The organism is Terrabacter sp. 05T424 (assembly GCF_056396225.1).
Map to the genome: position 1 here is coordinate 224231 of NZ_JBFTLB010000002.1, position 228121 is coordinate 452351.

The 228121-nt window shown below is 71.2% G+C and carries 204 protein-coding genes, 3 tRNA genes, 2 pseudogenes and 1 riboswitch (1 of these 210 only partly in view); of the genes and pseudogenes, 110 read left to right on the forward strand and 99 right to left on the reverse strand.

Translation table 11 applies throughout. The features are described from left to right. Positions 1–254 precede the first annotated feature (254 nt). Together AC1DE0_RS06100 and AC1DE0_RS06105 are read right to left on the reverse strand one after the other, a co-directional pair. A complete protein-coding gene (locus tag AC1DE0_RS06100; protein ID WP_478098259.1) occupies positions 255–2579 on the reverse strand; it encodes a glycoside hydrolase family 31 protein in 2325 nt (774 codons plus the stop codon). 81 nt (positions 2580–2660) lie between these two features. Then, positions 2661–4049: an FAD-dependent oxidoreductase gene (locus tag AC1DE0_RS06105; protein ID WP_478098262.1), complete on the reverse strand. Its 1389-nt coding sequence runs from the start codon at positions 4047–4049 to the stop codon at positions 2661–2663. A gap of 63 nt (positions 4050–4112) precedes the next feature. Here AC1DE0_RS06105 and AC1DE0_RS06110 point away from each other — a divergent pair, with 63 nt between their 5' ends. Next, positions 4113–4517 carry a cupin domain-containing protein gene (locus tag AC1DE0_RS06110; RefSeq protein WP_478098264.1) on the forward strand — a complete coding sequence of 135 codons (405 nt, stop codon included), beginning with the start codon at positions 4113–4115 and terminating at the stop codon, positions 4515–4517. 16 nt (positions 4518–4533) lie between these two features. Further along, complete coding sequence (locus tag AC1DE0_RS06115) at positions 4534–4920, forward strand: SRPBCC family protein (protein ID WP_478098266.1); 387 nt, start codon at positions 4534–4536, stop codon at positions 4918–4920. Between the two features lie 161 nt (positions 4921–5081). Here AC1DE0_RS06115 and AC1DE0_RS06120 read toward each other — a convergent pair whose 3' ends face one another. Both AC1DE0_RS06120 and AC1DE0_RS06125 read right to left on the reverse strand, forming a co-directional pair. Continuing rightward, a complete protein-coding gene (locus AC1DE0_RS06120) occupies positions 5082–6161 on the reverse strand; it encodes a hypothetical protein (RefSeq protein ID WP_478098268.1) in 1080 nt (359 codons plus the stop codon). A 9-nt stretch (positions 6162–6170) separates the two neighbouring features. After that, entirely contained in the window at positions 6171–6602 is a 432-nt protein-coding gene (locus AC1DE0_RS06125) for a hypothetical protein (RefSeq protein WP_478098270.1), read from the reverse strand. A 247-nt stretch (positions 6603–6849) separates the two neighbouring features. Between AC1DE0_RS06125 and AC1DE0_RS06130 the strand changes: the two genes are divergently transcribed. Then, positions 6850–7494, forward strand: a complete 645-nt coding sequence (locus tag AC1DE0_RS06130) for a hypothetical protein (protein WP_478098272.1) — start codon at positions 6850–6852, stop codon at positions 7492–7494. Positions 7495–7604: 110 nt separating this feature from the next. After that, positions 7605–9131, forward strand: a complete 1527-nt coding sequence (locus AC1DE0_RS06135; protein ID WP_478098274.1) for a S8 family peptidase — start codon at positions 7605–7607, stop codon at positions 9129–9131. Positions 9132–9240: 109 nt separating this feature from the next. Here AC1DE0_RS06135 and AC1DE0_RS06140 read toward each other — a convergent pair whose 3' ends face one another. After that, a complete protein-coding gene (locus AC1DE0_RS06140) occupies positions 9241–10617 on the reverse strand; it encodes an MFS transporter (protein WP_478098276.1) in 1377 nt (458 codons plus the stop codon). A 62-nt stretch (positions 10618–10679) separates the two neighbouring features. On the opposite strand from AC1DE0_RS06140, the gene AC1DE0_RS06145 reads away from it, so the two are divergent. The 4 genes from AC1DE0_RS06145 (at position 10680) to AC1DE0_RS06160 (ending at position 14169) form a co-directional block, all read left to right on the forward strand. Then, complete coding sequence (locus tag AC1DE0_RS06145) at positions 10680–11675, forward strand: pirin family protein (protein WP_478098278.1); 996 nt, start codon at positions 10680–10682, stop codon at positions 11673–11675. A 206-nt stretch (positions 11676–11881) separates the two neighbouring features. Then, positions 11882–12898 carry a zinc-dependent alcohol dehydrogenase family protein gene (locus tag AC1DE0_RS06150; RefSeq protein WP_478098280.1) on the forward strand — a complete coding sequence of 339 codons (1017 nt, stop codon included), beginning with the start codon at positions 11882–11884 and terminating at the stop codon, positions 12896–12898. Between the two features lie 73 nt (positions 12899–12971). Then, on the forward strand, positions 12972–13658 hold the full coding sequence (locus tag AC1DE0_RS06155; protein WP_478098282.1) for an alpha/beta fold hydrolase: 687 nt from the start codon (positions 12972–12974) through the stop codon (positions 13656–13658). Between the two features lie 136 nt (positions 13659–13794). Next, positions 13795–14169 (forward strand): iron chaperone, encoded by a 375-nt coding sequence (locus AC1DE0_RS06160; RefSeq protein ID WP_478098284.1) that lies wholly within the window; start codon positions 13795–13797, stop codon positions 14167–14169. Between the two features lie 85 nt (positions 14170–14254). On the opposite strand, the gene AC1DE0_RS06165 is transcribed toward AC1DE0_RS06160, so the two are convergent. Continuing rightward, complete coding sequence (locus AC1DE0_RS06165; protein ID WP_478098286.1) at positions 14255–17389, reverse strand: alpha-mannosidase; 3135 nt, start codon at positions 17387–17389, stop codon at positions 14255–14257. 72 nt (positions 17390–17461) lie between these two features. Continuing rightward, positions 17462–17872, reverse strand: a complete 411-nt coding sequence (locus AC1DE0_RS06170; protein ID WP_478098288.1) for a VOC family protein — start codon at positions 17870–17872, stop codon at positions 17462–17464. Between the two features lie 200 nt (positions 17873–18072). Between AC1DE0_RS06170 and AC1DE0_RS06175 the strand changes: the two genes are divergently transcribed. The 4 genes from AC1DE0_RS06175 (at position 18073) to AC1DE0_RS06190 (ending at position 22377) form a co-directional block, all read left to right on the forward strand. Beyond that, positions 18073–18864, forward strand: a complete 792-nt coding sequence (locus tag AC1DE0_RS06175; RefSeq protein WP_478098290.1) for a hypothetical protein — start codon at positions 18073–18075, stop codon at positions 18862–18864. Positions 18865–18878: 14 nt separating this feature from the next. Continuing rightward, positions 18879–19700 carry a sortase domain-containing protein gene (locus tag AC1DE0_RS06180; RefSeq protein WP_478098292.1) on the forward strand — a complete coding sequence of 274 codons (822 nt, stop codon included), beginning with the start codon at positions 18879–18881 and terminating at the stop codon, positions 19698–19700. Between the two features lie 294 nt (positions 19701–19994). Beyond that, a riboswitch (cyclic di-AMP (ydaO/yuaA leader) is annotated at positions 19995–20184 on the forward strand. 3 nt (positions 20185–20187) lie between these two features. Next, positions 20188–21075: a CHAP domain-containing protein gene (locus tag AC1DE0_RS06185; protein ID WP_478098294.1), complete on the forward strand. Its 888-nt coding sequence runs from the start codon at positions 20188–20190 to the stop codon at positions 21073–21075. Between the two features lie 231 nt (positions 21076–21306). Continuing rightward, positions 21307–22377, forward strand: a complete 1071-nt coding sequence (locus AC1DE0_RS06190) for an alkene reductase (protein ID WP_478098296.1) — start codon at positions 21307–21309, stop codon at positions 22375–22377. A 188-nt stretch (positions 22378–22565) separates the two neighbouring features. On the opposite strand, the gene AC1DE0_RS06195 is transcribed toward AC1DE0_RS06190, so the two are convergent. Both AC1DE0_RS06195 and AC1DE0_RS06200 read right to left on the reverse strand, forming a co-directional pair. Beyond that, the gene (locus AC1DE0_RS06195; RefSeq protein WP_478098298.1) at positions 22566–23102 is read right to left on the reverse strand and encodes an N-acetyltransferase family protein; all 537 of its coding nucleotides are present in this window, start codon (positions 23100–23102) and stop codon (positions 22566–22568) included. Positions 23103–23261: 159 nt separating this feature from the next. After that, positions 23262–24137 carry a CHAD domain-containing protein gene (locus tag AC1DE0_RS06200; protein ID WP_478098300.1) on the reverse strand — a complete coding sequence of 292 codons (876 nt, stop codon included), beginning with the start codon at positions 24135–24137 and terminating at the stop codon, positions 23262–23264. A 282-nt stretch (positions 24138–24419) separates the two neighbouring features. On the opposite strand from AC1DE0_RS06200, the gene AC1DE0_RS06205 reads away from it, so the two are divergent. From AC1DE0_RS06205 to AC1DE0_RS06225, 5 genes are all read left to right on the forward strand, one after another. After that, positions 24420–25199 carry a S1C family serine protease gene (locus AC1DE0_RS06205; protein WP_478098302.1) on the forward strand — a complete coding sequence of 260 codons (780 nt, stop codon included), beginning with the start codon at positions 24420–24422 and terminating at the stop codon, positions 25197–25199. A 120-nt stretch (positions 25200–25319) separates the two neighbouring features. Further along, a complete protein-coding gene (locus AC1DE0_RS06210; RefSeq protein ID WP_478098304.1) occupies positions 25320–26450 on the forward strand; it encodes an AAA family ATPase in 1131 nt (376 codons plus the stop codon). Next, the gene (locus tag AC1DE0_RS06215) at positions 26429–27439 is read left to right on the forward strand and encodes a DUF58 domain-containing protein (protein WP_478098307.1); all 1011 of its coding nucleotides are present in this window, start codon (positions 26429–26431) and stop codon (positions 27437–27439) included. The genes AC1DE0_RS06210 and AC1DE0_RS06215 overlap by 22 nt, the downstream gene beginning before the upstream one ends. 25 nt (positions 27440–27464) lie before the next feature. Next, positions 27465–28448: a VWA domain-containing protein gene (locus tag AC1DE0_RS06220; protein ID WP_478098309.1), complete on the forward strand. Its 984-nt coding sequence runs from the start codon at positions 27465–27467 to the stop codon at positions 28446–28448. After that, entirely contained in the window at positions 28449–29591 is a 1143-nt protein-coding gene (locus AC1DE0_RS06225; protein ID WP_478098310.1) for a VWA domain-containing protein, read from the forward strand. 36 nt (positions 29592–29627) lie between these two features. On the opposite strand, the gene AC1DE0_RS06230 is transcribed toward AC1DE0_RS06225, so the two are convergent. Both AC1DE0_RS06230 and AC1DE0_RS06235 read right to left on the reverse strand, forming a co-directional pair. After that, a complete protein-coding gene (locus tag AC1DE0_RS06230; RefSeq protein ID WP_478098312.1) occupies positions 29628–30215 on the reverse strand; it encodes a DapH/DapD/GlmU-related protein in 588 nt (195 codons plus the stop codon). 51 nt (positions 30216–30266) lie between these two features. Continuing rightward, positions 30267–31286: a zinc-dependent alcohol dehydrogenase family protein gene (locus AC1DE0_RS06235; protein ID WP_478098314.1), complete on the reverse strand. Its 1020-nt coding sequence runs from the start codon at positions 31284–31286 to the stop codon at positions 30267–30269. Between the two features lie 173 nt (positions 31287–31459). Here AC1DE0_RS06235 and AC1DE0_RS06240 point away from each other — a divergent pair, with 173 nt between their 5' ends. The 6 genes from AC1DE0_RS06240 to AC1DE0_RS06265 all read left to right on the forward strand — a co-directional run bounded on the left by AC1DE0_RS06240 (position 31460) and on the right by AC1DE0_RS06265 (position 35315). Continuing rightward, a complete protein-coding gene (locus AC1DE0_RS06240) occupies positions 31460–32374 on the forward strand; it encodes a helix-turn-helix transcriptional regulator (RefSeq protein ID WP_478098316.1) in 915 nt (304 codons plus the stop codon). Between the two features lie 10 nt (positions 32375–32384). Then, positions 32385–32798: a (R)-mandelonitrile lyase gene (locus AC1DE0_RS06245; protein ID WP_478098318.1), complete on the forward strand. Its 414-nt coding sequence runs from the start codon at positions 32385–32387 to the stop codon at positions 32796–32798. A gap of 61 nt (positions 32799–32859) precedes the next feature. After that, a complete protein-coding gene (locus AC1DE0_RS06250; protein ID WP_478098320.1) occupies positions 32860–33018 on the forward strand; it encodes a DUF1660 family phage protein in 159 nt (52 codons plus the stop codon). Between the two features lie 103 nt (positions 33019–33121). Further along, positions 33122–33601 carry a nuclear transport factor 2 family protein gene (locus AC1DE0_RS06255; protein WP_478098321.1) on the forward strand — a complete coding sequence of 160 codons (480 nt, stop codon included), beginning with the start codon at positions 33122–33124 and terminating at the stop codon, positions 33599–33601. Positions 33602–33612: 11 nt separating this feature from the next. Then, positions 33613–34704 (forward strand): DNA glycosylase AlkZ-like family protein, encoded by a 1092-nt coding sequence (locus AC1DE0_RS06260; protein ID WP_478098322.1) that lies wholly within the window; start codon positions 33613–33615, stop codon positions 34702–34704. A 35-nt stretch (positions 34705–34739) separates the two neighbouring features. Next, positions 34740–35315 (forward strand): dihydrofolate reductase family protein, encoded by a 576-nt coding sequence (locus AC1DE0_RS06265; RefSeq protein ID WP_478098323.1) that lies wholly within the window; start codon positions 34740–34742, stop codon positions 35313–35315. Here AC1DE0_RS06265 and AC1DE0_RS06270 read toward each other — a convergent pair. Continuing rightward, a complete protein-coding gene (locus AC1DE0_RS06270) occupies positions 35294–35629 on the reverse strand; it encodes a hypothetical protein (protein WP_478098325.1) in 336 nt (111 codons plus the stop codon). The two genes, AC1DE0_RS06265 and AC1DE0_RS06270, sit on opposite strands and share 22 nt — an antisense overlap. Positions 35630–35819: 190 nt before the next feature. On the opposite strand from AC1DE0_RS06270, the gene AC1DE0_RS06275 reads away from it, so the two are divergent. The 4 genes from AC1DE0_RS06275 to AC1DE0_RS06290 all read left to right on the forward strand — a co-directional run bounded on the left by AC1DE0_RS06275 (position 35820) and on the right by AC1DE0_RS06290 (position 39365). Next, positions 35820–36896 (forward strand): semialdehyde dehydrogenase, encoded by a 1077-nt coding sequence (locus AC1DE0_RS06275; protein ID WP_478098326.1) that lies wholly within the window; start codon positions 35820–35822, stop codon positions 36894–36896. Then, positions 36893–38179 carry an NAD(P)/FAD-dependent oxidoreductase gene (locus AC1DE0_RS06280; RefSeq protein WP_478098328.1) on the forward strand — a complete coding sequence of 429 codons (1287 nt, stop codon included), beginning with the start codon at positions 36893–36895 and terminating at the stop codon, positions 38177–38179. The genes AC1DE0_RS06275 and AC1DE0_RS06280 overlap by 4 nt, the downstream gene beginning before the upstream one ends. Positions 38180–38365: 186 nt before the next feature. Further along, a complete protein-coding gene (locus AC1DE0_RS06285) occupies positions 38366–38599 on the forward strand; it encodes a DUF4287 domain-containing protein (protein ID WP_478098330.1) in 234 nt (77 codons plus the stop codon). A 118-nt stretch (positions 38600–38717) separates the two neighbouring features. Next, positions 38718–39365 (forward strand): class I SAM-dependent DNA methyltransferase, encoded by a 648-nt coding sequence (locus AC1DE0_RS06290; RefSeq protein ID WP_478098331.1) that lies wholly within the window; start codon positions 38718–38720, stop codon positions 39363–39365. Between the two features lie 15 nt (positions 39366–39380). On the opposite strand, the gene AC1DE0_RS06295 is transcribed toward AC1DE0_RS06290, so the two are convergent. Beyond that, entirely contained in the window at positions 39381–39737 is a 357-nt protein-coding gene (locus tag AC1DE0_RS06295; RefSeq protein WP_478098333.1) for an iron chaperone, read from the reverse strand. 141 nt (positions 39738–39878) lie between these two features. Here AC1DE0_RS06295 and AC1DE0_RS06300 point away from each other — a divergent pair, with 141 nt between their 5' ends. Further along, complete coding sequence (locus AC1DE0_RS06300; protein ID WP_478098334.1) at positions 39879–40514, forward strand: thermonuclease family protein; 636 nt, start codon at positions 39879–39881, stop codon at positions 40512–40514. A gap of 18 nt (positions 40515–40532) precedes the next feature. On the opposite strand, the gene AC1DE0_RS06305 is transcribed toward AC1DE0_RS06300, so the two are convergent. The 4 genes from AC1DE0_RS06305 to AC1DE0_RS06320 form a co-directional block, all read right to left on the reverse strand. Further along, positions 40533–41297, reverse strand: coding sequence for a GNAT family N-acetyltransferase (locus AC1DE0_RS06305; protein WP_478098335.1), 765 nt, complete (start codon positions 41295–41297; stop codon positions 40533–40535). Positions 41298–41368: 71 nt separating this feature from the next. Next, a complete protein-coding gene (locus AC1DE0_RS06310) occupies positions 41369–43399 on the reverse strand; it encodes a vWA domain-containing protein (RefSeq protein ID WP_478098337.1) in 2031 nt (676 codons plus the stop codon). Positions 43400–43433: 34 nt separating this feature from the next. Then, positions 43434–43853 (reverse strand): SRPBCC family protein, encoded by a 420-nt coding sequence (locus AC1DE0_RS06315; protein WP_478098338.1) that lies wholly within the window; start codon positions 43851–43853, stop codon positions 43434–43436. Positions 43854–43925: 72 nt separating this feature from the next. Next, on the reverse strand, positions 43926–45323 hold the full coding sequence (locus AC1DE0_RS06320; protein ID WP_478098340.1) for a sigma 54-interacting transcriptional regulator: 1398 nt from the start codon (positions 45321–45323) through the stop codon (positions 43926–43928). A gap of 149 nt (positions 45324–45472) precedes the next feature. On the opposite strand from AC1DE0_RS06320, the gene AC1DE0_RS06325 reads away from it, so the two are divergent. Beyond that, positions 45473–46357, forward strand: coding sequence for a DUF429 domain-containing protein (locus tag AC1DE0_RS06325; RefSeq protein WP_478098342.1), 885 nt, complete (start codon positions 45473–45475; stop codon positions 46355–46357). Positions 46358–46369: 12 nt separating this feature from the next. On the opposite strand, the gene AC1DE0_RS06330 is transcribed toward AC1DE0_RS06325, so the two are convergent. The 3 genes from AC1DE0_RS06330 to AC1DE0_RS06340 all read right to left on the reverse strand — a co-directional run bounded on the left by AC1DE0_RS06330 (position 46370) and on the right by AC1DE0_RS06340 (position 48799). Continuing rightward, a complete protein-coding gene (locus tag AC1DE0_RS06330; protein WP_478098344.1) occupies positions 46370–47470 on the reverse strand; it encodes an SGNH/GDSL hydrolase family protein in 1101 nt (366 codons plus the stop codon). An 85-nt stretch (positions 47471–47555) separates the two neighbouring features. Beyond that, on the reverse strand, positions 47556–47978 hold the full coding sequence (locus tag AC1DE0_RS06335) for a hypothetical protein (RefSeq protein WP_478098346.1): 423 nt from the start codon (positions 47976–47978) through the stop codon (positions 47556–47558). Beyond that, a complete protein-coding gene (locus tag AC1DE0_RS06340; RefSeq protein ID WP_478098348.1) occupies positions 47954–48799 on the reverse strand; it encodes an RNA polymerase sigma factor in 846 nt (281 codons plus the stop codon). Before AC1DE0_RS06340 ends, AC1DE0_RS06335 begins: the two co-directional genes overlap by 25 nt. Before the next feature lie 56 nt (positions 48800–48855). On the opposite strand from AC1DE0_RS06340, the gene AC1DE0_RS06345 reads away from it, so the two are divergent. Further along, positions 48856–49992, forward strand: coding sequence for a glycoside hydrolase family 76 protein (locus tag AC1DE0_RS06345; RefSeq protein WP_478098352.1), 1137 nt, complete (start codon positions 48856–48858; stop codon positions 49990–49992). A 77-nt stretch (positions 49993–50069) separates the two neighbouring features. Continuing rightward, entirely contained in the window at positions 50070–51212 is a 1143-nt protein-coding gene (locus AC1DE0_RS06350) for an alpha/beta hydrolase family protein (RefSeq protein ID WP_478098354.1), read from the forward strand. Positions 51213–51239: 27 nt separating this feature from the next. On the opposite strand, the gene AC1DE0_RS06355 is transcribed toward AC1DE0_RS06350, so the two are convergent. The 3 genes from AC1DE0_RS06355 to AC1DE0_RS06365 form a co-directional block, all read right to left on the reverse strand. After that, on the reverse strand, positions 51240–52154 hold the full coding sequence (locus AC1DE0_RS06355; RefSeq protein ID WP_478098356.1) for an amidohydrolase family protein: 915 nt from the start codon (positions 52152–52154) through the stop codon (positions 51240–51242). Positions 52155–52162: 8 nt separating this feature from the next. Next, on the reverse strand, positions 52163–53497 hold the full coding sequence (locus tag AC1DE0_RS06360; protein ID WP_478098358.1) for a C1 family peptidase: 1335 nt from the start codon (positions 53495–53497) through the stop codon (positions 52163–52165). Positions 53498–53609: 112 nt separating this feature from the next. After that, on the reverse strand, positions 53610–54506 hold the full coding sequence (locus tag AC1DE0_RS06365) for an NAD(P)/FAD-dependent oxidoreductase (protein WP_478098360.1): 897 nt from the start codon (positions 54504–54506) through the stop codon (positions 53610–53612). Between the two features lie 58 nt (positions 54507–54564). Between AC1DE0_RS06365 and AC1DE0_RS06370 the strand changes: the two genes are divergently transcribed. Together AC1DE0_RS06370 and AC1DE0_RS06375 are read left to right on the forward strand one after the other, a co-directional pair. Then, positions 54565–55002 (forward strand): MerR family transcriptional regulator, encoded by a 438-nt coding sequence (locus AC1DE0_RS06370; RefSeq protein WP_478098362.1) that lies wholly within the window; start codon positions 54565–54567, stop codon positions 55000–55002. Positions 55003–55072: 70 nt separating this feature from the next. Continuing rightward, positions 55073–56014, forward strand: a pseudogene (locus tag AC1DE0_RS06375) (Rossmann-fold NAD(P)-binding domain-containing protein); the annotation flags it as partial. Between the two features lie 133 nt (positions 56015–56147). Here AC1DE0_RS06375 and AC1DE0_RS06380 read toward each other — a convergent pair. Further along, positions 56148–56726, reverse strand: a complete 579-nt coding sequence (locus AC1DE0_RS06380; protein WP_478098364.1) for a CGNR zinc finger domain-containing protein — start codon at positions 56724–56726, stop codon at positions 56148–56150. A 55-nt stretch (positions 56727–56781) separates the two neighbouring features. Here AC1DE0_RS06380 and AC1DE0_RS06385 point away from each other — a divergent pair, with 55 nt between their 5' ends. After that, on the forward strand, positions 56782–58266 hold the full coding sequence (locus AC1DE0_RS06385) for an MFS transporter (RefSeq protein WP_478098366.1): 1485 nt from the start codon (positions 56782–56784) through the stop codon (positions 58264–58266). On the opposite strand, the gene AC1DE0_RS06390 is transcribed toward AC1DE0_RS06385, so the two are convergent. Further along, the gene (locus AC1DE0_RS06390) at positions 58188–58610 is read right to left on the reverse strand and encodes an ATP-dependent zinc protease family protein (RefSeq protein ID WP_478098368.1); all 423 of its coding nucleotides are present in this window, start codon (positions 58608–58610) and stop codon (positions 58188–58190) included. The two genes, AC1DE0_RS06385 and AC1DE0_RS06390, sit on opposite strands and share 79 nt — an antisense overlap. A 79-nt stretch (positions 58611–58689) precedes the next feature. Here AC1DE0_RS06390 and AC1DE0_RS06395 point away from each other — a divergent pair, with 79 nt between their 5' ends. Continuing rightward, complete coding sequence (locus AC1DE0_RS06395) at positions 58690–59883, forward strand: RimK family alpha-L-glutamate ligase (protein ID WP_478098370.1); 1194 nt, start codon at positions 58690–58692, stop codon at positions 59881–59883. A 4-nt stretch (positions 59884–59887) separates the two neighbouring features. On the opposite strand, the gene tatA is transcribed toward AC1DE0_RS06395, so the two are convergent. After that, positions 59888–60118, reverse strand: coding sequence for a Sec-independent protein translocase subunit TatA (tatA, locus tag AC1DE0_RS06400; protein WP_478098372.1), 231 nt, complete (start codon positions 60116–60118; stop codon positions 59888–59890). A 194-nt stretch (positions 60119–60312) separates the two neighbouring features. Between tatA and AC1DE0_RS06405 the strand changes: the two genes are divergently transcribed. Continuing rightward, complete coding sequence (locus tag AC1DE0_RS06405; protein ID WP_478098374.1) at positions 60313–61092, forward strand: HNH endonuclease family protein; 780 nt, start codon at positions 60313–60315, stop codon at positions 61090–61092. 21 nt (positions 61093–61113) lie between these two features. Here the strand turns inward: AC1DE0_RS06405 and AC1DE0_RS06410 are convergent, their stop codons facing one another. Then, positions 61114–61755: a TetR/AcrR family transcriptional regulator gene (locus tag AC1DE0_RS06410; RefSeq protein WP_478098376.1), complete on the reverse strand. Its 642-nt coding sequence runs from the start codon at positions 61753–61755 to the stop codon at positions 61114–61116. Positions 61756–61836: 81 nt separating this feature from the next. On the opposite strand from AC1DE0_RS06410, the gene AC1DE0_RS06415 reads away from it, so the two are divergent. The 5 genes from AC1DE0_RS06415 (at position 61837) to AC1DE0_RS06435 (ending at position 66302) form a co-directional block, all read left to right on the forward strand. Then, positions 61837–62886 carry an NAD(P)-dependent alcohol dehydrogenase gene (locus tag AC1DE0_RS06415; RefSeq protein WP_478098379.1) on the forward strand — a complete coding sequence of 350 codons (1050 nt, stop codon included), beginning with the start codon at positions 61837–61839 and terminating at the stop codon, positions 62884–62886. A 79-nt stretch (positions 62887–62965) separates the two neighbouring features. After that, positions 62966–63733, forward strand: a complete 768-nt coding sequence (locus tag AC1DE0_RS06420; protein ID WP_478098381.1) for an ABC transporter ATP-binding protein — start codon at positions 62966–62968, stop codon at positions 63731–63733. A gap of 9 nt (positions 63734–63742) precedes the next feature. Continuing rightward, positions 63743–64504 carry an ABC transporter permease gene (locus AC1DE0_RS06425; protein WP_478098383.1) on the forward strand — a complete coding sequence of 254 codons (762 nt, stop codon included), beginning with the start codon at positions 63743–63745 and terminating at the stop codon, positions 64502–64504. Positions 64505–64562: 58 nt separating this feature from the next. Beyond that, the gene (locus AC1DE0_RS06430) at positions 64563–65333 is read left to right on the forward strand and encodes a MerR family transcriptional regulator (RefSeq protein WP_478098385.1); all 771 of its coding nucleotides are present in this window, start codon (positions 64563–64565) and stop codon (positions 65331–65333) included. A 60-nt stretch (positions 65334–65393) separates the two neighbouring features. Next, a complete protein-coding gene (locus AC1DE0_RS06435; protein WP_478098387.1) occupies positions 65394–66302 on the forward strand; it encodes a hypothetical protein in 909 nt (302 codons plus the stop codon). Between the two features lie 6 nt (positions 66303–66308). Here AC1DE0_RS06435 and AC1DE0_RS06440 read toward each other — a convergent pair whose 3' ends face one another. Next, positions 66309–67157, reverse strand: coding sequence for a DinB family protein (locus AC1DE0_RS06440; protein ID WP_478098389.1), 849 nt, complete (start codon positions 67155–67157; stop codon positions 66309–66311). 59 nt (positions 67158–67216) lie between these two features. Then, positions 67217–67873: a DUF4396 domain-containing protein gene (locus AC1DE0_RS06445; RefSeq protein ID WP_478098391.1), complete on the reverse strand. Its 657-nt coding sequence runs from the start codon at positions 67871–67873 to the stop codon at positions 67217–67219. Positions 67874–68043: 170 nt separating this feature from the next. Between AC1DE0_RS06445 and AC1DE0_RS06450 the strand changes: the two genes are divergently transcribed. The 3 genes from AC1DE0_RS06450 to AC1DE0_RS06460 all read left to right on the forward strand — a co-directional run bounded on the left by AC1DE0_RS06450 (position 68044) and on the right by AC1DE0_RS06460 (position 69422). Beyond that, positions 68044–68484: a hypothetical protein gene (locus tag AC1DE0_RS06450; protein ID WP_478098393.1), complete on the forward strand. Its 441-nt coding sequence runs from the start codon at positions 68044–68046 to the stop codon at positions 68482–68484. Positions 68485–68562: 78 nt separating this feature from the next. After that, on the forward strand, positions 68563–68799 hold the full coding sequence (locus tag AC1DE0_RS06455) for a DUF1059 domain-containing protein (RefSeq protein WP_478098395.1): 237 nt from the start codon (positions 68563–68565) through the stop codon (positions 68797–68799). 95 nt (positions 68800–68894) lie between these two features. Continuing rightward, on the forward strand, positions 68895–69422 hold the full coding sequence (locus AC1DE0_RS06460) for a hypothetical protein (protein ID WP_478098398.1): 528 nt from the start codon (positions 68895–68897) through the stop codon (positions 69420–69422). A 28-nt stretch (positions 69423–69450) separates the two neighbouring features. Here the strand turns inward: AC1DE0_RS06460 and AC1DE0_RS06465 are convergent, their stop codons facing one another. The 8 genes from AC1DE0_RS06465 to AC1DE0_RS06500 all read right to left on the reverse strand — a co-directional run bounded on the left by AC1DE0_RS06465 (position 69451) and on the right by AC1DE0_RS06500 (position 80360). Continuing rightward, on the reverse strand, positions 69451–72117 hold the full coding sequence (locus AC1DE0_RS06465; RefSeq protein ID WP_478098400.1) for a replicative DNA helicase: 2667 nt from the start codon (positions 72115–72117) through the stop codon (positions 69451–69453). 442 nt (positions 72118–72559) lie between these two features. Beyond that, positions 72560–73372 (reverse strand): glucosamine-6-phosphate deaminase, encoded by an 813-nt coding sequence (locus tag AC1DE0_RS06470; RefSeq protein ID WP_478098402.1) that lies wholly within the window; start codon positions 73370–73372, stop codon positions 72560–72562. Further along, the gene (locus AC1DE0_RS06475) at positions 73372–74367 is read right to left on the reverse strand and encodes an ROK family protein (RefSeq protein WP_478098403.1); all 996 of its coding nucleotides are present in this window, start codon (positions 74365–74367) and stop codon (positions 73372–73374) included. The genes AC1DE0_RS06470 and AC1DE0_RS06475 overlap by 1 nt, the downstream gene beginning before the upstream one ends. Continuing rightward, complete coding sequence (nagZ, locus tag AC1DE0_RS06480) at positions 74364–75788, reverse strand: beta-N-acetylhexosaminidase (protein ID WP_478098404.1); 1425 nt, start codon at positions 75786–75788, stop codon at positions 74364–74366. Before nagZ ends, AC1DE0_RS06475 begins: the two co-directional genes overlap by 4 nt. A 1-nt stretch (position 75789) precedes the next feature. Beyond that, positions 75790–76650, reverse strand: a complete 861-nt coding sequence (locus AC1DE0_RS06485) for a carbohydrate ABC transporter permease (RefSeq protein WP_478098406.1) — start codon at positions 76648–76650, stop codon at positions 75790–75792. Continuing rightward, positions 76650–77597 carry a carbohydrate ABC transporter permease gene (locus AC1DE0_RS06490; protein ID WP_478098408.1) on the reverse strand — a complete coding sequence of 316 codons (948 nt, stop codon included), beginning with the start codon at positions 77595–77597 and terminating at the stop codon, positions 76650–76652. Before AC1DE0_RS06490 ends, AC1DE0_RS06485 begins: the two co-directional genes overlap by 1 nt. Before the next feature lie 106 nt (positions 77598–77703). Further along, the gene (locus tag AC1DE0_RS06495) at positions 77704–79080 is read right to left on the reverse strand and encodes an extracellular solute-binding protein (RefSeq protein ID WP_478098410.1); all 1377 of its coding nucleotides are present in this window, start codon (positions 79078–79080) and stop codon (positions 77704–77706) included. A gap of 152 nt (positions 79081–79232) precedes the next feature. Next, complete coding sequence (locus AC1DE0_RS06500) at positions 79233–80360, reverse strand: ROK family transcriptional regulator (RefSeq protein WP_478098411.1); 1128 nt, start codon at positions 80358–80360, stop codon at positions 79233–79235. Between the two features lie 100 nt (positions 80361–80460). On the opposite strand from AC1DE0_RS06500, the gene AC1DE0_RS06505 reads away from it, so the two are divergent. The 5 genes from AC1DE0_RS06505 to AC1DE0_RS06525 all read left to right on the forward strand — a co-directional run bounded on the left by AC1DE0_RS06505 (position 80461) and on the right by AC1DE0_RS06525 (position 83905). Continuing rightward, positions 80461–80736: a DUF2277 domain-containing protein gene (locus AC1DE0_RS06505; RefSeq protein ID WP_478098413.1), complete on the forward strand. Its 276-nt coding sequence runs from the start codon at positions 80461–80463 to the stop codon at positions 80734–80736. Between the two features lie 42 nt (positions 80737–80778). After that, positions 80779–81117, forward strand: a complete 339-nt coding sequence (locus AC1DE0_RS06510; RefSeq protein WP_478099555.1) for a metallophosphoesterase — start codon at positions 80779–80781, stop codon at positions 81115–81117. Between the two features lie 18 nt (positions 81118–81135). Next, complete coding sequence (locus AC1DE0_RS06515; protein ID WP_478098415.1) at positions 81136–81756, forward strand: class I SAM-dependent methyltransferase; 621 nt, start codon at positions 81136–81138, stop codon at positions 81754–81756. A 95-nt stretch (positions 81757–81851) separates the two neighbouring features. Further along, on the forward strand, positions 81852–82562 hold the full coding sequence (locus AC1DE0_RS06520; RefSeq protein WP_478098417.1) for a DNA alkylation repair protein: 711 nt from the start codon (positions 81852–81854) through the stop codon (positions 82560–82562). Further along, positions 82559–83905: an MATE family efflux transporter gene (locus tag AC1DE0_RS06525; RefSeq protein WP_478098419.1), complete on the forward strand. Its 1347-nt coding sequence runs from the start codon at positions 82559–82561 to the stop codon at positions 83903–83905. Before AC1DE0_RS06520 ends, AC1DE0_RS06525 begins: the two co-directional genes overlap by 4 nt. Positions 83906–83983: 78 nt before the next feature. On the opposite strand, the gene AC1DE0_RS06530 is transcribed toward AC1DE0_RS06525, so the two are convergent. After that, positions 83984–84631, reverse strand: a complete 648-nt coding sequence (locus AC1DE0_RS06530; protein ID WP_478098421.1) for an MSMEG_6728 family protein — start codon at positions 84629–84631, stop codon at positions 83984–83986. Positions 84632–85023: 392 nt separating this feature from the next. After that, positions 85024–85998, reverse strand: coding sequence for a 5-dehydro-2-deoxygluconokinase (gene iolC, locus AC1DE0_RS06535; protein ID WP_478098423.1), 975 nt, complete (start codon positions 85996–85998; stop codon positions 85024–85026). A 202-nt stretch (positions 85999–86200) separates the two neighbouring features. On the opposite strand from iolC, the gene AC1DE0_RS06540 reads away from it, so the two are divergent. From AC1DE0_RS06540 to AC1DE0_RS06565, 6 genes are all read left to right on the forward strand, one after another. Next, positions 86201–87532 (forward strand): ABC transporter substrate-binding protein, encoded by a 1332-nt coding sequence (locus AC1DE0_RS06540; RefSeq protein WP_478098425.1) that lies wholly within the window; start codon positions 86201–86203, stop codon positions 87530–87532. Between the two features lie 81 nt (positions 87533–87613). Continuing rightward, a complete protein-coding gene (locus tag AC1DE0_RS06545; RefSeq protein WP_478098427.1) occupies positions 87614–88612 on the forward strand; it encodes a carbohydrate ABC transporter permease in 999 nt (332 codons plus the stop codon). Beyond that, positions 88609–89481 carry a carbohydrate ABC transporter permease gene (locus AC1DE0_RS06550; RefSeq protein WP_478098429.1) on the forward strand — a complete coding sequence of 291 codons (873 nt, stop codon included), beginning with the start codon at positions 88609–88611 and terminating at the stop codon, positions 89479–89481. Before AC1DE0_RS06545 ends, AC1DE0_RS06550 begins: the two co-directional genes overlap by 4 nt. Continuing rightward, on the forward strand, positions 89478–90998 hold the full coding sequence (locus tag AC1DE0_RS06555; protein ID WP_478098431.1) for a GH1 family beta-glucosidase: 1521 nt from the start codon (positions 89478–89480) through the stop codon (positions 90996–90998). The genes AC1DE0_RS06550 and AC1DE0_RS06555 overlap by 4 nt, the downstream gene beginning before the upstream one ends. Next, on the forward strand, positions 90995–92026 hold the full coding sequence (locus tag AC1DE0_RS06560; protein WP_478098434.1) for a LacI family DNA-binding transcriptional regulator: 1032 nt from the start codon (positions 90995–90997) through the stop codon (positions 92024–92026). Before AC1DE0_RS06555 ends, AC1DE0_RS06560 begins: the two co-directional genes overlap by 4 nt. Positions 92027–92435: 409 nt before the next feature. Further along, a complete protein-coding gene (locus AC1DE0_RS06565) occupies positions 92436–92870 on the forward strand; it encodes a DUF6299 family protein (protein WP_478098435.1) in 435 nt (144 codons plus the stop codon). A gap of 138 nt (positions 92871–93008) precedes the next feature. Here AC1DE0_RS06565 and rplI read toward each other — a convergent pair whose 3' ends face one another. The 6 genes from rplI to AC1DE0_RS06595 all read right to left on the reverse strand — a co-directional run bounded on the left by rplI (position 93009) and on the right by AC1DE0_RS06595 (position 98797). After that, positions 93009–93455, reverse strand: coding sequence for a 50S ribosomal protein L9 (gene rplI / locus AC1DE0_RS06570; RefSeq protein ID WP_442291024.1), 447 nt, complete (start codon positions 93453–93455; stop codon positions 93009–93011). A gap of 30 nt (positions 93456–93485) precedes the next feature. Next, the gene (gene rpsR, locus AC1DE0_RS06575) at positions 93486–93722 is read right to left on the reverse strand and encodes a 30S ribosomal protein S18 (protein WP_013494395.1); all 237 of its coding nucleotides are present in this window, start codon (positions 93720–93722) and stop codon (positions 93486–93488) included. Positions 93723–93835: 113 nt separating this feature from the next. Continuing rightward, positions 93836–94453: a single-stranded DNA-binding protein gene (locus tag AC1DE0_RS06580; RefSeq protein ID WP_478098437.1), complete on the reverse strand. Its 618-nt coding sequence runs from the start codon at positions 94451–94453 to the stop codon at positions 93836–93838. 60 nt (positions 94454–94513) lie between these two features. Beyond that, entirely contained in the window at positions 94514–94801 is a 288-nt protein-coding gene (rpsF, locus tag AC1DE0_RS06585; protein WP_478098439.1) for a 30S ribosomal protein S6, read from the reverse strand. Positions 94802–95059: 258 nt separating this feature from the next. Beyond that, positions 95060–96460, reverse strand: coding sequence for a glycosyltransferase 87 family protein (locus AC1DE0_RS06590; RefSeq protein WP_478098441.1), 1401 nt, complete (start codon positions 96458–96460; stop codon positions 95060–95062). Positions 96461–96508: 48 nt separating this feature from the next. Continuing rightward, positions 96509–98797: a transglycosylase domain-containing protein gene (locus tag AC1DE0_RS06595; protein WP_478098443.1), complete on the reverse strand. Its 2289-nt coding sequence runs from the start codon at positions 98795–98797 to the stop codon at positions 96509–96511. 296 nt (positions 98798–99093) lie between these two features. Between AC1DE0_RS06595 and AC1DE0_RS06600 the strand changes: the two genes are divergently transcribed. The 4 genes from AC1DE0_RS06600 to AC1DE0_RS06615 all read left to right on the forward strand — a co-directional run bounded on the left by AC1DE0_RS06600 (position 99094) and on the right by AC1DE0_RS06615 (position 102640). Further along, positions 99094–99615 carry a SigE family RNA polymerase sigma factor gene (locus AC1DE0_RS06600; RefSeq protein ID WP_478098445.1) on the forward strand — a complete coding sequence of 174 codons (522 nt, stop codon included), beginning with the start codon at positions 99094–99096 and terminating at the stop codon, positions 99613–99615. Next, positions 99612–100697: a hypothetical protein gene (locus tag AC1DE0_RS06605; RefSeq protein ID WP_478098447.1), complete on the forward strand. Its 1086-nt coding sequence runs from the start codon at positions 99612–99614 to the stop codon at positions 100695–100697. Before AC1DE0_RS06600 ends, AC1DE0_RS06605 begins: the two co-directional genes overlap by 4 nt. Positions 100698–100885: 188 nt before the next feature. Beyond that, on the forward strand, positions 100886–101545 hold the full coding sequence (locus AC1DE0_RS06610; RefSeq protein WP_478098449.1) for a PadR family transcriptional regulator: 660 nt from the start codon (positions 100886–100888) through the stop codon (positions 101543–101545). A gap of 3 nt (positions 101546–101548) precedes the next feature. Further along, positions 101549–102640, forward strand: a complete 1092-nt coding sequence (locus AC1DE0_RS06615; protein WP_478098451.1) for an inositol-3-phosphate synthase — start codon at positions 101549–101551, stop codon at positions 102638–102640. Positions 102641–102777: 137 nt separating this feature from the next. Here AC1DE0_RS06615 and AC1DE0_RS06620 read toward each other — a convergent pair whose 3' ends face one another. The 3 genes from AC1DE0_RS06620 to AC1DE0_RS06630 all read right to left on the reverse strand — a co-directional run bounded on the left by AC1DE0_RS06620 (position 102778) and on the right by AC1DE0_RS06630 (position 104750). Then, a complete protein-coding gene (locus AC1DE0_RS06620) occupies positions 102778–103047 on the reverse strand; it encodes a DUF805 domain-containing protein (RefSeq protein ID WP_478098453.1) in 270 nt (89 codons plus the stop codon). A gap of 24 nt (positions 103048–103071) precedes the next feature. After that, a complete protein-coding gene (locus tag AC1DE0_RS06625) occupies positions 103072–103959 on the reverse strand; it encodes a DUF4190 domain-containing protein (protein ID WP_478098455.1) in 888 nt (295 codons plus the stop codon). A gap of 107 nt (positions 103960–104066) precedes the next feature. Beyond that, positions 104067–104750: a DedA family protein gene (locus AC1DE0_RS06630; protein WP_478098457.1), complete on the reverse strand. Its 684-nt coding sequence runs from the start codon at positions 104748–104750 to the stop codon at positions 104067–104069. Positions 104751–104923: 173 nt separating this feature from the next. Here AC1DE0_RS06630 and AC1DE0_RS06635 point away from each other — a divergent pair, with 173 nt between their 5' ends. Beyond that, positions 104924–105562, forward strand: a complete 639-nt coding sequence (locus AC1DE0_RS06635) for a peroxiredoxin (protein WP_478098458.1) — start codon at positions 104924–104926, stop codon at positions 105560–105562. A 20-nt stretch (positions 105563–105582) separates the two neighbouring features. On the opposite strand, the gene AC1DE0_RS06640 is transcribed toward AC1DE0_RS06635, so the two are convergent. Further along, positions 105583–106890 carry a S8 family peptidase gene (locus AC1DE0_RS06640; protein WP_478098459.1) on the reverse strand — a complete coding sequence of 436 codons (1308 nt, stop codon included), beginning with the start codon at positions 106888–106890 and terminating at the stop codon, positions 105583–105585. Positions 106891–106928: 38 nt separating this feature from the next. On the opposite strand from AC1DE0_RS06640, the gene AC1DE0_RS06645 reads away from it, so the two are divergent. Next, positions 106929–109640: a CHAT domain-containing protein gene (locus AC1DE0_RS06645; protein WP_478098461.1), complete on the forward strand. Its 2712-nt coding sequence runs from the start codon at positions 106929–106931 to the stop codon at positions 109638–109640. Positions 109641–109668: 28 nt separating this feature from the next. Here the strand turns inward: AC1DE0_RS06645 and AC1DE0_RS06650 are convergent, their stop codons facing one another. The 15 genes from AC1DE0_RS06650 to AC1DE0_RS06720 form a co-directional block, all read right to left on the reverse strand. Next, a complete protein-coding gene (locus AC1DE0_RS06650; protein WP_478098463.1) occupies positions 109669–110166 on the reverse strand; it encodes a carboxypeptidase regulatory-like domain-containing protein in 498 nt (165 codons plus the stop codon). Then, on the reverse strand, positions 110163–110750 hold the full coding sequence (locus AC1DE0_RS06655) for an RNA polymerase sigma factor (RefSeq protein WP_478098465.1): 588 nt from the start codon (positions 110748–110750) through the stop codon (positions 110163–110165). Before AC1DE0_RS06655 ends, AC1DE0_RS06650 begins: the two co-directional genes overlap by 4 nt. 242 nt (positions 110751–110992) lie before the next feature. Continuing rightward, entirely contained in the window at positions 110993–111268 is a 276-nt protein-coding gene (locus tag AC1DE0_RS06660; protein ID WP_442291007.1) for a WXG100 family type VII secretion target, read from the reverse strand. 50 nt (positions 111269–111318) lie between these two features. After that, entirely contained in the window at positions 111319–111594 is a 276-nt protein-coding gene (locus AC1DE0_RS06665) for a WXG100 family type VII secretion target (protein ID WP_082080755.1), read from the reverse strand. A 273-nt stretch (positions 111595–111867) separates the two neighbouring features. After that, the gene (locus tag AC1DE0_RS06670; protein WP_478098467.1) at positions 111868–116268 is read right to left on the reverse strand and encodes an FtsK/SpoIIIE domain-containing protein; all 4401 of its coding nucleotides are present in this window, start codon (positions 116266–116268) and stop codon (positions 111868–111870) included. Further along, entirely contained in the window at positions 116265–118988 is a 2724-nt protein-coding gene (locus tag AC1DE0_RS06675) for a transglutaminaseTgpA domain-containing protein (protein WP_478098469.1), read from the reverse strand. The genes AC1DE0_RS06670 and AC1DE0_RS06675 overlap by 4 nt, the downstream gene beginning before the upstream one ends. After that, a complete protein-coding gene (locus tag AC1DE0_RS06680) occupies positions 118985–120412 on the reverse strand; it encodes a DUF58 domain-containing protein (RefSeq protein ID WP_478098471.1) in 1428 nt (475 codons plus the stop codon). Before AC1DE0_RS06680 ends, AC1DE0_RS06675 begins: the two co-directional genes overlap by 4 nt. Positions 120413–120458: 46 nt before the next feature. Beyond that, positions 120459–121463 carry an AAA family ATPase gene (locus tag AC1DE0_RS06685; protein WP_478098473.1) on the reverse strand — a complete coding sequence of 335 codons (1005 nt, stop codon included), beginning with the start codon at positions 121461–121463 and terminating at the stop codon, positions 120459–120461. A 97-nt stretch (positions 121464–121560) separates the two neighbouring features. Next, on the reverse strand, positions 121561–127878 hold the full coding sequence (locus tag AC1DE0_RS06690) for an Ig-like domain-containing protein (RefSeq protein WP_478098475.1): 6318 nt from the start codon (positions 127876–127878) through the stop codon (positions 121561–121563). Beyond that, positions 127875–128708 (reverse strand): hypothetical protein, encoded by an 834-nt coding sequence (locus tag AC1DE0_RS06695; protein WP_478098478.1) that lies wholly within the window; start codon positions 128706–128708, stop codon positions 127875–127877. The genes AC1DE0_RS06690 and AC1DE0_RS06695 overlap by 4 nt, the downstream gene beginning before the upstream one ends. Positions 128709–128886: 178 nt before the next feature. Then, positions 128887–130593, reverse strand: a complete 1707-nt coding sequence (locus AC1DE0_RS06700) for a serine/threonine-protein kinase (protein ID WP_478098480.1) — start codon at positions 130591–130593, stop codon at positions 128887–128889. A gap of 55 nt (positions 130594–130648) precedes the next feature. After that, entirely contained in the window at positions 130649–133243 is a 2595-nt protein-coding gene (locus AC1DE0_RS06705; protein WP_478098482.1) for an FHA domain-containing protein, read from the reverse strand. A gap of 2 nt (positions 133244–133245) precedes the next feature. Beyond that, the gene (locus AC1DE0_RS06710; protein ID WP_478098484.1) at positions 133246–134058 is read right to left on the reverse strand and encodes a PP2C family protein-serine/threonine phosphatase; all 813 of its coding nucleotides are present in this window, start codon (positions 134056–134058) and stop codon (positions 133246–133248) included. After that, positions 134055–134552 carry a hypothetical protein gene (locus AC1DE0_RS06715; RefSeq protein WP_478098485.1) on the reverse strand — a complete coding sequence of 166 codons (498 nt, stop codon included), beginning with the start codon at positions 134550–134552 and terminating at the stop codon, positions 134055–134057. The genes AC1DE0_RS06710 and AC1DE0_RS06715 overlap by 4 nt, the downstream gene beginning before the upstream one ends. Positions 134553–134765: 213 nt before the next feature. Further along, positions 134766–136265, reverse strand: a complete 1500-nt coding sequence (locus AC1DE0_RS06720) for a CCA tRNA nucleotidyltransferase (RefSeq protein WP_478098486.1) — start codon at positions 136263–136265, stop codon at positions 134766–134768. Positions 136266–136370: 105 nt separating this feature from the next. Between AC1DE0_RS06720 and AC1DE0_RS06725 the strand changes: the two genes are divergently transcribed. The 8 genes from AC1DE0_RS06725 to AC1DE0_RS06760 all read left to right on the forward strand — a co-directional run bounded on the left by AC1DE0_RS06725 (position 136371) and on the right by AC1DE0_RS06760 (position 146014). After that, the gene (locus tag AC1DE0_RS06725) at positions 136371–136856 is read left to right on the forward strand and encodes an NUDIX hydrolase (RefSeq protein WP_478098488.1); all 486 of its coding nucleotides are present in this window, start codon (positions 136371–136373) and stop codon (positions 136854–136856) included. Between the two features lie 80 nt (positions 136857–136936). Beyond that, entirely contained in the window at positions 136937–139303 is a 2367-nt protein-coding gene (locus tag AC1DE0_RS06730) for a DUF6049 family protein (protein ID WP_478098490.1), read from the forward strand. A 54-nt stretch (positions 139304–139357) separates the two neighbouring features. Beyond that, positions 139358–141334 carry a protein kinase family protein gene (locus AC1DE0_RS06735; RefSeq protein ID WP_478098492.1) on the forward strand — a complete coding sequence of 659 codons (1977 nt, stop codon included), beginning with the start codon at positions 139358–139360 and terminating at the stop codon, positions 141332–141334. Between the two features lie 34 nt (positions 141335–141368). Continuing rightward, positions 141369–141908: an RNA polymerase sigma factor SigM gene (gene sigM, locus AC1DE0_RS06740; protein ID WP_478099557.1), complete on the forward strand. Its 540-nt coding sequence runs from the start codon at positions 141369–141371 to the stop codon at positions 141906–141908. Between the two features lie 209 nt (positions 141909–142117). Next, a complete protein-coding gene (locus AC1DE0_RS06745) occupies positions 142118–142939 on the forward strand; it encodes a hypothetical protein (protein WP_478098494.1) in 822 nt (273 codons plus the stop codon). A 230-nt stretch (positions 142940–143169) separates the two neighbouring features. After that, a complete protein-coding gene (gene trxB / locus AC1DE0_RS06750; protein ID WP_478098496.1) occupies positions 143170–144204 on the forward strand; it encodes a thioredoxin-disulfide reductase in 1035 nt (344 codons plus the stop codon). Positions 144205–144292: 88 nt separating this feature from the next. Then, the gene (gene trxA / locus AC1DE0_RS06755; protein WP_223128242.1) at positions 144293–144616 is read left to right on the forward strand and encodes a thioredoxin; all 324 of its coding nucleotides are present in this window, start codon (positions 144293–144295) and stop codon (positions 144614–144616) included. Between the two features lie 144 nt (positions 144617–144760). Beyond that, positions 144761–146014: an N-acetylmuramoyl-L-alanine amidase gene (locus tag AC1DE0_RS06760; protein ID WP_478098499.1), complete on the forward strand. Its 1254-nt coding sequence runs from the start codon at positions 144761–144763 to the stop codon at positions 146012–146014. A gap of 30 nt (positions 146015–146044) precedes the next feature. Here the strand turns inward: AC1DE0_RS06760 and AC1DE0_RS06765 are convergent, their stop codons facing one another. Beyond that, on the reverse strand, positions 146045–146701 hold the full coding sequence (locus AC1DE0_RS06765) for a GNAT family N-acetyltransferase (protein ID WP_478098501.1): 657 nt from the start codon (positions 146699–146701) through the stop codon (positions 146045–146047). 161 nt (positions 146702–146862) lie between these two features. Between AC1DE0_RS06765 and AC1DE0_RS06770 the strand changes: the two genes are divergently transcribed. Both AC1DE0_RS06770 and AC1DE0_RS06775 read left to right on the forward strand, forming a co-directional pair. Further along, positions 146863–148362: a peptide ligase PGM1-related protein gene (locus AC1DE0_RS06770; protein ID WP_478098503.1), complete on the forward strand. Its 1500-nt coding sequence runs from the start codon at positions 146863–146865 to the stop codon at positions 148360–148362. A 10-nt stretch (positions 148363–148372) separates the two neighbouring features. Continuing rightward, the gene (locus AC1DE0_RS06775) at positions 148373–149398 is read left to right on the forward strand and encodes a glutathione S-transferase family protein (protein ID WP_478098505.1); all 1026 of its coding nucleotides are present in this window, start codon (positions 148373–148375) and stop codon (positions 149396–149398) included. A gap of 84 nt (positions 149399–149482) precedes the next feature. Here AC1DE0_RS06775 and AC1DE0_RS06780 read toward each other — a convergent pair whose 3' ends face one another. The 11 genes from AC1DE0_RS06780 to rpmH form a co-directional block, all read right to left on the reverse strand. Then, positions 149483–150289 (reverse strand): alpha/beta fold hydrolase, encoded by an 807-nt coding sequence (locus tag AC1DE0_RS06780; protein ID WP_478098507.1) that lies wholly within the window; start codon positions 150287–150289, stop codon positions 149483–149485. A gap of 101 nt (positions 150290–150390) precedes the next feature. Beyond that, positions 150391–151284, reverse strand: a complete 894-nt coding sequence (locus AC1DE0_RS06785; protein ID WP_478098510.1) for a metallophosphoesterase — start codon at positions 151282–151284, stop codon at positions 150391–150393. Positions 151285–151354: 70 nt separating this feature from the next. Further along, positions 151355–152215 carry an Fpg/Nei family DNA glycosylase gene (locus AC1DE0_RS06790; protein ID WP_478098512.1) on the reverse strand — a complete coding sequence of 287 codons (861 nt, stop codon included), beginning with the start codon at positions 152213–152215 and terminating at the stop codon, positions 151355–151357. A gap of 63 nt (positions 152216–152278) precedes the next feature. Beyond that, positions 152279–153430 carry a ParB/RepB/Spo0J family partition protein gene (locus tag AC1DE0_RS06795; protein WP_478098514.1) on the reverse strand — a complete coding sequence of 384 codons (1152 nt, stop codon included), beginning with the start codon at positions 153428–153430 and terminating at the stop codon, positions 152279–152281. A 407-nt stretch (positions 153431–153837) separates the two neighbouring features. Next, the gene (locus tag AC1DE0_RS06800) at positions 153838–155280 is read right to left on the reverse strand and encodes a ParA family protein (RefSeq protein ID WP_478098516.1); all 1443 of its coding nucleotides are present in this window, start codon (positions 155278–155280) and stop codon (positions 153838–153840) included. Between the two features lie 562 nt (positions 155281–155842). Continuing rightward, the gene (rsmG, locus tag AC1DE0_RS06805; protein WP_478098518.1) at positions 155843–156763 is read right to left on the reverse strand and encodes a 16S rRNA (guanine(527)-N(7))-methyltransferase RsmG; all 921 of its coding nucleotides are present in this window, start codon (positions 156761–156763) and stop codon (positions 155843–155845) included. Between the two features lie 72 nt (positions 156764–156835). Continuing rightward, on the reverse strand, positions 156836–157537 hold the full coding sequence (locus AC1DE0_RS06810; protein WP_478098520.1) for a Jag family protein: 702 nt from the start codon (positions 157535–157537) through the stop codon (positions 156836–156838). A 95-nt stretch (positions 157538–157632) separates the two neighbouring features. After that, positions 157633–158619 carry a membrane protein insertase YidC gene (yidC, locus tag AC1DE0_RS06815; RefSeq protein ID WP_478098522.1) on the reverse strand — a complete coding sequence of 329 codons (987 nt, stop codon included), beginning with the start codon at positions 158617–158619 and terminating at the stop codon, positions 157633–157635. Beyond that, the gene (gene yidD, locus AC1DE0_RS06820; protein WP_478098524.1) at positions 158616–158945 is read right to left on the reverse strand and encodes a membrane protein insertion efficiency factor YidD; all 330 of its coding nucleotides are present in this window, start codon (positions 158943–158945) and stop codon (positions 158616–158618) included. The genes yidC and yidD overlap by 4 nt, the downstream gene beginning before the upstream one ends. After that, entirely contained in the window at positions 158942–159292 is a 351-nt protein-coding gene (rnpA, locus tag AC1DE0_RS06825; protein ID WP_478098526.1) for a ribonuclease P protein component, read from the reverse strand. Before rnpA ends, yidD begins: the two co-directional genes overlap by 4 nt. A gap of 18 nt (positions 159293–159310) precedes the next feature. After that, positions 159311–159448 carry a 50S ribosomal protein L34 gene (gene rpmH, locus AC1DE0_RS06830; RefSeq protein WP_010849920.1) on the reverse strand — a complete coding sequence of 46 codons (138 nt, stop codon included), beginning with the start codon at positions 159446–159448 and terminating at the stop codon, positions 159311–159313. 546 nt (positions 159449–159994) lie between these two features. Between rpmH and dnaA the strand changes: the two genes are divergently transcribed. Then, positions 159995–161644: a chromosomal replication initiator protein DnaA gene (gene dnaA, locus AC1DE0_RS06835; protein WP_478098532.1), complete on the forward strand. Its 1650-nt coding sequence runs from the start codon at positions 159995–159997 to the stop codon at positions 161642–161644. A 34-nt stretch (positions 161645–161678) separates the two neighbouring features. Here the strand turns inward: dnaA and AC1DE0_RS06840 are convergent, their stop codons facing one another. After that, on the reverse strand, positions 161679–162236 hold the full coding sequence (locus AC1DE0_RS06840; protein ID WP_478098534.1) for a Rossmann-fold NAD(P)-binding domain-containing protein: 558 nt from the start codon (positions 162234–162236) through the stop codon (positions 161679–161681). Positions 162237–162257: 21 nt separating this feature from the next. On the opposite strand from AC1DE0_RS06840, the gene AC1DE0_RS06845 reads away from it, so the two are divergent. The 6 genes from AC1DE0_RS06845 (at position 162258) to AC1DE0_RS06870 (ending at position 168951) form a co-directional block, all read left to right on the forward strand. Further along, a complete protein-coding gene (locus AC1DE0_RS06845; protein WP_478098535.1) occupies positions 162258–162416 on the forward strand; it encodes a hypothetical protein in 159 nt (52 codons plus the stop codon). 634 nt (positions 162417–163050) lie between these two features. Next, positions 163051–164178 (forward strand): DNA polymerase III subunit beta, encoded by a 1128-nt coding sequence (gene dnaN, locus AC1DE0_RS06850; protein ID WP_478098537.1) that lies wholly within the window; start codon positions 163051–163053, stop codon positions 164176–164178. 143 nt (positions 164179–164321) lie between these two features. Next, entirely contained in the window at positions 164322–165338 is a 1017-nt protein-coding gene (gene gnd, locus AC1DE0_RS06855; protein WP_478098539.1) for a phosphogluconate dehydrogenase (NAD(+)-dependent, decarboxylating), read from the forward strand. Between the two features lie 75 nt (positions 165339–165413). Beyond that, on the forward strand, positions 165414–166682 hold the full coding sequence (gene recF, locus AC1DE0_RS06860) for a DNA replication/repair protein RecF (protein WP_478098540.1): 1269 nt from the start codon (positions 165414–165416) through the stop codon (positions 166680–166682). Then, positions 166669–167268, forward strand: a complete 600-nt coding sequence (locus AC1DE0_RS06865; RefSeq protein WP_478098542.1) for a DciA family protein — start codon at positions 166669–166671, stop codon at positions 167266–167268. Before recF ends, AC1DE0_RS06865 begins: the two co-directional genes overlap by 14 nt. Positions 167269–167472: 204 nt before the next feature. After that, a complete protein-coding gene (locus AC1DE0_RS06870) occupies positions 167473–168951 on the forward strand; it encodes a protealysin inhibitor emfourin (protein ID WP_478098544.1) in 1479 nt (492 codons plus the stop codon). Between the two features lie 9 nt (positions 168952–168960). Here AC1DE0_RS06870 and AC1DE0_RS06875 read toward each other — a convergent pair whose 3' ends face one another. Continuing rightward, positions 168961–170244 carry a hypothetical protein gene (locus AC1DE0_RS06875; protein WP_478098545.1) on the reverse strand — a complete coding sequence of 428 codons (1284 nt, stop codon included), beginning with the start codon at positions 170242–170244 and terminating at the stop codon, positions 168961–168963. After that, positions 170241–170747, reverse strand: coding sequence for a SigE family RNA polymerase sigma factor (locus tag AC1DE0_RS06880; RefSeq protein WP_478098547.1), 507 nt, complete (start codon positions 170745–170747; stop codon positions 170241–170243). Before AC1DE0_RS06880 ends, AC1DE0_RS06875 begins: the two co-directional genes overlap by 4 nt. Before the next feature lie 234 nt (positions 170748–170981). Here AC1DE0_RS06880 and AC1DE0_RS06885 point away from each other — a divergent pair, with 234 nt between their 5' ends. The 7 genes from AC1DE0_RS06885 to AC1DE0_RS06915 all read left to right on the forward strand — a co-directional run bounded on the left by AC1DE0_RS06885 (position 170982) and on the right by AC1DE0_RS06915 (position 179073). After that, the gene (locus AC1DE0_RS06885; RefSeq protein ID WP_478098549.1) at positions 170982–172415 is read left to right on the forward strand and encodes a M4 family metallopeptidase; all 1434 of its coding nucleotides are present in this window, start codon (positions 170982–170984) and stop codon (positions 172413–172415) included. A 587-nt stretch (positions 172416–173002) separates the two neighbouring features. Beyond that, the gene (gene gyrB, locus AC1DE0_RS06890; RefSeq protein WP_478099558.1) at positions 173003–175039 is read left to right on the forward strand and encodes a DNA topoisomerase (ATP-hydrolyzing) subunit B; all 2037 of its coding nucleotides are present in this window, start codon (positions 173003–173005) and stop codon (positions 175037–175039) included. Between the two features lie 99 nt (positions 175040–175138). After that, a complete protein-coding gene (gene gyrA, locus AC1DE0_RS06895; protein ID WP_478098551.1) occupies positions 175139–177829 on the forward strand; it encodes a DNA gyrase subunit A in 2691 nt (896 codons plus the stop codon). Beyond that, a complete protein-coding gene (locus AC1DE0_RS06900; protein ID WP_478098553.1) occupies positions 177826–178575 on the forward strand; it encodes a DUF3566 domain-containing protein in 750 nt (249 codons plus the stop codon). The genes gyrA and AC1DE0_RS06900 overlap by 4 nt, the downstream gene beginning before the upstream one ends. A 120-nt stretch (positions 178576–178695) precedes the next feature. Beyond that, a tRNA-Ile gene (locus tag AC1DE0_RS06905) sits at positions 178696–178772 on the forward strand. 27 nt (positions 178773–178799) lie between these two features. Further along, positions 178800–178982, forward strand: coding sequence for a DLW-39 family protein (locus AC1DE0_RS06910; protein ID WP_478098555.1), 183 nt, complete (start codon positions 178800–178802; stop codon positions 178980–178982). 15 nt (positions 178983–178997) lie between these two features. Next, positions 178998–179073, forward strand: a tRNA-Ala gene (locus AC1DE0_RS06915). A gap of 91 nt (positions 179074–179164) precedes the next feature. Here AC1DE0_RS06915 and AC1DE0_RS06920 read toward each other — a convergent pair. The 3 genes and pseudogenes from AC1DE0_RS06920 to AC1DE0_RS06930 form a co-directional block, all read right to left on the reverse strand. Next, the gene (locus tag AC1DE0_RS06920) at positions 179165–179824 is read right to left on the reverse strand and encodes a DUF3427 domain-containing protein (RefSeq protein ID WP_478099559.1); all 660 of its coding nucleotides are present in this window, start codon (positions 179822–179824) and stop codon (positions 179165–179167) included. A 320-nt stretch (positions 179825–180144) separates the two neighbouring features. Beyond that, positions 180145–181800 (reverse strand): annotated as a pseudogene (locus AC1DE0_RS06925) (DEAD/DEAH box helicase); the annotation flags it as partial. A gap of 104 nt (positions 181801–181904) precedes the next feature. Continuing rightward, positions 181905–182243 (reverse strand): hypothetical protein, encoded by a 339-nt coding sequence (locus tag AC1DE0_RS06930; protein WP_478098556.1) that lies wholly within the window; start codon positions 182241–182243, stop codon positions 181905–181907. A 102-nt stretch (positions 182244–182345) separates the two neighbouring features. Here AC1DE0_RS06930 and AC1DE0_RS06935 point away from each other — a divergent pair, with 102 nt between their 5' ends. Next, positions 182346–182771 (forward strand): hypothetical protein, encoded by a 426-nt coding sequence (locus AC1DE0_RS06935; RefSeq protein WP_478098558.1) that lies wholly within the window; start codon positions 182346–182348, stop codon positions 182769–182771. A gap of 49 nt (positions 182772–182820) precedes the next feature. Here AC1DE0_RS06935 and AC1DE0_RS06940 read toward each other — a convergent pair whose 3' ends face one another. From AC1DE0_RS06940 to AC1DE0_RS06950, 3 genes are all read right to left on the reverse strand, one after another. After that, positions 182821–183354 carry a DUF6529 family protein gene (locus AC1DE0_RS06940; RefSeq protein WP_478098560.1) on the reverse strand — a complete coding sequence of 178 codons (534 nt, stop codon included), beginning with the start codon at positions 183352–183354 and terminating at the stop codon, positions 182821–182823. A gap of 527 nt (positions 183355–183881) precedes the next feature. Beyond that, complete coding sequence (locus AC1DE0_RS06945) at positions 183882–184916, reverse strand: hypothetical protein (RefSeq protein WP_478098561.1); 1035 nt, start codon at positions 184914–184916, stop codon at positions 183882–183884. Between the two features lie 157 nt (positions 184917–185073). Next, positions 185074–185718 (reverse strand): antitoxin, encoded by a 645-nt coding sequence (locus AC1DE0_RS06950; RefSeq protein ID WP_478098563.1) that lies wholly within the window; start codon positions 185716–185718, stop codon positions 185074–185076. 221 nt (positions 185719–185939) lie between these two features. Here AC1DE0_RS06950 and AC1DE0_RS06955 point away from each other — a divergent pair, with 221 nt between their 5' ends. Next, positions 185940–186458: a peptidylprolyl isomerase gene (locus AC1DE0_RS06955; RefSeq protein WP_478098565.1), complete on the forward strand. Its 519-nt coding sequence runs from the start codon at positions 185940–185942 to the stop codon at positions 186456–186458. Positions 186459–186502: 44 nt separating this feature from the next. Beyond that, positions 186503–187498 carry a rhomboid family intramembrane serine protease gene (locus AC1DE0_RS06960; RefSeq protein ID WP_478098567.1) on the forward strand — a complete coding sequence of 332 codons (996 nt, stop codon included), beginning with the start codon at positions 186503–186505 and terminating at the stop codon, positions 187496–187498. A 335-nt stretch (positions 187499–187833) separates the two neighbouring features. Here AC1DE0_RS06960 and AC1DE0_RS06965 read toward each other — a convergent pair whose 3' ends face one another. Further along, positions 187834–188085 carry a cell division protein CrgA gene (locus AC1DE0_RS06965; RefSeq protein ID WP_478098568.1) on the reverse strand — a complete coding sequence of 84 codons (252 nt, stop codon included), beginning with the start codon at positions 188083–188085 and terminating at the stop codon, positions 187834–187836. Between the two features lie 143 nt (positions 188086–188228). Between AC1DE0_RS06965 and AC1DE0_RS06970 the strand changes: the two genes are divergently transcribed. Next, positions 188229–189020, forward strand: a complete 792-nt coding sequence (locus AC1DE0_RS06970; protein ID WP_478098570.1) for a DUF881 domain-containing protein — start codon at positions 188229–188231, stop codon at positions 189018–189020. A 34-nt stretch (positions 189021–189054) separates the two neighbouring features. Then, the gene (locus AC1DE0_RS06975; protein WP_478098572.1) at positions 189055–189693 is read left to right on the forward strand and encodes an aminodeoxychorismate/anthranilate synthase component II; all 639 of its coding nucleotides are present in this window, start codon (positions 189055–189057) and stop codon (positions 189691–189693) included. 497 nt (positions 189694–190190) lie between these two features. Here AC1DE0_RS06975 and pknB read toward each other — a convergent pair whose 3' ends face one another. The 6 genes from pknB to AC1DE0_RS07005 form a co-directional block, all read right to left on the reverse strand. Next, entirely contained in the window at positions 190191–192047 is a 1857-nt protein-coding gene (pknB, locus tag AC1DE0_RS06980; RefSeq protein WP_478098574.1) for a Stk1 family PASTA domain-containing Ser/Thr kinase, read from the reverse strand. 107 nt (positions 192048–192154) lie between these two features. After that, a complete protein-coding gene (locus tag AC1DE0_RS06985) occupies positions 192155–193615 on the reverse strand; it encodes a peptidoglycan D,D-transpeptidase FtsI family protein (protein WP_478098576.1) in 1461 nt (486 codons plus the stop codon). Next, positions 193612–195009, reverse strand: coding sequence for an FtsW/RodA/SpoVE family cell cycle protein (locus AC1DE0_RS06990; protein WP_478098578.1), 1398 nt, complete (start codon positions 195007–195009; stop codon positions 193612–193614). The genes AC1DE0_RS06985 and AC1DE0_RS06990 overlap by 4 nt, the downstream gene beginning before the upstream one ends. After that, positions 195006–196442 (reverse strand): PP2C family protein-serine/threonine phosphatase, encoded by a 1437-nt coding sequence (locus AC1DE0_RS06995; RefSeq protein WP_478098580.1) that lies wholly within the window; start codon positions 196440–196442, stop codon positions 195006–195008. Before AC1DE0_RS06995 ends, AC1DE0_RS06990 begins: the two co-directional genes overlap by 4 nt. A 4-nt stretch (positions 196443–196446) precedes the next feature. Further along, a complete protein-coding gene (locus AC1DE0_RS07000; RefSeq protein ID WP_478098582.1) occupies positions 196447–197031 on the reverse strand; it encodes an FHA domain-containing protein FhaB/FipA in 585 nt (194 codons plus the stop codon). A 3-nt stretch (positions 197032–197034) separates the two neighbouring features. Continuing rightward, entirely contained in the window at positions 197035–197817 is a 783-nt protein-coding gene (locus AC1DE0_RS07005; RefSeq protein WP_478098584.1) for an FhaA domain-containing protein, read from the reverse strand. Between the two features lie 274 nt (positions 197818–198091). Between AC1DE0_RS07005 and AC1DE0_RS07010 the strand changes: the two genes are divergently transcribed. The 7 genes from AC1DE0_RS07010 (at position 198092) to AC1DE0_RS07040 (ending at position 204752) form a co-directional block, all read left to right on the forward strand. Continuing rightward, complete coding sequence (locus AC1DE0_RS07010) at positions 198092–199720, forward strand: MinD/ParA family ATP-binding protein (RefSeq protein WP_478098586.1); 1629 nt, start codon at positions 198092–198094, stop codon at positions 199718–199720. A 43-nt stretch (positions 199721–199763) separates the two neighbouring features. After that, positions 199764–200576 carry an NAD-dependent epimerase/dehydratase family protein gene (locus AC1DE0_RS07015; RefSeq protein ID WP_478098587.1) on the forward strand — a complete coding sequence of 271 codons (813 nt, stop codon included), beginning with the start codon at positions 199764–199766 and terminating at the stop codon, positions 200574–200576. Between the two features lie 97 nt (positions 200577–200673). Further along, a tRNA-Leu gene (locus tag AC1DE0_RS07020) sits at positions 200674–200756 on the forward strand. A 117-nt stretch (positions 200757–200873) separates the two neighbouring features. Continuing rightward, positions 200874–201785: a hypothetical protein gene (locus AC1DE0_RS07025; protein WP_478098589.1), complete on the forward strand. Its 912-nt coding sequence runs from the start codon at positions 200874–200876 to the stop codon at positions 201783–201785. A 423-nt stretch (positions 201786–202208) separates the two neighbouring features. Then, positions 202209–202631 (forward strand): hypothetical protein, encoded by a 423-nt coding sequence (locus AC1DE0_RS07030; RefSeq protein WP_478098591.1) that lies wholly within the window; start codon positions 202209–202211, stop codon positions 202629–202631. 368 nt (positions 202632–202999) lie between these two features. Further along, positions 203000–204064 carry a serine/threonine-protein kinase gene (locus AC1DE0_RS07035; RefSeq protein WP_478098593.1) on the forward strand — a complete coding sequence of 355 codons (1065 nt, stop codon included), beginning with the start codon at positions 203000–203002 and terminating at the stop codon, positions 204062–204064. Positions 204065–204092: 28 nt separating this feature from the next. Next, a complete protein-coding gene (locus tag AC1DE0_RS07040) occupies positions 204093–204752 on the forward strand; it encodes an LON peptidase substrate-binding domain-containing protein (RefSeq protein ID WP_478098595.1) in 660 nt (219 codons plus the stop codon). A 201-nt stretch (positions 204753–204953) separates the two neighbouring features. Here AC1DE0_RS07040 and AC1DE0_RS07045 read toward each other — a convergent pair whose 3' ends face one another. Further along, positions 204954–205661 carry a M50 family metallopeptidase gene (locus AC1DE0_RS07045; protein ID WP_478098597.1) on the reverse strand — a complete coding sequence of 236 codons (708 nt, stop codon included), beginning with the start codon at positions 205659–205661 and terminating at the stop codon, positions 204954–204956. Positions 205662–205805: 144 nt separating this feature from the next. Between AC1DE0_RS07045 and AC1DE0_RS07050 the strand changes: the two genes are divergently transcribed. After that, positions 205806–206660 carry a zinc metalloprotease gene (locus AC1DE0_RS07050; protein ID WP_478098599.1) on the forward strand — a complete coding sequence of 285 codons (855 nt, stop codon included), beginning with the start codon at positions 205806–205808 and terminating at the stop codon, positions 206658–206660. 60 nt (positions 206661–206720) lie between these two features. Here AC1DE0_RS07050 and AC1DE0_RS07055 read toward each other — a convergent pair whose 3' ends face one another. Further along, positions 206721–207656, reverse strand: coding sequence for a 2-dehydropantoate 2-reductase (locus AC1DE0_RS07055; RefSeq protein WP_478098601.1), 936 nt, complete (start codon positions 207654–207656; stop codon positions 206721–206723). Between the two features lie 133 nt (positions 207657–207789). Between AC1DE0_RS07055 and AC1DE0_RS07060 the strand changes: the two genes are divergently transcribed. Genes AC1DE0_RS07060 through AC1DE0_RS07070 form a run of 3 tightly spaced genes read left to right on the forward strand, consistent with a single transcriptional unit; the run spans position 207790 to position 211840 of the window. Then, positions 207790–210414: a molybdopterin-dependent oxidoreductase gene (locus AC1DE0_RS07060; protein WP_478098603.1), complete on the forward strand. Its 2625-nt coding sequence runs from the start codon at positions 207790–207792 to the stop codon at positions 210412–210414. Continuing rightward, entirely contained in the window at positions 210411–211349 is a 939-nt protein-coding gene (locus AC1DE0_RS07065; RefSeq protein WP_478098605.1) for an FAD binding domain-containing protein, read from the forward strand. Before AC1DE0_RS07060 ends, AC1DE0_RS07065 begins: the two co-directional genes overlap by 4 nt. Then, complete coding sequence (locus AC1DE0_RS07070) at positions 211346–211840, forward strand: metallophosphoesterase family protein (protein ID WP_478098607.1); 495 nt, start codon at positions 211346–211348, stop codon at positions 211838–211840. The genes AC1DE0_RS07065 and AC1DE0_RS07070 overlap by 4 nt, the downstream gene beginning before the upstream one ends. Positions 211841–212074: 234 nt before the next feature. On the opposite strand, the gene AC1DE0_RS07075 is transcribed toward AC1DE0_RS07070, so the two are convergent. Then, entirely contained in the window at positions 212075–212572 is a 498-nt protein-coding gene (locus AC1DE0_RS07075) for a DUF427 domain-containing protein (RefSeq protein ID WP_478098609.1), read from the reverse strand. Beyond that, positions 212569–213819, reverse strand: coding sequence for a cysteine desulfurase-like protein (locus tag AC1DE0_RS07080; RefSeq protein ID WP_478098611.1), 1251 nt, complete (start codon positions 213817–213819; stop codon positions 212569–212571). The genes AC1DE0_RS07075 and AC1DE0_RS07080 overlap by 4 nt, the downstream gene beginning before the upstream one ends. Positions 213820–213959: 140 nt before the next feature. Between AC1DE0_RS07080 and AC1DE0_RS07085 the strand changes: the two genes are divergently transcribed. Further along, positions 213960–215708, forward strand: a complete 1749-nt coding sequence (locus tag AC1DE0_RS07085) for an NAD(P)/FAD-dependent oxidoreductase (protein ID WP_478098613.1) — start codon at positions 213960–213962, stop codon at positions 215706–215708. Beyond that, a complete protein-coding gene (locus AC1DE0_RS07090) occupies positions 215701–217131 on the forward strand; it encodes an adenylate/guanylate cyclase domain-containing protein (protein ID WP_478098615.1) in 1431 nt (476 codons plus the stop codon). The genes AC1DE0_RS07085 and AC1DE0_RS07090 overlap by 8 nt, the downstream gene beginning before the upstream one ends. 39 nt (positions 217132–217170) lie before the next feature. Here the strand turns inward: AC1DE0_RS07090 and AC1DE0_RS07095 are convergent, their stop codons facing one another. Both AC1DE0_RS07095 and AC1DE0_RS07100 read right to left on the reverse strand, forming a co-directional pair. Further along, a complete protein-coding gene (locus AC1DE0_RS07095; RefSeq protein WP_478098617.1) occupies positions 217171–219594 on the reverse strand; it encodes a multicopper oxidase domain-containing protein in 2424 nt (807 codons plus the stop codon). Then, positions 219591–220133, reverse strand: a complete 543-nt coding sequence (locus AC1DE0_RS07100; RefSeq protein WP_478098619.1) for a hypothetical protein — start codon at positions 220131–220133, stop codon at positions 219591–219593. The genes AC1DE0_RS07095 and AC1DE0_RS07100 overlap by 4 nt, the downstream gene beginning before the upstream one ends. Positions 220134–220349: 216 nt before the next feature. Between AC1DE0_RS07100 and AC1DE0_RS07105 the strand changes: the two genes are divergently transcribed. After that, on the forward strand, positions 220350–222881 hold the full coding sequence (locus AC1DE0_RS07105; protein WP_478098621.1) for an MGH1-like glycoside hydrolase domain-containing protein: 2532 nt from the start codon (positions 220350–220352) through the stop codon (positions 222879–222881). A 62-nt stretch (positions 222882–222943) separates the two neighbouring features. Here AC1DE0_RS07105 and AC1DE0_RS07110 read toward each other — a convergent pair whose 3' ends face one another. Continuing rightward, complete coding sequence (locus AC1DE0_RS07110) at positions 222944–224359, reverse strand: FAD-binding oxidoreductase (protein WP_478098623.1); 1416 nt, start codon at positions 224357–224359, stop codon at positions 222944–222946. Between the two features lie 195 nt (positions 224360–224554). On the opposite strand from AC1DE0_RS07110, the gene AC1DE0_RS07115 reads away from it, so the two are divergent. The 6 genes from AC1DE0_RS07115 to AC1DE0_RS07140 all read left to right on the forward strand — a co-directional run. Beyond that, complete coding sequence (locus AC1DE0_RS07115) at positions 224555–225088, forward strand: mycothiol transferase (RefSeq protein ID WP_478098625.1); 534 nt, start codon at positions 224555–224557, stop codon at positions 225086–225088. A gap of 287 nt (positions 225089–225375) precedes the next feature. Beyond that, entirely contained in the window at positions 225376–226245 is an 870-nt protein-coding gene (locus AC1DE0_RS07120; RefSeq protein ID WP_478098627.1) for a lysostaphin resistance A-like protein, read from the forward strand. Between the two features lie 3 nt (positions 226246–226248). After that, positions 226249–226632, forward strand: coding sequence for a YciI family protein (locus AC1DE0_RS07125; protein ID WP_478098629.1), 384 nt, complete (start codon positions 226249–226251; stop codon positions 226630–226632). A gap of 7 nt (positions 226633–226639) precedes the next feature. After that, positions 226640–226789 (forward strand): hypothetical protein, encoded by a 150-nt coding sequence (locus tag AC1DE0_RS07130; protein ID WP_478098631.1) that lies wholly within the window; start codon positions 226640–226642, stop codon positions 226787–226789. After that, complete coding sequence (locus tag AC1DE0_RS07135; RefSeq protein WP_478098633.1) at positions 226773–227420, forward strand: hypothetical protein; 648 nt, start codon at positions 226773–226775, stop codon at positions 227418–227420. Before AC1DE0_RS07130 ends, AC1DE0_RS07135 begins: the two co-directional genes overlap by 17 nt. Before the next feature lie 37 nt (positions 227421–227457). Beyond that, a protein-coding gene (locus AC1DE0_RS07140; protein WP_478098635.1) for a class I SAM-dependent methyltransferase crosses the window boundary here: on the forward strand, positions 227458–228121 show its 5' portion. It continues 35 nt past the right edge of the window; only the first 664 of its 699 coding nucleotides appear in the window; it begins with the start codon at positions 227458–227460; its stop codon lies beyond the right edge, outside the window.

The window sequence follows — 228121 nt, forward strand, 5'->3', positions numbered from 1 at the left end:
CGTCGCCACGTGGGCACGGGTTCCTGACGACGCAGAAGTTCCACGCGCTGGTTGATGGACGGTACGTACGCGCCCGACGAGATCCCCTACGCGCCCGAGTGCCCGACCATGGCCACCTGCTTCGTCGCCGGCGGCACCACGGTCTCCCGCTCGAGCTGAGCCGGGCGTCACCGATCCCAAGGGCGTACCCCGTCGCGACCTTCCGGTCGAGTGCCCACTTCCCGACGGCCGCTCGGCCCCGAGGGTGTATGCCGTCAGGCGGAGTGGCGCACGACGTCGAAGCGGGTGCGCGCGTGGGCGGCATACCCGGGGCCGTCGGTGGTGTGCTCGACCCGCACGTCATCGCCCGAGCGGCTGACGACGACCGTCGTCGTGAGGCGCTCGGGTGCCTCCTCGGCGACGGTGAGGCCGTCGTCCTCCACGAGCACCGACTCCCAGCGGCCCTCGGTGGCGGGTTCGAAGACGTGCAGCTCGACCGCCTCGGGGTGGTGACCGTCGGTCGACGCGGGGGCCTCGGCCCACATCGGGATCGCGGCGCCCGCCCGTGCGAAGAGCGGGATGCGCTCGCGCGGGGTGTCGACGGTGATCCGCCGCCCGCCCTCGTGCAGCGCGCCGGTGTGCCAGTCGTACCAGCCGCCGGCAGGCAGGTAGACCTCGCGTGACGACATGCCCGCCTCGGTGACGGGGGCGACCAGCAGGTCCCGGCCGAAGAGGTACTGGTCGTCGATGTCGACGACCTCGGGGTCGTCCTGGAAGTCGAGCACGAGGGGGCGCTGCACCGGCTCGCCCGTCTCGGTGGCGCGCACGAACGCCGAGTAGATGTAGGGCATCAGGCGGTAGCGCAGGCGCACCGCCTCGCGGACGAGCCCGTGGATCTCCTCACCGAACGACCACGGGTACTGGTCGACGTTGTTGGTCTCGGAGTGGTTGCGGCAGAAGGGAGTCAGGGCACCCATCTGCATCCAGCGCAGGAAGAGCTCGGGGTTGGTGTCGCCCTGGAAGCCACCGATGTCGGCTCCGACGAAGGGCTGGCCCGACAGGCCGAAGCCGCACGCCATCGGCATGCTGACCCACAGGTGGTCCCAGCGGGCCTGGTTGTCGCCCATCCAGTTGGCTGCATACCGCTGAATCCCCGCGAAGCCGGCTCGCGACAGGATGAAGGTCCGGGCATCCGGCTGTGCGGCGCGCAGCCCCTCGATGGTTCCCATCGCCATGAGCAGCGCGTACTGGTTGTGGTAGCGCTCGTGCTTGGCCTGGCCCCTGTCGAACAGCATTGCGCCAGCAGGGATCTCACCGGTCGCCGGCTCGTTCATGTCGTTCCAGATGCCGCCGAGGCCCGACTCGACGTGCCTCGCGTTGAGGTCCCCCCACCACGAGCGCGCCTCGGGCGTCGCGAAGTCGGGGAAGACGGTGTTGCCCGGCCAGACCTGCCCGACGTACGTGTCGCCGCCCTCGGTGCGGCAGAAGACGTCCTTCTCGAGTCCGTCGTCGTAGACCTCGTAGCCGGGGTCGTGCTTGACGCCTGGGTCGACGATCGTGATGGCCCGGTAGCCCTGGTTGGCCAGCCCCTTGAGCATCCCAGCAGGGTCGGGGAAGCGCTCGGAGTCCCAGGTGAAGACGCGGTAGCCGTCCATGTAGTCGATGTCGAGCCAGATTGCGTCACAAGGGAACTCGTCGTCGCGGTAGCGCCTCGCGATGACCTCGATGTCCTGCTGCTTGTAGGCGTGCCAGCGGCAGTGGTGGTAGCCGAGGGCCCAGATCGGTGGCAGCGACGCACGCCCGGTCAGCCAGGTGTAGCGCTCAATGATCGAGGACATCGACGGGCCCGCGAAGACGTACTCGGCCCACTGGCCGCCGTGGAACGTGACGCGGTACTCGTCGTCGCGGCTGAACTCGTACTCGCCGCGGTAGGCGTTGTCGACGAAAGAGCCGCTCGCCGCGCCCGTGTCGGCCGAGCGCTGGTGGAAGAACGGGACGGTCACGTAGTACGGGTCGAACTCCGCACTGGTCATGTCGGCGCGCGGGTCATCCGCGTCGAGCCCGGCCCGAAACTCGGCCGTCGCGTGCTCGTTGAGGACGTCGGTGTTCCACATCGTGAAGTCGCGGCCGCGGCGGTTGTGCCGGCCGCCCTTCTCGCCGAGGCCGTAGATCGCGTCGTCGCGACCGATCCGGCGTCGCGTCGTCCACGCGTCGTTGAGCGTCGCGTAGGTCCAGTAGCGCCCCTCGTCGTCCGGCGCCGACTCGAGCACGACCGACCCGTCGGTGCGGTGCACGTCGACGCGGAACGGGTCGAGCCACAGCGTCACCACGAGCTCGTCCGTCACGAGCCTCCACGCACCCTCGGCCTGCTCGGCCCGCCACGTCACCGGCCCGTCGAGGTCCGGAGACAGCGGGTCGACGCACACGGCATACGTCGGCTTCGGGTCGAACGACCCGCCGCGGCTCAGCTGGAGGCGCACGACGTCGGGACGCACCGCGTCGATGCGCAGCAGCTCCCCGTGCAGCCGCGCCAGCAGCCCCCGCTCGGCCTCCTCGACGGAGTCGACACGCTCGAATCGGATGAAGTGGTCGGTCCTCATGCATCCACCCAACCAAAGACACGCCTCCCCTACGAGTCCCGTCCCAGTCGAGCGGGCACTGTGCCGAGTCTCGAACCTGGCTCAGCCTGCGGATGGCGGGCCGACGCGCGGGTGGCGCACCGGGGCGCCCGTCACGACGGGGGACCGGCGTGAGGCGAGTAGGACGCGAGCCAGGACGTCGGGGCGCACGAGGGTCGGGGGCGGGTCGGCGAGCTGGAGCACGCGGTTGAAGGTGCGAGCGACCGGGAGCGAGGCGTGGGCGGCGTGGATGACGCGGACCGTGTAGCGGTTGAGGCCGGCCGTGCCGAACGGCCGGGCGCCGACCGTCTGCGGATGGCCGAAGTCCCCGCCGACCGCGATGCGCCACGGGGCATTGACGACGCGAGCGGCTCTGCGGTGAAAGCGTTTCGGGAGTTCATCCGATGCGATGCCGGTGCGGGCCGCGATCCGCCCGAGCGCGTCGGCCTGGAGTGCCGCCGAGCTCATGCCCTGCCCGTAGATCGGGTCGAAGCTGCTCACGGCGTCACCGAGCACCACGAGACCGGGCAGGGCGGCGACCTTCTCGAAGTGCCGGCGCTGGCTCGACGGGAAGCGGTAGGTCTCGATCTCCGACACGCGCTCGCAGTGCTCGATGAGCTGGGCCACCGCAGGTGTCGACAGGGTCGCGGCGAAGGCGGCGATCTCGTCATCGGTGGCCGGGGGAACGTCTCCGTGCACCCCCGACAGGGTCACCTGCCACCGGTCGTCCTCGACCGGGACGACGGCGCCCCCTCGGAAGGAGCCCGGGTTCTCGATGCTCACGAGGAAGCCACCCTCGAAGTCGTCCGGCGTGCGCCGCAGGAAGAAGGAGGTGTAGCCGATGTCGATGCCCACTCGGGTGACGGGCGGGTCGAGGAGGCCCGTCGCCGCGAGGTCGTGGACCAGCCGGGAGCTGCGCCCGGAGCAGTCGACGACCAGGTCAGCGGCGCGGGAGACGCCGCCGTCCTCGACCCCGGTCACGCGACCGGCCTCGACGCGTACGGCCTCGACGGTGACGCCGTCCTCGAGCGTGACGTTCGGCAGCGCGAGCACCCTGCCTCGCACGACGTGCTCGAGGAGGGGCCGCGTCATGCCGATGCCGGGGCGGCCCCAGTAGCCCCGCGCCCGATAGGCGCCGCCCTGGTGGACCCACGCGCTGTGGCCGTCGACGGGCACGGCACCCTGCGCCTCGAGCTCCTCCTCGATGCCGGGGAACCAGTCACGGAGCCGGTCGAGCCCGGCCGACAGGAGCACATGGAGGTGTCGCCCCTGCGGCACGCGCCCGCGCGGGCCGACCGCCTCGGGAAGGCGTTCGCGCTCCAGCACGACCACCGACTCGGCGTGGTCGGAGAGCGCCCGCGCAGCCAGCAGGCCCGCGATGCTCGCCCCGACGACGACCACCTGCCCCTGACGCTGATGTTGACGGGCTCCCCTTCGAGCCGGACCGGCCACCCTCCAAGGCTAGCCACCCCCAGACATCGCCACCGGCGCTCGACTCGGAGTTTGATGGGACGCATGAGCGACAACCACGACCCCGCCCAGCCGTGCAGCCGCGTCGGAGGCGACGCACTCTCACCCGCCGACCCGACGCCGGGCATGACCCGACAGGTCGCACTGAACACCGAGACGATGTGGTCGGGCACGGTCGACACCGAGGCCGGCGCGGTGTCGGGCTGGCACCACCACGGCGACCACGACACGACGCTCTACGTCGTCTCGGGCACGATGCGGCTCGAGTCCGGCCCGAACGGCGAGCACGTCGTGGAGGCCGGCCCCGGCGACTTCCTGCGCGTGCCGGCCGGCGCAGTGCACCGCGAGAGCAACCCGGGCGAGGCGACCTCGCGGGCCGTGATCGTGCGCTGCGGATCTGGCACGCCGACCGTGAACGTCGACGGGCCTGCTGCCGGCGGCGGAGCCTGAGGGAGACGGGCCCGCCGTGCGCGCCACCGTCACCGAGACCGGCACCGCGACCCCGGCCGTCGCGTGGAGTCGCTACGACAACCTCGACCTGTGGGCCACGTGGTCACCGCAGGTGCAGGAGGTCATCGCGGCGACGCGTCGCCTCGCGCCCGGACTCACCGGCCTCGTGGTCGGGCCGCTCGGAGTGCGCCTGCCGTTCGAGGTGCTCTCCGTCGATGCCGAGGCGATGGAGTGGAGCTGGCACGTGCGTTTCGGCCTGGTGCACGCGACGCTCGACCACGCCGTCAGACCGGCGCCCGACGGTGGCTGCACGAGCGAGCTGGTCATCGACGCCCCCGCGTATGCCGTCCTCGCCTACCGTCCCGTCGCCGCGCTGGCCCTCCGCAGCCTGGTCAAGGCGTAAGAAACTGAGCACTCGACTGGGAGTGTCAGTCGAGTGCTCAGTTCCCGACGCACACTGGCGTCGGGAAATGAGCACTCGACGGGGGCTGCCCCGTCGGGAAGTGAGCACTCGACGGGGGGGTTCAGTCGAGTGCGCAGTTGTCGACGCGCCCCGGGGTCGCGCTACTCGGCGGGGTCGCGCAGGAGGGTGTCGAGCTGCTCGTCGGCCATGGCCTCGGCGCACGCCCGGACGATCTCGGCCACGTGCGGGTCGGGCTCGAGCGCCACGAGGTCGTGTGCCGAACCCTCGAACTGCATCTGGCAGGCCGCAGAGCCAAGGAGCAGCGGCACGGGGTCGGCGAGCGACGGCCGGAGAGTCACCGCCTCGCGGCTGAGGCTGCCGACGTAGATCGGCTCGAGCCCGTCGTCGGTCGGGCGCACGACGATGACGTGCACGTCGTCGGCGGCCACCGCGACGCTGATCGCGCGACGCACGGTCGCGAGCGCGAAGGAGGCGAGCCCGCTGAGGTAGAGGGCGTTGCGCTCGGCACGGGTACGGCGCCGCATCATCCGCCGACCGCTGGAGGAGACGCCGGGGCCGCGCTCGCCGACGATGTCGAGGCCGGGGTAGCGCCCCACGACGGTGACGTAGGCGCGGGAGGTCTCGCCGTCCCAGCCGGCGTCGACGCATGTGCAGCCGCACTCGGCGGCGGCGAAGTGCGCGTCGAGCTCGGCGATGACGGTGGCGGGGTCGTGCTCCGACAGCTCCTGCCACTGGTCCTCGACGGCGACCACCCGATGCTGCGTCACGACGGTGTGGGCGACGTCGAGAGCCTGGCCGAAGCCTTGCGCCTCGGTCTCGGCAGCCGCCTTGGCCTTGGTGCGGTCAGCCCACTTGAAGATTGAGACCTCCGGCATGGCAGCACGGAACGCCTTGCGCTGGAGGGCGGCCCGATCCTTGCTGGAGAGCGGTGCCGTGTCCGGCGGATCGGGGCGCCGACGCAGCGGGTGGTTGTCGAGGTGGAGCGAGGCCAACGCCTCCTCGACGGCGCCCAGGGCGACGACGTCCTCGGCTGCGTGGGCGTCGTGTAGGCGCTGCTCGAGCTGTGCCAGCGACAGGTGCTCGCCGGCCGACGCCACGTCTGCGGGCACCCCGGCAGGCATGGGCACGAAGGCGGCCGGGACGCCGTCGAGCGACGCTCGCAGGCCCGACGCGGAGGAACTGAGTCGCACCTCGGGCGCGACCCTGAGCAACAGGTCCACTTCGGCGTCCTACCTGCCCGCAGAGGTCAGCAGGCCGTCGATCTCCAAGGAGGTGTCGACGACCGGCTTCGCGCTCGCACTCGTGCGCGGGCTCGACGTGGGGGCGGGCTCGGTTGACACAGAAGGCGTCTCGGCGACGGCGCGCGCGCGCAGGCCGGAGAGCCAGCTGCCGCGGTCGGTGCCGTACGTCGCAGCGGTGGTGCGCGGCGGCATACCGAATCGGGGTGGCCCGGCGGCCAGGGAAGCGTCAGCGGCCGGCGAACCGGCGGCGTCCCGCAGGGCGCGGTTGGCGCGAGCCGCGGCGCGATGGTCGTCGACGGTCCAGAACTCCCAGTCCGCCGGTGGGGCGGGCCAGCTCGGGTCCGGCATCCAGTCGTCGGTCGGCGCCCACGACGCCGACGGAGCAGGCCATCCCGGAGGAGCGTTGAAGCGAACTGCCATGTCTTCCCCCTTTGAACAACAACCCTCTCGGGCGCTGACGGGTCGACAGACCTCGACCCCCACATTTGGCACGGTACGACCTGTAGCCGGGCAAAGTCATTGAAATGGACAAAAACGCCACCCCGCGCCGATCGTCCATACCCTCCCGCGGCACTCCTTCGCACCACTGCGCACTCAGGGACGGCTCGGGGGTCGCTCCGGGTCGACCCCGATGGGCGCGACCGCCCGCCTCGGCCACGCTGGAAGCATGACGACGAGCACCCTCTCGAGAACGGTGACCGCGGCCCGACCGGTCGGGCCCGTCACGACGCGCACCGCCACCCGGGCCGTCGACCGCGTTGCCGTCCTGGCGCTCATCGCACCGCTGCTCCTCTTCGCCCACGGGATCGTCACCTGGGTCGACGGCCTGGGCGGCCCCAAGGGACTCGACGGGATCGCCGCCGACGCGAGCGCCGCCGCCGGGCACAGCCCCCTCGCTGTCGCCGCCGGTGCCCTGCTCGTCCTGGCCACGGCGGCGTTCGCCTGGCTCACGACGAGCCTTGGTGCGCGCGCCGAGCACCTGCCCGTTGCCGCACCGACGGCGCTGCTCGCCGCGTTCGGCGCCGGCGCAACCGGCGCGGTCTGGGTCGGCGGGCTCAGCGGTTTCCTGCCGGCAGTGGTGCCGGCCGCGCTCGCCGTCGGCGGGCAGCTGCTCACGGCGCTCGCCCTGGCGCTCGTTCTCGCCACGACGTGGCTCGAGGGGCGTATGCCGGCCAGTTCGCTCGCGCTCGCCGGTGTCGCTGCAACGCTGCTGGCGCTCCCGTGGGGTCTCGAGCCGCTTGGCGCGCTGGTGCTGCTCATCGCGATGGCACCGCTGACCCGTCCGGCCGAGGCCTCGGCTGCGGCGGCCTGACGGGCCCGCGGATTCTCGACGGGCGGAGTCACCCGTTCGGTCGCAGGATGGGTGCCATGTGTCCGAAATGGACGCATTGCCCATTCCCTCACCCCATGGGAGCACATCACATGCGACACCCCACCTTGACCAGACGAGGCGCGGTCGCCGTCGCGTCCCTCGCCCTCGCGTCGACGGCCGCCTTCGGCAGCATGGCCTCGGCCTCGACCCAGGCCGAGCCCGTCTCGACCCCGGTCACCATCAACACCCCTGACGGACAGCTCATGAGCTATGTCGTCAACGTCGACGTGGCGAACCCCGGCCACACCGTCGTCGTCGAGAACGCCGTCCGTCGTGCCGGCGGCGTCGTCGTGCAGTCCTGGCCCCAGATCGGCGTCGTCGTCGCGCACTCGACCAACGGCTCGTTCCGTCAGGACGTCGCCAAGGCCGGCGGGAAGTTCGTCGAGTCCGTCGGCGCGACCCGCACGGTGGCGGTGACCGAGGGCACGCCTGACAATCTCGGCAGGAACTGGAACGGCGCCTCCGACTACAAGAAGGGCGCGAAGAAGGCGGCGAACGGCGACATCGAGGCCGAGATCACGCCGGCCGGCCCGACCGACCCGCGCGAGGGCGAGCAGTGGGACCTCACGATGATCAAGGCCGACCAGGCCCACGCGATCACCGACGGCTCACGCAACGTCCTCGTCGGCGTGCTCGACAGCGGCATCGACGCCGACCACCCCGACCTGGTGAAGAACCTCGACGTCGCCAACTCGGTCAACTGCACCGGCGCCGGCCGCCCGTCGACCACCGGCTGGGAGCCGACCACGAGCGACCACGGCACCCACGTGGCCGGCACGATCGCCGCGGCCCGCAACGGCGTCGGCATCGTCGGCGTCGCCCCGAACGTGCGCCTGGCCTCCGTCAAGGTCGTCAACGACGCCGGCTTCATCTACCCGGAGTACGCCGTCTGCGGGTTCGTCGAGGCCGGCCTCAAGCACATGGACGTGACGAACAACAGCTACTACGTCGACCCGTTCGAGTTCTACTGCGAGGACCAGCCCGACCAGTACGCCGCCAAGGAGGCCGTGCGCCGCGCCGTCACGTGGTCGACGAAGCAGGGCGTCGTCCACGCTGCGGCCGCTGGCAACTCGGCCCGCGACCTCGCCGACAAGTCGTCGTTCAAGGACACGACGAGCCCCGACGACCAGCCCGCCTCGGGCTTCGTGACCCGCACGCTCAACAGCGGCTGCGAGGACATCCCGACCGAGCTCGACGGCGTCGTCACGGTCAGCTCGCTGCAGAGCAACCCGCTCGGCTCGCAGACCAGCCGCCTGTCGAGCTTCAGCAACCGCGGCCTCGGCAAGATCGACGTCGCCGCGCCCGGCTCGACGATCCTGTCGACCATCGTCAACAACAACGGCTACGGCACGAAGAGCGGCACCTCGATGGCGTCGCCGCACGTCGCCGGCGTGCTCGCCCTGATGAAGTCGGTGCACCCGACGTGGACGCCGGCGCAGATGATCGAGAAGCTTCGGTCCCAGGCCGACGACAAGGCCTGCAACCCCGCGACCGGTGGCCCGGTCTGCGTCGGCCCGGCCGACGACAACAGCTACTTCGGTGAGGGCATCGTCGACGCCCTCGACGCCGTGAGCTGACGCCCGCAGCACCACCCGGTCTACCCACATCACACGCCGAACGCGGTGTTCGGTCTCGAACTCAGTGTTACAACACGGTTTTCAAGACCGAACGCCGCGTTCGGGCGTGTCAGGCCGGGGTGGTGCGGGCCGTTGGGCGGGGGCGGAGGGAGCGGACGGTGCGGACGAGGAGCACCATGGCGACGAGCTGGCTGACCGCCACCACGACGACGAGGGCCGGGAGCGACCGGTCGTAGAGCCAGCCGGCCACGAGTCCGCCGACGATCGCGAAGGCACCCTGCACCCCCGCGAAGACGCCGTATGCCGTCGCCCTCCTCGGTGCCGCCACGACCTCTGCGACGAGCGCCTTCACGGTCGAGTCCTGCACACCGGTGGCGAGCGCCCAGACCGCGACCCCGACGAGCGCGACCCAGAGCCGCCCGGTGAGGGCGAGCGGCGGCACGAGCGCGACGAGCACCGGCACGAGGTAGAGCACGGCTCCGCCACGGCGGTCGTAGACCAGGCCCACGCCGAGGGCCGCGAGCGCCTCGACGGCCATGGCTCCGGCATACACCAGGGGAACCGCGGCGACGGCGACCAGGCCCGTGATGCTGAGGTGGTAGCCGATGATCCCAAACGTGACGAGCCCACCGGTGGTGAGGCCGGCGGCGAGCGCGTAGCCGAAGAACTCGCGCGGCAGCCCAGCACCGACCGCGTCGGCGAACCAGCCGCGCAGGCCCCCACCGGCCGAGCTCGTCTGCACCGCGGTGGCTTCCGCCGCAGTCACCTCCGTCGCATGGGGTTCGCTCGTGGCGGTCTCCGACGCAGCTGGAACGTGGTCCTCGTCGTAGACGGCCGGGTCGGGCACGCGCGAGCGGATCACGACGAGCAGCAGCATCGCCGCGACGCCCGGCACGGCGAGCACCGCCATGCTCGGCCAGATCACCCCAGAGGCGCCGATGACGGCAGCGACGAGCAGCGGACCGGCGAAGGCGCCCACCTGGTCGAGGGCCTTGTGCACGCCGAAGCCGCGCCCCCGACCCACGGCCGACGCGACGTGCGCGAGCAGGGCCGACTTCGAGGGGCTGCGCACGGCCTTGCCGGAGCGCTCGAGGAGGATGAGGACGGCGGCGAGCACGAGCCCTGCGCCGCCGACGAAGGGCGTCACCGCGAGCAGCGGCACGCAGACGGCGGTGAGTCCGTAGCCGAGGATCGTCAGGCCCCAGTAGCGACCCGTGCGGTCGGCGAGCGGTCCGAAGACGAGGCGGAGCACGAGAGCCATCGCCTCGCCGGCACCGGTGACGAGGCCGACCACGACGGCGCTCGCGCCGAGCGAGGCGAGCAGGGGTCCGTAGACCGACCGTGCGCCCTCGTAGACCATGTCGGCGGCCAGGCTGACGAAGCCGAACCACCACACGACCCGCCACGCCGACCAGCGACCGCGGGCCGAGGTCGCGACGTCGGTGCCGGCGTCGGTGCCTGTCTCGGTTCCGGGCGCCTCGGTCATGGTGGGCAACGTAGCAACCTCTCCTGCGAGCAGGTCTGTCCGGGGCGGCCTAGCCTGATCGTGTGAGCAACCCGGACCGCAACCCCACCGAGGTCGTCTGCGGCGACGACGCCACCGAGGACGCCACCGCAGGCTCGGCACCAACCGCGGCCGTCGTCCTGCCCTACCGCGAGGTGCCGCTGGGTGGCCCGCGCGCGATGCCCGTACGCCGCAGCCTCCCCCAGCGCGAGCGCTCGCTCATCGCGGCGTGGTGCTTCGTCGACCACTACGGTCCCGACGACGTGTCGCAGTCCGGCGGCATGGCCGTTCCCGGGCACCCGCACACCGGGCTGCAGACCGTCTCGTGGCTCTTCACCGGTGAGGTCGAGCACCGTGACACCACCGGCGCCCACGCCTTCGTCCGCCCCGGCGAGCTCAACATCATGACCGCCGGGAAGGGCGTCGCCCATTCCGAGTACTCCACGCCCGACACCACCGTGCTGCACGGCGCGCAGCTGTGGGTGGCGCTGCCCGAGGCCGACCGCTCCACCGACCCGGGCTTCGAGCACTACGCGCCGCCGGTCACGGAGGTCGACGGCGCACGCGTGCTCGTCTTCCTCGGCACCCTCTTCGGACAGACCTCACCCGTGACGATGTTCTCCGACCTCGTCGGTGCCGAGGTGACCCTCGATGCGGGGCAGTCACTCACGATCACGCTCGATCCCGCCCACGAGCACGGACTGCTCTGCGACACAGGGCTGCTCACTGTCGGTGACGTGACCGCGAAGCCCGGCGAGATCGCGTTCCAGGCGGTCGGCGCCGAGACGGTCACCGTCGAGGCCGGTCCCGACGAGCCGGCGCGGTTCCTGCTCCTCGGTGGCGCCCCCTTCGGCGAGCAGATCGTCATGTGGTGGAACTTCATCGACCGCAGCCACGACGAGGTGGTCGGCTTCCGGGAGGAGTGGCAGCGCGCCCGCGAGACCACGGGCGTGACGGCATACGGAATCTTCCCGACGGAGTGGGACCGCACCCTCCCGGCCCCCGGGCTGCCCAACCTCAGGCTGCGCTCTCGCGGCTGAGCCGCCTCGCACCCCGTCGGAAACTGGGCACTCGACCAGTCGCTCCATTCGAGTGCTCACTTCTCGACCGACCCCTCCCCGTCGAGTGCCCAGTTCCCCACGGGCCCCTTCCAGTCGAGTGCTCACTTCTCGACCGACCCCTCCGGGCGAGTGCTCAGTTCCCCACGGGTTTGGAGGCGGCGGCGGGCAGGAGAAGGATGGCCACCATGCGCGCTACGACGATCCACGCTGCCGGCGACATCCGCCTCTCCGAGGTGCCGGACCCGACCATCGAGGAGCCCACCGACGCCATCGTGCGCGTCGTGGCCGGCTGCATCTGCGGATCGGACCTCTGGCCGTACCGCGGCGCCAACCCGATCACGGCCGGCTCGACCATCGGCCACGAGGCCGTCGGCGTCGTCGAGGAGGTCGGCTCCGACGTCAGCCGGTTCTCGAAGGGCGACTTCGTCGTCATCCCCTTCGTGCACTGCGACAACACCTGCCCACACTGCCTCGCCGGCATGACCTCGGTCTGCGACCACCAGGGCTGGACCGAGAGCGGCCAGGCCGAGCTCGTCCGCGTCAACCAGGCCGACGGCAGCCTCGTCAAGACCGACGGCACGCCGGACGACGCCATGGTCCCGTCGCTGCTCACGCTCTCCGACGTCATGGCGACCGGTTGGCACGCCGCGGTCTCGTCGCGGGTCTCGGCCGGCGGCACGGCCGTCGTCGTCGGTGACGGTGCCGTCGGGCTCTGCGGTGTCATCGCCGCCAAGGAGCTCGGCGCCGAGCGGATCATCGCGATGTCGCGCCACGAGCCCCGCCAGCGCCTCGCCACGGAGTTCGGCGCCACCGACGTCGTGGCCGAGCGCGACGACGCCGGCGTCGAGGCGATCATGGAGCTCACCGAGGGCGTCGGCGCCGACTCGGTGCTCGAGTGCGTCGGCACCGACCAGTCGATGAAGACGGCCTTCCGCATCGCGCGTCCCGGCTCGTCCGTCGGGTTCGTCGGTGCCCCGCACAGTGTCGAGCTGCCGGTGCGCCAGATGTTCGTCCGCAACGTCGGCCTCTCCGGCGGCATGGCCCCGGTGCGCACCTACCTGCCCGACCTGCTCGAGCGCGTGCTCGACGGACGCATCGACCCCGGCCGCGTCTTCGATCTGACCCTGCCGCTCGACGACGTCGCCGAGGGCTACCGCGCCATGGACGAGCGCCGCGCCATCAAGGTCCTCCTGCGCCCCTGACCCCTCCACCGCGTTGAGGTAGGCGCGTCGCAGTTCTTGCGGCGCGTTTACCTCAACCGGGTATGCCGTCTCCGTGACCCATGCACGCCTCATCGACACCGCCGCGCCCAGCGCACCCCGCGGTGTCGTGCTCGTGCTCCACGGGGGCGCCGCGCGCCGGAAGCCGATGCGGGTCAGCCCGACCCAGCTGTCGGTCCTGCGCATGGTGCCGATCGCGGCGCGCATCGCGCGGGCGGCCAAGGGCGAGCTCGCGGTGCTGCGACTGCTCAACTCGACCCGCGGCTGGGACGCGCACCACACCCCGGTCGACGACGTCCGCTGGGCCCTGCGCGAGGTGTCGGACCGCTTCGGCCCCGACCTGCCCGTCGGCCTCGTGGGCCACTCGCTCGGTGGCCGCGCAGCCCTGCTGGCAGCGGCCGAGCGTCCGGTCGTCAGCGCCGTCGCCCTCAACCCGTGGGTCTACCCGCACGAGGGCCACCTCGACCTCACCGGCCGGCACGTCCTGATCGTGCACGGTGACGACGACCGGGTGGCCCGAGCGACCAGCTCGACGGCCGTCGCCCGGGACCTCGCGCGCACCGCGCAGGTCGGCTACGTCACGGTCGAGAGCGGCCGCCACGCCATGCTGCGCCGGCACGACGTCTTCGACGGCCTCGCCGCCGGCTTCACGACGGCGACCCTGCTCGGCCGGCGCCCCGCCGGGCCGGGCGCCGTGGTCGTCGAGAAGGTGCTCGCCGGGGAGCAGTGGCTCGACGTCTGAGTGGCGACTTGTCCTGTTTCCGTAGGTTGTTGACGTGTTCATCCCGTAACACGTGCTTACTTTGCAGTCACCCCTTTCGCGCAATACAGTCGAGGCACCCCTCCACGACCGGTCCGGAACAAGGTGAGGACCTGGATTGGCCCCGAGATTTGCGTCCGTCGATGACTACATCGCGTCCTATCCCGAGGAGACGCGCAGTCAGCTTGCCGGTGTGCGGCGGACGATCCACGAGGCGGCGCCCCACGCGGCGGAGAAGATCAGCTACGGCATGGCGACCTTCACGGTCGACGGCAAGCCGCTCATCTACTACGCGGGCTGGAAGAACCACGTCGGCCTGTACCCCGTGCCCACGGGCGACAGCGACTTCGAGGACGCCATCGGCCCCTACCGCCGGGCCAAGGACACCGTCCGCTTCCCGATCAACCGCCCGGTCCCCCTCGAGCTGATCTCCGAGATCACCGAGCTGTGCCTATTACGTCGAGCGGCCATCGCCGAGGCCTCCGAGAGCTGAGGGCCACAGCTGGCCCTTCGACAATCGGAGGGCGGCCACACGTGGCCTTTCGACGGTTGGGGCGGCCACGTGGCCATTCGACGGTTCAGGGGGTGGGGCGTCTGAAGCGCAGGGTCACGATCTGGAACGGCCGCAGGTCCAATGCCGCCTGCCCGCCCGCGGCCAGGGCCCGATCGCTGCCTCCCACGAGGGCCCGACGGCCGTCGAGTGCCGATGAGTCCCCTTCGAGCAGGTCGACCTCCGCGACGGCCGACCAGTCGAAGGCGGGCCGCACGACGGTCCGCACCCGACCACCTCGCGACTCGTAGAGCCTGACCACGACGTCGCCGCTGCCGTCCTCCGCGAGCTTCGCGGCTTCGACGACGACGGCCCGGTTGTCCGCCTCGACGACAGGCCGGTCGAACTGCCCGGCCGCGGCGTCGGACTCAGCTGCGCCAGAAGGCCACCGCAGCGCACCGAGCAGCGGGAGGTGGACGGCATACCCGTGCTCGATCGCCTCGGCGACGTCGGCGCCGGGCACGATGCCGAAGCGGATGACCTGCTCGCCGACCTCGTCCGAGCTGTCGGTGGTGGGGTCGGGGAAGGACGGGGAGCGCAGCAGCGTCAGGCGCATCGTCGTGACCGGCTCGCCGGCGTCGGTGACCGAGCGGCGCACCGCGTGCCCGTAGGTGGCCTCGTTGACGAGCGCGACGCCCCAGCCCTCCTCGCCGACGTGCAGCCAGCGGTGGGCGACCATCTCGTGGCGCGCGGACTCCCACGACGTGTTCTCGTGGGTCGCCCGGCGCAGGTGCCCGAACTGGATGTCGGCGCTGCTGTGCGGGGCGAGCACCGAGACGGGGACGTATGCCGCCAAAGCCCGCTCACGCTCGCGCCAGTCGACCCGCACCTCGACGTCCACCCGCGGGGAGTCGGCGGTGACCGTCGTGCGCTGCACGAACGCCGAGCGTCCGACCCTTCCGCGTGCCTCGACGACGGCTCGCAGCGGGCCGTTCTCAAGGACCTCGACGACGGTGTCGACGGGCGAGGTCCAGGTGTGGCTGTGCGGCTTGTCGATGTCCCACGCGTCCCACATCGCGGGGACGTCGGGGTGCAGCCGCAGCTCGGCAGCGCGAGCACCTGCCGGCAGCACCTCGCGGTCGTCGTGCCGATGGTCGACCATGCGCTCGACCGACCCGTCAGGTGAGATCGTCACGGAGACAAGACCGTTGGTGACCGTCAGTCCGTCCACGGTCACCGGGTTCGAGGGTCGCTCGACCCTCGACCCACCCACTGCCAGCGCCGGCACGTCGACGAGCACCGGCCCCTCCGCTCCGTCGACGACCTCGCGCCGCCCGAACGGGCCGGCGTTGAACAGGCCGCCGCCGAGCAGCTCGAGCCCTTCGCCCACGAGTGCCCGCAGCTCGGTGGTGAGGCGCTCGAAGTCGTCCCTCGCCTCGCGGTGCACCCAGGAGATCGCACTGCCGGGCAGGATGTCGTGGAACTGCAGGAGCAGCAGTCGCTCCCACACGAGGCGGAGGCGCTCGGCGGGCCACTCCCCCAAGCCGTGCACGGCGACGATCGTCCACACCAGCTCCGCCTGGCGCAGCAGCGCCTCGCAGCCGCGGTTGCCGACCTTCATCGCACGCTGGCTCGTGAGGGTGCCGCGGTGCAGCTCGAGGTAGAGCTCGCCCGACCACGTGGGCGCCGCCTCGGCATACTCCTCACGCACGCCGTCGAAGAACGACTGCGCGGTGCCGACCTCGATGGAGGGTGACCCCTCGAGCGACCGCATCCGCCGGGCCCGTTCGAGCATCTCGCGCTCGGGCCCGCCGCCACCGTCGCCGAAGCCGAACGGGATGAGGGCCCTTCGCGAGCGGCCCTTGTCGAGGTGCTGCCGCGCGGATCGGTGCAGGTCGGCGCCGCCGAGCTTGCTCTCGTAGGTGTCGGCGGGCGGGAAGTGCGTGAGGACGCGGGTGCCGTCGATGCCCTCCCACCAGAAGGTGTGGTGCGGGAAGGTGTTGGTGTCGTTCCAGCTGAGCTTCTGGGTGAGGAACCACTCTGCGCCCGCGAGGCGGGCGATCTGGGGGTATGCCGCCGAGTAGCCGAACGAGTCGGGCAGCCACACGCCGCGGCACCGGACCCCGAGCTCTCGCTCGAAGAAGCGCTGCCCGTGGAGCAGCTGGCGCACGAGGGACTCGCCGCTCGGCATGACACCGTCGGCCTCGACCCACTGGCCGCCGACGGCCTCCCACGTGCCGGCCGCGACGGCGTCCTGGATGCGATGCCAGATCGCCGGCTGGCGCTCCTTCATCCACGCGTACTGCTGCGCGGAGGAGCAGGCGAAGACGAGCTCGGGGTAGTCGACGGCGAGCGCCGTGACGTTGGCGAAGGTGCGCGCGCACTTTCGGACCGTCTCGCGCACCGGCCAGAGCCAGGCGGAGTCGATGTGTGCGTGGCCCACGGCCGTGAGCCGTTGCGCGCTGGTGACCGCGGGGGCCGCCAGCACCTCGGCGAGCGCCGAGCGGGCCGCCACTGCGGTGCCGCGCACGTCGTGGACGTCGAGCACCGCGAGCGCGTCGTCGAGCGCGGCCGTCACCTCGAGCCGCCGGGCGTCGCGTTCGGGCAGCTCGGTCGCGAGGTCCACGAGCACGTCGAGGTCCATTGCCAGGCCGAAGACCTCTGGCTCGAAGACGGCGACGTCGATGCGACCGAGAACGTAGCGCGGCTCGGCACCGGCGGTCGCGACCTCGCCGAGCCCGGTCGGCCGGAACCCGTGCTCCATGACGGCGGGGTTGCCGGCGGCCTCGAGGTAGAGCCGCACCGGCTCGCCACCGGCGGCCTCCGGTGACACCCGGAACCAGCGGTTCATCGGGTGGATCCCCTTGAGGGGCGTGCCGTCCGCGTCGTGGAGCAGCCCCTCGGCCTGGAAGCCCGGCCCCTCACCCCGGAAACCGAGGTCGACGACGACCTCCACGCACTCCCCGACGAAGGCCTCCGGCACCGAGCCGGTGATCTCGAACCACCACGTCGACCACGGCTCACCCCACGGCGTGCCCGGCCCGACCGGCTCGAAGCCTCCGTCGGCGGCCACGCCCAGCGCGTCTGCGACGGGCACCGGCTCGCCGGGCACGTGCCACGCGGACGTCGCGAGCGGCATACGGTCTCGGTGCACCGCAGGTGTCACGTGCTCGGCGAGCACACGGCGGGCGCGGCGCAGGACGTGGGCGCTGTCGTCGAACACCCCCCGACCCTAGCCACGCGCCGCCGGGGCCGCCCGACGTCAGGACGGCCTTAGGACGGCGTCAGGACGGCGTCAGGCCGCGTCAGGAGGCGACGAGTCGATGACCGAGAGGACGTTGCCGGCCGGGTCGGTGAACCACGCGATGAGCGGCCCGCCCTTGCGGAAGACGCCCTTCTCGTCGGTCTCGGTCGGAGTCCCCTCGTACTTCTCGAACGTCACGCCCCGCGCCGTCAGCTCGTCGACGGTCGCCTCGACGTCGGCGACAGGGAAGTTGAGGATCGTGAAGGTCGCGGGGGCGTGGTTCGGCTTGGGGTAGACGATGACCGGCCGGTCGCCCGCGAGGTGGAGCGTGAGCATGCCGTTTGCCTCGGTCACCGTGAGGCCCAGCGTGTCGGCGTAGAACGCCCGGGCGGCCGGGATGTCGTCGACGGAGAAGCCGCCGAAGGCCTTGGAGCTCTCGAGCACGATGGGTCCTTCCTCCATGGGGCGCAGGGTCGCGCCCGCTCCTTGCCAGTCAAGCCCGCCGACGGTCCGTGTGGAGCGTGACGGCACAGAAAGTTCACTGGACCCCCAATCCAGTCGGCGCGGCACGGCGAACCCCACCCCGGAGATGGTCGACGACGACCCCGTCTGAGAAAGAGCAGGCTGGACGGCTTTGTCTCCTCGTCAAGGAGGAAGAACAGATGCGCAGCACCACCACTCGCACGACGACTCGAATCGCCGGCGCCAGCCTCGCGGCCGCCGCGGCCATGGCCCTCACGATCGGACCGGCGTTCGCCGCCGACGGCTGGGTCAGCGCCAACCTCAAGCCCGTCGCGGGCAGTGAGGTCAAGGGCAGCGGCACCGCCATGGTCGAGGTCGAGGGCGACATGATCACCGTGACCATGGCCGCGCGCGGGCTGCTGCCCGACAACCCCCACGCCGCGCACATCCACTTCGCCGCCGCGGCCCGCCACGAGTGCCCGACCCTGGCCGACGACACCGACAACAACGGCCACCTCAACACGACCGAGGGCGGGCCGGCATACGGCGACGTCGTCGTGTCGCTGACCAAGACCGGCGACACCAGCCCCAAGAGCGCCCTCGCCATCGACCGGTTCTCCACCGCCCCCGGCGGCAGGATCAGCTACGAGCGCGGCAGCATCAAGGTCTCCAGCGGCGTCGCCGAGGCCATCGCCAAGGGCCAGTCCGTCGTCGTCATCCACGGCGTCGACCACAACCACGACGGCAAGTACTCCGGCACCACGAAGAGCGACCTCGACCCGAAGCTTCCCACCGAGGCCACCGACCCGGCGCTCTGCGGGGCGCTCCACACCGCACCGGCCGGCGGCATGCACACCGGCGGCGGCACGAGCGCCGACGGCCTCAAGACCAGCACCAACGACTCGATGCTCCTCCTCGGCGGCGGTGCGCTGCTCGCTGCAGCCGGCTCCGGCGCCTTCGCCGCCCGCCGCGCCGCACGGTCGCGCGGCTGAGCGAAAGACGTCCCATGGCGGAGCAGTCGGGCACCTCGGGCCAGTCGGACCAACCGAGCCGACCGAGCCAACCGAGCCGACCGAGCCAGCCGGGCCGTATGCCGTCGCAGCCGGGCCGTCGCGTCACCACCGGTGTCGCGGCGGCCCTGGTCGCAACAGCCGTGCTGCTCGTCGTGGGCGTCGTCGCGCTCGTCATCGGACTCCGCGGCCCGTCGGGGAGCCCTGCGACCCCGCCGCCCGCAGCGGCCCCGGCACCAGCGACCCCTGGCCCAGCGGCCCCGGCGACGACCTCGACGACGACCGGCCCAGGACCTGCGAGGACGACAATTGCCTCGCCGCCCACGTCGGACCCCGGCGCTGCGTTCGGGCGGTTTCTCGACGCGTCGGAGCCGACGTCGCTCGAGATCCCCTCGATCGGGGTGAGCTCGAGGACCTTCGTCCCGCTCCACATCCAGCGCGACGGCACCATCTCGGTTCCCGGCACGGCCCAGGAGGTCGGCCTCTACGACGCCGGGCCGACACCGGGCCAGCTCGGCCCCTCGGTCATCGCCGCGCACGTCGACACACCCTCCGGCGTGCCGGGCATCTTCCACGAGCTCGGCAGGGTCAGGGCCGGCGACGTCGTCAGGGTCTCGCGACAGGACGGCTCGCACCTGACCTTCACCGTCGACCGCGTCGCGGCCTACCGGAAGTCACAGTTCCCGACCGACCTGGTCTACAAGAGCGACTTCCGCCGCGCCGAGATCCGCCTCGTCACCTGCGGTGGTCCGACCGACAGCCGCAACGAGTACCGCGACAACGTCATCGTCTTCGGCCACCTGGCGAGCGGCGCCTGACGCGCCCGTCGGGGTCGTCGCCGACCCCGACGTGGTGGCTCAGCTGCCCGCTGCGGGTACGTCCAGCAGGTCGCGCCGACGTCACGGCAGAGTCAGCACCTGCCATGTGACTCCCGTCACAAGGACCTAAAGGTATGACGCAGGTAAATCGTCGCAAAACGGACCGTCAACGACCTTTCTGGCGCGTGTCCGTTACCTCAGCGTGACTTTTGCCAGTCCCGTCGTCTACTCTTCCGGGAGTCCGGCCACCTGGTCGGGCGCTCGCGAGGTGGACCGCCTAGTCCTGTCACCGCCTCTCGAGCGAGAGCAAACCTTGTGACGGGAGCGGAGGAACCACACGTTTCTCCGGGCGTCCGGCGCCACGACTCCGGACGTCCTTGGGGTGAAGTACTCGCCCGGATCGCGACCTGTCGCGAACCGGGGGAGAGCCGGGCACCTTTCCGCCCGAACCCGACAGCTAACTTCGTAGGCGCGGAGAGGTACAAGCGTGAACAACGAGATCATCCGCGGCCGCCACCGTGCGCCAGGCCGTCACAACCCCCTCAACGAGCTCAAGCTCCTCGCGCGTGAGACGGCACAGCCCGCCATGAAGGGTGCGGCCTTCGTCGCAGCCACTGGCGGCCTCGTGGCCACCTTCGCGAACCCCGCGAGTGCCGAGCCCCTGTCCGCCACCACCGCCGGCGCTGCCGCGGTCGGCCCGACCACCGGCGCCGTCCCCGCCGCCTCGACCGCCCTCTCGAAGATCGGCTACGCGCCGGTTGCCCAGAAGACGGTCACCCAGCCCGCCGCGGCCCCCAAGCCGCGCGTCATCGAGGACATCCAGGTCAAGACGCAGCGCGCCGCGACCAAGGCTGCTGCGGTCAAGGCTGCTGCCGTCAAGGCCGCTGCCGAGAAGGCTGCCGCCGAGCGCAAGGCCGCCGCCGAGCGCGCCTCGCGTGACCTCACGCGTCGCACGCTGACGGCGACCACGTCGACCGCCAAGTCGACCAGCAACGGCTCCGTGCCGGGCGCCTCCTCCGGCATGCGCTCGTCGTACAACTGGGCCACCCCGGGCCAGTGCACCTGGGGCGCGCTCGCCAAGTGGCACGCGTCCGAGGGCTACTACCCCGGCGGCTGGACCGGCAACGCGATGGCGTGGGCCTCGGGTGCCGCCAACGCGGGCTACACCGTGACGGGCACGCCGCGTACGCGCTCGATCCTGGTCATGCAGCCCGGCGTGCACGGCTCCTCGGGCGTCGGCCACGTCGCCTGGGTGACGGCCGTCAACGGCGACCAGGTCACCATCGTCGAGATGAACGCCCTGGCCGGTGCGTACAACTACAACACCCGCACCCTGACCGACGGTCCGGGCATGAAGTACATCTACGCGCCGTGATCCTCGCGGACTGAGCGCTTGTACCGAAGGGGAGGATGCTGCGGCATCCTCCCCTTCGTCATGCCCGCGCGCCGTGCCTGACGCATCACACCGGCCCTCCTCGGGGAATGCTGGCCCTGCTGTCCGACTTGTCGCCCAGGTAGTTGAAGGCTCCACCCACACGGGTGGGCAGCCGCGGACCACCACCGCCACCTACACCCCGACACTTCACCGACAGTGAGGAGCAGGCCTGTGTCCACGGCCTTCGAGACCATCCGCATCGGCCGCTGGGACCTCCCCCAGCGCTTCGTCATGGCCCCCCTGACGCGCAACCGCGCGGGCGAGGGCCAGGTGCCGACCGAGCTCAACGCCGAGTACTACGGCCAGCGCGCGAGCGCCGGCCTCCTGATCACCGAGGGCACGCAGCCGAGTGCCGTCGGCCAGGGCTACCTCGACACCCCCGGCATGCACTCGGACGAGCAGGTCGAGGGCTGGCGCCTCGTCGCCGACGCCGTGCACGAGGGCGGCGGCCACGTCGTCGTGCAGCTCATGCACGCGGGTCGAGTCGCGCACCCCGACAACAAGGGTGGGCTCGAGAGCGTCGCCCCCAGCGCCATCGCCGCGCCCGGCACCGTCGTCACCCCATCGGGCCAGCAGCCGTATGCCGTCCCGCGCGCCCTCGAGACCGACGAGATCCCTGCGCTCGTGGCGGAGTTCGTCCACGCGGCCCGGCAGGCGATCGCGGCCGGGCTCGACGGTGTCGAGGTGCACGCCGCGAACGGCTACCTGCCGCACCAGTTCCTGGCGCCGTCGAGCAACGAGCGCTCCGACGCCTACGGCGGCTCGCCCGAGAACCGCGCGCGCCTCACCGTCGAGATCACGACAGCCGTCGCGGAGGCCATCGGCGCCGACCGCGTCGGCATCCGCATCTCGCCTGCGCACAACATCCAGGGCGTCCTCGAGGAGGACGAGCTCGAGACGGCCGCGACCTACGAGACGCTCGTCGAGGGCATCGCCCCGCTCGGCCTCGCCTACCTCAGCATCCTCGGCGACCCGGAGTCCGACCTCGTGCGCAACCTGCGCAAGCGGTTCGGCGGCCCGGTGCTGCTCAACACCGGGTTCGCCTCGGTGACCGACCTGGCCCAGGTGGAGGACCTCCTCGAGCGCGACCTCGGCGACGCCGTCGTGGTCGGCCGCGAGTTCCTCGCCAACCCCGACCTGGCCCGCCGCTGGCGCGAGGGTGCCTCGCTCAACGAGCCGAACCCGGCGACCTTCTACGGTGGGGGCGCCGAGGGCTACACGGACTACCCCGCCCTCCCCTGACGACGTAGGAAAGTGGGCACTCGACGGGTGACTCGGGTCGAGTGCCCACTTTCCGACGGGGCCTGGGCGTCGGGAACTGCGCACTCGACGGGTGACTTGGGTCGAGTGCCCACTTTCCGACGGGGTCCGCGCGTCGGGAACTGCGCACTCGACGGGGTGAGTCAGGTCGAGTGCCCACTTTCCGACGGTCAGGTCGGCTCGGGCAGATCCTCCCCGGCCGGCAACGCGTCGCCGAGTCTGCGCTGCACCCAGGTGACGTCGTGCCACGCGCCGAACTTCCAGCCGATGTCGCGGTAGGTGCCGACCGTCTCGAAGCCCATCGCCGCGTGCAGCCGGCCGCTCGCCTCGTTGGGTTGAGTCATCCCCGCCGCGGCCATCCGGTAGCCGCGGGCGGTCAGTCGGGTCAGCAGCTCCTCGTAGAGCCGCCGACCGCCGCCTCGCCCGTGGCGGTCCCTGGCGAGGTAGACCGAGACCTCGCACGACCAGCGGTACGCGGCGCGCTCCTTGAACGGCCCGCCGTACGCGTACCCGACGACCTCACCCGCGTCCTCCAGTACGAGGAACGCATGTGATCGCTGCGCCTTCCCGATGCGCCGGCCCATCTCCTCGGCGTCGGGGGGCTCGGTCTCGAACGTGATCGAGGTGCCGGTGACGTAAGGCGCGTAGACGGCCGCGCAGGCTGCCGCGTCGCCGGGGGTCGCGTCACGGACGAGGAGATCGGGCATGGCGCCGATGCTAGGTGCCGGCGTGACGGGGCGTCGCGCCACCCGGACCTGACGCAACCGATCTGGGGGGCACCCAGAACGCGACGTCAGCGATCGGCAGGTGGGACCACGACGGGACTCACGCGTGACCCAGGACGTTCCGGCTCGGCAGCGCGTGGGTCACCGGCGGTCCGGGGCCAGCTTCTCCAGCGCGGTCAGGGCATCCATCGCCCGTGACCGGAGGTCGCGCAGGGCGCGCTGCTCATCGGCGTCGAGGTGCCCGATGAGGAACGCCGCCGCCTCGCCGCTGTCGACGTCGAGCGCGAGGTGCCGCAGGCTCGACCGCGTGACCGTCGCGTCGTGGTGCAGGCCGATGACATCCTGGACCGACTCGGCGACCTCCTCGATCTCGCGGATGCGCGAGCCTGCCACCGGTGCGGCCGCCTCGGCCGCGTAACGCAACCGCTTGGCGGCCTTGCGCACGTCGTGCAGCCGGGCGGCCTGCTCGACGGGGTCGCTGGTGGCCCGGGCCAGGCCGATCCGCTCCACGACCCGCTCGAGGTCGTGCTCGACCCGCCTGCGGGCGAACTTCTTCGCGCTCGTGTCTGCACCGGCCGTGAACGGCGGGTCGCCGGCGGCCGAGTCGAGCAGGGCGAGCATGGCGGCATACCTCGTCGAGGCGAGCGTCTCCTCAACGACGTCACCCGCGGCGGCGAGGTCGAGTCGCAGGCGCGCCCGCAGGCCGCTGACGGCGTCGTCGAGCCCGACCGGCTCGGCCGCCGCGAGCAGCAGCTCGGTGTGCTCGATGACGACCTCGACGTCGCGGGCCTGCCCCAGCAACCGGGAGACCCACCGCAGCTCGTCGCGCAGCGGCTCGGTCACCGTGCGCTCGAACACCGGCCGGAACGTCGCGAACGCCGAGCGGATGCGGCGGAGGGCGACGCGCACGTCGTGCAGACCCTCGGGTTCGCCTGCGTGCAGGGCCTCCTCAGCCCGTGTCAGCGCCTCCCGCTGCTCCGCGAGGCACTGACGCACCAGGGACGCGGCGGACGGCATACGCCATTCCTACCCGTGGGGGTGACCGAGAGTCACCGGTTCGGCGGAACCTGTGAACTCGGGGCTGACCACTGCCGCTCGGGCCGATCGAAACGTACAGTCGAAAAGGTGGCACGGGTCACCGCTCCCCCCGCAGTCGACACCGCCGCCCCTGGCGCCGGGACACCTTTGCGCGCGCGGCTGTTCGCGCCACCAGGATCGCCGCTCGCCGGCTCCGGGCCGAGCCCGGAACCCGAGCCTCCCGAGGGGCCGTGGCAGCGGACGCGCCGCCGGCTCGCCGCCGTGCCGCGGTGGGTGTGGGCCACGCTCGCCGTCGTCGTGCTCGTCGCCGCAGCACTGACCACGTATGCCGTCACGCGACCTCCCGGCCCCGCCCCCATCACCCGGCGCGACGTCGACCTCACCGTGCAGAAGGGGATCGAGAAGCAGGCCGAGGCCCAGGCGGCCGCTCCGGCCGACGCGACGCTCGCGCACGCCGCGATCGCCCCGTCGCTCGTCCTCATCACCACCCGAGGCACATCGGCCGGGGCCCGGTCGCAGGGCAGTGGCGCCGGCATCGTCGTCAACGCGGACGGCACCGTGCTCACGGCGCTGCACGTCGTCCAGGGAGCGAGCGCGATCACCGTCGCGTTCTCCGACGGCACCACCTCGCCGGCCACGGTCGCGTCCCGCAAGCCCGAGAGCGACATCGCGACCCTCACTCCGGCAAAGCTTCCCGAGACGGTCGTGCCGGCCGTGCTCGGCGGCGGCCTCGTGGTGGGGGCGCCCGTCTTCGCCGTCGGCCACCCGCTGGGGCTGACCGACTCGCTCTCGGCCGGCGTCGTGTCGGCGCTCGACCGGACCGTGCGGGTCGAGGGCAGCCGCCAGCTCGAGCACCTCATCCAGTTCGACGCGGCAGTCAACCCGGGCAACTCCGGCGGCCCCCTGCTCAACAAGACGGGACAGGTCGTGGGCATCGTCACGGGCCTGGCCAACCCCACCGACCAGACCCTCTTCGTCGGGATCGGTTTCGCCGTGCCCATCGCGACGGCGGGCGGTGGGACCGGGGGCATCGCGCGCTAGGCGGCACAGCGGCACAGCGGCATACGGCATACGGCACACGGCACACGGCACACGGCACACCCGAGCTCGACACGACACCACGACACCACGACAGCGGCGCAGCAGCGGCAGGAGGACGGCATGGACGGTGAGGCAGGCAGCAGATCGAGTGGCCGGCAGGGTCGGCACGAGCTGGAACAGGCGCTCTACGAGGTCAAGCGGACCATCGTCGGACAGGACCTGCTGCTCGAGCGGATGATGGTCGCCCTGCTGGCCCGCGGCCACCTGCTCGTCGAGGGCGTGCCCGGCCTGGCCAAGACGATGGCGATCAAGACGCTCGCGCACGCGATCGGCGGCGAGTTCCAGCGCATCCAGTTCACGCCCGACCTCGTGCCGGCCGACCTCATCGGCACGCGCATCTACAACCAGCGCGACGGCGAGTTCCAGGTCTCGCTCGGTCCGGTCTTCGCCAACCTCGTGCTCGCCGACGAGATCAACCGCGCGCCGGCGAAGGTGCAGAGCGCGCTGCTGGAGGTCATGCAGGAGCGGCAGGTGACGATCGGTCGCGAGACCTTCCCGGCGCCCGACCCGTTCCTCGTCATGGCGACCCAGAACCCCATCGAGTCGGAAGGGACGTACGCGCTGCCCGAGGCCCAGGTCGACCGCTTCATGCTCAAGGTCCTCATCGGATATCCCTCTGCCGCTGAGGAGTTCGTCGTCGTCGAGCGCCAGATCTCCGCTGCCGTCAACACGATCAAGGTGCTCGACCCGGAGATGCTGCGTGGCTTCCAGCGCGAGACCGACGCCGTCTACGTCGACCCCGCGGTCATCGAGTATGCCGTCCGGCTGGCCACGGCGACCCGCGAGCCGGCAGGTGTGGGCCGCGACGACCTGGCCCGGCTGCTGACCTACGGCGCGAGCCCGCGCGCGTCGATCAACCTCGTGCTGGCGGCGCGGGCGCTCGCCTTCCTCCGTGGGCGCGACTACGCGTTGCCCGGTGACGTCAGCGACCTCGCCCGTGACGTGCTGCGGCACCGCATCGTCCTGTCGTACGAGGCGCTGGCCGAGGACCTCTCCCCCGACGACCTGCTCACCCCGATCATCCACGCGGTGCCCGTGCCGACGGCGCCCCTGCGCGAACAGCAGGCGCGCGACCAGCAGGTCCGCGGGTCGGTGGCCGGCGCCTTCGGGTCGGAGTCCGGTGGGATCCCTGCCGGGGGCACGGCCGGCCCCGCGTCTGGTGACGCGACATGGGCGCGACCGACACGCTGAGCGCCGAGCGGCTGCTCCGACGCCTCGAGTGGAGGGTGGTGCGGCGGCTCGACGGGCGACTGCAGGGCGACTACCGCAGCCTCTTCCGCGGCTCGGGGCTCGACTTCACCGACCTGCGCGAGTACGAGCCCGGCGACGACCTGCGGCACATCGAGTGGAACGTCACGGCACGGCTCGACACCCCGTACGTCCGCGAGTTCGTCGAGGACCGCGAACTGACGGCCTGGCTGCTGCTCGACCACTCGGCCTCGATGGGCTTCGGGCCCGTCGCCCGGCAGAAGGACCTCGTCCTCGCGGAGGTCGCGACGACGCTGGCGCACGTGCTGACCCGCGGCGGCAGCAGGGTCGGGGCGATCGTCATGGACACCGGCGTCGACGCTGTGGTCCCACCGGCGTCGGGGCGCAACCAGGTGCTGCGCATCGCGAAGCTGCTCCTCGACCGTCGCGAGTCGCGCTCTGCCACGGATGATCCCGTTCCGGCACCTGGTTGGTTCGCGAGGCGCCGGGCGCGGACGGAGCCGGGGAGCGGTGCCGGCGACACGGCATACGCAAGGGGCCTCAAGAGCGAGGACCGCCGGATCACCGACCTGTCGCTGCTGCTCACGGCTGCGGCGGGAATCGCACGCCGGCGCGGCCTGGTGCTCGTCGTGTCCGACTTCATCAGTGCCGACGGGTGGGAGAAACCGCTGGCGCAACTCGCGCGGCGCCACGAGGTGGTCGCGCTCCAGGTCATCGACCCGCGCGAGAGCGAGCTGCCGGACGCGGGGGCCGTCTACGTCGAGGACGCCGAGACGGGCGAGCAGATCTTCGTCGACACGAGCGACACGGCGTTCCGCGCACGGCTGGCGGCGGCAGCGGACGCGCGGCAGGCGGAGCTCGAGGCGCGGGCACGCAAGGCCGGTGCCGATCTCTACACCGTGCGCACCGACGACGACCTCGTGCGGTCACTCATGCGCATCTCCGAGCTGCGGCGGATGAGACGGCGATGAGCGGGTCGAACACAGGGGGGCGGCGATGACACTCACGTGGCCCTGGGCGCTCGCGGGACTGCTCGTCGTCCCGGTGCTCGTCGTCGGCTACCGCCGGGTTCTGCGCGTGCAGGAGCAGCGGCGGGTCGCCCTCGCCGAGCAGGGCCTCTTCATGCCCGCGCCGCCCCGTGGCTGGCGGCGGCACATCGGTCCGGCGCTCCTCATCGGGGCGCTCACCGTGCTGGTGCTGTCGCTGACCCGGCCGGTGGCCTCCTTCGCCGAGCCGCACCGTGAGGGCACGGTCGTGCTCGCCTTCGACGTGTCGAACAGCATGGCCGCCAAGGACGTCAAGCCGTCACGCCTCGAGGCGGCCAAGGCGGCGGCGCGTGGGTTCGTCGAGAAGCAGCCGACGTCGGTGCGCATCGCGGTCGTCGCCTTCGGCGGCACCGCACTGGTGACGCAGCGGCCGACGGACGACCGGGCCGCCGTGCTGGCTGCGGTCGCGCGGCTCAAGCCGTCGGGCGAGACGTCACTCGCGGACGGCGTGCTCACCGGGCTGAGCGCGATCGTCGGCAAGCCGGTCAAGGCACCGGGCGACGCCGAGGCGGGCACGACCGACGAGACGGCCATCGGCTTCCACGGAGGGACGGCGATCGTGCTGCTCACCGACGGGGAGAACACGGCCTCGGCCGACCCCGTCAAGGCTGCCGAGCTGGCCGCTGCGGCAGGCGTGCAGGTCGAGCCGATCGGGCTCGGCACGCCGGAGGGCACGGTCATCCAGGTCGACGGGTTCAGCGTCGCGACGGCGCTCGACGAGACGTCACTGCAGGAGATCGCGCAGACGACGGGCGGCACGTACCGTCGCGCGACCGACGCGGCGTCACTCGCCGCGGTCTACGACGCCATCGAGCTGCAGTGGACGACGCGCACCGTGCCGCACGAGGTGACGTCGTGGGTCGCCGCCTTCGCGGCGCTGCTGCTGCTCGGCGGCGCGACGGTGTCGGTGCTGCGCCAGGGGCGGGTGATCTGAGTGTCGTTCGGACTGCCGGTGCTGCTGGTGGCGCTGCTCTTCGTGCCGCTGCTGGCGGTCGTCTACGTCTGGCAGCTGCGGCGTCGGCGGCGTCAGGCCGTGCGCTTCTCGAACGTCGCGCTGCTGCGGTCGGTGGGCGCCGGGTCGCACTCGTGGCGACGGCACGTGCCCATCGCCATGGTGCTGGCCTCTCTCGGTCTGCTCGGTCTGGCGGCGGCCCGCCCGACCGTCACGGCGCAGGTGCCGACGTCCAGCTCGACGATCATCCTGGCCCTCGACGTCTCCGGGTCGATGTGCGCGACGGACGTCGACCCCAACCGGCTGGCGGCAGCCCAGGCCGCGGTGCGGTCGTTCATCAAGAACCAGGACGACGAGACGAAGATCGGCTTCGTCGTCTTCTCGGGCTTCGCGCAGCTTGCCGTGGCTCCGACGCAGAACAGGGACGATCTGCTCGAGGCGCTCGACGCCGTGACGACCGGGCGAGGAACGACGATCGGGGCCGCCATCCTGCGGTCCATCGACGCGATCGCCGAGCTCGACCCGAACGTCGCGCCGTCTGACGCCGTGGACGAGCCGACGACGGACGGCCCGGGGACCGTTGTCCCGACTCCCACGCCGACACCCATACCCAGCGCAGGGGCAGGTGGGCCGGGCGGCACCGGCGAGAAGCCTGACGTGGCGCCGGAGATCATCGTGCTGCTCACCGACGGGGCGAACACCCGCGGCGTCACCCCGGCGGAGGCAGCCCAACAGGCCGCGGCCCGCGGGGTGCGCGTCTACCCGATCGGCTTCGGCACGACGAACCCGACCCAGATGGCCTGCACGCGCGACCAGTACGGCGGGTTCGCGCCGCCCCGGGTCCGCGACTTCGGTGGCGGGGGGCCGGGCGGTGGGCCGGGGCTCGGCGGCCGCAACTTCCTCGTCGTCGACGAGGCCGCCCTCAAGGGCGTGGCCCAGACGACGGGCGGCGAGTACTTCGCGGCCACCGACGCCGACGGACTGACCAAGGTCCTCGCCGACCTGCCCAAGCACGTCACGGTGACGGAGCAGGACGTCGACCTCAGCGCTGCGTTCGCGGTGGTGGCAGCCGCCCTGCTGCTCACGGGCCTGGCCCTGTCGATCGGACGTCCTCGAAAGGTATGAAGACGCGTACGCCGTCGGAGTCCCACCCGGTCCCACTCAGTCGGGGCGTGTGGCGTCGAACCCTGTCATCCGGATGATCCTGCCGGGGACACCGGCGACGACAGCGTTCGCCGGCACGTCCTTGGTGACGACCGCGCCGGCGCCGACGACCGCGCCGTCGCCGATGGTCACCCCCGGTACCACGGTGACTCCGGCGCCCAGCCACACCCTCCGGCCGATCGTGACCCGGGCCGGCAGCATGTCGGCGCGTCGGTCCGGGTCGACGGCGTGGTTCAACGTGGTCAGCGTGCTGCCGTGCCCGATGAGCGTGCCCTCGCCAATGGTGATGCCGCCGGTGTCCTGGAAGCGGCAGCCCATGTTGACGAAGACCCCCTCGCCGAGGTCGAGGTTCTGGCCGAACTCGCAGTAGAACGGTGGGAAGAGTGTGACGGAGTCCGGCACGGAACGCCCTGTGAGCCGCGACAGGAGCGCCCGCACCTCGTCCGGCGTCCGGTAGGCGTTGTTCAGCTCGGAGACGACCCGGAGCGCCTCCTGCGCGGCCCCGTGCATGAACTCGTGCTGCGGCGAGCCGCCCTCGAGAACGGCGCCGCTGTTCACGTGGTCGAGGAAGTCCTGCAGGTCCATCGGTGCTCCTCTGCGTTGAGTCATGAGGTGACCCAGTTTGGTGACGGGTGGTCAGAGCGTCAGCAGGACCTTGGTCGCGGTGCGCTCGTCCATGGCTCGGTAGCCCTCGGCCGCCTTCTCGAGCGGCAGGGTGAGATCGAAGACCTTGCCCGGGTCGATCTTCCGGTCCCAGATCAGCTGGATCAGGTGCGGCAGGTACTCCCGCACGGGGGCAGGACCGCCGTGGATGTGCACGCCGGCCATGAACAGCTCGTCGCCGGGGATGGCGACGTCGTGCGAGACACCGACGAAGCCGACGTGGCCTCCGGCCCGTGTCGAGTGGATGGCCTGCATCATCGCCTCCTGCGTGCCGACGGCCTCGATGACGGAGTGCGCGCCGAGCCCGTCGGTGAGCTCCTTCACCCGTGTGACGCCGGCCTCCCCGCGCTCCTCGACGATGTGGGTGGCGCCGAACTCGCGAGCGAGGGACTGCCGGTCGGCATGCCGGCTGAAGGCGATGATGCGCTCGGCGCCGAGCTGCTTGGCGGCCAGGATCCCGAGCAGGCCGACGGCGCCGTCACCGACGACGGCAACCGTCTTGCCCGGGCCGGCCTCGGCGGCGACCGCCGCAAACCAACCCGTGCCCAGCACGTCGGAGGCCGCCATGAGGGACGGGATGAGCTCGGGGTCGGGCCGCCCCGGGGTGACGACGAGCGTGCCGTCGGCCAGGGGGATGCGCGCCAGCTCGGCCTGGGTTCCGATGGTGCCCATGAGCACCCGGTGGGTGCAGTACGCCTGGTAGCCCGCCCTGCAGATCTCGCACGTGTTGTCCGAGGCCCAGAAGGACCCGACGACGAAGTCGCCGACCCTGACGGTGCGCACATCGGAGCCGACCTCCTCGACGACGCCGACGTACTCATGGCCCATCACCTGGTGGTCGACCGGCTCGGCGCCGCGATAAGGCCACAGGTCGCTGCCGCAGATGCACGTCGCCGTGAGGCGGATGACCGCGTCGGTCGCCTCGATGAGCCTCGGGTCCTCGCGGTCCTCCACCCGCACGTCGCCGGGTCCGTACATGACAACTCCACGCATCGCGTGAACTCCTTCGATCGCTTCAGTCGCGGGCCAGCGCCCGCCGGGCCCAACGGCCCACGTCACGAGTCAAGCCGCTCTCGAATGGTTGCGGGAGTCCCTGTCGAGGGACGTACTGACAGGGCACCCTTCGCGGCTCTACGAGCCGGAGCCGGCGGCATACGCTCGAAGGCGTGGACAACCGCCAGGAGGTGCGCGAGTTCCTGATGACCCGCCGCGCCCGCATCACTCCCGCCCAGGTCGGCCTGCCCGTGGGACGCGGCCGGCGCGTCCCGGGACTGCGCCGCAGCGAGGTCGCGACGCTCGCCGGCCTCAGCGTCGAGTACTACGCCCGCCTCGAGCGCGGGCAGATCGCGGGCGCCTCGGCCGGCGTGCTCGACGCACTCGTGCGCGCACTCCAGCTGGACGACACGGAACGTGCCCACCTGCTCGACCTCGCCCGCGCGGCAGACGGCATCCCCACGTCGGGCCGGCCGCGCCGGCGCGCCGCAGGAAAGCCGGCGTCGCGCCCGAGCCTGCAGTGGGCGCTCGAGTCGATCCGCGATGGTGTCGCGTTCGTGCGCGACCCACACCAGAACCTGCTCGCGACCAACACCCTCGGCCGCGCCTTCTACTCCCCCGTCATCGGCACGGGCGGACGGATGCCGAACCTCGCCCGGTTCCAGTTCCTCGACCCGGCGTCGCCCGAGTTCTACCCGGACTGGGAGCTGTTCGCCGAGATGTGCGTCGGCATCATGCGCGCCGAGGCCGGCCGCGACCCGCACGACCGCGGCCTGCAGGACCTCGTCGGCGAGTTGTCCACGCGGAGTGAGGTCTTCCGACGCCTGTGGAGCGCCCACGACGTGCGCACCCACGGCACCGGCACCAAGCGCTTCAACCATCCCGTCGTCGGCGAGCTGACCCTCGCCTACGAGGAGCTCGCGATCACCGCGGAGCCCGGCCTCGTTCTCATGGTCTACACGGCCGAACCCGGCTCACCGTCGGCCGAGCGCCTCCAGCTGCTCGCGTCGTGGGCGGCCTCGACGCCCGCCCCGACGGCAACCACGGACATGACGGCAACCACCGACACCCCGACCGCGAACGGCTAGAAGGAATCCCATGCAGATCACCCGCAGCTCGGTCGACACCCTCAAGGGTCCAAGCAACTGGTTCACCGGCGACGTCTACATCGACGCCGTCGCCGCTGCGCCCGCACCGTCGCGCGTCACGGCCAACCTCGTCCACTTCATGCCCGGCGCCCGCACGCACTGGCACCGCCACCCGCTCGGCCAGACGGTCTTCGTCACCGAAGGCGTCGGGCTCTGTCAGCGCCGGGGCGGCCCCGTCGAGGTGATCCGTCCCGGCGACCGTGTGCTCTTCGAGGCCGGCGAGGAGCACTGGCACGGCGCCTCGCCCAACCGGCTCATGGTGCACGTCGCCATCAACGAGGGCGACGCCGACCACGACGTCGTCCACTGGCTCACCCCGGTCACCGACGAGGAGTACGCCGACGCACCCGCAGCTGGCGAGTAACCCCAGCCGCCGGCGCGGCGCAGGCCTTCCGGACGAGTAGAGGCGCGAGCACACTTGTGCCATGGCTCGACGTCATCCGCTCTGCCTCCTGCTCGGGCACAAGTGGTCCAGGCAGCGGCTGCCGAACCGGACGGTCCGGCTCACCTGCAAGCGCTGCGACAAGATCGACATCGTCGACCGCGACTTCGACGTGCACCCCGGTGGCGGAGGGGGATTCTGATCCGTCCCCGCTGGAGCGCCCACCTGGCGACCCCGAGCTGATCCACCGGTATGCCGCCGCCGACCACGCCTTCACTGTCGGCGGCGCTGGTTAGGGTCGGCGCGTGACCGAAGACGCGCGCGAGCCTGACCGGCAGTCGGACCTGAGTGAGATCCAGTCGGTCGTCGACACGTTCTTCGCCGCCTTCGCCACCGGACCGGCCCTGGCCGAGCGAATGACTGCCCTGCGCGACCTCTTCGTGCCGCGGGCGCTCGTCACCAGCACCTGCGGCCGCGCGCCGAACGTGATGGACGTCGACGCGTTCATCGAGCCGAGGCACGCACTCCTGGGCGGCGGCGGCCTGACAGAGTTCAGCGAGTGGCCGACCGAAGGCCGCATCGACGTCTTCGGCGACATCGCCCACTGGTTCGGCAGCTACGCCAAGACCGGGGTGCAGGACGGGAGCCTGGTCGAGGGCCGCGGCATGAAGTCGATCCAGCTGATCCGGACGGCGGCCGGGTGGCGCATCACAACGGCGGCGTGGGACGACGAACGCCCCGGCGTCGGTGCTGCCGTCAGCCGCACTGTCGGCCCGGCTGACTAGGGTCTCGGTCCATGGCGGTGCACCGGCTGACCCTCGACGACGCGCGGCGCATCGCCGTGCACGCGCAATACCTCGACGAGCCGCGCCCCACCGATCTCGTCGAGACGGTCGAGCGGCTGACGATGCTGCAGATCGACCCCACCGCGGCCATTGCGCCGAGCGCCGACCTCGTGCTGTGGAGCCGGCTGGGCACCACCTATCGCCCCGAGCACCTCACCCGCGCCGTCGAGCACGACCGCACCCTCCACGAGACCGTCGCCTACATCCGTCCCGCGCGTGACGTGCCCCCGGTCATCGCCGAGTGGGTCGGCCGCGAGTTCCACCCCGCGATCATCGAGTGGCTCGAGGCCAACGAGCAGTTCCGCCGTGACATCCTCGCCCGGCTCACCGCGGAGGGCCCGCTGCTCTCCCGCGACATTCCCGACACGAGCGCGGTGCCGTGGCCGTCGAGCGGCTGGACCAACAACCGCAACGTCACGAAGATGCTCGAGTCCATGGCCCGCCGGGGGCAGATCGCAGTCTCGGGCCGCAAGGGGCGCCAGCGCTACTGGGACCTCTCCGAGCGCGTCTACGGCGACGACTTCGAGCTCCCGACCCACGAGGAGGCGACGAGCCTGCGCAACGAACGCCGCCTCGAGTCGCTCGGCATCGCCCGTGCCAGCGGGCCAGAGCTGCCGGGCGAGCAGGCCTACGTCGGCGAGGCCGGCGAGCCCGCCGAGGTGGAGGGGGTGCCGGGCACGTGGCGCGTCCACCCGGCATACCTCGGCGTCCCGAGCACGTTCTCGGGGCGGGCCGCGCTGCTCTCGCCGTTCGACCAGCTCATCCACAACCGCGTCCGCGCCGAGCAGCTCTGGGGCTACGAGTACATCCTCGAGATGTACAAGCCCAAGGAGAAGCGGCGGTGGGGCTACTTCGCGCTGCCGATCCTCCACCACGACCGGCTCGTCGGAAAGCTCGACGCCCAGGCCGATCGCAAGGCCGGGCGCCTCGTCGTCAACGCGGTCCACGAGGACGTCCCGTTCCCGAAGCGCACGCGCACCGCCGTCGACGTCGAGATCGCTTCTCTCGCAGAGTGGCTCGGCCTCGAGCTCGTCACCCCCTGAACCCACCTGACCCCACCTGACCCAAGGAGCACTCGATGCGCAGGATCGTCCTCTACACGATCACCTCCCTCGACGGAGCCGTCGACGACCCCACCCGCGCCTTCCCGCCCGACGTCGACCCCGACAAGCCGCAGCCCCCGACGTTCGACGACGACCTCATCGCCCTCGAGGCCGAGGTCATCGCCAAGCAGGACGCCGTGCTCCTGGGCCGCCACATGTACGACGAGTGGTCTCGCTACTGGCCGACCTCCGACGAGCAGCCGTTCGCCGACTTCATCAACGGCGTCAAGAAGTACGTCGTCACGTCGTCGCCGCTCACCACCGACTGGGGCGACGCCGAGGCCGTGGGCGGTCCGCTCGCCGACATCGTCCGCGACCTCAAGGCCACGCCGGGTGGCGACATCGGCGTGCACGGCAGCATCGAGCTCGCCCAGTCCCTGCTCGACGAGGGCCTCGTCGACGAGATGCACCTCGCGGTCGCGCCCGTCGTCGACCCGGAGGGCCGACGCCTCTTCGAGCGCGGCACCGAACTGCAGCGGCTCACTCTCCAAAGCGCGACGCCCACCGTCAGCGGCGCCCTGTGGCTCGTCTACCGCCCCGCCGCTCCGTGACCTCGTGAGCGCCTCACCCCGAGCGTGCCGTTGACGCGGTAGCCCCGCACCGCCCGGCGCGACTGCGCCGACAGCACCGAGCCGTTGCTCTGGTGCGAGAGCGCCGACGCCGTCGACTGGTTCGACAGCAGCGAGAAGGCGCTCATCGACGACCACAGCGACATGAACGAGGCGAACGACCCCACGCTGCCGATCGACAGCACCGAGCCGACGCTCCCGATCGAGAGCACCGAGCCCACCGACCCGATCGACAGGAAAGAGTCCTTCGACCCGATCGACCACGTGCCCCTCAGACGCTCCGGCAGCTCAGCCATGACCGAAGCCTAGGCACGCATACCCAATCCCGACCAGGTATGCCGCCGCGTGGCCTCCCCGAGGTATCACCCCTGCCGCTCGCTCCTCCTCTCGTGCAACGGCGCCCGCCCCTCGCGGGCAGCCCTCGACGCACGACACGTCACGTCGCACGTCGCACGTCGCACGTCGCACGACTCACGGGGAGCATCGATGACCAGCCAGACCGCCAGCCCGGGCACGTTCGCCTTCACGGTCCACCCGCGCGCCCGCCTCGGCGAGGACCTCGCCCGCGTCTGGGCACCGCTGGGCCGCGTGCCCGACCCCGTCTACGACGCCGCACTCCGTCGTCTGCCGCTGCGTCCGGTCTCCATGGCCGACGTCCACATCGGCGGCGCACGCGTGGGCCACGTCGTGCTCGTGCCCTACGGGGCACGCCACCTGCTCACCTCGCCCGGTGAGGGCCGGGCCCGCGTTCACCGTGCGGTCGACAAGGCCCGCGCCCTCGGCTGCGACGTCGTGGGGCTCGGCGCCCTGACCGCCACGGTGACCGCGGGCGGGGTGTCCCTCCGCAGCCGCACCGACATCGGGGTCACGAACGGCAACGCCTTCACCGCCGCCGTCGTCGACGACCAGGCCCGCCGCTTGCTGCGCGACGCCGTCGACCACGCGGCCGACCCGCACGTCGCGATCGTCGGCGCGACCGGCAGCGTCGGGGCCGCCGTCACGAGGCTGCTGGCCCGCGACCGCGCCGTGGCCCGCCTCACCCTCGTCGCCCGCTCGGCCGGTCGCCTCGACGCGCTCGCCGCCGAGGTCGGCCGTCAGGTGCCGACCACCGTCGAGACCTCGATGGACTCCGTCGCAGAGGCCGACCTCGTCATCCTGCTGACCGCGTCCGCCGACGCGTTGCTGGGTCCCGAGCACCTGGGGCTCGGCGCCGTCGTGCTCGACGCCACCCAGCCCCGCAACACGTCGCCGACGCTCGTCGAGGAGCGCCCCGACGTGCTCGTCGTCGACGGTGGCGTCGTCGACATCCCGAGCCTGCGCCTCGTCGGCGGCAACATCGGCCTGCCCGACGGTCGTGCGTACGCGTGCTTCGCCGAGACGGCCCTGCTCGCCCTCTCCGGCCACCGCGGGCACTTCTCGATCGGGGTCCCGACGCTGGAGCTCGTCGACCACACCCGCGAGCTGGCAAAAGGCTTGTCTCACCTGGGTTTCCGGGCCGCGGAGCCGACGTCGTTCGGCCGACCCGTCTCGATCAGCCGACCGGCGATGGGGATGGCGTCATGACGACGCTGCTCCGCTCCGGGCACCGCGCGCAGCACCGCGTCGTGCTGCTGGGCGGCGGCTACGTCACCCTCCACGCGTATGCCGGCCTGATGCGTCACGCCGGACGCGCGGTCCGCAGCGGTGCGGTCCAGGTGGTGGTGATCAGTGCCGACGACGCCCACAGCTTCCACGGCTTCACCGGCGAGGTCCTCGCCGGGCTGCTCCCCTATGACCGCACCCGCACACCGCTCACCCAGGCGATGCCGCACGCGCACGTCGTCGTCGGCCGCGCGGTCGCCATCGACGCCGAGCGGCGGGTCGTGCGCTACGAGCAGGCCGGGGAGCCCGGTGTGCGCGTGCTCGACTACGACGACCTCGTCGTCGGCACCGGCGGCCGGGAGCCCGCGACCACCGTCCCGGGGCTCGCCGAGCACGGCTTCACCCTCCGCGCTCCCGGCGACATCGAGGTGCTCGCCGAGCGGGTCCGTGAGGCCGCGAATCGTCGCGGTCCGCGTCGGCACACCGTCGTCGTCGCCGGTGGCGGCCTGGCCGGTGTCGAGATGGCCGCCGCCGTCGCCGACCTCGGCGGCGCACGCCTCCGGGTCGAGCTCGTGCACTCCGGTGACGAGCTGCTGCCGGAGCTGCGCGAGTCGCAGCCCCGGCTGGCGGACCGCGCGACCCACGAGCTCAGGCGTCTCGGCGTACGCGTTCGGCTAGGCGTGCGCCTCATCTCGGTCAGCGCCGACCACGCGCACCTCTCCGACGGCACGAGCCTGCCCGCGAACACGGTGATCGCCACGATCGGCCAACGGCCGGTCCAGGTCCCGGGCCTCGACGCGCACCGTGACCCGCGGGGCCGGCTCGTCACCCGACCCGACCTCTCGGTCGTCGACCGCGTGTGGGCGGCGGGCGACGCCGCCTGCGTCGTGCACCCGACGGGCGGCGAACCGGTCCCGGCGAACGCGCTGTGGGCGATCAAGGGCGGCGACCACGTCGGGCACAACGTCGCCCGGTCGATGCGAGGGCGCAGCACCCGGGCATTCGCCTACCGCGGGCTCGGCCAGGCGGCCTCGTTCGGCTTCGGCCGCTCGATCTCCGAGCTCTACGGCATCCCGTTCACGGGGTGGCTCGCGTGGACGCTCCGGGTCACCTTCTTCCTGCGCTTCATGCCGTCGCGGCGCAAGGCGGCCCAGGTCGTAGGCGACTTCGCCCGTCACGCGGCGCACGGCCGACCGCAGTCGACGTCGACACCCGGACGCGTCGGAGCAGTCGTCGATGACCTCGCCAGCGCCGAGCCCGCCTAGCCGAGAGGGGCTCGTCGACGTCGAGAGCGTGGGAACCCACCTCCGGCGGCCGCGTACGCCATGAGCCGTGCAGGCGGTGCGCTCACCTTCGGGGGTGTCTGCTTCCGTGACACCAGGTCGGTGATGGTGTCGAGAATCGGGCAACGCGTTCGACGTGAAGGCATGACGACCACTTCAGGATCATCGATGACCACGCCGCCGGCCACCCCGAAGGGACCGGCGTCCTACTTCCCCTCGATCGAGAAGACGTACGGGCAGCCGATCGACCACTGGATCGGGCAGGTGCGCCAACAGCACGCCGCCGGCACGACCAGGCACGCCGAGCTCGTCTCGTGGCTCAAGGCCGAGCACGGCCTCGGGCACGGCCACGCCAACGCCGTCGTCGCGCACGCCCTCGGGCTGGTGAAGGCAGAGGCGTGACGGCGTGGTGCGGTCGCGTACCGCCTGAGGGCGGCGCCCTCTCGCGTACCGCCTGAGGGCCAGCCGCCGTGGCCGATCGCACCCGGTTTGTCGGGCCCTGCCGCTACGGTGACCGACCATGACGATTGAGCCGCCCTACGTCGCCGAGACGCGGACGGCGTACGACGCGGTGGCCGTCGACTACGCGAGCCTCCTCGAGGACGAGCTGGCCCGCAGCCCCCTCGACAGGGCCCTGCTCGGACACTTCGCCGAGCTCGTCCTGACCGAGGGCGGTGGTCCGGTCGTCGACGCCGGCTGTGGCCCGGGCCGCCTCACCGGGCACCTCGCGTCGCTCGGTCTCGAGGTCAGTGGAGTCGACCTCTCGTCCGCCATGGTCGAGGAGGCACGGCGGCGCCACCCGGAGATCGGCTTCCGCGTCGGCCAGCTGGCCGCCCTGGACGTCACCGACGAGTCCGTCGCCGGCCTCGTGGCGTGGTACTCGATCATCCACACCCCACCGGACGACCTGCCCGTCGTGTTCGCCGAGCTGAGCCGCGTCCTTCGGCCGAACGGTCTCCTGCTGCTCGCCTTCCAGGCCGGCGGCTTCAGCGTTCGGCGCGAGCAGGCGTACGGCCATAACGTCACGTTCGAGGCGCACCGGCACGACACCGACCGCGTCACCGCCCAGCTCGCCGACGCAGGCTTCCGGGTGACCGTCCGCACCGAGCGCGCGCCGCAGGACTACGAGACGACACCGCAGTCGTTCCTCCTCGCACGACGGGTCTGACGCGAGAGGGTGGGCTCAGCCGCGGTGTCGCGCAGCGAGTGCTGAGGCCACCCGGCCGATGAGGTCGTAGGGCACGGGCTTGGCGTAGAAGAACTGCACGGTGTCCTTCGTGGCACGGTACGGCGCGACCTCGGCCTCGAGCTCGGGGTCGAGCTCGCCGACCGGGTAGAGGCCGACGTGCTTCTTCCACCCCGCGAAGTGGATGCCGTATCGGTCCTCGAACATCAGCGCCGGCATCCCGTAGCGGATCTTCTCCTCGGCACCGGGCAGGGCTGCGCGCAGTGCGGTGCACACCTGCTTGAGCACCGCCCTGGCCTCGTCCGGGAACCCGGCCACGTACTCATCCACAGTCGACGCCGTCTGCCCACTCATCGCTCACCCTCCGCGCGCTGCCAGGACTGACCATTCTGACGCAGCGAATGCCTTTGTGGGAATGTCCGATTCGCCGGACAAGCCCGACGCGCTCGCCTACGGTGAGCGGGTCATCACAGGGGGCAGGAGCAGCAGAAGCGCATGCGCAGTCGTAGGACCAAGGTACTGACCGTCATCGCGGGAATCGCCGCCATCGCCGTTCTGGGCGGCAACGCGGCTCGAGGCTCCGAGGACGCCGTCGTCGGTCTCGAGCCCGCCGTCACGGTGACGCACACGCCGTATGCCGCTGCGTCGAAGGCGTCCGCCGGCGCGCGGGCGCAGGCTGCGGCCGCGAAGTGGGTCGTGACGAAGGTCGTCGACGGCGACACGATCTGGGCCGCCCGCGCCGGCGAGACCCGCAAGATCCGGATCATCGGCATCGACACCCCCGAGGTCGGCCAGTGCGGCTACTCCGAGGCGTCCCACAACCTGCGCAGCATCATCGGCGGCCAGCCGGTCACCCTCACCGGCGGCGCCCGCGACGATGCGGACAGCTACGGCCGGCTGCTGCGCTACGTCGACGTGAACGGCGTCGACGCCGGCCTTCGCCAGGTCAAGCAGGGCTTCGCGATCGCCCGCTACGACTCACGCGACGGCTACGGGCGGCACGCGCGCGAGGCCGCCTACGTGCAGGCCGACCGGTCGAGCCCCAAGGCGCCGTGTGCCACGCCCGCGACGAGCGGGAGCGGCGGTGCGCCCGCGGCCGAGGCGGCCGGCTTCCGTCCCGCCAAGGTCTGAGACCCACCTGCGCCCGAGTCAGTCGTCGAGCTCGAGGACGCAGGCGGTCCCGACGTCGACGAAGCCGATGCGTCGGTAGATCTCGGCGGCCGCATCCGACCCGGCCGAGAGGAACACGAGATCGGCGCCCTGCTCGCGGACGGCCGCGACGAGCGAGCGCGTGATCGCCGTTCCGTGGCCGCGGTGCCGGTGGCCCGGGGGCACTGCGATGCCCATCAGCTCGGCGACGTCGCCGCGGGGGGCCGCCGATCCGGCCCCGCAGAGGCGGTTGCCCTCGAACGAGGCCACGACGACGAGGTCGCCGCGCTCCATCAGCTCGGGCCGTCGCCCCGGGTCCTTCGGCTCCACCTCGTCTCGCCCGGCGAAGCCCGCCGACACCGACCCGAGGGCGAGGGACAGGTGTGGCTCCGCCGGTCGGAGCGCGCGGGCACGCGGGTCCGCCTCGACCTCGATATCCGTCGGCATGACGAGCAGCGGGTAGCGGTGCGGCTCGTGACCGGCGCCGCGCACCGCAGCCAGCAGGGTCGGTGTGACCTCATCGACCCACTCGATGGCGCGCGGCACGTCGAGCTGCGTCTGCCGCTCGAGCACACGGCATACGTCCTCGGGCACGAAGACGGCGCGACCGCCGAGCCGCGGCCGAGCGTAGAACTGCCAGCCCGTGCCCTTCCCCGCGACGAACAGCGTGAACGGCCCGACCTCCTCGGCCGACGCGACGGCGCGCGGCACGCAGTCGTAGTAGGTCTCGATGCGGCCCAGCCGGCCGTCGCACCCGCGCGTCATGCGGTCACCATGACAGGCGCGCGCAGTGCGGGCGAACGGATTTTCGGCCCGCGACCGCCGGCAACGGCCACTCAGCGACGGCCGCGCCGGGCCTTGAGGTAGTCGGCGACGACGTACTCGCCCAGGCGCGACACGTCGGGCGTGAAGACGCGACCACCGGCCCTTCGCGCGACGGCGTCGACGAACCGGGCGAGGCCGGGGTCGTCGCCGAGCATGAAGACGTTGAGCGTCGCTCCCGCACGCCGCAGCTCGTCGACCTGACCGATGGTCGCCCGGATCGTCTCCTGCGTTGCGGGCCAGTGGAACTCGGGCAGCCCGTCGGAGGCGATGTGCGCCGTCGGCTCACCGTCGGTGACGACGAGGACGACCGGCTCGGCCTCGGGGTGCCGCCTGAGGTGCCGCGAGGCGAGCATGAGCGCGTGCTGGAGGTTGGTCCCCTGCACCCACTCGGGCTCGGCCTCCGTGAGCTCGACCGGCGTGAGACGGCGGGCGGCGAGGTTGAAGCCGATGATCTCCAGAGCGTCGTGGCGGAAGCGCGTGGCGACGAGGTGCGACAGGGCGAGCGCCGTCTGCTTCATCGGCGCCCACCGCCCCTCGTGCAGCATCGAGAACGACATGTCGACGCACAGCGCCACCGCGGCCTGCGCGCGTCGCTCGGTCTCGATGACCTCGAAGTCCTCCACCAGCAGGTCGACGCCGTCGCGCTCACCCGAGGGCGTATGCCGTCGGGTTGCGTTGCGTCGCAGCGCATTCGAGACCGTGCGGACCGTGTCGAGAGGCAGCTCGTCGCCGAAGCGCCACTCGCGGCTCAGACCGGTGGGCTCGTCGGCCTGGCCGGCGGAGTGGTCGTCGTGGTCACCCCGGCCCGCGGCGTCGATGTGCTCGAAGACGCGGCGCAGGGCGGTCTCGCCGAGCCGTCGGACGGCTCGGGGTGTGAGGCGGAGCCCGTCGTCGCCTCGGGAGACGAAGCCCTGCCGCTCCAGCTCGCGCTCGAGCTGGCGCAGCGCCTGGAAGTCGCGGGTGGCGTCGGCGCCGAGGTACTGCTCCAGCCGTTCGACGTCGACGTCGTCGAGGGTCGCGCCGAAGTAGGCCTGGCCGAGCTGCTCGTCGAGCTGCTCGAGGTCCGCGACCTCCGCGACCGCCTCGACGGCCTGCCCCCACGGCATCGGCTCTCCGCCCGGCCGGCCACCACGCACGGGTGACGAGCGGTCGAGCCCCGGCCGGAGGGCGCGGAGGTTGTCGGAGAGCTGCGCCATCTGCGAGGCGAGGTCGGGGTCACCGAGCGCGTCGGCCATGAGCTGGGCGAGCTGCTCGCGCTGTTCCCGGCTGAGCGAGGCGAGGAGCCGTTCGGCTGCGGCCTGCCGACGGGCGAGGGCGTCGATCAGCTCGTCGACGTTCTCGGGGTTCTCGGGGAACAGGTCGCCGTGCTTGTCCATGAAGTCGCGGAACAGGTCCTCGGTGTCCTCGCCCCGGGCGTGCGCGGCGAGCAGCTGGTTGAGGTCGGCGAGCATGTCCTTGACCCGCTGCATGGCCTCGGGGTCGTTGCCGGAGAGCGCCTGCTTGAGGCCCTCGAACTGGCCGCCCACGACCTCGCGCTGCAGCATCTGCGCGATCTGCTCGTACGCCTGGCGGGCCTCGTCCGAGTGCCACTGGTAGTCGCTGAGGGCGCGGACCGCACCGGCGACGTCGTCGGGGATGGTCGCGAGGTCCATCTCGGCGAGCCTGGCGTCGTCGCCGTCCTCGGAGGCGAGCTGGTCACGTTCCTGCGACAGCGCCTGGTCGAGCAGACCGCGCACCTGGTCGAGCGTGCCGCCGAGGTCGCCCCGCCGACGGGCCGCCTCACGCAGCCGGCGTACGCGTTCGGCGAGGTCGTCGAGGCCACGCCGGCCGTCGGTGCCGCGGCGCAGCAGGTCGCGCAAGGACTCGCGCAGGCTCCCGCCCTCGAGGACGTCCTGGCCCAGCTCGTCGAGCGCCGCGCGCACGTCGAAGGGCGGTGCCAGCGGGTCGGGCTGCCCGCCGGTCCACGGCGCATAGCGGAACCGGCCGTGGCCGTCCGGGCCGCCGACACCGGCGAGCGGGTCGCGGGGCTGGTCTGGACTCACCACCCCACGCTACGTCCGCCACCCGGCGATCTGGCTAGGCCTTCTTGGCGGCGATCTCGTCGAGGCGGCTCGCGATGGCGGCGAGCGACTCGTCGAGGCTCTGCTCCATGCCGTCGAAGTCGTGGGGTGTCGTCAGGCTCAGCTCGATGCGGGTGCCCGAGCCGGCGTCGTCGTGCAGGCGCAGTGTGCCCCGGTAGCTGCTCTCGCCGGGCGACCCCCAGCTGATGGAGTGGTCGGAGTGGTCCACCTTGAACCAGGCGTCGGACACGACCTTCTCGTCGGTGCCGTCCTGGTCGGCGTCGACGACCGCCGTCGTGCGCACCGTGCCGGCCTCGACCTCGTGGGCTTCGGTCATGCGCGGAAAGTACTCGGGCAGGTGCTCGGGGTCGCAGATGTAGTCGAAGGCGTCGGTGACGTCGTGCGACACGGTCGTGGTTGCGGTGTAGTCACCCATGGAAGGCACCTACCCGACACGTGCACTCGTGCAACCGGACGCAGGCTGGGTCGCGCGCCGGCGAAGGCCTGGTCAGGCCCCGTAGACGGTGCGCCCGGCCACGCTGTCCTTGTCGATGCGACGGGTCAGGTGCAGCCCCTCGAGCACGAACTCGACTGCGGCAGCGACCTGCCCGGGCGTCGCGTCATCGCCGTGGCCCAGGCGGTCGAGCACCTTGGACAGGCCCGAGACGGGCCCGACCTGGGCGAGCAGGTCGGCGCCTGGCACCAGCTCGCCCGTCTCGACGACGGCGCCGTCGGCGAAGAGATTGGTGAAGCCGGTGAGGTCGAGGCCGGCGAGCCGGGACCGGTAGGTCTCCGCGACGGCCAGCCGCAGCAGGTGCGTCAGGACGTCGCGCTCGCGGCCCTCCTCCCCCATCTCGAACTCGACCTTGCCGAGCAGCGTGGGCACGACGGTGGGGACGTCGCAGACGCGCGCGACGGCATACGCCTCCCCCGACCGAGCGGCACGGCGGAGCGCTGACCCCGCGACTCCCTCGGCGCCGGCGATGGCGAAGCGCGCCGAGACGCCGGACCGCTGGTCGACGGCGGCTGACTCGCGCAGGCCGCGGGTGAAGCGCGCGATCACCTCGAGCAGGTGCTCGGGCACGTCGGCGACGAGCGCGGACTCCTGCGCGATGAGCGTCACCTCGTCGCTGACCTCGCTCGGGTAGTGGGTGCGGATCTCGGCGCCGAAGCGGTCCTTGAGTGGCGTGATGATGCGGCCGCGGTTGGTGTAGTCCTCGGGGTTGGCGGTCGCGACGAGGAGCAGGTCGAGCGGCAGCCGCAGCGAGTAGCCGCGGATCTGGATGTCTCGCTCCTCGAGCACGTTGAAGAGCGCGACCTGGATGCGCTCGGCGAGGTCGGGCAGCTCGTTGAGGCCGAAGATGCCGCGGTTGCTGCGCGGCACGAGGCCGTAGTGCACCGTCTCGGGGTCGCCGAGCGTGCGGCCCTGGGCGACCTTGACCGGGTCGACGTCGCCGACGAGGTCACCGACGCTGGTGTCGGGGGTTGCGAGCTTCTCGGTGTAGCGCTCGCTGCGGTGTCGCCAGGTGACGGGCAGGTCGTCGCCGAGCTCGGCGGCGAGGCGGCGGCAGCGCACGCACGACGGGGCGTGCGGGTCGTCGCCGATCTCGCAGCCCTCGACGACCGGGCTCCACTCGTCGAGGAGGCCGGCGAGGGTGCGCATGAGGCGGGTCTTGCCCTGCCCGCGCTCACCCAGCAGCACGAGGTCGTGACCCGCGAGCAGCGCGGTCTCGAGCTCGGGCAGCACGGTGTCCTCGAACCCGACCATGCCGGGGAAGGCGTCCTCGCTGGCGCGCAGCCGCGCGAGCAGGTTCTCGCGGATCTCGCTCTTGACGCTGCGGTGGACGTGGCCAGTGGCTCGCAGCTCGACGAGGGTGGCCGGGCGACCCGGCTCGGGGAGGCTCATTGCCTCACGCTACGTCCGAGTTGCGACGGTGTCGAAGGACCGTCCAACCCCGAGGTGGTTACGTCACTGTTGCCTGAGGCGCAACAGTGACGTGGGGGGTTCGCGACAGCGGTGCGCGTCCGGGCTCGCCGGTTTGGTTGGGTGGGGGCATGGACATCGAGGCATGGCGCCGGCGACTGCGCGACTTCGCCGGTGAGCTGGTCGCCGAAAGCCAGACGGCACCGGCTGGCGACAGCGAGGTGCCCGAGGCGTACGCCGACGCGGCCCGAGCGCTCGCGCGTCTGGATGCGGCCCTGGCTGCGTCCACCAGCGCGCCCGCATCGAACCTGCCACCGATCGATGTCGCCGCGCCGGTGCTCGGGGTGGACGGCTGCCGGGCGGGCTGGGTCGGGGCGGTTCTCGAGCCCGGCGCGCCCCGGCCGCGAGTCGTGGTCGCCCCGACCATCGCCGAGCTGGTCGCGATGGTGCGCGAGTCGCTGGGCATCCGCGTCGTGGGCATCGACATCCCGATCGGCTTGCCTGACACGACGGTCCGTCGCGCGGACCAGCTCGCCCGCAACGCGCTGCCGGGCAAGTCGTCGTCGATCTTCTCGACCCTGACGAGGGCGGCCTACCTCGCCGACACGCGGCTCGAGGCCGACGCCGTCAACCGTGGCCTCGTCGGTCAGGGCGTCGGCGCGCAGGCGTTCGCCCTGCGCGACAAGATCGTCGAGGTCGACGCGTGGGTGCGCACCCGCCCGACCGTCACCGTGCTCGAGGTGCATCCCGAGCTGTCGTTCGCCACGATGACCGGCGCGCCGATCAAGGCGAGCAAGAAGACCGACGAGGGTCGCGCGCAACGGCTCAGCGCCCTGGCCGACGCCGGGCTGCCACGCCCCTCGGTGCTCGAGGGCCAGGGGTATGCCGCCGACGACGTGCTCGACGCCTGTGCGGTCGCGTGGACGGCGGCGCGTCACGCGGCGGGGCTGGCGCACCCGCTGCCCGACCCGCCCGAGGTCTTCTCCGACGGCATACCTGCTGCGATCTGGGCCTGACGGCTGGGCGACTCAGCCGGCCACGGCCGTACGCAGGGCGCCCGCGGTCGCGTCCCAGCCCGGCTGGGTCGGGTGGACGAACTCGGCGACGTCCCGTCCCGGGGTGCCGACGGGGACCAGCCAGGCGTTCGAGTTGTCGGCGACGACGTGCGGGTCGAGACCATGGGCATGACCGCCCCACGCCTGCTTGACGGTGCCGACGAAGTGGTAGCGATCGGCTCCGGGCTCGGCGTCGAGCTCGGCGATGCCGCGGGCCTGGAGCTGGTCGCCGTAGCGCTGCAGCTCGTTGAGGGCCGCGCCGGCGTCGTAGGTCGGAGCAACCTCCGGGATGGCGTAGCTCTCGGTGTTGACGAGGTACGGGTAGCCGAGCAGGTAGATCTCGGCGCGGCCACCCGAGCGGGCCTCGACAGCTCGAAGGGCATCCTTCGCGCGCTCCACCATTGCGGGAGCCTTCGCGCGCGCGGACTCGAGCGTGTCGCGGCAGCTCGACGGGTCGCGCAGCACGAGGCAGTTCGTGACGATCGTCGAGAAGCCGAGGTCGTTGCCGCCGATGGTGACGAAGACGAGGTCGGTGGCCGGGGTGACCGCGTCGATCTGGGGCTGCACGACGAGCTGGCACGAGACGGTGCCGGTGTAGAGACTTCCGACGCCGGCGCCCGCGACGAACGTGTAGCGGTAGGAGAAGTCGGGCTGCGCAGGCACGCCGCAGAGCCGCTCGGTCTGTGCCCGCCGGAGCCACTCGGCCCGCTGGTCGGGGTAGGTCGCGGGGTCGATCGAGTAGGTGGCGGACTTCGTGGAGGCGTCACCGACGTCACGCGGCTGCAGGATGTCGGCGATCACGCCGCCGCTGCACGCTCGGTCGACGTAGGACGCACCGAGCGACGCCGCGACCTGGCTGCCGTAGTTGCGCGGGGAGCGGTAGCAGCTGCGCTCCTCGTAGGTGCCCGTGCCGTTGCCCGCGGAGTAGGAGTCGCCCAGCTGGACGATCTGCTGCTGGGCTGGAGCCGCAGCCGGCCCTTGGGTCAGGGCGCCGGCCGGGCCGGCCGACATGAGGGCGGCCGCCGCGACGAGCGCGGTGGCAAGAATGGCGACGAGGTGGGGCGGGCGCGGCACGTGGGACTCCTTCGTCCGGGACGGTCTCGTCGGGAAACGAGCCCGTCCCCAAGGAGGTCACGCAAGGGGCGGATCAGAGGGCGGATCAGAGGGCGCCGGCCTTGCGACGCAGGTGCTCTTGCTCGGGAACGCTCGTGGTGAGCCGCGCCGCGAGCTGGTAGCTCTCGCGGGCCGCGTCGGTGTCGCCGCGCAGCTCGAGCAGATGGGCGCGGACCGCGTGCAGCCGGTGGTGCCGCGCCACCCGCTTGTCACCCTCGAGGTCGGTGAGGAGCGCCAGACCGGCGTCCGGGCCCTCGACCATGGCGAGGGCGACCGCCCGGTTGAGCGTCACGACAGGGCCGGGTGCGAGCCGCTGGAGCACGTCGTAGAGCGCGAGCACCTGTGCCCAGTCCGTCTCGGCCGCGGTGGGCGCCTCGTCGTGGACCGCCGCGATCGCCGCCTGCACCTGGTAGGGCCCGAGCTGCGTCCGCGTGAGCGCATCCGTCACGAGCTCGACGCCTTCGCGCACGTATGCCGTGTGCCAGAGCGAGCGGTCCTGCTCGGCGAGGGCACGAGCTCACCCGCCGGCGACGTGCGGGCGGGGCGCCGCGCCTCGGTGAGGAGCATGAGGGCGAGCAGCCCCGTCACCTCGCCCTCGTCGGGCAGGAGGGCATGCACCTGGCGGGTCAGCCGGATCGCCTCGGCCGTCAGGTCCACCCGGGCGAGCGCGTCACCGCTGCTCGCCGTGTGTCCCTCGGTGAAGACGAGGTAGAGCACGTGGAGCACCTCGCTCAGGCGGGCGGGCAGCTCAGCGGCGGGCGGCATCCGGAACTGCGACCCGGCCTCGCGGATGCTCGCCTTGGCGCGACTGATCCGTTGCGCCATCGTCGCCTCCGGAACGAGGAAGGCATGCGCGATCTGCGCCGTGGTCAGACCGCCGACAGCTCTGAGCGTCAGGGCGATCCGCGCTGGCGGGGTCAGCACCTGGTGGCAGCAGAGCAGCAGCAGCGTCAGGGTGTCCTCGACCTCAGGCGGCCCGTCGGCATCCGGTGGTGGGCCGACCTTCTCGTCATCCGGCGTCCTGCTCGCATCGGCGACCTCGCGCCGGACCCGAGCCTCGTCGCTGCGCAGCCCGTCGATGAGTCGGCGTGAGCCGACGCGGATCAGCCACGCCTTGGGGTCGTCCGGCACTCCCTCCTCGGGCCACTGCGCGGCTGCCGCGAGCAGCGCCTCCTGCGCGGCCTCCTCGGCGCGCTCGAAGTCCCGGTAGCGACGAACGAGCGCTCCGATGACCTGAGGCGTCACGCTGCGCCACAGGTCGTCGGTGACGGCCGGCCCTGTCGTCTCCACGGTCCGACCCTCGCACAGTCCGGCCCACGACCGGGACACGCGATAGCGTCCGGAGCGTGTCTGCCGCCAGCACGCCGACCCTCACCCCCGGCCCCCTCGACGAGCGGGCTGGTGAGGCAGAACGCTCGGTCGAGGCACTGTTCGGCGGGCGACTCGGCCGGATGCCGTGGACCCACCTCGCGCAGATCTCGCACCCTGCCGCGAGCGGTCGTCGCTCGTTCGGCGGCCTGCGCGGCGTTTGGCACTACTGGTGGCAGGCGCACTACCTCGACGCGATCGTCGACGCGGGACTGCGCGCCCTGCGCACCGGCGACACGGCAGGCGCGGAACGCCATGCCCGGCAAGGAGATCGGCTGCTCGCGACGATCCGGCTGCGCAACCGCGCCCGGTGGGTCAACGACTTCTACGACGACATGGCCTGGCTCGCGCTGGCCTCGGGTCGGCTCGGGGCGCTGCACGCGGAGATCGGCCGCCGCTCCCGGCAACGTCGCCTCCGCTCGGCGGACCGGCACCTGACCGACCAGCTGCGCTCGGCGCACACGGAGGACCTCGGCGGCGGCCTGTTCTGGAGCCGCGACCGCGACTTCAAGAACAGCCCCGCGACCGGGCCGGCCGCCCTGCACCTCGCGCGTCTTGGCGACACCGGCGAGGCTCGCCTCCTCGTCGACTGGCTGTACGCGCGCCTGTGGTCCGCTGACAGCGGGCTCGTGCAGGACGGCATACGGCTCCGGTCGGGAGTGGAGGTGCTCGTCCCCGACGTCTGGTCCTACAACCAGGGCACGGTGCTCGGGGCGCTCGTGACGCTCGGCGACGAGCAGAGCCTCGACCGCGCTGCGGCGCTCGTCGCGGCGGTCGACTCGCACCTGACAAACGACCAGGACGGCGCCCGGGTGCTGCGGACCCACGGTGGCGGCGACGGCGGCCTGTTCACCGGCATCCTCGTGCGCTACCTCGCCCTCGCCGCCGCCGCTCGCTCGGGTCTGCCCGACGACGCCCGCGACGTCGCCCGGCGCCTCGTCCTCGACACCGCCGACGCGCTGTGGCGCGGCCGAGACAGCTTCCCGGTGTCGGGCCGACGCGACCCCACGGTCTTCCCCATCGAGCCCGGCGCCCGTGCGCCCGGGCCACCGCTCGAGCTCTCACCCCAGCTGCAGGCCTGGACCGTGTTCGAGGCCGCAGCCACCCTCTCCTGACACCCGAAGGTCTCGGAACGGGCACGAAGGCTGGGAGTGGACTGGGAATCTCCGGCCTCGCGGGTGAGACTCGGAGGGTGCGCCCCGTGCGATCCGCCGCCAGGACACGGGCCGGGCTGACCGCCGGCCTCACCGTCGCCCTGCTGCTCGGAGCCTGCACCAGCAGCGGGCCGACCGTCGACACAGGTGGCGGCTCGCCAGAGCCCACAGCCACCGCGTCGAGCACGCCGTCCAGCGGCGCGGGCACCTCGACGGTCCCGCCCAGCCCACCAGCGAGCGAACCGACCCGGTCGACTCCCGAGGCCAGCGGGCCCGCGCCCACGAGGGCGCCCAACCCGGCCGCCCCCGCGGATCAGGCGTCGATCGCGGCGCTCATCGCGACGAAGTACGAGGGCGACGGGCTGAGGCTCGGCGCCGAACGCGGCAGCACGAGCGCCTACCGGCAGTACTTCGCGAGCTACCGGAGCAACGGTCTGACCATCTCCGGGCGCATCAACGTGCCGCGCGGCAAGGGACCCTTCCCGGCGGTCGTGCTGGCCCACGGCTATGTCGACCCCGCGGTGTACACCAACGGCGAGACGATGCTCCGCGAGCGCGACTACCTCGCCCGGCAGGGCTACGTGACCCTGCACATCGACTACCGCAACCACGCGCAGTCCAGCAAGGACCCGACCAACGACGCGAGGCTGCGCGCGGGCTACACGATCGACGCGATCAACGCGGGGCTCGCCCTCAAGCAGTCGTCGCTGGTCGACCCCTCGCGCGTGGCGCTCATCGGGCGCTCCATGGGCGGCGGGGTCGTCTACAACGCCCTTGTCGTACGGCCCGGCCTCTTCCGTGCCGCCGTGGCCTACGCGCCGGTGAGCTCCGACACCGTGGACAACTTCAACAAGTGGGTGCGTGGCGACGCGTCCAGGGCGAGTGCGGCACGCTCCGTCATCGCCCGGCTCGGCACCCCTGAGGCCCAGCCCGCGAAGTGGGCGGCGACGAGCCCACGCACGTACTTCAGCCGCATCACCGAGCCGTTGCTCATCCACCACGGCACGGCCGACGAGGACTGCCCGATCGCGTGGTCGCAGGAGTCGGTGGCAGCGCTCGAGGCTCAGGGCAAGAGCGTCCAGCTCTACGTCTACCCGGGCGGTCGGCACACCCTGACGTCACCGCAGTGGGACACCTCGATCCGCCGCACCGCTGCGTTCCTGCGCCAGCAACTGACCTGACCCGGGCGGTCCGTAGGCAGACGCCGATCAGGCGTCGGACAGACCATCGGACAGACCGAGCAGGCGGGCGCCGTTGTGCCACAGCACCGCCCGCATCCAGTCGTCACCGAGGCCCAGACGGGCCAGCGCGTCGAGCTGGTGCGCGTACGGGTAGGGGATGCTCGGGAAGTCCGACCCGAGCACGACCCGGTCGCGCAGGGACGCCAGCCGCTCGACGTAGCCGTCGGGGAAGGGCGCGAAGCGGTTCGTGAAGTCGGTGCCGCTCATCGTCGTGTCGAGGTGCACCCCGGCGAACTCGTCTGCGAGGTCGGCGAACTCGTGGTACTCGGGCATGCCCAGGTGGGCGACCACGAGCACGAGGTCGGGGTGCCGGCGTAGCACCTCGCGGACCGCCGCGGGGCCGGTGTGCGTGCCGCGGATCGGCGCCGAACCGGCGTGGATGACGACCGGCACCCGTGCGGCCTCGAGCCGGGCCCACGCCGGGTCGAGGCGCTCGTCGTCGGGGGTGAAGTCACCGACCTGCACGTGCATCTTGAACAGCCGTGCGCCGCGGTCGAGTGCGGTCGCCACGAGGTCACCGACCCCCGGCTCGGGGTAGAACGTCGCGCAGTGCACGGCGTCGGGCACGCGACCGGCGAAGTCGGCGCACCAGTCGTTGAGCCACCCCGCCATGCCCGGCTTGTGCGGGTAGACGAGTGAGGGGATCGCCTTCAGCCCCAAGGCGCGCAGCGTCGCCAGACGCTGCTCGCCGTCGGTGCGGTAGGTGATCGGCCACGGCGTCCCGTAGTGGGCCTCGGCCTCGTCGAAGTACGCCCAGACCTTGCGCTGCATCGGGTCGGGCAGGAAGTGCACGTGCACGTCGGCGAGGCCCGGGAGGCCGAGCGCGCCGAGGTATGCCGGCGCGTCGGCGTCCGTGGACGGGCCCGGTGTCGTGGGAGTCACGAGACGAGTCAGCCGGCGAGGGCGCCCATCGGGTCCCAGGCGGGCAACACGACCGGCTCCTGCGTGAGCGCCTCCTGCAGCTCTGCCGGCAGCGCGTCACGGCGCACGGCGACCTCGAAGACGTACTCGGCGAACCAGCCGTCGTTCATCGTCATGAAGCCCTTGTCGCCCTTCTCGGTGCCCCAGCTGTTCTCGACGCGCCAGCGCCGCGGGGTCTCGTCGACGAGGTCGACGCCGGTGAAGAGCATCGCGTGGGTCATCAGCGACTCGTGGTGGAGCAGGCGGTCCGCCTTCGCGAGGCTCGGCTCGGTGCCGTAGACGGCGGCGCGGTCGAAGAGGCCGGCGTCCCAGAGACCGAGGTCGGCGTTGCTCATCTGGCCGGTGTCGCAGCCGAACCACACGGGCTCTCCGCCGACGATCGCCTGTGCGGCCAGCGACTTCATGAGGTCGGACTCGACGTTGAGGTAGGTGACGGGCGGGGCGCCGACGACGTTGCCGAGGTGCTCGACGGTGAACGTGCGGCCGTACGGGCTGCTCGCCCGCGGGTCGTTGACGAGGCACACGTAGTCCTCGAGCGGCACCGTCACGTACTTGTCGGCGAACTCGAGCGGCGTCATCTCACCTTCGCGGTGGAAGCCGCCGTCAGTGTCCTTCCACTGCCACACGAACGACTCGGGCGGGGTGCCGAGGTGGATGCAGAGCAGCCGGTGGATCGTGCCGAGCACCTGCTCCTTGCTCTCGCGCAGCTCGTCCTCCGACGCGCCGCCGGCGGCCTGGGCCCGCAGGTCACGCGCCGCCTGGCGCAGGATCGTGCTGAGGTCGCGGTTCATCAGGCGCGTGTTGCTCGAGCTCTTCGTCTCTGGCATGGCGACCTTCGGCACGAGACCGTGTTTGACGACGAGCGCGACGAACATGTTCCACTGCCCGCCGTCCTCGGCCGGGGTCGCGAGCAGGTGCGCGACCGTGCGGTCGTCGACGTCGCGGTCGGCCGTCGCGATCATCGACTCGAGCCAGTGATTCGCCTTCTCGAACTTGTCCCAGAAGAGCAGGTGGTTCTGCGAGAACTCGAAGTCCTTGACGTTCAGTGTCTTTCGCGCGCCGGCACGCAGCAGGTTGGTGCCTGCGAAGAGCCAGCAGCGGCCGCTCTTCTCCTGCGACGTGGCCGACCAGTCGTCGAGCAGGTTCGACACTGAGTGGTCGATGCTGGTCACGACGCGGCGGTCGAGCGCGATGTCGTCGACAGAGGTCGTCGTCACGGCGTTCTGCAGCATGCGGGCGGTGGGATCGGCCTCGAACGCCTTCGTGAGGCGCTCGACGAGATCGGGGGCGAGGTCGCGCGGCATGTGCCACTCCTTCGGATTCTCGGGGTCTTGGCATCGTATGCCGCACCACTGGGGCCGTCGCGCCTGCGGCGTCCACCCTGCCGGCATTCCGGGGGGCCTCCACGCCTGAGGCTCAGCGCGACAGGACCGCCATGATCGCGGCGGACGCGGCGACCTGTCCCGCGGCGGCCGCCATGGTCACGGACGCCATCGGCATCGGGTAGGCGGGCAGGTGGGCGAGGTCGCCGCCGGCGAAGACGCCCGGGCGGCTCGTTCGGCCGAACTCGTCGACGCGGATGCAGCCCGACGGGTTGAGCTCGAGGCCGAGCTGCTCGGCGAACGGCGCGGACTGGGTCAGGGTCGGCTTCACGAAGAGCCCGGCGACCTGTTCGTGGCGTGGTCCGCCGTCGGGGCCGTCGAGGGTCACGCGGACTCCGCCGTCGTGGCGCTCGACCGACACGACCCGTTCGGTCCGCACCTCGGGACGCGCGTCCCATTCCTCGGGCAGCGACTCGCCGTCGGTGAACACGACGAGGTCGGACGCGACGCGGCCGAGCATGGCGCTCATGTGCGGCGCGATCGCGGCGCCCACGATGCCGATGCGCCCATCCGAGAGCTCGTGGCCGTGGCAGAACGGGCAGTGCGCGACGAGGTCGCCCCAGAGGTCTTCGAGACCGGGCACCGGCGGGAGGATGTCACGCACGCCCGTGGCGAGCACGACGGCATACGCGGTGAGCGTCGAGCCGTCGGCGACGCGCAGGTGGAAGGTGCCGTCCACCTCATCGACAGACTCGACCCGCTCCTCCCGCACGCTGACGGTGTCGTACGCCGACAGCTGCTTGCGGGCGAGCGCGCGGAACTCATGGGGCGGGGTGCCGTCGTTGGCGACGACGTTGTGCATGTGGCTGACGGTGGCGTTGCGGTAGGTGCCGTCGTCGAAGAGGACGGCGTCGCGGTGGATGCGGCCGATCGAGAGAGCGGCCTGGAGGCCGGCGGGGCCGCCTCCGATGATGGCGATGTCGGTGTGCACGGTGTCTCCAGACTGTTGCTGTCGTTGTTCAGGACCGAGCGTGTACCTTCATGTCGGGATGAAGGCAAGTGATCGCGACCAGGTGTGGTCCGTGGGCGAGCTGGCGGCGCGGTTCGACCTGCCCACCAACGTGCTGCGGCACTGGGAGAGCCTCGGGCTGCTGACCCCCTCACGCGACGCGTCGGGCTACCGCCGGTACGGCCGCGCAGACCTCGTGCGGGTCGCGGTCATCGTGCGCAACAAGGCCGCCGGCATGACCCTCGACCAGATCGGGGTGCTGCTCGACGGCGAGGCGCAGGGTCGGCACGAGGTGCTCGAGGCGCACCTGCGCGACCTCGTCGAGCGAGCACGCTCGATCGAGCGGTCGCGCGAGATGACGGAGCACGCCCTGAGGTGTCGCGCGCACGACATCGTCGCCTGCCCGCGGTTCGCCCAGCACGTCGCCGACCTCACCGACGGCCGCTCCGACACCGCCCACATCACCGACTGGCACTAGCCCCTCTCCCCCACCCCACCCCCGATCGAGAGAACGCTCCGTCACGTGACGGAGTCGCGCGTTCGTCGAGGCCGGGCTCGCCCGCGGTGACGAGGTGACGACCGTGACCCGCGGCCTCACCGGCCACCCGGTCGCGGGGGCGCAGGCCCGACACGCCGACCGGCTCGACCCGGACGCCATGCGAGCCGCGCTCGGCGACGACGAGTGGGACGCCGTCGTCGACACCTGGTCGGCCGCACCCGTCGCGGTGCAGACCTCGGCCCGGCTCCTCAGCGGTCGCGCGCCGCACTACACGTACATCTCGTCCCGCTCTGTCTACACGTGGCCGCTCGAGCCCGGCGCCGACGAGAGCGCACCCGTCGTCGAGGGTGACGCGTCCTCGACCGACGGTGCCGACTACGCCGCCGCCAAGCGCGGCGGAGAGCTCGCCGTCCAGGCAGAGTTCGAGGGTGACGTGGCGATCGCCCGGGCGGGCCTCATCCTCGGCCCCTACGAGATCGTCGGCCGGATGCCGTTCTGGCTGGACCGCATCGCCGCCGGGGGTCGCGTCCCCGTGCCCGGCCCCCACGGGCGCCCCCTTCAGTACGTCGACTGCCGCGACATCGCCGACTGGGTCCTGGGATCGCGACCCGTCGGCATCTTCAACACGGTCAGCGCCTCGGGCCACACGACGATGGGCCGACTGCTCGACGAGGTGAGGGCGGTGACGGGCAGTGACGCCGAGCTCGTCTGGGTGACACCCGAGACCGTCGAGGCCGCCGAGGTCTCGCCGTGGACCGAGCTGCCGATCTGGGTCCCGCCGACCGGGGAGTACATCGGGCTGCACGACTGCGACGTGTCGGCCGCGTATGCCGCCGGGCTGAGCCCGCGCCCGATGCCCGAGACCGTGGCCGACACGTGGGCCTGGCTCCAGCGCGAAGGGGTGCCCGAGCGCCCGACGAACCGCGGCGGCGGCCCGATGGACGCGGAGGCCGAGGCCCGCCTCCTCGCCACCCACGACGCCAACCCCTGACGTCGTCCGGACGGATTGCTTTCTCGATGTGAGGAGCGCGCGCCCCTCACCGCGTTCATCGAGAGAGCAATCCGTCCGCTTCGCCCCTCGAGGCAGAAACCCGTCGCCATCGAGAAACCAATCCGTCCGTGTGTCAGCGGGTGCGGGCGCGGTGGGCGGCGGCCTTGACCCGGCTCTGGCACTGCGGCGAGCAGAACCGGCGCGTGCCGTTCTTCGACCCGTCGACGTAGACGCGGTCACAGACCGGGGCCGCGCACACGCCGAGCCGTCCGCCGAGGTCGCTGCCGAGCGCGACCGCGAGACCTGACGCGAGCCCGGCCTGCCAGCCGCGCACGTAGCCGTCGTCGGGGCCGTGGAAGTGCAGCTGGTGGCGACCGCTCTCGTCGGCGTCGAGACGCGGCCGGGCTCCCGTCGTCTCGAGCAGGTCGTTGACCGTCGCCGCAGCCGCGGCGAGGTCGTGACGATCGGCGGCGACGAAGACGGCCCGGACAGACGGCACCACGTCGACGAGCGACAGCGCCTGGGCCTCGGTGGGACGCGAGGGCCGGTCGGGCTGCGACGTCGCCTCGGCGATGGCCTCGACGAGCGCCTTTCCCCTCGGCGGCTCGTAGGCCGCTCCCCTGGCGTCGCCGGGCGTGACGAGGTTGACGAGCGAGACGGACACGTCGAGCAGCCGTTCGATGTGACTGTCGAAGTGCACTTGACCAGTCACCTCCTCACTTCTAGGGTCGTGACTGCCAAAGCCTACTTCGACAGTCAGGAGCCACATGGGTCTGCCCACGCAGCTGCGCGTGCTCATCCTCGCGCGGTGCGTCAACCGGCTCGGCGGCTTCTCGATGGCCTTCCTCGGCGTCCTCCTGCTGCGCGACCTCGATGCAGGTCCCGCCGGCACCGCACTCGTGCTCAGCTGCTTCGGCGTCGCGACCATCCCCTCACGCCTCGTCGGCGGTCACCTCGCCGACGCGTGGGGACACCGCCCGACGATCCTGCTCGGCCTCATCGGCTGCGCCGCGGCCCAGCTGGTGATCGCCGCGGCGCCGACGTACGCCTGGGCGCTCGTCGGGGCCGTGCTGCTCGGACTGGCCTACGAGATCGTCGAACCCCCGACCCAGGCCCTCGTGAGCGACCTGGTGCCCGAGAACGCCCGGGCCTTCGCCTATTCGGCCCTCAACGCGTCGCTCGCCGTGGCCGGCATCCTCGCTGGGTTGGTGGCGGCGCCCGTCTCGGGAATGAGCCTGCGCTGGCTCTTCGTCATCGACGCCGCCACCTGCCTGGCCTGCGCCCTCGTGGGAAAGTGGGCACTCGACCAGAGGGACCCCGACGGAAAGTGGGCACTCGCCGATAAGAGCTTCGTCGGAAACTGGGCACTCGACGCTGAGGGTGCCCCCTCATCTGGTCGAGTGCTCAGTTCCCGACACGCACCGTCCGGTCGAGTGCCCAGTTCCCGACACGCACCGTCCGGTCGAGTGCTCAGTTCCCGACACGCACCGTCCGGTCGAGTGCTCAGTTCCCGACACGCACCGTCCGGTCGAGTGCTCAGTTCCCGACACGCACCGTCCCATCGAGTGCTCAGTTCCCGACACGAATCGTCCGGTCGAGTGCTCAGTTCCAGGCAGCGGTGGGTCGGGGCGCTGACGGACCGCCGGCTCCGCCGGGTCGTCGCGCTCGGCACCGTCGCCGCGACCGTCACGATGGTCGTCGTCTTCGGGGTGCCACTCCTCGTCGAGCAGCGCGGCCTGCCGCCGGCCGTCACCGGCTGGGTGCTCGCCGCCGGCGCTGCCGCGAGCGTTCCCGGCGCCTGGCTCGTCGGAGCGCTGCGACGTCGCGCCGGCGAACGTGGTGTCATCCTCACCGGCGAGGTCACCGCCGCCCTCGGTCTCGGCGCGCTCGCCCTGGCCGCCGGACCGCTCGGTCTCGCAGCGGGTCTCGTCGTCTTCGACGTCGGCAGCCTGCTCGTCATCTCGACGATGATGGCCCGCGCCGGCACGCTGGCCCCCGAGGGCAGCCGGGGCACCTACCTCGCCGTGCTGGGACTCACGTGGGGCCTGGCCACGACGGCCGCGCCAGGCATCCTCACGGCGCTCGGGACGGCATACGGCCCCGGGGCGCCCTTCGCGGCGTCGGCGGCGGCCCTCCTCGCCGCAGCGCTCGTGCGCGCGGTGACGGAGCCGGGTCAGTGGCCGCGGTTGCGGCGGCGGACGTCCTTGGGCGGCTTGCCCGCGGCATACGACCGGTCGGGGTCGACGACGTAGCCCTGGCGCAGCGCCTCACGGCCGACGAGCATGCGGAAGCCCATCCGGTCACGCTTGCTCAGGGTCACCTCGGCGGGCACCGTGCGCCCACCGAGACGCAGGTCGACGCGGATCACGAGGCGCCGCTGCACGTGGCCGCTCGACGACCGCACCTTGCGCCGGTCGTGGACGGGGCACTCGACGACCGTGGGGTCGACGGTCGAGTCCTGCCACGGGTGCACGGTGAAGCGCACCCACGGGCGGCCGTCGCGCTCGAACTCCTCGACCTCCTCGGCGTGGAGTGACGACGTGCGAGCGCCGGTGTCGATCTTCGCCTTGACCCACGGCAGCCCGACACCGGGCATACCGACCCACTCCCTCCACCCCACATGGGTGCTTGAATAGGCCGGCCCAGACACCCGCCCATCTTGGCAGGACCTCTGCATGAAACTCGCGATCCTCTCGCGCGCGCCGCGTGCCTACTCCACCCAGCGCCTGCGCACCGCAGCGCTCGACCGCGGCCACGAGGTGAGAGTCCTCAACACGCTGCGCTTCGCCATCGACCTCACCGGGCCCGAGCCCGACCTGCAGTTCCGCGGGCGCCAGCTCTCCGACTACGACGCGATCCTGCCGCGCATCGGCAACTCGATCACCTACTTCGGCACGGCCGTGGTGCGCCAGTTCGAGCAGATGGACGTCTACACGCCGAACACGGCGAACGGCATCGCGAACGCGCGTGACAAGCTCCGCGCGACGCAGATCCTCTCGCGCCACAACATCGGTATGCCGGCGACCACCTTCGTGCGCAACCGCGCCGACGTCATCCCGGCCATCGAGCGGGTCGGCGGCGCGCCTGTCGTCATCAAGCTGCTCGAGGGCACGCAGGGCATCGGTGTCATCCTCGCCCCGGAGATCAAGATCGCCGAAGCGATCATCGAGACGCTGCACAGCACGAAGCAGAACGTCCTCATCCAGAGCTTCGTCACGGAGAGCAAGGGCCGCGACATCCGGGCCCTCGTCGTCGGCGACCGCGTCGTCGCCGCCATGCGCCGACGCGCCAACGGCGACGAGTTCCGCTCGAACGTGCACCGCGGCGGCACCGTCGAGCCGGTCGAGCTGACGCCGGAGTACGAGCAGGCCGCGGTCCGCTCGGCGCAGATCATGGGGCTGCGCGTCGCGGGCGTCGACATGCTCGAGGGCAACGAGGGCCCGCTCGTCATGGAGGTCAACTCCTCCCCCGGCCTCGAGGGCATCGAGCGCGCCACGAACCTCGACATCGCCGGCGCCATCGTCGACCACATCGCCGGTCAGGTGGCCTTCCCCGAGATCGACGTGCGCCAGCGCCTGACCGTCTCGACGGGCTACGGCGTCGCCGAGCTCGTCGTCCACGCGGGCGCCGACATCATCGGCAAGACGATCGGCGAGTCGGGCCTCGAGGAGCGCGACCTGCAGGTGCTCACCCTGCACCGAGGCACGAGCGTCGTCCCCAACCCGCGGCGGCGGGTCGTGCTCGAGGCCGAGGACCGGCTGCTCTGCTTCGGCCGTCTCGAGGAGATGCGCTCGATGATCCCGCAGCGGCGTCGCCGCCGGGCCAAGGTGCGCAAGCTGCCGACGGCACCGATCCACACCGTCGCGTGAGGTCCTAGACCCCCGGCGTACGCGTGGTCGCCGTGTCGGGGGCGGGTGCGGTGCTCGCCGCGGGCGCCGGACCCGCTTCGGGCACGTCGCCCGCCTTCAGCTGGTCGACCTCGGACTTGAAGATGCGCACCGACCGGCCGAGGCTCCTCGCCATGTCGGGCATGCGCTTCCACCCGAAGAGCAGCGCGACGGCGATGATGATGACGAGGATCTCCGGACCTCCGAGATCAGCCATGGCAACCTCCTGACAGGTCGGGCGCCCGCCCACTGCCGGCGCGTGTCGATGGGGCACCGTACGTCCCGCGTGTGGGAGGGCACCGTGCGACGGCTGGGAACCAGCCGTGAGTGTGGCGCCTCGCCCATCCAGCACCGGCCCCCTGCGGCGAGGCGCCTCGGCTCGGGTTGGCTTGCGTGCCAAGGTGTTCCACCGTGCCAAGCCTCCCGCGCCGCGCCGCGCTCGCCCTAGCTCCCGCCGTGGCGGTAGCCCTGACCGTGCTCCTCGCCGGGTGCGGGCTCCCGGCCCTGACCGGGGCGGGACCGGGCGGCCGAGGTCACGCGCCGACCGAGGTCGATGGATCCGCCCCGGGCACGACGACGAGCCTGCCGGTCACGAGCACGCCGACGATCACCGCAGCCCAGGCGCGTGTCGCGCTCTCGCAGCTCGACAGGCTGTCGGTCAAGGGACGCGCCCCGAAGACCGGGTACGCCCGGGAGCAGTTCGGGCCGGCGTGGACCGACGACGCCGACGTCACCGACGGCCACAACGGGTGCGACGCCCGCAACGACGTGCTCCGGCGCGATCTCTCTGCAGTGCGCCTCAAGACCGGCACCCACGGCTGCGTCGTGGCGTCGGGGCGGCTCGTCGACCCGTACACCGGCCGCGTCATCGTCTTCGAACGCGGCGCCTCCTCGTCGAAGGTGCAGGTCGACCACGTCGTCGCCCTCGGTGACGCCTGGGTCAAGGGCGGGCAGGCACTGACGCGTGATCAGCGCATCTCGCTGGCCAACGACCCGCTCAACCTCCTCGCCGTCGACGGGCCGACCAACAGTGCCAAGCGTGACTCCGACGCCGCCTCATGGCTGCCGCCGAACCGCGCATTCCGCTGCACCTACGTCGCCCGGCAGGTCGCGGTCAAGACCCGCTACCACCTCTGGGTGACCGCCCCCGAGAAGGCAGCGGTCACCCGGGTCCTCACCACCTGCCGCTGACCGGGATCGAGGGCGGGGCGCTCAGCCCAGGAGGGCTGCCACGCCGTCGAGGACGAGGTCGAGGCCGGGCTCGAACTCTCGGGCGAACGTGTATCCGTCTGCGAGCACGATGTGCTCGGCGAACCAGTCCATGTTGGGGTACGCGGCGAGGAGCTCTGCGAGGGGACCGGTGCTGACGAAGTCGGCCGCCTCGGCGCCGGAGTCGAAGGGCAGCGTGGTCTCCTGCAGGACGAAGCCGTACACGAAGGCGTCGACGACGGCATACGCGTGGGCGACGTGACGGGGACTGAAACCGCCCGCGCGGAGACACGCGATGTTGGCGTCGTGGTAGGCGAGGGTCGCCGGCCCGGGCGCGCGGCGCGACTCCATCAGGGGCAACGCCCACGGGTGGCGGCCGAGGACCTCGCGCACCGACAGCGACCGGCGGCGCAGCTCGATGCGCCAGTCGCGTGAGGCGTCGGGAAGGACGACCTCGGCGTAGACACGGTCGACCATGCCGTCGAGCAGCGCGTCCTTGTTTGCGACGTGGTGGTACAGCGACATCGCCTCGACCCCGAGCTCGCCTGCCAGCCGGCGCATCGTCAGCCGGCCGAGGCCCTCCCCGTCGGCCATGGCGACCGCGGCGTCGAGGACGCTCTCGCGGGTGAGCTTGCGCGGGGGCACCGGACCTCCAAGGGGTTGTCAGCCTTACGGCGTAATGCTAGCGTCGCTTCAAACCTTACGACGTAAGAGAGAGATGTCGACATGGAGACTCCACAACTCCGGCCTTCCGACCCGACCGCCTCGCACGCGTCCTCGACGCGCACCTCACCCCTCCCGACGCACGTGCGCGCCGTCACCCGCCGGCGCTACGGCGGCGTCGCCGAGGTGCAGGTCGAACGCATCCGACGACCCGAGCCCGGCCGCGGTCAGGTGCTCGTGAAGGTCGACGCCGCAGGCCTCGACCGCGGCGCCCTGCACCTGCTCACAGGCACCCCGTATGCCGCCCGCGCCGCCTTCGGACTCCGACAGCCGCGTCAGCCGGTGCTGGGCTTCGAGGTCGCCGGCGAGGTGGTCGCGCTCGGTCCTGAGGTGGCCGGCCTGGCGATCGGCGACCGCGTCTTCGGCACCGCCGCCGGCTCCCTGGCTGAGCTCGCCGTCGCCCGCGCCGCCCAGCTGGCGCCGACGCCGGCCGGCGTCGGCGACGAGGAGGCCGCCACCTTGAGCATCTCGGGGGGCACTGCCCTCGAGGCGGTGCAGCGCCACGCCCGGGTGCAGTCGGGCCAGCGGGTCCTCGTGCTCGGCGCCTCGGGCGGCGTCGGCACCTTCGCGGTGCAGATCGCCACCCACCTGGGCGCCGAGGTCACCGCGGTCTGCAGCGCCGTCAAGGCGAACTTCGTGCGCACCCTCGGCGCGCAGCACGTCGCCGACTACCGCACCACGGCCGTCGGCGAGCTCTCCGGTCCCTTCGACGCCGTCGTCGACATCGCCGGAAACCGACCGATCGGCGAGCTGCGCCGGGTCCTGACGCCGACCGGCACGCTCGTCATCGTCGGCGGTGAGGGCGGTGGGCGCTGGCTGGGCGGCCTGCACCGCAACCTGGCCGCCGCGGTCCTCGACCCGTTCTCGCGCCAGCACCTGACGTGGTTCGTCACCCGCCAGTCCCGCGAGCTCCACGGCAGGGTCGGCGAGCTCGTCGCGACAGGTGCGATCCGCCCGGCGATCGACCGCACGATCGGCCTGGACGGCGTCGTCGACGCCCTCACCGCCATGGAGCAGGGCACGCTGCACGGCAAGGTCGTCGTCCGCCCCTGAGCGTCCCGGAACCCGCCCGCCCGCCCGCGGGCCGATGGGGCTTGACCTTGACGCAGCGTCAGGGTTGCACGCTCGTCCCATGACAACGACACACGCCATCGAGATCGCCGGACTGACGAAGTCCTACGGCGACACCGCGGTGCTCAGAGGGGTCGACCTGACCGTGCCCGCGGGTTCCATCTTCGCCCTGCTCGGCAGCAACGGCGCCGGCAAGACGACCACCGTCAAGATCCTTGCCACTCTGCTCAAAGCCGACGAGGGCACGGCCCGCGTCAGCGGCCACGACGTCGCGACCGAGGCGGCGAAGGTACGCGAGTCCATCAGTCTCACAGGGCAGTTCGCTGCCGTCGACGACATCCTCACCGGTCGCGAGAACCTCGTGCTCGTGGCCCAGCTGCGCCGGGTCGCCGAGCCGGGACGGGTCGCCGACGAGCTGCTCGCGCGGTTCGACCTGACCGAGGCGGGCGGACGGCGCGCCGGCACCTACTCGGGCGGCATGAAGCGCCGCCTCGACATCGCGATGAGCCTGATCGGCGACCCGCCCGTTCTCTTCCTCGACGAGCCGACGACCGGGCTCGACCCGCAGTCACGCATCGAGGTGTGGAAGACCGTCCAGGCCCTCGCAGGCCGCGGCACCACCGTCCTGCTCACCACGCAGTACCTCGACGAGGCCGAGCACCTCGCCGACCGGATCGCGATCCTCCACGAGGGCCGCATCATCGCCGACGGCACGCTCGCCGAGCTCAAGGCGCTGCTGCCGCCCACCGAGATCGAGTACGTCGAGAAGCAGCCGACGCTCGAGGAGATCTTTCTGTCCATCGTCGGCCACCCGGCCACCACGAACTGAGGACCGACCATGACCACGCACGCCCTCGGCGACACCACCGTCCTGACCAAGCGGTCGCTGCGCCACATCCTGCGCAGCCCCGACACGATCATCACCACCGCGGTGACCCCGATTGCCATGCTCCTGCTCTTCGTCTACGTCTTCGGCGGCGCGATCGACGTCGGCAGCGACTCGTACGTCAACTACCTCCTCCCCGGCATCCTGCTCATCACCGTCGCGTCGGGGATCGCCTACACCGCCTTCCGACTCTTCACCGACGTCTCGGGTGGCATCTTCGAGCGGTTCCAGTCGATGCCCATCACCAGATCCTCGGTGCTCTGGAGCCACGTGCTCACCTCGGTCGTGGCGAACCTCGTCTCGCTCGTGCTCGTCGTGCTCGTCGCACTGCTGATGGGATTCCGCACCGGCGCAGGACTGCTCGCCTGGCTGGCAGTGCTCGGGATCATGACGCTCTTCACCCTGGCCCTCACCTGGCTCGCGGTGATCCCCGGCCTCACCGCGAAGTCGGTCGACGGAGTGAGCGGCTTCTCCTACCCGCTGATCTTCCTGCCCTTCATCAGCTCGGCCTTCGTGCCGACGTCGGGGATGCCCGGCCCCGTGCGGTGGTTCGCCGAGCACCAGCCGGTCACCTCCATCGTCGACACGATCCGCGCGCTGTTCGCCGGTCAGCCCGTCGGCGCCGACCTGTGGGTCGCCCTCGCCTGGTGCGTCGGGCTGCTCGTCCTGGCGTACGCCCTCGCCCTGCGCACCTACCAGCGCAAGATCGCCTGACGGCGTGCCCGGGCACACGGCATACGCCATCGCACCCGCGCGTCAGGAGAATGGGGCCATGCTCACGATCAGCCAGCTGGCCGCGTACGCCGGTGTGACGGTGCGCGCCGTGCGGCACTACCACGCAAAGGGACTGCTGCCCGAGCCCGCACGCGACCACTCCGGCTACCGGCGCTACGACGCGGCCGCCGTGGTCCAGCTCGTGCGCATCCGCACGCTGGCCGACGCGGGCGTGCCGCTGTCGCGGGTGAGCGAGCTGCTCGACGCGGGCGACGAGGAGTTCGCGGCGGCGGTCGAGCAGATCGACCGCCGCCTCCGGGCCGAGATCCGGGAGCGTCAGCGGCACCGCGACCGCATCGCGAAGCTCGCTGCCGGCGAGAGCCTGACCCTCCCGCCCGAGGCCGTCGCCTACGTCGAACGGATGCGCGAGCTCGGGTTCCCGCAACGGGTCATCGAGGTCGAGCGCGACAGCTGGATCCTCATCGCCGCGCAGATGCCCGAGGCGGTCGCCGACCTCATGGAGATCAAGCAGCAGCAGCTCGAGCACGAGGGACTGCGCCGGCTCTACCTCGACATCGGCGACCTCGTCGACTGCGGGCCCGACGACCCGCGGCTGCCGGCGCTCGCCGACCGGGTCACCGCCTTCATCGAGGCCGCGGCCGCCGAGGCACAGGACTTCGAGGACGTGCATCCCGTCAGCGCCGAGCTCATCGCGCTGCTCGACGCCGCCTTCGTCGAGTCCTTCCCGTGCGCGGCACGCCTGCTGGAGCTGCTCGAGGAGCGCGGCTGGACGGGGTGGACCGACATCCGGCGGCTCGAGTCGGCCTGAAGGGGGCGACCGCTCGGGGCGCTGCGAGACGGGCGGCGCGCGGGCCGTCAGAATGTCTGCATGACTGGCCCCGGACCCACCGACGAGGCGCGGCAGTTGCTGCTCGACCACGTGGACCGCACCCTCACCGGCCCCCTCGAGGACCCTGCGGTTCTTGCCGCCGTGGTCGGGGTCGAGCGCCTCGTCGTGGCCACCCGGTCGACGGACGCCGCCGTGCTGCGCCTCGCGCTCAACGGACAGCTGACCGGACGTGACGCCCCTGATGCAGACCTGAAGCGCGTCATCGAGCTGGTGGTCGAGGGCGAGAACCACGTCGTCGCCGGACTCGCTCGACGGGCCGAAGGCCTGCCGGCCGATGCGGCCGTCGTCAACGCCGACGCCGGCGGCTACGAGATCACCACGGACGCAACACTGCTCCGGGCCGCGGTGCGTGCCGCGCAGCGGTCGATCGACGCGATGCCCTACTACGGCGCGCGCTACGGAGCTCGCGGGTCGCGGTTCGCCACCACCGACTCGGCCTGGCTCGTGTCCCTCGCCTGGCTCGACGATGCCAGCGCCATCCGACAGGTGCAGTGGCTGGCGCGGGTGCTCGCCTCCCGGGGCATGCCGTCCTGGCTGCTCGAGATCCATCTCGACGAGCTGGTGCGCGAGGTCGCGACGGTGGCTGGCTTCGAGGCCGTCGGCGCGCTGCCGGCCACCGCCGCCGCACTGGCGTCCGCTCGGCGAGCGCACGTCGGCGACGAGCTCATGGACGCTGCCGACGCCTGGGCAGCCGAGGCCCTGGGCGATGCCCTACCCGTGCCTCGCGCCGGTGCCCTCATGGCCGCCGCGGTGGGTGACGTCCGGTCGGGCCTGACTCGCGACGACACCTCGCTGGTCGACTGGCTCACCCACGGTGAGCGGGTCTCCGATGCCGTGGCGACGGCGCTGCATGAGGTCCATCGGCGGATCGTCGACGCCGCTCGTTGACCTCCGTCACCGAGGAGGTATCCCGGCAGCAGGCTCCGGCACCGGACGCCCTTCCGCTCGGGCAGCGACGACGGCGAGGTCCCGTTCGGCGTACTGGCGGTGCAGCCACTCCTCACTGAGGATCGTGCGCAGAACGCGGCGGACGGCAAACGACTCCGGCTCGGGGTAGCCCGGCTCGGTGACGGGTTCCGTTGCGCCGTCGAGCGCCTCGTCCGTCAGGCCGTCGACGACGCGTCGCACTGTGGCCATCCGGTCGGCGCGCAGGGCGAGCACCTCGTCGAGCGTCGGGCGCGCCTCGCGGTCGCGGGGGACGGGTGGACTGTCGGGCATGTCGTCGTGGGGCAGGTCGAGCGCATCCCACGGCTCGGGTTCGCCGAGCAGGGCCCGACGCACCCAGGCGTCGGTCGCGAAGACGAGGTGGCGCAACGTCTCGATGAACGACCACTCCCCGTCGACGCGTTCGTGGAGCTGGTCGGGGGTGAGGGTGCGCGCGTGGTCGACGGTCTCGCCCCAGATGCGTTCGACGACGTCCCACGCCTCGCGGAATCCCTGCGCGTCGGTGGGACGCATCTTGGGGCGGTCGGGCTGGAGCCGGTCGAGCTCGGCCTCGATGAGGGGCACGACGTCGACACCGTTGATCCGCAGGTTGCCGATCTCGGCGGTGATGTCGACGTCCTCGAGCCAGACGTCGCGTGCGCGGAGACCGCGCAGGTCGACCTGCCGCAGGGTCGCGCCGGTGAGCACCACGTCATGGAAGTTCGCACCATCGAGGTAGACATCCTCGAAGCTGGCGCCGGTGAGTCGCAGCTTCTCGAACCTCGTGCCCGTGCGGTCCTCATACGTCTCGTCGGTCATGTCGAGCAGCGTAGGGCCGGTCCCGGACGAACGGCCGCCGCAGGTGGCGCCCGCCGGTGCTACCGGATCAGGCCGTCGGCGACGGAGACGACGAAGCCGCCGAGCATGAACGACGCGATGGCCGATGCCAACGCGACTGGAGCCAGCACCGGGACGAAGCGGCGCGCGCCGGTCACCGGTGCGGTCGATCCGTGGTGCTCGTGGGTCAGGGCGTGGCCCTTGCCGCGTCGCAGCAGGTTTCGGTTGACCGGATAGGCCGCGACGAAGGCGGCGACGAGCGAGATCGCCATGCTCACCCAGAAGACGGCGTTGACGAGGCCGGCGTCCATGGCGCCGGGGATGACGGCCATGACGAGGTTGTCGACGACCTCCATTGTCAGGATGGAGACGGTGTCGGCGGCAAGGACCAGCCGCAGGGCCGCGCCGAAGGTCAGCCCGGTGCGCAGGAGCGGGAGACTCGACAGGGTGTAGCCGAAGAGGAACGCCAGGGCCACGGACAGCGCGATCGTTGCTCCGGTGCCGAGCCCGACCGCGGTTCCGATCATCAGGCCCAGGATCTCGCCGATGGCACACCCGGTGAGGCAGTGGAGCGTTGCGCTCGCCGCCATCGACGCGAGTCCTGAGCCGTGGCTGCCATCCCCACCGTGGCTGCCACCGCTGGCACCTGCGTGGTGCTGGTGCGCGGCCTCGTGGGCGGTGTGCGACAGGTCATTCATGGCTTCGGCCCTCCTCGTCGTCCTATGGCAATACCCCGGGTGGGTATGTTCGTGAGGGAGTCAACCGACGAGTTGTTCGGTGCATTCCCGTGCGACGCCGTGGTTCTGGCGATCTTCCGCCGTCTCCTGGGTCGCGAAGTACACCTACTCACGACAGCAACCCTTTGACGGTGCTTCTCTGGATCATGGAGAGCACCTCGTCACGCCGCGACGACGCCAACGTCGCGTTCGGCCTCGCCCACCTCCTCGTGGGTGCTGCAACCGTCGTCTTCGGCGGAATCCTCTTGTTCACCAGCAAGGCTCCCGGGGCCGAGCTCGAGACGGTCCTGCTCGTTCCCGGCCTGCTTCTTGCGCTGGCCGGGCTGGCCTTCTGCTTCGCGGCCGTGCGCGCCGTCGGCGAGGCCCGCCAGGGTCATGCCGGCCCGCTTTCGTCGGCTCTCAGCGTGATCGAGCTGGTCGCCGGTGTCGCCATGTTCGGTGGCGTGGCCGTGGCGGTGCAGTCGTACGGCGTCTTCGAGCCCTGGCGGTCTCCGCTCCTGGTTCCCGCGGTGGTCCTCACGGCGCTAGGTCTGGCGGGCACGCTCCATACGCTCATCACGCACGACGGATGACGTATCCACGCTCCGTGTCACATTCGAGCTGCTTCGATCGTCATCAGACCAGAAGAGCACACCGACGAAGGAGCTGACATGAAGACCATGACCTGCCGAGCCCTGGGCGGCGCCTGCGACCTCGAGCACAGCGGCGACAACGCCGACGAGGTGATCAAGTCCCAGGACCGTCACCTCAGGGAGGCCGTGAAGGCCGGCGACGCCTCTCACCAGGACGCCCGTGACGCCATGAAGGGACGCTGGCGGCACCCGAAGAAGTCGATGGACTGGTACCGCGACACCAAGGCAGCGTTCGCCGCGCTTCCCGACGCCTGACCTTCGTCCCGGAACTGCTGCCCGAGACCTGGCCGAGCTGGTGGGGGGCGATCGGAACGCTCCGGGCGCGGGTCGCGAGTCCTAGGCTGGTGCTCATGACCGCGCTGCCGCGCTTCGACTTTCCACGGTTCTTCGGCGCCGTGGACGCGGGACGTCTCGATCGTGAGCTGAGCTGGTACGAGCTCGCGGACGAGCTGTGGGAGCAGTCGTCGGAGCTCAACGCAGAGCTGATGGACCACCCACTGTGCGGCGGCGCAGTGTCCCGGCTCGGAGGGCGGGGTGAGACGTCCTGCCAGTACGCGTTGTTCATGCTGCGCTGGCTCGACCGAGCACCCGAGGACTTCCTCACCGGTCGTGTGGTCGACGTCGGTGACACCAGGCTGCCGCGGGCGGGTGCGGGGCGCCGCCTGAGATGGGACCTCGGCGAGCTGCATGCGGCCCTCAACGAGCGGCGTCGCGAGGAAGGCCTCACGTGGGCACAGCTCGCCGCCGAGATCGACTGCACGCCAAGCAGGCTGACCAACCTGCGCACAGCCCGTCTCGCGGATCTCGACCTGACGATGCGCGTGACTCAGTGGCTCGGCCGGCCCGCGGCCGACTACATCCGACCCGCCGACTGGTGAGCAGCCGCCGCGCCTGAAGTGCAGCGGCTCAGAAGTTGTTGGCCATGTTGGTGAAGCGGCTGAAGTGGCCCTGGAACGCAACGACGATTGTGTCGGTGGGACCGTTTCGGTGCTTGGCCACGATGAGGTCGGCCTCGCCCTCGCGAGGTGAGTCCTTCTCGTAGGCCGCCTCGCGGTGGAGCAGGATCACCATGTCCGCGTCCTGCTCGATCGAGTTGTGGACCGCGATGCCGTTGGCAACGAAGTTGTGCGCGCCCAGCACGGTGGCGTCAAAGACCTCTTCGACGCCGTCGGGCTCGATCGAGACCACCGAGTCCCAGAGCACGTCGTTCACTGCGTAGAGCTCGAGCTCAGCACTGTCGAGCACCGCCGCCACCTGGGCGAGCCGCTCGCGCGAGGGGCTGTGTCGATAGATCGCGGAGCCGTTGTACTGGACGCCCATTGCCGCTTGGAAAGCGCGCGTGGTCATCCCCTGCTGGGACATGACCTCGCGGACGGTGTCCCAGATGCCGACAGGGACGGTGTCGACATTGGTGTTGGACTTCGTCTCGCGGACGATGGAAAGGAGGCGCTCAGCATGGACGCCGCGATCGCCGTGCACGCCGATCTCCTGGAGGAACCGACGCTGGCTGTCGCTGCCGGAGATGTCCAGCGTGTAGCCGGCGCGGTAACCGGACTTCCTGACCGTGCGCACCCGGGTCGAGATGCCGAAGCGCAGGAGAAGCCGCGACAGGTCGTCGACGAGCCGTCGCGAGGTCGAGGCGTAGTACACGCGACCGCCGCGGCCGTTCTTGTTGACCGTGACCGAACCGTCCGTCGACCAGATGTGCCGCAGAAAGAGTGAGACCTGTCGCTTGGAGACATGGAAGATCGGCTCAGGCACGAACTTCTCGTGGCTGCGCTTGTCGAAGAGGCCCAGCCCGTCCAGCCACTCCGCGATCGGGTTCCGCTTGCCGTGTGTGAGCCTGAAAGGGGCGCGCAGGCGCAGCGTGCTGACTCTCGCGGCAGCATGGTCGTCGCGCACGGCGGCGACGCCGAACGTCAGCGCGGCCTTGGTGACAGCCTCGAGGTTCGCCTCGTCGATGCTCGCGTAGCGGATCGGCTGACGCGCCACCATGGATCCGTCTCCGAGCATGTGCGCCAGCAGGATGACCCGCGAGTCCTCCCACGGCTCGTGGCGCTCGGGTGCGGGAACGTGACGCGGCACGGCGATCCGAGAACCCGTGCGGAGGTCGCCCAGCGCCGTCCACCCCTCGTAGGCCAGGAAAGGGTGGTTCTCCGTCGCTCGCACCGTCTTGCCTGAGGCAAGCGTGAGCTTGAAGACGGGCTTCGTGCCCGTGGGAAACACGTGCGTCAGGGGCCGAGCCACATAACGGAGCTTGTCGTCGAGCGCCCACACTGGAACGTCTTTCGCGCCTTCCGCGTACAGCTGCCCCAAGGACGCTTCAGCCCCGGTGTCAGCACGGAGAACGCGAGTATCCGCGGTGAGGCAGCCCGACTCACGAAGGTCGCTCATGGCGGGCTTCTTGTCGGTGCGCTGCTCGGGACCACGGTTCAGCTGCGAGATCGCGATGACGGGGACCTCGAGCTCCTTCGCGAGCAGCTTGAGCGCACGCGAGAACTCGGAGACCTCCTGCTGACGGGACTCGACACGCTTGCCCGAGCTCATGAGCTGGAGGTAGTCGATCACGACGAGCTTGAGGTTCTCGCGCTGCTTGAGCCGGCGGCACTTGGCTCGGATCTCCATCAGCGACATGTTCGGCGAGTCGTCGATGAACAGTGGCGCGTCGGAGACGCGGCCCATCGTCGAGGCGAGGCGGGTCCAGTCCTCCTCGCGCATGGTGCCCTTGCGCATGTGCTGCAGCTGGATGCCCGCCTCGGCCGACAGCAGACGCATCGTGATCTCGGTGCGGCTCATCTCGAGCGAGAAGACGACAGCAGCCATCTTGTGCTTGATGGCAGCCGACCGGACGATGTCGAGGCCGATTGTCGATTTTCCCATCGCCGGTCTGGCGGCGATGACGATCATCTGCCCGGGGTGCAGACCGTTCGTCAAGGCGTCGAAGTCGGTGAATCCCGTTGGCACACCGGTCATCTCGCCCGAACGACCCGACGCGACCTCGATCTCGTCGACGGTCGCCTCGATGATGTCGCCGATGGCGTGGTAGTCCTCACCACCGCGCTTGTCGGCCACGGCGTACACCTCGGCCTGGGCCGCGTTGACGATGTCTTCGACGTCGCCGCCGCCCTGCGCGTAGCCGAGCTGGACGATGCGGGTGCCGGCCTCGACGAGACGGCGCAGCACAGCGCGCTCGGCGACGATCTGGGCGTAGTAGCCGGCGTTGGCGGCCGTGGGGACCGACGCGATGAGCTGGTGCAGGTAGGCCTGGCCGCCCACCCGGCTGAGGTCGCCGCGCTTGGTCAGCTCGTCGCTGACGGTGATCGCGTCGGCGGGCTCGCCGCGACCGTAGAGGTCGAGCACGGCGTCGTAGATGAGCTCGTGCGCGGGGCGGTAGAAGTCGGTGCCCTTGAGCTGCTCGACGCAGTCGGCGATGGCGTCCTTGGACAGGAGCATGCCGCCGAGGACGGACTGCTCGGCGCCGACGTCTTGCGGGGGGAGGCGGTCGTCGGGCGGGCCCCCGTCACGGGTCGACGACGACGCGAAAGCGCTCGTGCTCAGCTCGTCGAGCGACACGTGCTCCCCTTCCCCTGGGAGTTCCCCTGAGTGGTGCGTGAGTGGTGCGTGAGTGGTGCGTGAGTGGTGCGTGAGTGAATGACAGCGGTGCAACCCCGGTCCACACCCAGTAGACAACGCGGCGCCGACAGGGCCGGTGGCGGGCCCTACCAAACCCGCCGAACCGCCCTCCCCGAGGAGCACCGTGCAAACCTAGGGCCGGGCTCCTCGGCACACAAGACGGCCTGTGGACAACCTGGGGACCCGCATCCCCGACACGCCGTCAACAGCTGTGGACAAGGTGTGTGAACAACTGTGCGCGTGTGGCCCGGGTCACAGCGCCTCATGCGGGATGACCTGCACAAAAGACCGTCCACCGCCTGTGGGTAACAAACCCGCACTGCCTGTGGAGTTTTCCACAATGGCGTCCAGGGCTGGGCTTCACCAAAGCGTGGTGCACCCTTTACCACGCCTGGGACGAGGGCGTATGCGGTTCGGCCAGACCCGCGGCCGAGGCGTCGTAGTAGTCCCGGTTGCGCAACTGACCCGCCGCGGCCTCGTCGAGGACGACGACGGCGTCGACGTGCCACTGGAGCACCGAGGCGGGGCACGAGGCCGACAGCGGGCCCTCGAGCGCAGCCGCCACAGCTTCAGACTTGGCGCCGCCGGAGGCGACGAGGACGAGGCGCCGGGCGTCCAGGACGGTGCCGAGACCCTGCGTGACGCAGTGCGTCGGCACCTCGTCGATCCCGTCGAAGAACCGCGCGTTGTCGGCCCGCGTGCGGTCGGACAGGCGCTTGACCCGGGTGCGCGAGGAGAGGGCGGACCCTGGCTCGTTGAACCCGAGGTGCCCGTTCGCGCCGATCCCGAGGATCTGCACGTCCACCCCACCGGCTCGCACCAGGAGCCACTCGTAGGCCGCCGCGCCCGCCACGAGGGCCGTCTCGTCGGCGCCGGACCCGTCGGGCACGTGGAGCCGGTCGGAGGGCAGACCCAGTGGCGCGCAGACCTCGCGCAACAGGACCTCGCGGTAGGACTGCGGATGCCCCGGCGCCAGGCCGACGTACTCGTCGAGCGCGAAGCCGCGGGCGCTCCTCAGGTCGAGCCGGCCCGCCGCCACGGCAGCCGCGAGCTCGGCGTAGAGCCCGAGGGGCGAGGAGCCGGTGGCGAGGCCCAGGACCGGCTCGCGCCGATCCGCCTCGACCAGGCCCTGCACCACGACCTCGGCAGCACGCCGGGCCACAGCGGCCGGCGTGGGCAGCACCAGGACCTCCATCAGCCCACCAGGCCGATGCGGTCGTCGGCGAAGCCGCGCCGACGCGCTAGGACGTCCGGTGCGTCGCCCAGAAAGGCCGCTCCGAGGGCGGCCACCGGGACATCCGACGGGAGCAGCTCCACTCGCCTCGGCAGGTCTAGCGCGGCGACGAGCGGCGACGAACGAGCCCGCCGCCGCAGGTCACCGCAGATGCCCTCGAGCAGCGGAGCACCCAGCGCAGCGAGACCGCCCCCGACCACGACCCGCTCTGCACCGGATGCCAGTGCCAGCAGCTGCACGGCGAGCCCGACGCCGGTGCACAACACGTCGACGGCCGCGGCCGCCGACGGGTCACCCCCGGCGGCCGCGACGAAGGGGTCGCGGTGCACCCGCCGGCCCTCCGGCCAGAGGCGTCCGAGCGCCGACCCCGACGCCACCGTCTCCAGGCAGCCGATCTGCCCGCACGTGCAGGGGGCGTCGCCGCCGATCGGAAGATGACCGATCTCCCCTGCCGCACCGTCGATCCCGCGGATCACGACGCCACCGCGCACGATCGCCGAGGCCAGGCCGGTGCCGAGGTTGAGGTACGCCATGGTCTGGGTGTCGGTCAGCGGCGCACCGAGCGCCCCATCGGCCGCCCCCTCGGCGGTCGAACGCAGCCGCCACGCCCCGAGTGCGGCCGCCTTGACGTCGTTCTCGACGAAGACGTCGGCGCCCAGCCGCGCCGAGAGCTCCGGACCGAGCGCGAGCCGATCGACGTCGAGGTTCACCGCGTGACGCGCGAGTCCCGTTGTGGGGTCGACGAGTCCGGGCATGCACGCGCCAATCGAGACCACCGGCGAAGACGCCTCGGCCCGCACCTCGTGCGCGAGCAGCACTGCCACGTCGACGACGTCTGTCGGGCCACGACCCGACGGTGCGGACGTGAAGGCGCGCACGGCGCCGTCCTCGGCGACGAGCGCGGCAGCCGTCTTCGTGCCACCGATGTCGATGCCGAGCCGTAGCACGCCGCTCATCTCGGGCGCTCCACCCCGAGGTAGCGGCCCAGGGCCTCGGCCACGACGACCGACCCCCCGAAGGTGACGAGGTCAGCGCCGCCGCGTGGCCAGCCGCAGTCGACGGTGAGTGTCGGGTGCCCTTGTGCACGAAGGCGTTCCGCGACAGCCCACAACGGGTGCCCGGCCGCCAGTCCGCGCCCGACCACGGCCACCTTGGCCCCCTCGGGGACCGCGCCTTCAGCGGTCGTCAGCCCAGCGGCATACGGCCCCCAGGCCACCCGCCCCACGGCGAGGTTCGGGTCGGAGGCAACCTGCACGATGACGGCGTCACACGGGGCATCGAGCCAGGCCTGCACGGCCGCACCCACCTGGAAGCCGCGCACGAGTGCCCCGTTGGACCAGGCGGGGACCTGTGCGGGCGCGTCGATGACGAGTGACTCCGCTGCAAAACCCTTGGAGAGCGCTGCGACTCGCGCAGCCGCCTCCTCGAGACGGTGGACGGGAAGCTGGCCCGTCCGGGCCGCTGCAACGACAGCGGCGACGACTGCGAGGAACTCCTCCTCGGTGGTCTCGGAGCCGACGCAGAGCAGGTCGCAGCCTGCGACCAGTGCGCGCACCGCTGCCTCCGGGATGCCGGTCTCTGCCGAGGCACCCGCCATGTCGAGGGCGTCGGACACGATGACGCCCTCGAAGCCGAGTCGTCCACGCAGCACGTCGCCGAGCACGGTCGACGAGAACGTCGCCGGGCGATCGGGGTCGATGGCCGAGACGACGACGTGCGAGGTCATGATGCAGGCGACCCGCGCCTCGATCGCCGCCCGGAACGGCTCCAGCTCACGCGCGTCGAGCACGTGGGCCTCGGCGTGCACGTGCGGCAGCGCCAGGTGCGAGTCGGTGACGGTGTCGCCGTGACCCGGGAAGTGTTTGGCGCACGCGGCGACCCCGACCGACTGCACACCCTCGACGAACGCCGCCGAGTGCCGGGCCACGCGCGCCGCGTCCGCGCCGAAGCTGCGCACCCCGATGACGGGGTTCTCGTCGGCCGAGTTCACGTCGACGACCGGTGCGAGGTCGAGGTTGATCCCGTATGCCGCCAGCTCGCGGCCGATGGTCGCCGCCGAGTCGCGCGTCAGCGCAGTGTCGTCGAGCCGCCCGAGCAGCGCGTTGCCGGGCTGGGTCGACCCGGTCGGGTAGTGCAGCCGGGTGACGTCGCCGCCCTCCTCGTCGACGGCGATGAGGAGGTCTGGTGCTGCTGACCGCAGCGACGCGCAGGGGCCCGCCAGCTGGTCGGGGCCGACGACGTTCGCACCGTAGAGGCACACCGACGCCAGCCCGGCGGCATACTCCCTGACCACCCAGTCGGGGACGGTGGTGCCGACGAAACCGGGCATGAGCGTGCTGAGGACGAGGCGCCGCAGCGCCTCAGGTGAATGCTCCATGTCAGCCCTTCACCGCCCCGCCCACGAGGCCGCTGCTCATCCGTCCCTGGACGATGAGGAAGAAGATGATGACGGGCACGGCGACGACGGTCGACGCGGCCATGACCTGACCCCAGTCGGTCTCGCGGGTCGCGCTCGCCTGGACGAAGCCGCGCAGCCAGAGCGGCAGCGTGCGCGACTGCTCCTCCGTCATGACGACCAGCGCCACGGTGAACTCGTTCCACGCCTGGAGGAAGGCGTAGACGCCGGATGCCACGAGCCCGGGAGCCAGCAACGGGAAGGTGATCCGCAGGAAGGCCTTGGTGCGCGAGAGCCCGTCGACCATGGCAGCCTCCTCCAGCTCGATCGGCACGCCGGCGACGAACCCGCGCAGCATCCAGACGGTGAACGGCACGACCGCGGCGGTGTAGAGGATCGCGAGCCCGATGACGTTGTTGAGCAGGCCGACGCTGCTCATCATCTTGTACTGCGCGATGAAGAGGCCCTCGGCCGGCAGCATCTGGATGAGCAGGAGCGCGAGCACGAACGACCGTCGTCCACGGAAACGGAAGCGGCTGATCGCGAGCGCCCCGAGGAACGCGATGACGATGGCGGCCGCAACCGTCGTCAGGGTCACGGCGAGCGAGATGCTCAGGGCCCGAACGAATCCGGGGTCGTCGAAGATCGCGCGGAAGTTGTCGAACGACCCGCCGAAGGGCAGGAAGGTCGGCGTGGTGCGCTGCAGCGTCACCTTGTCGAGGAATGCCGAGTTGAGCATCCAGTAGACGGGGAAGGCCCACACGAGCGCGAGCCCGACGGCGAGGACCGTGAGCAGCGTGCGTCGCGTCGACCGGCGCGGACGCACGAGGGCGGAGGTGCTCATCAGGACTCCTCCTTCATGAGGGAGCGGACGTAGTACCAGCTCACCGCGACGGTGAGGACGAGCATGAGGATCGAGACGGCGCTGGCCATGCCGAAATCGCCGGCGCCCGTGCCGAGCTGGTAGATGTACGTGCCGAGCAGGTGGGTCTCGTTGGCCACGCCGCCGGCGTCCTGGAGCAGCTTGACCTGCGTGAAGACCCGCAGGTCCCAGATCAGCTGGAGCAGCAGCACGATGGAGATCACCGGCCGCACGAGCGGCAGGATGATGAGGCGCAGCCGCTGCCAGCCCCCTGCCCCGTCGATCTCGGCGGCCTCGAGCACCTCTGGCGAGAGCTGCGTGAGCCCGGCATAGATCGACAGTGCCACGAAGGGCACGCTCATCCACACGACGACGACCGCGGCCACGACGAAGAACGACAGCGGCTGCACGAGCCAGTTGTGACCCGCCGCGTCGACCCCGACGCGTTCGAGGAGCCAGTTGAGCAGACCGTTGCGCCAGTTGACGATCCAGGTCCAGACCGTCATCGAGGCGACGACGGGCATCGCCCAGGCGAGCAGCAGGGCGACCTGCAGGGCGAGGCGGGCGGCACGGCCGACCGCACCCATGAGGAGTGCGAGCCCGAGGCCGACGCCCACCGTGACGAGGGCGCAGACGACGCAGAAGGCGAGGGAGCGCCCGACAATGAGCCAGAGGTCGCCGTCGGTGAGCAGGGCGCGGTAGTTGTCGAGTCCGACCCATTCGGGCGGCTGCCCGAACTGCTGGGCTAGACCGAACTTCTGGAGGCTCGTGACGACCTGCCAGCCGACGGGGTAGCCGAGGGCGGCGACGAGGATCAGCAGCGTCGGCACGATGAGGAGCGCGGGGAGGCTCCGACGCGGGGGCAGGGGCGCACTGCCAGTGTCGGGTTCGTGGAGGGTCTCGGGCGGGGCGGTCGCCGTCGTGGTCATGGGTCTGGCCTTTCGAGCGGGTGGCCTCTTCGAGCCTGGGGGCCGGCGGCCGGGTTGWGGGGACCCGGCCGCCGGGGCTGGCGTCAGGCGCGCTGACGCGTGGCCGTCACTTGAGGTTGAGCAGGGGCGTGATCTTCGCGTCGTACTCCTTGGCGAGGGCGGTGAGGTCGGCGGCGTCGCGGATCTTGGAGAAGAACTCCTCCATGATCGACTTCGACTCGACGACCGCCCAACCCGGCGCAGCCGGGGTCAGCTTGGAGTTCGACGCGGACTCGACGAGGGCCTTGGCGAACTCGTCGTCGCCGAGCGAGCTGACGTAGTCGCTGTTGGCCGGGCCGAGGCCGGCGCCGCCGAGCTTCTTCTGGTAGTCGGCCGAGAAGATGATCTTGAGCAGCTCGCGCGACAGTGCCTGGTTCTGGCTGGCCTTGGAGATCGCGATGTTCGAGCCGCCGGCGAAGACGGGGGCAGGCTTGCCGTCGTTGCCGGGCAGGACGAACGCGGTGAACTTCTTGTCGTTCCACTCGCGCACCTTCTTGCCGTCCTTCTCCTTGAGGTCACCGATCGACCAGTGCGCCCAGCCCGGCGCCATGATCGTCGCGGCCGCGAGGGACGTCTTGCCGGTGACCTTCTGGTTCTCGTCGAGGATCTCGTCGGCGTCGTTGACGTAGAGCCACGGCGTCTGGTCCTTCGCGTCGGCCGGGGCCTTGGACGCGTTGCGGTAGAGGTCCTGAAGCTGGGTCAGCCCCTTGATCGTGTTGGGGTCGGAGAGGGTCGAGACCCACTGGCCGTTCTCCTGCTTGGCCAGCTCGCCGCCGTTGGCGAAGACCCACGAGATGCCGTTGCGCCAGTCCTGGCCGCCGAGGAAGAAGCCGCTGAAGTTCTTGATGCCGCGCGGGTTCTTGGCCGTGATCGTCTTGACCGCGGAGTTGAACTCGTCGAGCGTCTTGGGTGCGGCGACCCCCGCCTCTTTCCAGAGGTCGGCGCGGGCGAACATGTAGCGCGACCCGAAGTAGTAGGGCAGGGCGTACTGCTTGCCCTCGACGGTGCCGACGTCGACGAAGGACTGGAGCAGCTTGCTGCCGCCGAGCTCCTGGTAGACGTCGGAGAGGTCGCTGAACGCGCCGACGTTGGTGAAGGTCGGGCTCTGGGTGTTGCCGATCTCGGTGACGTCCGGCGTGTTCTTCGAGTCGGGCAGGGCCGTCGTCAGCTTGGTGACGAGGTCGGGCCACGCCTGCTCCTCGATCTTGAGGGTCGCGCCCGTCTTCGCCTTGAAGGTGTCCTGCAGGTAGGTGCGCAGCTCCTTGGGGGTGTCGGTGCCGGCGAGCCAGAGCGTGATGCTCTTGCCCGCGTTGCCGGCAGGGCCGCCCGCACCGGACGCGGCCGCGGAGGGGTTGGTGGTCGAGCCGGTCGCGCCGCCGCCGCACGCGGTGAGCAGCAGCGCCGCGGTGGTCGTGGCTACCGCCAGACCGAGGGTCTTCTTCATTCCTGGTTCCTTTCGAAAGGCCGCGGTGCGGACCGGTTGTTCGCTGACGCGAGAGGAGGGGTTGGACCCGTGGAGGGGAGTGACGGACGAGGGAGAGGGCGTATGCCGTGTGGTTCGGCGGGGACGGACCGCTGGGTCCGCGCCGGGCGAGATCAGGCGACGCCGAGCTGGTCCCAGAGGACGAGCACGGCGGCGCCGCGGAGGACGATGTCGTCGGGGCGGTATGCGAGGCGCACCGTGAGGTCGGTGGTGGTGCGGGCGAGGAGCCGCGCGTGCAGGGTCTCGTCGAGGGCGTCGCGCAGCACCCCGCCGAGCAGGTGCTCGGGGCCGCTCAGCACGATTTCGGACAGGTCGAGAGCAGCGACGACCGGTGCGAGCGCGATGCCGAGACGTTCGCCGGCCTCACGGAGCGGCTCGTCGTCGTGGGCCGCCGCGAGCGCCTTCTCGAGGTTCGGCGCCGACACCCACGTCTCGAGGCAGCCGACCTTGCCGCAGCGACAGGCGGCGCCACCGTCGGTGCCGACCGTGACGTGTCCGATCTCGCCGCTGGCGAAGTGGGCGCCTCGCACCCGCTGGCCGCCGACGATGAGGCCGCCGCCGACGCCGCGTCCGACCTTGACGAGGATGAGGTCGTCGCCGCCCTCGCCCAGGGTGTAGTCGGCGTGGACCGCGGCATCGGCGTCATTGACCACGAAGACGGGCAGATCGGTGGCGTCGGCGACGATGTCGCGCAGCGGCACGTCGGTCCAGCCGAGGTTCGGGGCCGTGCCGACGACGCCCCCGGGGCCGACGATGCCCGGGGTGCCGATGCCGATGCCGAGGATGGGCGCCGTGGCGGCGGCGACGACCTCGCCCACGAGGTCGAGCACGGTGTCGACGACGGACTGCCCGGTGTCGTCGCCGATCGGGCGCTCGGCGCGCACGAGGATGTTGCCGTCGAGGTCGAGCACCGCGGCGCGGAGCACCTCGTGCTCGGCGAGGTCGACGCCGATGGCCTGCAGGCCGGTGCGGTTGACGTCGACGAGGGTGCCGGGCTTGCCCGGGCGTACGATCCCCGACGGGCCGAGCTCGACGGCGTGCCCGCTGTCCATCAGCTCGGACACGAGGTCCGACACCGTCACCTTGCTCATGCCGAGGCGGCGAGCGAGGTCGGCGCGGCTCATCGCGCCGACGGAGTAGAGCATCTGCAGCACGAGCGACAGGTTGTGCCGCCGGCCGTGGGCAGGCAGAACGGCGGTGCGGGTGGAGACCCGTCGGGCTCGCGGCAGTGCGGTGTTCATGGGAGTTAGTAAAGTTTACTAACTCCCAATTGGCAACCCCCCGGACGCCGGCAGTTCACTGGGACCCGTTGCGTCGGTGGAGCGACCTAAAGTCGTACGCATGTGCCGCAACATCCGACAGCTCCACAACTTCGAGCCCGCCGCCACGTCGGACGAGGTGCGCGCCGCCGCGCTGCAGTACGTCCGCAAGGTGAGTGGCAGCACCAAGCCCAGCCACGCCAACCAGCACGCGTTCGACGAGGCCGTCGAGGCGATCGCCCACGCGACCCAGCACCTCCTCGAGCACCTGACGACGAGCGCCCCGCCGAAGGACCGCGACGTCGAGCGCCAGAAGGCCCGCGAGCGCAACGCGGCTCGCTTCGGCACCCCCGCCTGAGCCCCGACGCCGGCATCCCCTTGTCGACCCCTCGTCACCGACCTGCATGTCGGGCCGATCCGCGACGCCGGTTTCACCCGCCGCGTCGTCGACCAGGTCAACGCACAGCGACCCGACGTCGTCGTGCTCGGCGGCGACCTCATCGACGGCAAGGTGGCCCAGGTCTCCGAGGCCCTCGCACCCCTGGCCGACCTCGAGGCGCCACTCGGCGTCTTCGCGGTCAACGGCAACCACGAGTTTGCGCCAGCAGCCCGTCATCGACGGTCTCGGCACGGTCGGGGACGTGCCCGTCCTGACCAGTCGCGGGGCCGGCGCCTGGAGCCCGCGAGTTCGTGTGCTCACTCCTCCGGAATTCCCCTGATCACCCTGCGGGCGGGCTGACCCGCCTACGCTGCCGGCATGGGCTTCTGGGCGAGACAGGTCACGCCGCGAATCGTCGCCGGCAACGAGAGCCCCGCCATCCGTGAGGTGCGCGGCCGCGCCTGCGCCGGCCTGCGGGGCGAGGTCGTCGAGCTCGGGTTCGGCAGCGGCAACAACATCGGCCTCTACCCGGTCGAGGTGACCCGGATCATCGCGGTCGAACCGTCCGACGTCGGGTGGAGCCTCGGCGCCGAGGCACGCGCGGGGTCCCCCATCGCGATCGAGCGCGGGGGGCTCGACGGGCAGCGCCTCGACCTGGCCGACGCCAGCGTCGACAGCGTGCTCTCGACCCTGACCCTGTGCACCATCCCAGATGCCGCGACGGCCCTCTCCGAGGTGCGCCGCGTGCTGCGCCCGGGCGGTGCTCTCCACTTCCTCGAGCACGGCCTCTCACCCGACGAGGGCATCCGACGCTGGCAGCACCGGCTCGAGCCGATCCAGAAGAGGGTCTTCGACGGCTGCCACCTGACCCGACCCATCGACGAGCTCGTCGAGCAGTCGGGGCTCGTCATGGAGCAGGTCGACCGCACCTACCTCCCGCTGCCGAAGCTCATGCGCCCGTGGGCCTTCGGCTACCTCGGCCGGGCGACCAAGCGCTGAACCCCCTCCGGGCACAGGCTCCTCGCCGCCCCGCCCTCGACCTGACGGTCCTGGACGGCTGAAGTTCCGTCGGCAGGGCCGACTACGGTGGGCGCATGACGACCGGTCCGCACCCCGACCTCGTGTCGGCGGTGCGGGCCGCTCTCGAGCAGCAGGCCGACCCGGTCCGCGCCGCCGGCCAGCAGCGCCACATGAAGTCGGCGCTGCCGTACTTCGGTCTCACCTCGCCGCAGCTCAAGGCCGCCCTCGGCCCCCTGCTGCGCGACCCCGCCCTCTCGATGGAGTCACGCGACCAGTGGGTGGCCACGATCCGCGCTCTCTGGGACGGCGCCACGCACCGCGAGCAGTGGTATGCCGCCATCGCCCTCGCTCGCCACCGCCCCTACCGGGCGTGGGTCGACAGCGACGCGATGCCGTTGTGGGAGAGCCTGATCCGGTCAGGCGCCTGGTGGGACGTCGTCGACGACATCGCGACGCACCTGGTCCGCGACACCGTCCTCGCCACCCCGCCGGTCGAGGGCCTGAGGATGCTCGGCTGGGCGGCTGCCGACTCGCTGTGGGTGCGCCGTGCGGCGATCATCTGCCAGGTCGGTGCCGGCGCGCGGCTCGACCACTCCCTGCTGGCCGACGTCATCGAGCCGAACATCGACGACCGAGACTTCTTCAGCCGCAAGGCCATCGGCTGGGCCCTGCGTGACCACGGGCGGCACGACCCCGACTGGGTGCTTGCCTTCGTCGCCGCCCACCCCGACCTCTCGGGCCTGTCGCGACGCGAGGCGCTCAAGCACCTCGGGGCGCCGGCGTGAGCGACCCTTCCGCCGATGCAGATCGCCCGAGCCACCGGCGCGAGATCGTCCGGCTGGCGGTGCCCGCGTTCCTCGCCCTCATCGCCGAGCCTCTCTTCCTGCTGGCCGACTCGGCCATCATCGGCCACCTCGGCACAGCCGAGCTCGCGGGCCTGGGAGTCGCGAGCGCCGCCCTCGTCACGGCCGCCGGCATCTTCGTCTTCCTCGCCTACGGCACGACGAGCGTCGTCGCCCGCCATCTCGGCGCCGGTGACGAGAGCTCCGCGATCAGCGCCGGCATCGACGGACTGTGGCTCGCGGTCGGCCTCGGGGTCGTCACGGCGGCAGTGGTCGCCGCCGGGGCCCGTCCGATCAGCGCGGTGTTCGGTGCGTCACCGGCCGCGCTGGAGCAGGCGACGACCTACCTGCGCATCTCCGCCTTCGGCATCCCGGCCATGCTCGTCATCCTCGCCGTCACGGGTGTGCTGCGTGGCCTCCAGGACACCACGACACCGCTCGTGGCGTCGGTCGTGGGCTTCGGCGCCAACATCGCGCTCAACCTCCTCTTCGTCTACGGACTGCACTGGGGCATCGCCGGATCCGCGTGGGGCACGGTCATCGCGCAGACCGGCATGGGCCTGGCTCTCGTCGCCGTGCTGCTCGCGAGGTCGCGGGCGCGGCAGGCCCGGCTGCGCCCCCACCCGGGGCGTGTCCTCGCGGCCGCGCGCACCGGCGTACCGCTCCTCGTGCGCACCCTGGCCCTGCGCGCGACTCTGCTCGTCACGACGTGGGTCGCGGCCTCACTCGGCGACGTGCCCCTCGCCGCCCACCAGGTCGCCATGACGCTGTGGTCGTTCCTCGCGTTCGCGCTCGACGCCCTCGCGATCGCCGGTCAGGCGATCACCGGTCGGGCTCTGGGCGCCGGTGACCGCGAGGGGGTGCGGGTCGCGATGGGCACGATGGTGCGCTGGGGCGTGTGGGGCGGTCTCGGCCTGGGTCTGCTCCTGGCCGCCCTCCACTCGGTCATCCCACCGCTCTTCACCACCGACCCCGCCGTCCGGAGCGCCCTGGGCGCTGCCCTCGTCGTCGTGGGCCTGGGGCAAGCAGTCGCCGGCTACGTCTTCGTGCTCGACGGAGTGCTCATCGGCGCCGGAGACGGCGCCTGGCTCGCGGGGGGCATGGTCATCACCTTCGTCGGGTACCTGCCGTTCATCCTCGCCGTGCGGGCCTCGGGGCCGAGCGGCTCCCCCAGCCGCGACGTCGTCGTGCTCTGGACGGCCTTCACGGCGTTCATGGTGATCCGCGCCGTCGTGCTCGGCTGGCGTGCCCGCGGCGACGCCTGGATGGTCGTCGGCGCCCGCTGACCCGCTGACGACTATCGTCCGCGCGGTCTGCTGCGTCGCTGGCGGCGCGCGCTGTCCGGGCGTTCGCGCGCCACCTGGCTAGGCGGTGGGTCGGTCAGACCGGTCCGCCGCCGGAGCGTCGTGGGGCCGGCCGTCCCCGTCGAGGCGGCGCCGGCGCGTCTCCCACGCTTTGCGGGCCGCCGCGCTGCGGGAGAGACGCGCCTTCTCGCGGGCGCGCTCCTCGCGGCGACGGGCAGCTTCGGCCTGACGACGCTCCCGCTCGAGCACTGCCTCGGAACGCACCGGCCAGACGTACGGGAGGTCGGGCGGCACTTCGGGGAAAATCGCGGCGTAGTGCGCCGGGTCCTTGCGCACGAGAGCGGACCGGTGGCTGCGCTGCACGTCCTCGTCGGCCAGCCACGGGGGCAGGGAGGCCTCGGCCACCAGGGTGTCGAAGTCACGTATCTGGGTGACACCGGCGGTCGCGAGGTCGGCCTGGATGGTGCCGGCGCACGTGTCGTCGAACCCGCGACCGACCCACTCGTCGCACATGGCCCGGCCGTACGAGCCGAGCGCCTCCTCGTAGCCCTTCCACATGAGCACCGCAGGATGCGACGCCCACGCGTAGCCCGCCACCGTGAGCGCCCGCACGATCTGAATGACCTCCACGCGCTGCTTGCCGAGCCGCCTCATGTCGAGCACCTCAGCGGTGCGGGCGAAGTCGGCATATGGCACGAATGTCTGCACGTGCTCCTCCTCCCAGCCCGGGTCACGCCGGTGAGCGCGACACGGGCTGCATACCCGACCGTCCCGCGGCGCGACTCCCCCGATGCCATCGAGCTGCCTTCGGGCGACGGTGCGGTGAGTCAGAGGCAACTACTACGCCATTCCCAGCGTTCTTTAAGGTGCGGCGTTCATAGTCGATCTCGTGAGTTGCTCCTGTGCGACTCGGTGATTTCCTCCCCCTGTCGGATCATCGGGTCAAAGGGCACCCGCCTCTGCTGGCCGAGTTCGGCGACAAGACCAGCAGGGGCGGGTTTTCTCTTTCCCGGGCCAACTCCGGCTCGATGTATTCGACGGTCACCCGTGATCGTCGGATACATCGAAGGCGCGGAAGGGGCGAGCGCGCCGTTGCCGCGTCAGAAGGCGCCGTCGGCCACCTCGACGTCCGACAGCAGCTCTTGCACCTCGGCCGTCGTCGGCATCGCGGTGGAGCACTCGAACCGGCCTGCGACCAGGGCTCCGGCCACGTTGGCGAAGTGCAGCGTCCGCTCGAGGTCCCAGCCCTCCAGCAGCCCGTGCACGAGCGCACCACCGAACGCGTCGCCGGCTCCCAGTCCGTTGACGACCCGCACCGGGAACGGCCCGACCGAAACCCTCTCGCTGGGCGTGACGGCCGTGACGCCGCGAGGACCGAGCTTGACCACAGCGAGCTCGACGCCGGCCTCGAGCAACCGTTGGGCGGCCCGCTCGGGGTCTGACTCGCCGGTGGCGACCTCGCACTCCTCGACATTGCCCACGGCGACAGTGACCTTTCCCAGGGCGTCCCGCACCTGCCGCCGAGCCTCGTCGCGATCCGACCAGAACATGGCGCGGTAGTCGAGGTCGAGCACCGTCAGCGGCGCCCGACCACGCTCTTCCCAAGCCGCGTGGTGAGCTGCCCGGCTGGGTTCCTGGCTGAGCCCGGTCGCTGTGGACCAGTGGACCCGTGCTTGCCGAATCGCCTGCAGCGGAAGGGAATCCGCCGTGATGAGAAGGTCAGGCGCAATGGGATAGCGATAGAACCAGATGGGGAAGCTGTCGGGCGGGAAGATCTCGCAGAAGGTGACCGGGGTCGGCGGGCCACCGCTGATGGTCTGGACGTGGGCGTCGTCGACACCGAGCTGCAGCAGCTCGCGGTGCACGAATCGACCGAAGGCGTCGTCGGCCACGGCGCTGACCAGGGCGACCCGGCGTCCGTGACGCACGGCCGCGACGCTGACGTTGGCCGCGCTGCCGCCGAGGAACTTCTCGAAGGTGCGCACCTCGTCGAGGGGCACACCGTGCTGCAACGGGTAGAGGTCGACGCCGACGCGTCCGATCGCCACGAGGTCGTAGGTGGTCGTGCTCGTCATCGGGAGCCTCTCGCTCGGCGACGGTGCCTGAGCGCACCACGCTAGCCGCCGGCCAGCCGTCACGCGGTGTCACGGAATGGTCACGGGGCTTGACGGCGACACCGAACGCCCTTCATTCTCTCCCGTGAGAGCGCTCTCACACTTCCCTCCACGCACGGAGAGCGCTCCCACCCATCCGGGGATGAGACCGAAGGAGCTCTCCATGACATCCCGTTCCATGCGGACCGGCACGCCCGCCGTGCGCTCGCGCCACGTCGCCCTCGCCACCCTGACGGTCGGCCTGCTCGCCCTTTCGGCCTGCAGCTCGGGCTCGGGCGGCGACGGCACCGCCACCCAGGCCGGCGCAGCGACCTCTGCCGGCGGCGGACAGGTCACCCTGACGCTCGCCACGTTCAACCAGTTCGGCTACGAGGACCTCATCCCGGAGTTCGAGAAGACGCACCCGAACATCAAGGTCACCCACAAGAAGGCGGCCACCTCCAACGAGGCCCGCGACAACTTCTTCACCCGCCTCTCCGCCGGCAGCGGCATGGCCGACGTCGAGGCCGTCGAGGTCGACTGGCTTCCGGAGATGCTCCAGTTCTCCGACAAGTTCACCGACCTCAAGAGCGCCGACACCGACGGACGCTGGCTCGACTGGAAGGCCAAGGCCGCCACCGACGCCGAGGGCCACCTGATCGGCTACGGCACCGACTCCGGCCCCGAGGCGATCTGCTACCGCAGCGACCTCTTCAAGGCCGCCGGCCTGCCGAGCGACCGCGCATCCGTGGCGAAGATGTTCGGCACCACCTGGGAGAGCTACTTCGCCGCCGGCAAGCAGTTCAAGGCCAAGTCGAAGGTGCCGTTCTTCGACAGCATCGGCGCCACCTACCAGGGCATGGTCAACCAGCTCCCGGCCGCCTACGAGAACCCGGGCGACGACTCCATCACCGCCACCGACAACGCCGACGTCAAGAAGATCTACCAGCAGGTCGTGACCGCCGGCATCACCGACGGGCTGTCGGCCAAGCTGCAGCAGTGGGGCGACGACTGGACCGCGTCGTTCCAGAAGGACGGCTTCGCCACGATGCTCTGCCCCGGCTGGATGGTCGGCGTCATCGAGGGCAACGCCAAGGGCGTCAAGGGCTGGGACGTCGCCAACACCTTCCCCGGTGGCGGTGGCAACTGGGGCGGCAGCTACCTCACCGTGCCGAAGCAGAGCGCCCACCCCAAGGAGGCCCAGGAGCTGGCCGACTGGCTGACGGCGCCGGAGCAGCAGGTGAAGGCCTTCCAGAAGGTCGGCGCCTTCCCGAGCCAGCAGCAGGCGCTCGAGAGCAAGGACCTGCTCGCCTTCAAGGTCGCCTCGTTCAACAACGCGCCGACCGGCCAGATCTTCGCCGACCGCGCCAAGGCCGTGACCGTCTCGCCGTACAAGGGCACGCACTACTTCGCGATCAACGACGCGATGCAGCAGGCGCTGACGCGGGTCGAGCAGGGCACCTCGCCGCAGGAGTCCTGGGACAAGTGGGTGGGCGACGTCAAGGCCCTCGGCTGACCTGACGCCTCAGCCGGCCCGTGGACGGCCCGGTGCGGCCCCCTCCCGCACCGGGCCGTCCACCCGACGATCGGAAGACGCATGACCCTCCAGACCACTGACCGCAGGACCGCATCGGCGGCGTCCGACGCCGCTCCGATGGCCGCGGAGCGCTCGCCCCTGAAGCCGCGCTCGCCGTGGCGGCGGCGCCTGACGAAGCTCGACGAGAAGGCCTCGCCCTACGCGTACGTCAGCCCGTTCTTCATCCTCTTCGGCATCGTCGGGCTCTTTCCGCTGCTCTACACGGCGTGGGTCTCGCTGCACCGGTGGAGCCTCATCGGTGGCCAGGGCGACTTCGTCGGCCTCAAGAACTACGCCGACGTGCTCGGGCAGCCGTTCTTCTGGAACGCCCTGAAGAACACGATCAGCATCTTCCTGCTCTCGAGCGTGCCGCAGATCGTCGCGGCGCTGCTCATCGCCGCCGCGCTCGACATCGGCCTCCGGGCCCGCACCTTCTGGCGGATGGGCGTGCTGCTGCCCTACGTCGTCGCGCCGGTGGCCGTGGCGCTGGTCTTCAGCGACCTCTTCGGCGACAAGTTCGGCCTCGTCAACCACCTGCTCGGCCTCGTCGGCGTCGACCCCGTGCAGTGGCACAAGGAGGTGCTGCCGAGCCACCTCGCCATCGCGACGATGGTGAACTTCCGCTGGACCGGCTACAACGCGCTCATCTTCCTCGCCGCGATGCAGGCGATCCCGCGCGACTACTACGAGGCCGCCCTCATCGACGGCGCCGGCCGGCGGCGCACCTTCTTCTCGATCACCGTCCCGCAGCTGCGCGCGACGATCATCTTCGTCGTCATCACCTCGACCATCGGTGGCCTGCAGATCTTCGACGAGCCCCGGATGTACGACCAGTACGGCCTCGGCGGTGCCGACCGGCAGTGGCAGACGCTGACGCTCTACCTCTACCAGCTCGGTTGGACCCAGAAGAACTTCGGCCGAGCCGCCGCCGTCGCCTGGATGCTCTTCCTCATCGTCGTCGTCTTCGCCCTCGTCAACTTCCTCGTCACCCGCCGGATCGCCTCGAAGGGACAGCGATGACCGCCTCGACCCTGGACCGTCCGCGCCGCTCACGCCCCACCCGGCTGGTGCGCCGCACCCAGGCCAGCCGGACGGCATACGTCCTCCTCGTCGTCGTGCTGCTCGCGTCGGCCTTCCCGCTCTGGTGGTCGTTCGTCATCGGCAGCAAGGACGCGGCTGCCATCGTGCAGGACCCGTACTCGCTCATCCCGGGCGGGCACTTCCTGCAGAACGCAGCCACCGTCGTCACGAGCGTGCCGTTCTGGAAGGCCCTGGGCAACAGCGTGCTCGTCAGCGGCACGGTGTCGCTGCTCGTCGTCCTCTTCTCGGCGCTGGCCGGTTTCGCGTTTGCGAAACTGCGCTTCCGGGGTCGGTCGGGCCTGCTCGTCTTCGTCATCACGACGATGGCGGTGCCGACCCAGCTCGGGATCGTGCCGCTGTTCATCGTCATGAGCAAGCTGGGGTGGATCGGTAGCGTCTGGGCCGTCATCCTGCCCAGCGCGGTGAGCGCCTTCGGCGTCTTCTGGATGACGCAGTACCTCCAGGAGGCGCTGCCCGACGAGCTCATCGAGGCCGCTCGCGTCGACGGCGCCTCGACGCTGCGCACCTTCTGGTCCGTGGCGCTGCCGGCCGCCCGACCCGGCGCCGCGATGCTGGCCCTCTTCACCTTCATCGCGACGTGGACCAACTTCTTCTGGCCGTTCATCGTGCTCGACCCCGGCAACCCCACCCTGCCCGTCGCGCTGCAGCAGCTGCAGGCCGCGCACTTCGTCGACTACTCGCTCGTGCTCAACGGGGTCGTGCTCATGGCGCTTCCCCTCATCGTCCTGTTCGTCGTCGCCGGGAAGCAGCTCGTCTCCGGCATCATGCAAGGAGCAGTCAAGGGATGACCGCCAACCCCACCACCTCGCTGAGCACGCCCGCGAGAAGCCTTGTCACGCAGGCTCGCCCGGTGCCGCAGGACTTCGTCCTCGGGGTCGCGACCGCGGCCTACCAGATCGAGGGCGCGCGGCACGTCGACGGCCGCACCGACTCGATCTGGGACACCTTCGCGCACACGCCGGGCGCCGTCGTCGGCGGCGACAACGGTGACGTCGCCTGCGAGCACCACACGAGGTATGCCGCCGACGTCGAGCTCATGCGGTCGCTCGGCATGCAGTCGTACCGCTTCTCGACGTCGTGGGGCCGGGTCTGCCCCGACGGCGGCCCCGTCAACGCGAAGGGCCTCGACTTCTACGAGCGGCTCGTCGACTCGCTCCTCGACGCCGACATCGCGCCCTGGCTGACGCTCTACCACTGGGACCTGCCGCAGGCCCTCGAGGACCGCGGCGGCTGGACCGCGCGCGAGACGGTCGACCGTTTCGTCGACTACTCCCTCGCGGTCCACGACCGGCTCGGCGACCGCGTGCGCACGTGGACCACCCTCAACGAGCCGTTCTGCTCGGCGTTCCTCGGCTACACGGCCGGCATGCACGCCCCCGGCCGGACGTCACCCGCCGACGGTCTCGCGGCCGCGCACCACCTGCTGCTCGCGCACGGCCGCGTCGTCCAGGAGCTCCGCGCCCGCGACGCCTCGCTCGAGCTCGGGCTGACCCTGAACTTCACCGTGGCCGACCCGGTCGACCCAACAGACCCGCGCGACGTCGACGCCGCCCGCCGCATCGACGGACAGATGAACCGGATCTTCCTCGACCCAGTCTTCCGCGGCCAGTACCCGGCCGACCTCCTCGAGGACGTCCGCCACCTGGGACTCGAGGACCACATCATGGACGGCGACCTCAAGGTCATCGCGACGCCCATCGACGTCCTCGGCGTCAACTACTACAACGGCGAGGCCATCGGTCACGAGCAGCCGGAGACGGCCCTCAACGACGCCCTCAACGGGGGCCGCGAGACCCGCTCGCCCTTCCCGGCCGCCGACGCCGCCCATCGCCACCCGCGCGGCCTGCCCGTGACCGCGATGGACTGGGAGATCCAGCCCGAAGGCCTGACCCGCCTGCTCGTGCGCCTGCACGAGGAGTACGCCGGTCCCGCGGGCGTCGCGCTGCACGTCACCGAGAACGGGGCCGCCTTCGACGACGTCGCCGACGAGGACGGCTTCGTCGACGACCGCGGGCGCACGGCATACGTCCGGGCGCACCTCGGCGCGATCCTCGACGCGGTCGACGCCGGGGTGCCCGTGCGCGGATACTTCTACTGGTCGCTGCTCGACAACTTCGAGTGGGCCTGGGGCTACGCGAAGCGCTTCGGTATCGTCCGAGTCGACTACGACACCCAGGTGCGCACGCCCAAGGCGAGCGCCCTCGACTACGCCCGCATCATCGCGACGCGCCAGCTGCTCCCCGCCGGAGACGCTGTCGCCACCGACGACCGGGGCGACGCACCCGCAGGAGGCACCGAGGCATGAGCGACGGGACGCTTGCAGCCCCGGTCGGGCGACCCACCCTCGAGGAGGTCGCCCGGGTGGCCGGCGTGTCGCGAGCCACGGTCTCGCGGGTCATCAACGGCTCGCCACGGGTCAGCCCCGACGTGCTCGCGGTCGTCGAGAAGGCCATCGCCGAGCTCAACTACGTGCCCAACCGCGCCGCCCGGTCGCTCGTGGCGCGCGCGACGATGTCGATCGCCCTGGTCGTGCCCGAGGACGCGCACCGCTTCTTCGGCGACCCGTACTTCGCCGATGTGGTCCAGGGCATCAGCGACCGGCTCGATGACAGCGACTACGTGCTCAACCTCCAGCTGACGCACCCGAGCTCGCCGTCGGAGAAGACCCGGCGCTACCTGCTCGGCGGCAACGTCGACGGTGCCCTCGTCGTGTCGCACCACTCCGGCGACCACTTCCTTGCCTCGCTCGGCCGGTCGCTCCCCGTCGTCTTCGGTGGCCGGCCGCTCGGCGACGTCGCGAACCCCGGCGACTACTACATCGACGTCGACAACCGGGCCGGGGCGCGGCACGGCGTCGAGCACCTCATCGCGTGCGGCCGCCGCAACATCGCGACGATCACCGGGCCGGCCGACATGCCCGCGTCCGTCGACCGCGAGCTCGGCTGGCGCGACGCCCTCGTCGCGGCCGGACTCTCCGACCACCGCGTCGGCCGCGGCGACTTCACCGAGGCCGGCGGCATCCGGGCCACCCTGGCGCTCGTCGACGAGCACCCCGACGTCGACGCGATCTTCGTCGCCAGCGACCTCATGGCGAGCGGTGCGCTCGTCGCGCTGGAGGAGCGGGGTCTCTCGGTCCCCCGCGACGTCGCCATCGTCGGCTTCGACGACAGCCCGTACGCCACCCGGGGCAAGATCGGCCTCACGACGGTGGCCCAGCCGGCGCAGGAGATGGGCGTGGTCATGGCCGACACGCTGCTGCGCCTGCTCGGCGGCGAGACGCCGCCCCGGGTCACGACGCTCACCACCAAGCTCGTCGAGCGCGACTCCACCTGACCACCCGGGGACCCAGCCGCCCCACCCGCCAAGTCGAGTGCCCACTTCCCGACGCGCCGCCCCGTCGAGTGCCCACTTCCCGACGTAGGAAACTGAGCACTCGACGTGGACGCGGCGTCGGAAACTGAGCACTCGACGCAAGGGGAGACGACGACCCAGACGAGTGCCCACTTCCCGACGCAGGTAACTGAGCACTCGACGCAAGGGGAGACGACGACCCAGACGAGTGCCCACTTCCCGACGCAGGAAACTGAGCACTCGACTTGGAGGGGGGCGTCGGAGAATGAGCACTCGATGAGTGTGGGGCGGCGAAGAGTTTCTTGGAGTGGCTGACAACCAGGGCGCGCTTGCGTGGGTTCTAGGTGGCAGTGGCTCGACGAGCGAGCCCACCAGACAAGGGGATCCACACATGTCCGTCGCGCGCACCTGCACCGTTGTCGCCCTCACCGCCACCGCTGCCCTGACGACGACCGCGCTGGCGGTCGCCCCCGCCCACACGGGCGGGGCGCCCGTCCTCGGGACCGTCACCATCGACCGTGAGGCCAGGCTCGCGAACGGTCAGGTGACCCTGAGCGGCACCTACTCGTGCACCGTCCCCGACGCTGAGGTCACCTCCGGGCCGGGCACGATCGGGGTCGAGCTCGGCACCCGGTCCCGCGTCGCCTCGTCGGGCTCGGTCGCGGTCACGTGCGACGGGAGCTCGCGGACCTGGCGGATCACCGCGCCGGCCGGCTCGATGCACCCCGGACGCGTGTCGGTGTCGGGACACCTCGAGGTTCCGGACGCTGCCGGCAACACGCCGTGGAACCTGTTCGACGCGTCGGTGACGGTCCGCCGCGGCTGAGCTCGCACCCGCCACCCCGGGAGCCGAGCCGCGGCGGCCCGGCGCGGCTGACGACACGGCAGATGGCGAAGGGCCGGGACCCGCGTGACGCGGGTCCCGGCCCTTCGGCCGTGCTGGTGAGGTGCTGGTGAGCAGCGCTCAGGCGGGGACGACCTCGAACTTGAGGGTCGCCGCGACCTCGGGGTGCAGACGGACGGTCGCCTCGTAGGAGCCGAGCGTCTTGATGGCCTGCTTCACCTCGATCTTGCGCTTGTCGAGCTCGGGGCCACCGGCCGCCTTGACGGCAGCGGCGATGTCGCCGTTGCTGACGGCGCCGAAGAGACGACCCGACTGGCCGGACTTGGCCGGGACCTTCACCGAGGTGGCCTCGAGCTGGCCCTTGACACCCTTGGCCTGGTCGAGGTCCTTGATCGAGCGGACCTCACGGCCCTTCGTCAGGGCGTCGACCTGCTTCTGGCCACCCTTGGTCCAGGCGGTCGCGAGACCACGCGGGAGCAGGAAGTTGCGGCCGTAGCCGTCCTTGACCTCGACGATGTCGCCGGCCTCGCCGAGACCCGAGACCTCGTGCGTGAGAATGAGCTTCATGATGTTCTCCTGGTTCTCGAGCGGCTGGGCTCAGCGAGCCGAGCTCGAGTAGGGCAGCAGGGCCATCTCACGGGCGTTCTTGACGGCCGTGGCGATGAGACGCTGCTCCTGGACGGACACACCGGTCACACGACGCGCGCGGATCTTGCCGCGGTCGGAGATGAACTTGCGCAGGAGCGCGGTGTCCTTGTAGTCGATGTTCTCGACCTTCGCCGCCTTCAGCGGGTTGGCCTTCTTCTTGGGCTTGCGCACAACGGGCTTTGCCATCGTGGTGCTCTCCTTCTTGATGAGAGCCCGGGGTTCGTGCCCCGGGATGGTTCGTAACTACTGGGGTGTGCCGTCCGGCCCACKGGGCCGGACGACGATGCTGACCTGCTCGATCAGAAGGGGGGCTCGTCGTAGCTGGGAGCAGAGCCCCAGCCACCGCCCTGCTGGCCGCCCGAGGGCTGGGCCGCCGGCTGGCCGCCACCGGAGGACTGTCCCCAGCCACCCTGGTTGCCGCCACCCTGACCACCCTGGCCACCGGCGCTGCCACCGGTCGCCCACGGGTCGTCGGCCTGGCCGCCGGAGCCGCTGCCGGAGCCACCGCTCCAGCCGCCGCCCTGACCGCCCTGACCGCCACCGCCGCCACCACGCTGGGTCTTGTTGACCTTCGCGGTCGCGCTGCGCAGGGACGGGCCGATCTCGTCGACGTCCATCTCCACGACGGTGCGCTTCTCGCCCTCCTTGGTCTCGTAGGAACGAGACTTGAGGCGGCCGGACACGATCACGCGCATGCCACGCTGGAGCGACTCGGCGACGTTCTCTGCCGCGTCGCGCCACACCGAGCAGCGCATGAACAGCGTCTCGCCGTCCTTCCACTCATTGCTCTGGCGGTCGAACTGCCGCGGCGTCGAGGCCACGGTGAAGTTCGCGACCGCGGCACCGGACGGCGTGAAACGCAGCTCGGGGTCGGCGGTCAGGTTGCCGATGATCGTGATGACGGTGTCGCCTGCCATGCGTGGCTCCGTTCAGTCCTTCTTTGGGTGATCGAGCAGTTCAGTAACAGGTCGCTGGAATCAGGCGCCGGGGCGCAGCAGCTTGGTGCGCATGACCGTCTCGCTGAGGTTCAGCTGGCGGTCGAGCTCCTGGGCCGTGGCCGGCTCCGTCGACATCGTGACGACGACGTAGATGCCCTCGGACTTCTTCTTGATGTCGTAGGCAAGGCGGCGACGGCCCCAGATGTCGACGTTGTCGACGGTGCCGCCATCGTTCTTCACGACGGTGAGGAACTTGTCCATCGTCTTGTCGACGGTGCGCTCTTCGGTCTCCGGGTCGAGGATGACCATGAGTTCGTACTGACGCATGCTTCTAACCCACCTCCTCTGGTCTCGGCGGTCACGAGTCTCTCTCGTGACAGGAGGGTTGCATTCGTCCCGCCGTGGGCCTGGCCCCGCCTGGTCTTCCAGCCGGGTCCCAGCCTTGCAGAGGTCACCGACACCGGGTCGGCCACATCCACAGGCTGCAGGGCACACGACGAACTGGGCCAGAGTACCGGGCCACCCGGCATACGAAGAAATCGAACCGCCCAGAGCGCGGGTGCACCCGACCACCCACCCGAAGGCTCAGGAGAAGCGGACGATGAAGCGGTCCTCGGCGCCGGCCATCGGCCCCGCGAGGTCGTCGAGCTCCGAACCCGAACCAGCCCCCTGCCCCAGCTCCACGTCAGAGCCACCCCACCGCTCACGGGCGCGCAGCCACACGACGGCCACCAGCCACAGCACCGCGACGACGCGCAGCATCGAGAAGAACGCGTACCACTGCGGCGGCAGGCCTCGGTCGGGCACCGACGTCGCGGCGATGGTGAGCCAGACGGCAACGAAGTTCAGCGCCTCGGCGCCCGCCCAGACGAGGTGGTCGCGCCACTTCACGGCGCACCAGGCGACGAGTGGCAGCAGCCACAACGAGCTCTGCACCGTGAACGACTTGCCCGTGACGAGCACGATGCCGACCATCACGAGCGACACCTCGGCGAGGGCCGGTCGCCGAGCCGACGAGAGCGCCAGCACCGCGCCGACGAGCAGCGCGACCAACCAGCCGAGGACGGCGAGCGCGGTCACGGCGCCTTCGGGCAGCGGGTGGCCGGCGAGCTGGGGAAGCAGCCACGGGGAGCCGTAGCCGGCCGGCGCGGAGGCCCAGTCCCGGTACGGCGAGGCCGCGGCGCCACGGTTGAGCAGCCACGTCGCCGACAGCAGGGCGCCGAACGTCAGCAGCGCGTAGCCGGCCGTGCGGCCCGCCGCGCGCAGCCGGCCGGAGCGGACCCCGAGCAGCACGATCGCGACGACGATGAGCACCGGGTAGGAGCGGGCGCCGATGGCAAGGCCGAGCAGGACGCCCGCCAGGGTCGGGTTGCGTCGCGACCACGCCCACATGCCGGCGGTGGCGAGGGCGACGCCGAGCAGGTCGGCCGACACGAAGACGGCGAGGGCCGCCACCGGCGACACGGCCACCTGCGCGGCCGCGAAGGGACGCGCGACCGACGAGGCGACCAGCCAGACGACCGCCAGCAGCAGCAGGGTCAGCAGCACCGACCACAGCGCGAAGTACCAGGCGGCCCGCGTGCGCAGCGAGCCCCCGTCGGGGCCCAGGCTGGCGAGCGCCGTGAGCACGAGCCCGGTCACCGGCGGCTGGCCGGTGACGGGGGCCCCGTCGCCACCCTGCAGGTATGCCGCGAGGCCGGCCTTGACGTTCGCGTCGCGGTAGGCGGTCGGCAGGTCGGCGTAGCAGGCGCTCCAGAACTGGGTGTCGCCGGTGAACCCGGTGCGCAGGCACGGCGCGCGCAGCAGGATGCCGAGCCCCGCCGTGACCGCCGTCAGGGCGGAGAGCACGGCGGCCGTCAGCAGCCACGGCAGCTCGCGCGCGGCGGCGTACCGCCCGCGGGGGCCTCCGATGACCTCGGAGGCAGCCCGCACGACGGGGTCGTCGACGCCCTGGCCGTCGCGTCCGGTCGGGGCCACCCCGGTCATGCGCGCGCCAGCTCGGTCACGGGCGGGCCACCCCGGTCTCGGCCGACGTCACCCGCCGCCGCCTCCGCCGCCTCCGCCGCCTGCGCCGCCTCCACCACCACCGGCGCCCGGTTTGGTCGAGGTCTGGCCGGGCAACGGAATGGTGATCGTCGGTCGTTGCGTGGTCGTCGGCGGCGGCGTCGGCTTGCCGGTGCCGTTGGTCTTGGTCGGCTGCTGCGTGGTGGTCGGCGGCGCCGTCGTAGTGGTGGTGGTGGTGGTCGGCGCCTGGGTGGTGGTCGGCTGCTGGGTCGTGGTGGCCGGCGGCGGCGTGAAGGTCGGCGTCGGGGTCGGCACCTTGTCGTCGCCGACTCCGGCGCGCTGCGGGAACTCCTGGACCTCCATGTTGTCGGTGACGACCTTCATGAAGTCGAGCCAGATGTTCGCCGGGATGGTCGAACCGTCGTAGAGCGACGACTCCTGCGGGGTCAGCGTCTGGCTGCTCTTGCCGTCCGCCGTGGGCTTGTACATGCCCACCGACACGGCCAGCTGCGGGATGAAGCCGGAGAACCACTTCGACCGGTTCTCCTCCGAGGTGCCGGTCTTGCCGGCGACCGGGCGGTCCAGCGTGCGGCCGATCTTGGTCGCGGTGCCGCCCGGCTTGACCGTGTAGGTCATGGCGTCGGTGACGTCGGCCGTGACGTCCTGGTCGAACGCCCGCTTGACCTGGGGCTTCGCGGTGTAGGTGAAGTCCCCGGTCGAGGAGGTCACCTTCTTGACGAAGTAGGGCTTGCTGCGTACGCCTTGGGACGCGATGGTCGAGTAGGCCGAAGCCATGTCGATGACGTGGGGCGAGGCCGTGCCGAGGATGTTGGTGAGGTCGGTGCCGAGCCCCGGGGTCTGATCGGGGATGCCGGCGTCGATCGCGGCCTGCTTCGTCTTGGCCGGCGTGATCTGCTCGTTGAGGTTGACGAACGCGGTGTTGATCGAGCGCCCGATCATCCGGCGCATGTCGACCTTGCCGTACGAGGTGTCCTCGAAGTTGTTGATCTTGGTGCCGGCGATCGTCTGCGGGGTGTCGCCGTCGAACTTCGTCTTCGTCGAGACCCCCTCGCGCACCGCGGCCAGGACGCCGAACGGCTTGAAGTTGGAGCCGCCCTGCATGATCGCCTGCGTGGAGGTGTTGAGCTGGTCCTTCGCATAGTCGGGCCCGCCGTACATCGCGACCACCGCGCCGTCGCCGGGCTTGATCGCGACCAAGCCACCGGTGACCTGCTTCGGCAGGTTGTCCTTCATCGCCGCGACGGCAGCCGTCTGGGCCTTCTTGTCGATGGTCGTGACGATGCGCAGCCCGCCGTTGTCGATCTCGCGGTCGGTCAGGCCGGTCGTGAGCAGCTCACGCTTGACCTGGGCGGTGATGTAGCCGTTGGGACCTGACGCAGACTTGGAGCCCTTGTAGGGGAGGATCTTCGGCAGCTCGGTGCGCTGGTCACGGTCGGCGGCGCTGAGCCAGCCCTCCTCGACCATGCCATTGAGCACGTACGCGTAGCGCTTCTCGAGGTTGGCCTTGGCGCGGTCACCGTTGGCGGGGTCGTAGAGCGACGGCGCGTTGATGACCGACGCGAGCACGGCCCCCTCGGAGACGGTGAGCTTGCCGACGTCCTTGCCGAAGTACGCCTTCGCCGCGCTCTGGATGCCGTAGGCGCCGCGGCCGTAGTAGATGGTGTTGAGGTACTTCTCGAGGATCTCCTGCTTGGAGAGCTGGCCGTCGATCTTGACGGCGATCAGGATCTCCTTGGCCTTGCGGCTCAGGGTGCGGTCCTGGGTCAGGAAGTAGTTCTTGACGTACTGCTGGGTGATCGTGGAGCCACCGACCTGGGCCTCGCCGGTGACGCTGGTCTTCACGGCGCGCAGGATGCCCCCGACCGAGATGCCGTTGTTCTGGTAGAACGTGCGGTCCTCGGCGGCGATGTGGGCGTCCTGGACGTACTTGGGCACGCGGTTCAGCTTCACCGACTCGCGGTTGCCGTCCTGGACGGCGATGCGGTCGAGCTCGGTCTTGCCGTCGGAGTAGTAGACGATCGAGACCTGCTTGTTGGCAAGGTCGTTCGGCTGCGGGATCGCGGTCTGGTTGTAGGCGATGACGACACCGATGGTGCCGAGCACGAGCAGCACGCCGGCGGCGATCGAGCCCCACTTCAAGGTGCCGAGCGCCCACTTCTTCCAGCCGGTGCGGCCCTCGCCCTCGTGGCCCCCGGAGGAGCCGGCGCCGCCGTCGCGGCCTCCGTCACCCCGACGGCCTCCGCGGCCGCCACCGTTGCCCAGCTGGGCAGCGCGGACCTCCCGCCTGCTCTGCGTCACAACCTGCTCCGTTCACTGATGAGGCCCGAGAGATCCTCCCGAGCCGCCTCCCAGTATGACCCGACGGATGCCCTCACGCCCAAAACGAAGGGTGTGGCACACACGACCCTCACACGGTGCTCACAGACGACGGACGACACCCGCCGGATGCCGAACACGACATACCGGGCGCCCGTGCAACCTTTCCGTGGGGCCGACAGGTCCAACAGGATGTGACGACGACAACGCACACAGGGCCGGGGACGGGCGAAGCGCCCCCACCCCCGCTGACGGTGCCGATGACACGGGGAGGCACGGTGGACCACGCCTCCTTCGACGACTTCGTGGCCAGCCGGTCCACGCGACTGCTGCGCACGGCATACCTGCTCACGCACGACCGGGCCCTGGCCGAGGACCTCGTGCAGACCGCCCTGTCGAAGGCGTGGTTCGCCTGGGGCCGCATCGAGGGCCAGCCGGAGGCGTACGTCCGCCGGATCATGGTCAACACGTACTCGAGCTGGTGGCGGCGCCGCTGGAACGGCGAGGAGGCGACCGCCGACCTGCCGGAGCGTCACGCAGAGGGCCGCCGCCCCGACGACGTACGCGTCGACGAGCGCACCGACCTGTGGCGCGCGCTCGAGCGCCTCCCCAAGCGGCAGCGCGCGGTCGTCGTGCTCCGCTTCTACGAGGACCTCTCCGAGGCCGAGACCGCCGAGATCATGCAGTGCTCGGTCGGCACCGTGAAGAGCCAGGCGAGCCGGGCGCTCGCCAAGCTCCGCATCGACCCAAGCCTGCGCCCGGCCTCCCATGACGAACGCGACGAGGAGCGTGCCCGATGAACCTCACCGACCTCCGCGAGGAGCTGTCCACCCACGCCGACGACCTCGGTCCCTCCCCCGACCTGCGGGCCGGCGTCGCCGCCCGGGTCAGGCGGACGAAGCGCCGCCGGACCACTACTGCCGGCGCGGGAGCCGCCCTCGCCGTCGCTGCCCTCGCCGTCGGGGTCATGACGAGCGTGGGGCGACCGGCACCGTCAGTGCCCGCCGGTACGCCGTCGAGCGCGGCACCGATGCTGGGCGCGGACGGCATGCCGTTCCGCACCGTCCCCGATGCTCCCGGCGACGTCGTCAAGGCCGGCCTGCGGTTCCGCGAGCAGGTCGCTGACGACCGCCTCGCTGCCGGCATCATCGGAGACCTCGGTCAGAACTCCCTCGCCCTGAGCTGGACCCCCACCACGACCCACGTCTCCTACGCGGCCGAGTGCTACCTGCCCGGCGCCACGCCGGACCTCGTCAAGTCCCTGCGTGTGCGGGTCGACTTCGGCGCCGCCGGGTTCTTCGCGACCGGCTGCAGCCCACAGGCGGCCGAGACCGGCGACCTGCCCGCGGGCGGCGCCACCCCGGGCGAGCCGGGCAAGGGAGACCCGAACCTGACTGTGGGCAAGCCAGCCTCGGTACGGGTGCAGCTCGTGGACGGCGCGGGGCGACTCGTGACGCGCTCGGATGCCCGCATCGTCGGCGCCGTCTACGAGCTCGGCCTCGAGACACCGATCCAGGATGCCTCGGGCAAGGTGGTCGCCGTCGTCCCGGACGCCATCGAGCACCAGGGGTACACCTATTCGCAGGTGCGCATGAGCGTTGCTCCGCTGCGGGGATGGGAGGACGTCACGGTCGGAGTGGACCCGGGGGCGGCGATGGTCGCCTGGGGCTCGGCCGGCGACGGGCTCACCGGCATCGACACCCCTGACGGGTCAGGCATGCGGCTGGCCCGCTTCCCCGGCGAGAGCCAGGCCCGCGGCTACGGGTCGTGGGGCACCACGTTCCTACCGGCCGACTCGACACTGTGGGTGACCCTCTCGGCTCAGGGCAAGCACCCTGACCACGGCGTGGGCTTCGTCGCGGTCTACGCCGTCGCTCCCTGACCCACGACCATCGAGAGAGCAGTCCGTCCCCCGAGGCGTCACCGCGGCACTCACGCACACCGGGACGGACTGCTCTCTCGATTGCACACACACCGGGACGGACTGGTCTCTCGATCAAGATTCCGCCTTGGGTGGCCATATGTCATGCGAATGTATCGCTGCGATATATCCGCGTGTAGTCTTGACGGGTGCCCAAGCCCGACCGTCCTCAGAGCCGCCGCGCCGCGCTGCTCGAGTTCGCCGTGCTCGGCCTGCTCCACGACGGTCCCCTGCACGGCTACGAGCTGCGCAAGCGGCTCACCACCGCGCTCGGCATCTTCCGGGCGCTCAGCTACGGCTCGCTCTACCCCGCGCTCAAGCACCTCGTCGACGCCGGCTGGATCCACGAGACCGAGGAGCCGCACGCGACCCGCACCGGCACCTCGAAGCGCCCCCGCATCACCTACGAGCTGACGCCCGAGGGCAAGGAGCACTTCCAGGGCCTCGTCGCCGCCAGCGGCCCCGACGCCTGGGACGACGACGACTTCGACGTCCGCTTCGCGTTCTTCTCCCGCACCGAGGCTCAGGTACGCCTGCGCATCCTCGAGGGCCGGCGCTCGCGTCTCGAGGAGCGCCTCGCCAACGTGCGCGAGGTCAGCACCCGCAACCGCGAGCGCATGGACAGCTACACCCTCGCCCTCCAGCAGTACGGCGAGGAGCGGGCCGAGCGCGAGGTGCGCTGGCTCGAGGAGCTCATCGTCGCCGAGCGTCGGGCGGCCCTCGACCCCGGGCCCACGGCATACGACGACAGCACCGACATCACCCGCACCGACCTCACCCAGCGCAAGACCACCAACAACAAGGAGTGATCCATGGGATCCGTACGCGTCGCCATCGTCGGCGTCGGCAACTGCGCGAGCTCGCTCGTGCAGGGCGTCGAGTACTACAAGGACGCTGACGCCACCACCGGCGTCCCCGGCCTCATGCACGTCAAGTTCGGCGACTACCACGTCTCTGACGTCGAGTTCGTCGCCGCGTTCGACGTCGACGACAAGAAGGTCGGCAAGGACCTCTCCGAGGCCATCAACGCCTCCGAGAACAACACGATCAAGATCGCCGACGTGCCCACCACGGGCGTCACGGTGCTGCGCGGCCACACGCTCGACGGCCTCGGCAAGTACTACAAGCTGACGATCGACGAGTCGGGCGCCGAGCCCGTCGACGTCGTCCAGACGCTCAAGGACGCGAAGGTCGACGTGCTCGTCTCCTACCTCCCGGTGGGCTCCGAGCAGGCCGACAAGTTCTACGCCCAGTGCGCCATCGACGCGGGCGTCGCCTTCGTCAACGCGCTGCCCGTCTTCATCGCGTCCGACCCCGAGTGGGCCGCGAAGTTCGAGGCCGCCGGCGTGCCGATCATCGGCGACGACATCAAGAGCCAGGTCGGCGCGACGATCACGCACCGCGTCATGGCCAAGCTGTTCGAGGACCGCGGCGTCGTGCTCGACCGCACGTACCAGCTCAACGTCGGCGGCAACATGGACTTCAAGAACATGCTCGAGCGCGAGCGCCTCGAGTCCAAGAAGGTCTCGAAGACGCAGGCCGTCACGAGCAACCTGACCGGCCCGCTCTCGGGTCTCGTCGACAGCAAGAACGTGCACATCGGCCCGTCCGACTACGTCGCCTGGCTCGACGACCGCAAGTGGGCCTACGTCCGCCTCGAGGGTCGCGCCTTCGGTGACGTGCCGCTGAACCTCGAGTACAAGCTCGAGGTCTGGGACTCCCCCAACTCGGCCGGCATCATCATCGACGCCATCCGTGCGGCGAAGATCGCCAAGGACCGTGGCATCGGCGGCGCCCTGCTGTCCGCCTCGTCCTACCTGATGAAGTCCCCGCCGGAGCAGCGCCCGGACGACCTCGGTCGCGCCAAGCTCGAGGCCTTCATCGCGGGCGCCGAGGAGCGCTGACCTCCGGTCACCTCATGCTGAGCCGGGCGTGGGTGCCGAGCGCGGGCTCGCGAGCGTCCCCACCCGCCATTCCGGAGTATGCCGTGAGGCCCCCTTCCAGCCGGAAGGGGGCCTCACGCGTACGTCCGGGCGAAGCGTCAGTTGAGGACGGGAACCTCGCCCGCGCCGATGGCCTTGGGCGACGGGCCGTACGCGTTGTCACCGTGGCTGTCCTGGGCCAGGCACACGATCAGGATGATCGCGCCGACGAGCGGGATGAGGCCGATGAAGATCCACCAGCCCGAGCGGCTCGTGTCGTGCGACCGACGGACGGCCACCGCGAGGTTCGGCAGGAAGAGCGCGACGGCAAGGACGATGGCGAGGATGCCGACCTGTCCGGGCGCGGTGCCCATCGCCCGGTCGATCATGTTGACGATGACGCCGGCCGACGGCTACTTCAGGGCGGAGCCGGTCGTCGTGCCCTTGGGGGCGTCGACGACGCAGATGATCTCGCGGTTGCCGCGCCAGGAGAACGCGTCCTGCGGGTAGATGAAGGACGGGCGGAGCTCGTCGTAGGCCCGGTCGGTGATGAGCGGGTCGGCCTTGTCGGTGCAGCCCTTCTCTGCGGCCGCGACGACCTTGTCCTCACCGGGATACGGACCTGAAGGCATCGCGAAGATCGTCACGACCTGGCTCTCGTGGGGCGACGCGCACGGCAGGATCGTGACGCTGTCGACCTCCGTGCGACCGGCACCCGAGAAGCAGTCGCCGGCCTTGAGGTCTTCGACGAAGGCGTCGGACGTCCGGGTGACCGTTCCTGCCGTGTTGCGCACGGGCTCGTCGGTGAGCACGCCGACGACGACGAGCGCGACCCAGCCGAGCAGCGAGAGCACCCCGAGCACGATGCCTGCGACTGCCAGGCCACGCCCTCGCTGGACCCGTTGCTTCAGCTGGTTCAGGGCGACGGCTCCGAGCACGATCGCCACGACGGCCGCGATGGGGAAGATGCCGATGATGCCGCAGCACAGCGCCGCGATCGCCAGACCGTTGGTGCCCGGCATCGGCGTCGGCTGGTAGGCCGGGACGCCTGGGCCGGGGACGCCCGGCCCCGGCGGGGCCGGGAACAGCGGATAGGCCGGACTCGGCGTGGTCGGCGCGCTGGGCGTGGTCGGCGCGCCCGACGGGCCGGGCGTGGACCAGACGGAAGGCAGGACGGGCGGCCGCGCCGGCACGGGCTCAGTGGCGGGGCCGGGGGAGTCCGCAGCAGTCCGGACGGGCGAGGCGTCAGTGTCCGGGTTCGGCTGTGGCGGTCCGCTCGGCGGCGGCAGTTCGGCGGTCACGCCGTGGAGCATGACACGCGGAAACGGCCGAACGAGCCTCAACGCGGTCACGGCGCCGGATCGTGATCCATCGGTCATCCGACGGCACGCATCAGGCGGTGGCCGCCTCAGCCGCTCGACGGCATACGCGAGGTGCTGTCGGCTGAGTCCGTCGACTCGGGCGACTCGGGTGACTCCTCCTCACCGCGGTGGCGGCGCACCTGCCAGACGACGAGGGCGACCACGACGACGAGCGCGACGACGACGGCCGCGCCACGGCCGAGCCAGGTCTCGACACGCGCGTAGGACTGGCCGGCGAGGTAGCCGGCCGTGACGACGACGCTGCCCCAGGCGATTCCGCCGGCGGCGTTCCAGGCCAGAAAGGTCGGGTAGTGCATCTTCGACATGCCCGCGAGCGCCGGCATGACCGCCCGGAAGAACGCCGTCCAGCGCCCGAGGAAGACGGCCGCACCACCACGGCGGCCGAGGAAGTCCTGGGCGCGCTCGATCCGGTGCCGGTGCCGGTCGAACGCCCCGAGCTGCACGACCCGTCCGCCGAGGTGCCGGCCGACCTCGAAACCGACGCTGTCGCCGACGATGGCGGCCACCACGACGACGATGAGCACCGCGGCCAGCGGCACGTGGTCGATCGAGGCCGCCACGCCTCCGAGGATGGCGACGGTCTCGCCGGGCACGACGAAGCCGACGAAGAGCGCGTCCTCGACGAAGACGACGGTTCCGACGACAAGGAGCACGAGCCAGACGGGGGCGTGGAGCACCTGGTTCGTGATGGAGTCGAGCAAGGCGCTCACGGAAGGCTCCTCGGGGCGGCGACAAGGGTGGCAGCAGTCTTGGCCGCAAGTCTGGACGTTCCCTGAGTGCGCGTCACGATATTTGGACACCCATAACGCAACGCATGGTTCTGTGGTCAGAATGGCTCGCAGACCGGAGCGCGACGTGCGCCCGACCCGCGAGAGGACGAGCCATGGCAACACCGCGACTGGGCGAGACCGCCCCCGACTTCGACGCCACGACGACCGAGGGCCCGATCAGCTTCCACGAGTGGAAGGCCGACAGCTGGGCCGTGCTCTTCAGCCACCCCGCCGACTTCACGCCCGTCTGCACGACCGAGCTCGGCCGCGTCGCCGCCCTCAAGGACGAGTGGGACGCCCGCGGCGTCAAGGTGCTCGCCGTCTCCGTCGACCCCGTCGAGCAGCACGACGCCTGGAAGAGCGACATCGAAGAGGTCGGCGGCGCTCCGGTCGGCTACCCGATCATCGCCGACGACTCGCGCCAGGTCTCGGAGCTCTACGACATGATCCACCCCGGTGAGGGTGACACCTCGGGTGTGCGCTCGGTGTTCGTCATCGACCCGAAGCACACGGTGCGCCTCAGCCTGACCTACCCGAAGAGCGTCGGCCGCAACTTCGACGAGATCCTGCGCGCCGTCGACGCGCTGCAGGTCACCGACAGCGGCCCGTTCTCGACGCCGGCCGACTGGCAGGACGGTCAGCGCGTCATCGTCGCCCCCACGCTGTCGACCGCCGACGCCCGCGAGCGCTTCGGCGACGACGCGGTCGAGGAGGTGAAGCCGTACCTGCGCTTCACCTCCGTCCCCGCCTGAGTCAGGTCCGCCACCCGGCGTCAGGGCTGGGTGGCGGCCCGGGAGTCCCTCAGTCGCGCGCTCAGACCTGCCCCAGCGTCGGCCTGGGCGATCGCCTTGACCTCGTCCCACGTCGGGCGTGCCTGTCCTCCGGTCCTCGACATCCGTGCCGCGATCAGGCCTGCCACCATCGGGGTCGCGAAGGACGTGCCGCTCCACATGGCCATGCCGTTGGTGAACGTCGCGGGGGGCTTGGCGTCTTCGGGTGGCTCCTGGTAGGTGTACGTGCCGTTCGGATACGCGTTGACGACGTCTGTGCCGAGGGCGTAGACGTCGACCCACTCGCCACGGTTGGAGTAGCCAGCGAGGGTGTCGTGGTCGTCGTCGAGTGCACCGACGCCCACGGCCCAGTCGAAGGCGGCCGGCCAGAACCTGCCCTCGTCGCCGTCGTTGCCGGCCGCGCAGACGAAGAGGGTCTTGTCGCCCCGCTGCTGCAGGTACTGGTCGTAGAACATCTCGAACGACTTGAGCGGTCTGTTGGCGCGGGTGCGCGTGCCGCCGGAGAAGCTGATGACATGAGGGTCGAAGGCGAGCGCGTCGACGAGCTGGTCGATCATGTCGCTCTCGAACACCGTGCCGCCCATCGTGGTGACCGACTCGACCTTGACGTCGGCTTCCGGGGCGTACGCGCGCACGACGCCCGCGATGAATGTGCCGTGACCGGCGTAGTGGCCGATGTTGGGCGGTTCGTCGTCACCCGTGACCCCCTCGAGCCACGGGTGGGCCCGGACCACCCGTGGCAACCGGCCCGTGTCGACGACGGAGACGCGGATGTTCTTCCCCGTGGCGGCCTGGTCGGTGTTGCGCTGGAGTGGCTCGGTGGCCGTGGTCGGCTGGGGTTCGGTGGCCCCGCACCATGTCGTGCACACGTGCAGCAGGTAGTCCGGCGTGACCGCGCCCGGGCGCACCGCCTGGTCGAGCTCGTCGAGCAGCTCGCCCAGGTCTTGTCCCGGAGCCAGGTCGACGTCGAAGCGGTGGAGCCGGTCGAGCTTGGTGTTCTTGCGCTGGCTCTGCGGCGGCGGGGTGCGTTTCAGATGGTCGTAGACGGCGGGCACGTCGTCGACGTCGGTGAGCAACCTGCGGCGCCAAATGTAGTCGACGGTGCCGTCGGGCCCCCGGTGCACGTCGACGCGGTCGCGTCCGACCACGTCGAGGATCTTCTCGACCTGGACGTCGGACCGCTGCTGCACCATCTCCTGCTTCCAGGGGCGCCACCAGTGGTCGCGACCCTGCTGCCCCTGATCCCCCTTCCCACCGTTGCCGTTGCTGCGATCATCGCGGGTATTCACCAAAGACCTCCCAGGGGACGCAGACACAGGTGTGTGCCATGAAAGCCGAACAGGCTGCAGACGACGCGGGCGTCGCCGGTGATACACCGACCCTCCGCCGCCACGCCGACCAGTTGCTACCTCTCGCAATATCGCAGCCCGACGAGGCCGCCGCCTCGGCTTTCGCGATCCTCGAGGGGCATCCCGACCACCGCGAGCGCTCATTGGCCCACCACGCCATTGCCATCGTCGAGCGCGACCGGGGACGCACCGACGTCGCACTCCACCACGCCCGGTCTGCGGTGCGCGCGGCGCGACTGGCAGGCCCCGACCGCGAGGCGGAGGTGCGCGCCACCTTCGGCACGATCCTGCTCTTCGCCGGGCGCACCTCGACGGGCCTGTCCCAGCTCGAGCGGGCCCTGGCCCTCAGCACGGGCGACGCACGGCACCGGGTGCTGCACCTGCGCGGCTGCACCTTCGGCCTGCTCGGACGCTACGACGACGCCGTTCATGACCTGACCGCCGCCGCGGACCTCAGCCACCGGGCAGGCGACAAGCTCTGGGAGGGAAGGGCGCTCGGTTCTCGCGGCGACGTGCGTCGAGCGATGGGTGACTCGACCGGCTCGAGCCTGGACTACGCGGCGGCCGAGGCCGTCCACCTCGAGATCGGCGAGGTGCTCGAGGCGACGATGTCGGCCCGCAACCGCGCCCTGGTCGCCCTCCAGCGAGGCGACGTCGTCTTCGCCCTGACCCTGATGGAGCAGGCCGAGGAGCGCTACCGCCTCGCCGGCGTCGACCCGGTCGAGCAGCTCGTCGACCATGCCGAGGCCCTGCTGACCGCCCGCCTCGCCAGTGAGGCGCAGACGATGCTCGACGCCGCCCTCGCCCGCGACGACCTGGCGCCCGTGTGGAGGGGCGACCTGCTCCTCGCCTCCTCGCGCGCCGCCATGCTCCAGGAGGAGTGGGGGCTGGCGGTGGAGCGGGCCCGCGCCGCGGAGGCGACGTTCCGCTTGCACCGGCGCCACCGCTGGGCCGCCCGTTCGAACCTGCTCGCCATCGAGGCCGCGTATGCCGCCGAGCAGCACGCGCGTGAGTCTGCCGCGGGCGTCAGCGCCCTCCCCCGCCCCTCCCTGCCCGACCTGTTGACGCGCGCGCAGGCCCTCGTGCGCGCCCTTCGCCGCATGGACGACCCGGCCGTTCCCGAGGCGCTGCTGCTGCTGGCCCAGCTCGCCGGCGACACCGGCCACCTCCGGATGCGCTCCAACGCTCTGCACGAGGCGGCGGCCCGCCGCCACGACGGGGCCCCTCTACCCAGGGCCGCCGCCTGGCTGGCCCGCGCCATGCTCGCCGAGCAGGTCGGCGATCGGCGCGGCCTGCGGCACGCGTGCCGGCGCGGTCTCGATGCCGTGGACGAGCACCGCTCCCTCATCGGCGACCTCGAGCTGCGTGCGCTCGCGACCGGCTACGGGCTCGAGCTCGTGTCCATCGCGATCGACGACGCCGAACGTGCGAACGACGCCCGGGCCGTGCTGTGGTGGGCGGACCGCTGGAGGGCTACCTCGCTGACCTCGGCCTCGGTGCGACCACCCGACGACGAGGTGCTCGCCACCCAGGTGTCCGCGCTGCGCGACGTCACCCGCCGGCTCGCGATCCAAGGGGAGGAGGCGCACCTGGTGCGCGAGCGGTCACGACTCGAGTCGAATGTGCGACACCGCTACCGGCACCTGCGTGCGGAGAGCGCGGAAAGCGCCGGTCCGGACCTCGGCCACCTGGGTGAACTGCTGGGCGAGACGACTCTCGTCTACATCGCCGTGGTCCGCGGCATGGTGCACACGATCACCGTCGCCGACGGGCGCGCCCGGCTGCGCCGCCTGGGCGACCTCACCTCGGCCGACCGGGAGGCGTCGTACGCGCGCTTCGCCCTGCGTCGTGCGGCACACGGCCGGGTGGTGGACGTCGAGCTCACCGGACGCCAGCTGCAGGACGCCCTGCTCGGCGACCCGGACCCGGCGTGGAGCCGGCCCTCGGTGCTCATCTCGCCGGCAGCCGGCCTGCTCACGGTGCCGTTCGGGCTGATGCCCGTCTTCCGCGACTCGACCTTCGTCGTCACCCCGTCGCTCGCCCTCTGGGCACGCGCGCGGGAGGCGCCACACGACGATGCCGGAAGGGACGATGCCGGCCGGAGTCATGCCGACTGGAGTCACGGCGGCCCTGTCGAAGACGGCCACGTCGCGCTCGTCACCGGCCCCGGGCTCAGCACCGAGCAGCGCGAGGTCACCGAGCTGCGACAACTGCATTCCGAGGCCACCGTGCTCGGCGGCGACGCGGCGACCGTCGACCGCACGCTCGAGGTGCTCGAGGGGGCACACCTGGCCCACCTCGCCGCCCATGGCGACTTCCGTGGGGATGCGCCGCTCTTCTCCTCGCTCATGCTCGCCGACGGGCCCCTCATGGTGCACGACCTCGACCGGCTGAGACGACCCCCGAGATCGGTGGTCCTGTCGGCCTGCGACTCCGGCGGCGTGCACCCCATCGGGGCCGACGAGGCGCTGGGCCTCGTGTCGAGCCTGCTCGCGATCGGCACGCGCTCCGTCGTGGCCAGCGTCAACCCGGTCAACGACGTCGCCACCGCCCGCATCATGAAGGACGTGCACCGGGCCGTCGCCTCGGGCTGCTCCCTCGCCGAGGGACTGCGCGCGGCCCGCGTCGCCTCGTCCACGCATCCCCTGCTCGCCGCCACGGCGGCGTCGTTCACCGTGTGGGGAAGCTGACCCCCGCACTCGGGCCGAGGCGCTGGCGTCAGCGGCAGTCGAACCAGGGCGTCCGCATCGGCTGCTCGTCGCCTCGGGCGAGCACGAGGCGAGCCAGCCCGACCGGCACCCGCTCGAAGGCGAAACGACCCGCGTCGAGGGTCTGGGTCGTCGATGACGCAGACGTCTCGAGGGAGACGCGGCACTCTCCGGCATACGGCCGGTCACCAGCCATGACGACGCCGATCACGCGGGAGAACTCTCCGCGGCGGGCCACCTCGAGCTCGACCGAGATCTCGCCGAGCTCGAAGACCACGATGTGCGACGCAGTGGCGGAGCCGTTGTCGCGCACCGCGGCGCCGGCGTCGGCGCCGAACGACACGAGCGACATGAGCAGCGTGTCGACCCGGTGGAGGTCGAAGGCGGCCCTGCCGAGCTCGACCACCTCGTCGGGGACGGGGTCGACCACGGCCGCGATGCGGCCCAGCCGGTCGAGCAGCTCGAGGTCCTCCGGGTGGAGGTCGGGGTGGGTGTCAGGCGAGCTCACGAGGATCGCCCCCCTCGGTCGAAGATGTAGTCGCCGCTGCCGACGAGGTCTCGGAGCTTGTCGAGGCAGCGCATCCGCGTCGGGCCGATCGAGCCGATCGACATCCCGAGCGCCTCGGCGATCGCCTTGTAGTTCGGGCGGTCGCTTGCCATGAGCGCCCGCAGCAGCACCTGGCAACGGTCCGAGAGACGGCCGAGGCAGGCCCACAGCTGCGCGTCGCGCTCGTCGTCGAGGAGGGTCGCATCGAGCGCGCGCACCTGCTCGTCGACGACGTTCGTCGCGAGGTCGTCATCGCGCACCAGGTGCTCGCGGCCCTTCTTGCGCAGGACGGCGAGGCACTCGTAGCGAGCCGTCGTCGCGAGCCAGCCCGCCAGGGCCTCGGGCTGCGCGATGTCGTCGAGGTGGTCGAGGAGCTTGAGCCACGTGTTCTGCACGACGTCGGCGGCGTCCTCCTGGCCGAGCCGGTGGCCGCGGGCCACGGCCCAGAGCAGCGAGGCGAAGCGGTCGACGACGGCGTTCCACGCGGCGGCGTCGCCTCGGGAGGCGCGGGCGAGCAGCTCGGTGAGCTCACCGGGTTCGCCCATGCCTCGCCCCCTCTCTGGGTGCTCAGTCTAGGTGTCACCCCCCGCAGACGTCAGTGACAACCCGTTTGATACGTCGGCCGGCGCCGGGCGGATGTTTCCCGTGAAACGTCACTGGGCCCGACGGCATACCTCCTCGGGCCGTCGGCACAGGGGTGGGACACGACGAAGGGCGGCCGCTCCCCCCGCGGGAACGGCCACCCTTCGTGCGGCGCTGCGGAGCCGGGCTCACGCAGCGGCCGGGCTCACTTCGACGACGTCTGCTTCTGCGTCTCGGCGTTGGTCTTGCACTTCTTGCCCATCGCGTCGAGCTTGTCGCCGGCGGCCGACACGACCTGGCGCTGGCCGTGCCAGTCGCTCTGGAACTGCTCGGCGTCGGTGCCGCCCCAGTTGCTCTTGATCGTGGAGACGGCGCCGTTGACGGCCTCGACGATGCCGTCGAGCTCGCCCTTGTAGCCGGTCAGCTTGTCGCCCGACGCGGACACCGCGTCGGCGTTCATGCCCTTCTTGTAAACAGCCATGTCAGTTCCCCTTCAGAAGTCTGCGTTGATGGTGGGTGAGAGAAGTTCGGTCAGTACTGCGACGAGGTCGAGCGCTGCTGCTGGACCTCGCGGTCGATCGTCGACTTCATCTCGGTGAGCAGCTTCTGGGCCTTCTGGAGCTCGGGACGGTGCGTGCCGGTCCACTCCTGCTCGAACTGCTTGGAGTCGTCACCCTGCCAGTTCTGCTTCAGGGACTCGACCTCCTGGTCGACCTTCGTGATGAGCTTCTGGATGGCCTCCGCCTGCTGCTGCAGGACGTTGCCCTGGGCGTTGACCTCATCGTCGTTCATACCGAGCCAAGCCATGACCTTCTCCTTTGCCTGTGTTCCCCCGACTGATTCGGGAAGTTCTCTTCCGGACCAACCGTTCAGGCCCGCGCCTTGCGTAACTTCTCGACGTCCGCACCCTTTGTCTGAAGGGCGGCTTTCGTCGACATGCAGAAACCTATGTCAGCCCCCAAGGGGTGTCGATGGGGAGGACTCCCCATGACCTCCCCGGCCTGCGCACCACTGCTTGCGTATGCCGCAGGGCCCGTCGAGCTCCCTTGTGCAGCAATGCTTCTGGAGCTGTCGAGCACCTCACGGGTGGGCCACCTGGAGCAGCTCGAACTTGCCCTTCTCGATGATGAAACCGCGGCCCGGCGGCAGCTCGGCGCGGTTGAGCGCGGGCAGGTTGGCCTTGAAGACGGAGAGGCCCTCGTTGCCGTCGGGGTGCAGGGCCAGACCCGACCGTGAGGTCTTGAGCAGCGCCTGGAGCCCGAAGTTGCTGCTGAAGAACGCGGCCTCGCCCTCGGCCACGACGAGCTGGTCGTTGTCGACGCACGCCTTGGCGAGGGTGGTCAGGGAGTTCTCGGCCCCCGAAGGTGCGAGGTCGTCGATGCGCTCGACGAAGACCGCGACCGGGCGCGTGATGCGGCCCTCCTCGATCTCCTCGGCCAGGCGCATCGCCAGGGCCGAGGTGGGGCCGGCGCCGACGGCCGTCTCGGTCCAGATGCCGAGGTCGAGCAGCTCGGAGCTGCGCCGGGGCGTCATGAGGTAGAGGGCCGAGGCCGAGCTGAACCGGAACAGCGCGGCAGCGGTGGCCGCGACGGCCGTCGTGCGACCCGACCCGGAGGGACCGGTGATGATGAACGTGCCCTTCGGGTCGAAGCCGTGCGGCTCGAGCGAGCTGGACGCGACGCCTACGACGGGACGGCCGCCGAACTCCGACGGCAGGTCGCCCAGCGGGATGTCCTCGGCGAGGCTCTCGATGGGCGGGGCCTGGCTGACGCCGGCCTTGCGGGTGGCGTCGGCGAAGGCCTCGATCGCGGCCGCCTGGACCGTGACGTCGGACGAGCCGCCGAGCACCGCGACCTGCACCTCCGAGCCGGACATGAGCCCGCGCCCGGGCGGGGAGGCCATCGTGAGCACGTCACCCGGCACGCCGAAAACGGAGTAGTCGTCGAGGTTGCTCATGCGCAGGATGATCCGGCCCTGCACCGCGGCGGCGAGGTTGGTCGGCAGGCCGGTGCGCTGGTCGCTCGCGATGATGAAGTGCACGCCGACCGGGCGGCCGTCGGCCGCGAGACCGGCGAGCAGGTCGAGCCACTGGAAGCGACCGCCCACCTCGTACGCCTGTCGGAACGCGGTCATGCCGTCGATGAGCACGATCATGCGCGGCTCGTCGGCGCGGCCGGACAGGCGGCGGTAGTCGGTGATCGTCGCGGCGCTCACAGCCGAGTAGCGGCTGGCGCGCTCGTCGATCGTCGATCGAAGCATGCGCAGCAGCCTCGTGACCCGCTCGTGGTCGCCACCGGGCACGATCGAGCCGACGTGGGGCAGCGTCTCGAGCATCGCGAGTCCGCGGTTGCCGAAGTCGAGGCCGTAGACGTGGCAGGGGCCACCGCGCACGGTGTAGCCGGCCGCGACCGCCATCGAGCGGAGGAACACCGACTTGCCCGAGCCCGACGTCCCGTAGATCGCGATGTTGCCCTCCTTGTCGGGGCGGAACGCGACCTCGGGCTGGGCCTGGTTGTCGGGGTCGTCGGCGACACCGAAGACGAGCTCGTCGTCGCGGCGTTGGGTCGGCAGGGTGGCGAGGTCGTAGACGGGGCGCATGTCGGGCAGCCACGGCTTGCGCGGCTTCGGCAGCTCGGCCATCCGGGCGGCGCGGCCGAGGCTGGCCACGAGGCGCTGGATGTCGGTCGGACCGAGGTCGACGGCGTCGTCGCTGCCCTCGGCACGCGGCGGCTCCCACTCGACACCGGAGCCGAACGTCAGCGTCTCGACCTTCATGTCGGGGGGCGGCGGCACGTCGGACGTCCACCCGCCGGCATACCCCGTCTGGAAGGGGACGAGCCGTCCCGGACCGGTCTTGGACACGGCGCGACCGGGCAACGACGGGTCGAAGAACGCGGCCTCCTTGCTGCCGAGCACGTCGTCGGAGTCGTTCTCGTCGGCCATCCGCAGCGCCATGCGCAGGTTGGTGTTGGCGCGGAGGTTGTCCTTGATGACACCGGCCGGGCGCTGCGTGGCGAGGATGAGGTGCAGGCCGAGCGAGCGACCGCGCTGCGCGACGTTGACCACGCCGTCGACGAACTCGGGCACCTCCTGCACGAGGGCGGCGAACTCGTCGACGACGAGGATGAGCGACGGCGGGGCCTCGACCTCGCCGCGCCGCTCGAGCTCGAGCAGGTCCTTGGCCTTGTGCCGGGCGAGCAGGTGCTCGCGGTAGTGCAGCTCGGCGGCCAGGGAGGCGAGCGCCCGCCGGACCAGGTGCGGCGACAGGTCGGTGACGAGGCCGACGGTGTGCGGCAGCTTGACGCAGTCGCGAAAGGCCGAGCCGCCCTTGTAGTCGACGAGCAGGAAGGTGACCCGCTGCGGCGAGTGGGCGGCGGCCATGCCCAGGATCCACGCCTGCAGCAGCTCGGACTTGCCGGCGCCCGTGGTGCCGCCGACGAGAGCGTGCGGGCCGTCGGAGCGGATGTCGACCGAGAAGGTGCCTTGGCTCGACTGCCCGACGATGGCGCGCAGGTTGCCGGGCTTGCGGGGCAGCACGGCCGGGGCGTACGGGCCGGTGAGGATCGAGCGCGACTCGCCCCACTTCTCGATGACGGCCTCCTCGGAGCTGGCCAGGTCGGTGCCGGCCAGGGTGAGCAGCGAGACCGCGCGCGGCAGGTCGCTCGCGTCATCGACGGGCACGCCCGCGTCGACGACCGGCGCGAGCATGCGCGCGAAGGCCATCGCCTCGTCGTAGCCGACCCGGTCGACGGCGACCGGCTGCACCTGCTCGCCCGCCTGGACGTAGCCGGCCAGCGAGCTCTCGTCCTCGCTGACGACGAGGAAGGTGTGGCAGGCGGCGGGCAGCAGCTGCTGCGTCTCGGCGACCCACACCACGACGACGCCGTGCCGATGGCCTCGCTCGGCGATCGCGACGAGGCGGCTGCGGTCGATCGGGGCGTCGCCCTCGACGAGCACGAGGACCGTGGGACGGCTGGCCGTGGCGGCCTCCCGGTCGCTCGGGGAGCCCTTCGCGTCGACGATGTCCTCGAGCGCGTCGGCGAGCGCGGAGCAGGCGGGGGCGCTGGCGGCGAGGTGACCGGTGCCGATGGGGCTGTGGGGCGACGTCGTGTGCGGCAGCCACTTGAGGAAGTCCCAGTCGCGCGCCGAGCTGCCCGATGCGAACGCGCAGACCGCGAGCTCGGCCGGCGAGTGCAGGGCGGCGGTCTGGAGCACGACGGACCGCGCCGCCCCGAGGGCGTTGGCGCGCTGGCCGGCGACGCCGATGGCGCCGTCCGAGAGGGGAGTTGCGACGACGGGGACGTCGGGCAGCACCTCGAGCCCGCGCAGCTGCTCGGACACCTCGAGCCAGGCCTCGGCCTTGGACCGGCCCACGGCCGGCATCTTGATGGCCGACCGCGACGGCAGGGTGCCGAGGCCGAGCCGCAGCTCGGCGTAGCCGGGCACGTCACGTCGTCGGGTCCAGAGCAGGGCACTGCGGTCGCGCACCGCGACGAGGCACTCGGCCCCGCTCGGGTGCTCGCCCCGGCGGACCTGGCCCTCGACCTCGAGGGAGCCGCGGATGCGCTGCGAGAGCAGGCCGAGGTCCTCCTTGAAGTCGACCATCGCCTGAGCGAAGTCCTTCTTCTGCTGGCGCCGCGCCTCGTAGTAGGTGCCGGCCATCATCATCGGCATCATCAGCATGAAGATGATCGAGAAGGCGCTCCGGGTGATGAGGTACATCACGATGCCCATGAGCAGCGGCACGACCATGGCCACGAGCGGCATCGGCTGGATCTTGCCGCGCTCGGGCAGGTCGGGGACCTGGAACTCCTGGCCCTTGAAGAGCGGCGCGACGCGCGGTGATCGCGAGAACGCCACGGTGCCTGCGTCGCCGGAGAGGACCCCGCTGCCGGGGCGGCTCACCACGCCGTCGCCCTGCACGTGCACCTCGAGCTCGGTGTCGCCGAGGCGCACGACGTCGCCGCTCTTGAGGTGGGCGCGCGCCACCTGCTGCCCGCCCGCGGTGATGCCGTTGGCCGAACCGAGGTCGACGACCTCGACGACCTCCTGGATGACGAGCTTGGCGTGCTTGCGCGACACGGACTCGTCGCTCAGCTGGACCTCGCAGCCGCGCCCACGGCCGACGTATGCCGTGCCGCGGGCGAGCGGGAACTCCTTGCCCGCGTCGGGGCCCGACCGGATGTAGGCGACGGCGGCCGGGCGGCCGCGGTCGACGAAGCCCTCGCCGGCGCGCGTCACCGAGACGCGCATGCCCGACTGGAGCCCGCTCTCGGCGACCGTCGCCCGCGGGTCGAGGCCGCGCATGTCCTGGTCGACGAGGGCCAGCGTCATCGGTGCGTCGACCCCGAGCACGCTCGACCGGTTCGGGTCGGCGGCCGCGAGGAAGCCCGCGAGGTCGCCCACGGTCGTGGCCGAGTCGGTGGTCGCGACGAGATCGGTCTCCCGGTCACCGGACCGGAGGACGAACTTCAGCTTCACGCGTCACCCTTCTTGCCTGCCGTGCCTGCCGTGCCTGCCGTGCCTGCCGTGCCTGCCTTGGTCCTGCTCGCCCGTCCGGGCGCGCGGCGGCTCGCCCTGGTGTCACCGGGGGCGACCGTGCCGACGCCGGCTTTCGTGGTGCGGCCGCGTCTCCGGTTCGGTTCGGACCTGCCCTGGCCGCGTGAGGTGCGGCGCGCGGCGGGGCCGAGACCCGATCCGGTCGGTAGGTGGTCACGGAAGGTGCGCAGCGAGACGTCGGCCCTCAGGCGCTGCCAGAAGGACTGGCCGGATCGCAGCCGGCGACGTGCGGTGTCGACGTCGGCCCAGAAGGCCGCAACCTCCTCGGGGCTCGGCTCGTCGACGTCGAAGACGTGCCCGTTGGCGGCCGCGGCGACCGGCACGAGCGCCAGAGGTCGAGTGCTCACTCTCACCTCGTCAGGAGGTTGGGTGGCCGTCGCCGGGTCGGGGGAAAGGTGAGCACTCGACGTGGGGGCGCCCATGAGGGCGCCGTCGACGACGACGCTGGGCTTGGACGGCGGGGGGCCGTCGACGTGCAGCTCGAGCGCGCGGGCCTGCTCCAGGCGGGTTCCCTTGGCGGGCAACGGCATCCGCAGGTCACGCGCGGTGTCGATGATCTCGCGCCAGCCACCGGTGACACGCGCGGCCGTTTCACCTGTCGTGCGCCGACGACGTCGACGCAGCCACTTGGTCCCGCGGATCACGCCGTAGACCAGGAGCAGGACCGCGAGCGGGATCAGCACGTAGAAGATGAGCCAGCGCAGCCAGTCCGGCCAGTTGTCGGGGTTGAGGGGGTTGTCGTCCTTCGGCGGGTTGCGCAACTGCGTCGCGTTCTGCGCCTGGTCAGGCCCCTGGAGCACGCTCGGCGGGTTGTTCGCCGCGGGTGGCGGCACCTGCGCGCCGGTCTTCTTCTCCTCCGACTTGCGGATCAGCTGCTGCGGCTTCTTGTTGCGCTCGGGCACGAACTGGGTGGCCAGGATCGGCATCCACGAGTCGTCGGCGAGCTTGACCTCGACCCACGCGCGGACATCCTTGCCCTTGACGACTCCACCGGCCTCGGGGATCGCACCCAGCACGACGCGGGCCGGGACACCGAGCCGGTTGGCGACGAGCGCGTACGCGGCGGCGTACTGCTCGTCGTTGCCGGCCAGCTGGGTCGACTTCATGAACTGGCTCATCCTCAGCAGGCTGTGGCCGGGGAGGAAGACGTTCTGGTAGTCGCCGGGCGTTCCACCGTCGGTGTAGGCACCGTCCTGGAGGGCCTTGGCGACGGCCGCGACCTTCTCCCACTGGCCGTCGACGCGGTCGGTCCACGGCGTCACCTTGTCGTCGAGGAACGTCAGCGCCGACGCGTCGACGGTCGAGCCGTCGGCGACGTCGACGGTCTTGGGCAGGTCCGTGGGCGGGGCCTGGACGAAGGCGCTGACGGTGTACTCGTCACCAGCGCCGAGCTTCACGGGGAGCACGCCGGTGTTGGTGTCGATGTTGAAGCGCAGGTCGTCGGAGAGCTGGTCGCGGCGCGTCCCGCCGAAGTCGACCCCGGTGACCGTGCCGAACGTGGGCAGCCACACGTCGCTGTAGCCGCCCGCGGGCACCGACACGGTGGCCGTGACCTCCTGGCCGGGACCCTCGGCGCCGATGTGGGTGCCGACCTTGCGGAAGCTCGTGCCCTCGGGGACCGGACCGTCGCCGAGGTTCGCGAAGTTGCCGGCGCCCCAGACGAACCCGTCGTAGGAGTCGAGCGCCGCGAACCGCAGCGGCACGTTGGCGGGAAGGCCCTTGACGGTGAGCAGTGTCTTGTCGAACTGCTTCGCCCCGTTGGGCTCGGTGTACTGGCGGAAGCCCGCGAGCGGTGAGGCGTACTGGCTCACGTCGAACGGTGGGGTGAGTGAGGAGCGGAAGACGGTGCGGCTGTGGTCAGCGCCGGGAAGCATCGGCCCGACGAAGAAGCCGCCCACGGTCGCGACGGCGAGCAGGGCCGCCGTCGTCAGGGCGCGGGTGGTGCGGCCCGCGCCGTTCTGCAGCGCCGGGCGGTTGCGGTTGCTGCGCAGGGCCGTCCAGCCGATGGCCACGAGGGCGAAGACCGCGCCCTGGAGGAGCACGGCGGCCGGGGTCGGCGTGCCGAGCACGATCGAGGCGACCAGCAGCGCGACCGGCGCGACGAGCGCGAGGACGGCACCGGGCCAGCGACGCGCGACACCGAACGTCAGGGCGGCGCCGACGAGGCCGAAGAGAAACGGCAGCGCCATGTACGGGCCCTCGGAGTCCACCGGTGGCAGGGCCGTGAGCAGCTCCTTCCAGCCCGGGACCGCCATGTGCACGAGGGTCGCGAACGTCGACCCCGAAGGCAGGAACCCGGCGACGAGGTCCTCGCGCACGGCGATGGGCCCGGCCAGGAGCAGGTAGGAGACGGCTACGGCGAGCAGCGTCACGACCCCGAAGGCGCGGAAGGCCGCCCCCGCGTGGCTCACGAGCAGGCCGATCAGCAGGCCGGCGAGACCGACCCACAGCCAGCCGAGGCCGAAGAAGGTCGTGCGGAAGCCCACGAGGGCGATGCCGACGAGAGCCACCGTGAAGCCCGCGTCGACGAGCTGCGGGACGGTCGGCCGCAGCTTCGCCAGCTGGGCGCTGGTGCGCTCGCGCAGGCTCGGCGGGCGAACGAGCGCACTCGGCGGCGGGGCGGAGATTCCGGACTGGCTCATCGGGCGACTCCGGTGAACAGGAGGGGACGGAGATCCTCGAGCGCGCTCAGCGTGAGGATGGTGAGGCCACCGCCGCGGCGCAGGCCGTGGTCGGCCAGCGGGTCGACCACGACGATGACGCGCGTCACCTCGGGCGGGAACTGCCCGGCCGCGCGCTGCAGCTCGATGAAGGGTCGGTGCGGGCCGGTGACGAGGAAGACCGTGGAGGTGTCCGGCGCGAGGTCGGTGGCATCGAGGCTCACCGCGAAGAGATCGATCGGCCCCGGCTCGACGCGCGACATGGCGTCGAGGCCGACCTGCGGCACCGACTTGGTGACCTTCTGCGCACCGCAGACCATCGTGCAGTCCTGCTCGTCGAGCATGACGCGGACCATGATCGAGGACCCCACCGAGATCGCCGTCTCGACGTCCGCCTGGACGGCCGTCGGCGCGTTGGCCGCCATGACGTCGCGTTCGACGTCGCGGTCGGTGCGCCCGGTCTTGCCGTGACCCGAGCGGTACTGCTCCGGGTCTGGGTCGACGATCACCGTGACGTGGGAGCGCCGCGTGTCGAGGAACTGCCGCACGAGGAGCCGGCCGGCCTTGGCCGAGCTGCGCCAGTGGATGTAGCGGCGGTCGTCGCCCGGCTGGTACTCGCGCAGCGCGTGGAAGGCGAGGTCGCTCATCGAGACGTCCTCGGTGGTGCTCCCTTCGAGGTCTCGCAGCAGGCCGGCGCCGAGCGACTCGAGGGCGACGGTGCGCGGGTGGACGAAGAGCTCGGTGCGCTCGGTCCACGTCAGGGTGCGGCGCATGAGGCCGAGCGGGTCGCCCTGCACGGTCGTCGCCGGTCCGACCTGGATGACGCCGCGGCGCGAGGTCGGGACGACGAAGAGCTCCTCGTGGGCGTTGCCCGGGGTCAGAGCCGGAAGGACGAACCGGGCCGCCGACAGGCCGACGGGCAGCTCGACGAGGATCGGCAGCATCGGCGTGCGAGCCTCGTTGGTCACCAGGATGCGGCCGGTCGCGGGGTCACCGACGACGACGCGTCGAGGATCCACCTCGGCGAGGATGCGCACCTTCGTGCGTCCGAGCGCGAGGGCGAAGCACACGACGAAGAGCACGAGGGCGGCCGCAGCCACCATGAGCAGCTCGGTCCAGCCCCATCGGGCACCGACCAGCCAGCAGACGAGGCCGAGCGCCAGGATCGTCCAACCCAGCGGCGAGATCCAGCGGAGCACGCCGGCGACCGGGCGCCAGACCCCCTGCGTCTGGTCGGCCACCTGCTCGATCGAGCGGGTGATCGGCTGGGTGATCTGGCGGATGCCGCGGCTCGTCGCCCCGGTGACGGCGGGCGCGGCTGCACCGGCCGACGCTCCCCGGCGCGACGGCATACGGAAGCGGCCGCCGCGGCGCGACGGCGCGGCCCCCTGGTCCTGCTGGGTCATGCGGTCCCCTTGCTTGCTTCTGCGATCTGTCGCGGGCCGGGCTCGGTCAGGCCGACGCGCGCTCGGCCGGCGGCGCGATGTCGGCGAGGATCTGGTCGATGCACTGCTCGACCGTGGTGCCCGCGAACTGCGCCTCGGCATTGAGCAGCAGACGGTGGCTGAGCACCGGCTGGGCGAGCAGCTTGATGTCGTCGGGGACGACGTAGGTGCGGCCCTGGCTCGCGGCCCACGTCTTCGCGCAGCGCACGTAGGCGAGGCAGCCACGCACCGAGAGGCCGAGCTTGAGGTTCGGGTGGCGGCGGGACTCCTCGGCGATGCGGCTGACGTAGCCCAGGATCGCCGGGTCGACATGCACCTCGTCGGCGAGCTTGCTCATCTCGACGATGACGTTGCTCGCGATGAGCGGGCTCAGCGTCTTGGCGCGGTCACGGGTCTTCGCATCGGCGAGGACGGCGATCGTCGCCTCGTGGTCGGGGTAGCCGACGCTCGCCTTCATGAGGAAGCGGTCGAGCTGCGCCTCGGGCAGGCGGTACGTGCCGGCCTGCTCGATGGGGTTCTGCGTCGCGATGACCATGAACGGCTCACCGACCGAGTGCGGCTTGCCGTCGATCGTGACGCGCCCCTCCTCCATGACCTCGAGCAGCGCCGACTGCGTCTTCGGCGAGGCGCGGTTGATCTCGTCGGCCAGCACGATGGTCGCGAAGATCGGGCCGGGGTGGAACTCGAACGCCTGCTTCGTCGGCTCGTAGATCGTCACGCCCGTGACGTCCGACGGGAGCAGGTCGGGCGTGAACTGGATGCGGCTGTGCGTGCCCTGCACCGTCGCCGACAGCGCGCGGGCGAGCTGCGTCTTGCCGGTGCCGGGGAAGTCCTCGAGGAGCATGTGGCCCTCGGAGAGCAGGCAGGTCAGGGCGAGCCGGGTCACGTGCTGCTTGCCCAGGACGGCCTTCTCGATGTTGCCGACGAGCTGGTCGAAGGTGTGGGCGAACCAGGTGACCTGCTCCTGCGTGATCTGGTTCGTGACGTGACCGGTGGTGGGAGTGGCCGTCATGGGTGTCGTTCTCCTGTCAGGTGTTTCATCGTTCGGGGCGTATGCCGTGTGGCTGTGTGGCTGGGTCGGGGCGGCGCTGCCGCGGGGGTGCGCGGCGTCACCCCCATGGGTTCTTGGTCGCGGAGTCCCGTCCGTTGGAGCCGGTGCAGGTCACCGTCACCGACTGGTTGGGATAGCCGAGGAACTTGCCGGAGTTGTTGCGTCCGTTCGCCGGTCTATGCGTGCCCGACGAGCCGTTGTCGGGCAGCGACCACCCGCTGACCGAGCAGCTGATGGCACCCTCGAAGTTCTGCAGCTCGTAGCCGATGTGGTTGCAGTTCGTGCCGCACTCCTTGCCCTGGGCCGGGTCGAAGCAGCCCGTCGTGCCGCAGGCGGTGCCCTTGTAGACGCTCAGCACCTTCGGGTTCGGCTTCGGGTCGGTCGTGCCGGTCACGAAGGCGGTCCAGGGTCCGGGACCCGAGTCCTGGGCGATGGCCCGGACGCGGATCTTGCGCGACGTGGAGTAGCCGAGCCCGCCGAACGTCGTCGAGTGGGTGCCCGACCCGACGGTGGTGTTGCGGTCTCCGTCGATCTCGTAGCCGGTGATCGGACGGCCGTTGTTGGCGGCCGTGCCCCACGAGAACGTGATGCTGTTGTTGTCGTGCGTCTCGCGCAGGTTGGGCACGCCCTGCGTCGGGCCGTACGGGTGCACCCGGATGGCGTTGGACATCGGCGAGCAGTAGCCCGCGGAGTTGCACGCCCGAATCGCGATGGTCCTCGACGTGGTGTCGAGCGGACGTGTTGTTCCGGCCGACGGGCAGGAGCCGCCGGAGCACGGGAACGAGCCGGTGACGCCGTCGGTCGTCCAGTGGATGCGGTCGTAGGAGGCCGCATGCGCCGACCCGACACGGAAGGTGACGTCGATGGTCTGGTCGGGGCGCGGTGTCGACGCCGTGAGCAGCGTCGGGGTGTCGGGGTAGCCGTTGGCGACGTAGGACGAGAAGTTCGCCCTGTCGGAGGTGGCCGGGCCGCCGTTGGTGGCGGTGACGGTGTACTCGGCCTGCTGGCCCTCGTAGGGGATCGTGTCGCTGGCCGTCCGCGACTCGCCACCCGAGCGGGTCGCGATGAGGTTCCACGCGCCGCCCGCAGTGCGCCGGTAGACGTCGTACTGGGTGATCGGCGGACCGTTGGGGTCGGTGGCCGGCCAGGAGATCGCCACCTGGGCGTTCGTCTCACCGGGCACCGGGGTGCGTGGTGAGAGCGACGGGGCCGGCACGTTTGCCGGCTTGCCGAACGACTGCGCCTTGACCGTGGGACCGAACGGGCCCCAGCCGGCGCCGTTCTTGGCCTGGACGCGGATGTCGTAGGCGTCGTTGTTGATCAGGCCCGTCAGCACCTTCGTCAGCGCCGGGGCCTTGACCGGCACGATGCCGCCCGAGCCGGCGCTGGTGCCGATGTCGGTGTACTGGACGCGGTAGTCGGTGACGTCGCTGCCCTCGTTGGGCGGCGTCGTCCAGTTGACCGTCAGCTTGCGGTCGCCCGGCACGACGTTGGTGATGACCGTCGCCTTCGGCTTGGTGTCGGGACGGACGGTGTTGCTCTTCGGGCTCTCGTCGGACCATCCGACCGCGTTCTGCGAGCGCACGGTGAAGGAGTAGTCCTTGCCGTTGGTCAGCCCGGTGAGGGTGCACGGCGAGCTCGTGCACACCTGGCGCACCTCACCGCCGTTGCCGATGACCTCGTACTGCGCGATGGGCAGTCCGCCGTCGTAGGCCGGCGGGCGCCAGTCGACGCGGGCGGTGCTGCCGAGGATCCGGTCGGCGACGGCCACGGGCGCGGCGGCAGGGTCGGGCTTGCTGCGGACCGTGACGGTGACCTGGCCGAGGGCCGCCGGCCGACCGGGTGCGTCGAGGACACGGAGGGTGACCTTGGTGTCGTTGCGGGCCTTGTCGGACGCCGTGACCGTCAGCTGGCAGCCGCTCGTCGACGCCGTCACGCCGACGCCCGAGACGACCTGGCTCGACTGGACCGAACACTGCGGCGCGGTCAGTGGGCTGTCGAGGTACTGGGCGAGGTTCACCGTGCGGCTGGTGCCGGCGATGAGACCCTCGACCGTGACGGGTCGCATGGTCGCGATCGGGGGTGCGCTCGTGACCCGGACCTTGATCTTGAAGGTGTCGGCGCCTCCCTTGGCCTTGACCGCGACCGCTCCGGTCGTGCCGGCCTGGGCGGCGGCCTGGGCCCTGAGGACGACCTGCCGACCGCCCTGACCGACCTGCGACAGGTCGACGCGGTCGGCAGCCGGCTCCCAGGTGGCCTCGTAGGCCGCGGTGCCGGCGGCGAGGCCGTCCGGGAGCCACGCGTGGCAGAGGCGCGGGATGTCGAAGGTGCGCGCCGGGCCGTCGGCCGCGAGCAGCACCTCGTGGTCGGGGCAGCGAAGGACGGGCACGTCGGGTCCGATCTGGACCGGCAGCGTCACGTAGGTCTTCTGGGCGGCCTTGTCGCTGGGGCCGGTGGCGTTGGTGACCTCGAGCATGAGTGCAGCCGGCCCGACGTAGCCGTTCGTCGAGGTGAGCGTGAGCTCTGTCGCCGACGTGACTGCGGACTGGAGGTTCTCGTCGGGCGAGGTCGACACGGTGTCGGGCGTGGTGACCGACACCGTGCCGCCGCGCGGGTCGATGACGTAGTCGCCGAGCGGCACCTTGACGGTCGAGTCGGCGCCCATCTTCACGGTCTTGCCCGCCACGACGTACGGCTGGCCGTTGTTGCCCGCCGGGACGTAGATGAGGGCCATCGCCTGGGCGCCGTCGGCGTCCTCGATGACATACGGCACGACGCGGGCCTGGGGACGCAGCGCGATGCGCAGCTTGCGACCCTCGCGCGTCACGCCGTCGCCGTAGAACTTCACGATCTTCAGCTGTGCCTGGTCGCCGTCGAGGTCGCGGTCGTTGGCGAGGGCGTCGACGAGGATCGAGGTCTCTCCGGGCTTGGCGGTCCCGGTGTCGTCGACAGCCGTCGGCGGGTTGTTGAAGTCCTTCTGGCCGCGCACCGTCAGGGTCGACTTGGACGGGTCGAAGAGGCCGTTCGTGATGCCGTAGGTCAGCACCTTGGCCGGGCCCACCTCGGGCACGACGACCTTGAAGGAGTCGTCCTTCTGACGCTGGAACTGCTTGAGGACGTCGGCGTCGTTGAGCGACGAGAGGTCGACGAAGGAGACGGAGTCACCGTCGGCGATGAGGTCGTTGGCGAGGACGTCGGCACGGACCGTGCGGCCCGGTGCGGCGACGACGTCGTCCTCGACCGCCACCGGCGGCTGCGGGTCACCGGGCTGGACGACACCGACGCGCACGAAGCCGTCGCTCGTTCCCCCGAACCGGTCGCGCAGCTGGTAGCGGATGACCTCGGTGCCGGCGCTGCGGGGGTAGGCCTCGTAGCGGATCGTCGCCGCGCCGAAGCCGACGACGCGACCGAACCGAAGGTCCACCGGGCCGTTGTCGTCGCCGACGATGCCGCTGACGAAGGTCAGGTCACCGTCGGGGTCGACGCCACTCGTCGGCACCGTGATCGACAGGGTGTCGCCGGCCGTGACGCTGGCGCTGAAGCTGCGAGCCTGGGGCGGCTGGTTGGGGCTCTTCACCGGGTCGGGCAACGGGTTGATCGTGACCGTGATGCGGCCGGTCTGACCGCGCGAGCGCAGGCCTTCGGGATAGGTCGTGTACTCGAGGATCGCGCTCTTGGGGCCCGCCATCGGGGTGACCTCGGGGACGTAGCGCACGACGGTGCCCGACGCGAAGGCCTGGCCGCCGCCCGAGAGCACCCGCACCTCGGGGGCGAGCTTGAGCGGGATGCCCTCGCTCATCGAGTCGTTGTCGAGCGCCGGGATCGTCACGGCGTCGCCGACGCGGACCGTGGCGACGTCGTCGACGACGGTCGGCAGGACCTTGTTCTTGGGCTCGGGCTTCTGCACGACGGACAGCTCGCCGACGGCGGTCTTCGTGCCGTCGGAGATCGTGTAGCGGACCGTGCCCTGGCGGGTCTCGTTGCCGGTGACGGGGGCCGTGGCCTGCACCCGGACCCAGCGGCCCTGCACGATCGAGGCCCGGAGCCACGCCTGCGAGGTCTCGACGCGCTGGACGACGAGGACGTCGCTTCGCGGGCTGTAGTCGTTGGACAGGACGTCGGCGATGACGGGCGTCTGGCCCCGGACGACGGCTGCGTCGGGGGTTGTGACGGGCGGCGCGTCGTTGTCTTTGTCGGGCAGGATGTCGACGCGAATGCGCCCCGTGGCGACGCCCGCTCCGACCTGTGCGGTGTAGGTCACGACCGAGGTGCCGGGCGTCTGACCCGTCACGGTGACGACACCGGTGTCGAGGTTGGAGTCGAGCCGCAGCTGGCCCGGGCCACGGACCGCCTGGGCGAGACGCATCCGTGCCTCGGGGTCGGTCGGGTCGGCGCCGGCGATGTCGTTGCCGAGCGGCTGGAGCTGGACGGGCTTGCCGACGACGGCGCGCACGACGTCGGGCTGCGTGCGCGGACGGACCGGCTTCGTGTCGTCCTCGCTCAGCACGTCGAGGCTGACCGAGGACTGGGCGGTGCCGCCACGACCGTCGTCGACGACGTACTTGGCGACCTGGTCGCCCTTCTGGCCCTGCGCCTTGATCGTGAGGGCGCCGGAGCCGTCGACGCCGGTGGTCTCGACATCGACCGGGGTCACCTGGATCGGGTCGTTCTCGGCGTCGCGCCAGTCGGCCACGACGCCGACGCGCACGGAGCCGTTCGCGACGACGGGGTAGGACGACTGCGCGAGGCGAGCCTGCCCGGTGCGCAGCTTGGGAGCCGAGTTCACGTCGTCGGTGACGATGCGGACGGTGACCTTCGCCGTGGCGCGGCCGTTCTTGGCGGTCGTGCCGTTGTTGACGGTGTAGCTGAAGGAGAAGCCCTCGGCGCGCACCTCGTCGGGGACCGTCACCTGGACGGTCTGCCCGTCGGCCGACGGCGTCGCCTGGATGCCGGCCACGTCGGGCTGCGTGACGTCGCCGGGCGAGATCGCGAGGATCGAGCCCTGGCTGTCGGAGTCGTTGTCGAGGACGTGGAGCGTCGACGTGCGCCCGGGCCGCACCTGCATGACGTCGGGCTGCGCCTTGGGCGGCGTCCGGTTCTGCTGGTCGTCGAGGAGGTTCTCGTCCTTCTTCTTGTTCTTGTCGTCGGTCTGCGGCGGCGGGATGACCGAGTTCCAGTTGTCGATCTTGACCTTGTCGCGGTCGATGTCCCACACGTCGCCGGAGTCCAGGTCGTTGAGCACGATGAGGCCGCGGTTGACGCGGAGCTTCACGCCGTCGCTGCGTACGCCCTTCTTCATCGCCCCGAGGTCGACGGTGTCGGCGTCGGTGGGCGAGCCGCAGTTGCGGCCGTAGTAGACGTTCGAGGCGCCGGCCCATGCGGCGTGGATGCAGCTCGCAAGTCGGACGGGGGCGGAGAGGTAGAGCTGCTGTCCCGGCGCGCCCTGGCCGAGCTTGACGCCGCCGGTGGTCGGGCTGTCACCGGTGAGCGACACCTGCGCCAGCTGCGACTCGTCCTGGATGAGCACCGAGGCAGCGTCGGGCCCCGGCTGCTGCAGCGCAGCGAAGGCGGGGTTGCCCGGTTCGGCGCTGCCCACCGACAGCTGCTGAGGCTCGGCCAGCGCGTCGGAGTAGAGCTTGCCCGTGCCCGAGTCCCACACGACCCAGTGCGTGCCGACGGCCGTGACCTGCCCCGACTTCGAGGAGAACTTCAGCTCGGTCGTGACGGGCTTGTCGAAGGCGCCGGCGCCCTTGGGCCGCAGGACGGTGATCGTGCCCTTCACCGCCGAGAGCGCGTAGACGCTGCCGTCGACCCCGACGGCCACGGCCGCGTTGCCGCCCACCTTCGCCAGCGGCTTGGCCTGGGTCTGCAGCCCGTCGAGGCCGCTGACCCCGGACCGCTCGTCGAAGCGCTGGGCGCGCAGCTCGCCGGTGGCCGGGTCGATCATCGCGATGCTGCCGCCACGAACGTCGATCGGCGGGGTCGTGAAGACGCGGTTGCCGGTCGCCGTGCTCGCCTTGGGCAGCAGGACCGCCTGCTCGGTGCGGAGCGTCCCCTCCGAGGGGTTGATCGGGACGACCTGGTTGCTCGCCCGCGTGTAACCGACGACGGCCGCCCCGTCCTGGAACATGTCGAGCCCCGAGCTGGCGCTCACGTCGGCGTAGACACCGGCGTCGAGCTGGCCCGCCGCCTTGTTGATGCGCCCGAAGCGCGACTGCTCGGAGTTGGTCACCCAGACGCCGCCGTCGTTGAGGTCGGCCTTGCGGACGATCTCGCCGTCGCTGCGGGTCGCGAGCCAGACGAGCAGGCTCGCGACGAGGGCGACGACGACGGTGGAGATGATCCCGATCCGTCGCTTGGTGGCGGCGGTGCTCATGCGATCCCCTGTTCGGTCGCGGCCAGCCGGCCGGACCTGTTCTCTTCGGTGCGTGGCGTGTGGTCCGGTGCGGTGTGGCCACCCGGGGCGGCTGGTTCGGCTGGTTCGGCCGGGTCGGCCGGGTCGTCGATGAGGGCGAGGTCGTCCTCGGTGACGAGCTTGGTCGAGAGCGCGTGCTCGACGAGGCGGGACTTGCGGTTGGTGGCGAGCTTGCCCACCCCACCGTGGAGGCCCCTGGTGCCGGCGTCGGCCAACTTCTGGCAGACGTTGTCGAGCTTGCGGTTGAAGCGGGTGATGGTCCAGCCGAGGCGTTCGGCCGCTGCAGCCGAGGAGGGAATCTGGTTCGTACCCGCTTCACGCCGGCGGAGGAACGGCTCGCACAGGGCGATGATGAGCAGCTTCTGGTCGGGCGTCAGCGAGACGCGGCCGACGGTCGCGGCGCCGACCTCGTCGCCGTCGCCCGGCTCGGCCGGGGCGTCGGTCGTCACGGACTTGAACGCCGGGCTCGCGACGTGGATCTCGAAGTCGTAGGTGGTCGGGCCGGCGGTGAACCAGACGATGAGCTTGCGCATCGCGAGCGGGATCTTGGCGCCGGGGTTGAGCCAGGCCTGGAAGAGTCCCTGCTCGTCGGCGACGGTCGCAGTCAGCGTCGAGCCGGTGTTGCTGAGCCACCAGAAGCCGTTCTCGAACGAGACGAGCAGGAAGCTGCGGTGCAGATAGGGGTTGTCGTCGACCTCGACGTCGCCGGTGCGGCCGATGGTGAGACCGGTGTCGGCGGACACGGAGTACTCCTCGCCGCAGAACACGACGCTCACCTTGCTGTGGATCACGATCAGGTCCCCTAATCCCTGTCGAGGCGCACGCCTGCCGGCACTCGCGGTCAACGATGTCCGGCCGTGCGACGTTACGGAAGTCTGTGGTGGTTTGCAGAGGTCTGGGTCGAGGCTGCCGCCCCGCCCGGTCGATGTCCACCCGCCGGCATACTCAGCCGCCCTGCGGGCCCGCGCCTCACTGCGCGGTCTCGCACTGGACGTCCGAGCCCGGGGAGACCTGCCCCGACCGGGAGACGCGCACCGTCGCGCACACCTTCGTGCCCTTGGCGGCCCTGACCTTGTAGCTGCGGGTCGTGACCGAGACGCGCTTCGCGACGTCGGGGTTCCCCGCATCGGAGACCGAGGCGCCGTAGGACACCCGGAAGGTGTCCGAGGTGTCGGGTTGCGGGTAGCTCCACGTGAAGCTGACGCTGCCGACGCCCGACTTCGCCGTGACGTTGGGCTTGTCGAAGACGCCGTCACCGATGGCGCTGTCGTCGCCCGGCATCGAGACGGTCGCGCTCGGTGTCGGGGTGGCGACGGGGTCGTCGGCGCCCGGGCGGACCACGAGGAACACGACGAGACCGAGCAGCACCACGAACCCCGCCACCAGGCCCCACAGCAACCCGGGCTTCCCCAGAGGCGACGATGCTGGTGGTGCGGGCGCTGGATCTGCTTGTGTGCCAACCGTGCTCGCAGCACGGCGTACGGTCGCCTCGTCGGACCCGTCAGCCCCGAGCGGCGTCGTGGGGCTCGAGACCGGGTCGGTGACGGCGGTGGCGCGCACCGCAGCACCCCCGGACGTACGCGTGGGGCTGGGCACGGGGGCCGGTGACCACCGCTGCCCATCGGCCTCCGAGCGGCGGCGTGTCTCATCGTCGAGCGTCGACGATGACGAAGGCGATGGCGCTGCCGGCTGCGCGACGACGGTCTGCGGGGCCTTGATGCGGGTGCGGTCGTCCTCGTCGCCGCCGCGCCCGGTGGGCGAGCCCTGGGTCTGGCTGACGAGGGTGGTGTGGCCCTGCTCGTCGAGCACGACGATCGGCGTGCGCGCGAGACGCTGCTGCTGCTCGACGGCCTGGAGGGCGCGGGCGAACTCGAGCGCCGACGTCGGGCGGTGCGCCGAGTCCTTGGCCATCGCCTGGGCCAGCAGGCGCTCGAGACCCGCCGGCACGTCCTGGCGGCCCGTGCGCGGGGGTGCGGTGCTGCGGATGCGCGGCATCAACGCATACGCGGAGTTGTCGCCGCCGGGGACCTCGAACGGCGACCGGCCCACGAGCAGCTGCCACAGCGTGGCCGCGAGCGAGTAGACGTCGGAACGCTCGTCGCCGTTGCTCTGGCCATAGAGGACCTCGGGCGGCGCCCACGGGACGGAGACGCCGACGTCATCGGTGGTCTCGACCTCGACCTCGCCGTCGCGGGCGCCGCGGCCGGCGATGCCGAAGTCGGTGAGGCCCGGCGCACCGTAGGCGCTGATGAGCACGTTGGCCGGCTTGATGTCGCGGTGCGTGATGTGGGCCCGGTGGGCGGTCTCGACGGCGCTCGAGAGCTGGATGCCGGTGCGCAGGACGTCCTCGACCGAGAACCGCTCGGCCCGTGCCCGCATGGCGAGGTTGGGCGGCGGGTAGTACTTCATGACGAGGTAGGGGCGACCGTCGTCGGACGTGCCGGAGCGGAAGACCTGGACGATGTACGGATGGTCGCCGAGGGCGGCCATCGTGTCGGCTTCCTCGACGAACTGCTGTCGCAGCGAGTCGGTCAGCCCCTCGGACTTGAGCACCTTGACCGCCACCGGCATGCGGGGGCTCTGCTGCTCGTAGAGGTAGACGTCGGCGTAGCCGCCCGAGCCGAGCGGCTGGACGAAGACGAGGCCCGGGATCTTGGGGGGTGCGCCCTTCTTCACGACGAACCCCCTTGGACCCGCTGCGGGTTCGCTGTCGAGACGGTCGTACGCGTGGTCACGGGGCGGCCTCGAAGGTGAAGGAGACCTCGTCGGCCATCGACACGAGCGAACCCGGCTCGAGGACCTGCTGGTCGTTGGCGCGCAGGCGGACCGGTGCCTCGCCCGGGAGGGTGACGGTCGTGCCGTTCGTCGTGCCGAGGTCGCGGATGAGGACGTGCCAGCCCTCGAGGATCACCTCGACGTGGTTGCGCGAGACGTCGCGCTCGGGACTCGGCACCTTGACCACGTGCGGCCGGTCGTGTGCCGCGAGGCCGTCGCCGAGCTTGGGGGCACGGCCGAGCAGGACGCTGCGGTCGAGCGTCACGACGTCACCGGTCGACAGGCGCAGGACGCCGAGCGGCGGCCTCGGCATGGTGAACGGCTCCTGCGGTGGGATGCCGGCTGCGCAGACGCGGCACCGGTCGCTGTGCGGTGGCGTGGGGTGGCCGGCGGAGCACAGCACCGCGAGCACGCTCGGCCCGGAGAAGGTCTGGTTCTGCGCGGCGTTGCGCGCCTCGAGGAGGGCGCTGCGGTCGACCGTGAGCTCGCTCTCGTCGACGTCGTCCGACACGTGTGCCTCGTCGGCCTCGCTTGCGTACGCGGCCTGCGCGGCCGGGTGCGCCGGCTCGACGGGCGCGGGCGCCGTTGTAGGCGAAGGGTTTGCAGCAGCGGCCGGCGGACCATCGAGGGGCACGTCGAACGACGGCTCCGCGACGGCTGTCGACGGTGCCGGAGCCGAAGGCCCGGGCACCGGAGGCGTCGTCGCGATCGGCACCGTCGGTGGCGTGCGCAGCAACGGGGTCGCGTGCGGCGCCGCCCAGCTGTCCGGCTGGTCCGACACGGATTCGACGTCGCGAGGCGCGGGAGGCGGGCCGGTCGAGATCAGCGGCGTCGCCTCGGGCGCGCGGGCGCCGGGAGGCGGCGTGTGGAGCGGGGGCAGCAGGCTCGGGGCCGCCGGCGGCGTGTGCCTGCCGGAGAACGCCGGCACCTCGTCATCCTGCTTGGGTGCGGCCGGTGCCGAAGAGCTCGCCCACGGAACGGAGGAGATCAGACCCCCGTCGGGGACCTGTGGGGCCGACGGGACAGGTCGCTCGGGCACCTCCGGCGCGGGCGCGGCATTCGTGACGGCCGCGTCGGAGGTGTCGGCGACGGTGGGGACCGATAGCACCTCGTCGTCGTCGTTCGCGCCGTCCTCGTCGGTGGGCGCGGTCAGCTGGGCGAGGACCTTGCGGTGCTCGTCCGCTGCGGTCGTGTGCCCGAAGAGGTAGTCGTAGCTCGGCGCTGCCGGCTCACCGGCACCGTCGCCGCCGGGCTCTGCCTCTGGCCGCGCGGTCGAGCCGTTGGTGGATGGCGGAGCCGTCTGCGCGACCCGACCCGGGCGGGTGGGCGGAGCGGGCGTGACCCGTGGCTCCAGCGGTGCCTGCGTGGTCGGCGCATCGGCGTCGGGGACAGGACGTGCAGCCCACGTCGAGTCGACGTCCCGCTGCGGCGCGGACGGCAGGTCGGTCGCGACCGGCGCATCGGGTGCTGGTGCCGCCACCGACGGCACAGGCTCCGGCGCAGACGGTCTCTCCGGCGGCGCGACCTCGACCTGAGAAGGGATGGGTTCGGCTGCGTCCGAGGGGTTTTCAGCCGTCGCGGAGATTGTTTCTGCGCTGGACGGCGCCGGGGTGGCGGCCCGAACAGGTGCTGTCGGCGAGACCGAGCCCCACGACCTGAGCGCCGGGACGCTGCTCGGGTTCGGTTGCGAGACTACGGACTTGATCGCTTCGGGTGCGGAATCCGTTGGCGTGGGGTCTGATTCCACCCTGGGGCCAGCGACCTCGCTCGACGGCGTGGGCGTCTCGTCTCGTCGCGCCCAGCTGCGACCCCAGGTCGACGAGTTCGATCCGGCTGCCGCAACGGTGCCGTCGGTGGCCGCGGCACCGCTGAAGGTCGGGATGGAGGGGACCGGGGCCGGCGACGGCGGCTCGCCGGCCGCCGAGGTCGAGGTGTCCACGGCGGCCACCGGAGCGGGTTCGTCGTCCGCATCAGCGAGGTCTGCAGACGAGGGGGCGTTCGTCGAAACTGCTTGGGCCAAGGGCTCGCCCGCATCGACGGGGTCACTGCTGCCGATGCCGTCCGCGGTCGTGGCAGACGGTGCAGCTGCAGACGGTGCGCCGTCGGACGCTGGACCGTCCGAGGGCGCCGGGACCCCGGCGACGAGGTGCTGGGGCGGGGTGGGGTGCGATCGCTCGGACTCGTCGAGCACGCGCAGCACGACGCTCTCGGGGTGGTCGGGCAGCTCGAGGTCGGTCCAGACCCTCGCGCTCGGGGCACGCACGTCGTGCTCGCTGCCGTCGGCGAGGGTCACGAGCGCGGAGACGGGGCCGAAGGCGACGATGCGCGTGCGCGGCTGCCAGTGCACGCCGACGAAGTGGTGCGCCTTGCGCATGCCGCCGACGGTCAGCACCTCGACGACGTCGTCGAGGTCGCCACCGTCGGCCGCGTCGCTCGCGGCGAGCGTGCGCTCGTCGTCCTCGTCGAGGCCGATGAGCAGGTGCATGCCGGGGCCCCCGATGTGCGTCCACCCGTCGGGGGCCCGGTCAACCACAACGGACGGGCCACTCACGTCTACGACCTGCTCTCCCCTGATGAGCCGTTCACGTTCTCGCGCGGGGTGGTGTCCTCGTCGACGTCGGAGTCGGCGTCCTGCCCCTGCACCGCGACGACGATAGCAGTGACGTTGTCGTGACCCCCGGCCTCGACGGCCTGGCGCACGAGCTCGGCGGCCGCCTCGTCGGCATCGTGGTGCTCGGACAGCACGGCCTGCATCTGCTCGCGGGTCAGCTCGTTGGACAGCCCGTCGGAGCAGATCACGAAGACCTCGCCGGGATACGGCGGGAACACCCAGGTGTCGACGACGCCCATCGGGTCGCGGCCGAGCGAGCGCGTGACGACGTTGCGCCCGGGGTGGCGCTGCGCCTGCTCGGGGGTGATCAGGCCACGTTCGACGAGCTCCCACACCTCGGAGTGGTCGACGGTGACCTGTGACAGCTCGCCGTCGAGGCAGCGGTAGACGCGGGAGTCTCCGATGTTGAAGACGGCCCAGTGGCGCGACCCGCCGGCCGAGACGAGGGCGAGGCCGGCGACGGTGGTGCCCATGCCGGTCTGCTCCGGGTGGCGGGCGGCGGACCCGAGGATGCGGCGGTTGGCCTCGCCGACCTGCTCCACGATGTCGCGCACGTGCACCACCGGGCGGTCGGCGAGCTCGACGACCGACTCCGCGGCGATGTTGCTGGCCACCTCGCCGGCGGCGTGGCCACCCATGCCGTCGGCGACGACGTAGACGGTGCCCCGGGTGCGTGCCGAGTCCTCGTTGTGCCGCCGCACGCGTCCGACATCGGTGGCGACGCCGACGGTGATGGCGGGCAGGGTCGGGGTCATGCGCGGTCGCCCGTGACGTCCCAGGCCGTGACGCGAACCGTGGTCAGCACCTGCCGGATCAGCTCGTAGTCGGCCTCGGCCGACTCGCCCCCGACCGCACCGGTCAGCTGGACGAGGTGGGCGGCCGAACCAGAGGTCGCGGCGGCCACGTGGAAGAGGTTGGCCTGCAGCACCGTCTCGACGTCAGGGTCGGGCCAGGTGGCGTCGCACCCGACGAACTGGGCGTCACCGAGCTCGGCGGCATACGGCTCGGAGACGGCCCCGCCGCGCGAGGTGGCCATGGCGCGGAGCTGGTCGAGGGAGTCCTCGACCTGGAAGGCGGGCTCGCAGGGCTCGATGTTGACGACGACGTTGGGGGCGAAGGCTCCCTCTCGGGGCAGCCGGGCGGCCATGGTCGTGCCGGGCGCGTGCACCGGCTCCCACCCCTCGGGAACCTCGAGGGCCACCGACGGCTGGCCCGGGAAGTCGGCGCTCGGGTAGGCGAGGGTGCTCATGGCTCGATCCTTTCGGTCGTTCCCGCAGGGGTCGGGGACGGCGCGGTCAGTCAATCAAACACCTCGGGCGGTGTCAGGTCGGCCGAGCGCCGTCGCGGGCCGGTGGGGCGGGAACGACGGTGGGCCCGAGCGTACGGCCGTGTCGTCGGTGGCGCGATGGGGAGGACTCCCCTGACATATGCCGTCGTGCCCGGTCACGGGTGCGGTGCGCGTTCAGGCGGAAGGCTCGCGAGCCGCCCACCACGCCAGCAGCTTCTCGCGGGCGGCGTCCTTGCCGATCGGGCCGTCGTCGAGGCGGACCGAGAGGAGGAAGTCGTAGGCCTCGCCCAGCACCGGACCCGGCCGGATGCCGAGGGCCTCGGCGATCTCGTTGCCGTTGAGCTCGGGGCGGACGCTCGCGAGCTCCTCCTCGGCGGCCAGGCGCTCGATGCGCACCTCGAGGTCGTCGTAGGCGCGCGAGAGCCGCTGCGCCTTGCGGGCGTTGCGGGTGGTGCAGTCGGAACGCGTCAGCCGGTGCAGGCGCGTCAGCAGGGGGCCCGCGTCGGTGACGTAGCGCCGCACCGCGGAGTCGGTCCACTGCCCCTCGCCGTAGCCGTGGAAGCGCAGGTGCAGCTCGACGAGGCGCGCGACCTGCTTGGTCGTGTCCTTGTCGAAGCGCATCGCCTTCATCCGCTTGCTGGCCAGCTTGGCGCCGACGAGCTCGTGGTGGTGGAAGGAGACGCCGCCGCCGTCCTCGAACCTCCGGGTCGCCGGCTTGCCGATGTCGTGGAGCAGCGCCGCCAGGCGCAGCACGAGGTCGGGGCCGGGCACCGACTCGGCCGGGCCGTCGGCCGGACCCTCGAGGTCGATCGCCTGCTCGAGGACGATGAGCGAGTGCTCGTAGACGTCCTTGTGGCGGTGGTGCTCGTCGAGCTCGAGTCGCAGGGCGGGCAGCTCGGGCAGGAACACCTCGGCGAGGCCCGTGTCGACGAGCAGCGTGAGACCCAGCCGGGGAGCCGGGGAGAGCAGGAGCTTGGTGAACTCCTCGCGTACGCGTTCGGCCGAGATGATCGACAGCGTGCCCGCACGCTCGACCATGGCCGCACGCACCTCGGGCGCGACCTCGAAGCCGAGCTGCGAGGCGAAGCGGGCCGCCCGCATCATGCGGAGCGGGTCGTCGGCGAAGGACTCCTCCGGCGCGGCAGGGGTCATCAGCCGGCGGGCCACCAGGTCTGAGAGGCCGCCGTGCACGTCGACGAACTCGAGGCTCGGCAGCCGGATCGCCATCGCGTTGACCGTGAAGTCACGGCGCACGAGGTCGCCGCCCAGGTCGGCGCCGAACATCACCTCGGGCTTGCGAGAGGTGCGGTCGTAGGTGTCGGCCCGGTAGGTCGTGATCTCGATGACGTGGGTGCCCTTGCGCAGGCCGATGGTCCCGAACTCGCGACCGATGTCCCAGTGCGCGTCGGCCCAGCCGATGACGACCGCGAGGATCTGGTCGGGCTTCGCGTCGGTGGTCAGGTCAAGGTCGGGCGACACCCGGCCGAGGAACGCGTCACGGACCGGACCGCCGACGAGCGCGAGCTCGTGGCCGGCTTCCCTGAACCGGTCGCCCAGCTCGCTGAGCATCGGGAGCACGGGGGCGAGGCGGGCGACGGCCGCCCGCAGCAGCGGGAGGCCCGCCTCAGCCTGCTGCGCGGCCGCGGGGACGGTCGTGTCGGGTCGTTCTGGCACGCGCCCCAGCCTAGTGAGCCGCGACGGCCCGGCCGCGCCCCCGGCTGGCGCCCGGCTCTTCGCGACGACCCGGGCGGTTCGCCCTCGGCCCGTTATGGTGGCGATGTGAGCGCGCAGCCCGTCCCCACCCCCGTGCCGGGGAGGCGTCTGCCCGCCGTCGAGGAGCGGTCTGCCGGAGGCATCGTCGTGGACGTGCGCGAGGGCCTCGCCCTCATCGCGATCATCGCGCGCCGCAACCGGGCCGGCCGCATCGAGTGGTGCCTGCCCAAGGGCCACGTCGAGCCCGGCGAGACCCTCGTCGAGACCGCCGCACGCGAGGTCGCCGAGGAGACCGGGATCGTGGGGCGGGTGCTCATCGAGCTCGGCACGATCGACTACTGGTTCGCCACCTCCAACAAGCGGGTCCACAAGTTCGTGCACCACTACCTGCTCGAGATGACCGGTGGTGAGCTCTCCATCGAGAACGACCCCGACCACGAGGCCATCGACGTGGCCTGGATGCGGCTCGACGAGGTGCACCGCAGGCTGACCTTCCCCAACGAGCGCCGCATCGCACAGGCGGCGTGGAACCGGCTGGCGGGGACGGCGTGACCCGCCGAGGGTCGCGGCGTCCGGGAACGAGCGGGCGTCGCAGGACCCGCCTCGCTCGCCGGCTGGCTGGCACGGCGACCGTGCTGACAGCGCTCGCCATGACTGCCGGCGGCACGCTCGCGAGCGCCTCCCTGACCTCCCGTCCGTGGGAGGCCTCGCCGGCCGGCGCAAACGCCGCGTCCACGGGCCGCCCGACCGTGGTCCCCCGCGCCGTGACGCCGGCACGCGACGTCGCGGTGGTCGTGCTCGACTCGATGACTCCCGCTGTGGTCGGCCCGGGCACCGACGTCTCGATCACGGGCTCGGTCACGGCACCGCTCACCGGCCCCCTCACGGGTCCGAAGATGCAGGTCGTGCGCGGCGACGTCGTCGTCAACCAGCGCGCTGCGCTCGACGACTGGGCGTCCGGCCGCACCCCCGCGGCCGGCCCGACCATCGAGACCACGACCCTGCCCAACGTGGCGGCCGGCCAGACCCGAACCTTCACCGCCACCATCCCCTGGCGCCAGCTGCGCTCCGACGACGCGTTCGCGGCCGTTCCGATCTCGGTCGAGGTCGTGCAGCAGGGCGCCAGTCAGCCCACCGGGTCGACGCGGACCTTCGTGGCCTGGAACGCGCGCAAGGAGTACGTCCCGCTCAAGGTGGCCACCGTGGTTCCCGTGACGCTCGACCCCGACGTCAACCTCTTCTCGCGGGACGACAAGGCGCGCGAGAACGCGTGGCAGCGCGCCATCGGCAGCGGCTCACGGGTGGAGCGGATCCTCACCGGCACGCGCGGCACCCCGGTCACCCTGGCCGTCGACCCCGCGGTGCTCGGCACCGCCCCCGCAGGCAGTCAGGGCGGCACCGGAACACCGACGGGCGCACCGACGGGCACGGCGACCGGCACGTCGTCGCCGGGGTCCCCGGGCTCGACGGGCGCCACGCCCGGCAGCACGGCTGCGGGTGCGACCGGAACGCCGTCGCCCGCGAGCCCGACGGCCGGTACGACACCCGGTGGAACTCCCGGCACACCGCCGCCCGCCGGCACCACGGCGACCCCCACCGACCAGCCCACGCAGTCGCCGGCCACCCAGACCATCACGCGCCTCGGCGACGAGCTGGGCACCCAACTGAGAGGCCGCAGCGTCTGGGCGCTCCCCTACGCCGACGCCGACATCGCCGCCACCGTGGGTATCGATCCCCGGAACACCCTCGTGCGTGACCTCGTGAGCCGGGCGAGCACTCTCGCGACCCGCCTCGACCAGCCCGCGCGGGCTGACATCGTCTGGCCCGTCGACGGGCTCCTGCCCGTCGGCCGCGAGCAGGGTGTCAAGACGCTCCTCTCCGGCACGACGGTCAAGAACCCCGCCGGCATCGTCGTCAGCGCTCCCGCCGTGACCAGGCCGACGGCGTACACCCAGACCGCGCGGCGGGTCGCCGCCGGCGGGACCCGGCTGCTCGCGTACGACACGCGCCTGTCCGCCCTCCTGCCCAAGCGCACCGACCCCAGCCCCGTCCTGTCCGTGCAGCGGTACCTCGCCGAGACGCTCGTGCTCCTCGGCGAGCGCGCCGGCACGCCACGCTCGGTGCTCGTCGCAGCACCGCGCACCTACGACCCCGACGCCGCGGGCCTGGCCAGCTTCCTCTCCGCGACAGCGAGCGCACCGTGGCTCGAGACCGTCGACGCGGCGTCGCTGCTCACCGACAGCGGCACCGACAAAGCCGTGCCGCAGACGAGGCCGACGGCACCGGTCGCGTCGGCGGCGCCGAAGCCCGGGCTCGACGCGCGCCGCCTGGCGCGGATGGCCGCCCAGCGCGACACCCTGCTCAGCGTCTCGTCGGTGCTACGCGACGGCGAGGAGTTCGAGCGCACCTACCGTGAGGTGCTCGACGCGCTGGCGAGCAGTCGGTGGCGATGGAACCCGGCGGGGTGGGTCGCCCTGGCCAACTCGGTGGACGCCGACATCAAGGCCGCGACGAGCGCCATCCGCGTCGTACCGCGCACGAGCACCATCAACCTGCTCGCCGAGAACGGCACCCTGCGCATCACCGTGGAGAACGGCCTCGACTACACCGTCGACGGCATCCGCCTGCGACTGGTTCCCGACAACCCCCGCATCCGTGTCGTCGCCCAGCCCGACCCGATCTCGATCGGGCCCGAGTCACGCACCAACGTGCCCGTCGAGGTGGCCGCCGTGGCGGCCGGCCGCGCCCAGATCCGGGCCTTCCTCACCACTGCCGACGGCACGGTGATCGGCTCGCCCGCGACGATCCCCGTGTCGGCCAACCCGCTCGACGCCGCCATCTACTGGGTCGGTGGGGTCCTGGCCGGGCTCGTGCTGCTCGCCGGAGTGCTGCGCGCCGTGTTCAAGGGCACCTCACGCGTCGACGAGATCGCCGACATCGAGGCGCTCACCGCGGCACACCAGACGCTCGGCGATGCGGACGACAGGGATAGGCACTGACTCAGCCTAGGATGGGTGCCGAGCCACGCATCCACGCACACCAGGACGAGGAGGGTGACGCACGTGCAGGGAGTCGGACCTGGATCCGTCCTCGGCGGCCGCTATGCGGTGACGCTTCGCACCTCCGAGGGCACGCACCACGAGCGCTGGCGCGCCAACGACCACACCCTCGAGCGCGAGGTCGTGCTCGTCTGCTTCCCGTCGGCCTCGTCCGTCGCAGCGCCCGCCCTTGACGCTGCCCGTCGGGCCGCCGGCATCGAGGACCCTCGCCTCGTGCGCGTCCTCGACGTCGGCACCGACCGCGGCGTCGGGTTCATCGTCGAGGAGCCCCTGACGGGCGCCGTGCCCCTCTCGCACCTGCTGCAGGGCGGTGGCCTGTCGGCCGACGAGGTGCGGCGCCTCACCGGTGAGGCAGCGACCGCACTCGAGAAGGCCGGACACCGCGGGCTGCACCACCTGGCCCTGACGCCGAGCTCGCTGCTGCGCATGCCCGACGGCGCCGTCAAGGTGCGTGGGCTCGCCACCGAGGCCGCCCTCACCGACACCGACCGCCTGTCCGACGAGCGCGCCTCGCGGGCCGACGCCGTGGGTCTCGTCAAGATCGCGTATGCCGGCCTGACCGGTCGCTGGCCCATGGTGGCCGTCGACGACGGGCTGATCCCCGCTGGCGGCCAGGTCGGACTGGAGCCGGCCCCGACCATCGTCGGCGGGGTGGCCGCACCGTCCGAGATCGCCGTCGGCGTGCCGAACGACCTCGACCTCATCTGCCGCATGACGCTCGCGAGCGGACGCCGCGGGCCCGTGTCTCCCGGCGACCTCGCGCTCCAGATCGCCCCGTGGGCCAGCGAGCAGGCGACGTCCGACGGCGCGACCGGCATCGGGCTGCGCAACCGTGAGGAGCTCGAGCCCACCCGCGTCCTGCCCGCCGTCGGCGCAGGTGCTGCGGCCGTGGGTGCCGGAGCCGGCGCCTCGTCCGCCGCCGGTGTCGCGGGCGCCTCCCCCTCAGGCGATGCCGGCCAGACCGACACGATCTTCTTCGACAGCCTGTCCGACGAGCACCACGCCGGCTCGGTCGAGGCCCCCGAGCGACCTGCAGCCGCGGCGACCGAGCGGGGCGCCAGTGGCATCGCCGCCGGGGCTGCTGCTGCCGGTGCGGCAGCAGCCGGCGTCGCCAGCGTGATCGGCGACCGAGTCGGTTCGTTCGCCCGGGCAGCCGCCGACAAGGCTGCAGCACGTGCGGCCGAGCGCCGCTCGGCGCACGACGACGACTTCGACGGCGAGGAGATCGCCCTCGACGACGCTCTCGACGAGGCGCCCAGCACCCGTCTCGAGCCGCCGCTGCCGGTCTTCGGCCACGACGTGCCCGAGGCACCCAGCGGTGCCCAGTCGCGCATCGCCCTGGCCATCGTCGGCGTGCTCGTGCTCGTCGCCCTCGTCATCGGCATCCAGAACGTCGCAAAGATCGGACAGCACGACGGGCCCGTCAGTGCCGTCACCGTCACGAAGACACGCCCGCCCAGCGCCACCCAGGCGCCGAAGCCCAGCACCAGCCAGCCCCCGGCCGTCACGACCACCGCACCACCCGCGGCGGGTCCCGTGTCGATCGTCGGCGGCCGCGGCTTCGACCCCCAGGACGGCAACGAGGCCGACCAGAACGTCAAGCGCGTCTTCGACGGCAACCCCGGCGACGGCTGGCGCTCCCGCTGGTACGGCTCGGCGACCTACAACGGCGACAAGACGGGCCTCGGCGTGCTGCTCGACCTCAGCGCCCCCACCGTCGTCAAGCAGGTCGAGCTCGTGCTGCCCGCCCCCCAGGACGTCACGGTCTACGCCACCGACTCCGGCTCCACGAAGTCGCTCGACGGCGCCCAGGAGATCGGCTCGGCCACCGACGCCAACGGCACGGTGACGATCAAGGCGAACGGCCAGATCGGCCCCGCGAGCAAGATCATCGTCTTCATCACCAAGGCCGGTCCTGCCGAGTCAGACCGCCGCTACCGCGCGCAGATCAATGAAGTGACGGTGCGCTGACCGTGACCCCGGGGGTTGCCGCCCCGTTAGCGAGCTGAGCGACCGGGAGCTGCTCACGCTGCACGTCGCCGGTGACGACCATGCTTTCGCCGAGCTCTTCCGGCGCCACAAGGACCGCATGTGGGCGGTCGCGCTGCGCACGGTGCGCGACCCCGAGCTCGCCGCCGACTGCGTTCAGGACGGCTTCATCGCCGCCTTCCGTCGCGCCGAGTCGTTCCGCGGTGAGGCCGCGGTGACCACGTGGCTGCACCGCATCATCGTCAACGCCTGCCTCGACCGGCTGCGCCGCCGCAAGCCGACCACCGAGCTGCCCGAGTACGACCTCGCCGACCGGCACGACCACTACGCCTCCACCGAGGTGCGCCTCGACATCCAGGAGGCCCTGGCCAAGCTGCCCGAGGGGCAGCGGGCCGCCCTCGTGCTCGTCGACATGCACGCCGTCCCCGTCGCCGAGGCCGCCGTCATCCTCGGTGTCGCCGAGGGCACCATCAAGTCGCGCTGCGCGCGAGGCCGGGCCGCGCTGGCGCAGCACCTGGGACTCACTCCGGGCAGGCGCCCGGTCGACGACGACTGACGCCCGCCCACGGTCGCGGGCGAGCGGCAGCACCTCTGCCCCCGACGACGCTGCGTCGCCTTCCGATGGGCACGTCAGCGACGAACACCTCCGAAGGTGGTTGAATCCGCTGGAACCTCGATGGGTACAGGGACCGTCGAAGCCTCGGCGTGCGGCATACCTGCGCGCGCCGGCACGACCCCCGCACGCACTGCCCCGAAGGACCCTCCGTGGACGAGTCCGCGCACATCCCTGATCACGACCACGAGATCGACGACATCCCAGAGCCTCGGCTCGACCCCGATGTCGAGGCCCAGGTGACCGCCCTGCTGGCGGCGACACCCGACCCGGGACCCATGCCCGACCACGTCGAGGCGCGCATCTCCGCTGCCCTGCTCGATGCCGCACGGCTGCGGGTCGACCCCGGGCCGATGGCCAGTGACGACCGGGCCGACACAGCTGCCGGTGCCGGAGGCGGCCACACCGGAGCCGACGTCCTCGCCCTGCCGACACGGTCCGACGGGGCCAACCGGCCCAAGCCGATCTACCTCGTCGCCGCGGTCGCTGCCGCCGCGGCGGTCGTCGCCGTCGGTGCCTCGGCCCTGCACGTGACCAAGCGCCCCAACGGAGCCGCCATCGTCGGCGACACCCGCAGCTCGAGCGGCCAGACACCGACCTCGGGCGGATCCGCCGGCGGTGGGCTGCACATCCAGCTCAGCACGACGGCATACGACGGCGGCAACCTCGCCACCAGGGCGCGGGCGCTGCTCGACCGCCCGGGGCCACCCATCCGCGACCTCGCCGCCGAGTCCCCCGGCATCGGCCCCATCGCCACCCCGATCGGCCTCGAGGCCTGCCTCGAGGCCATCGGCGCACTCGACGCCACATTGCCCAGCCCCGATGCCGTGTCGGCCGACCTGGCCACGTTCGACGGCCGACCCGCCGTGGTCGTCGTCGTCACGCGTGCCGGCGCCAGCACCGCATGGGCCGTCGAGCGCAGCTGCAGCACCGGCACCCCCGGAGTCCTGAAGGACGCCACACCCGTCCCGTGAGCCCCACCAAGGGGCTCACACCACGTGCGTCCGCGCCGGCGGGGCGCCGGTCAGCGCGCCGACGGGCGAGGGAACAACCAACGCCTAGGATCGGTTGAGGCCTATGCGGCCCGGGACCCCAGTGGGCCGGCGCCAGCCGGTATTCCCGGGCATGGGTCGCGCGAGTGGGTGCGACCAGCTCGAGCGATCCAGAGCCGCACGACACGAGAGCTTTACGAGGAGCAGCCCACATGTCCGACGTCCGCAACGTCATCATCATCGGCTCCGGCCCGGCGGGCTACACCGCCGCGGTCTACGCCGCGCGCGCGAACCTCGCGCCCCTCGTCTTCGAGGGCGCCGTCACGGCCGGCGGTGCGCTGATGAACACGACCGATGTCGAGAACTTCCCGGGCTTCCAGGACGGCATCATGGGGCCGGACCTCATGGACAACATGCGCGCCCAGGCCGAGCGCTTCGGCGCCGAGCTCGTCACCGACGACGTCACTGCGGTCGACCTGACGGGCGAGATCAAGACGGTCACCGACGGCGAGGGCAACGTGCACCGTGCCAAGGCCGTCATCCTGTCGATGGGCTCGGCCTACCGCGAGCTCGGCCTGCCCCGCGAGAAGGAGCTGTCGGGTCACGGCGTCTCGTGGTGTGCCACGTGCGACGGCTTCTTCTTCCGCGACCAGGACATCGCGGTCGTCGGTGGCGGCGACTCCGCCATCGAGGAGGCGACGTTCCTCACCAAGTTCGCGCGCACCGTCACGATCATCCACCGGCGTGACGAGCTGCGCGCCAGCAAGATCATGGCCGACCGCGCACACGCCAACGACAAGATCCGCTTCGCCTGGAACTCCGAGGTCGCCGAGATCCACGGCGAGGGCAAGCTCTCGGGCGTCACGCTGCGCGACACCGACACGGGTGAGACCCGTGAGCTCGCGATCACGGGCCTGTTCGTCGCGATCGGCCACGACCCCCGCAACGAGCTGATCACCGGTGTGGTCGACACGGATGACGCCGGCTACGTGCTGGTCCAGGGCCGTTCCACCCGCACCAACCTGCCCGGTGTCTTCGCCTCCGGCGACCTCGTCGACCACACCTACCGCCAGGCCATCACGGCCGCCGGCTCCGGCTGCGCCGCCGCGCTCGACGCAGAGCACTACCTCGCCGCGCTCGAGGACACCTCCTCAGCGGCCGAGGCTGCTGCCGAGGCCGCGGCCATCGACGACACCGACTCGGGCGCGATCCCCGACGCACGCGCCACCGTCGGCGCCGACGCCTAGCCTCGGACCCGAGCCGCCAGATCCGCGCAACCACCCGCATCGCCCGCCCGCAACGCCCGCCCAAGCGCCAACCAGAGAAGGAACCTCCATGGCACTGAAGAACACGACCGACGCCACCTTCGCCGACGACGTCCTCATGAGCGAGAAGCCCGTGCTCGTCGACTTCTGGGCGACGTGGTGCGGCCCGTGCCGCAAGGTCGCCCCGATCCTCGAGGAGATCAACGAGCAGTACGGCGACAAGATCGAGGTCGTCAAGCTCGACACCGACGCCAACGTCGACACCGCCGCCCGCTACGGAGTCGTCTCGATCCCGACGCTCAACGTCTACGTCAAGGGCGAGGTCGTCAAGACCATCGTCGGCGCGCACCCGAAGCCGAAGCTGCTGCGCGAGCTGGAGGAGTTCATCGCCTGACCGCGACGACGAAGGGGTGGCCAACCGACACGGTGCCACCCCTTTCGCGTACTACGCTGCTGACGGCGCCCCGTCGCTCGTGTGGTGGCGCAGCCTCGCACAGCCATCCGCACCCCACCGGGAGACCTCCCAGAAGGAGCCGAGATGACCCCTCCACCGACCGTCGTGCTCCGGCGCGGAGACGCCGGGCCCGCTGTGGCGGCCGTCTGCGAGCGGCTCGTCCTCTCGGGTGACCTGCCGGGCGCGCACGGCGCCACCGACGCGCACGGCCAGCCCGTCTTCGACGAGCGGGTCGAGCACGCCGTCAAGTCGTTCCAGCAGCGTCGCGGCCTCATCGTCGACGGGGTCGTCGGGCAGTCGACGTATGCCGTGCTCGACGGCGCCCGCTGGGCGCTCGGTGACCGAGTGCTGCGCTACGTGCCCGGACACTTCGTCGAGGGTGACGACGTCGTGACGCTCCAGGGGCGTCTCGCCGAGCTCGGCTTCACGCCCGGCAAGGTCGACGGCCTGCACGGGCCCGCCACCGACGCGGCGCTGCGCGCGTTCCAGGCCGCCGTCGGTCTCACACCCGACGGCACCGCCGGCCCCGAGACGATGCGGGCCTTCGCCGGGCTGCGCCGCTCCGTCAGCGGAGGTTCCGCCAACGCCCTGCGGGAGCGCGAGCACCTGCGCCGCAGCGGCTTCAGCCTGAGCGGTCGCACGATCGTGCTCGATGCCGGGCACGGGGGTGGCGACGCCGGCGCCGAGGGCCGCAACGGACTGGTCGAGGCACGTCTCGCCCTCGACCTCGCCCGACGCATCGAGGGGCGCCTGTCGGCGCACGGTGTCAGCGTCGTGTTCACCCGCACCGAGACCACCGACGGCGGCAACGACGAGGACCGCGCCGCGTTCGCCAACTCGTGCGACGCCGACCTCGTGCTGTCGCTGCACACCGACCACTCCGACTCCGGCTCGGCGCACGGGGCCGCGACCTACTTCTACGGCCACCCCGACAACGTCAAGCACAGCGACTGGTCCGTCATCGGCGAGAGCTTCGCCGACCTGCTGCTTCGCGAGGTGGTCGCCCGCACCGGCCTCACCGACTGCCGGTCCCACGCCCGCACCTGGCCCCTGCTGCGCCGCACCCGGATGCCGGCCGTGCGTCTCGACTTCGGCTACCTCAGCCACGACGGAGACGCCCGGGCCCTGTCGCAGGGGCACACCCTCGACCACGTGGCTGAGGCCGTCGTCGTCGCGCTCCAGCGCGTCTACCTCGGTGAGGCCGACACCGCCCGCACGGGCGTGCTGCGCCTGGACGACCTGCGTCGCCACCTCGAGTCGATGCGTGCCGCCCAGGCGAGCACTGTGGACAGGGTGGACAGCGTGGGCAGCGTGGGGAGCGACCGCACCGTCGGCTGACGCTCGCGGCGCATCACCGGCGCGTGCAGGTCAGGCGCGATCGCTGACGTGGGCGTGGCTCGAGCCGTTCGGGTGCGTCTCGGGCACCGGTCGCAGGCCGGGCACCCTCGACAAGGCCCGCCCCACAGCGGCCACCGCCTCGTCGCGCAGCGTGACGACCCGTCGCAGGTCCATCCGCAGCCGTGGGTAGGTCGGGTGGTCGCGCTCGACGCGGTAGCCGGCCTTCTCGAGCACGTCGACCTCCAGCACGCACGGATGCTTCGAGACGGCGAGCGGGCGTGCGGCGACGACCTCGAGGGAGCGCACGTGGTGCTTCAGCGCGTCCTTCGCGGCGGACTGCAGGAGCACCTTGCGAAGGCCGCTGCCGGCATACGGCTGCGCGGTCACCGCCGTGAGCAGCATGAGCGTCGACGGGTCCGAGGGAGCCGTCGGGAAGGCCGCGAGACGCGGGACGTGGCGGGCCGGCGCGAGCAGCACGTAGCCCGCGGGCTCACCGTCGACGTACGCCACCCGCCCGGGAGGACCCCACTCGCTCGTGACCGTTGCCACCCAGTCGCCGAGGACCTCCTCCGGGGCGCAGACGCCGCCGTGACCGTTGTGGGGAACGGTCTGCCAGAAGGTGCACGGCGCGCAGGTGCCCACCAGGTCGCCGACGACATCGGGCGTCAGGACACGCAGGTCACGCATCGCGCCACCGAAGATCCCGCATGGCCCCATTCTGTCCCGACCAACCCCGCTCGGCACCACCACCCGGCCTCCGTGTCGGCGGCGCTGCCCTCACGCAGAACCGCGCGGCACCAGTGACCCCGTCGCTACCATCGACGGATCAGTTCGCGGAAGGCCGACGCATGGACACGTTCCAGCAGCTGCAGCAGGGCCTCGGGTCCGCCTGGACGGCCCGCCACGCCGCAGCCGGTGTCGAGACCGAGCACGTGCGTGTCGTCATGCCGTCGTTCAGCGTGCACGGCCAGCTGCTCGCGCACTACGGGGCACGGTTCGGGTCGATGGAGCACCGCTACCTGTTGCTGGCGCTGGCGGCGCGCAACCCCCGCTGCGAGGTGGTCTACATCAGCTCGCTCGCTCCGGGGCCGGCTGTCCTGGACTACTACGCGTCCCTCCTGCCGCCTTCGGAGCGCGCCGGCTTCCTCGGCCGTGTGCACGTCGTCACGGTTGCCGACGAGTCCTGGCGCCCGACCGCCGCCAAGCTCCTCGACGACCCGGCCGCCGTCGCGCGCGTTCGGTCGGTCGTGCGCGGCCGACCCGCCTTGCTCGAGGTGTGGAACGTGACCGAGACCGAGGAGGAGGCCGCCCTCGCGCTGGGCATCCCCATCGACGGCACGGACTGCCGCCTGCGCCCGCTGGGCTTCAAGAGTGCCGGCCGGCGCCTGTTCCAGAAGGCTGGGATCGAGACCCCGGTGGGGTGCGAGGACGTGCGCGGCCTCGGTGACGTCGCCCGTGCGATCGAGGGCATCCGCCGGCGCCGGCCCGGCACGGAGCGCGTCGTGGTCAAGCTCGACGACAGCGGCGCCGGCGACGGAAACGTCACCGTCGGCATACGCGGCGACGATGGTCGTGATCTCGCAGACGCGCGCCTGGTGCAGGCCCTCCACGCCGCGCTGTCGCCCGCATACCGCGGCGAGCTGGCCGCCGGTGGCGTCGTGGAGGAGCTCGTGGTCGGTGATGAGGTCTCCAGCCCGAGCGGACAGGCCGACATCGCTCCCGACGGGTCCGTGACCGTCGCGTCCACGCACGAGCAGGTGCTCGAGGGACCCGAGGGGCAGGTCTACGCCGGTTGTGTCTTCCCGGCCCAGCCCGCGTATGCCGTCCGCGTCGCCCGCTTGACAGCCGCGGTCGCCGAGCGACTGGGCGCCCTCGGGGCCCGAGGGCGGGTCGGAGTCGACTTCGTGGCCCGGCGTGACGGGCACCGGTGGTCGGTCCTCGCCCTTGAGGTCAACCTGCGCAACGGCGGCACCACCCATCCACTGGCCGGGCTGTCGGCTCTCGTCGACGGGCGCTACGACGCGGACCGCGGGCGCTGGGTCACCCCGGACGGAGAGCAGCGCTGCTACTCCTCGACCGACAACATCGTCGACCCGGACTGGCTCGGGCTCGACCCGCATCGGGTCGTGGCGGCCGTGCGCGCAGCCGGCATCGGGTTCGACCCGCACACCGGCACCGGACTGGTGCTGCAGATGCTGTCCGGCCTCGCCGTCGACGGGCGGGTCGGGCTGACCGCCATCGAGCGCACCACCGCGGCCGCCCGAGAGCTGGCCGAGCGCGGCGGCCGCGTCATCGGCGGGTGTGCCACGCCCGGTGCGCCGCGGAGGGGTCGAGGGGCCGCGAACTAGGGTTGTGCGCATGAGCGAGCCGGGGACGTACGTCGAGAAGAGCTTCAAGCGCGACACGAACTACATCACCACCCGCATCACCGCCGACGGTCGAGACGGCTTCCCCGTCGAGGCCGGTCGCTACCGCCTCGTCGTGGCGCGCGCCTGCCCGTGGGCCAACCGCGCCATCATCGTGCGCCGGCTGCTCGGCCTCGAGGACGCCCTGTCGATGGGAATCTGCGGACCCACCCACGACAGCCGCAGCTGGACGTTCGACCTCGACCCGGGCGGCGTCGACCCCGTGCTGGGCATCCCCCGCATCCAGGACGCGTACTTCCGGCGAGACCCCGAATACCCCCGTGGCATAACGGTTCCCGCGATCGTCGACATCCCGACGGGTGCTGTCGTGACCAACGACTTCAAGCAGATCACCGTTGACCTCGAGACGCAGTGGCGAGATCTCCACCGCGACGGCGCACCCGACCTCTACCCCGCCGAGCTGGCCGACGAGATCGAGTCGGTGAGCGAGCCGATCTACCGCTTCGTCAACAACGGCGTCTACCGGTGCGGGTTCGCCGGCACGCAGGACGCGTACGACAAGGCCTACCGACGGCTGTGGGAGCACCTCGACCTCCTGGAGGAGCGACTCAGCACGCGGCGCTACCTCGTCGGCGACCACGTCACCGAGGCCGACGTGCGCCTCTTCACGACGCTGGTGCGGTTCGACCCCGTCTACCACGGCCACTTCAAGTGCAACCGCAGCAAGCTCATCGAGATGCCGGCGCTCTGGGGCTACGCCCGCGACCTCTTCCAGACACCGGGATTCGGCGACACCATCGACTTCGCCCACATCAAGCGGCACTACTACGTCGTGCACCGCGACGTGAACCCCACGGGCATCGTGCCGTGCGGGCCCGCCCTCGAGAACTGGGCCAGCCCGCACGGTCGCGAGGCGCTCGGAGGCTCGCCCTTCGGTGAGGGCGGCACTCCCCCGGAGCCGCCGCGCGAGGTCGTACCTCCGGAGCACAACCCCGCGCTCGCCCTGCTCGCCGGCTGACGTTCATTGCGTATGCCGTTGGGTTCCCTTGTCGTGCAAGGGAACCCAACGGTGGCTGAGCTGTTCGCGACCGCTGTTGTTGCGTCAGGAGCGGAAGAAGTCGGCCAGCGCCGGGGCCAGCACGTCGGCGGGGACCTGGTGGAACTCACCCGACAGCTCGACAGCTGACGCGTCGGGCAGCGCCGCTGCGACAACCTCGGCAGCGTCGTGCAACCAGGGCATCTGGGTGCCGCTGCTGCAGATCGACAGGAACGGAACCGTCACTCGCGAAAAGGTTTCGGCCGGGATGCCCTGCTGGTCGCCGCCGAGGCACTCCCCGTCGTACTTGACCGTGTAGGCCATGGAGAGCAGGGCATCCCACATGGGCGTGCCGACCATGCCGTCGACCATCTCGGCCGGCATGCCGACGACCTCGTTGTTGAAGTAGCGCACGATGCCGGCCCGGTCGCCCTTCGCCTCGAAGTTCTCGAGAGTGGCGATGTAGTCGGCCGGCGGCGGAGGCCACGCCGCAGTGCGGTAGGGCACCTCTAGGGCTGATCCCTTGGCGACGGGGGCACCGGCCGCGATGGCCTCGATGACGAGGGCGCCACCGGAAGAGACTCCGAAAACGTATGCGGGAGAGTCGTTTTCGCCGGCAGCGCCGATTACAGCCGTCAGGTCTTCGACCTCGCGTGCGACGGCGTAGGGCTCGGTGTCCCCACTGTCGCCACGGCCGCGGCGGTCATAGGTCACGCCGGTGAGGCCGAGCTCTCCGAGCGCCTGCGCGACGTCGCGGAAGGAGCCGCGATCGCAGAAGGCGCCTCCGACGATGGCCACGACCGGTCCGGAACCATAGGCCTCGTAGGCGATGGTGGTGCCGTCCGTCGACGTGGCCTTCTGGATCTGGCTCATGAGTGTCTCCTTGGTTGCTGCGACCCGGCTGTCGGGTCCTCACCCCTGCGTCGAACGGCCCTGCGGTCGATCGACATTTCGATTATCAAAATGCCCTGCAGTCAGGTGCGCTTGCGCGAGAAGACCTCGCGCTGCTCGTCCTCCGGCACCGTCGCCATGAAGTCCCTGACGGCCTCGGACAGCGCCGGCCAGGTCTTGTGCTGCTCGATCGGCACGACGGTGCCCACCACCTGGTCGGCGTGCACCTCGATGAGGTTCCACGACTGCGGTCCGTCGACGCCCATGAGCAGCTCACGAGGCGCGCCGACGTCGTCGACGTAGCTCACGCCGCCGGCAACGAAGACCGGCACCTGCCCGAGGGTGCCGAAGCTCGTCACGTGCAGGTGACCGCTGAGGATCGCGCGCACATCCGTGCGCTCGACCACGCTGCGCAGGCGGTCGACGTCCTCGAAGTCGAGCAGCTGCATCACGGGAGAGCGGTAGGTGATCGGCGCGTGGTGGATGACGAGCAGCGTGCCGTGTTCGGCGGGGCGCGACAGCTCGTCGGCCAGCCACTCGTACTGGTCCTCCGAGAAGCCGCCATGATGGTAGCCGGGCACCGCGGAGTCGACCGTGATGATGCGCAGGCCACCCACGACCGTCACCGAGTCCTGGGGCTCGTCCGTGTCGAGGCCGTGCAGGCGCTGCGCCATCGGTCGTCGCTCGTCGTGGTTGCCGCCGGTCAGCACGAGGGCGGCGCCGAGGCGCTCGACCACCGGGCCGACGATCTCGAGGAGCAGGTCGTAGGCTGCCGGGTCACCGCTGTCGGCAAGGTCGCCGCTGATGACGAGGGCGTCGATGCGCTCACCCGAGGCCTCGACGCGGGCCAGCGCCTTGCGCAGCTGCTCCGGCGTGTCGATGTGACCGGCGAGCAACCCACCGCCGGCGATCAGGTGCGGGTCGGACAGGTGGGCGATGACGTGCGTCGGCGCAGGCCGCGAACCAGTGAGGGCCATGGGGCCAGCCTAGGGTGCGCCGTTGTTGCCGGCACGCCCGGGCTCACCCGGTCGTGGAGTCTGACGCGGCTCAGTGGCGCACTTGGCAGGCTGGGCACCAATAGAGGCGTCGACCAGCGATTTCCCTCTGCTGCAACGTGTTTCGGCATCGCGGACATGGCTCACCGGTGCGCTTGTACACGAGGAAGCGCCGCTCGAAGGTGTCTCCCAGGCGCTCACCGGTCAGGTGCCTGGCGACGGCTCGGGCACGGCCGGATCGCCTCGCCCGCTGCGCCATCTCCACCTGGTCGGGCATCGTGATGATCTGCGAGAACACTCGGCCCAGCGGCATGAGCAGCACGAGGTCGTCCCAGATCTCCTGCCACACCCCTCGGGAGAGGTCGCGTCCGGGGATCAGCGGGTCCACGGCGAGGCGGTGCAGGACCTCGCAGCGGTAGACGTTGCCCACCCCAGCCACCACGGACTGGTCCATGAGCAGCTCGGCGATGCTGCGCCGGCTCCGGTGAAGACGTTCCCACCCGACGTCGGGGAGACTGCGCCGCCGCAGCGGGTCGGGGCCGAGGGTCGCCACGATCTCGCGACGGCGCGCATGGTCGACCAAGGTGCAGATCATCGGCCCGCGCAGATCCGCCCAGTGCCCCGGCCCGACGAGGCGGAGGCGAACCGCGCCCACGGGTGACGGCGGGCCTTCGGCCTGCAGCGGGCGCACCGGAAACTGGCCGATCAGGCCGAGGTGCACGTGCAACGTCAGGTCGCCGACGTCGGCGAAGAGGTGCTTGCCCCAGGCCTCCGCCCGCTCGAGCACCTGGCCGTCGAGGAGAGCGGCGTCGGCCGCGAACCTCCCCTGCGGGCTGCTCGCCTCGATGGGGTGACCCTTGAAAGCGCGTTCCAGGCGCTCCGCGAGGGCATGGATGGTGTGGCCCTCAGGCATGGTGAACTTGCCTCCCGTGCTCGACGGCGGTCCGTGACCGTGCGGATGGAGGCGACGTCGGCGTCAGTCGCGGGCTGGAGACGACATACCCATGAGGCCGAGGATGCGTCGGAGGTCCTCCATCGAGGCGAACTCGACGGTGATCTTGCCCTTTCGCTGACCGAGGGCGATCGCGACGCGGGTCTCGAGGTGGTCGGACAGGTTCGACGTGAAATCGTCGAGCTGCGGGTGGCGGCTACCTGCGCGCGGACGCCGGGGCTTCGGCGCATCGTTGCCCTCCCCCAGGGCCACCAGCTCCTCCACGTTGCGCACGGAGAGACCCTCGGCGACGATCCGCTGGGCCATCCGCTCCATCGCAGCGCCGTCGGCCATGCCGAGGAGGGCTCGGGCGTGCCCTGCGCTCAGCACACCGGCGGCGACGCGGCGCTGGACCAGGGGCGGCAGCTTGAGCAGGCGCAGCGTGTTCGAGATCTGCGGGCGGGAGCGGCCGATGCGGGTGGCGAGCTGCTCGTGCGAGCAGCCGAAGTCGTCGAGGAGCTGCTGGTAGGCGGCCGCCTCCTCGAGGGGGTTGAGCTGGCTGCGGTGCAGGTTCTCGAGCAGGGCGTCCCGCAGGAGGTCGTCGTCGCTGGTGTCCTTGATGATGGCCGGGATGACGCCGAGGTCGGCCGCCTCGGAGGCGCGCCACCGGCGCTCACCCATGATCAGCTCGTAGATCTTGCCGTCGGCTTCGGCCAGCTGGTCCGCGGGGATCCGGCGCACCACGACCGGCTGGAGCACGCCGATCTCACGGATCGAGTGGACCAGCTCTGCCATGTGGTCTTCGTCGAAGACCGTTCGCGGCTGCTTCGGGTTCGGACGGATCGACTCGATGTCGAGCTCTGCGAACTCCGCACCAGGCACGGGGGCGAGTCCGTTCGAGGCCTCCCCGGCCGGCACACCGGCGGCGGTGATGGCATCCACTGGCGCACTGGTCCCATGGGCGCCGTCTGCCGTCCCCGCGTTCGGCGTGGACACGCCCGAGGTGCTGTCAGCCGGCGCGTCGCTCTGGTCCGACCCGTTAGAGCCGGCCGACTCCTCCGCCGGGCTGGAGATCGGCGGACTGGCCTGCTTCTGCTCCGTGAAGAAGACATCGACGGGTCGACCCGCGCCGCCGCTCGGTGCGCTCGGGATGAGGGCTCCGAGGCCCCGACCCAGTGCTCGACGCTTCTCCGCCATTCGCCAACCCCTTGCCATCACCGACGCGGCCATCGCGTCCGGCGCTCAGTCTAGGTGCTCACCGATGGTGGTCCGCGCAGCCGCTCCGCTGAGTCGCGGGGCGGGGGGGCCCTTGCCCAAGCGGCTCATGGAAGTCCTGTTTCACGTGAAACGGCGGCCGGACGCGGCTGTTCGACGTCCGTGGGCTCGACCGTGCGATCAGTTCACCTGAAACGGGAGCTTGGTTCGCCAACTGACCTGCTGGGCAAGGCTGCTCGCGCACCGTCTCCGCACGGCCGGAAATAGCTTGGGGCTGTCGCTGTGTTTCACGTGAAACGCCGGCATGCAGGATCGCGTTTCACGTGAAACAGGACCGCCCCCGAAGGGGCGGTCCTCGTTTCACCGGGGCAAAGGGACTGCGACCGACCTCAGGCCGGACCGGCCGCTCCCCTGTCAGCAAGCTCGCCGGCCGCCTCCAGATAGGCAAGCGCCCCACTGCTGGCTGGGTCGTAGGTCATCACGGTCTCCCCGAAGCTCGGCGCCTCCGACACGCGGACCGACCGGGGCACCGTCGTCCGCAGGACCTGCTCGGGGAAGTGCTCACGCACCTCGTCGGCCACCTGCGCCGACAGCCGCGTGCGCCCGTCGTACATCGTCAGCAGAATCGTCGACACGTGCAGGGCCGGGTTGAGGTGACGCTTGACCAGGTCGATGTTCTTCAGCAGCTGCGACAGACCCTCGAGGGCGTAATACTCACACTGGATCGGGATGAACACCTCGCTCGCTGCCACCATGGCGTTCACGGTGAGCAGACCGAGGCTCGGTGGGCAGTCGATGAGGATGTAGTCATAGGCGTGACCCTGGTCGGCCGCGGCGGCGATTGCCTTCTGCAGACGCGACTCGCGAGCGACGAGCGACACGAGCTCGATCTCGGCACCGGCCAGGTCGATGGTGGCGGGAGCACAGTGCAGGTTCTCGACGGTGGAGCACGGCTGCACGACCTCGAGCAGCGGGGTGCCGTCGACGAGCACGTCGTAGATCGATGGCACCTCGGCATGGTGGTCGATGCCGAGAGCCGTGCTCGCATTGCCCTGCGGGTCGAGGTCGATGACGAGCACCGTGAGACCCGCCTGGGCGAGGGCCGCGGCGACGTTCACCGTGGTCGTCGTCTTGCCGACGCCACCTTTCTGGTTGGCCACCGTCAGGACTCGCGGAGCCACCGGCTTCGGGAACGGACGACCCGTCAGCTGGATCCGCCGGCGGGCGTTCTCTGCCAGCTCGCGCGCCAGTGGGGTGTCGGTTCCCGGCGTCGGCAAGGCCGCGGCGAGGGCTTCCCGGTCGGCGTGGTCGACGAGCTCACGCACCGCGGCTCCCGACTCATCCACAACGTTGTCCCCAGCCTCGGATGGGGTAGTTCCCTGCTCAGAAGCACCGATACCGTCCAGTTCGTCCACCGCGTTGTCCACAGGCGTTTCCACTGTGGATTCGGCGATCGAGTCACCCGTCCGATCGCCGATCGGCTCACTGCCGCCGGCAGATTCGTCAGGCAGGTGCGACGTCGACGCCGTCTCCAGGGCCGACATGTCCGGGGCCTCGGGGCTCACCGCGGCAACAGCGGGGGGCGCCTCGGACAGGTGTTGCTCGGACTCGGGCACACCAGCCAAAAACGTCTCAGAGTCACCCGAGTCGACCGAGCCGGCCGCGCCGCTCTCGTGGCTTTCGGTGGCTTCGGCCGTTTCGCGGGTCTCGGTGCTCTCGGGGGTATCGGTGCTTTCGACTGCGCGAACCTCAGCCTCCTGCGCCACGGCCGTTCCATCAGGCAGGTCCTCGGCATCCTCGACGACCGGCTCCGGCGCCGGGCCGCCGCTCACCTCCGACCCTGCCCTCGTGCCGACGGCACTGCCATCACCATCGGACCCGGTCCTCCCCGGTGCACCGCTGTCGGGCTCGCGGGGCGCAGTCGCCGCACGGTGGCCGTCGATCTCGGGCGACCGAGCCGGCAGGTCGCCGCCACCATCGACCGTGGCGGTGTCGGAGCCGCTGGACGACCCCCCGACCGTCAGCGGGTCACCCGCGTCGCCGTCTGGCTGCGGCTGCACGTTCGTGGCGACAGAGTCCTCGACATCGCTGGCTTCGGTGCGGGGTGCGGCCGTGGCGGTGTCGCTCACCGACTGTGGCGCTCCCCCCGGGAGGGCGCCGTCATCCCGAGCACCGTTGGCGGGAGCACCGTTGCCAGTCTCGGTGCCTGTTTCACGTGAAACACCGAGCATCCGAGCCAACCACCCCAGACGACGGTGCTCCGGCTCCGGGTCGGGTTCACTCGGCCAGCCGAGGTTGGTCGACATCGTCACAGGGAGCGCACCTCCGGGGTTGAAAGTCGGACCCTCCGTGATGAACACGGGACGAGCCGACCATCGAATGGTCTGGACACGATCATGGCTGATGGCGCCGACGACCGCTTGTCGCCGGGCCGGAGCGTCGCGATCCGCGCGGTCGATCTGCACGTCGACGCGCCGATCCGGCGCTCGACGGTTGACGAGAGCGGAACCGACGGCGGTCGACCACCTCGCCGATGGAGGCGCGAAGCACGAGCGTCGGTTCCGACAGCAGGTCGGCCCCGAAGGCCTCGACCCTTGCTTCGACAACGCCGAGCTGGGTGAGCGCCGCCAGGTTCTCGTCGAGCTCGGTCTGGGCCTGTGAGCCCTTGAGCGCCAACAGCGTGCCACCGGCCGTGAGCAGCGGGAGTGTCCACTCTGCGAGCTGGACGATGCGCGACACGGCCCGGGCCGTGACCCACGCGGCGTCGAGCTGGTCCCACAGGGACTCGGCCCGCGCGGTGTGGACGGTGACGTTCGGAAGGCCCAGCCGCTGCACGGTGTCCGACAGCCAGGCGGTGCGCCTGGCCAGAGGCTCGACGAGGTGCAGCTCGAGGTCGGGCCTTGCGATCGCCAGCGCCAGGCCTGGCAGGCCGGCACCGGAGCCGACGTCGATCACCTGTTGAACGTCACCGATGGCCGGGATGGCCTCGTGCACGACGGCGCAGTTGAGAACGTGACGGTCCCAGAGGCGCGGCGCCTCACGAGGACCGATGAGTCCGTGGGTGATCCCGGTGTCGGCGAGGATCGCCACGAACTGCTCGGCCAGGGCGAGCTGCCCTCCGAAGACCGAGCCGGCCACCTCCGGGGTGGTCGGCGGCGTCTGACCGGCCGAGGCCGACCCGTCTGAACCCGCACGCTCGGTGGGCTCGGTGGGCTCGGTGGGCTCGGTGGGCTCGGTGGGCTCGGTGGGCTCGGTGGGCTCGGTGGGCTCTGCGGGCTGGATGGGCTCGATCGGTCCTGGAGCTTCGTGGCTCACCCGCTCCCACTCCTCACATAGGTGGTCCGGCCGCGCCTCTCACGAGTCGCGTTTCACGTGAAACGTGGCGCCTCAGGCGGGCAGGATGACGATGTGCCGGTTCGGGTCGACGCCCTCGGACTCCGACACCAGACCGGCGGCAGACACCTCGTCGTGCACGACCTTGCGCTCGAAGGCGCTCATCGGCTCGAGGGAACGCTTCGTGCCGGACTCCTTGACCTCCGAGATCGCCACCTTGGCGATCTCGACGAGGGCCGAACGCCGCTGGGCACGGTGGCCCGCGATGTCGAGCATGAGGCGACTGCGCTCACCGGTCTCGGCCTGCACGGCCAGTCGGGTCAGCTCCTGGAGGGCCTCGAGCACCTTGCCGTCCACACCGACGAGACGACGAGGCACGCGACCCTCGTCGGAGTCGACGATCGCGATGGCGGCCCGGTCGCCGTCGACGTCGACGTCGATGTCGCCGTCGAGATCGGCGATGTCGAGCAGCGTCTCGAGGAAGTCGGCAGCGACCTCCCCCTCGCGCTCGAGCTGGCGCACTCGCGACTTCTTGTCGCCCTTCTCCGTCTTGGCCGGCTCCGCGCCGTCCGCTTCGTCCGCGCCGGCGTCGCTCGACTCGTCAGCCTCGCTCGGCTCGACCGAGTCGCTCTGCTCGGAGAGCTCACCCTGATCGACAGACTCGGGCGTCTCCACCGCGTCGGTCACCGGGCTGGTCGTCTCGTCAGCGGAAACATCGGTGGGATTGTCGGCCTCGGTGGCCTGTGTGTCGCTCATGGATAGCTCCTTCGTTCACCCCGGGCACTGTGGATAACACACGTTTCCGCAGTTCAGAGGCCCAGAGGCAGTGTGGACAAGATTGTGGACGAACCTCAGCGACGGTTCTTGGGGGCCTGCGTGCGGGCGCGCTTCTTGCCCTTGGGCTGCTGGCGCTGCCCGGCCTTGGGGGCGTCGTCGGGGACGGCGTCGGCGTCGCCGTTGAGACCTGGCACGGTCAACTCCTGCATGTCCTTGCCCTTGCGCTTCAGCCGCTCACGGCGGGCGCGCTCGGCCTCGGACCCGGGCGCCGGCATGTTGCGGATGACGTAGAACTGCTGGCCCATGGTCCAGAGGTTGGTGGTCAGCCAGTAGAGGAGCACACCGATGGGGAAGTTGACGCCGGAGATCGCGAAGAAGATCGGCATCAGGTAGAGCAGGACCTTCTGCTGCTTGGCGAAGGGGTTGTCCAAAGCCGACGCCGGCATGTTCTTGCGCATCAGCTGGTACTGCGTCGTGAACGTCGTGGCCGACATGAGGACGATGAGGACGGCGGTCAGGATCTTCGTGTTGAGCGGCACGTTGGCGCCGAGGAAGTGGTCCGACAGCTTCGAGCCGAAAATCGTCGAACTCTCGATCTGCGCCGCGACCTCGCGGGTGATCGGGCCGATCGCGTCGTGACCCGGCACGCCCTCGGCCTGGGCCTTGAGGTTGTTGAGCAGCTGGAAGAGCGCGAAGAAGAAGGGGCTCTGGATGAGGATCGGCAGGCAGCTGCTGAACGGGTTGGTGCCGGTGCGCCGGTACAGATCCATGATCTCGGCCTGCTGGGCCTTCTGGGACTCGGGATCCCGCTTGCCCTTGTACTTCTTCTGGATCTTCTGCATCTCCGGCTGGATGAGCTGCATCCGGCGCGAGGAGTGGATCTGACGCACGAAGAGCGGCATGAGCAGGAGGCGGACGACGACGGTGAGGCCGACGATCGACATCGCCCACGCCCAGCCCGTCGGCAGCCCGATGGTGTTGAAGAGCCAGTGCCAGGCATACATGACCCAGGCTTCACCGAGCTTGATCGGATAGAGCAGGGTGTTGAAGAAGTCGATCAACGTCTTTCCTCTGTCATCGGGTGACCGGCCGGGTGGTGTTCACCCGAGGGCCGGAAGTCGGCGGGGTCCCAGTCGTTGCGCTCGGCCCACGTCATCGGAACGGGGTCGACCCCGCCCGGGTTCCACGGGTGGCAGCGGCCGATGCGGCGAGCGGCGAGCCAGCCGCCGCGCACGGGCCCGAACCGCGTGAGCGCGGTGACGGCATACGCGGAGCAACTGGGGTAGAAGCGGCAGGTGGCCGGTCGCATCGGCGAGATGAGGCGCTGGTAGAGCCGCACGACGAGCACGAGGGGCGCCGCGAGCACGCGGTTGACCGTGGCGCTCATCGGGGGCAGACCTTCTCGAGCTGGCGACCGAAGGCGGTGTCGAGCTCGGCCCAGGTGGCCTCGGCGGCCGCCGGGTTGGCCCGCACCACCAGGTCGTAGCCGGGCGGTATGCCGTTCAGCCGGGTCGCGACGCTGGCGCGCAGCCGGCGTTTGGTGCGGTTGCGCACCACGGCGTTGCCGACGGCCTTGGACACAACAAAACCGACGCGCGGCGGAAGTTCCGCACGCGCATCGGTCCGGTTGGCATGCACGACGATGAGTCGCCCGCCTGCTCTGCTGGCGCCTGGCCCGCGAACTGCCGTGGTGAAGTCCGCCCGCTCGCGCAGTCGGTGACGTGCCGGCAGCACGCCGCGGCCTCCGGCGACTCAGGCAGAGAGCTCGGCGCGGCCCTTGCGGCGGCGGGCGGCGAGGATCGCGCGACCGGCGCGCGTGCGCATGCGAAGGCGGAAGCCGTGCGTCTTGGCACGGCGACGGTTGTTCGGCTGGAAGGTGCGCTTGCTCACGAGGTTCTCCGTAGGTTGCGGGTGCACGCCCGCCGCAACTGCGACGAGAGGCGCCCGGGGTGGGGCTGGCGGTGGCCGATGCGACCGCAATCGGCAAGCCCACGGAGGATCGAGACCCGGTGTGGCCGGGGTTCGGGGCCATGGGCATGCGAAAGAGGTCGCAGACACGCTCGGTCAACGATACGGGAGCCCCGGAAGGAGGGTCAAACCGGCGAGGCGCCACCTGCCGAACCGGACAGAACAGACGATCCTCGAACGTCGCCGGGCGATTGCAAGGCGACACGCCGACAACGGGAAAGTTCTGTCCCCGACGCGATTGTCACAGCGGCCCTGCCCCTGTAGGTTTTCGACTTCACGATCCTCGCCCGACCCATGCACAGGCTGTGGACAAACGTGTGGACAACAGGGCATCGTTCACCAAGGCACGGACGCATCCCAGTCGTCCGACCCGGCACGGTCGAGCTCCAGCTCGAACCCGCCCGAGTGCACTTAGCGCCGGGATCGCAACAGGTGCAACGCAATTGAACTCAGGGGCAGGTGGGATTGGTGGCCGAGACAGGCGTCGACTACGCACAGATCTGGCAGCAGACGCTCGGCACACTGGACTCCGGACTCTCGAACCAGGAGCGCGCGTTCGTCCGGCTCTGCCGCCTCGTCGGCGTCCTCGACGAGATCGCCCTCGTGCGCGCACCCAACACGTTCACCAAGGACTTCCTCGAGACTCGGGTGCGCGAGCAGATCCACACCGCGCTCGGTGACCAGCTCGGCCACGCGGTCCAGCTCGCCGTCTCGGTCGACGAGAGCCTCGAGACCGACCTGGGCATGATCAGCGACGAGCCGACCGGTCAGGCCTCGGTGCACGACGGCCCGCGCCGCCCGATGGGTTCCGAGGGCGCTGCGGGTCACCAGAACGGTGTCGCGCAGGGCGGGGCCGGCGGCTTCGGCGGTGCCGCGCGCGCCAGCACGCAGCACAACCAGCAGCACAACCCGCTGCGCGACCTGGCCGAGAGCGCCCCGGCACTCAACGGCGCCGACCTCGACGAGCCCGGCCGGCCGGCATACCCCGACGTCCAGACGCAGATGGAGCTGGGGCCCGACCCACTGAGCGGTGGCGAGAGCGGCCCCCTGCGCCTGCAGCAGCGTCCCGAGCCCAGCTCGCCCGGCGACACGCGCCTCAACCCGAAGTACACCTTCGACACCTTCGTCATCGGCGCGAGCAACCGCTTCGCGCACGCGGCGGCCGTCGCGGTCGCCGAGGCCCCGGCGAAGGCGTACAACCCGCTCTTCGTCTACGGCGAGTCCGGGCTGGGCAAGACACACCTGCTCCACGCGATCGGCCACTACGCCCGCACGATGTTCCCCAACGTGCGCGTGCGCTACGTGAACTCCGAGGAGTTCACCAACGACTTCATCAACAGCATCCGCGACGACAAGGCGAGCGCGTTCCAGAACCGCTACCGCAGCGTCGACGTGCTGCTCATCGACGACATCCAGTTCCTCCAGGGCAAGCTGCAGACGCAGGAGGAGTTCTTCCACACCTTCAACACGCTGCACAACGCGAACAAGCAGATCGTCATCACCAGCGACCTGCCACCCCGCGAGCTGTCCGGCTTCGAGGACCGCATGCGCACCCGGTTCGAGTCGGGGCTGCTGACCGACGTGCAGCCGCCCGACCTCGAGACCCGCATCGCGATCCTGCGCAAGAAGGCGATCCAGGACCGGATGACGGTCCCCGACCCGGTCCTCGAGTACATCGCGACGAACTTCAGCACCAACATCCGCGAGCTCGAGGGCGCGCTCATCCGCGTCACGGCGTTCAGCAACCTCAACCGCCAGGCCGTCGACCTGCCGCTCGCCGAGATCGTGCTCAAGGACGTGCTGCCCAACGAGACGCCCAACCAGGTGACCGCCGCGACGATCATGGCGGTCACGGCCGCCTACTACGCGGTGACGCTCGAGGACCTCTGCGGCTCGAGCCGCTCGCGCCAGCTCGTCACGGCCCGCCAGATCGCGATGTACCTCTGCCGCGAGATGACCGACCTGAGCCTGCCCAAGATCGGCCAGCACTTCGGCGGCCGCGACCACACCACCGTCATGCACGCCGACCGCAAGATCCGCGAGCTCATGGGTGAGCGCCGCGCGATCTACAACCAGGTCACCGAGCTGACCAACCGCATCCGCCAGCAGTCCCACTGAGCGAGGGGCCTCTCGGCCCCGATGGCGTATGCGGTCAGCGGCGTCGCGCTGCGATCGTGGCCGTGAGCGGGTCGTCCCACGGGGTCGGGGCGAGCCCGAACGTCCGCTGGGTCAGCTGCGAGTCGAGCTCGACCGGTCGCTCGAACTGGTGCCGGGTCTCGCGGACCTCGCGCATGAAGGGGACGACGAGCCCGGCCACGGCGGCGAGGGCACCCACGTCGGGCACGTAGGTCCACGAGTGCGGGGCATCGGGTCGACCGATCGGCACGGACGGCGGACGCCCGGCCAGCAGCGCGTCGCAGATGACGTCGTTGAGGTAGCTGGTGCGCGGGGTCGTGCCCGGCCCGAAGTAGTCGCTGGAGCGCAGCTCGGTGACACGGACCCGGCCGGACGCGTGACGGGCCAACGCCTCGGTCCACATGTCCGCGCGGATGGCGCCCTTGTGCCCGGCCGGCCGTAGCGGAGCGTCCTCCGTCATTGGCGCCTCCACCCAGCCGTAGCCGTACAGGTTGCCGATGATGACCAGTCCGGCCCCCGTCGCCTCGGCGGCTCCACGGGTGGCGGCTGCGACGGGCGGCCAGTCGGTGTCCACGACACCGCGATCGAGCCGCCCATGCTCGCGCAGGGCATCGCGGCGTGGACGCTGCTCCTCGGTGCGGTCACGAGTAAGGTCTTCTCGCAGCTCGGGCCCCTTCCCGACCCTCCCGCCCTCTTCGAGACGCTCCTCGCCGCCTCCCGCCACCTCGTGGTCAGCAGCGGCTCGACGGACTAGTCCGCAGGAACGCCGGGGCGCAATCCACAGGCAGCGGTCCACGCTGCGTCCACATCTGTCCACACAGTTGTCCACAGCTGTGTGCACAGCGTGACCTTCCCGTGACTCGTAAACACAGACGCGAGGAGAAAGGCGGCCCGCAAGTTGTCCACCGCCTGTGGAAAACTCTGTGGAAGCGGAGCCTTCCTCCACGCACAGCTGACTAGTCGTCAATGGCTGCAAATCAGACATATGGTGTCCGGTCCTCCACACCGGCCTGTGGAAACGTGTGGACGAAGCGATGCTGCCTGCGGACAACCTCGCCGTCGGTTGTGGGGACGCTGTGCAGGGCCGAACTCCGTCCACAGCCGGCACCTGGCGCGGCTACTCGTGACCCACATCCCGTGCACACCCCATTAGCCGCCTGACCTGCCCGGACGCGGGTTTTCCACAGCATCCACAGCACCTATGACTATGACGAGACTCAAGTCGAGGAGATGTGCCCCGACAACGAGGGTCGAGACGAGCGCGGCCGAACCCCGGGCAAACGTCTGATTTCGACCCGTCTGCCATTCGGGGAGTGTCTGTGGTGTCAGTCACCGGCAGGCACTAGTGTCTGAGCCCCAATGACCTTCCCCGTCGAAGTGAGTGCACCGTGAAGTTTCGGGTTGAGCGAGACGTCCTGGCCGAGGCCGTGACCTGGGTGGCCCGTGGCCTGCCGGCACGCCCGCCGGTCCCCGTGCTCGCGGGCGTGCTCGTCGACGCGAACGAGGACGGCACGCTGACGCTGTCGGCCTTCGACTACGAGGTGTCCGCGCGCATCACCGTGCCGGCCGACGTCGCCGAGTCCGGCCAGGTGCTCGTTCTCGGGCGCCTGCTGGCCGACATCTCGCGCAACCTGCCCAACAAGCCGATCGACGTCAGCACCGACGGCACCAAGGTCAACGTCGCGTGCGGCTCGTCGCGGTTCGCCCTCCGCGAGATGCCCGTCGCCGACTACCCCACGCTCCCGGCTGCCCCCGAGACGAGCGGCACGATCGCCGGCGACGTCTTCACCCAGGCCGTGGCCCAGGTCTCGGTAGCCGCCGACAAGGGCGACACGCTGCCGATCCTCACCGGCGTGCGCATGGAGATCGACGGCGACAAGGTCACCCTCCTCGCCACCGACCGCTACCGCCTCGCGATGCGCGAGCTCACGTGGAGCCCGACCGCGACCGACGCCAGCCACATCGCGCTCATCCCCGCTCGCCAGCTCTCCGACACCGCCCGCGCCCTCGGCGCCTCGGGCTCCGTCGAGCTCGCACTCGGGCACGGTGGCGACGGCCTCATCGGCTTCGAGGCCGGCCAGCGCCGGGCGACCACCCGCCTGCTCGACGGCGAGTACCCCAAGGTCACCTCGATCTTCCCGACGTCGGTCGACACCGAGGCCGTCATCGAGACCGCCGCCCTCGAGGAGGCCGTCAAGCGCGTGGCCCTCGTCGCCGAGCGCAACACCCCGGTGCTGCTGAAGTTCACCGACGGCCAGGTCGCCATCGAGGCCGGCACCGGCGACGACGCCCAGGCCTCCGAGGCCGTCGAGGCGACGCTCAACGGTCCCGAGATCCAGATAGCCTTCAACCCCCAGTTCCTGCTCGACGGGCTCCACGCCGTCGGCACGGCCTGGAGCCGGCTCAGCTTCACCCAGCCCAGCCGGCCCGCCGTGCTGACCGGGCAGGCCGAGGCCGACTCCGAGCCCGACAGCAGCTACCGCTACGTCCTCATGCCGGTGCGCTTCGCGAGCTGAGCTGCCGAGGGCGTCCCGCCCATGCGTACGCGTGCAGCGCCCTCGGGACCACCCAGCCGCCCTGCCGTCCGCAGGGCAGCAGGGCGTAGCCTCGAACCGCGCCACCTGATCGACCCCCGTCCTCCGTCAGAAAGGCTCGCGACATGCAGCTCGGTCTCATCGGTCTCGGCAAGATGGGCGGCAACATGCGCGAGCGCTTGCGCCGCGCCGGTCACGAGGTCGTCGGCTTCGACTTCAACCCCGACGTGCGAGACGTCGCGTCGCTCCCCGAGCTCGTCAAGGCGCTCGAGGCCCCCCGCGTCGTGTGGGTGATGGTCCCGGCAGGCGACCCGACCCGGCAGACCGTCGCCCAGCTCGGCGACCTGCTCGAGCCCGGTGACCTCGTCATCGATGGTGGCAACTCCCGCTTCACCGACGACTTCGAGAACGCGAAGCTGCTCGGCGACAAGAAGATCGGCTACGTCGACTGCGGGGTGAGCGGCGGCATCTGGGGTCTCGACAACGGTTACGGCCTGATGTGCGGCGGCGACGCCGAGTGGGTCGAGAAGGCGATGCCGATCTTCGACGCGCTCCGTCCCGAGGGCCCGCGCGAGGAGGGTTTCGTCCACGCGGGCGAGGTCGGTGCCGGCCACTACACGAAGATGGTCCACAACGGCATCGAGTACGGCCTCATGGCGGCCTACGCCGAGGGCTACGAGCTGCTCGAGAAGAAGGACATCGTCAAGGACGTCCCCGGCGCCTTCAAAGCGTGGAGCCGCGGCACCGTCGTGCGCTCCTGGCTGCTCGACCTCATGGTCGCAGCGCTCGAGAAGAACCCCCACCTCGACGACGTGTCCGACTACACCAACGACTCCGGCGAGGGCCGCTGGACCGTCGAGGAGGCCATCGCGCTCGGTGTGCCGATGCCGGTCATCTCGTCGTCCCTGTTCGCCCGGTTCGCCTCGCGCCAGCCCAGCTCGCCGACGATGCAGGCGGTCGCGGCGTTGCGGGGCCAGTTCGGTGGGCACCAGGTGATGACCATCGCCGAGGGCGAGGAGCTCCGTCGCAAGACCGGCGACGCGGGCTCGGCCCACCCGGCACCCGCCCCCGAGCAGCCCGGCTCGGCGACCGGCGACGCAGCGAACGCCGGCCCCTCGTCGGGCACCGGCTCCACCTCCTGACAGCCGTGGTGCGGCCGGGAGCCCTGCGATGCACGGCGCCCGGCACCGCCACCCTCGAGAACCAGCCATCCTGACGTGCACGTCCGCCACCTGACCCTCAAGGACTTCCGCAGCTATCCGAGCGCCGAGCTCGCGCTGACTCCCGGGGTCACGACCCTCGTCGGCCTCAACGGCCAGGGCAAGACCAACCTTGTCGAGGCTGTCGGCTACCTCGCGACCCTCGGCTCGCACCGGGTCGCGACCGACCAGCCCCTCGTGCGGTTCGGGGCGGCCCAGGCCATCGTGCGCGGGGCGATCGTGCGCGACGACCGCGAGACGATGGTCGAGCTCGAGATCACCCCGGGCCGGGCCAACCGGGCCCGCCTCGGCCGCTCCCCGGTCTCGCGCCCCCGCGACGTGCTCGGCACGGTGCGCACGGTGCTCTTCGCACCCGAGGACCTCGCCCTCGTCAAGGGAGACCCGTCCGAGCGTCGCCGCTTCCTCGACGAGCTGCTCGTCCAACGGCAGCCGCGCTGGTCGGGGGTGCGCTCCGACTACGACAAGATCCTCAAGCAGCGCAACGCCCTGCTCAAGTCGGCGGCTCCGGTGCTGCGCAAGGGTGCCCGCCGCCAGCCGCGAGCCGGCGACCCGCCGCTCGACGAGGCACGGGAGGCCGCGCTGCACACCCTCGTCGTCTGGAACGACCACCTGTCCACGGTCGGCTCGCAGCTGGTCTACGCCCGGCTCCGACTCCTCCGCGACCTCGTTCCCGACCTGTCGGCCTGCTACGACGCCGTCAGCGCCGCCGCCTCGAACGCCCGGGCGACCTACCGCAGTTCGCTGCACGACGACCTCGCCAAACGTCTCGCCGAGGGCGAGGTGCCCGAGATCGACGAGCTGCGCGCCGGCATGCTCGAGACCCTGGAGCAGGTGCGGCCCAACGAGATCGAGCGCGGCATCACGCTCGTGGGTCCGCACCGCGACGACCTCGTGCTGTCTCTCGGCGAGCTGCCCGCGAAGGGCTACGCCAGCCACGGCGAGTCCTGGAGCTTCGCGCTGGGACTCAAGCTGGCGGCATACCGGCTGCTGCGGCGCGACCTGGGCGACGACCCCGTGCTCGTGCTCGACGACGTCTTCGCCGAGCTCGACTCTGGACGTCGCGAGCGGCTGGCAGCGCTGATCGCCGACTGCGAGCAGGTGCTGATCACCGCGGCCGTGGGCGCCGACGTGCCCGACGTGCTGCGCGAGCGCGGCACCACGTATGCCGTCGAGCTCGGTCAGGTCGGACCCGTCGGCGCCGCCACCGATACGCCCGACGCGGCAGAGTCACCGGACGCGGGCGAGACGGGCGATGACGGTGCCTGAGGACGAGGCGCGCCCCGATCCCGAGCCCGCCGCCGGCGGGAACCCACCGGCCGAGCAGGCGCCCGCGCCAAGCGACGAGGAGACCCGGATCGCCGATGCGGCCGCCTCCGCTCTGGCCCGCGCTCGGGCGGCCGCCGCCGACAAGGGACTTCGCCCGGGCATGAAGCCCCGCAAACGCCGCCGACCGATCGGCCACGCGCCGGTGCTCTCGGGCTCCGCACGCGACGGGCGCGACCCGTCGCTGCTCGGCGACCAGCTCGACCGGCTGCTCCTCGACCGCGGCTGGAAGGTCGACGTCGCCGTGGGTTCGGTGATGGGCCGCTGGCCCGAGATCGTCGGACCCGACATCGCCGGTCACGTCGAGCCGATGACCTTCGCAGACGGCATCCTCACGGTGCGCGCGGACTCGACGGCCTGGGCCACGCAGATGCGGCTGCTCGCGTCGTCGCTGCTCGCCCGCATCGACGAGGAGATCGGGGCCGGAGCCGTCAGCGAGCTGCGCGTCGTCGGCCCCAGCGCCCCGTCGTGGAACCGGGGCGCCCGCCGGTCACCCGACTCCCGCGGCCCACGCGACACCTACGGCTGAGCCAGGCAAAGTGCCCACTCGACCGGTCTCGACGGGGAGAGGTGCCCACGCCACGCCAGTCCGCACCACCGCCACCACCGTCGAGTGGGCTCTTTGTCTCGGTCGAGTGGGCACTTTGTCTCGGTCGAGTGGGCACTTTGCCGCGCCGGAGGTGCCGGCGCGCGCCGACAGGCGGCTGTCAGTGATCCGTCGCAGACTGTGGTCATGACCCAGACGCCGCACTGCACGATTGTCCCGCCCTACATCCTCGAGGCGCTGGCGGCGAGTGACGAGCCGGCGGTGGCCGCGCACGCCCGTGAGGCGCTGCGGCACGACGAGCACCTGCGGTCGACGCGTCGCACCCCCACCGCTCGACCCACCGGTCGGCGGGCGCCCCGCCGCAAGGACGTCACCGACGGGCCCGAGGCCCACGGCACCGGCCCGCACCGCACGATCTCAGATGCCAAGGGCACCCAGACCACACCCGGCACCAAGATGCGCGCGGAGGGCGAGCCGGCTTCCGGCGATGTGGCGGTCAACGAGGCCTACGACGGTCTCGGCGCCACCTGGGAACTGTGGTCGACGGCATACGCCCGCGACTCCCTCGACGGCAAGGGCATGCCGCTGAACGCGACCGTCCACTACGGGCGCAACTACGACAACGCCTTCTGGGACGGCTCGCAGATGGTGTTCGGCGACGGCGACGGCGTCATCTTCGAGCGCTTCACCAAGAGCGTCGACGTCATCGGGCACGAGTTGGCCCATGGCGTCACCGAGCACACGGCGGGGCTGCTCTACCAAGGTCAGTCGGGTGCGCTCAACGAGTCGATCTCCGACGTCTTCGGCGTGCTGGTCAAGCAGCACCTGCTCGGCCAGAGCGCCGAGCAGGCGGACTGGCTCGTCGGCGCCGACCTGCTGAAACCGTCGGTCAAGGGCAGGGCGCTGCGCGACATGCGCAACCCGGGCACGGCCTACGACGACCCCCGCCTGGGCAAGGACCCGCAACCGGCCCACATGGACGACTTCGTCGACACCGACCAGGACAACGGCGGCGTGCACATCAACTCCGGCATCCCCAACCGGGCGTTCGTCCTCGCGGCCCTCGCGATCGGGGGCAACGCGTGGGAGGCCGCGGGTTCGGTCTGGTATGCGGTCGTGTCGGGTGACGGCATCAAGGCCGACTGCGACTTCGCGACCTTCGCCGCCCTCACCGTGGCCGCCGCTGGCACTGCCCACGGTGACGGCTCGGCTGAGCAGACGGCCGTTCGCTCGGCGTGGGAGCAGGTCGGTGTGCTGGCTGCTGCCTCGGATAGCACCCACGGACCCGCGGGTGACAAGGCGGGCGACGGCGGTGCTGGAGGGGCCGACCGCTCGACCCCGACGCCGGCACCGGACCGTGGCCACGGCAGCACCCCCAGTCCCCAGGCCCAGGTGCTGCTGCGCCGCACCGGTGGGTTCGCAGGTCAGGTGCGCGAACGGCAGGTTGCCCTCGGCGAGCTGCCCGAGCGCGACGCCAAGGACTGGCAGCACCTGCTGGCGGCACCGACCCTCCAGCGCATCGCCGCCTCGACCGAGCGCACCCACCCCGACGCGTACATCTACTCCGTCGTCTGCGACGAGGCCGGCTGCAACGTCACGATCCAGGAGCCCCACCTGCCCGAGGCGATCCACTCGCTCTTCGAACGCACCCTCAGAGAGGACTGAGTCGGACCTTCAGTTGTCCGACAGCACGTAGGGGCCGGTCTCCTCTGGCACGTCGCGGTGCGGCAGCGGACGAGCCGCGCCGACCACCTCGCACCTGCCGTCCAGCCCACAGCGCTGAAGATCGCGTCGGGAGCCGTTCCAGACCTGGACGGTGAGCTGGTGGTCGGCCGTCATCCGCACGCCCTTGACGTCGTCCTTCGCGTCCGCCGCGAGACCGCCTCCCTGCAGGACGATGGCAGCGTCTGACGCGCGGATCACCGCGAGGCTCTCGAAGAGCCAGGGTTTGAGACCGTCGACGTGCCCGGTGGCGAGGACGTACTGACCGTCGTCCGAGAAGCCGAGCATCTGCAGCGGCCCGCACAGACGCCAGATCTCGCGTCCCGAGGCGAGGTCGAGGAGCATCTGGCAGCTCTTCGAACCGTTGCCAGCGGTGTCACCCCCCACAAACGACAGGCCCAGTCCCGAGGGCGCGTTGACGAAGGCCAGCTCCCCCTCGAGCGACCGCACGGCTCCGGTCTCGACGTCCCAGGCGACCGAGCTCCCCGTTCCGGGGCGAGACGCGTAGGCCGTGGTGCCGACCAGACCGGCCGGCGTGTAGCCGGCGTCGCTCGTCGAGCGTGGCTCCAAGGTGGCGATCGTCCTGCCGGCACTGTCGGCGTAGAGCAGGTTGCCGCCGGCGTCGTTGGCGAGCACGTGCGCGCCGTCGTCGCCGACCCGGGGGCGCTGCTGCGATGCGGCGATCGCGGCGCCCTTGGTCCCGTCGGCGTGGACGATCGTGTGGCCGTCCGGCCCGCTCACGAGGAGGCCCTCGCCGAGACGGGCGACGTAGTCGGTCACGCGGAGGTCGTCGGGGAGGCGCATGGTCGTGCCTCCCTGGTGGTAGGTGCCGTCGACGAGGTACCCGACGTCGGTCGTGCCCGTGACCGAGCCATTGGCGGGCTGCAGCGACGCGGCACCGGGCGCGCCCGTCGGTCGGAGGGTGGGAATGCTGGTCGGAGTCGCGGGCGTGGCCGGGGGCGTGGAGGTCGGGGCCGGCGACCCGGTCGCGCGGCTCGCGGTGGGCTGCGTCGGGCCGGTAAGGATCGTGGTGGTCTGGTCCCGGTGCAGCGACGCGACGGCGACGGGCAGCGCGACTGCGAGCACGAGCCCCGCCCCGAGCATAGCGGCTCTGAGCTCGCGGCGTCGGTTGGAACGGTCGCGGGAGATGGCGCGTTCCGCGAGGTCGGCGACAACGCGTACGCCCTCGCTCTGGCGGTCGAGTGCGTGCTTGAGCTCAGGGTCGAAGTGGCTCATGCGGTGGCCTCGCTCATCCTGCTGCGCAGCGCGGAGATCGCGCGGCTCGTGTGGCTCTTGACAGTGCCGACGGAGCACCCCAGGACGTCGGCGGTCTGGGCCTCGGTGAGGTCCTCGTAGTAGCGCAGCACGATGGCCGCGCGCTGCTGGGTGGGCAGCCCCTGCACGTGGCGCCACAGGTCGATCGACTCGGAGGCGTCGAGCCCGGCCGGGGTGGGCGGGTCGAGCACCTCGATGACGTGGCTGCTCGGTGACTCGTGGCGCCGCAGCATCCGGCGCCAGCGCGAGTTGTTCTCGTTGACCATCACCCGGCGCACGTACGCGTCGGGCAGCTCGACGGCGCGGATCCGCTCCCAGTTGCGGTAGACCTTCGCCAGCGCGTTCTGCAGCAGGTCGTCCGCGTGCTCACGGTCGCCGGTCAGCAGGTAGGCGAGCCGGGCGAGTGCCTGCTCGCGGGCGCGCACGTAGGCCGTGAAATCAGCCCGGCGTTCGGCGTCGTCCATCCGTCGTCTCCCCTGTCCGTGTCGCTCGGCGGATGCCGGCACACATCAGAACACCCGCGAGGCAGGGCAGGTTGTCCGAGGACGCGAAAGATTTCGACAGGAAGCCTCGCCTGCCGAAAGCGGGCCAACTCTTTACGAATCCTTGCCGGTCGCAGCGCCTTCGCGGTGGTTGCCTGTGTCGTCGCCACCGCCCGGTTCGAGGTCCTCCTCGAGCTCCCTCCCTGAAAGGTCGACATGCGTCGTTCCCCCCTCCTCGCCCCCTTCGTCGCCCCCGTTGCGGTCATCGCCGCAGCAGGCGCGCTGCTCTGCACCGCCGGCTCCGGCTCCGTCGCGGCTCCGCTGCCCGCGGTCGCCTCAGCCGGCGTTCCCTCGGACCTCACCCTCGTCCAGGTGCGCCGGAGCCTGCTGGGATCGCACTCGTTCTACGCCCAGACCTACCGCGGCGTGCCGGTTCTCGGCGGCTTCTACTCCGTGCACTCGACGGGCGCGACGTCGTCGGTCGATGACGGGCGCAAGGCGGTGACCGGCCTCGCGTCGGTGACGCCCGGCCTGGCCCGAGGCAACGCGGCCGCAGCGGCCAAGGCCCACGGCAACGCCCGGTCGAGCCGTCTCGTGGTGGTGCCCGGCGCCGCCGGAGCCGCAGCCACGCTCGCCTACGAGGTGACCACCGACCAGGACAAGAAGGTCCTCGTCGACGCCCACAGCGGCAAGGTCGGCAAGGTCACCGACGAGCGCCGCCTCGCCGACGGCTCGGGCAAGGTCTTCGACCCCAACCCCGTTGTCGCGCTGCAGAACGAGTCCCTCAAGGACGCGAGCAACGCCGACTCCGCGGTGCCGGCCGCCGCCTACAAGACGGTGACGCTCGCCAACCTCGACGGCTCGGGCTACCTGCGCGGCGCGTACGCGAAGGTCATCAACAGCACCAAGGGCAAGAACCCGGCTGCCTTCTCGTCGGCCAACTCGTTCCTCTACACGCGCAGTGACAGCCGGTTCGAGCAGGTCAACAGCTACTACGCGGTCGACCGCCTGCAGACCTACATCCAGTCGCTCGGCTTCACGAACGTCAACAACGAGGCCCAGGACCTCAACGTCAACGCGACGACGCAGGACAACTCCTGGTACACCCCCAGCCAGGACACCATCACCATCGGCACCGGCGGCGTCGACGACGGCGAGGACCAGGAGGTCGTGTGGCACGAGTACGGCCACGCGGTCCAGGACGACCAGGTGCCCGGGTTCGGCGCCAGCAACGACGGTGGCGCCATCGGCGAGGGCTTCGGCGACTACCTGGCCGCCACCATGTCGCAGGCGAACTCGGCCGACACTGCGACGACCCCGTGGGCTTGCGTCATGGACTGGGACTCGACGAGCTACACCTCGACCGCGCCGCACTGCATCCGGCGGCTCGACACCGCGAAGACCGTCGCGAACCGCACCGGCGAGGTGCACGACGACGGCGAGATCTGGAGCCACGCCCTCTGGGACATGAACAAGGGCCTCGGGCGGGACAAGGCGACCCGGATCATCCTCGAGGCGCAGTTCGGCTACTCCCCCACGACGACGTGGGCGGCCGCCGCCCAGAAGACCGTCGACACGGCGTCGGCGCTCTACGGCGCGACCGACGCGGCCACGGTGCGCGCAGCCTTCCAGGCCCGCGGCATCCTCTGAGGCACCTGTCGATGGGTGTCGCGTCACCCCTTTGCGTATGCCGGGAGGTCGGGTTCCGCCGGGACCCGGCCTCCCGGCATACCGGGTCGTAAAGCAGGTCGAGAAGCCGGTCGAAACGCGGGTCGCGGGCCTGTGGACAGGGCGTGACCGAGGGACGTGGGAGCGGGAGAATGGACCCGTGGGTCCAGCGCGATCGCTGGGAGCGCTGCGACTCGTGAGAAGGCGTCACAGGCGCGCTGGGGGGTCGGGGGGTGACTCCCCCCTCGGATGACGGGGTGTTCGGGCCGGAAAATGGCCGTTCCGCGCGTCTGACGGCACGGTTCACCTCTCCGGACCGTTAGAATGATGAGGTTGCGGCTCGACGTCACGTCGGGCCGCCCGCATGAGGTCTGACCACCAAGGGTCACCAGAGGAGAGACGTGTCCGACGCCGACGAGCCGACCACCACCAGCACCACCCCGAGTCCCAGCGACTCGATCCCTGACTCGGTCCCCGACTCGACCAACGGCTCGACACCGGCTCCAGCTCCTGCGTCGGCGCCCCCCGCGGACGTCCGGCCCAACGGCGTCGACTACGACGCCAGCGCGATCACCGTCCTCGAGGGTCTCGAGGCCGTGCGCAAGCGCCCCGGCATGTACATCGGCTCGACCGGCCCGCGCGGCCTGCACCACCTCGTCTACGAGATCGTCGACAACGCGGTGGACGAGTCGCTCGCCGGCTACGCCGACACCATCGACGTGACCCTGCTCGCCGACGGCGGCGTGCGGGTCAAGGACAACGGCCGTGGCATCCCCACCGACATCCACCCGGTCGAGAAGATCAGCGCCGTCGAGCTCGTGCTGACGCAGCTGCACGCCGGCGGCAAGTTCGGTGGCGGCGGCTACAAGGTATCCGGCGGCCTGCACGGCGTCGGCAGCTCGGTCGTCAACGCCCTCTCGCACCGCCTCAAGGCGGCCGTGCGCCAGAAGGGCCACGTCTTCCGGATGAGCTTCACCGACGGCGTGCCCGACGGGCCGCTGGAGCAGATGGAGGCCACCGACGAGACCGGCACGACGATCACCTTCTGGGCCAACGACGACATCTTCGAGACGGTCGACTACGACTTCGAGACGATCCGGGCCCGCATGCAGCAGATGGCCTTCCTCAACAAGGGCCTGACGATCAACCTGCTCGACGAGCGCGTCGAGCAGACGGTCAACCAGGGTGACGTCGACCTCGACGACCTCGACGAGAACATCGAGGTCGTCGACGAGGCCGACGACGACGCGCCCACGGCCAGTGGCGCCGGCTCTGACGGCGCCGAGAAGAAGAAGGTCACTGCGAAGCGGGTCAGCTACCGCTACGACAACGGCCTCGTCGACTACGTCAACCACATCAACGGCAGCAAGCGCAGCGAGCCCGTGCACCCCGAGGTCATCTCGATCGAGGCCGAGGACGAGGCCCGCTCGCTCAGCCTCGAGCTCGCCATGCAGTGGACCAACGCCTACAGCGAGTCGGTCCACACCTACGCCAACGCGATCAACACCCACGAGGGCGGCACGCACGAGGAGGGCTTTCGTGCGGCGATGACCAAGCTCATCAACGACTTCGCGCGCCGCCAGAACCTCCTCAAGGAGAAGGACGAGAACCTCACGGGCGACGACATCCGCGAGGGCCTGACCGCCGTCATCTCGGTCAAGCTCGGCGAGCCGCAGTTCGAGGGCCAGACCAAGACCAAGCTCGGCAACTCCGAGGTGAAGGGCTTCGTCCAGCGCGCCATGACCGACGAGTTCGGCCACTGGCTCGGCGCCCACCCCAACGAGGGCAAGGACATCGTGCGCAAGTCGGTGCAGGCCGCCGCCGCCCGCATGGCCGCGCGCAAGGCGCGCGAGGCCACCCGCCGCAAGGGCCTGCTCGAGTCGGGTGGCCTGCCGGGCAAGCTCAAGGACTGCCAGAGCAAGGACCCCAGCATCTCCGAGGTCTTCATCGTCGAGGGCGACAGCGCCGGCGGCTCGGCCACGCAGGCCCGCAACCCGCACACCCAGGCAATCCTCCCGATCCGCGGCAAGATCCTCAACGTCGAGAAGGCGCGCATCGACAAGATCCTCGCCAACAACGAGGTCCAGGCGCTCATCTCCGCGTTCGGCACAGGCATCGGCGAGGACTTCGACATCGACAAGGCGCGCTACCACAAGATCGTGCTGATGGCCGATGCCGACGTCGACGGGATGCACATCCGCACCCTGCTGCTGACGCTGCTGTTCCGGTTCATGCGCCCGCTCATCGAGGCCGGCTACGTCTACCTCGCGCAGCCGCCGCTCTTCCGCCTGCGCTGGAGCAACGCCGACCACCAGTTCGCCTACTCCGACAAGGAGCGCGACGGCCTGCGCAAGATCGGCGAGGACAAGGGCTGGCGCCTGCCGAAGGACAACCCGATCCAGCGCTACAAGGGCCTCGGCGAGATGAACTACCAGGAGCTCGGCGAGACGACGATGGACCAGTCCACGCGCACGCTGCTCCAGGTCACCCTCGACGACGCCGCCAAGGCCGACGAGGTCTTCGCCGTCCTCATGGGCGAGGACGTCGAGTCGCGCCGCTCGTTCATCCAGAAGAACGCGCACGACGTGAAGTTCCTCGACATCTGACCTCCGCCGTATGCCGTCCGGCACGTTCCACGTGAAACGTCGCCCCCCGGCATACGTCCTCTGCTGCACCAATCTGACTGAGAGACAAAGGGATCTGACGTGAGCGACGACCTGCCTCCCACCAACGGGGACGACGTCACCGAGCCTTCCGAGGAGAACGTCGACGCACGCGCGGTCATCGCGCGTGAGCCCGGCGAGCACGATCGGGTCGAGCCGATCGACCTCAACACCGAGATGCAGCGCAGCTACATCGAGTACGCGATGTCCGTCATCGTGTCCCGCGCGCTGCCCGACGTGCGTGACGGCCTCAAGCCCGTGCACCGCCGCATCGTCTACGCGATGTACGACGGCGGCTACCGTCCCGACCGCGGGTTCAACAAGTGCGCCCGCGTCGTCGGCGACGTCATGGGTCACTACCACCCGCACGGTGACTCGGCGATCTACGACGCCCTCGTGCGCCTCGTGCAGGACTGGTCGCTGCGCTACCCGCTCGTCCAGGGCCAGGGCAACTTCGGCTCGCGCGGCAACGACGGCGCGGCCGCCCCCCGTTACACCGAGTGCCGGATGGCCCCGATCGCCATGGAGATGGTGCGGGACATCGACCAGGACACCGTCGACTTCGTGCCGAACTACGACGGCAAGACGATGCAGCCGTCGGTCCTGCCGAGCCGCTTCCCCAACCTGCTGGTCAACGGCTCGGCCGGCATCGCCGTCGGCATGGCCACGCAGATCCCGGCGCACAACCTCCGTGAGGTCGCCGCGGGTGCGCAGTACTACCTCGACCACCCGGAGATCGGTCGCGAGGAGCTGCTCGAGGCGCTGCTCGGCATCATCAAGGGGCCCGACTTCCCGACCGGCGCGCTCATCATGGGCCACCGCGGCATCGAGGACGCCTACCGCACGGGCCGTGGGTCGATCATCATGCGGGCGGTCGTCAACGTCGAGGAGATCCAGAACCGGCAGTGCCTCGTCGTCACCGAGCTGCCCTACCAGGTCAACCCCGACATGCTCGCGCTGAAGATCGCCGACCTCGTCAAGGACGGCAAGATCGCGGGCATCTCCGACATCCGCGACGAGACGTCAGGCCGCACCGGTCTGCGCATCGTCGTCGTGCTCAAGCGCGACGCCGTCGCCAAGGTCGTGCTCAACAACCTCTACAAGCACACGCAGCTGCAGACGACGTTCGGCGCAAACATGCTGGCGCTCGTCGACGACGTGCCCCGCACGCTGCCTCTCGACGGCTTCATCCGGCACTGGGTCGACCACCAGATCGAGGTCATCGTCCGGCGCACGAGGTTCCGCCTCAACAAGGCCGAGCAGGAGATCCACATCCTGCGTGGTCTGCTCAAGGCGCTCGACATGCTCGACGAGGTCATCGCGCTCATCCGCGGGTCGCGCACCGTCGACGTCGCCCGCGAGGGCCTCATCGAGCTGCTCGCCATCGACGAGACGCAGGCGAACGCGATCCTCAACATGCAGCTGAGACGGCTCGCCGCCCTCGAGCGCGAGAAGCTGCAGCAGGACCACGACGCGCTGCAGGAGCTGATCGACGAGTACACCGCGATCCTCGCCTCGCCGCAGCGCCAACGCGACATCGTCTCCGAGGAGCTGCAGGCCATCGTCGACAAGTACGGCGACGACCGGCGCACCGAGATCATCCCCTTCGACGGCGACATGTCGATGGAGGACCTCATCCCCGAGGAGGACGTCGTCGTCACGATCACTCGCGGCGGCTACGCCAAGCGCACGCGGGTCGACCAGTACCGCTCGCAGAAGCGCGGCGGCAAGGGCGTGCGCGGCACGTCACTGCGTGGCGAGGACGTCGTCGAGCACTTCTTCACGACGACGACGCACCACTGGCTGCTCTTCTTCACCAACCTCGGACGCGTCTACCGCGCCAAGGCGTACGAGCTGCCCGAGGGCTCGCGCGAGAGCAAGGGCCAGCACGTGGCCAACCTGCTGGCGTTCCAGCCCGGCGAGCAGATCGCCCAGGTGCTCGCGATCAAGGACTACGAGGCCGGCGACTACCTCGTGCTCGCCACGCGCCGTGGCCTGGTCAAGAAGACCCGCCTCGCCGACTACGACTCGAACCGCTCGGGCGGCCTCATCGCCGTGAACCTGCGCGAAGGTGACGAGCTCGTGGGGGCCGGGCTGGCGTCCAACCGCGACGACCTGCTGCTCGTCTCGCGCAAGGGCCAGTCGGTGCGCTTCACCGCCACCGACGAGGCACTGCGCCCGATGGGCCGGTCGACGTCCGGCGTCACCGGCATGAAGTTCCGCGACGGCGACGACCTGCTCGCGATGTCCGTCGTCGAGGAGGGCGAGAGCCCCGACGTGTTCGTCGTCTTCGAGAACGGTCTGGCCAAGCGCACCCCGGTGTCGGAGTACCGCCTCCAGGGCCGCGGTGGCCTCGGCATCAAGGTGGCCAAGCTGTCGGAGAAGGGCGGCGACCTCGTCGGTGCCCTCACCGTGGTCGAGACCGACGAGGTCATGGTCGTCATGGAGAAGGGCAAGATCGTTCGCTCGCGCGTCGACGAGGTGCGCCACACCGGTCGCTCGTCGCAGGGCGTGAAGTTCGCGACGCCCGACAAGGGTGACTCGATCGTGGCGGTGGCCCGCAACGCCGAGTCGGCCAGCGCGGTCGAGGACATCGAGGCCGGTGAGCCCGTCGACCAGCCGTCCGGCACGGGAGCGCCCGCTACGGTTCCCAGCGATGATGGCGTACCGTCGGACGAGACCTCGACTGGCGAGGGCGGTTCGTCCGAGGACGACAACGGAGGTGACGCATGAGCACGACCAGTTCTGAAGGGTCGTTCGGCGCGGCCGGCTACGGTGCCGGTTCGTCGCGGGGCTCAGGCAGCGGCAAGGGCGCCACCTCGGGCGGCAGTGCGAGCAGTGCGGGCACCACCTCTGGGAGCGGCTCCGGTGGTTCCGCCGACTCGGGCAGCAGCTCGTCCAATGGCTACTACGGCTCCGGCGCAACCGCGTACGCCTCCGGCTCCGGCTCCGGCTCCGGCTCGTCCGGCAGCACGTCGGGCGCCGCTCCCAGCGACTCGACGACCTCGCTCTCACGCGGAGCCGTCACCACGCGTACGGCCCCGACCCAGAAGGTCGGCGCTGCACCCGGCCGGCCCGCCGGCGCTGCTGGCGCGGCCCCTCGCAAGCACAAGGGCCCCCGCCGCGTCCGCCTCGCCGTCGCGCGCGTCGACCCCTGGTCGGTCATGAAGATGAGCTTCCTGCTGTCGGTGGCGCTCGGCATCGCCGGCGTCATCCTCACGGCCGTGCTGTGGATGATCCTGTCGACGATGAACGTCTTCTCCGACATCGAGGGCGTGCTGCAGTCGCTGCAGACGACGACCTCCGACCCGTTCTCGATCAAGGACTACGTCGGCTTCGGTCGCGTCGTGTCGCTCTCGATCGTCATCGGTGTCATCGACGTCATCCTGATGACCGCCATCGCGACCGTCATGGCGTTCCTCTACAACATCTGCTCGGCCCTCGTCGGCGGCGTGCAGCTCACCCTGACCGACGACTGACCCCGCCTGCACCCCGCGGATGCGACCGTTTTGTAGGTTCGCGGGGGCATCGGGTAACGTTTCCCCTCGCGTCCGGTCATCACCTCTGACGGGGTGGATCGGTCGCGCGAAGGTGACGATGGGCCTATAGCTCAGACGGTTAGAGCGCTTCCCTGATAAGGAAGAGGTCGGAGGTTCAAGTCCTCCTAGGCCCACCATCACCGCCACTTCGGAGAGGATCTCGAATGCTCAAGCGTCTCGCCCTCATCGGTGGCGCAGTCGCCGGCCTCGTGCTCCTGCGCAAGAAGGCCAAGCAGCAGCAGGCCGAGCAGGACCTGTGGACGCAGGCCACCGACGACGTGCAGGCACCGGTCACCCCGGCTCCCGCATCGCCCTCGGCCAACGGCCAGGCCAGCGCCGCGAGCTGACCTCCTCCCCGTCCAGGGGCCATGGCGCAATTGGTAGCGCACCTGCTTTGCAAGCAGGGGGTTAGGGGTTCGAGTCCCCTTGGCTCCACCACAGGTCAGAGCCCCTTTTCCGGTCACCGGGGAGGGGCTCTTCCATGTCCTCCTGGGCCGCGCGAAGCCACGCCGCCAAGTGCCGCCTCTGATCAGGCCACTGCAGGTGCGAAAGCTGCGAACAGATCGCCGGACAACGGGTGGTCAAGCTCCCAGGTCACGGCCATCGGGCGTTCTGAGGTGTGTCCGCGATATCGCGCTGGTCCGAGGAACCAGAAGGCGCGATCGTCCTGACGCATACGCGCGAAGAGCAGGATGGAGTGACCAAGCGACTCGTGGTGGATGTAACGCTGGCCGGTTGGACTGCTTTCGCGGGTGCCTGACTGGCTCTCCCAATGGATGCGAGTCGGACTGATCGCGTAATCGCGGTATCGCGTCGTCGGTGAGAAGTTGCCGTTGGCCTTGTCCAGCGTGAAAGCGAGCAGGTCGCAACGGGCCTCGGCGACGTGACGCACTCCTTCTCGCCAAGGAGGGAGTCCTGCCTGCGAGCCCCCAGCGAAGGCGGCCAGGATTTCCGTCCGGGTGTACTGGGCATGGACTTCGAGGGGCACGTCGTCGAGGCCCCGAAGGGGTGCATACACGTGGTCCGAGCGAGCTTCGAGGATCGGGTACAGCTCCTTGAGTTCGGAAAGAACTTGAGGGTGCTGCCACACCAGGTCCACAGCAGCCTGCAGCGGGGCGTTCCCTGACACGTGCTGGTCTGCCAAGGCTGCCACGAGCATGTGCGTGAGCCGTCGCTCGGTCTTCGTCATGGAGTCGACCAGCGGGCGCGTCGGCTGGTCGACGAGCGAGCGATACGTCTGAAGCCGCAACGGATCAGCGACATGAAGGGTTCGGCCGATCGCCCGGCGCAGCGCAGCCTCACGAGGTCCGGCCGGCCCGGCGTGGCCGCCTCCGGCCTCGAGCAGCTCGGACCAGCTACGACCGCCGCCGTAGATGTCGTCGAGATCGAGTCCTGTCTCCTCGAGGTACTGCGAGAGTCCCAGGTTCGGCACGCGCTGACGTAGCGATCGGAACTCGTCCACCTTGGCTGGCCACCGGGAGGGGATCGCCTCTCGGAGACTTCGGATCACGATGTCCGAGGCAACCCGATCAAGCTGCATGTTGCACCCTGCGGGGAGGTACGGGAACTGCTGGACGATCGCGGACTCCAGCTCACGACGTGTGACGTTGAGCAGTGCTCGGTACCGCCGATCGAAACGGAACTCCTTGCGGTGGGTCTGGACGAAATCGAGCACGGTGCAGATGCTCTTGTGCATCGCCTTGCGCAGCCCGCGGCCCAGTTGCTGGAGGAAGAGCACCGGGCTCTCAGTGGGACGCAGCATGAGGACGGTGTCGACGGTGGGCACGTCGACGCCTTCGTTGAAGAGGTCTACCGAGAAGATCGCACGCACCGCACCTGAGGCGAGGTCTCGCAGCGCCTTCTCACGCTCCACCGCCGCAGTCTGACCCCAGATGGCTACCGCAGGGATGCCATGCTCCCGAAACTTCCGCGCCATGAACCGTGCATGCTCGACGCTCACACAGAAGCCGAAGCAGCGCATGCTGCTGGGATCGACGTAGCGACGAACCTGCTCGATCACCTGGCGGGCCCAGACATCGTTCCCTGTGTAGATGTCGCTCAGCGCCGACGCGTCGTAGCCGACTCCGCGACGCCAAGGGACGTCCCTGAGATCGAGTCCATCGTGGATTCCGAAGTATTGGAACGGCACCAAGTGCTGTTGGTCGATGGCATCCCAGAGGCGCAGTTCGGCGGCGATGCGATCGCCGAACCAGTGCAGGATGGGCAGGCCGTCGGACCGTTCCGGAGTGGCAGTCAGACCCAGCAGTTCGACCGGGCGCAAGTGCTCCAAGAGCCGCCCATAGCTGGTAGCGGCCGCGTGGTGAAACTCGTCCACGATGACGACGTCGAAGTGGTCCGGGGCGATCGAGTCGATCCCGCTGACGTTCAGACTCTGGATCGAGGCGAATACGTGCTCGAAGTCCTGTGGACGATGTCCGCCGACCCACTTCTCTCCGAAGGAGGCGTCTCGCAGGCATGCTGAAACGTCGCGCGACTCTGATCCAGGATTTCCTCGCGATGAGCCACGAACAGCAGCCGCGAGCGCGGCAGCGTGTGGCGTAGGCGTGCGTAGTCCACCGCCGCCATCACGGTCTTTCCTGTGCCAGTCGCCGCGACGAGGAGGTTGCGGTGACGGTGGTGCAGCCGAGCGACTTCGAGCAGCTCGAGAAGTCGCTCCTGGAAGGGTCGTGGGGTGACCTCGATGGAGCTCAGGATCACGGTTGGCCCCGCGCCCCCGGGACGAGCTGCCCGGACCTGCTCTTCGAACTGGCTCGGGTGGTAGTCGATGAATTCCCCGCTTGACCAGTACGCGTCAAAGGTGCCGATGAACTTCTCGATGACCGGTCGGTTCCGTGCGGCCGACACCCGAACGTTCCACTCGAGACCTGTGGCCTGGGCAGAGTGGGTCAGGTTGGACGATCCGACCAACGCGGTGGAGAAGCCGGTGCGTCGATGGAAGATCCATGCCTTCGCGTGGAGACGGGTCGTTGTCGTGTCATAGGAGACCCGCACTTGTGCACCCAGGTCGACGAGTCGTTCGAGTGCGGAGCTCTCCGTCGAACCGGTGTAGGTGGTCGTGAGAAGCCGCAACTCCTTGCCCGCCTCACAGTGGCGACGAAGGGCCTCGAGCAAGGGGGTGATCCCACTCCGTCGGACGAAGGCCATGACGACGTCGATCGAGTCCGCAGAGGCGATCTCGGACTGGATCTGCTTCCAGAGGCTGGGCTCCCCGGGCGCATTGGTGAGCAACGCCGTGTCGAGCAGCGGCGTCAGGGGCTCGCGACCGGCTCCGGCTTGCCGTCTGGCCTGCGGGCCAGGACGCCGCGCAGGACCTCGCCGCTGACTGCAGGCGTCTCTTCGCGAGACGTCGAGGACAGCATGCCGAGAAGGGTGAAGATTGCGCGCGCGACCTTCACGCCCACTTCGATGCGCTTCTCGTCAGAGACGTCCGATAGTGCACGTTCGATCTCACGACTGACGTGGATGGCGATTCGATCTGCGGCCTCGGCTTTGTTGAGCGGCCGGCGGTCAGCTAGGTCGTCGGGGACACTCCGCAGACGCTGGATCAATGCGTCCGTGACGATCGCCTCGTAAAGACCCTCCTCCACGGCCGGCAACCTACTAGGGATCTCGCCTCTTTGGAGCCGCGAAACACGGGCGAGGTGTCTCTACATGCGGCCTCACCCAGATCGAGTGCACAAACTGACGGAGTGTTCTTTCGATTGACGGCTGCGGAGTGGTTCTGCGATCGGTGGGGCGATCACTACACCAGGTGCGTCCAGCGACTGGCCTCGCGTCGGGTCCGTCGCCGCGTCGAGCTGGCCGCACCGGGCGGCATCCTCGTCGACGTGCCGTCGGACGCCTTCACCGCTGTCGTGGCTGCGCTGCTCGACGACTGTGTCGGCTCGGGCAGCGGCACGGTGCGTGCCGAGGTCGCCGACCGTGGCACCCACGTCGAGGTCGTCATCTCGGACGACGGCCCCCCGCGCGGCGCGCCCGACCTCGTCCACCGCGACACCGCGCCCGCGCACCTGGCCGCCGCGGTCACGACGGCGGAGTCGTTCGGGGGACGCCTCATGGTCGCCGACGCCTCGACGCACCGGTACCGGCTGCTGCTCCCGCGCGCGGGGGCGTGAGCCGGGGGCCGCGGCCTGGCCCCGACGCCGCGTCGAGGGTAATCGTCGATCAATCCGTGGCGAGGTACCAGACGGCCGACGTCAGCACCGCCAGCATGAGCGACCCGAAGAGCAGCCCGCCGGCCACCGGCAGGAACCAGCCCGCCGCCCGTCTCGAGCGCACGGCCACGAGCTTGACCACAATGGCCCCCACGACGGTGCAGCCGAGGACACCGTGCACGACGGTGCGAGCCGGCACCGGCTTGCCGTCGCGCAGGGTGCCCGACTCGAGACCGAGCGCCCACATGCAGTGGTAGGCCACGACCACGGTGAGCACGAGGACGATGGCCCCGCAGATGCGGTGGGCGGGGCCGACCCAGGCCGGGGCCGCGCTGCCGAACCTGCCGTACATCCAGAGGGCACCCAGGACCTGGAGCACCGCGAGCACGGCGATCGCGATCGAGAGCACCACCTTCATCGAGATGACGGTGCGGAACCCCAAGGTGGTGGTGCCGGCGAGCGTCGGGTCGTGCACCTTGCCGAAGACCCCGACGAGGAGCGCCACCACGGCCCCCAGGGCGAACGCCGTCAGTGGGACGGACATGCTTCTGGGCTGCGCGCTCTCTGCCATCTCGTCAGGATCCTCCCGACCTCCCCCGTGCGTCGAGCACTTCCTCGACGCAGGACGCCGGTCGAGCATCCCACCAGCTGCGCTGTCGCGAATTCGGCTGACCGAGCGGGCCACGTTGCGCGTCGTTTCGCGGGCCCGCGCCCCGCACAGGGAATCCATGGCAACTACCTATGGCGGATCCACACCTCGAGTGTCATGCTCGATGGAGCACCATCGACGGCTCCCGTTCCGGGGCCGGCCCATCGGGGGCGTGGTGCCTGGAAGGACGAGAAGGACGACACGGATCGATCCGATCTGATGCAAACTTCATCAAGACTCTTTCGCAACTGGCCAAGTTCCGTTTACACTCGTCAGTAGCGAAGGGTTGGGCCCGCACGAACCGCGCCCAGCCCTTCTGCATGTGCTGGCTCGCGCTGTCCCCCTGTCGGTGCGAGCCAGCTCAAGCAGAGAAGGACCCGGATGCCTCTGGCACCCGGGTCCTTCTCTGTCCGCGGCTGGGGTCAGCTGCCGGCGTCGTCTCCCCGCTGGGCGCGGGTGCGGGCCGAGCCTCGTGAGGAGGCCGTGGTCGACGCGCCGTTGATCGTGCCGCCCTCGACCGCGTCGGAGGTGATCGCGTCGGAGTCGAGGGCCGGGTCGACGGACGTCACCTGGCCCGGCGCGCCGGAGGTGTCGACGGACTCGCCCGAGCGGTCCTTGGCGTCGGCCATGACCGACTGGCCCTTGGCGGCGAGGTCGCCGGCCTTGTCCTTGGCGGCGTCGGCGAGCTCGGAGCCCTTCTCCTTGGCTTTGGTCGCGGCGTCCGTGACAGCGTCCTTCGCGTGGCTCACCTGCTCGGCGGCCTTGTCCTTGAAGGTGGCCGCGTCGGAGGTGCCAGCCGTGCCGGCCGTGCGCGAGTCGAGCGGCGTGGCCCACGGGTCGTCGGCCTGCTGCTGCTTGCGGAAGGCGGCAACGGCGGCGACGGCGGCGGCCGTGAGACCGATGGCGATGAGCCACTTGCCCTTGCCGCCGCGCTTCTTGGCCACGGCGTCGCCCTTGAGCACGGCATACGCGTCGTGGGCGCGCTGCCCGCCGATGGCGGTCGACTCCCTGGCCTGCGCGGCCGCCTGCTCGAGGTGCGGCTGGGCCGCCTCGCGGGCCTGCTCGGCGCCGGCGGCGAGAGCCGCGGCAGCAGTGGCGATGGCCGCGCCCACCTTGGGCAGCACCGTGTCGACGAGGGTCGACTGGGCCGCCTCGACATGCGGCTTGGCGCGGTCTGCGGCCTCGTGCAGCGTCGGTCCGGCCGCCTCCTTGGCGGCGGCGAAGCGCTCACGGGCGGCCTCGGCCGCGTCGTGGAGCACCGGTGCCGCAGCCTCGCGGGCTGCACGGGCACGCTCTGAGGCGGCCTCCCTCGCAGCTGCGGAAGCCTCGCTCGCCGAGCTGGCGGCGGCGTCCTTCAGCGAGCCGAGCCGGTCGCCGGCCGCCGAGCTGAGATCTGCTGCAGCGGCACGCGCCTGGTCGACGGCAGCCTCCGTGCGGGACTGCTTGGTTCGGAACATTCGTCCTCCTAGGTCCACTCGTCCTTACCCATCCTGCCAAGTTCAGTGACGCAGCGCACGGGCCGGGGCGTCCGCGGGGGCGGCCCTTCCGGTTGGGTGCCGCTGGGCCCATGCCCCTTGCGTATGCCGTGCCGTCCGCCCCGGGTGCGCGCGGGCCTCAGCCCGTGGTGTCGTGCGGCGGCTCCCCGTGACGACCCCCGGCCGTCGGAGTCGCCTGCTCGGGCCCGGGCGCGTCGTGTCCCGTGAGGGGGTCGTGACCCTGGTGGCCCGAGACGGTCGGCGGGTGGTCGAGACCGAGCACCGTGTCCTCGAGCGTCGTGTCCTCCAGCGACTCTCGCGTGGGCGCGGGGACGTCTCCCGCCGCGGCGGCGAACCCGCTGTCGACCGGGGTGGCCGGCGTGGACGGCGTGGCCGGGGCCGAGGTGGATCCGGCTGTCGGCGACCCGGGGTCGACCGGGTAGGGCTCTCCACCGGTGACGTCCGTCGCCCCAGCTGCAGCAGCGGCGCCGGTCGCGGTGGTCGGCCCGGACGTGTGGCCCTCGGCCACCTTGTCGACGCCGTGGCCGACATGGTCCTTGACCTTGGCGACCTTGTCGGCGTACTTGCCCTCGGTCTTCTCGTCGATCTTCGCCGCAGCCGTGTCGACGTAGCCGTCGATCTTCTCGCGGTTCTCCACGGCGAAGTCGCCGGCCTTCTCTCGCGCCTGCTTGGCGGCCGCGGTGGCCTGCTCCTGCAGGTGCTTGGCCTTGGTCTCGAGGTCGAGCTCCTCGGCCTTCTTCTTCAGCTTGTCCAGAAACGACATCTGCACTCCGTCCTGCGCCGATCGTGACCGGCGGCTCGTCGGGTCCTCGGGTCCTCGGCTGAGGATGATCCTTCTCCTCGGCCAACGGCGGGTCCACCCCCGACGTTCCCATTGCACCCTCCTACCCGCCCGGGCGAGGCGAGCCGCGCCCGTCGCGAACCGCACGGGCTGCGTGGGCGCCACCGGACGGCATACGGCCCGGGCGTGCGAGGATTGTGCCCATGAAGGCAACCCTGCACACGAACCACGGCGACATCGTCGTCGACCTCTTCGAGCACCAGGCCCCGAAGACGGTGGAGAACTTCGTCGGCCTCGCCAAGGGCGAGAAGGAGTACAAGGACGAGGCGGGTCGCACCAACCCCACCCCGTTCTACGACGGCCTGATCTTCCACCGCATCATCCCGAACTTCATGATCCAGGGCGGTTGCCCCATCGGTCAGGGCTTCGGTGGTCCGGGCTTCACGTTCGACGACGAGATCAGCCCCGACAAGGACTTCACCAAGCCCTACATCCTCGCCATGGCCAACGCCGGCAAGCGGATGGGCAAGGGCACCAACGGTTCCCAGTTCTTCATCACGACGGCGCCGACCACCTGGCTCCAGGGCAAGCACACCATCTTCGGTGAGGTCGCCGACCAGTCCTCGCGCGACGTGGTCGACAAGATCGGCGCCGTCGCGACGGGCGCCAACGACAAGCCCCTCGAGGACATCGTCATCAACTCGGTCAGCATCACCGACTGACACCGACATCTGGCATCACGGACGAGACCGGCAGGGAGATCGAGTTGTCCGACGACCCGAGCAGTGTCCCGCCGGCGCAGCCGTCGGGCGAGCCCAGCCAGTTCGGCCCGCCCGAGCCGGCCGGCCAGCCGCCGGTGCGCCCAGGCGTGCCGCAGCCGGCCGCCGGTCCGTCCGTGTGCCCGCGTCACCCCGACCGCGAGGCCTACGTCCGCTGCCAGCGCTGCGGGCGGCCCGCGTGTCCCGAGTGCCAGCGGCCCGCCGCCGTGGGCATCCAGTGCGTCGACTGCGTACGCGACGCCGCCCGTTCCGCCCCGAGCGCCCGCACCGTCTTCGGTGGCCGGGCCACCGACGGCACCCCCGTCGTCACCTACACACTCATCGCGATCTGCGCCGTCGTCTACCTCGCGCAGCGCGCCAGTGACTCCGTCACGCTGAACTTCGCGTTCGCGCCGTTCCTCGGCTGGAGCGAGCCGTGGAGGTTCGTCACCGCCGCTTTCCTGCACTCCCCGCAGACCATCTTCCACATCCTGCTCAACATGTTCGCGCTGTGGTCGCTGGGGCAGTACCTCGAGCCGATGCTCGGCCGCGCCCGCTTCGCCGCGCTCTACCTGATCAGCGGCATCGGGGGGCAGGTCGCCGTGACCCTCCTCGCGGGCACCCCCACCGCTGCCGATGTCCTCGCCGGTGGCCGCGGYCCCTGGTTCGGGGCCGTCGTCGGCGCGTCCGGGGCCATCTTCGGCCTCTTCGCCTCCCTGCTCGTGCTCAACCGCCACCTCGGCCGCTCGTCGACGGCCATGTACGCCACGATCGCGATCAACGCGGCCTTCGGCTTCCTCTACCCCGGCATCTCGTGGCAGGCCCACCTCGGCGGCCTCGTGACCGGCCTGGCCTGCGCCGGCGTCATCGTGGCGTTCCGCAAGCAGGGGGTGCGCCACCTCGTGTGGGTCGCCCTGATCGCGGTGCTGGCCGTCCTCGTCGGGCTCGCGGTGGCCAAGTACCTCACCGTGCCGGTGGACATCCGCGAGCTCACGGCCGGCTGAGCCCGGCTCTTCTGCAGCTCCTCCTCGCCGACCTTCCGTCGGCTCCTCGTCGTCCCTTCCTGCGCCCCACACGCCTCTCGCGACTCTCCTGTCCCAGAGCGCTGTGACGAGCTGCCTGCGGGAGGTTATCCACCGTCTGTGGAAAAACCTGTGGATGTAGTTACACAGATGTCATTCATCCCCAGCTGGGGAAAAGTCTGTGGACAAACAGCGACCTACGCTCCGGGAGTTGTGCACGGGGGTTGTCCACAGCTGTGGAGGAAAAAAACGACGCCGGCCGTCCACAGGTGTGGACAGCCGGCGTCGGTCGGGCTGTGGGTGGTTGTGGATGCCGCTCAGCGCCACCGCATCGTCATGATGAAGCCGCCCATGAGCAGCACGAAGCCCACGCCGAGGTTCCACACGCCGATCGACCCAATCGGGTACTTGTACTCGGTCACGTAGTACACGACGATCCACAGCAGCCCGAGGACGAGCAGCGTGATGAAGACAGGGGCCCACCAGGTGGGATTGGGCTCGGCCGCCTTGCTGGTGCGGGGCGGGACGTATGCCGCCGCCTTGTGGTCGCGGCCTTTTGACTCGGGCACTGCTTTCTCCTTGCTCTGAGTTGAGCCAAGGGTAACCAATGACCTCGTCGGCGTCCTCAGGCACGGAACCTCCGCCGGGCCCGTTCGGCGAAAGAGGCACAATGGGTCACGGCGCGGACCGTCCGCGCGAGCGAGGACCGGACATGAACGACGCCGAGCCGCCGGAGGGCAGCGAGCCAGAGGTTGGCGAGCCCGAGGTCAGCAGGCCCGTGGCCCGCCGACGCGTCACGTGGGGTGTGCTCGTGCCGCTCGTCACTGCCGCCGCCGGGCTGATGTTCGCGATGAGCTTCCAGGCGGCCCAGGGCCGCGACCTACGGGCCGACCGCGACCTGCCGCAGCTGATCAAGGAGGGCACGGCCCGCGTGGCCGACAAGGCCGCGCTCCTCGACGAGCTGCAGCGCGAGGTGAACGCGCTCTCGAAGAGCAGCGCGCCGGCCGACGACCACATCTCCAGCCTCAACCGGGCCGCCGACGAGCTGGCCGGCACCGCGGCGACCACGAAGGTCAAGGGCGCCGCCCTCGAGGTCACTCTCGACGACGCCCACCGCACGGCCGAGTCGCTGCCCGACGGCTTCACGGCCGATGACATCGTGGTGCACCAGCAGGACGTCCAGGGCGTCGTCAACGCGCTGTGGTCCTCAGGGGCCGAGGCGATGATGATCCAGGACCAGCGCGTCATCTCCACGAGCGCCGTGCGTTGCGTCGGCAACACGCTGATCCTGCAGGGCCGCGTCTACGCGCCGCCCTACCGGATCACCGCCATGGGTGACGTCGACCGCCTCCAGCAGGGCCTCGATGCCGACGCCTCCGTCACCATCTACAAGCAGTACGTCGACGCCGTCGGTCTCGGCTACGGAGTCCACACGCACAGCTCGATCGAGTTCCCGGCATACTCGGGCTCGGTCGACTTCCAGTACGCCTCGCCGATCCGCTGACCCACCGCCTGAGCCACCCGCCTGAGAGACACGCATGACCAGCCCAGCCCGCATCCTCGTCGTCGACAACTACGACAGCTTCGTCTACACGATCGTCGGCTACCTCGAGCAGCTCGGGGCCGAGTGCACGGTCGTGCGCAACGACGCCGTCGACGCCGGCGAGGCGGCGGCTTACGACGGGGTGCTCGTCTCGCCCGGTCCGGGCACGCCCGAGGGGGCCGGCGTCTCGAAGGACATGATCCGCGAGTGCGCGCGCATCCCGAAGCCGATGTTCGGCGTGTGCCTCGGCCACCAGGCCCTCGGCGTGGTCGTGGGCGCGACCGTCGGCCGCGCGCCCGAGCTGCTCCACGGCAAGACCTCGCTCGTGCACCACGACGGCACCGGCGTGCTCGAGGGACTGCCGAGCCCTTTCACGGCGACTCGCTACCACTCATTGACGATCGACCCGGCGACGCTGCCCGCCGAGCTGGTGGCGACGGGCCACACCGACTCCGGGCTCGTCATGGCCGTACGCCACCGCGACCTCCCGCTGCACGGTGTCCAGTTCCACCCCGAGAGCGTGCTCACCGAGGGCGGCCACCGGATGCTCGCCAACTTCCTCGCGATGTGCGGCGACGCCGACGCCGTGGCGCGGTCGGCGGGCCTCAGCCCGCTCGTCACCGCCGCCGTCTGAGCGACCTACCCCGCCGCAGGCCCCCCTCACGTCGAGTGCTCACTTCCCGACGTCGAGTCCCATGTCGAGTGCTCACTTTCCGACGCGTACGTCCGTCGGGAACTGTGCACTCGATGGGACCAGCGGGTCGAGTGCTCATCTTCCGACGCGTACGTCCGTCGGGAACTGTGCACTCGATGGGATCAGCGGGTCGAGTGCTCACTTTCCGACGCGTACGTCCGTCGGGAACTGTGCACTCGATGGGACCAGCGGGTCGAGTGCTCATCTTCCGACGCGTACGTCCGTCGGGAACTGTGCACTCGATGGGACCAGCGGGTCGAGTGCTCATCTTCCGACGCGTACGTCCGTCGGGAACTGTGCACTCGATGGGACCTTTGCGTCGAGTGCTCATCTTCCGACGGCTCCTCTACGTCGAGTGCTCACTTCCCGACCTCGGGAAGTGAGCACTCGAGTGAGGTGGAGGGCTGACGACCCGTCGAGTGCGTCGCCCCCTGAGGTCAGGGGAGGGTGAGCGTCGTCGTCGGGGGCGGCGTCGTCGGAGGGGCTGTGGTGGTGGTCGGCGGGGGCGGCGTGATGGTCACCGTCGCCGTGGAGGTGGGCGTCTTCGCCACCTTGACGACGATCGTCGTGCCCTTCTTGACCACGTCGCCCGCCTTGTCGACCGACAGCACCTCGTCGGGGTTCTTCTGGGAGTCGACCGACTCCTTGCGCGGGTCGAGCCCGGCGTTCTGGAGCGCGACCGCGGCCAGGGCCCAGTCCTTGCCGACGAGGTCGTCGGGCACCTTGACGTTGCCGGTCGCGTAGAAGATGCGGATCTTGGTGTCCTTGGACACGACGGCCCGGGCGGCCGGCTCCGTCTTGGTGACGTTGTTCTTGTCCTGGTCGGGGACGTTCTCCTGAGTGAAGCCGGCCACGGCGAAGCCCTGCTTCTCGAGCTCTGCCCGGGCCTCGTCCTTGTTCATGCCCGTCACGTCGGGCACGGTCAACGTGTCCGGACCAGACGACACGACGTACTTGACCGTCGACAGAGTCTGCACGCGCGTGCCGGCGCTGGGGTCCTGGCTCACGACCTCACCCTCGGGCACGATCGTGCTGGCTGCCGCGGTCTTCTGGCCGCGCAGGTTGTTGGTCGCCAGGGTGCGGGCGGCGACGTCTTCCTTCATGCCCTCGAGGGTGGGCACGGCCACCGTCGGCACCGTGGTGGGGGCCTGGTTGCCGAACCACGTGACGGCGCCCCAGCCGACGAGCGCGAGCAGGGCGATGACGAGCAGGGTGATGAACGCCGCCTTGCCGCGACCGCCCTTGCGCTGGGCGTCCTCGCCCTCGTCGTGGCCGACGGCGGGCAGGCCGGCGGTGTTCCGGTAGCGGCGTGCGCCGACCGGGGGCTGCACCGCCGTCGGTGCCCCCGGTGCGGCATACGACTGCGGGAGGGTCTGGGTGGCAGCAGCGCCCACGGCGGCTGCGGTGCCGAGGGCGGCGGCGCTGATCTGGCGACCGAGGCGGACGTTCTCGAGGTCGTCGCGGAACTCAGTGGCGTCCTGGTAGCGGGCCTCGCGGTCCTTGGCGAGGGCGTGCAGAGTGACTGCGTCGAGGTCACCACCGACGGCGTCGTTCCACACGCTCGGCGGCTGCGGGAGCTCGCCCACGTGCTGGTAGGCGATGGCGACGGGCGAGTCGCCGACGAACGGGGGCCTCCCGGCGAGCAGCTCGAAGAGGAGGCAGCCGGTCGAGTAGAGGTCGGAACGCTCGTCGACGGTCTGGCCCTGGGCCTGCTCGGGCGAGAGGTACTGCGCCGTGCCCACGACCGACTGGGTCTGCGTCATCGTGGCGGCGGTGTCGGCGATGGCCCGGGCGATGCCGAAGTCCATCACCTTCACGTGGCCGTTGCTCGTGATCATGACGTTGGCGGGCTTGATGTCGCGGTGGACGATGCCCATCCGGTGGCTGTAGGCGAGCGCGTCGAGGATGCCCTCGGTGACGCGGATCGCCTCTGCCGGGTCGAGCTGCTGGTGCTCGGTGAGCTGCTGGCGCAGCGTCTGCCCGTCGACGTACTCCATGACGATGTACGGAAGGGTCGTACGCGTGCCGTTGGGTCCGTCGGCCAGGTCTTCGTCCTCGCCGGAGTCGAAGATCGCGACGATCGCCGGGTGGTTGAGACCGGCGGCGGACTGCGCCTCGCGGCGGAAGCGCATGAGGAAGTTGGCGTCGCGTGCGAGGTCGGAGCGCAGCATCTTGATGGCGACCTGGCGACCGAGCCTCGTGTCGTGACCGAGGTGCACGTCGGCCATGCCGCCTCGTCCGATGAGCTCGCCGACCTCGTAGCGTCCCCCCAGGACGCGTGCTGCGGTGGTCACGTCGTTCGCCTCTGCTCGTTCGTGAAGGGCTCGTCCGGATGCTGCGTCATCGTGGTCCGCTCGTCGGGCGCCGGCAGGTGGCTGCTCACGCTGGTCGGGTCGGTCGGTCATCGGTTGAGCACCGCCTCCATGACGTCGCGAGCGATGGGGGCGGCCACGCGGCCGCCGCCGATCTCGCTGCCCTTGACGCCGCCGTCCTCGACGACGACCGCGACCGCGATCTTCGGGTCGGTGGCTGGGGCGAAGGAGATGAACCAGGCGTGCGGTGGCTTGTTGAGGTCGTGCTGGGCGGTGCCGGTCTTGCCGGCCACCTCGACGCCGTCGATCTTGGCTCTGGCGCCACTGCCGTTGTTCACGACCGAGACCATCATCTTGGTCAGCGTGGCTGCGGTCTTGTCGGACACCGCCTGCGACAGCTCGACCGGGTCGGGCGTGGACTCGATGATGTCGAGGTTGGCGCTGCGCACCGAGTCGATCAGGTAGGGAGTCATGACGCGGCCCCCGTTGGCGATGCCGGCCGCGACCATCGCCATCTGCAGCGGCGTGGTGCGCACCTCGTACTGGCCGATCGCGCTCTGGGCCGCCTGGGGCGCGTTGAGGTCGGCCGGAACGGAGCTCGTCGAGACCCGCATCGGGATCTGCAGCGAGTCGCCGAACCCGAACTTCGCGGCCTGCGCGCGGATCTTCTCGCCGCCGAGCTCGAGGCCGAGCGAACCGAAGGCAGTGTTGCACGAGATCTCGAGCGCGTGGATGAGGGTCGTCTTGTCGCCGGGACCGCACGGCCGCCCGTTCTCGTTGGGCAGGTTGGTGGTGGTCAGCGGCAGGTCGAGCACGGGCGGGCCCGGCACCGAGGAGTTCTCGTCGGTGACGACGCCGTCCTCGAGCGCCGCCGCGGCGGTGACGACCTTGAACGTGGAGCCGGGCGGGTAGACGCCGTTGATCGTCCGGTTGAGGTAGGCCTTGTCGGGGTCGGTCGAGAGCTTCTGCCACGCGTTCGCGGCCTTGGACAGGTCGTGGCTGGACAGCGGGTTGGGGTCGTAGGTGGGGTGGCTGACCATGGCGAGGATCGCGCCCGTCTTCGGGTCGAGCGCCACGACCGCGCCCTTGTTGTCGCCGAGGGCCTTGTCTGCCGCTGCCTGCGCCTTCGGGTCGATCGTCAGCTCGATCGTGGCGCCGGACGTCTTGCGGCCGGTGATGAGATCGGTGACACGACGGACGAAGAGGGTGTCGGCGTCGCCCGAGAGGAGGTCGTCGGAGGCGTGCTCGAGGCCGTAGGGGGCGCCGACGGCGTAGGAGTAGAAGCCGGTGAGCTGGGCGTAGAGCTGGGCCTGCGGGTAGGAGCGCAGGAAGCGGTACTGGTCGTCGACGGCCACCGACTTCGCAATGGGCTGGCCGCCGGAGATGATCGACCCGCGCTCACGGGAGTAGCTGTCGAGCAGCGAGCGCTTGTTGCTCGCCATCGCTCCCAGCGACCGGGCCTGCGTGAACTGCACGATGGTCGAGGCGACCAGCAGCGCCGTGAACAGGCACGCGATGAGGACGGAGAGCCGGCGGATCGGGGTGTTCACGGCAGCTTCACCACCTGGGTCATCTCGGCCGGCGACGGGTCGTCGGCGGCGACGCCCACCGGGATCTCGGGCATCGGGCGACGGGCCTGGTCGGAGATGCGCAGCAGCAGCGCCATGATCACCCAGTTCGCGAGGAGGGAGGAGCCACCGAGCGACATGAACGGGGTCGTGAGGCCGGTCAGCGGGATGACCCGCGTGACGCCGCCGATGACGATGAAGAGCTGGAAGGCGACGGAGAAGGACAGGCCGATCGCCAGGAGCTTGCCGAACCCGTCACGCACGCCGAGGGCCGTGCGGATGCCGCGCTCGCAGAAGAGCAGGTACAGCACGATGATCGCGACCGAGCCGAAGAGGCCGAGCTCCTCGCCGAGGCTGGAGAAGATGAAGTCGCTCTCGGCGAAGGAGGTGAGGTAGGGCCGTCCAGCACCGAGCCCGGTGCCGGTGAGCCCGCCCGAGGCCATGCCCCACAGGCCGTTGGCCAGCTGGTTGGAGCGCTCGAGGTTGTCCTGGGAGAAGGGGTCGAGCCACAGGTCGACGCGCTTCTGGAAGTGCGTGAACGCCGACAGCGCGAAGGCGACGGCCGCGGCGAAGAGGAGCAGGCCGATGGCGATCCACGACACGCGCTCGGTCGCGACGTAGAGCAGCGCGACGAAGAGGCCGAAGAAGAGCAGCGCCGAGCCGAGGTCCTTCTGGAAGACGAGGATCAGCAGCGCCAGCACCCATGCGACGAGGATCGGGCCGAGGTCACGCCCACGCGGGAAGGTGAAGCCGAGCACCTTCCTGCCGGCCAGCGAGAGCACGTCGCGGGTCTGGACGAGGTAGCCGGCGAAGAAGATGGCGAGGGCGATCTTGGCGAACTCGCCGGGCTGGAAGTTGAGCGGGCCGACGGAGATCCAGATCTGCGAGCCGTTGATCGAGCGGCCGACGCCGGGCACGAGAGGCATCAGCAGCAGCACGAAGCCGGCGGCCATCGACACGTAGGTGTAGCGGCGCAGCAGCCGGTGGTCGCGCAGCAGGAACAGCACGGCGACGGCGAGCGCGACCGCGAGCGTCGTCCAGATGATCTGGCGGTACGCGTCGCCGTCGGACCCGAGCTTGCCGCGGGCCAGGTCGAGGCGGTGGATCATGACGAGCCCGAGGCCGTTGAGCACCGTCGTGATCGGGAGGAGCACGGGGTCGGCGTACGCGGCCTTCCAGCGCAGCACGAGGTGCACGGCGAGCACCAGCACCATGAACCCGCCGGCGACCGGGATGATGTTGGCCGGCACGGTGCCGTTGCGGTTGAGGTCGGTGGTGACCCACGCGAGCAGCACGATGCCGACGGCGAGCAGCAGCAGGACGAGCTCGGCGCCTCGGCGCGTGCGAGGCGTCAGCGGCTCGACGGTCGTCGTCACGCGCCCACCCCCGAGAACGCGGCGGCGACGGCCGGCGGCGTCGTGACGGAGGGCTTCGGCGTCGACGGGCCGGGAGCCGGGACCGACGGCGAGGGCGTGACCGGGCTCGTGGGCGGGCTCGTGGGCGGGGTGGTCGGCAGTGTTGCGGAAGGCGTCGGGACGGGGCTGGTGCCGCACGGGGTGCCGCTGGCCGCGATCTGCTGGCAGCGCTGGGCCTCGGTGCGCAGGGCGGCGATCTTGAGCTCGGCGTCGGCGAGGTCGCGGGCCGTGATCGTGTTGCCGACCGAGCCCTGGACGTCGGTGGGCAGGTCGGCCACGAGCACGTCGGACTGCGACTGCACGTGCGAGAGCCGGACCGGGCCGAGGTCCTGGCTGACGCCCTGGAAGATCGCGACGTGGCCGGCGTCGGCCGCGACGTAGTACTGCTTCTGGGACCAGGCCCAGGCGGCATACCCGCCCCCGGCAAGGACGGCCACGACGAGCATCAGGCCGAGGGTGCGGCGTACGACCTTGGAACGCTTGGACCGAGTGCGGTCCTCGGCGAGCTCGAGCCCGTCGTCCTCGGGGTGCGGCCGGCCGGTGGCCTCGCGCGACAGGGCAGCAGCCTTCTCGGCGGGGCTCGTCGGTATGGCGCGCGTCTTGTTGCGCATGCGCTTGCCCGCGGCGCCGACGACCTGCGGGACGGTGGTGGGCAGGTCGTCGCCGTCGGCGTCGACGACCTCGGCCACGATCACGGTGACGTTGTCACGGGTGCTCGCCTTGAGTGCGACCTCGATGCAGCGGTCGGCGGCCTCCTCGGGCGTGCGGGCCTCGCGGAGGATCTCCTCGATGACGTCGGCGCCGACGAAGTCGGACAGCCCGTCGGAGCACATCAGGAAGCGGTCGCCGATCTTCGCCTCGCGCAGCGACGTGTCGGGCTCGTCGTCGGGCTGGCCGGTCATGACCCGGGTGACGACCGAGCGCTGCGGGTGGTGCCCGGCCTCGTCCTTGCTGATGCGGCCCTCGTCGATGAGCTGCTGGACGAAGGAGTGGTCCTTCGTGATCTGCGAGAAGGTGTCGCCGCGGAGCATGAAGGCGCGGGAGTCGCCGATGTGGGCCATCGCGAGCTTGTTGCCCGTGCGCAGCATGACGATCGTCGTGCTGCCCATGCCGGCGAGGTCGCTGTTCTCGCGCATCGCCTTGGTCAGCTTGGCGTTGGCCGAGTGCAGCGCCTCCTCGAGGAGCGGGATCGCCTGGTCGGCGGTGACGTCCTCCTCGTCGAGGGGGGCGAGCTCGCCGACGATCATCGAGCTCGCGACGTCGCCCGCGGCGTGCCCACCCATGCCGTCCGCGAGGACGAGCAGGTTGGGGCCGGCGTACCCGGAGTCCTCGTTGCGGGACTTGGGTCCCAGCCCGAGGTCGGAGCGCGCGGCGTAGCGCAGGGCGATGGCCATCGGGTCAGCCTCGCAGTTCGAGAACGGTCTTGCCGATCCGCAGGCTCGTGCCCACCTCCACGGGACGTGTGCCGGTCAGGCGGTCACGACCGATGAAGGTGCCGTTCGTCGAGTGGAGGTCCTCGACGACCCAGCCGTCACGGCCGGAGGGGTCGGGGTAGATGCGGCAGTGCCGCCCGGACGCGTAGTCGTCGTCGAGCACGAGCGCGCACTCGGGGTTGCGGCCGATCAGGATGCCGCCGCTGCGCAGCGGGAGCGAGGTGCCGGTGAGCGGGCCCTCGGTGACGACGAGCGTCGTCGGGGCGCCCTTGGCGCGACCGCGGCCGCGCCATCCCGACCCGCCGGCGGGCTCGGGAGCCGGTGCCGGAGCAGCGCCGGCGCCTGCACCGGCAGCGGCCGGTGCGGGAGTGCGGGCGGGGGTGCGCTGACGGTTCTGCTGCTCGGCCTCCTTGCGCGCCTTGCGGCGACCCCGACGGCTCACGGCGGTGCCGTAGATGTCAGTGCGGAGCACCCCGACGACGCTGAAGATGAAGATCCACAGCAGCGCGAGCAGACCCAGCCGCAGCAGGGTCAGGGTGAGTTCACTCATGCGTCACCGGCGTCCGGCTCGGAAGGTCGCGGAGGTGCGCCCGATCGTCAGGCGGTCGCCGTCCTGGAGCCGCTGGGCCGAGATACGCTCGCCGTTGACGAACGTGCCGTTCGTCGAGTTGAGGTCGCGGATCGAGGTGACCAGGTGCGGTCCGTCGGTCGTGACGCGGATCTCGCTGTGGCGGCGGGAGACGCCGGGGTCGTCGATGACGATGTCGGCCGTGTCGTCGCGACCGATGGTCGTGAGGCTGCCCAGCAGCGGGTAGCGGTCGCCGCCGATGTCGAGCCAGGGCCGGGCCGACGGGTTGGACCGCGGGGTCGGCCGGTGGACGGGGGCCTCGTCGACCACTGTGCCGTTCGCGGTCTGGGGGCGAGGCGGGGCGCCCTGCGCGGGGGCGGCGGGCTCGCGGCCGGCCTGCTTCGCGGTCGCTGGACGCACCCGGAACACACCGGTCTCGAGACCCTCGCCCTCGACCAGCTGGACCTCGAGGGGTCCGCCGGGCTGGTAGCCCTGCGAGTCGGCGTGCTCCTGCGCCGCGGCGACGAGGTCGTCGGAGAGGTCGTCCTCGTAGTCACCGAGCCGCTCGTAGTCGGTCTGGCTGAGCTCGATCGTGTAGAGGTTGGGCACCATGGCCCGCCCGTGCCCGAGCAGGGCGGCCCGGTCGTCCATGGCGCGTCGGATCGCCGAGGCGATCTCGACGGGCTGCACCTCGGACTTGAACGCCTTGGCGAAGGCACCGTGGACAGCCTTGGCGAGACCGTGCTCGACACGGTTGATGATTCCCACGCCGTCTCCTCCTCCTGGTGAGCGCTCCTGCCGGGCGCTTCATCGTAGCCGGGCGAGCCCCACCAGCCCCCAATCGACGGGCCCGCGCGGGCCGTGGCGGCGCCCTTCCGAGCACCTTCGGAGCCTGTTCCGAGCCTCTTCCGAGCCCCTTCACAGCGCGTTCCCGACGCGCCGCACCGCCGGTCAGCGGGTTTGATGTGTGACGGAAGCATGGGACGATCTCACGGGGTCCCGCGGCGGGTCCCGCACGTGGTAGGCCAGCAAGGAGCGCTCGATGAGCAAGGACGAGACCGGAAGCAACGAGGGTCAGGGCATCCCCGGCTTCTCCGCCAACAACTCCATCCCGGGTGGCTTCACCCTTCCGATCCCCACCGCGACGGCGGGCGCGCCCCACGAGGACGAGGCTCCGGCCGACCCGTGGAGCTCCACCTGGGAGGACACGTCCTGGCAGCCGGGCGACACCGGCCAGCAGCCGGCCGTGGCCGCCTCCGACGACACCGCCGCCAACCAGTGGACCGACTCCTATGAGTACGGCGGCGAGTCTGCCTCGACCGACACCAACGGCCACGACCACAACGGCTCGTCGACCACGTCGTGGACCGAGTGGCAGCCCTCCGACCCGGGCACCGGCGAGTGGCCTGTGACCAGCGGCTCCGGCACCGCAGACGACCCGGGCCAGGCGACCGCCCACTGGTCGACCCTCCAGCACAACGCCGACACCGCGGCCGCGTCCGAGGAGGAGTACTCCGGCTGGATGCCCGCCGGCACCGGCTCGTCGAGCTCGTCGACTTCCACGACCTCCGACTCGGCCACTGCCACCGGCGCGTCCGGTCACTACGGCACCGACCACAGCGCAGCCCAGCAGGCGTATGCCGCCCGCCCGGCGCTCGACCCCGACGTGGCCGCCGCGGCGGCCGAGGGTGGCTACGAGGCGCAGTCGACGGCATACGACCTCACCCCGGCTGCCCGCGAGGGCAACTCCGACCGCCCGAGCGCCGAAGACCTCATCACGGCGCGTTCGAAGGGCGAGCGACAGAAGACCAAGGCCAACTCGGGCCTGCGCAAGGCCTTCGGCATGGGTCCCAGCGTCAAGGAGATGCTCGAGCGCGACCGCATCGACCGCATCGCGCGACCGCTCAACGGCCGCAAGACGATCATGGTCATCAACACCAAGGGCGGCGGCGGCAAGACACTCGTCACGCTGATGCTCGCGAGCTACCTCGGGCGCTACCGCTCGGGCTCGGTGCTCGCCTGGGACAACAACGAGACCGAGGGCACGCTCGGCATGCGTGCCCCGTCGCAGAGCCACCACCGCACCGTCGTCGACCTGCTCGGCGCCCTGCCGACGATCGCCAACGACCCCAACGCCGGCACGTCCGAGCTCGAGCACTGGGTGCGTGAGCAGCGGGGCCTCTCGTTCGACGTGCTCGCGTCGGCCGACGACGACGAGGCGATGCGCATCATCGGCGAGCAGGAGTTCGAGGACCTCCACACGCAGCTGTCGCGCTTCTACCGCATGATCGTCGTCGACACCGGCAACAACCGCCTCTCGCCGAACTGGCTGGCGGCGGCTGCCCGGGCCGACATGCTCGTCTTCGCGACGTCGCTCAAGGACGACACGTCCGTGGTCGCGGCCAAGAACCTCGATGCGCTCGTCGCGATGGGTCGCGGTGACCTCGTGCGCAACGCCGTCTGCGTCATCTCGCACACGTCGGCCAAGGCCAACGACATCGGTGCCGGCGTGCACACGCGCGAGCACTTCGAGCAGTGGGTGCGCGCGGTCGTCGACATCCCCTACGACCCGATGCTCGCACCGGGCCTGCACCTCGACCCGCTGAAGATCAGCCGCAAGACGCACGACTCCTGCATGGAGATGGCGGCCGTCGTCGTCGACGGCCTCTGACCTCGCCCAGCACGACAGCGCCCCGACCGGGTATGCCGTCCGCGTGGCCCTTCTCGCGCTGACCGGTGCGGCCGGGCGCATCGCGACGGCTCTGCGGCCGCGCCTGCGCGCGGCTGGTCACCGGCTGGTGCTCTGTGAGGCGCCGGGCGTCGAAGTGGCCGGCGCCGACGCCTCGCTCGAGCGGGTCGTCGAGTGCGACCTGCGCGACATCGAGGCGCAGGCCGAGGCGTTCGCGGGCGCCGATCTCGTCGTCCACCTCGGCGCGTTCTCCGACGAGCAGGCGTGGGCCGACCTGCTCTCGGTCAACATCGACGGCAGCCGCGCGGTGTGCGAGGCGGCTCGCATTGCCGGGGCGCCGCGGCTGCTCCTTGCCAGCTCGGTGCACGCAGCGGGCTTCGTGCCGGTCGAGTCGCCGTCGCTCCGTCAGGGCATGCCACTCCCGGCGTCCGACACGTACTACGGAGTGAGCAAGGCGGCCCTGGAGGCGCTCGGGGCGTTGTATGCCGCCCGGTTCGGCATCACCGTCGTGAGCGCACGCATCATGACCTTCGCCGACGGCACCGGCGTGCCCGGGTCGTTGCGCTCGTGGCTCTCTCCGGACGACATGACCCGGCTGGTCCTCGCCGTGCTCACGACCGAGGCCACCGGGCACCACGTCGTGTGGGGCGTCTCGCGCAACACCCGACGACGCGTGGACCTCTCGCCCGGGCTGGCCATCGGCTTCGACCCGCAGGACGACGCCGAGGCGTATGCCGGTGAGCTCGAGCGGGTCTCAACGGCGCGGTCGTCGCCGTTCCTGGGTGGTGGGTTCACCGAGCCGACCTACCGGCTGGGCGAGCCGCACGGGGGCCGGTGACGACCGAGGGACCCCTTCGGGGTGGACGCCAGACGGGGCGGCGCGTGTCCCGGTTTGGCGATCCGGCGGGGGATGCACCACACTGTCTCCTTGTCACGCGCGAGTGGCGGAACGGCAGACGCGCTGGCTTCAGGTGCCAGTGTCCGAAAGGGCGTGGGGGTTCAAATCCCCCCTCGCGCACGCGATGACGAAGGGCCCCAGTTCTCCAGAACTGGGGCCCTTCGGCGTTACGCGGGGCCCTTCGTGGTCGCGTCCCCCTCAGAGGCACTTCCCAGTGGCAGTTGCGACGATGGCTGGGTGACGTTCGGTCTGTTCGGTGCCCTCCTCGCGGCGCTCGCCTACGGTGCGGCCACCGTGCTGCAGGCGATCGGCGTCCGTCGGGCCGCTGCCCTCCCGGCCGGCACCGCTGTCCTCGGGCGCATCCGCGCCGGGTGGCCGTATGCCGTGGGGCTCGCCCTCGACGGTGTCGGCTTCCTCGCGTCCGTGGCGGCGTTGCGCACCTTGCCGCTCTTCGTCGTCGAGTCCGCCATCGCCTCGTCGGTGGCCGTCACCGCCGTGCTGTCGGTCCTCGTGCTCCATGTCCGCTTTGGCGTGCCGGACGTCGTCGCGCTGGTCGCCGTCGGCCTGGGCCTGACGGGCCTCGCGCTCACGGCGGCCGAAGGTCCGGCCGTGCACCCGGGCCCTGCGGCGACGTGGTGGCTGTTGGTGGCGGCGTTGCTCGTGGGGGTGCTTCTCGCCGTGGGCTTCCGGGACCGCCGTCGGGGCGGCGTCCTGCTCAGTGTCGCCGCGGGTCTCGGCTTCGGTGGTGTCGGGGTCGCGGCCCGACTGCTCGAGGTCCCCTCCCGGGTCTGGGCGCTCGCGACCGACGGCCTCGCCTGGGCGCTCGTCGCGCACGCGGCGCTCGCGACCGTCTCCTACGGGATGGCGCTCAGCCGAGGCAGCGCCACGACGGTGGCCGCCCTGACCTTCGCGACAGAGACCGTGCTGCCGGCGGCGGTCGGCCTCATGGTGCTCGGGGACCGGGTCGCGCCGGGGCAGGCGCCCGTGATGGGGGCGGCGTTCGTCGTCACCCTCGCCGGCTGCATCGGCCTGGCGAACCGCGCCGAGCCCGCCGAGCCCGCCGAGCCCGCCGAGCGCGGCGATCCGCGAAGCGAGTCCGGTGCCGACGTGAGCCGAAGCCGGCCCGGCCGGTCGACCTCCATGCCCTGATGGGGCGCGTGCGCACAGTCGAGGATCAGCACCCCTCGGGCGCTGAGATCGAAGGGGCAAGCCGGCAGCCGTGGCCCGGGCGACTCCACCTCGCGACACCCCTGGACTCATCGTGCGCGAGATCGCGCTCCTGGTGTCGTCCGGCCACCCGTCCTGCGCGACCTCGCGCCTGATCAGCCGCGCGCCGGAGTGGGTCCGCCTCGTCCGGCCTTGGGAGGGGTTGTCCTACGGGAAAACCCGCGAGATCGCCTGTTGAGCAAGCGAACCGGTATCTGCGCTGTGGATCGAAGGCTCTGCCTGTCACCCGCTAGATCACCACCTGCCGGACCCGAGGGACCTCCCCGAGGGTGCGGCGCCAGGGGGATGGGATCACGGTCAGGCGCGATCGTCGCGGGTCACTCTCCACCCAGAAGGGAGCGCCACATGTCCAGTCAGTCCTTCACCACGTCCTCGGGCCTGGGCCGCCGCTCCGCAGCGGCGTTCGGTGCTTCCGCGGTGCTATCGCTGGCCCTGGCCGGCCCCGCTCTCGCGCAGCAGCCCCATGAGCCGGTGCCCAGCCCGGTCCCGTCGGCATCATCGAACTGCCTCTACATGGGTGGCGGCACGATCGGGCAGTGCCGCGACGCGAAGCTCTTCCCGAAGCACTCCGAGGTCGGCTCGGCCAACAGCGCCGAGGGTCCCACCCCGGTCGCACCGGCGGCACCGGTGGCGCCCAAGGTCTCGCTCCCGCCTGCTCAGCCGACGAACCTGCCGGTCGTCGGGATCGGCGTGGCGACGGCCGCCGTGATCGCGGGCGGCGCGGCCCTCATCGCCGTGAGCCGGCGCCGACCGGCCCGCCCCGCCTGACGCGCCTGATTCGCCCGGTCTCGGTGGCCGGCTGCGGGCACCACCCACCCGCAGCAAGGAGACCGGGCGATGACGGCCCACCGACCCGACGGCATACGCCCGACGTATGCCGTCGGGTCCCGTCGTGCGTGCGCCGCCGGGCAGGCGAACGGGGCCAATCAGGTCGCTACACGTGGTTCGCAGAGCGGGGACGGGGGTATGTAGGCGAATGCCATGACCCGGGGGCCGGTCATGGCTCAGACCGCTCCCAGGACTGGTCGACGAATGTTCGATCCAACCGTTGGGTCCCGTACGATGACCGCTGACGAAGGCCTCTCAGATGTCACACGACGCGCACCTTCCGTCCGAAAGGCCCAGGTGCCCCTGACATGAACCGTCTCCAGGAAGGCATTGTCCTCGGCGACCGCTACCGCCTCGAGAGCCGTATCGCCTCAGGCGGAATGGCTGACGTGTGGCGTGGCACGGATGACGTGCTGCAGCGCCCGGTGGCGGTCAAGATCATGCGTCCCGACGCCGACCACGAGCGGCTCTTCGCCCTCCGCTTCCGCGATGAGGCCGTGCACTCCGCAGGCCTGATGCACACCAACATTGCGACCGTCTTCGACTACGGCGAGGACGAAGGTCTGGCCTTCCTCGTCATGGAATTGGTCGAGGGCGAGCCCCTCTCGGCGATCCTCAACAAGCGTGGCCCGCTCCCGCCGCACGAGGTGCGCTCGATCATGGGTCAGGCCGCTCTCGCGCTCGGCGTCGCGCACGAGGCCCGCGTGGTGCACCGCGACATCAAGCCCGCGAACATCATGGTGCGCGAGGACGGCCTCGTGAAGCTCACCGACTTCGGCATCGCCCGGGCGCTCGACGCCTCCGGCCACACCCAGCACGGCGAGATGCTCGGCACGCCCAACTACATCAGTCCCGAGCAGGCCCTCGGCCACGCGGCGACGGGTGCGAGCGACCTCTACGCCCTCGGTGTCGTTGCCCACGAGATGCTCGTCGGCCAGCGGCCCTTCGACCGGGGCACGCCGATCGCGACCGCGCTGAGCCACGTCAACGAGGCGCCGCCGCCGCTGCCCGACACGGTGCCGGAGGACCTCCGCGAGCTCATCACCGAGTGCCTCGAGAAGGACCCGGAGCAGCGGCCCGCCAACGCGGCCACCGTCGCCGTCCGTCTCGGCATGGGTGACCAGGAGCTGCGCGGCCTCGCACTGGGCCTCGCGACCGCCATCAACGGCTCCCCTGCCGACATGATCGAGAACGTCGAGCAGCTGGCGGAGCAGGCCGGCCACACCACCGGTGCGACGGCTGACGATCGTGGCGACGGCGCCCACATCGGCACCGAGGTGGACGGCGATGGCCTCGAGCCGACCCGGGCGATGGCCACCCCGGCCTCGACGCCCGTGCCCTCCGAGCGCGAGGACGCCGCCCGCGGGGCCTGACGGCCCGGGCGAGACTGGGTGTGGGCAGATGGCGACTCTGGCGATCTTCCCGCTGGCCACGGTGCTCATGCCCGGGGCGCGACTGCCGCTGCAGATCTTCGAGCCGCGCTACGTGAAGCTCCTCCACGACCTGCTCGACGGCCAGGACGAGCGGCCGCCCGTCTTCGGGGTCGTCGCGATCCGCGAGGGCTACGAGGTGGGTGACGATGCGGTCAAGGCCCTCCACCCCGTCGGATGCGGCGCCCTGCTGACCCAGGCGGCCGCGCTGGAGGGGGAGCGCTTCTTCGTCGTCTCCGAGGGCACCGACCGCTTCCACCTCGACGCCATCGACGACACGGCCGGGACACCGTACGCGACGGCTCGCGTCACCTGGCTGACCGAGCCCGACGGTGACGCATCGACCGTCGCGGGGCTCGCCACGGCGTTGCGGGCCGAGCTCGTGGCCTTCGCTGCGTCGCTCGGCAGGGAGCCCGAGCCGGCCGAGCTGCCGGCCGACCCGCGCACCCTTGCGTATGCCGTGCCGGACTCCGTCAGCCTCGACGTGGCCGACCGCCAGCGACTGCTCGAGTGCGTGGACACCGAGTCGCGCCTGCGGCTGGGCCTGCACCTGGTTCGTCGTGAGAGCGAGTTCGCCGCAGCGCTCGGGGCCGTCGCTCCACCCGCAGTCCCGCCGTTCAGCCTCAACTGACCCGTCGGAAACTGAGCACTCGACGAGAACTGTGCGTCGAGAAGTGAGCACTCGACCGCGGGTCTAGGTCGAATGCTCAGTTTCCGACGGGCCCCCACCCGTCGAGTGCTCAGTTTCCGACGGGCCCCCACCCGTCGAGTGCTCAGTTTCCGACGGGCCCCCACCCGTCGAGTGCTCAGTTTCCGACGGGGTGGGGACTGCTCAGGCGAGGGTGGCGACCATCTCGGCGACGACGACCCACGTCGCCAGGCCGCACACGACGACGAAGGATCCGCTCCAGAGGACGCGGGGCAGGCGGGTCAGCGAGGCGAGGACGCCCGGGTCGCTGCCGCGGCTGCGGTCCTTGAGCACGGCGCCGAGATGACGCCAGGCCCCGACGAGCAGAACGACGCCGAGACCGACGAGGACCTGCGGCTGGAGGCTGTCGTCGCGCCACCACCACAACGCAGCGGAGCCGACGATGGCCACGATCATGACCACCACGGTGAGCGCCGAGCGCACCCGCACAAGAGCGAAGAGCAGGACGGCGAGGCCGGCGGTGATCATGGGTGCCGACCAGCCGCGTCCGGCTCCCCAGACCATCGCGGCGCCGAGCACCGCGGGCATCGGGTAGCCGGCCCACGTCGACGCGACCCGGCCGGGGCCGCGTACAGGACCGCGGGTGACGGCGTGCCCGGACATGTCTCCGCGGAGCACGAAGCCGGTGAACTGTCGCCCGACGAGCACGCCGACGACGGCGTGGCCGAGCTCGTGGACGAGGGTCACCGCAAGACGCATCACCCGCCAGAGGGGCTCGACGACGATGAGCACCAGGGCGACCGCGAGCACGATCACGAGACGCGGCGCCGCGAGGGCGACGTCGCCGGTGACCGGCACCACCCGGTCATGCACTGCCTCGAACCAGTTCACGAGCGCCGAACCTAGCCCACGCACGTGTGAGCGCCTGAGGGGGGCGTCGAGCGGGTACGTGCAAGGTCGCCGACTGCCACCAGATCTCGGGGGTGGACGGGTCTCGGGGCGACAGGACAGGTGGTTGAGGGCAGCATGCAGGACATGGTTCAGGGGTCCGTGATCCGCGCTGCCCGGCGGCCCGGCCGCCACCGGGCGCAGACCGGCTGGCGAGGCAGGCTGTGCAGGCCGCGCTGGTGGGGCATCGTGGCGGTCGCCCTGCTCATGGGGGCGCTCCCGGTCTGGCTGTGGCAGGCGCGACCGTTCGACTCGCGCCTCGGGCTCGGCGCCGACGCGCCGCCTGCTGGCATCGGCGCCGCGCAGGCCCCGCTGGGCTCTCCACCGGCGACACCGGGCGGTCGTGGCGGCTACACCTTCATGCGGATGCAGGCCGACGGCACCGAGCCGGTCGCGTACGACCCGTGTCGCCCGATCCACTTCACGACGAGCACGGTCGGCCTGCCCGAAGGTGGGGACGCGCTCGTGCGCGAGGCCGTGGCGACGATGTCGGCGGCGAGCGGGCTGCGCTTCGTCGACGACGGTCTGACCGACGAGTCGCCGACGCCCGACCGCGACCCCTACCAGCCCGACCGCTACGGCGACCGCTGGGCGCCGGTGTTCATCTCCTTCGCGACGCCCGACCAGATCCCGCGGCTCGCCGGGCGCACCATCGGTCTCGGCGGCAGCACGCCACGCGCGGCCGGGGACGGGGTCCTCGTGTACGTCTCCGGGTCGGTGTGGCTCGACCGTGACGCGATGACCGAACTGCTCCGTAACGGGCGCCGCGACTCGGCGCGCGCGGTGATCGAGCACGAGGTCGGTCACGTGATCGGGCTCAACCACGTCGCCGACGGCTCGCAGCTGATGTCCGAGTCGGGTGGTGACGTCGAGGGCCCCGCCGACGGTGACCGTCGGGGCCTCGCGATCCTGGGTCGCGGCGTCTGCCGCCCCGACCTCTGAGCGCTGCGCCGGGTGCCCGCCCGCCGGCTGCCAGCAGCCCGGCCGTCAGCAGGCCGGCCCTCAGCCGGGCAGCGCGTCGGGGTGCCGACTGGTCAGCACCTCGAGCAGGAGCCGGTGCAGCGGCACCTCCACACCCGACTCGGCCGCGAGGCGCACCACCGCGCCCGTCCAGGCGTCCAGCTCTGACGGCCGGCCCTCGAGGAGGTCGCGCTGCAGGGAGGTGGTGGCGTCGGGCGGCTGGTCGTCGACGAACGCCATCGTGCCGTCGACGACCTTCTCCGGGAGCCGTATGCCGCGTGCCCGGGCAAGCACCTCGACCTCACGCATCGCATCGCGCAGCAGCCGGCGCCGCGCCGGGTCGCTGCGCATCTCGCCCAGAGTGGCGGCGAGGGCTGCACCGAGACCGCCGAAGGGCACGACGAAGAGCATCTTCGACCAGAGCTCGGCCCAGATGTCGTCGGGCACCGGTGACACCGCACCCGAGGCCGAGACGGCGTCACGGAGGCGGCCCACCCGCTGCGAGGGCCCGCCGGCAGGAGGCTCCCACTCGTCGAAGGCCAGCGACGCCGGACCGCCGGCGTGGGTGATCCTGCCGGGACCGTCGATGAAGGCGAAGATCTTTGCGATGCCCGGCAGCACGGTGCCGCGCCCGACCACGGTGGCGACCTGTCCGGGTGCCTCGACGCCGTTCTGCGTCGTGACCACCGCGGTGGCGGGACCGACCAGCGAGGGCAGCGTCTCGAGCACCGGCGGCAGCTGCCACGTCTTGACGGCCAGCAGCACCGCGTCGACCTCCCCGACCGTCGTCGGGTCGTCCGTGGCGCTCGCCGGGTGCACGGTGAAGTCGCCGGCGACGCTCGCCACCTGGAGGCCGTGGTCACGGATCGCCGCGAGGTGCGGACCCCGCGCGACGAACGTGACGTCGTGGCCGGCCGCCGCCAGACGCCCACCGAAGTATCCGCCGATCCCACCCGTGCCCAGCACCGCGATGCGCATGGCCGCGCCTCCTCGTCGTCGGGCACGCGTTCCGAGCCCTCGACGACATCATCGCGCCCGGCGCGGGTGCAGAGGTAGCGTCGCACTGGACCGTCTCGAGCCGTTCTGCCGAGACGCAGCCGGAGGAGGCCTCATGGAGTTCACCACCACGGTCAACGACGAGCCACGGGTCGTCGAGGTCGACGGCACCGAGGCGGCGGTCGAGGTCGTGCGCGACCGACTCGGCCTGACCGGAACGAAGCTCGTCTGCGGCAGCGGCGTGTGCGGGGCGTGCACGATGGTCGTCGACGGCGAGCCCGTGCTCGGCTGCCTCACCCCGGCCACCCGGCTGCGCGACGCCGCCGTCACCACGGTGGAGGGCATCGCAGACGGTGACGACCTGCACCCGGTCCAGCGAGCGTTCATGCACCACGATGGGCTCCAATGTGGTTACTGCACACCGGGATTCATCGTCGATGCCGTTGCCTTCCACGACCGGTGGCGCACCGACCACGGCACCGACGAGCCGGACCGCCAGACCATCGCCGACGCGCTGGCCGGGCACCTCTGCCGGTGCGGCGCCTACGAGGGCATCTTCCGCGCTGTCGCAGCCGCCTGCCGGGGTGAGCACGACGACGGCGCCGGCACGGTCGAACGCGTCGACGCACCGGCCAAGGTCACCGGCGCCGCCGTCTACACGACCGACGTCAGCCTCCCCGGCATGATGCACGCCGCCTTCCGTCGCTCCGACGTGGCCGCCGGCATCGTCGGGCCGATCACGTTCCCCGCAGGCGTCGTCGGCGTCGACCTGCTCGCCCAGGAGGGCTCCGGAGACCGGCGGGTGCGCTGGGCCGGCCAGCCGATCGCCGTCGTCGCGGCCCAGTCGCCGGGCGAGGCGCGCCGGATCGCCCGCGAGCTCGAGGTCAAGGTGACGCAGCAGCCCTTCGTCATCGACCCAAGCGAGGCGGTGTGCCCGGGGGCCCCGCTCGTCTACGCGACCCGCGCCGACCGCAAGAGTGCTCCCAGCGCCGGCGAGGGCGGGTCGATGCCGGCACCGTGGGACGGCAACCGGCACGGCCCAGCGCGTACGCCGTTCCTCGGCACCGTGGCCAAACGGCGCATCGCGTCAGCACGTTCAGGCCAGAGCGCAGCCCCCGGCGGGAGCGGTCCCACCGGCCTCGTCGAGCTCGAGCTGCGCACCGGCGTGCAGGTGCACACCGCGTTCGAGCCGCACGCCTGCGTCGCCGACTGGAGCGACCCGCAGCACCTGCGGGTGTGGCTCAGCACCCAGGGCGTCGACCTCATGCGAAACGAGATCGCCGGACACTTCGACCTCGACCCGGCCGAGGTGGAGGTCGTCGCGGAGTACGTCGGCGGTGGGTTCGGGGCGAAGCTCAGCCTCACCATGGAGGCCGTCGGCGCCATCTCGCTCAGCCGCATCGCGCGCCGCCCGGTCAAGCTCGTCCTCGACCGGCACGAGGAGCTCACGGCCACGGGCAACCGGCCGGGCAGCCGCACCCGCGTCTCGCTCCTCGTCGACGACCGATCCCAGGCGGTCAAGGCCCTGACCGTCGACACCGAGAGCCACGCCGGGGTGGCCATCGGCAACAGCGTCGCGGCGCTCGCGATGCTGATGTACGACCGCACCCCCCGGCTCGCGCGCGACGTCGACGTCGTCACCAACGCTCCGCCGGGCGCGCCCTTCCGTGGTCCGGGCGGTCCGACCAGCGCGTGGGCGCTGGAGCAGACGGTCGACGAGGTCGCGCACCGCACCAGACGCGACCCGATCGGGCTCCGCGCGCAGTGGGACGGCAACCAGAAGCGCCAGGCCCTCTACCGCTGGGCGAGTGCGCTGCCCACGTGGCAGCAGCGGCCGGTGACCGGCACCGGGTCGGGGCGGTTCCGGCGCGGCGTCGGCGTGGCTACGGGCAACTGGATCTACCTCGTCGACCCCGACTGCGAGGTCGTCGTGTCCGTCGCCGACGGACGCCTCGCGGCGTCGACCGCCAGCCAGGACATGGGCACCGGCAGCCGCACCGTCGTCGCGCGCGCCGTGGCCGGCGTCTTCGGCGTCGACCCCACCGACGTGGAGGTGCGTCTCGGGCGCTCGCACGCGGGCACGCCGCATGGCCCCGCCTCGGGCGGCAGCCGCACGACCGTCTCGCTCTGGTCGGCCGCCCTCGAGGCCGCGACGGCCCTGCGCGACCGGGTGGGTGGCGACCTCGCGGCCGTCCCCGACGGCGCCTCCGCCTCGGCGAAGCGCGGCGGCGACCGCGGCATGCGCGCCGTCCCGATCACGATGAACGGCATCCAGATCGGTCGTGGCTTCTCGGCCGCTGTCCACATCAGCGAGGTCGAGGTCGACACCCGCACCGGCAAGACGCGCGTGCTGCGCGTCCACGGCGGCATCGCCGTCGGCCGCATCCACGCCCCCGTGCTCGCCCGCAGCCAGTGCGAAGGTTCCGTCATCCAGGGCATCGGCCTCGCCCTCTACGAGAACCAGGTGCTCGACCCCCACACGGGTCTCACCCTGACCGCCAACCTCGAGGACTACCGCATCCCCCAGCTCGGAGACACCCCGGAGATCGACATCCACTTCCACGAGGACGGCTGGGACCGGGTGCCTGGCGGTGGCGTGGGCCTCGGCGAGGTGGCGACGATCAGCCCGGCCGCCTCGGTGGGCAACGCGATCTTCAACGCGACCGGCTGGCGGCCGCTGACCCTTCCCGTCCGCCCCGACCGAGTGCTCGAAGGCCTCCGGACGGGGGTGGCGCGATGAGCGTCACGATCCTCACGGCATACGGGGAGCGACCCGATGGCACAAGCGACTTCGTCTACCGTGCGGGCGGCACCGACCTGCAGGAGCGACTGCGCACGACCGGCGCGACGCCGCACGTGCTCGACCTCACCGGCATCCCCGGGTTCGCAGGCATCGAGCGTGACGCCACCGGCACGAGGATCGGCGCCGGCACCACGGTCGCGACGGTTGCGCGCGAGCTCGCCGACGACTACCCGGCGCTCGCGCTCACCGCGGCCGGCCTCGCCACGCCGCAGGTGCGGGCGATGGCGACGATCGGCGGCAACCTGCTCCAGCGCACGCGGTGCTGGTACTTCCGGCACCCGCACACGTCGTGCTTCAAGTCGGGCGGCGACGGCTGCCCGGCGCGCGAGGGACGCCACCTCTACGGCAACGTCTTCGACACCGCGCCGACCGTCCACCCGCACCCGTCGTCCCTCGCGATGGCACTGCTCACGTATGCCGCCACCGTCGACACGACGCACCGTGACGGTCTCGCTGTCGGTGACCTCCTCGGCGACGGGTCCGACCCCAGCCGTGACCACCTGCTCGCCGACGACGAGGTGCTGACCCGGGTCGTGCTGCCAGCGCCGGTGCCCGGTGAGCAAGCGGCGTACTTCCGTGCCATCAGCCGCTTCGAGGCGGAGTGGCCGCTCGTCGAGGCGGTCTGTCGTGTCGTGCGCGACGGCGACGGCCGGGTCACCGAGTGTGGGCTCGCAATCGGCGGTGTCGCGCCGACTCCGTTGCGGCTCAAGGCTGCCGAGGGACTCATCATCGGTTCGGTGTTGGACGACGCCGCGATCACCGCCGCTGCGACTGCGGCGACGGAGGGTGCTCGCCCGCTGCCCGAGACGGGCTACAAGGTCGAGCTCGTCGACGGGGTCGTGCGCGAGGTGCTGGAGCGCGTCGGCAGATGAGGGTGCTCGTCGTCTCCGACACGCACAGTCCGCGTCGGTGGAAGGGCTGCCCGCCCGCGCTGCTGCCCGAGCTCGAGCGCGCCGACGTCATCCTGCACGCCGGTGACGTGTGCACGCCCGACGTGCTCGACCTGCTGGCGACGCACGCGCCGGTCCACGTCGTCATGGGCAACAACGACGTTCCCGAGGTTGGCGAGTGGGGTGCGCCCGAGACCCTGGAGGTCGAGCTCGGCGGCGTACGCATTGGGATGATCCACGACAGCGGCCAGAAGCAAGGGCGGGCTGCTCGGTTGCGGGCCGCGTTCCCGGCGGCCGACCTCGTCGTCTTCGGCCACTCGCACATCCCGCTCGACGAGACGGGTGACGGCCTGCGCATCCTCAACCCCGGTTCGCCCACCGACCGTCGCCGTCAGCCGGCCGGGACCTACGCCGTGCTCGACCTGCGCGACGGCGACATCGTCGACGCTCGCATCCACGAGCTCCCCCGCTGAGACGCCGCCCCCTCTACGTCGAGTGCCGACGTCCTGACGCGCCCTGCACGTCGAGTGCCCACCTCCCGACGTCGGGAACTGAGCACTCGACCGGGGGGTGGGCGTCGGGAACTGAGCACTCGACCGGGGGGTGGGCGTCGGGAACTGAGCACTCGACCGGGGGTGGGCGTCGGGAACTGAGCACTCGACCGGGGGTGGGCGTCGGAAAGTGGGCACTCGATGCAGGGGGGTGCGTCACCAGCCCCAGGAGCCCGGGATGCCCTTGAAGGGCCCGACGACGCGGTCGGTGACCCAGCCGCCGTAGAAGCCACCCTCCTGCGGGCGCACCCGCTCGCCGTCGACGCGGCACTCGTCGACGAGGCCGGGCATGACGGCCACGTGACCGAGCAGGACGGCATACGCGGGCACGGGGTCCGGGTAGTGCCAGGCGGCACGGGACGCTCGTCGACCCCCGGAGACGACGTCGAAGTAGGACGCCTGCCCCTTCCACTCGCAGTGCGTGTGGCCCTCGACCGGAGCGAGCACGCCGTCGGTGAAGGCGTCGCGGGCCAGGTAGTAGGTCGGCGGGTGGCTCGTCTCCAGCAGCCGCAGGGCCGAGCGCGTCGAGGCGACGACCTCGCCGCCGAGCAGCACCTCGACGAGCTCGCCGGTCGGCTCGACCGCGGGCGGGCGCGGGTAGTCCCACACGGACTCCTGCCCCGGCCCGTGCGTGAGCGGGACGGGCCGGCTCATGACGCGGCCCCGCAGATCTCCTCGAGCCCCGTCGCCAGGCGGTCGACGTCATCGGCGTTCGTGTAGGGCGCGAGCCCCATCCGCAGCCCACCCGCGGCGCCGAGCCCGAGGTGGTGGCTGCACTCCCACGCGTAGAAGCTGCCCGCCGGCGCGTTGACGCCCCGCTCGGCCAGCTTCGCCCGCAGGTCCTGCGGGTCGTGGCCCTCGACGTTGACGAGCAGCGTCGGGGTGCGGCGCTTCGCGTTGCTGTATGCCGTCAGGCCCGGGATCGCACGCAGCCGCGCCTCCAGCCCGGCGAGGAGGGCGTCCTCGTGCTGCTCGAGCGCGGCGAAGGACGTGACGAGCCGGTCGCGCCGCGGGGCCGAGGTGTCGGGCTGGGCCAGGTCGGCGAGGAAGTCGACGGCGGCGGTCGTGCCGGCGAGCAGCTCGTAGGGCAGCGTGCCGAGCTCGAACCGCTCGGGCACGGCGTCGGACGACGGCACGAGCTTGGCCGGGTGCAGGGTCTCGAGCAGGGCGGGCGACGCGGCGAGCACACCGAGGTGCGGCCCCAGGAACTTGTAGGGCGAGCACACCCAGAAGTCGGCGCCGCTGGCGGCGACGTCGGTGCTCACGTGGGCCGCGGCGTGCACCCCGTCGACCCAGAAAAGGGCGCCGGCCTCGTGCGCCACCGCGGCGATGGCGGGCAGGTCGGGGCGGGTGCCGATGAGGTTCGAGGCAGCGGTGACAGCGACGAGCCGGGTGCGCTCGCTGACGACGGCTTCGACACCAGCAGGGTCGAGCTCGCCTGTCGCAGTGTCGAACTCGACCCATCGGACGGTCGCGCCCCTCGCCTCGGCCGCCAGCACCCACGGCCGCACGTTCGCGTCGTGGTCGAGCCGGCTGACGACGACCTCGTCGCCGGGGCCCCAGTCTTGCGAGATCGTCCGGGCGAGGTGGAAGGTCAGCTCGGTCGCCGAGCGGCCGAAGACGACCCCGGCCGGGTCGACGGCCAGCAGGTCGCCCATCGCGGCGCGCGCGGCGACGACGATGCGGTCGGCGCGGCGCTCGGCCGCGGTCACGGTGCCGCGGTTCGACATGGCCGACGTCATGGTCTCGACGACGGTGCTGGCCACGGAGTCGGGCACCTGCGACCCGCCCGGGCCGTCGAAGTGGGCCGCCCCCTCGCGCAGGGCCGGGAAGTGCCAACGGATGCGGTCGACGTCGTACGCCGCGGGGGCGGGCGAGGCTCCGGTGCCGAGTGCTGCCATGCGCACCATCCTCGCCCATCGTCGTCCGGAGTCGACGGGAACGGTCGTTCGGCCCCGAGCGCGCCCCGGTCGTCCTACCGTCGGAAGCGGGGTGGTCGCAGCAGTCACACCGTCCTGCCCTGCAACCCGAGGGGTGCCCCGTGGCCCGTCCTCTTCTCCTCGTCGTGGACTCCGACCTCGACGCGCTCGCCCGTACCGAGGGCGAGCTCGCCCGGCGCTTCGGCGCGGACTTCCGCGTGCGTGGTGAGTTCGACAGCACCGTGGCGCTCGAGCAGCTGCGGCTCGCGGCCGAGCGCGGGGACCCGGTGGCGCTCGTCCTCGCCGACCCGTGGCTGCCCGGGATCAGCGGGGCCGAGCTGCTCAGGTCGGTGCGCACCCTGCACCCCGACGCCGCCCGCACGCTCCTCGTGCCGTGGGGCGCCTGGGCCGACCGGCGTACGGCGGCCGAGATCCTGCGCGGCATGTCGCACGGCGACATCAACTACTACGTGCTCGAGCCGTGGAGCTCGCCCGACGAGCTGTTCTGCCGCACCGTCTCGGAGTTCGTGCAGGTCTGGTCACGCACGGTCGAGAACCGACGGCGCGAGGTCGTGGTCGTGGGTGGCGCCCGCGACCCCCGCGGCCACGCCGTGCGAAGCCTGTTGACCCGCAACGGGATCCCGCACGCGTACCTCGACCGCGGCGCGCCCGAAGCGGTGGCCGTGCTCCAGTCCATCGACGCACCGGACCCGACGAGCGACGAGGGTCCGCTCGTCATCTGGCTCGCGGCACTCGGCGGGCGCGTGCTGCTCGACCCGACCGACGTCGAGATCTGCCGGGCCTGGGGCATCAACACCGACCTCGGCGGTGGCGACGACGGCGCAGACGAGGTGCGTGACGTCGACCTGCTCGTCGTCGGCGCCGGACCAGCAGGTCTCGCGGCTGCCGTCTACGGCTCGTCGGAGGGGCTGTCGGTCGTCTGCGTCGAGGAGCAGGCACTCGGCGGCCAGGCCGGAACGAGCTCGCTCATCCGCAACTACCTCGGCTTCTCACGAGGTTTGTCCGGCGCCGAGCTCGCCCAGCGCGGCTTCCAGCAGGCGTGGGTGTTCGGCGCCCGCTTCGTGCTGACCCGGCGGGTGACCGCGGTCGAGCCGGACCGCGGTCCGGGCGACACGGGAGGCGTCCCCCGGTTCCGGGCCACGATCTCGGACGTCGGCGAGCTGCGCGCCCGCGCCGTGCTGCTCGCCACCGGTGTCGCCTACCGCCGGCTCGGTGTGCCCGCGCTCGAGGCGTTGGTCGGGTCGGGGGTCTACTACGGCGCCAACGTCTCCGAGGCCCACGGGCTCGCCGGCGCCCACACCGTCATCGTCGGTGGGGGCAACTCGGCCGGGCAGGCGGCCCTGCACCTGCAGCGGTATGCCGCCGACGTGACCATCGTGATCCGCACCCCTGACCTGAGCTCGACGATGTCGCGCTACCTCATCGACGAGATCGAGGCCTCGCCGACGATCACGGTCGTGCCCGATGCCGAGGTCGTCGACGGCAGCGGCGACGGCTGGCTCTCCGAGGTGGTCCTCGCCGACCGGACCTCCGGTGAGCGGCGGTCCCTGCCGGCCGACGGCCTCTTCGTGATGATCGGTGCACAGCCGCATACCTCGTGGCTGCCGGAGTCGGTCGTGCGCGATCGTTGGGGCTTCCTGCCCACCGGCGCCGAGGTGCGCGAGCTGGGGGCATGGACGCTCGAGCGGCCGCCCTGCGCGCACGAGACCTCGCTGCCGGGCCTCTTCGCCGTCGGTGACGTGCGCTCGGGCTCCGTCAAGCGCGTCGCCTCGGCCGTGGGCGAGGGATCTGTCGTCGTGTCGGAGGTGCACCAGTACCTCGCGCTCACGGAGGCCGAGGGCCGTGGCTGAGCAGGCCGCCGGCCGGCAGAGCACACCGACCCCGGCCGGCACGAGCCACACCGAGACGCGGTCGCGTCGCCGCGTCGTCATCGGCGCCGCCGTCCTCACGCTGCCGCTCATCGGTCTCGGCGTGCTGCGGACCTCGGAGGGGCTGGACCACCAGTGGCAGCACGACTCGACGCACTTCTGGCTGGTGCTCGGCGCGGCCGTGCTCAGCGCGGTGACGGCATACGGCACGGGCGCTGCGGCAGTGCGTCGCGGCGACGTGCGCGTCATGTACGTCTCGCTCGCCTTCCTCTCGTCGGCCGGCTTCCTCGGCCTGCACGCCCTCGCGACGCCGCACATGCTCCTCGAGACCGCGTCCGCCGGCTTCAACGTGGCCACCCCGGTCGGCATCGCGGTCGGTTCCCTCTTCGCGGTCGCGTCGGTGCGCGACGTCGACGCCACTCAGGCTGCCGCTGCCATGCGGCGGGCGCGGCAGCTGCGCGTGGTCCTCCTGGTCGTCATGGTTGCGTGGGGAGCCCTCTCGTTGTTGCGGCTCCCGCCGTTCGGCACCGGTCCGGGCCTTGCGCCGACGGCGCCGGTGATGGTCGCGGTAGCGGTCGTCGCGGTCGTGCTCTACGCGATCGCGGCGGTCACCTACGTACGCCTGTGGGTGCGTCGCGGGGGCCTGCTCCCGGCCGCGATGGCGGCGTCGATGGTGCTGCTCGCCGAGGCCATGGTCGCCATCGTGCTCGCCCCGAACTGGCGCTACTCGTGGTGGGAGTGGCACGTGCTGATGCTCGTGGCGTTCGTCCTCGTCGCGTGGGGTGCGCAGCAGTCGTGGCACGAGGAGCGCTACGCCGACCTCTACACGGCTGACACGCTCGCCGGGCGTCGCGAGATGACGATCCTCTTCGCCGACCTCAAGGGCTTCACGACCTTCTCCGAGGAGCACGACCCGGCGGAGGTGACCGACATGCTCAACGCGTACTTCTCCGTCGCGATCCCGGCCGTCGTCCGGCGGCACGGCGGCACGGTCGACCGGCTCATCGGCGACGCGATCATGGCGACCTTCAACCGCCTCGGTGACCAGCCCGACCACGCCCGTCGCGCCGCGCACGCGGGGCTGGACCTGCAGCGGGAGACGTCGCGCATCGCCGACGCGCACCCGGGGTGGCCGCGGTTCCGGGTCGGGATCAACAGCGGCGAGGTGGTCGTGAGCGTGCTCGGCGGTCAGGGCGGCCGCACGCACACCGTCATCGGGGATGCCGTCAACGTCGCCTCGCGCATCGAGGGCCAGGCGCCGGTCGGTGGCGTCGCCGTCACCGCGGACACGCTGGCCCTGCTCCCGGGCGCGGTCGTCGAGTCGCTCGGGTCGCTCGACCTCAAGGGCAAGGGTGAGCCCGTCGAGGCCTACGTCCTGCGTGAGCTCGCCGACGGCCCGTCCTGACCCACCGGCGGCTCACGCGGCTCAGGCGGCTCAAGAAGCTCAGGAGGCGATGACGGGGATCGTCCTCGTGGCCAGCACCTTGCCAGTGACCCAGTGCGTGAAGTCGACGTTGAGCAGGAAGGTGCCCTTGTACGGCGGGTGCACGAGCAGGTCGTAGCGTTCGGCCGCGCCGAAGGCGATGGCGTCGGTGGTCAGCGGGTGGCCCGTGTCGCGCACCGGCGGGCTGGGCAGGCCCGGACGTGACGTGTCGCGGAAGGCGCGACCGTCGTGCGCGATGAGCTCCGCCATCTCGACGGGCTTGCCCGACGTGTCGGTGAAGCGGGCCCGGCTGGGGAAGTAGTTCGCGTTGAGCATCCGGAAGAGCGTGGGATGCCCGGTCCCCGGCAGGTTGGCCCGCAGCTGCGTCGGGGCCAGCACGTCGGTGGTCGTCCGGGGGCCGTTGAGAAGTCCGCCGACGACGTAGAAGAACTTCGGCTCGAAGCGGTTGAGGCCGACGTCCTCGCCGGAGAGCCCGGCAGCGTGGTCGAACGTGTGCCACCGGGGGTCGACGGCGTACGGGACGAGCAGGGTCTCGGTGGCGATGTCGTAGAGCGGCCCGTCGATGAACGACCTGCGGGCGCCCGGTGCCAGCGGGAAATTGGGGTGCACGATGGGGTCGACGATGAGCGGGCCGAACATGCCCATCTGCACGTGCAGCACCGTGTTGACGTGGCAGTGGTAGAAGTACAACCCAGCGGCGCCGTTGTTGGGGTCGGCAGGGACGCCGAGGTCGGGGCGCCACTGGTAGGTGTAGCTGCCGCTCACCTCGAAGGAGGTGTGTCCGACGCCGTCGTTGCGCGGGTCGGGCTCCATGCCGTGGTGGTGGATCGTGTGCACGCGCTTCGAGGGCTGGAGGGTGACGTGCACCATGTCACCCTCGGTGACCCGGATCAGGGGCGCCGGGAAGCGCCGACCGGACGTGTCGTCCTCGAAGCCCCACATCTCGTGCTGGGTCCCGTCGGGGAAGACCAGGCCACGGTTGAAGAACTTGCGCAGGAACGTCTTGGTCGGGGTCTCGCGGAAGAGCGTCGCCGGGCTGCCCTCGTGGGGCTGGTTCGACGCGAAGGCGGCCTGGCTCGGGAACGTCTGGTGCGCGTGCGACACCCGTGGCCCGGGTGCGGCGAGCGTCCAGTGCGCCACGAGCCCGCCCGGGTAGAGGCCCCCGGCCGCGGTCTGCGAGGGCTCGGCGTGGCAGTGCATCGGGTACTCCCAGTCCTCGGACCGGGCCGCCCAGGTGCGCGCAGGGACCTCCGGGGGTTGACGCAACGGCAGCATCACCTCCTTGCGCTCCATCTGGTCGAGCTCGACGACGTCCTCCCACTGCTGCAGCTCGGCATGGCCCTCGACGTCGACACGACCGGCGGCCCGCGGGAAGTCGGCGCCGTTGCGCCGCAGTGTCCACACGTGGTTGCCGTGGAAGTGCATCTGGTGCACGACCGCCCCGAGGTTGACGAGGCGGATCAGCTGGCCGGTGCCGACGGTGGGCCCGGCCTGGCCGGCGTTGAAGGCGCGCACGTCGAACTCGCGGGTCGAGCCGGAGGGCAGCGTCTCCTCGAGCGTCCGCACCGAGTCGGCCGCGTCGGTCGAGACGGCGAGCGAGCGGAAGCCGCTGCGGTCGTTGAGCATGAAGTAGCGCGGCACCGGGGGGGTGGCCACAGGGTCGATGACCTGCCCGGCCCGCGCCCGGGCGCCCCACACGGGGTCGACGTCCTGGCACATCCAGACCCACTGGCGCTCGAACTCGGCCACGCCGGCGGAGAGCTGCCACCGCTGCTTCGGGTCCACGACGACGAGGACCCCGTGCAGGCCGAGGATGCGCTCGACGCTGCCGCCGCCGGGGTCGTGGTAGACGTACGTCCCGGCGCCCGGCGCGGCGAAGGCCAGGGTCGCGGTGGCGCCCGGGGCGATCGGCCCGGTGTCGGCGACACCGTCGATGCGCAGCTCGTGCGGCCGGGCGAGCCGGTTGTGCACGCGCAGGCGCACCGTGGCTCCGACCTCCGCGACGATCGTGCGCTCGGGGAAGAAGCTGGCCCAGTACGAGCGCCGGATCAGGTACTCGCCGGGCAGCCGTGGGTGCGGGGCGAGCGGGTCGGGCCGGCCCTCCTGCGGCAGGGTGGCGCCGAGCGGGTAGCTGCGGCTGGCGACGAGCCGACCGTCGGCCAGGAAGACCTGCGGGCTGATGCGCAGGCTGGGGCGGGTGGCGGCGAGGTCGGTCGGCGTGGCCCCGAAGCCACGCATGTAGACGAGGCTGTCGTCGACCATGCGAACGAGGCCCTCGTTGACGTAGAGGTCGAGGACCCCCGGGGTTGCCACTGGCGGCTGGCCGGCACTCGCCTCGGCCCCGAGCAGCCCGGCGGCGGCGACCGCCGCGACCGCCGTGACACCCCCGGTCGCGGCGAGCACGCCGCGACGCGTGGCGCTCATGACACCGCCCCGATCCGACCGAGCTGGATCGTGCTGGCGGAGAGGGCATCGGCGAACTCGAGACCGAGGCCGAGTCCGACGGGCGGGACGAGGTAGTCGATGCGTATGCGGGCCGTTTCCCCGGCCTGGACCGGGCCGGCGTCACGGTCCGCCCCGTAGAGGCTGACGGTCATGGTTCCGCCGGCCACCCGCACCCGGAACTGGCCCGGAGAGAGCTCGATCGGACCCTCGGTGCCGTTGTGCACGCTGACGTCCACCGACATGGCGTCGGTCCAGGCACCGTGCACGGCGCTCGGCACCAGCTCGTCGCCCCCGGCGACCTGTGCGGCGCCGTGCACGTGCTCGGCCTGATGGTCGGCCGAGGCGGCGAGCGACCGGCGGGACCACCCGAGCAGGGCGACCGTGCCGAAGGAGGTCAACTCGCCGTCTCCGCGGCTCGGCGCCCTCGCGCCGTCTCGGGCGAGCAGCACGCTCGCTCCCACGGCGGCCACCCCTGTGGCCCCCGCTCCCAGCAGCATCCGTCGACGGGTCAGCTCCATGACGTCCTCCTCAGGGCGAGGTCAGTGCCATCGTCCGTCGCAGAACTTGAAGAAACCTTTAGCCGGGTTGAAGTATCCGTCTTTGCCGCCATTGTCGGGCGCCCGACGCGTCGACCGACAGCTCTGAGACCCGGGTTGCGATCCAGCGCAAGCAGGCCTAACGTCACCGGAACACCCGGATGTTAACGCTCACATCCAACCAAAGGACGGACGACGATGTCTCGACCACCCCGGGCCCGAACAGCCCGACGCGTCACCGCCGGAGCTCTGGCCGCCCTCGTGACAGCCACCCTTGCGGCAACAGCCACGAGCGCCACCCCGACCGCGGCCACCGCATCCGGGGGCAACCCGAACGGCAGCACCGCGGCCGGCGCTGCCGCATACGACCCGCCGAACCTCGCTCCGCTCACGCGACCGTTTGCGATTCCCGGCTTCAAGGAGCAGGAGTTCAACGGCGCCCTGTTCGTCGGGAAGGGGGAGACCCGCTTCTCGGTGTCGGTTGACCTACTGACCAAGGACGGCAAGGTGATCAACGAGAACATGGTGCCGAGCATCTGGAAGCTCGGGCCCATCGCCACCGACGGCTCCTACTACGAGATCGAGCTGTCGACCGACGACCGCGTCATCACCAAGGAGCGGCTCGGTGGGCTCCAGGCAACGATCGACCACCCCGAGAGCTGGTCGGCTGCCGACGTCACCGCGGCCAAGGCGCAGCTGCCCGGCCTCCAGGCGAAGTACGACGCCATGCAGGCGGGCAAGCGCAACGTCGTCGTCAAGTACGCGCGCGTCAACGACTCCGAGCTCGTCGGCGCCGTCACCGCGCTCGACGACGACACGTCGCTCTGGCTCGACGCCAGCGCCCCGTGGGCCGAACCGAGCACGTATGCCGTGCAGGGCGATTCGTCGCTCACCGGCACCTCCGCGGGCATCCGCGACACGAGCCGCACCGGCCACTTCCGCGTGGACGCCAACACCTCGGCCGGCGCCACCGCGTCGTGGGCGACCCTGAAGGACATGCTCGCCGGCATGGTCGGCAAGCCGGCGACGGCCGGGCAGGGAGCCGCCGCCCTGCGCTACGACCTCGACAAGGGTCAGACCCTGACCTTCACCGCGCGGATGGCTGAGACACCCGTCGCCCAGACCGCCCGCACACAGGACGAGGCCCTCGCTCTCATCGCGAACGCCCGCGCCCACGTCGACGACACGAGCGTGCACGGCAGCGGCCCGATCGCCCGGGCGACGTCGTTCATGCGCGACGCGATGGCCCTCAACGCCAATTACGACGAGAAGTACGACCGCTCCTTCGTCATGTGGGGCCTCGGCGGCGGTGGCGACGACATCTTCAAGGGCTGGGACTCTGGCTGGGACGGCATCACTGCCAACTCCCTCGACCCGGCGCTCGCCCTCGACCACATCCGCGACTTCTACGACCAGAACGGCGGGCCCCGCTACGACCAGCTCAACGCGGGCCCGATGCACGCGTACCTCGCCTGGCGCACCTACACGCGTACCGGCGACAAGAGCATCCTCGAGCTCGTCTACCCGTACTTCACCAGCTACATCGCCCGGATGCCGGAGTTCGACACCGACAAGGACGGCCTCCTCGAGAGCCCGTGGGCCGGCCCGCGCCAGGGGGGTCGTGGCAACCACCTCGGCCTCGACGACAGTCCGCAGTACTGGAACTTCAAGCAGGTCGTCACGAACGGTACCGACAACCGCGACAACACCGACCTCACCGACGTCGCGCTCAACTCCTACTACGGCCTCTTCGCCGACAACCTGTCGCAGATGGCGACGGCGCTCGGCAAGCCGGACGACGCCGCCAGATACGCCGCCCTCCACGACCAGCTGAAGAAGCGGATGAACGAGCACTTGTGGAACGCCGACCGCGGCCTCTACCTCAACCGCTACCTCGACGGCTCGTGGGAGCAGACCAACACCCCGACCGTCTTCTACCCGCTCTTCGGCGGCCTCGCGACGCCCGACCGGGCGAAGGTCCTCGTCGAGCAGCACCTCCTCAACCCGGCCGAGTACTGGGGTGAGTACGCCGTGCCGAGCGTGGCGCGCAACGACCAGGCGTTCTGCAACTCCGGTCAGAAGCACCCCGGCGTCACCGGCTACGAGTACTTCCAGAAGCAGGGCGAGGAGGACGCGTGCGAGGAGTGGCAGGGCGCCGTCTGGCCGCCGATGAACGCCACTGTCTACGACGGCCTCAAGCGCTACGGGTTCGACAAGCCGGCCGCCGAACTGGCCACGAAGAGCACGAACCTTTGGCTGACCACGTGGGAGGACCTCGGCTGGTTCCCGGAGTACTTCGACCCCGACGCGGGTCAGGTCATCAACAGTGCGGCGACCGACACGACGTGGCGCACGTACTCGTGGAGCAACCTCATGCCGCTCATGGGCACGCAGGAACTCATCGCCGACGAGCCATGGGGCGCCGCGGACGGCTTCCGGTTCGGCACGCTCGGTCTGCCGGGCACCAACGAGGTCGCGGGCATTCCGCTCCATGGGCACCGGTACGACGTCACCGCGGGCACGAACACGACCTTGCTCAAGGAGGACGGGCGGCTGACCTTCCAGGCGGTCGGTGGCCGCGTCGTCGTGCGTGACTTCGTCTACGACGGCACGTCGGCGACCTTCTCCGTGAAGGCGGAGAAGCCGAGCCGGCTATCGCTCCACCCGCGGGGTGGCGGCAAGCCGAAGGTCGTCTCTGTGCCAGCCGGCACGACCGCGATCAGCCTCTGATGCGGTTCGAGGTAGGCGCGCCGCAAATTTCGTGGCGCGCCTACCTCAAACCGGGGCGGTGGTCAGGGGGTGACCTGACCCTGCTCGAAGAGCCGCGGGATGCGGTGGTTCGCGACGATCCGGTCGTCAGGGTCGTAGGCCGAACGGATCCCCTTGAGCTGCAACCAGGCCGAGTCGCCGTAGCCCGTCCGAGCATCGACCTCGTTCTCCGCGAAGTTGAGGTAGCTGCGCCCCGTCGACCAGGGCTCGAGCGACCCGGTCAGCTGCCGGGCGTCGAGCTGACCCTGCGCGGCCATCTCCGGCGTCGCGGCGATGGCGCACGCGAAGACCGCGTATGCCGCATCGATCGTCGCGAGGGCACCGTGACCCTCCGGCGCACGACCCAGGGCGCCGCCGAGCTGCCGCAGCTCGGTCATGAGCAGCGAGGTGGTCGAGCCCGGGCCGACCTGCTCGAGGAGGGTGTCGATGGCGTTGTCGGCGAGCTCGCCCACGAGCGTGCCGTCCGACACCGCGGGCGTCGGCCCCTCGGGGTCCATGTGCAGGCGGGTCAGGGAGCGGGCCGGCACCCGGTCGAAGGTGTCGATCTCGGGCCCGAGCCCACGCAGCAGGGCGAGTGTCGAGCGCGCCTCTGCGTCACAGCCGAGCACGGCACCGTCGATGACGACCAGCGAGCGCCCTCGCAGCGGCGCCGGGACGTCGGGCAGCGGCGGCACGTTGAGGAACCGGAACGCCGTCGTCACCGCGTCGGGTGCCTCGGGAGCCCAGTCGGCCCAGCGACGCAGCACGCGCTCGGCGTGCTCCACGTCCCAGACGAGCATGCCGGCGTATGCCGTCTCGATCGGGTAGAGGCGGAACTCGAGCGCCGTGACGACGCCGAAGTTGCCGCCACCGCCGCGCAGCGCCCAGAAGAGCTCGCGGTTCTCGGTGGCGTCGGCGCGCACGTGCTCCCCGTCGGCGAGGACGAGCTCGACCGCCGTGAGGCTGTTCGTGGCGAGGCCGAGCTTTCGGGCGTACCAGCCGATCCCGCCCCCGAGGCTGTAGCCGGCGATGCCGACGTCGGGCGAGCTGCCGTGCAGAGCGGCCAGGCCGTGGTCCGCCGCAGGCTCGGTCGCGTCGACCCAGATGGCCCCGCCCTCCACGCGAGCGATCCGCCGCGTCGCGTCGATGCTCACGGCGCGCATCTGCTCGGTGCGCACGACGACGACGTCCTCGAGGCCGTGGGCCACGAGCGGCCCGGCGTTGTGGCCGGTGCTCTGCGGCGCGATGCGCAGCCCGGCGGCGGCCGCCGACCGGACGACGGCCTGTACGTCCGAGACGGTGCGGGGACGTGCGACCGCGGCCGGTCGCTGGTCGACGGCGAGGTTCCACGGCAGGCGGGCCGCGTCGTAACCGGGGTCGCCGGGGAAGTGGATGTCACCGTCGCAGAGTCCATCGAGGCTCGTGGCCTGTCGGGCGGTGGGGGTGAGGATGGTCGTCATTGATCGTCTCTCCTGGTCGGGTCGCCCCGGTGATGGGCGCGAGTGTTCAGAGGCACGGGCGTGCGCCCAGATACATCGCACGTGAAACGTCCGTTTCGTCCCGGCGACGTTGTGCTGCAGGCAGATCCGGCCCCGATCCGGCTCGACGAACGCCCGCGCCCTGCGTCCTCGACGGGCCGGGTGCATGCTGGGTGCGTGGACGACAAGACGACAGACCTGGCCCGCGACCTGCTGCTCGACGGCTTCGGCCGCATCCGTGACGGGGTGCCGGAGGTCGTCGACGGGCTCTCCACCGACGAGCTGCTCTGGCGGCCCGACCCCGACGCGAACCACATCGCCTGGCTCGTCTGGCACCTCGCGCGCCAGCAGGACGACCAGGTCTCACAGCTCTCCGGTGCCGGGTCGTCCGTGTGGCTCGGCGACGGCTGGGTCGAGCGGTTCGGCCTGCCCTACCCGCCCGACACGCACGGCTGGAGCATGAGCTCGGCCGACGTCGGCCGGTTCACCGTCACCGACTCCGGCCTCTTCGCGGCCTACCAGGAGGCGGTGCACGAGCGCACGGTCACCTACCTCGAGGGGCTCGACCCGGCGGCATACGCAAGGGTCATCGACCGGCACTGGGACCCACCTGTCACGGTCGGCGTGCGCATCGTGTCGGTGCTCGACGACGCGGCCAAGCACCTGGGGCAGGCCGAGTACGTGCGCGGTCTCGTCGAGCGCCGCCGCTGACGGGCGGCGCCGGCCCTCGCGACACACGAAGGTGGTCGTGGAGCTCGTACGCGTGCGGGCCGTCGCTGCGACCGACGGGTTTGGTGTGTCCTGGCGGCCGCAACGCCGGCGGCCTGGGGCGGGGCCCACTGGGCGCACCGGCCCCACCAGTCCCAGGGGTGGCAGAGGACTGTGGCTGCTGAGGTCCAGCGCGGCAACCGGGGTCGTCGGTGCAGCCGGTGAGCGGGTGGCGTGCAACTCACGGCAAGCATGCCCCGAGCACAGGTTGCCGTGTGACCATGGAGGTGATGACCACGCCTGTCCTGAATGTCCCCGCCGCCGCCGCCGTCGCGCCAGCCGCCGACGGCGTCTCTGCGCGTCAGGGCCGTAGGCGGCCGAGCGGGACGCCCCGCCGGGCCGACGCGCTCGTGCACGAGGCCACCCGCCGCCGGCGGCTCGCGCTCATCGCCCGCGGCCGGCGCGCCCGTCTCGCCGCGACCGTGGTCGTCGTCTTCGCGCTGGCCGGCGTCAACGTCGCGAACCACGTGCTCGGCTGGGACACGATGTGGCTCGGGCCGGTGGGCGCGGTCGCGCTGCTCGTCTTCGCGCGCTGGCAGGGCCTCAGCTGGCAGCAGCTCGGCCTGGCCCGGCACACGCACGCCCGCGGCATCCGCTGGGGCCTCGGCGTCATCGGCGTCGTCGGGCTCGTCTACCTCGTCGGCATCCTGCTGCCGTCGACCCGCACGGCGTTCATGGACGCCCGCTACCACCTGCCGCCGGCCGGTGCCCTGCTGACGGCGTTCGTCATGATCCCCGTCGGCACGATCCTGCTCGAGGAGGTTGCCTTCCGCTCCGTGCTGTGGGGCTTCCTCTCGCGGCACGCCCGCATGTGGCAGGTGCTCGTCGCCTCATCGATGCTCTTCGGCCTCTGGCACGTCTTCCCGGCCATGGCCTCGGCCACCGGAAACGAGGCCATCGGCAGTGCGGTCGCCGGCCTGGGCCCGTTCGCCAAGGTCGCCGTCGTCGGTGGCACCGTCGTGTTCACGGCGCTCGGCGGCGTGCTCGCCGGTGAGCTGCGCCGCCGCAGCGGCAGCATCTTCGCGAGCGTCGGCATGCACTGGGCCACGAACTCGCTCGGGGTCCTCTTCGGCGTGCTCGCCTGGCGTCTCGCCGCCTGACCGATGCCCACCGGCGCCGAGGTCCCCGACGAGTTCGACGTCTACACCGTCGTCGTGCTGCGCCGCCCGGCCGAGCCGCCCGAGCTGACGGACGCCGAGCTCGACTCCCTCCAGGAACGGCACCTCGCCTATCGCGCGCACCTCGCGCGTGAAGGCCTCACGGTGGCCAACGGACCCTTCGACAGCCAGAGCGACCCGGCCTACCGGGGCATGTCGGTCTTCGCCTGCGGGCCGGCGGAGGCCGCCCGGCTGAGCGACGCCGACCCGTCCGTCGTGGCCGGCCGACTCGCGTACGACGTCATGGAGTGGTGGGTGGCGGCCGGCTCGCTCGCGTTCCCGCGCGCTGCGGGGCCGGTCGGCGGACGCCGCCGGATGACCGAGGACTGACCGGCCCGTGGCTCGGCCCGACGACCCCCTGCTCGTGCTGCTGCCCAGCCCCCTTCTCGGGCCGGCGGTGTGGGCGCCCGTCGCCGAGCAGCTGGGGCGAGGCAGGCTGGACCGCGGCCGTATGCCGTCAGCCCCGCGCCGTGACCACGGCTCGTGACGCGCTGGCCGGCTTCCTCGGGGCGGTCCCGGCCGACCCGTCGGTGGTGCTCGTCCCGCACAGCAATGCGGGCCTCTTCGTGCCGGAGATGGCGCGGCAGCGGGACGTCGTCGCGACGGTGTTCGTCGACGCCGCCCTCCCACCGCCTGTGATCGCGCGCGAGATCGCGCAGCCCGGGTCGCCACAGCGCATTGACGGCGCGATCTCGCGTCCGACCAGTGGCACGACGACGCTCGCGTCGGCCGCGTTCCTCGGCTTCCTCGAGGGTCTCGCCGACTCCGACGGCCTGCTCCCGCCGTGGACCCGGTGGTGGCCCGAAGCCGACGTCGACGTCCTCTTCCCCGACCGGGCCACCCGGCTGCGGGTCGAGCGGGAGCAGCAGCGCCTCCCGCTCGAGTACTTCCGAGACACGGTCCCCGTGCCGGCGGGCTGGACGGAGACCCCGAACGCGTACCTCGCCTTCGGTGACACCTACGCCGACGAGCGCCGGCAGGCCGAGCAGTGGGGCTGGCCGGTCGCGACGCTGGACGGGCAGCACCTGCACCAGCTCACCGCGCCCGCTGACGTGGCCGCGACCATGACGGCACTCCTCGCGCGCCTCGGCGTGCCCGCACCGAACGGCCGGCCGTAACGACCGCTGCCGGGGACCGCACGGCTAGCGTGGGCGGATGCCTTCAGGACCCGAGCAGGCACAGGTCGACTACTACCGGGCGCGTGCAGGCGAGTACGACGACTTCTGGCACGCGCGCGGCCTCTATGCCAAGGAGCGCGACGTGCGGGCACAGTGGCTCTCCGACACGGGCGAGGCCGAACGGCAGGTCGCGCGATGGCTGGCCGACGGCCCCGGTGAGCGGGGCGGCCACGTGCTGGAGCTGGCCTGCGGCACCGGCATCTGGACGAGGCTGCTGGTGGACGGCGCCGATCGGGTGACCGCCCTTGACTCCTCGCCCGAGATGATCGCGCTCAACCGGGAGAAGGTCGGGGCGCGCCACGTCGACTACGAGGTCGCCGACCTCTTCAGGTGGGACCCGGACGGGCGCTCCTTCGACGCCGTCTTCATGGGCTACTGGCACTCGCACGTGCCGGACGAACGACTCGCCGACTTCTGGTCGCTCGTGCAGCGCTCCCTCGTTCCCGGCGGTCGCGTCATGCTCGTGGACAGCGCCTCCTACCCACCGCAGCGCGAGGGTGACGACGCAGCCGTGGTCGAGCGCCGGGTGCTCAAAGACGGGGTGGAGTACCACGTCGTCAAGCGCTACTGGAGCCCCGCGAAGCTCTGCGACCACCTGGCCGGGCTCGGTTGGCGCGCCGACGCGCGCACCACGGCGAACG

What these genes read in the sequence shown, in the direction of transcription:
- AC1DE0_RS06435 (WP_478098387.1), top strand. Translation starts at nt 65,394, where the DNA reads ATGACTGGCCCCGGACCCACCGACGAGGCGCGGCAGTTGCTGCTCGAC.
- AC1DE0_RS06305 (WP_478098335.1), bottom strand. Translation starts at nt 41,297, where the DNA reads ATGACGCGCGGGTGCGACGGCCGGCTGGGCCGCATCGAGACCTACTAC.
- AC1DE0_RS06440 (WP_478098389.1), bottom strand. Translation starts at nt 67,157, where the DNA reads ATGACCGACGAGACGTATGAGGACCGCACGGGCACGAGGTTCGAGAAG.
- AC1DE0_RS06920 (WP_478099559.1), bottom strand. Translation starts at nt 179,824, where the DNA reads ATGACGAAGACCGAGCGACGGCTCACGCACATGCTCGTGGCAGCCTTG.
- AC1DE0_RS06620 (WP_478098453.1), bottom strand. Translation starts at nt 103,047, where the DNA reads ATGATCGACCGGGCGATGGGCACCGCGCCCGGACAGGTCGGCATCCTC.
- AC1DE0_RS06220 (WP_478098309.1), top strand. Translation starts at nt 27,465, where the DNA reads ATGACACTCACGTGGCCCTGGGCGCTCGCGGGACTGCTCGTCGTCCCG.
- AC1DE0_RS06565 (WP_478098435.1), top strand. Translation starts at nt 92,436, where the DNA reads ATGTCCGTCGCGCGCACCTGCACCGTTGTCGCCCTCACCGCCACCGCT.
- yidD (WP_478098524.1), bottom strand. Translation starts at nt 158,945, where the DNA reads ATGAGCGCCACGGTCAACCGCGTGCTCGCGGCGCCCCTCGTGCTCGTC.
- AC1DE0_RS06645 (WP_478098461.1), top strand. Translation starts at nt 106,929, where the DNA reads ATGAAAGCCGAACAGGCTGCAGACGACGCGGGCGTCGCCGGTGATACA.
- AC1DE0_RS06370 (WP_478098362.1), top strand. Translation starts at nt 54,565, where the DNA reads ATGAAGGCAAGTGATCGCGACCAGGTGTGGTCCGTGGGCGAGCTGGCG.
- AC1DE0_RS06295 (WP_478098333.1), bottom strand. Translation starts at nt 39,737, where the DNA reads ATGAGTGGGCAGACGGCGTCGACTGTGGATGAGTACGTGGCCGGGTTC.
- AC1DE0_RS07110 (WP_478098623.1), bottom strand. Translation starts at nt 224,359, where the DNA reads ATGACGACCATCCTCACCCCCACCGCCCGACAGGCCACGAGCCTCGAT.
- AC1DE0_RS06460 (WP_478098398.1), top strand. Translation starts at nt 68,895, where the DNA reads ATGACCGCGCTGCCGCGCTTCGACTTTCCACGGTTCTTCGGCGCCGTG.
- AC1DE0_RS06290 (WP_478098331.1), top strand. Translation starts at nt 38,718, where the DNA reads ATGACGATTGAGCCGCCCTACGTCGCCGAGACGCGGACGGCGTACGAC.
- AC1DE0_RS06485 (WP_478098406.1), bottom strand. Translation starts at nt 76,650, where the DNA reads ATGAGCACCTCCGCCCTCGTGCGTCCGCGCCGGTCGACGCGACGCACG.
- AC1DE0_RS06680 (WP_478098471.1), bottom strand. Translation starts at nt 120,412, where the DNA reads ATGACCCAGCAGGACCAGGGGGCCGCGCCGTCGCGCCGCGGCGGCCGC.
- AC1DE0_RS06870 (WP_478098544.1), top strand. Translation starts at nt 167,473, where the DNA reads ATGACCCAGACGCCGCACTGCACGATTGTCCCGCCCTACATCCTCGAG.
- AC1DE0_RS06175 (WP_478098290.1), top strand. Translation starts at nt 18,073, where the DNA reads ATGCGCAGCACCACCACTCGCACGACGACTCGAATCGCCGGCGCCAGC.
- AC1DE0_RS07105 (WP_478098621.1), top strand. Translation starts at nt 220,350, where the DNA reads ATGTCTCGACCACCCCGGGCCCGAACAGCCCGACGCGTCACCGCCGGA.
- AC1DE0_RS06590 (WP_478098441.1), bottom strand. Translation starts at nt 96,460, where the DNA reads ATGACCGGGGTGGCCCCGACCGGACGCGACGGCCAGGGCGTCGACGAC.
- AC1DE0_RS06420 (WP_478098381.1), top strand. Translation starts at nt 62,966, where the DNA reads ATGACAACGACACACGCCATCGAGATCGCCGGACTGACGAAGTCCTAC.
- AC1DE0_RS06545 (WP_478098427.1), top strand. Translation starts at nt 87,614, where the DNA reads ATGACCCTCCAGACCACTGACCGCAGGACCGCATCGGCGGCGTCCGAC.
- AC1DE0_RS06635 (WP_478098458.1), top strand. Translation starts at nt 104,924, where the DNA reads ATGGCAACACCGCGACTGGGCGAGACCGCCCCCGACTTCGACGCCACG.
- AC1DE0_RS06900 (WP_478098553.1), top strand. Translation starts at nt 177,826, where the DNA reads ATGAGCACGACCAGTTCTGAAGGGTCGTTCGGCGCGGCCGGCTACGGT.
- AC1DE0_RS06995 (WP_478098580.1), bottom strand. Translation starts at nt 196,442, where the DNA reads ATGGCCATCGCCCTGCGCTACGCCGCGCGCTCCGACCTCGGGCTGGGA.
- AC1DE0_RS06270 (WP_478098325.1), bottom strand. Translation starts at nt 35,629, where the DNA reads ATGGCTGAGCTGCCGGAGCGTCTGAGGGGCACGTGGTCGATCGGGTCG.
- AC1DE0_RS06390 (WP_478098368.1), bottom strand. Translation starts at nt 58,610, where the DNA reads ATGCCCGGTGTCGGGCTGCCGTGGGTCAAGGCGAAGATCGACACCGGC.
- AC1DE0_RS07120 (WP_478098627.1), top strand. Translation starts at nt 225,376, where the DNA reads ATGACCACGCCTGTCCTGAATGTCCCCGCCGCCGCCGCCGTCGCGCCA.
- AC1DE0_RS06395 (WP_478098370.1), top strand. Translation starts at nt 58,690, where the DNA reads ATGAAACTCGCGATCCTCTCGCGCGCGCCGCGTGCCTACTCCACCCAG.
- iolC (WP_478098423.1), bottom strand. Translation starts at nt 85,998, where the DNA reads ATGACGAGCACGACCACCTACGACCTCGTGGCGATCGGACGCGTCGGC.
- AC1DE0_RS06320 (WP_478098340.1), bottom strand. Translation starts at nt 45,323, where the DNA reads ATGAGCCTCCCCGAGCCGGGTCGCCCGGCCACCCTCGTCGAGCTGCGA.
- rpsF (WP_478098439.1), bottom strand. Translation starts at nt 94,801, where the DNA reads ATGCGTCAGTACGAACTCATGGTCATCCTCGACCCGGAGACCGAAGAG.
- AC1DE0_RS06505 (WP_478098413.1), top strand. Translation starts at nt 80,461, where the DNA reads ATGTGCCGCAACATCCGACAGCTCCACAACTTCGAGCCCGCCGCCACG.
- AC1DE0_RS06710 (WP_478098484.1), bottom strand. Translation starts at nt 134,058, where the DNA reads ATGACCCCGACCCTGCCCGCCATCACCGTCGGCGTCGCCACCGATGTC.
- AC1DE0_RS06260 (WP_478098322.1), top strand. Translation starts at nt 33,613, where the DNA reads ATGGCGGTGCACCGGCTGACCCTCGACGACGCGCGGCGCATCGCCGTG.
- AC1DE0_RS06810 (WP_478098520.1), bottom strand. Translation starts at nt 157,537, where the DNA reads ATGAGCGACACACAGGCCACCGAGGCCGACAATCCCACCGATGTTTCC.
- AC1DE0_RS06690 (WP_478098475.1), bottom strand. Translation starts at nt 127,878, where the DNA reads ATGAGCACCGCCGCCACCAAGCGACGGATCGGGATCATCTCCACCGTC.
- AC1DE0_RS07010 (WP_478098586.1), top strand. Translation starts at nt 198,092, where the DNA reads ATGAGCAAGGACGAGACCGGAAGCAACGAGGGTCAGGGCATCCCCGGC.
- AC1DE0_RS06880 (WP_478098547.1), bottom strand. Translation starts at nt 170,747, where the DNA reads ATGGACGACGCCGAACGCCGGGCTGATTTCACGGCCTACGTGCGCGCC.
- AC1DE0_RS06615 (WP_478098451.1), top strand. Translation starts at nt 101,549, where the DNA reads ATGGGATCCGTACGCGTCGCCATCGTCGGCGTCGGCAACTGCGCGAGC.
- AC1DE0_RS06790 (WP_478098512.1), bottom strand. Translation starts at nt 152,215, where the DNA reads ATGCCTGAGGGCCACACCATCCATGCCCTCGCGGAGCGCCTGGAACGC.
- AC1DE0_RS07030 (WP_478098591.1), top strand. Translation starts at nt 202,209, where the DNA reads ATGTCCAGTCAGTCCTTCACCACGTCCTCGGGCCTGGGCCGCCGCTCC.
- AC1DE0_RS06775 (WP_478098505.1), top strand. Translation starts at nt 148,373, where the DNA reads ATGAGCGAGCCGGGGACGTACGTCGAGAAGAGCTTCAAGCGCGACACG.
- nagZ (WP_478098404.1), bottom strand. Translation starts at nt 75,788, where the DNA reads ATGGAGCATTCACCTGAGGCGCTGCGGCGCCTCGTCCTCAGCACGCTC.
- AC1DE0_RS07040 (WP_478098595.1), top strand. Translation starts at nt 204,093, where the DNA reads ATGGCGACTCTGGCGATCTTCCCGCTGGCCACGGTGCTCATGCCCGGG.
- AC1DE0_RS06910 (WP_478098555.1), top strand. Translation starts at nt 178,800, where the DNA reads ATGCTCAAGCGTCTCGCCCTCATCGGTGGCGCAGTCGCCGGCCTCGTG.
- AC1DE0_RS06555 (WP_478098431.1), top strand. Translation starts at nt 89,478, where the DNA reads ATGACCGCCAACCCCACCACCTCGCTGAGCACGCCCGCGAGAAGCCTT.
- AC1DE0_RS06430 (WP_478098385.1), top strand. Translation starts at nt 64,563, where the DNA reads ATGCTCACGATCAGCCAGCTGGCCGCGTACGCCGGTGTGACGGTGCGC.
- AC1DE0_RS06500 (WP_478098411.1), bottom strand. Translation starts at nt 80,360, where the DNA reads ATGAACACCGCACTGCCGCGAGCCCGACGGGTCTCCACCCGCACCGCC.
- AC1DE0_RS06425 (WP_478098383.1), top strand. Translation starts at nt 63,743, where the DNA reads ATGACCACGCACGCCCTCGGCGACACCACCGTCCTGACCAAGCGGTCG.
- AC1DE0_RS06715 (WP_478098485.1), bottom strand. Translation starts at nt 134,552, where the DNA reads ATGAGCACCCTCGCCTACCCGAGCGCCGACTTCCCGGGCCAGCCGTCG.
- AC1DE0_RS06230 (WP_478098312.1), bottom strand. Translation starts at nt 30,215, where the DNA reads ATGGACCTGCAGGACTTCCTCGACCACGTGAACAGCGGCGCCGTTCTC.
- AC1DE0_RS06495 (WP_478098410.1), bottom strand. Translation starts at nt 79,080, where the DNA reads ATGAAGAAGACCCTCGGTCTGGCGGTAGCCACGACCACCGCGGCGCTG.
- AC1DE0_RS06470 (WP_478098402.1), bottom strand. Translation starts at nt 73,372, where the DNA reads ATGGAGGTCCTGGTGCTGCCCACGCCGGCCGCTGTGGCCCGGCGTGCT.
- AC1DE0_RS06415 (WP_478098379.1), top strand. Translation starts at nt 61,837, where the DNA reads ATGGAGACTCCACAACTCCGGCCTTCCGACCCGACCGCCTCGCACGCG.
- AC1DE0_RS06475 (WP_478098403.1), bottom strand. Translation starts at nt 74,367, where the DNA reads ATGAGCGGCGTGCTACGGCTCGGCATCGACATCGGTGGCACGAAGACG.
- AC1DE0_RS06385 (WP_478098366.1), top strand. Translation starts at nt 56,782, where the DNA reads ATGGGTCTGCCCACGCAGCTGCGCGTGCTCATCCTCGCGCGGTGCGTC.
- AC1DE0_RS06265 (WP_478098323.1), top strand. Translation starts at nt 34,740, where the DNA reads ATGCGCAGGATCGTCCTCTACACGATCACCTCCCTCGACGGAGCCGTC.
- AC1DE0_RS07050 (WP_478098599.1), top strand. Translation starts at nt 205,806, where the DNA reads ATGGTTCAGGGGTCCGTGATCCGCGCTGCCCGGCGGCCCGGCCGCCAC.
- AC1DE0_RS06845 (WP_478098535.1), top strand. Translation starts at nt 162,258, where the DNA reads ATGCTCGCGCAGGGCATCGCGGCGTGGACGCTGCTCCTCGGTGCGGTC.
- AC1DE0_RS06135 (WP_478098274.1), top strand. Translation starts at nt 7,605, where the DNA reads ATGCGACACCCCACCTTGACCAGACGAGGCGCGGTCGCCGTCGCGTCC.
- AC1DE0_RS06770 (WP_478098503.1), top strand. Translation starts at nt 146,863, where the DNA reads ATGGACACGTTCCAGCAGCTGCAGCAGGGCCTCGGGTCCGCCTGGACG.
- AC1DE0_RS06280 (WP_478098328.1), top strand. Translation starts at nt 36,893, where the DNA reads ATGACGACGCTGCTCCGCTCCGGGCACCGCGCGCAGCACCGCGTCGTG.
- AC1DE0_RS06490 (WP_478098408.1), bottom strand. Translation starts at nt 77,597, where the DNA reads ATGACCACGACGGCGACCGCCCCGCCCGAGACCCTCCACGAACCCGAC.
- AC1DE0_RS06285 (WP_478098330.1), top strand. Translation starts at nt 38,366, where the DNA reads ATGACCACGCCGCCGGCCACCCCGAAGGGACCGGCGTCCTACTTCCCC.
- AC1DE0_RS06785 (WP_478098510.1), bottom strand. Translation starts at nt 151,284, where the DNA reads ATGGCCCTCACTGGTTCGCGGCCTGCGCCGACGCACGTCATCGCCCAC.
- AC1DE0_RS07055 (WP_478098601.1), bottom strand. Translation starts at nt 207,656, where the DNA reads ATGCGCATCGCGGTGCTGGGCACGGGTGGGATCGGCGGATACTTCGGT.
- AC1DE0_RS06110 (WP_478098264.1), top strand. Translation starts at nt 4,113, where the DNA reads ATGAGCGACAACCACGACCCCGCCCAGCCGTGCAGCCGCGTCGGAGGC.
- AC1DE0_RS06955 (WP_478098565.1), top strand. Translation starts at nt 185,940, where the DNA reads ATGAAGGCAACCCTGCACACGAACCACGGCGACATCGTCGTCGACCTC.
- AC1DE0_RS07125 (WP_478098629.1), top strand. Translation starts at nt 226,249, where the DNA reads ATGCCCACCGGCGCCGAGGTCCCCGACGAGTTCGACGTCTACACCGTC.
- AC1DE0_RS06660 (WP_442291007.1), bottom strand. Translation starts at nt 111,268, where the DNA reads ATGGCTGTTTACAAGAAGGGCATGAACGCCGACGCGGTGTCCGCGTCG.
- AC1DE0_RS06970 (WP_478098570.1), top strand. Translation starts at nt 188,229, where the DNA reads ATGAACGACGCCGAGCCGCCGGAGGGCAGCGAGCCAGAGGTTGGCGAG.
- AC1DE0_RS06360 (WP_478098358.1), bottom strand. Translation starts at nt 53,497, where the DNA reads ATGCCGCGCGACCTCGCCCCCGATCTCGTCGAGCGCCTCACGAAGGCG.
- AC1DE0_RS06605 (WP_478098447.1), top strand. Translation starts at nt 99,612, where the DNA reads ATGAACCTCACCGACCTCCGCGAGGAGCTGTCCACCCACGCCGACGAC.
- AC1DE0_RS06315 (WP_478098338.1), bottom strand. Translation starts at nt 43,853, where the DNA reads ATGGGTGACTACACCGCAACCACGACCGTGTCGCACGACGTCACCGAC.
- AC1DE0_RS06325 (WP_478098342.1), top strand. Translation starts at nt 45,473, where the DNA reads ATGGACATCGAGGCATGGCGCCGGCGACTGCGCGACTTCGCCGGTGAG.
- AC1DE0_RS06780 (WP_478098507.1), bottom strand. Translation starts at nt 150,289, where the DNA reads ATGAGCCAGATCCAGAAGGCCACGTCGACGGACGGCACCACCATCGCC.
- AC1DE0_RS06210 (WP_478098304.1), top strand. Translation starts at nt 25,320, where the DNA reads ATGGACGGTGAGGCAGGCAGCAGATCGAGTGGCCGGCAGGGTCGGCAC.
- AC1DE0_RS06200 (WP_478098300.1), bottom strand. Translation starts at nt 24,137, where the DNA reads ATGCCGTCCGCCGCGTCCCTGGTGCGTCAGTGCCTCGCGGAGCAGCGG.
- AC1DE0_RS07060 (WP_478098603.1), top strand. Translation starts at nt 207,790, where the DNA reads ATGGAGTTCACCACCACGGTCAACGACGAGCCACGGGTCGTCGAGGTC.
- AC1DE0_RS06865 (WP_478098542.1), top strand. Translation starts at nt 166,669, where the DNA reads ATGACGGTGCCTGAGGACGAGGCGCGCCCCGATCCCGAGCCCGCCGCC.
- AC1DE0_RS06215 (WP_478098307.1), top strand. Translation starts at nt 26,429, where the DNA reads ATGGGCGCGACCGACACGCTGAGCGCCGAGCGGCTGCTCCGACGCCTC.
- AC1DE0_RS06235 (WP_478098314.1), bottom strand. Translation starts at nt 31,286, where the DNA reads ATGCGTGGAGTTGTCATGTACGGACCCGGCGACGTGCGGGTGGAGGAC.
- AC1DE0_RS07095 (WP_478098617.1), bottom strand. Translation starts at nt 219,594, where the DNA reads ATGAGCGCCACGCGTCGCGGCGTGCTCGCCGCGACCGGGGGTGTCACG.
- AC1DE0_RS06550 (WP_478098429.1), top strand. Translation starts at nt 88,609, where the DNA reads ATGACCGCCTCGACCCTGGACCGTCCGCGCCGCTCACGCCCCACCCGG.
- AC1DE0_RS06560 (WP_478098434.1), top strand. Translation starts at nt 90,995, where the DNA reads ATGAGCGACGGGACGCTTGCAGCCCCGGTCGGGCGACCCACCCTCGAG.
- AC1DE0_RS07080 (WP_478098611.1), bottom strand. Translation starts at nt 213,819, where the DNA reads ATGGCAGCACTCGGCACCGGAGCCTCGCCCGCCCCCGCGGCGTACGAC.
- AC1DE0_RS06765 (WP_478098501.1), bottom strand. Translation starts at nt 146,701, where the DNA reads ATGCGTGACCTGCGTGTCCTGACGCCCGATGTCGTCGGCGACCTGGTG.
- AC1DE0_RS07070 (WP_478098607.1), top strand. Translation starts at nt 211,346, where the DNA reads ATGAGGGTGCTCGTCGTCTCCGACACGCACAGTCCGCGTCGGTGGAAG.
- AC1DE0_RS06540 (WP_478098425.1), top strand. Translation starts at nt 86,201, where the DNA reads ATGACATCCCGTTCCATGCGGACCGGCACGCCCGCCGTGCGCTCGCGC.
- trxA (WP_223128242.1), top strand. Translation starts at nt 144,293, where the DNA reads ATGGCACTGAAGAACACGACCGACGCCACCTTCGCCGACGACGTCCTC.
- AC1DE0_RS06875 (WP_478098545.1), bottom strand. Translation starts at nt 170,244, where the DNA reads ATGAGCCACTTCGACCCTGAGCTCAAGCACGCACTCGACCGCCAGAGC.
- AC1DE0_RS07035 (WP_478098593.1), top strand. Translation starts at nt 203,000, where the DNA reads ATGAACCGTCTCCAGGAAGGCATTGTCCTCGGCGACCGCTACCGCCTC.
- AC1DE0_RS06685 (WP_478098473.1), bottom strand. Translation starts at nt 121,463, where the DNA reads ATGACGGCCACTCCCACCACCGGTCACGTCACGAACCAGATCACGCAG.
- AC1DE0_RS06125 (WP_478098270.1), bottom strand. Translation starts at nt 6,602, where the DNA reads ATGGCAGTTCGCTTCAACGCTCCTCCGGGATGGCCTGCTCCGTCGGCG.
- rpsR (WP_013494395.1), bottom strand. Translation starts at nt 93,722, where the DNA reads ATGGCAAAGCCCGTTGTGCGCAAGCCCAAGAAGAAGGCCAACCCGCTG.
- AC1DE0_RS06795 (WP_478098514.1), bottom strand. Translation starts at nt 153,430, where the DNA reads ATGGCGGAGAAGCGTCGAGCACTGGGTCGGGGCCTCGGAGCCCTCATC.
- AC1DE0_RS06885 (WP_478098549.1), top strand. Translation starts at nt 170,982, where the DNA reads ATGCGTCGTTCCCCCCTCCTCGCCCCCTTCGTCGCCCCCGTTGCGGTC.
- AC1DE0_RS06245 (WP_478098318.1), top strand. Translation starts at nt 32,385, where the DNA reads ATGCAGATCACCCGCAGCTCGGTCGACACCCTCAAGGGTCCAAGCAAC.
- AC1DE0_RS06445 (WP_478098391.1), bottom strand. Translation starts at nt 67,873, where the DNA reads ATGAATGACCTGTCGCACACCGCCCACGAGGCCGCGCACCAGCACCAC.
- AC1DE0_RS06300 (WP_478098334.1), top strand. Translation starts at nt 39,879, where the DNA reads ATGCGCAGTCGTAGGACCAAGGTACTGACCGTCATCGCGGGAATCGCC.
- AC1DE0_RS06140 (WP_478098276.1), bottom strand. Translation starts at nt 10,617, where the DNA reads ATGACCGAGGCGCCCGGAACCGAGACAGGCACCGACGCCGGCACCGAC.
- rplI (WP_442291024.1), bottom strand. Translation starts at nt 93,455, where the DNA reads ATGAAGCTCATTCTCACGCACGAGGTCTCGGGTCTCGGCGAGGCCGGC.
- gnd (WP_478098539.1), top strand. Translation starts at nt 164,322, where the DNA reads ATGCAGCTCGGTCTCATCGGTCTCGGCAAGATGGGCGGCAACATGCGC.
- AC1DE0_RS06975 (WP_478098572.1), top strand. Translation starts at nt 189,055, where the DNA reads ATGACCAGCCCAGCCCGCATCCTCGTCGTCGACAACTACGACAGCTTC.
- AC1DE0_RS06515 (WP_478098415.1), top strand. Translation starts at nt 81,136, where the DNA reads ATGGGCTTCTGGGCGAGACAGGTCACGCCGCGAATCGTCGCCGGCAAC.
- AC1DE0_RS06580 (WP_478098437.1), bottom strand. Translation starts at nt 94,453, where the DNA reads ATGGCAGGCGACACCGTCATCACGATCATCGGCAACCTGACCGCCGAC.
- AC1DE0_RS06945 (WP_478098561.1), bottom strand. Translation starts at nt 184,916, where the DNA reads ATGTTCCGAACCAAGCAGTCCCGCACGGAGGCTGCCGTCGACCAGGCG.
- AC1DE0_RS06665 (WP_082080755.1), bottom strand. Translation starts at nt 111,594, where the DNA reads ATGGCTTGGCTCGGTATGAACGACGATGAGGTCAACGCCCAGGGCAAC.
- trxB (WP_478098496.1), top strand. Translation starts at nt 143,170, where the DNA reads ATGTCCGACGTCCGCAACGTCATCATCATCGGCTCCGGCCCGGCGGGC.
- AC1DE0_RS07100 (WP_478098619.1), bottom strand. Translation starts at nt 220,133, where the DNA reads ATGGAGCTGACCCGTCGACGGATGCTGCTGGGAGCGGGGGCCACAGGG.
- AC1DE0_RS06170 (WP_478098288.1), bottom strand. Translation starts at nt 17,872, where the DNA reads ATGGAGGAAGGACCCATCGTGCTCGAGAGCTCCAAGGCCTTCGGCGGC.
- AC1DE0_RS06275 (WP_478098326.1), top strand. Translation starts at nt 35,820, where the DNA reads ATGACCAGCCAGACCGCCAGCCCGGGCACGTTCGCCTTCACGGTCCAC.
- AC1DE0_RS06150 (WP_478098280.1), top strand. Translation starts at nt 11,882, where the DNA reads ATGCGCGCTACGACGATCCACGCTGCCGGCGACATCCGCCTCTCCGAG.
- AC1DE0_RS06250 (WP_478098320.1), top strand. Translation starts at nt 32,860, where the DNA reads ATGGCTCGACGTCATCCGCTCTGCCTCCTGCTCGGGCACAAGTGGTCC.
- AC1DE0_RS06130 (WP_478098272.1), top strand. Translation starts at nt 6,850, where the DNA reads ATGACGACGAGCACCCTCTCGAGAACGGTGACCGCGGCCCGACCGGTC.
- AC1DE0_RS06520 (WP_478098417.1), top strand. Translation starts at nt 81,852, where the DNA reads ATGACGACCGGTCCGCACCCCGACCTCGTGTCGGCGGTGCGGGCCGCT.
- AC1DE0_RS07065 (WP_478098605.1), top strand. Translation starts at nt 210,411, where the DNA reads ATGAGCGTCACGATCCTCACGGCATACGGGGAGCGACCCGATGGCACA.
- AC1DE0_RS06760 (WP_478098499.1), top strand. Translation starts at nt 144,761, where the DNA reads ATGACCCCTCCACCGACCGTCGTGCTCCGGCGCGGAGACGCCGGGCCC.
- AC1DE0_RS06940 (WP_478098560.1), bottom strand. Translation starts at nt 183,354, where the DNA reads ATGTCCGTCCCACTGACGGCGTTCGCCCTGGGGGCCGTGGTGGCGCTC.
- AC1DE0_RS06675 (WP_478098469.1), bottom strand. Translation starts at nt 118,988, where the DNA reads ATGAGCCAGTCCGGAATCTCCGCCCCGCCGCCGAGTGCGCTCGTTCGC.
- AC1DE0_RS06655 (WP_478098465.1), bottom strand. Translation starts at nt 110,750, where the DNA reads ATGGGCGAACCCGGTGAGCTCACCGAGCTGCTCGCCCGCGCCTCCCGA.
- AC1DE0_RS07075 (WP_478098609.1), bottom strand. Translation starts at nt 212,572, where the DNA reads ATGAGCCGGCCCGTCCCGCTCACGCACGGGCCGGGGCAGGAGTCCGTG.
- AC1DE0_RS06100 (WP_478098259.1), bottom strand. Translation starts at nt 2,579, where the DNA reads ATGAGGACCGACCACTTCATCCGATTCGAGCGTGTCGACTCCGTCGAG.
- AC1DE0_RS06455 (WP_478098395.1), top strand. Translation starts at nt 68,563, where the DNA reads ATGAAGACCATGACCTGCCGAGCCCTGGGCGGCGCCTGCGACCTCGAG.
- AC1DE0_RS06180 (WP_478098292.1), top strand. Translation starts at nt 18,879, where the DNA reads ATGGCGGAGCAGTCGGGCACCTCGGGCCAGTCGGACCAACCGAGCCGA.
- AC1DE0_RS06195 (WP_478098298.1), bottom strand. Translation starts at nt 23,102, where the DNA reads ATGCCCGATCTCCTCGTCCGTGACGCGACCCCCGGCGACGCGGCAGCC.
- AC1DE0_RS06950 (WP_478098563.1), bottom strand. Translation starts at nt 185,718, where the DNA reads ATGTCGTTTCTGGACAAGCTGAAGAAGAAGGCCGAGGAGCTCGACCTC.
- AC1DE0_RS07000 (WP_478098582.1), bottom strand. Translation starts at nt 197,031, where the DNA reads ATGAGTGAACTCACCCTGACCCTGCTGCGGCTGGGTCTGCTCGCGCTG.
- tatA (WP_478098372.1), bottom strand. Translation starts at nt 60,118, where the DNA reads ATGGCTGATCTCGGAGGTCCGGAGATCCTCGTCATCATCATCGCCGTC.